Genomic DNA, 228,682 nt, shown 5'->3' with positions numbered 1-228,682 from the left:
CGTCTACCTTCCAATCACATGCCTTGTTGCCGAATAAGGAAGAGAGCCCGTGGACGATAAGACAAAGCCCATGACCGGCAATTGGGAAGAGGCTGCCCGGAAAAGCGAGAAAAGCTGGGACAAGGAAGCAGACAAGCATCGGGACGCCCCGGAACAGTCAATCGAGGAATCGATGGAACGGACCGAGGAAGGTTATGGATCGGGCAAGGACGGCGCCGATCCGAGGCGCGACGATGATGGAACGACGCCCTCAAAACCTGCTGGTTGAGCGCGCTGCTGCAAGTGCTGGCAAGCGGACGCCATCTGGCCGACTGGAGGCGGCCGTTCGTCAGCGATTGGCTGCTTTGTTTGACCCCACATTCTCATGCCACTCGACCGGCATGCCGTCCCAGCTGGTGATCTGCTTGCCAGCCCATTTCTTGCGGACATGCACATGGAAGCCGTCGGCGGTGGCCTCGACATAGCCGGATTTGCCGTCGGTAAGGCGCAGGTGTTGGGCGAGCGCCTCGCCCTGGGTGTTCATGTACTCGTCGCTCATGGCCGGCGGTGTCCTGATGCTCCGCCCACTATACGCGGAACAGCATAAAAGTTCCTGCTGCACCGCTGCCTCGGCAGCGACTTGCAATCATTTTTGCAGCAGCGGGCTCTACGGCGTTTCTGCCCGCATAGTGTCGGCTCTGGTTACCGCATCTTATTGGCCAGCCCTCTCATACGATCCGGTCTGTACAGAGAGGTGGCCGTCGAGCGCCGGGCCAGTTGTCCGAGGGCAGCTGGCTGGATCCATCTTGCGTCACCTGACCGGTCCTCGGAAGCACCCTGGACCCCAGCACCCGCTCATCTGGTTCTCCCCGGCACCCCGTTCCCTATCTCCCGGCACGCTCGATATTCCAGAGCACGGGGAAGCCGAAGTCGATCACTCCACGCAGTTCTGACCGCCAAGCGGCGGGGCTCGCGAACTGCCCGGTGATGGGGAAGGTGGCATTCTCTGTTGCCAAGCGTTGCAGCTCAGCCGCGAGCTCCCGGCGGCGGGCCGGATCGCTTTCGGCCGCGAAGCGCTCGAGCACCGGCGTCATCTCCGGCACGCAGTAGTTCCAGGGCTGGTTGCCTGAGCAGTTGTAGCCGATCCCCGGATTGCTCAGCGGGTTTGCCATGTCGAAGCCGGTATAGACCACGGGCAGCAGGTTCCAGCCGCCGTTCTCCGGCGCGTCATTCCGCACCCAGCGCTGGGCAAGGGTGCTCCAATCCGCGGTCACGATATCCAGGTTGAAACCGGCGCGCTTCAGGCGGTCGATCACCACCAGCGCCGCGGGGTTGATCAGCATGGAATCGGCGGGCTGGCCGATGACGACGCGCTGGTTGGCATAGCCCGCCTCGCGCAGCAGCGCGCGAGCACGGTCCAGGCTGGGGCTGCGGATGGAGTCGCCCCCGGCCTCGCTGGTGAAGGGCGTGCCACACATGAGGAGGGAGACGCAGCCGGGCTGGCCCACGCCATCCGGCAGGCCGAGCCCCGCCAGCACCTCATCCCGGTCCAGTGCCTGCTGCAGGGCGCGGCGGACCAGGAGGTTGTCGAAGGGCGGCTGGCGGTGGTTCACGCTCACCGCCCCCATGATGTTCGCGACACCTCCCGCGCGGGCGATGACGATGTTGCGGTCACGCCGAAGGAGGGGGAGCAGGTCGAAGGGCGCGTATTCCAGATAGTCCACCTCGCCCGTCCGCAGCGCGGACACGCGGGTGGAGGGATCGGTCATGGTGATCAGCTCGGCGCGCTCGACCTTCACCACCTTGCCGCCGGCCAGGCCGTCGGCCGGCTCGGCGCGCGGGCGATAGCGCGGGTTGCGGCGGAAGCTCGCGCGCTCGCCGGCGATCCATTGCTCGCGCTCGAACAGGAAGGGGCCGGACCCGACCACCTCAGGCACCTGCGCGGTGGGGGCGGTGGCGGAGGCCAGGCGCGCGGGCATGATGAAGGGCACATGCACGCTCGGCTTGCCCAGCGCCTCCACCACCCAGCCGAAGGGCTGGGAGAGGTGGATGACGAAGGTCCTGGGATCGATGACGGTGATGTCGCGCGTGGCGGCGATCAGGCGGCGGCCGATGGAATCCCGCGCGCCCCAGCGCCGGATCGAGGCGGCGGCGTCCTCGGCCGTAACGGGCATGCCGTCGCTGAACTCCAGCCCGTCGCGCAGGCGGAAAGTCCAGGCCATCCGGTCGTCACTGGCCTGCCAGTTCTCCAGCATCTGCGGGCGGACCTCGCCCTTGCTGTCCATGGCGACGAGCGTGTCATAGACCATGTAGGCGAAGTTGCGCGTGACGAAGGAGGGGCTGGAGATCGGGTCCAGGTTCTGCAACCCGACATTCAGCACGAGGCGAAGCGGGCGGCTCTCCTGCGCGAGCGCCGGGAGCGAGGCCAGGGCCAGCGCCGCGGCCCCCGCGAGGGCCATGAACCGTCCTGCGATACGCATGCTCCGCCTCCTTCGTTGCGCGGTCAGGCCCCGTTCTCGTCCGGGGGCGCGTGCCGCGCGGCCAGCCAGCCGCCATCCACCGCGATCACCTGGCCCGTCACGAAGGAGGCATCCTCCGAGGCGAGAAAGGCGATGACGGAGGCCACCTCCTCCGGCCGGGCGGCGCGGCGCAGCGGCGCCACCTCCAGCACGGCGCGCCGGTAATAGGGGTCCTGCAGGCGGGCCTCCGTCATTGGCGTCTCGATCACGCCGGGGGCCACCGCGTTCACCAGGATTCCATCGGGCCCGAGCTCGGCCGCCAGCTGGCGCGTGAGCTGCGCGACGCCCGCCTTGGCGACCGCGTAGGCGGTGGTGCCCGGCCAGCCCGCGAGGCCGAAGGTGGAAGAGACGCTGACGATCCGCCCGCCCGGCCGGGGCAGATGAGGCAGAGCGGCGCGGGTGATGCGCAGCACCGCCGTCAGGTTCGTCCCGATGATGCGATCCAGCAGGGCGTCGTCGCTGTCGGCCAGCGCGCGGGAGCCGCCGATGCCGGCATTGTTCACGAGGATGTCCAGGCGGCCGAAGGCGCCCAGTGCCGCCGCGGCCAGCCTCTCCCCGGCGCCGGGTTCCGTGATGTCCAGGCGGAGCGCGACGCCGCCGATCTCGGAGGCTACCGCCTCGACCTCCTCCTCCCGATCCGTCAGCAGGACCCGCGCGCCTTCCTCGGCGAACCGCCGGGCCGTCGCGGCACCGATGCCGCGCGCGGCACCGGTGACGATGGCGGCGCGGCCGCGCAGGCGTTGCGCCTCAGGCAAGGCGACCGCCATCCACCGGCAGCGCGACACCAGTGATGAAGCCCGCCGCCTCGGACAGGAGGAAGAGCACGGTTTCCGCCACCTCCTCGGCCGTTCCGAAGCGACCGAGCGGGTGGCGGGCGCGGAAGGCGGCTTCCCGCATCGCGCGCGCCGTCTCGTCACCGGCGGAGGCGAAGGTGGCCTCCAGCATCGGCGTCTCAATGGAGCCCGGGCAGACGCAGTTCACGCGGATCCCTTCCGGCGCGTGCGCCACGGCCAGGCTGCGCGTCAGCATCACCACCGCACCCTTGCTGGCGGAGTAGGAGGGCAGCGTCGCCGAGCCGGCAAGGCCGGCGGTGGAGGCGAAGGTGACGACGGAGGCGCGCTCCGCCGCCCGCAGCAACGGCAGGCAGGCGCGCACCGCCAACCAGGTGCCCTTCACGTTCACGGCGAAAAGCCGGTCCCATTCCTCTTCCGAGACCTCCTCAACGGGCTTGGCGGGGCCGAGCATGCCAGCGGCGGTGACGAGCATGTCCAGGCGACCGCCCGGAACGACGGAGGCCGCACGCGCCAGATCGGTGGCGGAGGTGACATCGCCCGCTAGGGCGCTGACGTCAGGGCAGTGCGATGCCGTCTCGGCCAGCCCCGCTGCATCCCGGTCGAACAGAATAAGGATGGCGCCTTCCCGCGCCAGCCGAATGGCCGTGGCCCTGCCGAGGCCGGAACCCGCGCCCGTGATCAGCGCCGTCCGCCCCGAAAAGCGCGCGGCCCCTCCTTCCCCGGTCATCGCCGTTGCCATCCGCGAGAGAGGGGAATGCCGCATGGAGGTCTTCAGCCCGCGACCCGCTCCCGGAACGCCTGCTGCGCCTGATCGAGCGTGAGGAACTCCGCGCCCATGCCGCGGAGTGTGTCGATGAGCTTCTCCAACATTAGCATGCGGTGGCCACGGCCGATGACATAGGGGTGGAAGGTGAAGGTCAGCACACCCCAGTCCACCGTGCGCCGCATGTACTCGAAATCGGCGACCCAGTTCTCGAGCACCGCATTCGCATTGGCCAGGCCCGGCATGATCGCGCCTTGCACCCGGAAGAACTCGAAGTGGGGATGGTCGTCGAGCGACCAGCTGATCGGCATCTCCACGAGATCGGTCCTTTCCCCGAAGACCATTGGGGCATCGACCGCCACCTTGTCGCCGCGCCGGGCGAAACAGGGCTCGCAGTCATGGCCCATCATGCTGCTGTCGTAGCGGCAGCCATGCCGGATCGCGAGGTCGAGCGTGCGGTCGCTGATATCCCAGGAGGGGGAGCGATAGCCGGCAGGGCCTTGGCCGGTCAGCCGCCGGATGCTCTCGATCGCGCGCTCGAACTCCTCGGCCTCACGGTCCGCCGGCAGGTCGGCGGGCGGCACATGGCTCCAGCCGTGATGGCCGATCTCGTGGCCGCCGGCGATGACGCGCGCGCAGGCTTCCGGATAGGTCTCGATCACAACGCCCGGCACATACCAGCTGGACCGGATGCTGCGGCTGCCCAAGAGGTCAAGGATCCGCCCGGCACCGACCACGCCGAACTCGCCGCGGGAGATAGGGGTGGGCGTCATCATCCCGCGGGCGGCGAAGCCGGACCAGGTATCGAAGTCGAAGGAAAGGCAGGCGATGTGGCGCGGCATGGATTGGGCCCTCACGAGTGAAGCCGAATGCTATGATGCTGAACGTTCCCACCCTGGGCAAGGCGATCACCGGGCCGACCCGGCGAGGAGCATGGAGCCGGTGACCGACCAAGCACTGGCATCCTGCGCAGGGTTGGTATCAGCTACGCGCCTCCAGAAAGCGGACTTTGCATAGGACTGGAGTAGCGCCAGGACCGGGACCCCAATCCTCTCCGGGGCGTCAAAATTCAGAAGCGTCGCTCGCGAGTTCCGTGCGCCAGTCATATCCGTCTCACAACGGGCCGCCCGGGGCATGCCACTCGCCCTTCGCCGCCACGATCCGGCCCTTGTGAAACACGAGGTGCCTCGGCGGATGCTTGCCGATCGCCTCCGGCACGCCCTGGGCCGGTAGTGTGAAGAAGGTCGCGGGGGCACCCGTCGCAATCCCGTGCTCCTCGATGCCAAGGACGGCCGCGCCGTCGGTGGACACCATGGCGAACAGCTCGTGCAGTAGGTGATCGTGGCGAAGGTCCTCCCTCCAACCAATCACGGAAGCTCGCTCCAGCATGTCGGCAGTGCCGTAGGGGCTCCAGGTGTCGCGTACGTCGTCGTTGCCGCAGAAGACGCGGACGCCGGCGCGGCGTAGCAGCATCAGGGGCGGCATCGTCGCGCTGCCCGCCCCGTGAGTGACCAGCGAGACGCCTGCTGCGGCCATCGCTTCCGCAGCGGCCTTCTGCTTCGATTCCGAGATGCCGCCCAGGCAGAAGCCGTGACTGACCGTGACCTTCCCCTGCATTCCGGACGCCTTGGCCCGGGCGCAGATCTCCTGAAGGCTGAACAGCCCCATCTCACCCGGCTCGTGCAGATGGATGTCCACCCCCACCCCGTGCCGCTCGGCCAGGGCGAAGATGCCGTCCAGCTGGCCCTTCGGATCGCGATCGACCTCGCAGGGATCAATGCCACCTACGAGATCGGCCCCGGCCCGGAGCGCTGCGCCCAACAGATCCAGCACCGTTGCGCTGCCGGCGCGCATCACCCCAGCCTGGGGGAAGGCAACCACCTGCACTGTCACCGCATCGGCATGTGCATCCCGCGCACGCAGCACGCCTTCGAGCGCCGTCAGGCCGAAGGCGGGCGTGACGTCAGCATGGGTCCGTATATGCGCGGTGCCATTCGCAACGCAGCGGCGCAGGAGGTGGCCCGCGCGCGCTTCCGTATCAAGCGGCAAGGAGGGCAGGAGCCGCTGGTCCGTCTCGATACGACTAATGCGTGACGGCCCGGCCTGATGGGGGACCCAGGGAAGGCCGGACAAAGTCTTGTCGAGATGCATATGCCCATCGACCAGTCCTGGCAGGAGAAGATCACCTTGCAGGTCCAGCACCTGACATGCGCTGGGATCAGGTTGGTTCGGCAGGACGACTTGTAGGACGCGTCCGCCGCGAATGGCGATGCGGCGCCCGTCCGGTCCGCCATCAGCCAAGCGCAGGTTGGTCAGGAGCGTGTCGCAGAACTCGGCGGTCATGATTGTGTTGGACTTCCTGCTGGTCTTTGCAGGCAAACCTGGCACGGAAGACACCCGACCATCGAGGTGCCCGGCAATCCGGACAATGGCTCGCGCACTCCTCGCAAATACCGTCTCGGCAGCCTGCCTGTCATGACCGTGTCACGCGTCAAGCGGCTAGGCCAAGCGTCATGCGTGAAGGAAGATTGTCAGCCTTTTTGCATCACTACGGACTCGGAAACGCGAATGCCATACGATTGGAGATATTGTCAGGACAAACTGCACATCGCAGGCAGCAATGGTTCTGCAGTTTCGAGCTCTTGAGGAGGTGAGGCGTCGCGTGTCAGGCTTAATGGGAGAGCGCTGTTCCTTACCCAGCATGGCAATGCGCTTGCTTAAGGACCGACAATGATCATCATGTCCGCCGGGCTCAAGATCGACATTGGGCATCCGCTCGTAACGCCAGAAATGGCCGAATCCTTCCGGAGGGAGCGGTTCGAGAATCATGAGGCCCGGATCACACGCCACGTGCTTCAGCCCGGCGACAGGGTCATCGAGATGGGAACCTGCACTGGCTTCGTCGCCATGGTGGCTGCATCGATTGTGGGTGCAGAGAACATCATGAGTTTTGAGGCAAACCCTGTGGCCGCAGGACTAGCCAGGCATCATTTTGAACTGAACGGTTTACCCATCAAGCTCACCAACAAAGTGCTCCTTCCTCGTTCCATGACATCCCCTGGAACCAAGACAATTCCATTCTACGTTGGTGATCAGCTAAACAATAACAGCTTGAAAAAGAAGCGCGGCGAAGCAATCGAAGTTGAAATCCAGGTCCTCGAGGATGTCGTGGCTGAATTCCAGGCCAACGTTCTGGTCATGGATGTAGAAGGCGCGGAAATAGACATTTTGTGCAATGCGGATCTTGATGGCATTGACCACATTGTCATGGAGACCCACTACCGGAAAATGGGCAGAGACAAGACCGACAGGATGATCCGCAATTTGTACATGAAGGGCTTCTGTATCGATTTGCAGACCTGTCAGGCTGGCGTGATTCACGTCGACAGGCTTGGGAAGTCGCGTCAGAAGTTATGATCTGGCCACACGCAGCTGTTCAGCTACGCGGGCCTTCTCTCGCAGCAGCATGTCGTAGCAGCACAAGCCTATTGCTACTGACGTTTCGCAAAGCCTTAAGCAACGACAATATCGGGGAGTTGATTCGGAAGGCTTCCTTCCTGCAGGAGGCTTAAAGTTGATTGAAACGCGCGTCCTGCACAGGCGTGCTGCCGCCGACTGAGACGGGCAGACATGGCCCGATCGGAGCTAGTCTGGATTTACGTCGCGATTGCTATGTGGGTGGCGGCAAGAACGTCGATCGGAAGGAATTTGTGACCGACAAGGAATACGAGTTCCGATAGCGCTCGACTAGAGCTCACGCGTCTCTGTGTGGATGCGCGAAGCGGACACTTTTCGGCGTGGGATCGTGGTGCCTCATTGCCGCCGAAGAGGACGCAAGCCGGGGTGGTCCGGAATGTGATCCTAAAAGTGTGGGTCAAGGGAAACGTTGTAGGGCCTGACCAAAGCACGTTTGAAGCACAGAGGGGTGGCGAGCATCGACGTAAGAGTCTGTGTTGGTTGTGCCCAGCAACCCCTTCGTCAGGATACCCAGGCAGGCGGCCTCCATCGCCGCTGCGAACTCTGCACGATGCTCGGCCTCTCGGTTCACGTCGCCGCTGTATGGAGCGATCTGAAGAGGGCTGGCCATCTGTCTACGCACCTCGCCCATTTGGGTCGGCTGCTTTGACCTGTCAGGTTAGATGCCGGGAGAGGCGAGCCTCAACTAAGGTATCGCTAGCTGGCCTGAGCCCATGGCAGTGCCGAAAGGCAGCTTGCCCGGCCAGCCATGCACTTCCCAGCTGAGGGCCGCCGCTGCGACCGGTTGCGGTCCATCTCCTGCGCGGCTCTGTTTCAAAATTTAGTGCATCTTCCCTGCGCGAAGCCTGCTGATTAACATTGCGCAACATCTCTGCGCATGAAACGCTATCTCTGCTGGCCTGCTAAAGGGGTGGCGTACTCGAGGCATGTACTCTCGGGAAACAACAAGCGAATAGTCAGGGAGGATGATGGCATGGAAGTCGGGACCAAGACCTTCATTAGGCCTGGTGAGAAGCTGAGCCAGCAGCAAGTCATCGAAGTGATCCATGATCTTGCTGTTTTTGCCAGCAGCAAAGGCCTGACAGGCGCTGACGAAATCCTGACGGAACTACTCTGTAGTCTCCACCGACGACTTCCGACACGGACAGATTAGGCAACTGGCTGCCGGGCAGACTGCGGCCACTGTCGTGCCCGCTGTTGCACCCGGCCGCCTGAGACACCTTACGAGGGCTTGCCGCTGCTCTAGATCCTGATTGGACTGGAAGTCGGATTGTGTGACCCAGAAGGCTACCCACAAGCGTCTCGCGGCGAGCGAATTTAGCTGGGTAAGGGGGTGCGCCAAACGCGCCTCGGCTTTGATCTCGGGTAAAATTTCTCAGCTAAATCACATCCCTACTAAGTGGGATGGGTCAGATTTACTGTCACTTCGTTCCGAGGGTGAGCCCGACTTCGGTCGTTCGGCGACACGATCACCGAAAAGTTTCCGCTAACCTATTTTACTACACTCGCTAAGGTTGTATTCATTTTTGGCACTCTTTCAGAGGTTGTGATGGCCGTCACGGTGGATACGTCCCTCTCCGGAAGCCCCGAGAACTCCAATGTTACCCGATTGAATCTCGGCACTTCCACGAGCAACGGCTTCGTGACGTCACAGACCTTGAGCTTCGGGTCTGGCAACAGCATCGCTTTCAGCGGTACCTCGGGCGTCTATAAGGGTACAACGAGCGGGACCGCGGCGACGCCATATGGTGAAGCTGGCAACTATCTGGCGGCCGAGCCCGGTGCCGGTATCACGATCTCCTACGCTGCACCGCAGAAGTACTTCGGGATACTCTGGGGGTCTGCCGACGCCAACAACATCGTCGAATTCTACAACGGTAGCACTCTGGTCTACCGAGTTACGGGCAGCAGCATTTCCAGCAACCCGAATGGTTCGCAGGGCGCGGACGGCTCCGTTTACGCGAACATCAACTTCGGCGACCTGTCCTACACAAGGGTGGTGCTGACGGCGACCACTCCGGCCTTCGAGTTCAGCTCGGTTGCCTCAGCCACATCGAATGTTCCGACGACACCAGGTCAGAACGGGACGCCCACAGTTGTCACGGCGACCACAAGTACGGGCAAGACTATCGGCTTCGATACGCAGCCGGCGACACTGTCCGGTACTGTTTTCCTTGATGCCAATGCAGACGGCACCAATGGAAGCGGCGACGCCGGCGTGAGTGGCGTAACCGTGCGCCTGTTCAATTCGAACGGTATCCTGGTCAGCACGGATGTGACGGACTCGACCGGCCTATACCGCTTCAATAATGTCGCGGCGGGCAGCTACTCCGTATCGGTTGTACCTCCCTCCGGAAACAGCTTCTCCCCGACGGCGGCCGGAACGTCTGGCAGCCAGGTCAACAACTCGGGTGTTGCGACCATCGCCGTTGCCGCCGGAAGTAGCAGCGCGGTCAATGCTGGTATCTATGTGCCCGTCACGATCAGCGGGTTTGCCTTCTCAGACCTGAACGCGAACGGCATTCGTGAGCTGGCAGACCTTGGGGCAGCTGGCGTGACAGTGCAGCTGTTGAACGCGGCCGGAACGGTTGTGGCGACGACACTCACGGGATTGACGGGCGCCTATAGTTTCGCGAACCAGGTTCCGGGAACTTACCAGGTTCGGTTCACAACACCTGCCGGCACGATCTTCTCCCCGCAGAACCAGGGCACGAACGACGCTGTCGATAGTGACGTAACGCCCGCCACGGGGCTCACGGCTCCCATAACGCTGACCTCGGGGCAGTCGGCGACAAACATTTCGGCCGGCGTCTTCACGGCAGCCTCGGTCAGCGGCGTGGCCTTCGCCGATACGAACGGCGACGGCGTGTTCGGGACCGATGAGGTGGGCGTAAGTGGCGTCAGCGTCCGCCTAGTCAATGCGCTCGGAGTCGTTGTGGCGAGCACCACCACGGGTGCGGGCGGCGCATACAGCTTGAACACTGCAGTGCCAGGCACTTACCAAGTGCAGTTTGTGACGCCGAGCGGCTCAGTATTCACAGTGCAGGATCAGGGCAGCAACGACGCTGTCGACAGCGACGTGGCACCTTCCACGGGGTTTACTGCCGGCTTCAGCCTCGTGAATGGGCAGAGAGTGTCCGGTCTGTCCGCTGGACTGTACACGCCGGCCAGCATCAGTGGCACGCTGTTCACGGACAGCAATGGCGACGGGCTGCGCGGCACCGGCGAGACTGGGCCCGCGGGGGTCACCGTGCGGCTGATCAACGCCGCCGGCACGGTGGCCGCGACCACCACCACCGGCACGGGGGGTGCCTACAGCTTCGCGGGTGTTGCGCCCGGCACCTATGCCGTGCAGTTCACCGCGCCCAACGGCACGGTGTTCACCGCCCAGGACCAGGGCAACAACGACGCCCTCGACAGCGACGCCGCCCCGGGCACCGGGCGCACCGCCAGCCTCACCGTCGCCTCGGGCGCTGCCATCGCCAATGTCTCGGCGGGCGTCTACACGCCGGCCAGCATCAGCGGCACGCTGTTCACCGACAGCAACGGCGACGGGCTGCGCGGCACCGGCGAGACCGGGCCTGCGGGGGTCACCGTCCGGCTGCTGAACGCGGACGGCGCGGTCGTGGCCACGACCACGAGCGAGAGCGGCGGCGCCTACAGCTTCGCGGGCCTTGCCCCCGGCCAGTACCAGGTGCAGTTCACCGCCCCCAGCGGCACGGTGTTCACCGGGCAGGACCGCGGCAACAACGACGCCCTCGACAGCGACGCCAACATCACCACGGGCCAGACCGCCCTCATCACCCTCGCCTCGGGCCAGGCCGTCAGCAACGTCGCCGCGGGCTTCTACACGCCGGTGACCTCGGGCACCGGCGACGTGGTCTTCCTCGACGCCAACGGCAACGGCCTGCGCGATGCCGGGGAGACCGGTGTGGCCGGCGCCACCGTGCGCCTGCTGGACACGACCGGGGCCCTCGTCACCTCGACGACCACCGCCAGCGACGGCACCTACAACTTCGGCAGCCTCGTGCCCGGCACCTATCAGGTCGAGTTCGTGGCCCCGAACGGCACGGTGTTCACCGGGCAGGACCAGGGCAACAACGACGCCCTCGACAGCGACGCCGCCCCGGGCACCGGGCGCACCGCCAGCCTCACCGTCGCCTCGGGCGCTGCCATCGCCAATGTCTCGGCGGGCGTCTACACGCCGGCCAGCATCAGCGGCACGCTGTTCACCGACAGCAACGGCGACGGCCTGCGCGGCACCGGCGAGACCGGACCTGCGGGGGTCACCGTGCAGCTGATCAACGCCGCCGGCACGGTGGCCGCGACCACCACCACCGGCACGGGCGGCGCCTACAGCTTCGCGGGTGTTGCGCCCGGCACCTATGCCGTGCAGTTCACCGCGCCCAACGGCACGGTGTTCACCGCCCAGGACCAGGGCAACAACGACGCCCTCGACAGCGACGCCGCCCCGGGCACCGGGCGCACCGCCAGCCTCACCGTCGCCTCGGGTGCGGCCATCGCCAATGTCTCGGCGGGCGTCTACACGCCGGCCAGCATCAGCGGCACGCTGTTCACCGACAGCAACGGCGACGGGCTGCGCGGCACCGGCGAGACCGGGCCTGCGGGGGTCACCGTCCGGCTGCTGAACGCGGACGGCGCGGTCGTGGCCACGACCACGAGCGAGAGCGGCGGCGCCTACAGCTTCGCGGGCCTTGCCCCCGGCCAGTACCAGGTGCAGTTCACCGCCCCCAGCGGCACGGTGTTCACCGGGCAGGACCGCGGCAACAACGACGCCCTCGACAGCGACGCCAACATCACCACGGGCCAGACCGCCCTCATCACCCTCGCCTCGGGCCAGGCCGTCAGCAACGTCGCCGCGGGCTTCTACACGCCGGTGCGCATCGGCGGTACAGTCTTTGCCGACACAAACGGCGACGGCCTCTTCGGGCAGGGCGAGAGCGGCTCTGCCGGCGCCACGGTGCGCCTGGTGGATCAGAGCGGGGCCGTGGTCGCAACGACCGCGACCACAGCCTCCGGCACCTACGCCTTCACAGGCGTTGCGCCCGGCACCTATCGCGTGCAGTTCATCGCGCCGGACGGGACCGTCCTCACGGCCCAGAACCGGGGTGGCAGCGACGCGATCGACAGCGACGCCGATCCCTCCACGGGCCTCACCGCCCCGATCACCGTAATCTCGGGCCAGACCGTCGGCACGATCTCGGCCGGCGTCTTCAACCTGGCTTCGACCGGCACGGGCAACGTCCTGTTCCTCGACGAGAACGGTAACGGCCTGCGCGACGCCGGAGAGGCGGGCGTGGCTGGCGCCACGGTCCGACTGCTGGACGGCTCCGGGAATGTGGCAGCGACCACGACCACGGGGGCCGACGGGGCATACGGGTTCAGCAACGTGACCCCCGGCCAATACCAGGTGCAGTTCGTTCCCCCGGCCGGCAGCGTCTTCACCGCGCGGGACCAGGGCACGAACGACGCCGTGGACAGCGACGTCGATCCTGCCAGTGGCCTGAGCGGGACGATCAACCTCCTCTCCGGCGGTATCGTCACCAACGTGGCGGCAGGCATTTACCGCCCGGCCACGATCAGCGGTTCCGCCTTCACGGATCTGGACCAGAACGGTATCCGCGGAAATGCCGAGGGTGGGTTTGCCGGCATCGCCGTGCAACTGATCGACGCCTCCGGTGAGATCGCTGCCGCGACGAACACCGGTGCGGACGGCGCTTATTCCTTCTCCGGGATCGCGCCGGGAACGTATCAGGTGGCCTTCGTCTCGCCGTTCGGCGGGCGCTTCAGCCCCAAGGACCGGGGCAGCAACCAGGCGGTCGACAGCGACGTCGACCCGACGACCGGCCGCACCGCACCGATCACTGTCGGAACGGGGCAGACGGTGGCCAATATCTCTGCCGGCCTTTACGCGCCGCCGCGCGAGATCGGCGGCACTGCCTGGCTGGACAGCAATGCGAATGGCGTGCGCGACAGCGGGGAGCAACTGCTGCAGGGGGTAGCCGTCCGGCTGCTCAGTGCCGATGGCCAGGTATTGGGCCCGACAGCCGTCACTGATGCCTCCGGCGCTTACAGCTTCCGCGGGCTGGATGCCGGCACATACCGCGTCGGCTTTGCACCGCTTATCGACACCGCCTTTACCCTGCAGGATCAGGGAACAAATGAGGGACTGGACAGCGACGCCGACCGCTCGACCGGCGTGTCGAGCCTCCTTGTCACGCTTGGCGACGGCGGTGTGGACCTGCGGAGTAGCGTGGGGCTGGTTCTCAACGTGAACCGGTCACCCGCCTATGCGCCGACGATCATCCTGGACGACACGGCCAACGGCTACCCGGGCGGTGCGAACGGCGAGATCATCGTTGGCAACGGAGGTAACGACAACCTCAACGGCCTTGGCGGCAACGACACGATCTCCGCCGGTACCGGCATCGACACGGTCAACGGCGGCAACGGCGACGACGTTCTCGACGGCGGCGACGGGAACGACAACGTCCAGGGCCAGGAAGGCAATGACATCATCATCGGCGGTGCCGGAGATGATATCGGTGAGGGTGGCAACGGCAACGACATCCTGATCGCCGGCCCAGGCAACGACAACATGCAGGGCGAAGGCGGGGACGACTTCCTCTTCGGTGGTGCCGGCACGGATATCCTGACCGGCAACCAGGGGAATGATCTGGTCGCGGGCGGAGCCGGGACGGACACGCTGCAGGGCGCTGACGGGACCGACATCGTCATCGGCGGCCAGGACGGCGGACGGATCAGGCTCGATGCGAATGGCCGCGTCACGGGCGTCGTTCTCGGCGATCAGCTCGAGGGCAATGGGGGAGCGGACGCCTTCGTCTGGCAGGCCGGCGATGGGGTGGACTTCCTGCTGGACTTCAACCCGGGCGAGGGCGACACCCTCACCATCTACGGCTATGAGCGCTTCGAGGTGATCCAGAGGACGAATGACGGCCGCATGGCCCTCTATCTCGGCCAGGACGCCGGCTTCATTGCTAACAATGGCGTCTTCCAGGGGGCGGATCCCTCGGGCCCGCTCGCGGGCGTACGCTTTGTGCTCTCGACGGTGAACGCGCCGGGCAACCTCGTCGGTGGCGACACGGTCGTGCCGGTCCTGGCACAGAACTGGGCCGCTACCTTCCAGACCGGGGTCGGCATTGCTGTATCCCAACCGTATTTTGGCCAGACCGATACGCGGCCCATCGTCGATACCGATGACAACATCGTTGGGACCGGAGGGCCGGACACCATTCTGGCCGGAATCGGGAACGACACCGTCGTTGGCGACAGCGGCAACGACACGATCGATGCCGGGGCCGGGAACGACCTTGTCAATGCCGGCGCAGGCGACGACGTGGTCGTCGGCGGTGACGGCAACGACACGGTCTTTGCTGGTGACGGCAACGACCGCGTCCTCGGTGGGATCGGGGCCGACATCCTCAACGGCGACGGTGGCGATGACACGCTCGACGGCGGCGCTGGGAACGACATCCTTCGCGGCGATGATGGCAACGATGTCCTCAGCGGCGGCGACGGTGACGATGTGTTCGCCTCGGGCAACGGCAATGACCGTATCTTCGGCGGGGCGGGCACGGACCGCCTTGTCTACAGCGCTGACCGCAGCACCGTCTCCGCCAGAATGGGTGCGGACGGTACGATCATCCTCACCAGCGGGTCTGGAACTCAGACCACGAGCGAGGTGGAGGTGTTCCAGTTCGGCCAACGAGCTTACTCGGTAGCCGAGCTTCTCGGCGAGGCGAACTTCGGCGCTCCTACACTGAGGCTCGGTGCCTTCGGCCAGGGCGACATCGCGGGTGGCTGGCTCAGCAACGATGGCTACCCGCGTGAGCTGGCCGATGTGAACGGGGACGGTCGCGCCGACATCGTCGGGTTCAGCGGAGCCGGCGTGGTGGTTGCACTCGCCACGGGCGACGGCGGCTTCGGTGCTCCCACGCTGAGGCTCGGCGCCTTCGGACAGGGCGACATCGCGGGCGGCTGGCTCAGCAATGATGGCTACCCGCGTGAGCTGGCCGATGTGAACGGGGACGGTCGCGCCGACATCGTCGGGTTCAGCGGTGCCGGCGTTGTGGTCGCGCTTGCCACGGCTGATGGTGGGTTTGGTGCACCCACCTTGAGGCTCGGCGCCTTCGGCCAGGGCGATATCGCCGGTGGCTGGCTTAGCAACGATGGCTATCCGCGTGAGCTGGGAGATGTGAATGGCGACGGGCGCGACGACATCGTCGGGTTCAGCGGTGCCGGCGTTGTGGTCGCGCTTGCCACGGGAGACGGCGGCTTTGGTGCTCCCACGCTGAGGCTTGGCGCTTTCGGTCAGGGCGACATTGCCGGCGGTTGGCTCAGCAACGATGGCTATCCGCGTGAGCTGGGGGATGTGAATGGCGACGGGCGCGACGATATCGTCGGGTTCAGCGGCGCCGGCGTTGTGGTCGCGCTTGCTACGGCTGATGGCGGGTTCGGCACGCCCACGCTGAAGCTCGGCGCTTTCGGCCAGGGCAACGTCGCCGGCGGTTGGCTCAGCAATGACATCTACCCGCGTGAGCTGGCCGACGTGAACAGGGACGGGCGCGCCGATATCGTCGGGTTCAGCGGCGATGGCGTGGTGGTGGCGCTTGCCACGGCTGATGGCGGGTTCGGCACGCCCACGCTGAAGCTCGGCGGTTTCGGCCAGGGCAATGCCGCGGGCGGCTGGCTCAGCAACGATGGCTACCCGCGTGAGCTGGCGGATGTGACAGGGGATGGAACGGCTGACATCATCGGCTTCTCGGCAGCCGGCGTGGTTGTTTCCATCGCTGACTACAACGTCTAACCGCCAGGAGTGCACGTAGCTCAAGGCCCCTCGCGGAGGGCGTAGCCTGACGCGAGGGGCCTCCCGAGAGGGCCTGGTTCGACTTTGGTTGCTCGAACCAGGCCGCGGTTGCGGAGCGGGCTAGCTGCTAAGGGTAGCGACAGTGGCGCCGACCATCGCGATGCTCCGGCTCGTGCTCTGCTCCGGCGCGAGGATCTCGGGCTTGCGTCGCTCTCTTCGATGGAACGGGCATCGCGCGGTGGAGCATTTGATCAAGCCCAACCGACACCTTAGCCCTGCATCGTCCCGGCGCCGCTGCTTCTCGTCAGCTGGCAGCAAAGTAGCGACAGCAAGCATCAACACCGCCTTCGCTGCATCGCGACGCCACAGAACCGGTTCGGCGCTACCCCAGGTTGTCTGGCGCCGATATTCGCGTCACCGAAGCTATTGGCACCGCGGAACAGACGCGGACCTTACGATCCACTGACAAATGGATGCTGGTTGAACCTGATGCCCAAGAGTGCGTTGCGGGCCTGCATTCCAGAGAAGATCCATGTCCCGTTTCGCGCCGCCTCCCCTGACCACGCCCGGGGAGCCGACCAGACAAGTCACCCGTGGCCTGGACGCCCTCAACTTCTTCCTGGCCGATGTGCGGGACGGGCTCGGTCCCTACCTCGCCATCTACCTTCTCGCGGTGAGAGGACCGGAGCAGGGTTGGAACGAGGGCACGATCGGGCTGGTGATCACCATTTCGGCCATCGCGGGCCTGCTGGCGCAGACGCCCGCGGGGGCACTCATCGACCGCACACATCGCAAGCGAGCGGTGGTCATCGCCGCTGCTGTGGCGGTCACCCTCAGCTGTGTGACGCTGCCATTCATCTCCGGCTTCTATGCAGTGGCAGCGACGCAATCCCTGGCCGGCATCGCCGGGGCGATCTTCCCGCCCGCGCTCGCGGCGATCACGCTCGGGGTGGTGGGACCCAAGGCCTTCTCCCGGCGTATCGGGCGAAACGAGGCCTTCAACCACGGCGGCAACGCCACGTCGGCCGCGCTGGCCGCCGTCACGGCCTATGCGTTCGGGCCGGTGGTGGTGTTCTGGATCATGGCCGGGCTGGCGGCCGCGAGCATCGGTGCAATCCTGATGATCCCGGCAAAGGCGATCGACGACAACCTTGCCAGGGGATTGGATGAGGAGGCAGGCGGGAGCGAGGGGCACGAGGAGCCCTCGGCCTGGAAGGCCCTGCTCACCTCCCGGCCGCTGCTGGTCTTCGCGGGGCTAATGGCTACATTCCATCTCGCGAATGCAGCGATGCTGCCGACGGTGGGGCAGAAGCTCACGCAGGTGGTCGGGAAGGATTATGCCACCTCCCTGATCGCCGTCTGCATCGTGGCGGCACAGTGCGTGATGGTGCCGGTCGCGATGCTGGTAGGCGCCCGGGCAGATCGCTGGGGCCGCAAGCCGATCTTCCTGGCCGCCTTCGGCGTGCTGGCCCTGCGCGGGCTGCTCTTTCCGCTGTCCGACCATCCAGCCTGGCTGCTGGGCGTGCAACTGCTGGATGGGGTGGGAGCTGGTATTTTTGGCGCGCTCTTCCCCGTGGTGGTGGCGGATCTGACGCGCGGGACGGGGCGGTTCAATGTCAGCCAGGGGGCGGTGGCCACGGCGCAGGGGCTCGGCGCCGCGCTGAGCGCCAGCCTGGCAGGCGGCGTGATCGTCTGGGCTGGGTACTCCGCTGCTTTTCTGACGATGGCCGCGATCGCCGCGGCCGGGCTGCTGGGGTACCTGCTGCTGATGCCGGAGACGCTGCCGCGCGGCGCCGATGCCGGGGGATCAAGGCCGCCGACGGCGGCGGCGCTCCAACCCTCCGCATAGGCGCGGGGCATGCTGGACTTGCCGGGCCCGGTGCTCGCTTCCTGGATCATCGTGGGGCTGGCGACCGCCGGCGTGATCCTGCGCCCCTTTCGCTGGCCGGAGGCGGTTTGGGCCGTGTTCGGCGCGGCGGCGCTGGTGCTGGCGGGGTTGCTGCCCACCGGGGAGGCCTGGCGCGGGGTGCTTCGCGGGACGGATGTCTATCTCTTCCTGCTGGGGATGATGCTGCTGGCGGAGGTGGCGCGGCGGGAGGGGCTGTTCGACTGGCTGGCGGTGTTCGCCGTGCGCGCCGCGGGTGGCTCGGGCGCGCGCCTGATGGCCGTCGTCTACTGCGTTGGCGTCATGACCACGGCATTTCTGAGCAACGACGCGACAGCGGTCGTCCTCACGCCGGCCGTTCTGGCGGCAGCGCGGGCAGCACGGGCAAATCCGATGCCGCATCTCTACGCCTGCGCCTTCGTGGCCAATGCGGCGTCATTCGTGCTGCCCATCTCCAACCCGGCAAACCTCGTGGTGTTCGGCGAGCACCTGCCGGCGCTCGGGGCTTGGCTGCAGCGCTTCACCTTGCCCTCGGTCGCTGCGATCGCCGCGACCTACGGGATTCTGTGGCTGACGCAGCGGAAGGTCCTGGCCATGCCGATCGCGCCCTCAATCCCGCCGTTGGAACTGCCGCGGGGTGGTCTGGTCGCGGGGCTTGGGATCGGCGCGACGATCGTGGCGATGCTGGTCGCCTCCGCAACCGGGATTGAGCTGGGCTGGCCGACCTTCCTCGCCGGAACCGGGACGACGCTGGCCGTGGCCTTTTCCACGCGCCAGGGGATCGGGCCGGCTCTCGGCGGGATCTCCTGGGGGATCCTGCTATTGGTAGCCGGGCTTTTTGTGCTCGTGGAGGCACTGGAAGCTACGGGCACTGTGCGGGCACTTGCCGGTCTGGTGGGGGGTGGAGACACCGGGGCCGCTCTCGCCACAGGCGTGCTCGTGGGTTTCGGGACCAACCTGGCGAACAACCTGCCTGCCGGGCTGCTGGCAGGGGCCGTCGTCCAGGCCGCAGGTGGTGCCGGGATGCTGCCAGAGGCTGTCCTGATCGGGGTGGATCTGGGACCCAACCTCTCCGTCACCGGCTCACTGGCAACTCTCCTGTGGATGTCGGCCATCCGGCGGGAGAGTTTGGCGGTCAGCGAGGGGCAGTTCCTGCGCCTGGGCGCGCTCGTCATGCCGCCGGCACTGCTTCTCTCCCTCGCAGTGCTTGCGCTGCAGCCCTGGCACCCATGAGGACGGGCGTCGCTGCCATCGAGAAGCCTGACGAAGCACAGGAACGAGCGAGGACGTACTGATTTCCCTGCATTCAGCGCTGGGGTGTCGCCAAGACGCGGATCCGTGGCGTCGCAGTAGGGAGTAGGCTGCACGACGGAAAGGTACGCACGCCGACGGGCCGCACGCGCCCTGCATCCTGCTCGTCTACTGCCCCTAGTCCGGCGGTGCGACCCGTACCGTCATCAGCACCGTTACCGACAGCGCGGAATCCCCAGTTGCCGAGGCGATCGGTGCCACGGGCGGCGCGGGGCGCGCGACCCGTTCCGCCATATAGGCCATCGCCGGGTTCCGGAGCTCCGCCGGAGGCGGGTCGACCTCGACCATCTCAATGCCGGCGACACGCTGGCCCACTGCAACGGCGATCGCCCGGGCCTGGGCCACCGCCACCCGTGCCGCCTCCTCCACCAACTCGCGCCGCGCCACCTCGACCTCCTCCTCGCGCGGGGAGGAGCCGAAGGCGCCCAGCGCCGTCGCCCCGTTCTCCAGGCTGCCGGCCAGCACGAAAGGCAGCCCGTCCGGATTGGTGCGGAAGGAGACTGTGATGCGGCCGGTGTAGCCCTTGATGCGATCAGGCTGGCCACGCAGTTCCTGGATCTCGGGCTCGAAGCTCGTGCCCTCCGTCCGCAGCCGCTCGACATTCTGGGCCCTGAGGAACCCGAGCAGGGTTTGCGCTTGCCGGCCGAGCTGCGTTGCCGTGCCGCGCAGGTCCCGCCCGTGTACCTCGATGGAGACGCTCGCGTCGGAGACGGTGTTCGGCAGGCGGCGGCGCGCCTCGGCGTGGGTGGTGATCAGGCCGGCCCGGTCCCGCGTGGGGGAGGGCTGGTTCGAGGGTGCTACAACATTCCCCGAAACCTGGGCGCTGGCGCTCCCGACCGTGAGTACCGCCAGCAGCATCGCCCGGGAACTGATCGCCCGCATCCGCGTCGTCATCACCACCATTGCCTCCCATCGTTACGTGAGCTGTCCCGCGAGGCACGTCGCCGGTCAAGCAACTGGGCGCCCGATCCTCCATTCCCGATCGGCTCGCCATGGCCGGCGCTGCCAGCCTCAGGCGGCGTGAGACTTCCGCTCCTTGGCTTCCGCCTCCGAACGGGCCTTCCAGAAGGCCATATCAGCCTCCTTGCTGAACATGACCCGCACGCCTGTGGCTCCCTTGCTCATCCGAAGATTCCCGCCGTTCTGGGCTCTGTGTTCGGCAACCCAGCGCTTGAACACCGGGTCCTCACTTGTCATGCCCGCGAACTCGAGGACTCCAGAAATCTCTTCCTGCTTGCGACGCTTGACCATCGGTCAGATTCCTATCGATTGAAGGCGGAGAGCGCTGGAGCCATGACGGCCAGCGATTGTCCGACTCAGACTGTTTGAGGGAAACGATGCGGCGAGGCAGAAGACACAGCCCTGCGCAAAGCTGGCGGGAAGGAACATCCGTGGCTCGGGGCTGAGCGACGGGGAGTTGATGGCAAAAAGGCACCGGCTCAGGTGAGTGATCTTTAACTCTGGGCGATGTTGGTGTGAGAAAGCTGCGGGATTACAGCTTCTTAGATCTTGCTGATTCAGTCGCCCCGCCTTTGAGCCAGCGAAGACGCACGACTCTCCGCAAGGTGAAATCGCGCTAGTTCCATCCTCATTGTTTCAAGATACACGCCAGATACCTCCGTGCGGGCACAGCAGAGTAAGCTGTGTGCGCAATGCGGACAGAGAGGACGACCGGTTGGAGAGGCTCAGATCCTGATGAACCGGCCCGGAGCATTCCTTCGCGGTCTTACAGTCGTGGCGTTGGTGGGATCGCCAACGCAGCCGAGGGCAGCTGACCCGCTCCGCCCTGGCGGCAGTTTCGTGCACGGAAACGGCGTGGTGAGCACGTCTGATCTCCAACGAGTGATGCGGGGAGTACCTGAGGGATGGTCCGCCTCAGCCACCTTGCTGGGCATCCTCTTCCTTGTCCCGGCTCTCAGCCTACTTGGAGCTTGGATCGGGTCTCGCCGGCCATCTGGGGAAGCCTGCAGGCTTCGTTTCGGGCGCGTTCTTCAGCCTTGCGGTTGTGCTGGTCGCGGCGGTTATCCTCGGCGTCTAACTTCAGGCCGCGTAGTCGCGGACCTCTCCCTGGCCCCTGCGCGGCGGCTTCGCATGTCAGAAAGGGGAGGGCGCTAGTCTTTCTGCAGCATCGCCGGCGCCACCGTGGCCGTGCTCCGCGGTGGCTGCCGTTGCGGCTCTGAGTCGGTCAGCAACAACGCCCCGAAGGCGAGCATCAGGATCGACCACCACTGCATCGCTAGGCCACAGAACCGGTTCGGCGCTGGGCCCAGGTTCCCACGGCCGGCGTCCGGATCAGAGGCGGTTCGCACAGATCGGCGATTCAGCCACAGCCCAAGAGGCAGAGTTAATGCCCCGACGAGCGCGAAGCCGAGCGAGAAGGGCCAAGGCCCGACAGTGCCGAGTCCGGCGCCCGGCGCCCGCGCGAAGAATGCGATCACGAGCCCGACAACAATCGCAATGACGCCGAACGCAGGTACCAGCGACCCGCGCCCCGACCAGGATACCGGAAAGATCAGCACGGTGTTCTCCTCATTCCGTCGTGCCTGAGCGGCTCGCATCCGCAGGGTTCGACTTCATTGCAGGTTGCTGCGCCGGTATCCGGGGTGACTCAAGGGGCTGCTCCTGCTCTCCCTGGCAATGACCGATATGCGGCAGCCCTTGGCGGACATGCGGGCCACCACAGCAGCAAATCTGGGAGACGGTCACGTCGGGTGATACGGGGCGCTGCTGACCAACGGCTCATGACTTGTCCGGTTCGGGCGGCTTCCATCCCCCCCCCCCAGGGCCGAACAGGTCACCGATCGAGTGCGGGACTTGCGAAGCCTGGAGGAGGCGCTGGCTCTCGAGGATGAGCCACTTTGTTTCGGCAGCTCGCCTTCGGATTTCAGTCGCCGATGTACGGGCCTTGCGGGCCTGCTCGACGGAACCTCGACCTAGAAGCCTCGGGGACATGCCTCACCCGCTCCAATCCGCAGGGAGCATATTTCGCGCGCGCGGCCCGCGCCATGTCATTGGTTGGCTAACCGGGCAGGCATGCGCCAGCGTGGAACGGCGATGGTCATGTTTCCCAGGTCGGAGGCCGGAGGTGAAGACAGCCCTCGCTGACGAGACCGGCGAGCGTGAGAGCTGCAGGGAGGATGTGAGGACCAATCAGTGCCCAGCCATTTGCGGGATCGGGTTGCCACCTGAAAACAGTTTGGCCGACCTGGTCCGTGATCCGGAATACCAGGTGTCCGCCATCGCCACTGGCCTCGACACTGAGCTGTTGCCCTGCATGGAAGAAGCGATGCTCGACTGTGGGCTGCTCTTTGGTCGTCATCGCTCTGGCCCGCCACTTCAACACAGAACTTTGTAGGCGCTGAGAGCGGGACAGGTTGCACAGACCCAGGTCATCCGCCTCTGTTTCCCAGGGTCAACCACGGCCGGTCAAACTCCTCGCATATTGAGGCTCTGTCCCCGGCATCCCGGCTTGCTCGCGAGTAACCGGCATCGCTTCAATGGGTGTCTGCCGGCCAGTCCTCCTGCAGCGAAGGCCGCCACCGGCACCTCGGCGGCCGCTGGCTGTTACACCTCGGTCAGGGCTACGGTCTCGCCATGTGCAATCTTTACAGCATCCGCACGAACCAGGCGGCCATCATCGGTGCCGCCAAGGCGACGCGCGACCGCGCCGGCAACCTGCCGCCTCTCCCGGACGTCTTCCCCGATTACCGGGCCCCGATTGTCCGTACGGCCGAGGACGGTGTGCGCGAATTGGCCATGGCGCGCTGGGGCATGCCCTCCCCGAGATTCGCGCTGGAGGGCAAGAAGACTGACCCGGGTGTGACGAATGTCCGTAACACCAGCTCCTCGCACTGGCGCCGCTGGCTCTCGCCCGAGCATCGCTGCCTCGTGCCGCTGACCGCCTTCAGCGAGCCGGACCGTATCAATGGCAAGCACGTTCCGGCCTGGTTCGCGCTGGGGGAGGGGGATGATCGCCCTCTCGCCTTCTTCGCCGGCATCTGGGTGCCGCAATGGACATCGGTCCGGAAGCTGAAGGAAGGCGAGGTGACCACCGACCTCTTCGCCTTCCTCACAACCGAACCGAACGCGGTGGTGGCGCCGATCCATCCCAAGGCAATGCCGGTGATCCTGACCGAGCCGGACGAGTTCGAGGCCTGGATGACGGCGCCCTGGGCAGAGGCAAAGAGGCTGCAGCGGCCACTGCAGGACGGCGCGCTTCGCGTGGTCGGGCATGGGAGGGCGGACCAGCCCGACGAGGAGGACCTGCCGGGCGGGGATGTGCAGCCCGCGCCGGTCCAAACGAACCTGCTGTAGCGACGATGGAGCTCGCACCGCCCGTGCCGTCCCGCATTGTGCTGGCCGCCCGGCTCGGCATCGGCATCGCGCAGGGGCTCGGACTTCTGGCGCTGTCGCTACTCGTGGACGGGGACAGCCCGCACCCTTGGGTCGCCGCCAACCCGACGGGCTTCGGCCTGCTGGTGCTGCTGGCGACGCTGCTGCCGCTGCCCGTCCTTCTGGGCCTGGGCCACATCCGAATGCGGGTGCTGGCCGCCTGGACCCTGGCCGCGGCCGGGCTGATCCTGCTGCTCGGCGGCCATGACCTGTGGCAGCACGGGGAGGCGACGATGAACCCCGCGAGCAATGGCCTGCTGGCGAGCCTCTGCGCGATGCTCTTCATCGGGCAGGCACTTGTGGCAGCGGCCGATACCGGGCGCCGGTGGTGGCCGCGCTACGCCGACTGCTTCGAGGCCGCCTGGCGCGCCGCGCTGCAGCTCGCGCTCGCCGCGTGCTTCGTGCTCGGCTTCTGGCTGCTCTACTGGGTCGGCTCAGAGCTGTTCCAGGCCATCGGCATCGACGCGCTGGACCGCCTCGCTGGGCGCCTCGGCTTCGTTCTTCCCGTCACCACGGTGCTCGCCGCCGCGGCCCTTCACCTTGCCGATGCGGGGTGGCGGCTGACTCTCGGACTGCGGAACCTTCTGCTCGCCCTGAAGGCGTGGCTGACGCCGGTCTTGGCCGGGCTCGCCGCCGCCTTCCTCCTTGCCCTGCCCTTCACGGGGCTAGAGATCCTGTGGCGGCGAGACGAGGCCTTCGGCTGGCTGATCGTGGCCGCTGCGGCGCTGGTCACGCTGGTCAGTGCCGTGCACGGGGATGGGCGGGGCTTGCCGCCCATCGTGCTCCGCCTCTCCGCCCGGCTGGCCTCCTTTCTCGTACCCGTACTTCTGGCCCTCGCCGGCTGGGCGCTGGCGCGGCAGGTCGGTGAACAGGGGCTGAAGGACGGGCGGGTCGTGGGCGTGGCCGCGCTGGCGGGGCTGGCCATCCATGCCATCGCCTACCCCGTTGCGGCGATGAGGCCGGGCATGCGGCTGCTAGAGCCCGCCAACATCGTCGCCGCGCTTCTCGCCTTCCCGATCCTTGCCGCGCTGAACCTGCCGCTCGCCGATCCCGCGCGCCTGGAGGTGCGGAGCCAGACCGCCCGCCTGCTGGGCGGCGCGGTGGCGCCCGACGATTTCGATTTCAGCCACCTTCGCCATCTGGGCCGGGACGGGAGGAGCGCCCTGGCGGACCTGGCCGGTCACGCGGACCCGGAGATCGCCCGCCGCGCCAGGCAGGCCTCCCAGCCGGCCGAAGGAACCGCGCGGGAGTACACGGGGGAGGAACTCGCCCTTTCAGGTCTGCGCGCCCTACCGGACGGCGCGGCCCTTCCGCCCGGCTTGGTCGAGGCGATGCCGCAGTGTCGCCGATCCGAGACGTGTCTCGCGCGTGCCGTCCCGCCCCTGGGGGAGGATGTCTGGCTGGTAGGGCCCATCGATGGCCGCTTCTGGGCCATGCGACCGCAAGGAGCCGGCTGGCGACACCTGGCCATTTACGACGCGCCGTATGGCTGCGGGTACGGTGATCGGGCCAGGCTCCTGGAGAAGGAGGTGCGGGCCGTGCCGCAGCCCCTGCCGGACCTGGACCTGGCCGGCAGCCTGTTCCGCCCTGTCATCCTGTCGGAGAATTGTCGGTAGGGCTTCTGGCGCCCCGCCTGCACGGCCACACTCGTATGCCGGTCGTGTTGCCGCTTCCGCCCGTTTCCTGCGCGTCCGCTAATCCTCGGATCAGCAGGCTCTGAGTCAGTGGCCACCTGCCTGGGGAGGACGCAGGTCTCCTACGCCCCCCTCATCAGCAGCCGGCTGTCAGAAGGTCAATGTCGCGAGGAAGCGGACGGTCCGGCCGGGCAGCAGCACCTCGTCCTTCTTGAAGGACGCGACATTGCGGATATCGGAGTCCAGCAGGTTGGTGCCGACGATCGAGAAGTTGGCTGTCCGCACCTGGTCCAGGCGCGCGGTGTAGCCGATCCGCGCGTTCAGCAGCTCGTAGCCCTTGGTGGACGTCTCGTTCTCGCCCACGCGGTTCTGGTTGAAGGCGTGAAGATAGTCGACGCTGCTCTGGAAGCTGCCCTCGCGCCAGAACACGCCGCCTCCCAAGCGGTGCGGCGGGATGCGCGGCAGGTTGCCGCCGCCGCCCTCGAACCGGGCGCGCACGAAATCATACCGACCGGACACTCCAACCTGCCCGTCCCCGAGCCGGAACAGATCCTGCTCCACCTTCACCTCCAGCCCGTAGAAGCGGGCATCGCGCTGGCCATAGGCGGTCTGGAGGAAGTCGCCCTCCTGCCCAGGTGCGCAGGAGCCGAACTCCTCGCCGCAGCTGTTGCCGGTCAGGGAGCGGAAGATGAAGTCGTCGAAGTGGGAGTAGAAGGCGCTGGTGTCGAAGCGGAAGGAGCCAGCCGTCCGGGCAAAGCCCAGCTCCGCCGTTGCGGCCCTCTCCTTGCGCAGGTTGGGATCGCCCACATCGAAGGTGCCGGAGGCATCGTGAGCCCCGCGGGAGAAGAGCTCGGCCGAACTCGGCGAGCGCTGCACGTACTGCCCGGTCAGGCGCGCCTGAACCGCCCGCGGGAGGTCGTAGAGCGCGCCGAGGCTGACGCTAAAGGGGGTGTAGGTGCGGCGCCGCCCTGTGTTGTCCAGCTCCGCATCGGGATCGATGGGCAGATTGTCGCCAGGAAAGGTCGCCGTCGAGCCGGTAATGCGCGCGAGCTCCAGCCGTCCGGCCGCCTGCAGCCGCAGGCGAGGCGTGAGCGTGAGCTCCTCGAAGAGGTACCCGGCAAAGCGGTTGGTGCGGGCGGGCGGTAGGAATTCCAGGAACTCGCCGGTCGTGCGGAGCCTTTCCTGCTCGAAGGAGAGACCGAAGGTGCCATTCAGCGGGCCGATGCCCGTGCTGATGGGAACATGCTGCAGTTCCAGCCGGGCGTCCCAGCTGCGGTTACGGAAGCCGCCATGGACCACACGGCTGCCTGCGGCCTCGACCTCCTCCTCCGCACCATGGTCGTGATCGTGATCATGCCCGTGCTCGGCCCCGATCTCCTCGTGATGGTAGGTGGTGAAGCCGAGCCAGCCGCTGATCCGCTGGATGGGGCCGGAACTCGGGCGATACTCGCCGCGGCTGGACCAGCGCACCTGCTCGGAATCGATCGCGGTGCGCGCCTCGGCCTCCTCGCCGCCGGGAATCTCGTAAAGGCTCCGGAAGTGCGAGACGGAGGTGCCGATGAAGCCCTGGTCCCAGATGTAGCTCAGCCCGGCCGACTTGCCGTCGGTCCGCACGCCGCTGTTCTCCTGCCGCCGCCCACCGGGGATGCGATAGTCGCTGTCATAGCGCCCGAAGATGTCGAAATGCGCGACCCAGTTCCCCACGCGAACGTCGGTCGTGCCTACCCCGTCCCAGCCGCGCGAGCCGGTGTTCCAGCCGCCGGTGATGCGCCCCTGCACGGCCCGGTCCGGGAGAGTGGTGGGGATCCGGTTATTGATGACGTTCACCACGCCACCGATCGCCTGCGATCCCCAGCGCAGCGCGGCCGGGCCGCGTACCACCTCGATCCGGTCCGCCGAGAGCGGGTCCAGCGGCACGACATGGTCCTCGCCGAAGGCGGAGACGTCGCCGGAGAGGAAGCCGTTCTCCTGCAGGCGCACGCGCACCCCCTCGAGGCCGCGAATGATGGGGCGGCTGGCGCCAGGAGCGAAGGTGCTGGAAGTGATCCCCGGCTCGGTGAACAACGCGTCACCGAGGCTGCGTGCCGGCTGGACCGCGATCTGGTCCTGCTCCAGCGTCGTCACCGGCAGGAAGCTGCCGAGCTGGTCCGTGTTGATCGGGCTGGCAGTGACCGAGACTGAAGGGACAGAGACGGGCGGTGCGGGGATTGGCGCTTCCGACACGGAGGCCTGTGCCAATGCTTCCTGCCAGGGTCCAGCGCAGGAGAGGACTGCGACCGAGGCCAGCAGGACGAAACGATTCGATGTCATTGTACAGACCTCAGCATTCGGCCCCTCGATTTCTCGTTCCGGAAGCCTTTCTGAGTTAGGTTATAACATATCACTTCAATGGTGGCACAAGGGCCCGCGCTATGGGCTAGATCAGTCCTAAGCCGTCTTTCCGGAGGTGTGGCTTTGCGGCACCGCCCGGCGATGACCGTGAAAGCAGGCTCTGACCTATGGGTTACCAGGGCAGGAGGTGAGGGTGGAACGCGTCTGCGCCAACGAGAGACCGCACCTGATCTCCGCGCGGAGTTGGCAGCGCTGCCGTTCGCGCCGAGCCGCTGAAAGTGACAGAACAGTCGCCGCGGCTGCCCAGAACATGATGCCTCGTTCAACTGGGTGCTGCAGCTCGGGAAGCCTGTGCGCGGCCGCTGCCTGTTGATACTTCGACTGCGCACGGCAACAGCCCCATCATGCGACTGTAACACCACCCGCTTAGACACATTCCACACGGCCGGCTCGAAACCGGCCTCAGGGTGGAGAGTGTCATGACCGCGACCTATTGGTCCCTTCGCAGCCAGGGCAAGTTGAGCCAGAGCTGGACGGATAACGGCTTGATCGGTGCCGACGACGACTGGTCCGGCGTACCCTCCATCATCGGCTATCGTGGCGACGACATCACCGGCACGACCGGCGCAGACCCCGCCACCCTGACCGGCGACGGCACTCCGGTGGTGGACGTGATCGCCAACCAGGCCAGTACCGCAAGCACCAGCGGCGGCGTGGCCGAGTTCCAAATCGACAACCCCACGGTGGCTCTCCAGGGATCTGGCACGGCCGATGCACCCAACCTTGTGCTTCATCTCGACACGACCGGCGTGCGCGACGTCCGTCTCAGCTTGAACGCGCGCGACATCGACAGAAGCGGCGACAACGCCGTCCAGCCGCTGGCCGTACAATATCGGGTGGGCGCGAGCGGCAGCTGGACCAACCTTCCCGCCGGCGCAGTGCCGGACGCGACCACCGGCCCGGGCCTGGCGACGCTGGTCACGGCCGTCTCCGCCGAACTTCCCCCCGAGGCCTGGGGCCAGTCCCAGCTCCAACTCCGCATCCTCACCGCCAACGCTGTCGGCAGCGATGAATGGGTGGGCATCGACGACATCGCCGTCACCTCCACCCCTGCCACGGGTACCAGCGTCTCCGTTTCCGATGCCAGTGTGGTGGAGGGAAATGACGGCACGCAAAGCCTCGTCTTCACGGTGACGCGGAGCGATGAGAACAGCGCCTTCACCGTGGATTACGCCTCCGCCGCGGGGACAGCTGCCGACGGGGCGGACTTCACGGGGACCGCAGGCACCGTGTCCTTCGGCCTGGGCGACGGGCTGACCCGCACCGTCACAGTCGCCGTCTCTGGAGACACCGTCATCGAGCCGGACGAGACCATCACCCTTGCCCTGTCCAACCCCACCGGCGCGGTCGAAATCGCGGATGCGGCGGGAACGGGCACCATCCGCAACGATGATGCCTCAATCACCAGCATCTTCGATATCCAGGGCGCCGGCCACACCTCCGGGCTTGTTGGTCAGGCCGTCACCACCGAGGGCGTGGTCACCGGCATCTACCGCAAGGCGACGGGCGAGCGCGGCTTCTTCATCCAGGACCCCGAGGGCGACGGCAACGACGCGACTTCGGACGGCATCCTTGTCTTCACCGGCGGTGCCTACGCCGATGTGAAGGTGGGCGACGTGGTGCGTGTCGGCGCCACCGTCACCGAGTATGCCCGCGCCGGCCAGGCCGCAAATCTCTCCGTCACCGAATTGACCCAGGCGACGGTCACGAAGCTCGGCGAGGTGGCCATCAACCCCGAAACCGGTCTGCCCGTCACCATCACCCCCGTGGTGATCGGCAGTGGCGATGCCGGGGAGCGTGTTGCCCCCACCGGCGACTTCGGCGACAGCCCGGCCACCGGGACGTTCGACCTGGCCAACCACGCCATCGACTTCTACGAGAGCCTGGAAGGTATGGCGGTGACGCTGGAAGACTTCCAGGCTACTGCCCCCTCCTCCTCCTTCGCGGAGAGCTGGGGCGTCACCAACGGAGGCTCCAACCCCGACCGTACGCCCCGTGGCGGCGTGATCGCCAGCGAGGAAGCGCCCTTCGTCAGCCACGCGCCGGGCGAGACTGGCAGCTACGATTTCAATCCCGAGCGCGTGCAGCTCGAGAATGATCTCGACAACAACAAGGATGGCACGCTCGACTTCACCTGGACCAACAACACGGGCGCCCAGTTCGGCGACGCCACCGGCATCCTGCATTACGATCGCGGCGCCTTCGAGGTGCACGTCACCGAGGGCCAAGCCCCGGTGGACACGCTGACGCAGAAAGAGGTCACCACCATCGAGGCCCATGCGGACCGCATCCGCATTGCCAGCTTCAACGTCGAGAACCTCTCCCCCGCGGATGGCACTCCGGCGCTGGATACCACGCCCGACAAGCTGGACCGGCTCGTCATGGCCATCCGAGACAACCTGAAGCTGCCCGACATCATCGCGCTGCAGGAGGTGCAGGACAGCAACGGCGCCACCGATAACGGTGTGGTGGACGCGACCCAGACCCTGCGCGAGCTGATCCAGGCCATCTACAACCAGACCGGCAAGCTCTACGCCGCGATCGACGCGCCGCCCGAGAACAACCAGGATGGCGGTGCCCCCGGCGGCAACATCCGCGTGGCCTATCTGTTCGATCCCGAGGCGGTGCGCGCTTCCGGCACGGCGGAGCTGGACGGGTTCAACAACCTCACTCTCGTCGCCGACGGTGACGACTCCACCACCGCCTATGCCGAGCGGATCTACACCTTCCCGGTCGAGAACCGCATCGGCGTGGATGCCGCAGAGTTCGAGCCCTACACGGACGCGAACGGCGCCAACCAGGGCGGCACACGCAAGTCAGTGCCCGTGGTGTTCGAGAGCGTGACGAGCGGCGAGAACTTCCTGGTCGTCAACAACCACTTAAATTCCAAAGGCGGCTCCAACGCCCTGTTCGGCACGGATCAGGACACTCCTCTGCCAAATGAGGACATGAACCAGTCCGCCTACCGCCGCGAGGCGCAGGCCGAGGCTGTGCGTAATTACATTGAGGGCAAGCTCGGCGCGATCCCGAAGGTGGTGGTGACCGGTGACTTGAACGAGTACCAGTTCTTCCCCGCCACCAAGATTCTTACCGGCGAACTGGAAATGACCAGCAGCTGGCAGGGCGGTGCCGCCGAAAACACGCCGCCTACCCTCGTCCCCGGCACGCAGATCCTGTACCCGACGATCGAGAGCCTGCCCGAGAACGAGCGCTACACCTATGTCTTCGAGGGCAACTCCCAGGTGCTGGACCAGATCCTGCTCTCGGGTGCGGCGAATGCCGGCATGCTCTATGACGCCGTGCACATGAACGCCGAGTTCGCCGATCAGATCTCGGACCACGACCCCTCCGTCGTCTCCTTCGTCATGGCCCGCTCGGCCGCCATCGCAACCGAGGGCGATGACAGCATCGACGCGCGCAGCTTCCTGCAGAAGCTCGGCAGCACCACGAATCTGAACGGCGACGATATCCTTCAGGGCCTTGGTGGCAACGACCGCATCACCGCTGGCACGGGCAACGACATGCTGGATGGCGGTGACGGCGACGATACGCTTGAGGGCGAGGCGGGCAGGGATGTCCTCCTCGGTGGCTCCGGCAACGACCGCCTCATCGGTGGCGCCGGGGATGACCAGATGTTCGGTGGCACCGGAGACGACGGCTACAACGTCAACTCCGCCGGCGATGTTGTGGTCGAGCTTGCGGGCGAGGGCTACGACCGCGTCACGGCTTCCATCAGCTACACGCTGACCGACAACGTCGAGAAGCTGATCATGGAGGGCGCGGCGGTCGAGGGCACGGGCAATGCGCTCGGTAACCGCATCCTTGGTAACGCGCAGGACAACATCCTCTCGGGTCTCGCCGGGAACGACACGCTTCACGGCAACGGCGGTGACGACCTGCTGATGGGCGGCACGGGCGTGAACCACCTGTTCGGTGGCGAGGGTGCGGACCGCTTCCGCTTCGATGCGCCGGGCGGCCAGGGCAACCTGACCCGCGTGATGGACTTTGTCGGTGGCGAGGACCGGATCGAGCTGGACGGCGATGTTTTCGCGGCGCTGTCGGGTTCCGGCCCGATCGCGGCCGGGGAGTTCGCGGCCGGGCGCGTGGCGACCACGGCGGACCAGCACGTCCTCTACGACCAGGCTTCCGGCACCCTGCTCTACGATGCGGATGGTGCGGGTGGGGCCGCCGCGATCCGTATCGGCACGCTGGTGGCCGGCACGGCGCTGGCCGCGTCGGACATCTGGGTGGTCTGACCTCTAGGCCTGAAACGCGAGCGGGCCGCCATCCCCAGGGATGGTGGCCCCTTCAGTCGTATTTGTGAAGGAGCGACGTCGCGTGCGCGGCGGCACCCGAGAAAGGCTGATGGCCGGCGATATGGCTGCGTTGAGGGATAGCGAAGTAAGGCAGCGAACATCCCGCATCTAGCATATGCGGTCGATTGGCCCGAGTGTTCGATCAGTTTGCGGGACAGCGCCAAGCGGGCTTACCCGCGAAGTAAAGCACCGACAGGATGCTGAACTTCCAGAGATTCACGGCCGAAGCGCAATGCGGGATGTGCGCCAGCCGCCTTGCTTGCCTCGTCAGCCAGCCATCCGGTGAAGGCCATCATCGCGGGGCTGCCGGCGGCTTCGCTGTGGTGAAGCAGCGTGAAAAATCGCGTTGTTGCTCGCACATAGGGATGGGGGGCCACCACGCGGCCCGCTGCCAAGTCCGTTTCCACCAGCGCCCTGATCGCGAGCGCTATGCCGAGGCCTTCCGCTGCAGCATCCAGCGACAGCGCGATGCTCTCGAAGCTTGGGCCGGCCGCGGGATCGACGCCTGTAATCTTCGCAGCGTGCAGCCACCGCGCCCAGTCTTCCGGCCGCTGCCGCGAGTGCAACAGCGTCGCCCCATACCAGTCGAAACCGTGTGCGATACGCGGGGCGCAGACCGGCATCATGTCGATGGGGACCAGCGGCAGTTTGGTCAGCCCAGGTCGCGGCTGTGCATCCGCCACCGCAATCACCGCGTCGAAGGCGCCAGGCACCAGCTCCAGCGGATCGGCACTGGTTTGCAGTTGAACATCAAGCTCGGGATGCCGCTCCCGCAGCCGGTTCCAACGCGGGATGAGCCAGCGGCTGGCGAAAAGCGTGTAGGCGCCGACCCGCAGGCGCGGCCGTGGTGTCGCGTGCCGCATGGCCACTACTCCCGCCGCGATCCGGTCAAGCCCGTCCCGTGCAGCGGCAAGCAGCACATCGCCGGCCGGCGTGAGCGAGAGACCGGCGGCGCCGCGGCTGAAGAGCGCCGTGCCCAACTCCTCCTCCAGTGCGCGCACGCCGCGGCTTACCGCGCCAGGGGTGACCGAAAGCTCCCCGGCGGCGCGGGTGACACTGCGGTGGCGCGCCGCCGCCTCAAAGCTGCGGAGAGCCGCCAAGGAGGGAAGGCGCCGGTATGTCATGCCCGTTGAGCCTAGCTCAACTGACCGCGCGAATAAATCGATTGGCAGCAGCTGCGGCACTGGCGAGCTTTCGGGCCGCCCCGTTGGCCCAGAAAGACGCGTCCATGCATCTCCATGCCCCCGGCCCGCCCGCCGGTGCCTCTGCCATCCCGGACGGCCACGGCCTCAACCTCTTTCGCGCTGATCCGGACCTCGCCCGTCTCGCATTCCTCTATCTCCCGCCCGAACTCGCCGCTCATCTGGAACCGCATCTGGATCGGCTCGGGGCGTTGGCGGGCGGCACGCTCGATGCGCTGGCGATGACCGCCGACCGTAACTCGCCCGAGCTGCATCAGCGTACGCGGCGCGGCGAGGACCTACAATCGATTACCTACCATCCAGCGTATCGCGAGATGGAGCGCCTGGCCTTCGGCGAGTTCGGTCTCGCCGCCCTCTCACACCGCGGCGGCGTGCTGGGTTGGGACGCGCCGATGCCCCCCGCGGCCAAGTACCTGCTGACCTACCTCTTCGTGCAGGCGGAGTTCGGCCTGTGCTGCCCCGTCAGCATGACGGACAGCCTGACCCGCACACTGCGCAAGTTCGGCGATCCTGCCCTCGTCGCCCGCTACCTGCCAGCCCTCACGAGCCAGGACATGGACGTCCTTCACCAAGGCGCGATGTTCATGACCGAGCAGGGGGCCGGCTCCGACATCGCCGCTACCGTCGTGCAGGCCGAGGCGCGCGAGGACGGCACCTGGGCGCTGACAGGCGACAAGTGGTTCTGCTCCAACCCCGATGCCGATCTGGCAATGGTCCTCGCCCGCCGCAGGGACGGCCCGCCCGGCCTCAGGGGCGTTTCCCTGTTCCTGCTGCCCCGTACCCTGCCGGACGGGACGCGCAACAGGCACCATATCGTCCGGCTGAAGGACAAGCTCGGCACCCGCTCCATGGCCTCGGGCGAGGTCGCCATGAACGGCGCGATTGCCTGGCTAGTGGGCGAGCCGGAGGCCGGCTTCCGGCAGATGGCCGACATGGTGAATAACTCCCGCCTCTCGAACGGGGTCCGCGCCGCCGGGATGATGCGGCGCGCCACGACCGAGGCGCTGTTCATCGCTCACCGCCGCGTTGCCTTTGGCAAGCGGCTGGCGGAGATGCCGCTGATGCAGCGCCAGCTTGCCAAGATGCTGGTGCCCACCGAGCAGGCGCGCAGCATGGTCTTCCAAGCGGCCGAAGCCTTGCGCCGCGCTGATGCCGGCGAGGAGGGCGCCTACGCACTGCTCCGCATTCTCACGCCACTCGTCAAGTTCCGTGCCTGCCGTGACGCCCGCAAGGTGACGGGCGATGCGATGGAGGTGCGCGGCGGCTGCGGCTATATCGAGGAGTGGTCGGATGCGCGGCTGCTGCGTGACAGTCACCTCGGCAGCATTTGGGAGGGGACGAGCAACATCGTTGCTCTCGATGTCCTGCGCGCTGCTAAACGCGAGAAGTCACTGCCTGTCCTGCGTGACCACATCCACGGCCTTCTCGGCAATCGCGAGGACCTGCCCGAGGCCGCCGCCGCGTTGGAGCGCGCCATTGCACTGGCAGAGACCGCGCAAGAGGACCCCGCCCTCGCACGCCAGGCTGCCTCGGCGCTCTACCACCTGACGTCAGCCGCTGCTCTCGCCTGGGAGGCGGCGCGGCTGAACCTGCCGCACCGCCTCACCATTGCGCGGCTCGTCCTGCAGCACCGCGTGCTGCCGCGCGACCCGCTCTCGGCACCCGCGGACAGCATCGATCTCCGGGACCTGCTGAACGATCCCGACAGCCACCAGGGAGAGAACGCATGATCACCCGCCGTCACCTGCTCGGCACAGCCGGAACCGGCCTGGGCGCCGCGACCCTCGTTCGCGCGGCCTCTGCCCAGCCCGGCGGCAGGCCCGTCGTGCTTGTCGTGCCTTTCTCGCCCGGCGGCCCCACCGACCTTATCGCCCGACGGCTGGCCGTGAGCCTGGGCGAGCACCTCAACCAGCCCGTCGTCGTGGAAAACCGTGCCGGTGCTGGAGGAAACATCGGCGCGGAATACGTGGCCCGCAGCCCCGCGGACGGGCACACCATCCTCTTTGGCACCTCGGGTCCGCTGGCCATAAACAGGATGCTCTATCCCAGCCAGGCCTATGACCCCGTGAGGGACTTCGCCCCGATCGCGCCGCTCGGGCGCATTCCCAACGTCCTCGCCGTCCATGCCGGCGTGCGTGCGAGCACCGTGCCGGAGCTCATCGCCCTCGCCAAGAGGGAACGCCTCTCCTTCGGCTCGTCCGGAAACGGCGCGTCGTCCCATCTCGCCGGCGCCCTGTTTAACACGATGGCCGGCACCACCATAGAGCACATTCCCTATCGCGGCACCGGGCCGGCGCTGAACGACCTGCTCGCCGGGCATATTGCGATGGTCTTCACGGACGTGCTTACCGCGCTTCCCCATATCCAAGGCGGGCGTGTGCGTGGGCTCGGTATCACCACCCTCCAGCGCTCTGCCGTGCTGCCCGATCTTCCTACCGTCGCGGAACAGGGGCTGACGGGTTACGACGCCTCCGTCTTCTTTGGTCTGACCGTTGCCGGAGCTACGCCCGAGGGGGAGAAAGGTCGCCTCCGCACCGCCTTCAACCTTTCGCTGGCCCAGCCGGAGATGCGCCGCTTCCTTGAGAGCCAGGGTATGCAGATCGCGCCTGAGCTGACGCCCTCCGCCCTGACCTTGCTCATGGCGACGGAATCCGAGCGCTGGGCCCGGGTGATCCGGGATGCAAATGTGCGGGCGGACTGAAGGCGGTCCGGCCAAGGAGAAGGCGTGACCGATCAGGGCAGGCACCCGGAACGCCACGGTCAGCGTCGGCGTAGCGGGTGCCTGCCCTGCCTGCATCTCGTCCCTTCACGGGGCAGCGCCGTTCTGAGCCCCAGGGCTGCCCGGATGGCCAAGTCCTAGCGCTCGGCGCGGCACAGCAAGCCTTCCGGAAGTGCAGCGAGGAGTTGGCGCGCTCCTACTCACGTAAGGCAACCCTATCGGGCGGGGCTCGGCATGCCCGGCGATTTGAACAGACCCGTGCCCATCATATCGTCACCGAGACACGCGTAATCCGCCTTCGATCAACGATGCGAAGTTCTGTGCAGCTTCAGCCTCGCCGAACAGGCCGCGTACCAGGGCAGTCGAGAGAGCCTCGCCCGCGCCCACCAGGCCGATGCAGCGCCGTTCCAACTCGGCCGGCGGCAGGGTGCTGTGAGGCTTCAATACCGATACGAACATCTGAACGGAATTATCGAGCAGCTCCTGGAAGACCTTGGCCTTCTCCTCGCTACCCGCCAGCGCAGCCCCGACCGCGTGGAACTCGTCGGTCTTGTCGGCGGCGCAGTGGATGTACGCGGAGGCAAGGACCCTGGCGCATTCCTCAAGGCTTCGCTTGCCACCCGTCATCGCGTCCCGGAACGCATTTACCCGTTCCAGATCGATCCATCTGTAAAGCTCGATCAGCAGGCCCGACCGTGTCCTGAAGTGATCGTAGGCTACCGGCTTTGAGACACCAGCGCGCGCGGCCAAATGCCCCAGGGTGAGCCGGTCTGCACCTTCCTCCCGAACGATCAGGAGCGCCGTGTCGAGCAGCTGGCGACGCCGCTCCGCTTTCGACATCCGGCGTGACCCTGCGGCTTCTTCGCCCTCTTGCACGACCTTGTTCACGGCATCGCTACCTTGCGTAACCTACCATTGGTAGATTATCTATATCCTACTGAAGGTAGGTTCATAGCCTGCGACGAGGAGGCTCAGCAATGTCATCAGCTCCCATTCTGCTCATGGGCGGCTCCGGCGCCATCGGAGGCTGGACCACCCGGTTCCTGCGCGCCGCACATCCCGGTCTGCCACTGCTGATCGGCGGCCGTGATCTGAGCAAGGCCAAGCAGGCCGCAGACCGGATCGGCAACGCCCAGGCCGCGGTGATCGATCTGGCCGCCGACGACCTCGGCCTCGGCGACCGCCCGGTCAGTGCGGTCGCAGTCCTCTTCTCCGACGAACGCATCGCCGGGCTCCGCTTTGCTCAGGCGCGCAGGGTTCCGCATCTCAGCATCTCATCCGGCATCTACGAGATCGCACCTGAAATTGCGGCCTTCATGCACCGGCCGGACGCCGCGCCGATCGTCCTCGGCTACGAATGGCTCGTGGGCGCGACGACCGTCCCTACGCTTGAGTTCGCTAAGGCCTTCCGCCAAATCGACGATATCTCAATCGGTGCCCTGGTCGATGAGCAGGATACTGGTGGCCCAGCAGTGGCTGCCGACTTCGAGCGGCTGAACAGGACTTTACCCGCCGCGCTCACGCGCCGCGACGGCAGTTACATCTGGCGCGCCGGGCAGGACGCCGAGGCCGCGTTCCACGCCGTCGACGGGACCAGGATGGAAGCATCCGGCTTCTCGTCGATCGACGTCGTCGGCCTGGCGACCGCGACCGGCACACCCAATGTTCAGTTCAACATTGCCACCGCGGTCAGTTCGAGCCGCCGTCGCGGCGGGCCGATGTCGACCGAGATCGTCGTTGACCTCGCCGGAGAGGATCATGCGGGCCGGGCACTCCGCACCCGCCACGCCGTTGTCCACCGGGAGGGAGCGGCGCCTCTGACCGGGCTCGGGGTTGCCATGATCCTCGAACGCCTTCTGGGGCTGGACGGCAAGCCGGTGACGCCAGCCGGACTTTACTTTCCCTACCAGCTCCTCGATCCCGCTGCCTACCTCGCCCGCCTCGATCAGACTGGCGGCGAGGTTCTGACACTGGAGCCATGCTGATGCGCCCGGATCCGCTTCCGCCCGATGACATCAACGACCGAGTTCGAGCGGCGGGGGGGAGGGGCGCGACCGGGCTGGCCCGTAGAGCTGCTCGGCGGCTCCTTCGAGGCGATCAAACACAGGCTGGTCTGGCCGTACTGCGCGCTAAGACGGGGTTAGGGTGCGGCTGCGTGGGACTAGCATCGACCCGAAGGGCTGATACGATGCCGCCATGAATCGCCGCGCACTCCTTGCCGCTCTGACCGCCCCAGCCCTCGTAGCCCCGGCCCTCGCACAGGGAGCATGGCCCAATCGCCCGGTGCGGGTGATCGTGCCCTTCACTCCCGGCGGCTCGACCGATGCGATGGCACGCGTCACCGCTGCAAAGCTGACCGAAAAGCTGGGCCAGCCCTTCGTCGTGGAGAACCGGGCGGGTGCCAACGGCGCCATCGGTGGGCGCGCGGTCGCCGAAGCGACACCTGATGGCTACACCCTGTGCTTCTCCGCCTCCATCCAGGTGCTGGCCCGCCAGGTTATGCGGAACCCCGGCTATGACCCCGTGGCTGACCTTCAGCCAATTGTCCGCACCGGGCGGGGGCCGTTGCTGCTCCTGATGAACCGGAACCGATTACCGAACACGCTGCAGGAACTCCTGGCTGCGGTTCGCGCCAATCCGCGGGACTGGCCAGTGGCTGTTTCCTCCCTTGGAGCAGCCGGCCACCTCGCTACGATCGAGTTCATTCGCCAAGCCGGCGTGGAACTTGTCCAGGTGCCCTATCGTGGCACGGCCCCCGCCATCACCGATGTGGTTGCGGGCAATGTCGCGCTGGTCTTCGAGCCCATTCTCGCGACATGGCCGCCCGCGCGCGACGGGCTCGCCAAGGCTCTCGCCATCACCTCGGCCACCCGCAGTGACGCCGCCCCGAACGTACCCACGGCGGCCGAGGGAGGGATGCCGAATCTCGACATCCAGTCGTGGTGGGGGCTCTGGGGACCGCGGGCGCTACCGGCGGAAATCGTTTCTCGGATCGGGGATGCATTGCGGACGGGGATGATGGAACCCGACGTCTTCGCGCGTGTTGGCACACTTGGCATCGTTCCGATGGCTGAGGTCGGCGCCGACTTCGCAACCTTCATTCGAAGTGATGTCGAACGAGCCGAGAGCCTTTTCCGGTTGGCGAACTTCCAGCCTGAATAGATCGCGTTGGCGCCGTAGCTGATTGGTTCGACCCGAGCTCAGACGGTGGGATCGAAAGCAAAACTCAAGGACTGGACTGGGCCCACCCCGTCTCCTTGCCAGTTGCCCAGACTACTGCACCAGTCGGCAGCACCAACTCAGGTTTCGGGGCGCGACTGCGTCAGCGCGGCTGCAAGGGCGCGAAGATGGCCGGCCGGGATGGCAGCCTCCACGAAGGAGGCGTTGCCGGTTAGCCGGATCCTCATGGCCGTACCTCCTTCCGCAGCCCGGCTCAGATCCGGTTCGGAAACGGTGAGCAGCAGCGTTTCTGTATAGAGGCAGGAAGCGGCGGCCTGGCAATCTGCAGCCCGCCCGAGAGCCTGCAAGCCGATGTTGCTCGCCTGCTGGCTCTCGGCCCGAGAAAAGCCGCCGTAGCCTCGGGCATTGCTGATGACCACAAGCAGGCTGAGCCGCACGATGCCGGTCCGCGCCTGACGTTCGGCGCCAACGCTGGTGACGATCAGGGGAAGGCTGGCCGGCGAACCCGTCTGGAGACGCGGAGAAACTGTGAAGATCGTGGCCGCGCGATCGGCCGTCTGCTGGATCTGAACACTCGCTGGCCGCGCCGCTGCCTGCCCGCGCCCCAGGCTCCGCGCATCCAGGCTGGCCTCTGCCGGAAGCGCCTGGATCGCCTCTCTGTCGGGTGGGGCCGCGCGCCCACCAACAACCAGAAGCAGTGTCGCCGCCCATGAGATGTTGACCGTCATGTACCCATTTTTGCACCAGTCACGGGGCGCGATAAGCAGAGCGCAGCCGGCGTCTTTCCCAGCCATTTCCGGCAGAGACGCGGCTGGGCAAGTCTTGCTTTCGCTCTATAGCGCGAGAAGGCTAAGCCCCCGATTTGCACCCTAGCCGGCGCTCTGAGCGGGAAGCCGGCTGGCCGCGCTGATGATCAGGGCGGCAACCGCCAGCAGGACCGGGGCAAAGGACAGCCATAGCACCGTGTCCCACCCATAGGTGCTGAGCAGGCCGCCGGAGAGGAAGGAACCGAAGGCCATTGTCCCGAACACGGCGAAGTCGTTGAACGACTGCACCCGCGCCTTCTCCTCGGGCCGGTGGCATTCCAGCACCATGGCCGAGGCGCCCACGAAGCCGAAGTTCCAGCCGATGCCGAGCAGGATCAGGGTGAGCCAGAAGTGGCTGACATCCACGCCCAGCAGCCCAACAGCGGTAGAAGTGGCGGTGAGGACCAAGCCGACCATGACCACACGCGAGGCCCCAAAACGCGTGATCAGCTGCCCCGTAAAGAAGCTCGGCGCATACATCGCGATCACGTGCCACTGGAGCCCGAGATTCGCCGACTCCTGCGACAAGCCGCACATGCGCATCGCCAGCGGGGCGGCGGTCATAAGGAAGTTCATGAGCAGGTAGGAGACCACGCCGCAGATTACGGCGGTGATGAAGCGCGGCTGTCGCACGATGAGCGCTAGCGGGCGTCCACGGGCGGCCCCGGCCGCTCCGGCGGCCGCGGGCGGCGGAAGCCGGATGCCGGTAAGGACGACGGCGGAGAGAGCCGCAACAGCCGCCTGGGCGACGAAGCTGGCCGCGAAGATATAGGGCAGCCACAAGTCCATGGTGTGGTTGACGATCTGCGGGCCGATGACCCCGGCAAAGACGCCCCCCGCCATCACGGCGGAAAGCGCCCGGGCGCGTCGCTCCGGCGGGGCGCAGTCCGCGGCGGCGAAGCGGAAGGACAGCACCACGGCGGCGTAGGCGCCGCCGAAGAAGGTGCCGGTGCAGAACAGCGGGAAGGATCCCAGCACCACCGCCAGGGCCGCGAGCAGCCCCGCCAGCACGCCGCATCCTGTCCCCGTCAGGAAGGTCGCGCGGCGGCCGTGGCGCCCGGCGATCATGCCCGCGGGCAGAGTGCAGGCTGCCATGCCCACCACGAAGATGGAGATGGGCAGGGTCGCCAGCGCGGGGCTGGGGGCCAGAGTGCTGCCGACGACGGCGCCCGTCGCGTAGACGACGGTGGAGTTCGCGCCCGCGAGGGCCTGGGCGATGGCCAGTCGGAGGATGTTGCTCCGCTCCTGGCTCGGGGTGACCTTGGGAACTGCTGTGGTGGTGGCGTCGGCGTGTGACATGGGTTTCCTCAGGCCGTGAGCAGGCCGTGCCAAGCTTTGTCCCGCGGCGACGGACGACGATGCAGCCGGCGGTCGAGCAGCGCGCGTGCCCGAACCGCCTTGCCGCTCCGAATAAGTGCAAGGAGGAGCATGTCCTCCACGATCTCCCGCTGCGCGCCGCTGCCGCCGATGCGCGCCACATCGGCCGCGACCGGTTCCAGGATGCGCGAGCAGCCCGCGTAATCCTCCTCCGCGAAGGCGAGCGCCGCGCGGCAGATGGCGGGCACCACCGGTCCCGCGGCCAGCGTCCCCGCCTCGACCAGGCCGTTCAGCGCCGCGACGCGCTCCTCCAGCGCCGCGCTGTCGCCGGTCGCTGCTGCCAGAAGGGCCATGTGAACGTCGGCGAAGGAGAAGCCGGCTTTCGGAAATGCGGGCGCGGCATAGGTGGCCGCCGCCTCCCAGAGCGCTTTCGGCACGGCATGGCCATAGGCCTGGACCCGCCAGAGCAGGGAGGCCGCGTCGCTCACCACGTTCACCGGCATCCCGGCCGAAACGGAGGGCTGTACGTGCTCGGAATAGATCACCAAGGCCCCCTCCGCGTCGCCGCGCTCCAGGGCGGTGAGAGCGGAGTGCCAGGCAATGTGGCCGTGAAGGGTGCCGCTACGGTCGTAGCCTGGTAGCCAGCCCGCGATCAGCCGCTCCGCATCCTCGCCCGCCCCGCTCTCATGCATGGCGTGGGAAAGCGCGTGGACCGCGTTGGCGTTGGTGGGGCGCAGGTCGAAGGCGCGCTGGGTCAGGGCCCGGCCGAACCCGACCTCGCCGTTCTCGGCATAGGACCAGCCGCGGTAGGTCAGAAACCACCAGTCATCCGCCCCGAAATGCCGGGCGTGGCGCTCGCAGAATGCCACCCGTGCCCTGTCGTGGTCCGCCATGCCGGAGAAGGCGAAGAGTCCGAAGGCGCCCAGCGGCAGGGAGAGGATCAGGACGTCGCGGGGCCAGGCATCGGCATGGGCCTGTGCCCGTTTCAGCGCCCTGGCAGACTGGCCGTTGATGGCCAGGGAAAGCACCTCGACATGGCTGCGCTCCCGTTCCGTCCCCCGCCGGGCGGCGCTCGCCGCCGTCGCGATCCGTGCCCTGGCCTGCGCGGGCTCGGCCCTGATGGCGTGCAGGCGGGCACGGGCCGCATGGGCGAGGGCGAAGTCCGGATCGGCCGCGACTGCCTCTTCCAGTGCTTCGGCGGCGCCGGGCCAGGCGGAGAGGAGGAGATCGACGCCCTCCCGGTAGCGCTCGGCCGCAAGGTCAGAGGTCGTCGAGAGTGGCAGGCCGCGGCTGTCGAGGCGAGCCATGGCGGAGTCCTCGTTCTGGGATGGGGACGGACAGCGTGCTGCCATGCGAGTGGTATCCCATCTCGCGCTGTCCGTATTTCGGTGAGCCGACAATCTGTGTAGAACAGAGGACAGAGAGGGGACGCGCCATGCTCTGGGAAACGATCATGGCGCCGCCCGGCCTGCCGTCCCCAAGCCCAATGATCGTCCGGGCTCAGTCGATCCCGGCGCGCCACCAGTTTCCGGAACACGCCCATTGCTGGCACCAGGTGGTCTACGCCATCTCGGGGGTGCTGACCGTCGCGGTGGAGGGGCGCTCCTTCGTCATCTCGCCGGAGCAGGCGGTTTGGTTGCCGACCGGCCTTTCGCATCGCGTTGGATCCCTGCTCGGGGCCGAGTTCCGCAGTCTCTGGATCGCCGAAGAGGCCGGAACAGGCCTGCCGGACAGCCCCACCGTCTTCAGTGTCCTCCCACTGCTGCAGGCCCTCATCGTTGAAGCCGCAGCGATCGAGGGCGAGGACGGCGCCGACGGCTATTCGGGCCGGATCACCGCCCTCATTCTCGACCAGCTCCGGCGCGCGAAATCTCTCCCGTGCTCGCTCCCCTGGCCACGCGGCGGCTCCGTGCTCACAGTGTGCGAGGCCCTCTACGCCGATCCGGCCGACCCGCGCGGACTGGAGGAATGGGGCGCGGAGCTCGGCATGTCCGGGCGGACTCTGGTCAGGCGCTTCGAGGCCGAGCTGGGCATGGGCCTTCGCTCCTGGCGCCGGCGCCTGCGGCTGTTCAAGGCAATCGAATTGCTGGGCGGCGGCCTCGGGGTGACCCAAACGGCGATGGAACTCGGCTACGGCTCGACATCCGCTTTCGTGTACGCTTTCCGCACCGAAATGGGATGCGGTCCTCAGGCCTATATAAGGGGGCGACTGCCCGGCTGCCGTTCGTCCTCTGCTAATTCGGCCCTCCTTGATGAGGCTTAGTGCTCGCCGCAGGGCAGGAGGCTGCCGTCCGGTTCCGGCAGTGCGGAGAGACCATGTGAGCGGGCGCGGACACATGAGGAACCTCGTCCAGCGTCGAACGGCAGGCTGGGACCGGACCGCAACCCTCGCGCAGCGCCCGCCACCACCTGCCCTCCACCCGCGTTAGTCGGGGCGTCCCATCGGGAGAGCCGATGGGCGCGCGCGGAGAGGAGCCATCGTGAACAGGATCGACGAGATGCCGCGGTGGCGCCTGATCGTTACTCGCACCTTGCGGCAGGCCTGGGTGCGGGCCGCGATCTACTGCGCCGCCGGCGTGCTCACGGCTCTCCTCGCCTGGCGCTTCCAGTTCAACGTGCCGGACGATTTCGCCCTGCAGGTCGGCGCCGATGCGGTGGGCAATGTGCTGAGCATTGTCGCCGCCTCGATGCTGACCGTGACAACCTTCTCCCTGACCGTGCTGGTGAACGCGCTCGGCTCCGCCTCCTCCGGCATCACTCCCCGTGCGACCACCCTCTGGAGCGAGGACCGCCGGGCCCACAATGCGCTCGCCACCTTTCTTGGCGCCTTCATGTTCTCGATCGTGGGAATCATCGCTCTCTCCACCCGCAGCTACGGGCCGGGCGGGCGACTGGTGTTGCTCGGCGCGACGGTGGTGGTGATCGTCCTGATCGTCGTGACCCTGCTGCGTTGGATGCAACAGCTCACCGTCTTCGGTCGAGTGGGGGAGACGATCCGCCTTGTCGAAACGGCTGCCTCCAAGGCCCTGCTGACCCGGCGGAACCGGCCCCATCTCGGCGGCGTGCCGCCGGACCCAGCCCACCGCCAGTCTAACCCGATCTTCCCCAAGGAAATCGGCTACGTCCAGCATATCGATATGCTGGCGTTGTCGCGCGCGATGCACGGGCAGAACGCGCCGCTGGACGTGGCGGTCCTGCCAGGCGCCTTCGTGCACCCGGCCACCCCGCTGGCCTGGGTGCCCGCAGGATCGGGCCCGGGTCAGATCGAGGCCGTGCGCGATGCCTTCATGCTGGGGCACGAAAGGAGCTGGGAACAGGACCCGCGCTTCGGGCTGTCTGTGCTGGCCGAGATCGGGTCCAAGTCCCTCCCGCCCACCGCGGCGGATTACGGCACCGCCATCGCGGTAATCGGCGCCGGGCTGCGGGTGCTTGCCCAATGGGTGCCCGATCCGGCTGCGCCCGCGGCAAAACCTGAATACCCTCTCATCCGCGTGCCGGGCCTTTCCACGGACGACCTGCTTGAGGACTTTTTCCAGCCTCTGGCCCGAGAGGGTGCTGGGATCGTGCAGGTCCCGGTCCGCCTTCTGAAAGCACTCGCCGCCCTGAAGGCGCTTTCCCCCGAATGCTTCGGCGAACCGGCGCGTCGCGCCTCGTCCCTCGTGACGCAGCACGCCGAGCTGGCCCTGGTGCTTCCATCTGAAAAAGCAGCCGTCGTAGCCTTGGCATTGCACGGTTAGCGCCCAGTCATCCCTCGTGGATGTCGTTAGCCGAGCGGCGTGCCACTAAGGACGTGGCCAACAGCGTCTGCTTCCATTGATGTGGCAACAGCCCGTTGCGCTGGTCTGACGCAGCGCGACGTTACTGGCCGTCGAGCCATCCTGCTTCGCGTTCTTGCTCGCGACTCCAGGCAGAGCTGGACGTCTCCGGCCACAGGTATGCGCCTGCACGCTGGAGGGACGGACCCTGTCCGGAAAAGCTGATGGGCGGACGCTTCTAGTCAATAACGTCCGCCGTCACGTCCAGTGGGGCTGCGACCACGTCACCCGCGACGGGCACGATCTTGACCACGGCGCTGGTTGCCCGGAACGGTAGCGCCACAATGCCGCACCCGGCCAAGCCAGCCGCGGCGGTAACGAGGAGCGCAAGGCGCACCAAACGGCCGGAAAGCATCATAGCTGATCTCCTCTACTTCCAGGTTGAGCAACGCACCACGGTACTGTCCGCCCGTGTGTGCAGGATCTGATCACGCTTGAGGTGATCCGAGGTTCCGTTGAAGTGTGCCTGCAGCCTTGGCCTAGGCACAAGGTGGCTGCGGCGCTGGACGGAATGGTCACCGTAGGCGCCACAGCCTGCTGCTTCGTTCTTGCTGGTTTGCTGGACTTACTCCGGCAAAGTCACGCGTACGAAGCGGTTGCCCAAGTCATCTGCGTTCCGTCCGTGGGAACTGCTGACATGCCAGGATGCTCGCTAGAACTGCCGCTACGCTTATAGCTTCACCCCTCCCGCATCGGCGGGGGTTCGAACGGGAAGAAATGCATGTCGTGGCCTTTAGCGATTGTCGCAACCCGAGCCATTGCTTCGGAGAATGGCATACTCGCAAAGGGGGCGAGTTGATCGGCTTCCGCCACGGCGTCGAAGAAGCCTTGATGGAGCTGGTTGGAGATGCTGAGGATCCGAGCGGGATTGGCCGTGCGGTTGTAGAAGGCGTGCAGCCCGTTGATCGGAACGATAACCGTTTCCCCTAATGTCGCCGGAACCCATTCCTTCCCGCGATCGCTGATCTGTAAGAAATCGACCTCGCCTGTCAGGACGTAGAAGACCTCGGCATAGGGATGGCTATGCAACGGTACTCCGTCACCGGGATCCAATGTCATCTCGAACATGGACAGTGCGTGACCGGAATCCCTGTTCTTCACCTTCCAGGTGAAGCGCACTCCCGCAATGTCGAAGCCCTCGCCCTCGTCACGGGCGAGTTTCCGAATCCCGCCGCCGGCGGGAATCTGTCGCAATGCTTCCACTATGCTCTCCACTGGCCTGGGTTGGTCGTAGGGTTAAAAATGCTCCGCTACTGCGTCATCAAATCCGACAGCGCAGTTCAGGGCCGGCGCGAAGACCACCTCGGCCTGGGACCGGCACCAAGTGCAACGTCAATTCACACAAGCGAGTCAAGCCCGCACGCCGGTTGTAAGAGCCATCGATGTCATGTGTCTGACGGGTCGGTTCGGTGCTGGTCATGTCTCGTCGGCCTGAAACTCGTGTTGCGCGCTGGCCAATGCGCCGCAGGCGGTGTGGCCTGTTCGTGCTCAGCTCACAACAGGCGGCGTGCTCACCGTTCCTTTGCAGCAACGCTCAGCTCAGTTCAACGAGCACGATCTCGGTATCGTCGATTGCGTCGATGGTGAGATGCGCTTCGTCGGTCACGGCTGCTCCGTCACCCCGGCCCAAGGGCATGCCGTTCAGCACGATGCGGCCGGGCGTGGTGACCAGATAGGCCGAGCGGCCCTCCACCAGTTCGTGTGTCGTGGTTTCACCGGCGCGCAGCGAGACGCCGAGCAGCCTAGCATTGGCGTTGATTGGCAGCGCTCCCGTCTCGGCCGGATCGCCGCTTGCAAGCGCGACGAAGCCGCTGCCGCGTTCGCCGCGAGGGAAGCGGCGTGTACTCCAACGGGGCTCGGTGTCGAGGGTGCGGGGCGTAAGCCAGATCTGGAACAACCGGGTGGGCACGCCCTCGGCATTGTACTCGGCATGGCGGATTCCACGGCCGGCACTCATGACCTGAACGTCTCCCGCCCCAATGCGCCCCTTGTTGCCAAGGCTGTCCTCATGGGTAATCGCACCCTCGCGGACATAGGTGACGATCTCAACGTTCCGATGTGCATGCAGCGGGAATCCGGAGGTCGAGGCGATCTCGTCGTCGTTCCAGACGCGCAAGGCACCGAGCGCGCCGTGCACGGGGTTGCCCATTCCGCCAATGGCGACGTGCAGCCGGGTTTTCAGCCAATCACGATCGGCGCCCCCAAGGGTGGCGAAGGGGCGGGGCGTGATCATTGATCGTCATCCTGTTTCGGAGCGGCGGGAGTTGGCGAAGCGGGTACTCCGGGCCGCCGCGGGGTGACCGGCCCGGTGCTGGACCGGGCCGGTCATGTCGGGCGATGTCAGACCTGCGCCTCGCCTCCATCGACGAAGAACTCGGTGCCGGTGACGAAGCTGGCGTCGTCAGAAGCGAGGAACACCGCGGCGCGGGCCACCTCCTCCGGCTCGCCAACGCGGCCCAGCGGCACCTTGGTCCCGAGATGGTCGAGCAGGCCCTGCTGCTGCGCCGCGTCCGGGCCCGCCAGTCCCACGAGGCCCGGCGTGCGGGTCGGGCCGGGGCTGAGCGTGTTCACCCGGATACGGCGGTCCTTCAGGTCGAGGATCCAGTTCCGCGCGAAGGCGCGCACGGCGGCCTTGGACGCGGCATAGACGCTGAAGCCCGGCGTTCCGACGCTGGCCGCGGTGGAACCTGCAAGGATCACGGATGCACCGTCAGCGAGCAGAGGAAGCGCCTTCTGCACCGTGAACAGCACGCCCTTGACGTTCCTGTCGAAGGTCTCGTCGTATTGCTCCTCGGTGATGGAGCCGAGCGGCAGCATCGAGCCGCCGCCGGCATTGACGAACAGCACATCGATGCGGCCGGCCTGGGCCTTGATCTGCTCGTAAAGGCTGCTGAGCTCGGCGAGGTTGGACGCGTCCGACCGGATGCCGCTGGCCCTCGGGCCGATAGCGGCGATGGCGGCATCGAGCACATCCTGACGGCGGCCGGTGACAAAGACCTGCGCACCTTCGGCAGCAAACTGCTTGGCGGTGGCGAGGCCGATGCCGCTGGTCCCCCCCGTGACGACGGCGACCTTGCCCTCAAGTTTGCGAGACATGTCCGGAACTCCATGCTGGTTGGCTGCACGGAAGATGTCGTCAAAGCCGGGCTTTCAAAATAGAAAGGTACGCAAGGCAACCTTGCAGGATTGTGCATGTCGAACCTGCCAGATTTCGAGGGCTTGGCCATGGTCGCCAAGGTCGCGGAGGAACGCTCCTTCGCCGGGGCCGCCCGCGCGCTGAACGTCTCGGTTCCGACGGTGTCGCGGGCGGTGAGCCGGCTGGAGGAGCGCTTAGGCGGCCGCGTCTTTAACCGGACGTCGCGCAGCCTGGCACTAACTGATCTCGGCCGCTCCGTCGCGGAACGGGCAGCACGGATCCTCGCCGAAGCCGAGGAGGCCGAGAACTCGGCCCGCGACCTGTCGAACCGGCCGAAGGGAACGATTCGGCTGGCAGTGCCGATGTCGTTCGGCCTGCGCTGGGTCGCGCCGCTCATGCCTGCCTTCCTGCGGCTGTATCCGGAGATCAAAGTCGATCTTCACCTGGGTGATGCGCAGGTTGATGTCGTGGGCGACGGCTTCGACGCCGCGCTGCGGATCGCAGTGCTGGAGGAGTCGTCGCTGGTCGTCCGCCGGCTTTGCCCGATGGGGCGTTCGGTGGTTGCCTCCCCCGCCTACATCGCGCGCTATGGGCGACCGCAGCATCCCGGCGAACTGGGCGCACATCACTGTCTCGGCTACGCCTACAAGCCAAGGCAGGATGTGTGGCACTTCACTGGACCGAAGGGGGAACAGGTGCTGGTTACGCCATCGGGTCCTTTGCGCGTCACCAATGTCGATGCGCTGATGCCGACGGTTTTGGACGGTCTCGGCATCGCGGAACTGCCGGAGTTCATCGCCAGCGAGTACCTTGCGAGCGGCCGTGTCGTGGAAATCCTGCCGGGCTGGACGCTCGCCTCCGGCGGGCTCTACTTCGTGACCCCGACAGCGCGGAACCGTCCAGCGAAGGTCGAAGCGCTCGCAGCGTTTCTCACGCAGAGGCTTTCCACTCCACAGTGGGTCTCCTCCCCGAACCGCGCGTCCTGAGCGGCAACGGTGCGAAGGCAAGTTGGTTAACTTCCTGTTCCCCCGCGCGGTTCACCAGAAGATGCGCTCCAAACTCCCCGGATAACCGTTGTTTGGGATGGATCTGAACGGCGTTAGAAGCGGCGCGCAGACCTCCCCTCGGCGCCTCTCAACCCGGCAAGGCGCGCTCAGAGATCAAGCTGCCCTTGCAGCCGAATGATCAGGGCGTCCGAGAAAACGATGCTTCCTCGCCGACCATATCCCGCCGCTTCGGTCAGCAGGAAACGTGCCTCGGCCCGATTACCGGGAAGATGAAGTTGCGCCAGGAGCGCCAGGCCGAGAGGCTGAAGCAGCCCCGCCCCCATCTCCTCATACGCGCGGAGGCCGCGGCGCAGTTCTGCCTCGCCGGCGGGCCGGTCGTACAAGGACCCGCTCGCCCACCCTCCGAGGATGCTGGCCCAGGCCGACCAGTAGGCGAAGTCCTGGGCCGCCGCGATCGCCCGTAGTTCCTCCGCCGCGGCCAGCGTCGCCTCCGGCTGCCCGGCAAGCTGAGTCAGGACGCAGCGGAAGGCCAGGGCGAAGCAGAGGCTGTGCGCATGTCCCAGCCCACGTGCGGCTGCCACCGCCGCCGCGTCCATGGCGAAGGCTGCGTCGGCATCCCCTTGGAACCATAGCACCCATCCCAGATGCGCCCGCGCCAGAACGGCAGGATCCGACCCGTAGTCGAAGCGATGCGGCTCGTCCCGCGCAGGATCATAGAGCTCAAGCACGCGCTCGAGGTGCCGGTGTGCCTCCGCATAACGGCCGAGATAGAGGAGCCCGAGCCCGAACGGGCGATGCGCCTGGAGAAGCGCGGCTTCGTCCCGCTCGCCCACCATCAGCGCCATGATGCGCTCCCCGATCGCGTGGCCCTCCGCCACGGCGCCGCGGACGAGGTGGAAGGTCTGCAGGCCGCGCAGGGTTCGCAGCAGCAGCGGCCGGTCGTCCAGGCGCAGGGCGGCGGCGTGGGCGGTCGCGAAGGCCTCGCCCACCTGTGGGGCCGCGTTGCCTCGCACCAGCGTCGCCTGTGCGGCCAGCCCGATATGCAGCCTCGCTTCCAGCGCGTCCCGCGCCGGTCCCTCCGGCATGTTCGGCAATTGCGCGACGGCGGCGCTGAAATGACCGCCGGCCTCGCCATGTGCCCCGGCGCGGCCGGCGCGAATGGCGGCCCTCTCATAGGCCGCGATCGCCTCGGCAGCGGCCCCGCCGGCCGCGAGATGACGTGCCAGCAGTTCCGGCCGGGCTGCCACCGTCTCCGCGAAGCGGTCCGGGAGTAGCCGTCCGAGTGCGAGGTGCAGGCTGGCGCGTCGGCTCCGGAGCAGGGTCTCGTAGGCCATGTCGCGCATCAACTCGTGTCGGAAGGAATAGCCGGTCGGGGCCTCCGGCGGGCCTTCCGGCTCCATCAGCCCCGCCTCCACCAGCCGGCGCAGCGGCCGCCTCGTGGCTGGCAACCCCACCGCTTCGGCCAGGGCCGTCAGCATGTCCTCCCGGAAGGAGCGCCCGATCACGGCCGCGAGCTGGGCGACGGCTTTGGCCTCGGGCAGCGCGTCGAGCCGGGCAGTGAGGCCAGCCCGGAGGCTGAGCGGCAGCTCCGCCTCGGCCAGCACGTCCCGCGCGGCTTCCACCAGGAAGATTGGCACGCCGCCCGCCCGCGCGATGATGCGGGCGAGGAGGCTGGGGTCCACCCCCTCGGGCGCGGCCGCGGCGGCAAGGTGACGCGCCGCCGCATCGCCCAGAGGGGCCAGGCGCAAGGTGAGGGGGGCAGGGCCGGGCAGGCCGTGCCCCTCCGGGCGGCGGGTCAGCAGCAGCAGCCCGGGCGTGTCCGGGGCGGCGACGCTCTCGGCGAGGCTCCGCAGCACGGAGAGGGTGCTGTCGTCGGCCCAGTGGATGTCCTCCGCGATGAAGAGGGGCACCGGGCCGGCAGCGGCCTGCAGCGCGGCGAGGAGGGCCGCCATGTTGCGCCGCCGGCGCCGGCGCCCGGCCGCCTCCATCTCGGCTGCCTGGGCAGGCGAGGCGAGGTCCAGCAGGACGGCCAGGGGGGCGGCGTGATCGGTGCCGGAGAGGCCGTGGCGCGTCAGCCAGTGCCCGAGCGCCGCACGGGCCTCGGCGGGAGTCGCGCGCGGCGGAATCCCGGCCGCAGCGGCGATCCAGGCCAGCAGCGGGCGGAAGGCGCTCGCCTCCTCCTGCGCGTTGCAGGCGATCGTCACTGCGCCCTCTCCCGGGGCACCGAGCCGGGCACGGAACTCCTCGATCAGCCGGCTCTTCCCGTGGCCTGGCTCCGCCTCGACGAGCACCGTGGTGCCAGCGCCGGCCTCGGCGTCCCGCCAGGCGGAAAACAGGCTTCGCAACTCGTTCTCCCGCCCGACCAGGGGCAGGGCGGCGGTGGAGGGCACGAGGGCCGATCCGGCGGGAAGCTCCGCCTCCACCCGGTGGGCGAGGACGGGCCGGGGCAGGCCGGGCAGTTCTATTTCCCCGCAGGAGACATAGCGGAACCGGCGCGGCGCGAGCCGCCGGGTGGCCTCGCTCGCCAACACCTCCCCCGGGGCGGCCGCGTGCTGAAGGCGCGCGGCAACCGTCGTCGCCTCGCCGACCATGGCGCCGGGCTCCCCCGCCGCCCCGTGGCCGAGGGTGGCGACGACGAGGATGCCGCTGTGCACGGCCACCCGGACGCGAAGCGCGATGCCCAGCCGGCCGCGCAGCGCCTCCACCTCCGAGACGAGCTCCAGCCCGGCCCGCAGGGCCCGGGCGGCATCATCCTCCCGCGCGGTGGGAAAGCCGAAGCGCGCCAACAGCCCGTCCCCCTGGTGCTGGGACAGGCTGCCGCCCTGCCGCATCACGGCCGCACCCGCCGTCTCGCGATAGGTGAGCAGGACGTATCGCAGGTCCTCGGGGTCCAGCCGGGCTGTCAGGGCGCTGGACTCCACCAGGTCGGCGAAGAGGACGGTGACGGGCCGGCGCTCGCCGGCCTCGGCCGCGACGGCCTCAGCGGGTGGGCGAAGCCGCTCGCCGCAAGCCCCACAGAAGCGCATGCCCTGGAGGTTCGCGAAGCCGCATGCGGGGCAGGGTGGGACCGGGGTCAGGTGGCTATCTCCGGCAGGCGGCAACACGGCGTGATCGTGATCGTGATCGAAATCACCGCGCCGCAACAGCCAGCGCTGCTACCTTCATTGCAGATAGAGGAGGAATCGGCTCTGGCCCCGGACGGCTCTAACGGCAGAAATGACGGCGTGTCGGCTCTCGATCCCGTGCTTCGCGCGGCGGCCCTTGCCCTTGCCCTGGCGCCGCCTCAGGCGGAGTTCGGGGTGCTGGCACGGATTCCGAAGGGCGCTGCCGTCCGCGCGCGGCCGGATGTCCGCTTCGGCCATGCGGTGCGGGAGGCGGACGGGGTGATCCTGCCGCCGGATGGCCAACCCCCGCGCGCGGATGGCGCGATCTTCGCGGCGCTGCGGATCGACCTGACGGCGCTGTCCCGGGTCGGCTTCGGCGGCCTGCTTCCGCAGTTGCTCGAACGGCTTGAGGATCTGGCCCAGGAGGGCTGGGACATGCAGGTGGAGAGCCTGCCAGGAAGCCCCTTCTCCACGACGCTGGAGGCGATCCACGCCAGCCCCGAACACCTGTCGCTGCCGGGCGGGGCGCTGGACGGTGCGGGCGTACTGGTCGGCGTCGTGGATTTCGGCTGCGCCTTCGCCCATCCGGCCCTCCGGCAGGGCGCGGACGGGCTGGGTGGGACACGGCTGCGCCTGCTCTGGGACCAGAATGGCCCGACGGCGCCGGAAGCGGCGCTGCCGGGCCACTTCTACGGCACGGCCGAATTGGATGCCCTGTTGGCAGGCGGCGATCCCTATCCGGCCGGCGGCTACATGCCCTGGGAGAACGGCTACGAGGCCGAGCCGACTGGCCGCCCGCCGAGTGAGCTGGAGCGCCGCCTCTCCATCCACGGCACCCATGTCCTCTCGATCGCGGCGGGTCGGCGGCCGGCAGAGGGGGCCTGGGCCCGGGGCACCCCGGCCGGTGTGGCGCCAAGCGCCGCGCTAGGCTTCGTGCATCTGCGCCCCCGCGCCCTCGTCTCGGAGGGCGACGCCGTGGACGTCTTTGACGGTGTCTGCGCCCTCTTCGACCTGGCGACGCGGGAGGGGATGCCGGCCGTCGTCAACCTCAGCGTCGGCGCCAATACAGGGGCGCATGACGGGCAGGGGCTGATGGACCGCGCGCTGGACGCGCTGCTGCAGGCGCCGGGGCGCGCCATCACGGTGGCGGCCGGGAACATGCGGGATGCCGGGCTGAACCGCTCGGGCAGCGTGACGGCGGAGCGTCCGGCAACGCTGCGCTGGCGCTTCGAGGCCGGCGACCCCACCCCCAACATGCTGCGGATCTACGCCCCCATGCAGGAGGGGATGCCCGCGCTGGACCTGGCGCTGGGCCGGCCGGGGGGCACCCCGGATTCCGCCCTGGCGCCGGCGGCCCTGCGCGGCCAGGCCTCGCTGGTGCTGAAGGATGCCGAAGGGGTGAAGGAGATCGGCACCGCCGCCAGCACCACACGCCCGCCGACGACCGAGGTGCCGCTCCAGCACTTCGAACTGCGTCTGCGGCCCTCCGGCGCAGAGGAGGTCTGGCAGGTGACGCTGAGCCTGGGGCCCGACGCGGCCTCCGCTCGCGTCTTCTTCGACGCCTGGATCGAGCGCGACGACCTGCGGCGGCACAGCGGCTCGCGCTTCGAGCCGCCGGATCCCGGGGAGGAGACGCTGAACGCGAATGACGGGCCGGGCTGCTCCCTCGGTTCCCTGGCCTGCGCGGACGGGCCAGTCTGCGTCGCGGCCCTCTCGCTGCCGGATGGCGGGCCGGCGCCGTTCAGCTCCATCGGAGGCACCCGGATCGGGGGGGAAAAGCCGGATGTGGCGGCACCTGGCGTGGCCGTCGCCGGGGCCTCCGGTCTCGGCGGGCTGCGCGATGCGGCCGGCCAGACCTTCGCCGCCAGCATCCGCATGAGCGGGACGAGCGCGGCCGCGCCCCAGGTAGCGGGAGTGGTGGCGCTGATGCTCCAGCTCCGGCCACGGCTGACGGCGCAGCGCATCTGCGCCATCCTGCGCGCGACCGCGCGGAACCAGAAAGGGGAGACAGGGGCGGAATGGCAGCGGGACATCGGCACCGGCCGGGTGGATGCTGCCGCCGCCCTGGCCATGGCTATGGATGAACCGGAATGAGCGAGTTGGGCGTGAGTCCTGCAGGAAGGCTGATCGGCGGCTCCCCGCCGCTGCACCGGCCGATGAAGGTGACGATCGGCTACACGCAATCCTGCAACCTGAATTGCCGCGTCTGCTACGCGGACTGTACGCGGGAGCCCTCTCCGCGGGAGCTGCCCGCGGCAACCTGGATCCGCCTGCTCGACGAGTTTTTCGAGGCCGGGGTGATCTCCGTGATGATCGAGGGCGGGGAGCCGCTGCACCGCCCGGACGTGCTGGAGGTGATCGGCCATGCCGCGCCGCGTGCGATGACCCGGCTGCGGACGAACGCGACGCTGGTGGACGACGCCATGGCGGCCCGGCTGAAATCCATCGGGCTGGGCGACGCCATGGTGGACCTGCTGGGTGCGACGCCAGAGACGCACGATGCGCTGACAGGCGTGCCCGGCAGCCATGCCCGCAGCATCGCCGGCATCCGTGCGCTGCGCCGCGCCGGGCTGCCGGTGACGGTGCTCGCCATCATGAATCGCGGGAACCACCAGGAGCTGCAGTCGCTGCTGGAACTCGCGAAGGCGGAGGGCGCGGAGGCGGTGGGCGTGTTGCGTCCCTATCCGCTGGGCCGCATGCGCCGGGACTGGGCGGAACTCTCCCTCTCGCTGGAGGAGATGACCGCCGCGATCGCCGCGCTGCGTCCACCGGAGGGGTTGCGGCTGATGCAGTCCTGGCATCCGAACGACGCGAATTGCTGCTGGCAGATGGCGGCGGTGAACGCCTATGGCCGTTCCATCGGCTGCATGTACCTCCGCGAGTACGTGGACTACGGCGATGTCACGAGGATGCCCTTCCTGGAGACCTGGGAGGACCCGCTCTACCGCCATCTGCGCGCGGGAAAGGTGGAGGCGAGCTGCGGGGGCTGCGCTTCCACCCAGCACACACATGGCGGCTGCCGCTCCACCGCCTTCGCCTTCCACGGCCGCTGGGACGCGCCGGACCCGTTCGATTCCGGACTGAACGGCGGCGTGGACCTGCGGGTTCTGCCCCCGCCGATGGCGGCCGGCGATCCAGGGACGAAGGGGGCCGGCGATGCGCCATGAGCGCGCGCCGGGGCTCCGGCTTCGTCCCCTGCCCGAGCTGGGCGCCTGCCTCGCCTACATCCCTGCCGCACCGCGGCTGCACCAGCTGAACGCGACGGCCTGGCTGATCCTCGAGCTTGCGGATGGGCGGGACGATGCGGCGCTGGCAACGGCCTTCGCCGAGCGCACCGCACAGGCCCTTTCCGCCCCGGCTGCGGGACGCACGCTGGAGAACGGGCTGGCGGAGCTGCGCGCCTGCGGGCTTCTGCACCGCCCCGCCGAACCGAACACCGAGGAGAGAAGTCCGCCATGACCGAACCCTTCAACCCCGATGCCGCCGAGGCACTGCTGCGCGCGCAGGGCCGGGTAGCGCCTGCCAGCGCCACGCCGCTCGTCTCCGTCGTGCGGAGCGGCGAGCAGTTCCTGATCCTGCCGCCGGACGGGAACGCGGCCGATCTGGGCCCGCTCGGGCGCCTCGTCCTTGAATGGGGTTACGAGGTCCCGCGCGAGCGCCATGCCGAGTTCCAGGCCTTTCTCCGCGACAGCAACGGCCTGCTCAGCGCCTCCTCCGTACCGGGGCTGCGCTACCTCGGCACCTACACCGTGTTTCAGCAGAGCGAGCGCAGCCTCGGCAGCTTCCGCACGCTCTGGGATTTCCAGCGCCTGTCGCAGATGGAGGATATGAGCGCGAGGGCGGCGGATGCCCGGGACGAGTGGGGCCAGGCGGTCAAGGCACTGATGGCGTTCCGCGATTCCGACTACGCGGCCGGGCGCAGCCAGGTCATTCTTCAGCTGGCGGCCGCGACCATCATCTGAGCGCCGTCGGGGGCCGGAGCCGCGCCGCCTCCCCACCGGGCGGGGCGCCGTAGCCGGCCGCCACCTCCGCTTCCAGCAGGGCGGGCCTCGGCAGCACCAGGCCTCCCCTGGTCATCTCCGTCATGCCCTCCCGCCCCATGGCGCTGAGCGTGCGGGAAACCACCTCGCGCCGCGTACCAATGCGCGCGGCCAGTTCGTGGTGCGGCGGCGGCGGGGAGACAATCCGCCCGCCGCCCTCCCGCGGGCGGGAGAGGCGCAGGAGCAGCGCCGCAAGCCGGGCCCGCACCGGCAGCACGGCAAGTTCCAGCAGCCGCTCATCCTTCTGCCGCACCAGCGCGGCAAGGCTCCGCATGAGGTGGTGAGAGGCTTCGGGCGTCGAGAGGGCGAAGGCCATGAAGGGCGCCGCCGCGATCGTGCAGAGGCGGGTGCGCGTGAGCGCGACGATGCTGACCGAGCGATAGCCGCCGTCGATCGCCGCGATCTCGCCGAAGATGTCGCCGGCGCGCAGTTCGTTCAGGATCATCTCGTGGCCGCCGCTGCTGCGCGAGAGCACGCGAAGCTCGCCCTCCGCGACGAGGCTGACTTCCTGCGTCAGGTCGCCCGCCTCCAGCACCGTCTGCCCGGCCGAGAAGCCGCGCCATCGCGCCGCGGCAGCCAGGGGTTCCAGCGCGGCGCGGCCGAAGGGCCGGAAGAAGGCGAGTTGATCTAGCTGGTCCATCGGGCAGGGCTCATCCAGCCACAGTGCCGACGCCGCGGGGCGCCGTAAACGCATGTCCATCGAACCCCTGTCTATCGAACTCCTGTCCATCTCCGGGCATCCCCTCCCGGCGCAGGGGACCCGCGCCCAGGAACCAGTCTCTGTCCCCGGAAGGTGGCGCGCTGTGACTTTCGGCACCGCGCGCCGCGGGGTGGAAGGGCCAGCTTCGCGGCCTTCCGCAAGAGGTGCCAGATGACGCCGCACGCTCGCCCATGCTTGCCCGACCGGGTGAAGCCCGTTCTCTCCCGGGATACCGGACCGGCCCCCGTCGTGCCGCGCCCGCCGTTGCGCTTCCGGGGCTGGGCGGTGGTCGGGGGTTCCTTCGTGGTGCAGGCGCTCTGTTTCGGGGCGGTCTACTCCTTCCCCGCCTTCGCCGCCTCTCTGCAGGCCAGTTTCGCCACTTCGGACGCTTCGGTCAGCCTCATCTATGCGGTCAGCGGCGCGATGGTCTTCGCCATGGGCGCGGTGAGCGGACCCCTCGCGGATCGCTTCGGTGCGAGATTACCGATCGCGCTCGGGATGGCCGTCATGGCGGCCGGCTTCTTTCTCGCGGGGGTGGCGCAGGATTTCTATCAGGTGCTGCTCTGCTACGGGCTGCTTGTGGGGGCCGGCGCGGGCCTGGCCTATGTGCCGGCGGTCGCGGCCGTGCAGCGCTGGTTCGTCGTCTGGCGCGGCCTGGCCTCGGGCATCGCAACCTCGGGGGTGGGGGTTGGCACCGCGATGGTTCCCGTCTCGGCCTCGCTGCTGGCTCTCTGCGGGGACTGGCGGGTCTCATTCCTGATCGCGGGGAGCTTCATCGCGGTCATCGGGCTACTGGCGGCCCAACTCCTGACCCGCTGGCCCGAGGCCTGCGGGATGGGGCCGGACGGCACGACACAATCCGCCCGGCCGGACCCGGCATCATCGCTGGAAGGTGCGCGGCTCCGGGAGGCACTGCGCGGCCGGCGCTATGCCCTGTTGCTGGCGGGCAGCCTTCTGCTCTCCGTCCCTGTGGCGCTGCCCTATGCAGAAATCGTGGCAACGGCGCGCGGGGCAGGGCTGGCCGCCTCGGATGCGCTCTGGCTGCTGAGCCTGGTCGGGGTGGGCTCGATTCTCGGCCGGCTCGTCGTCGGCACCCTGGCGGACCGAGTGGGGCGCGACCGCATCCTGCTGGCCTGCTGCCTCGGGGTTGCGGCGTCGATGGCGTGGTGGGCGGAGGCGCGCAGCGCCATCGGTTTCATCGCCTTCGCGCTCGGCTTCGGCCTCGCCCAGGGCGGGTTCGTGGCGCTGCTGCCGAGCGTGGTCGTCGATCTCTACGGCCGTCGCTCTGCAGGCGCACTGATTGGCGTGCTGTTCACCGGGCGCGCGCTCTCCGTGCTTCTGGGAGCCCCCGCCATGGCCGTCCTTGCGGAGACGACCGGCCATGCTGTCCCGCTCTGGACCGCCTGCGGCCTGGGCCTGCTCGGCACATTCCTGTTATCGCACGCCCTACGGCAGGGGTGCGGGCCGCGCGATGCCGCGCACCTCAGCCCTGTTCCTGCGGCGTCCTGGCCGAAGGCCATGCCCGGAGATTCGGACCAAACCTACAGGAACGGGCGCCCGCTGCAGATCTGAGCCGGGAGCGCCATTCCCTCTCGGCCGGCTTGCTGCCGCAAGTTCCATGACCGCCCAAGCAACCGTTCCCACACCTGCTCCGCTCCATCTGCCTGCGCGACGCCGTCCAGCCGCTCGGGGCGGCCAATGACGCAACGCGTGCCGCTCGGAAGGATTGGCAGTGCTGGTCTGGCGGCCTGAAAACCTGACGGATCTCCCTTCGGGAGCGCGCTTGGCTTCAGCGACGGCCTATCACGGCCCAGAGCGGATCACCTGCAGCCGGTCGGTGTGTCTGTCTCTCGATGGCTGCGAACCCGGCCGCTGCCATGTAGGCGGCCACGAGGCGTTGCTGCTCCTCGCCACCGCCGAGCGCCTGCCAAATCGCGACTGCCTTGGTTGGGAAACAGCGATTGCTGAAGGAGACGACGAAGGGAGCGCCCGGCCGCAGCACCCGGGCCACATCACTGAACACTGCGACCGGCTGCTGAAGATACTGCACCGAGACGCAGAGACAGGCTGCATCGAAAGCAGCATCCTCCAATGGCAGGATGGGGTTGCGATTGAGATCCTGCGTGAAGCGATGCGACAGGCGTGGGTTCGCTGCGAGCTCGGCTGCATTCATGCCGTGCCCGGTCACCTCGCCGTAAGCGACCTCCTCAGGCAGGTGGCTGACCCAGCTGCTCATCAGGTCGAGAATGCTTCCGCCCGCCGGCAGCACCGAGCGGTACAGCGACGTCACGGCGGCGATTGCGCCATCGTCGATGTGCGTCACGAAGCGCGGTTGCTGGTAGAAGAGATCGTCGGGCGACGAATCGGCTTTGCGGAAGGCTTCGGGCGGTAAGTCGAGGGTCTGCGGCATGGTTGCGATATGGGGCCTCTGCCTAGTCGCGGAAGGAGGCGGGGGAGGATCGGCCAACCCATCCGGCTTTACGACGGTCATGGCTTTCTCTGGTCAGGCCCCTGGTGGTCGTAGACCTGGCGACCGAGCGCACATGCCCGTCCCGCCACTCAGCTTCGTCCTGCGTCCGGTGGCACCCGGTCCTCCTGACCAGCTCCTCGCCGAGATGGCGGCGGTGATTTCCGGACAGGCGCTTTAGAAAGCCATGTCGGCCTTCTGAGTATCACCTGGACACCGCTGCCGGCCTGGAGCGTCCGGCGAGCGCGCTGTCGAACGCCTGTGGCTTCCTCTTCCTCGCCGAACGGGTAGGATCGCGGCATGTCCAGCACCACCGATCCCGCACCCCTGCAAGCACTTCCCCCGCCGGGCGGGGGGAAGCGCGAGCTTTTCTGGACCCTTTTCGGCGCAGCGGTTTGCGCCGTCCTGCTCGCTGGCATGGCGATCTTCATGGTGCCGAACATCGCGAGCGACTGGCAGGTGAGGGGGGCGGCCCAGCCCGTCGCGGATGGGCGGGTGGTCAAGGGCCGCTGCAGCACGCGCCTGGTGATTACCACCTGCGACGCCACGCTCTCGCTTCTCGGCAAGTCCGGCCCGATCACGCGCGATGTCGATCTTCTGTTCCTCGGCGTCGGCGGCGGCGACTACACCGTCTCCGTTCTCGCGGATCCGGCACGGCCCGAGCTGGTGACAACCGATCTGGGCCTGGAGCGGCTCTGGAACCGTACCCTCACCGCGCTTGCGATCGGTGCTCTTCTGCTGGTTGGAGCGATCGTCCCTATTACCACACTCCTGCGGCGCCGGCGTGGCGTTGCCTGAGAGGGGTAGAGCGATAGGAGCAACGAGAGCTTGCTTCCTCGCTGCATGCGCCTGAGAAACCGTCGCCGGGTGCTCCAGGGCTTCCCCACAGGGCAGGCAAGCCTCGGCACCTTTCCCATATCCGGTCGCGGCGGCTTGTGACGAGGCAGAGGCCGCCCGCCTGTGGCGCAGAGCAATCTCGGCAAGCTCTACGCCGAGGGACGCGGCGGGCTCAGGCGCGACATGAACGAGGCGGCCCGGCTTTGGCGTTTCCCCGCCGACGGCGGAGTGGCCGAGGCCCGCAACAACCTGCGCCGGGCCGGGCGGAGCTGATTGTCGTGGAGGGGAGTGTCAGCCTCAGCGACCCTCCTCTTTCACGGCTCGGCCATCCTTCCTGCACCAGCCTGACCTAAGCTAGTTTCTGGCTTTCCCACCACCGGCGTTCCGCCGTGGCCGCAGCGGCCCGAAGAAGCCGCTCCACTCCATGCCCATGGCACTCGCCCGCTCGGCGATCAGGCTTTGGCCGTGCAGCAGTCCCGAGATCGGCGCCGCGAGCAGTTCGGGGTCGTTCAGCGCCTCGGCAACCTGCCGACCTCGCCATCGGAACAGCCCGAACAAGCATGCGAGCAGAAGGATGAGGCCCCACGACGTCAGGCCCGTCCCGAGGATGTAAACTCCGTAGGGCGGCGACAGGGCAGTGCTGATCATTGGGAGCACAATGAGCGAGCCGGCCAGGACGAGCAGGAAAACCAGCAGCTCGAGAGGCAAGCGGCGATAGACGCGTAGCGCTGCATTGAGGTCCTCGACCGAGGACTGGTCGAGCCGCAGCGGCGAAGTTGGGTCAGGAGAGTGCAACGAAGCCTCCGATCGGCGTGAATGAGCGGGCCCGGCAGGTCCATGCGTGCAGCTGCTCGGAAGGAGATTTGGACGTTAGTGCGACGATGTGGCCGTGGCCCAGAGAGGGCTGAAGTCAAACCTTCGTATTCGGAAGGGCCCGACGCCTTTGGAAGCTCGACTGGAAGCGCCTGGCCGTAACACCGAGGACCCGTATCGGCGCTGGCAGAGGCGGCAATATAATTTCTTGGTTTGCGCGCTATCGCGAAGGCTGGGCGCGCGGCGGCCGCCCGCAATGTCCTTATCCGTGGCGCCAATCAGGTCTCCGGCAACAGGAGGAGTTCGCGCATGGGGTGCTCCGGGCGCCCGGACGATCTATAAGCGTGTGTTCGTTCTTCGTTCTGGACGCTTCGGAGTTGCCCTGAGCCATGCCCCCGTTCTCCCCAGACCCGGGCGGGTCCGATGACGGAGCGTGGAGCAGGGGTGGGTATGCCGTGGTCGGAGTATTGGACGGGTGCAACACCGACGCTCCACCGCTGTCCGGTTGGATCCTGTGACCTCCCGCAAGATCATCCACGTCGACATGGACGCCTTCTACGCGTCGGTGGAGCAGCGGGACGATCCGGCGCTGAAGGGTCGTCCCCTGGCAGTGGGCGGCTCGCGGGAGCGCGGAGTCGTGGCGGCGGCCAGCTACGAGGCGCGTGCTTTCGGGGTGCGTTCAGCCATGCCATCCAGGACGGCGGCCCGGCTCTGTCCCGATCTGGTTTTCGTCCCGCCACGCTTTGATCGCTACCGGGAGGTATCGGCCCAGATCCGGGAGGTGTTTCTCGAGCACACACCGCTTGTGGAGCCGCTCTCGCTCGACGAGGCCTATCTCGACGTTACCGAGAACCGAACGGGGCTGCCCACCGCGACGGCGGTCGCCCGTACGATCCGTGCCGAGATCCTCGCCCGGACCGGGCTAACCGCCTCGGCGGGGGTCTCCTACAACAAATTCCTGGCCAAGCTCGCGAGCGACATGCGCAAGCCGAACGGGATGTTCGTCATCACGCCCGAGCAAGGACCGGGCTTTGTCGAGGAACTGGCGGTCTCCCGGTTCCACGGGGTCGGGCCGGCAACGGCGGCCCGCATGGAGGTGCTCGGGATCCGCACAGGGCGGGACTTGCGCGATCGCAGCCTCGCCTTCCTGCAGCAGCATTTCGGCAAGGCGGGCGCCCACTTCCACGCCATCGCGCGAGGCGAGGACCACCGGCCCGTGGTGCCGGACAGGCCTCGCAAGTCCTCCGGCTCCGAGACAACCTACGACCGTGACCTGGCCCGCCCCGAGGAGGTGGAGGGCGGCATCGGGGTGCTCGCTGACGAGGTCTGGGCGTGGTGCGAGAGCACGGGGCAGCGGGGGCGGACGGTGACGGTGAAGCTGCGCTGGGCGGATTTCCAGCAGGCCACGCGAAGCCGCACGCTGCCGAGCCCAGTGAGCGACCGCGCGGCGCTGGTCCGGATTGCGCTCGAGCTCCTGCGCAGTCTCTACCCTCTCACGCGCAAGGTGCGGCTCCTCGGCGTGACGGTCTCCGGCTTCGATCACGCTCCGAGCCGAAACCCGAGCGGGGAGCAGACGCGCCTCGAATTTGACGCGAAAAAGTAGCGCCGAGCGCGCCTAGCTTATCCTGCCGAACGGAGCGAAGCGCACAGCGCGCCGGGCTTCTCTCCTCATGCCATCCTGACTGGTCCTCGTCAGGGCTCCGGGTCGTAGACCACCCGATGACCGGGGCCGATCAGGAACCCCAGCCACGCCGTCAGCGAGGCGCCTGCCGTGACGAGGTCATTGCTGCCAGGGGGTCTTCTCCCAGATCTGGCGATAGCGAGCTTCCTGCGCCGGCATCTGCGCCTCCCACTCCGCACCGGGCAGATAGGCCATGGGCAGCTCCAGCTGCCGCGCCTTCTCCGCCCATTCGGGCTTGGAGACGATGCGCGCAATCGCTCCCTGCAGTTGCAGGGCGATCTCGTCGGGCACGCCGCGCGGCGCGCCGACGCCGCGCTCGCTCGTCATGATCACGTCGTGGCCCGCCTCGCGGAAGGTCGGCACGTCCGGCATCAGGTCCCAGCGGTGCTCGCCCATGCCGGCCAGCGGCCGCAGCGGTGGCTTCTCCTGCCCGAGCATGCCGATCTCACCGAGGTTCAGCCCGGCCACGTCGATGGTGCGGGACAGAACGGCGTTCTTCACCAGCCCCGCCCCGGCATAGGGCACGTGGATGAACTCCGTCCCCGTGGCCGCCTGGAACAGGGTGAGGCCGAGATGGTCATCCGTGCCGACCCCGGATGAGCCGACGCTGATCGCGCCCGGGCGGCGCTTCGCATCGGCCACAAGGTCGGCAAGGGTCCTGTACGGCGAGTCCCGGTGCACGACGAAGGCGGTCGGGTCGTCCACGAGGCGGGCGATGGCGCGGATCTTCGTGCGGTCGTAGCGCACGCGTCGCTCGATCGGTACGGAGAGGTAGCCCGGCGTGTTCAGCCCGCCGATGGTGTAGCCGTCCGGCCGCGCGGCCTGAATGGCGGCATAGGCCGTTTCCCCGCCCGCGCCAGGGCGGTTGTTGATGATGAAGTTGGCGCCCGGCAGCTCGGCCGCCATGAACAGCGCGAGCGCGCGCAGCATCACATCCGTGCCCCCGCCAGGGGCGAAGCCGACGATGATCTCGATGGGCCGCCCGGCGGGCCAGGGTGCCTGCGCCAGGGCGGGGCGGGCGAGTGCGGAGGCGGCGAGCGCCGCCCCGGTCGCCAGCACGGTTCGGCGCTGCAGGGGGCATGGGGGGGATAATTGGTGCGTCACTCGGCGTTCCTCCTCGTTCTTTTTCTGCTTCCTGCCGCGTGGCTCGCTACCCTGAGGCGCTCAGGCCGCGGGCAGGAGGTCCGCGGGAAGTCCGCCCGGCACGACCACCGCGCCTTCCAGCGCGGGCAGGTGGCCGGCGAGCACCGCGATGATGCTTTCCGCCGCGCCGCAAGCCATGCCGGCCGCGCCCCGCGGCGTGTTGGCGGCCAAGTGCGGAGTGGCCACCACGCGCGGATGGGTGCGGAAGGGGCTGCCCTCCTCCAGCGGCTCCATCGCGAAAACATCCACGCCCGCCCAGCTCAGCTGCCCGGAGTCGAGGGCGGCGAGCAGCGCGTCCTGGTCAACGATGCCGCCCCGGGCGGTGTGGACGAGGATCGCGCCGCGCGGCAGCAGCGCCAGCTCCGCCGCGCCGATCAGGTTGCGCGTCTCCTGCTCCAGCGGCAGGTGCAGGGACAGGACCTCGGATTGCCGCAGCAACTCCGGCAACGCTTCGACCCGCTCCGCGGGGCCGGAGAGCGGGCCTGCGGGCAGCAGGGGATCAAGGGCCAGCACGCGCATCCCGAAGGCGGCGGCCATGCGCGCGACCTTCGTGCCGATGGCGCCGTAGCCGAGGATGCCGAGCGTCATTCCGTCGATGTCGCGCGTCATGCGGGAGGTCTTCTCCCACAGCCCGTCCCGCATCCCGGCGGTGACGGAGGGCAGGTCCTTCAGCATGGTAAGCATCAGCGCCATGGCGTGCTCGGCGACGGAGCGGGAATTGGCGCCCGCCGCGCGTGTCACGGTCAGGCCGCGCGTGCGGGCGGCGGGAATGTCGATCCCGTCGATCCCCGCGCCGTGGCGCGCCAGCACCCGCAGCTCCGGCGCGGCAGCATCCATCACCGTGCCGTCGATGCGGCCCTGCCGGTGCAGAATCGCCACCGGCCGGTGCTCCCGGATGGCGGCGAGAAGCTCCACCTCGCCCGGGTAGCCGCTGGTGCAGCGGACGGCGTAGCCCGCCTCCTCCAGCATCGTGACGGCTTCCTGCGCCAGCCAGGCGGCGGAGACGAGAACATTGGGACGCGCGGCGCTGTCGGTCATGGATCGGCTTCCTGGAGAGAGGGGGAGGGGGCTCTAGTCGAGCCCTTCGCAGCCCAGCTTGCGGAGCGAGACGTCCACCCAGGACGCGTCATGAGTGCCGGCGGCGATGTTCGCCATCTGCCCCTCCTCCGCGGCGTGCTTCGCGCTGGCGGCGGCGTGGATCGCCTCCGCCTCCTCGAAGGGGACGCAGAGCAGGCCATCATCGTCGCCGAGGACGAGGTCGCCCGGCGCGATGACCATGCCGTCGATGGCGACCGGCACGTTGATCTCGCCCGGGCCGTCCTTGTAGGGCCCGCGATGCGTGACGCCCGCGGCGAAAACCGGGAAGTCCTGCGCGCGGATGGCGGCGCTGTCGCGGATGGCGCCGTTGATGACGACACCGGCGAGGCCACGGCGCACCATCTGCGCCAGCATCAGCTCGCCGATCAGGGCATTGGTGAGATCGCCGCCCGCATCCACCACGATCACGTCGCCCGCCTGCGCGAGGGAGATGGCCTTGTGGATCATCAGGTTATCGCCAGGGCGTGTCCGCACCGTCAGGGCGGGGCCAGCGAGGACCGCGCCGGGGGCCTGCATCGGCCGCAGCCGCGCGCCACCGGCGGTCATGCGCGACATCACGTCGCTGACATTCGCGACGGGAAGGTCACGGAAGTGGGTGACGAGGGTGGCGTCAACCTGACGGATGCGCCGATGGATGCGGAAGCCGATCGCCACGGCCGTCCTCCCGGATGCGGCGCGGTTCCGCGCCCATTTGTTGACACCGATCTTTCCGCGGTGCCAGAACGGCACCAAGAAAATGCAACGTCGTTTCGAAATAACCGAACGGGAAAGGGAAGCGCAAGTGTCCTGTCACCAGACCCACCGCATCGCCCGCCGCGCCCTTCTCGGGGCCGGGCTCGCCACGCCCTTCGCCGGGCTCGCGCGCTCTGCCCTGGCCCAGGGAACAAATGCGGGGGAGTACCCGTCCCGGCCAGTCCGGGTGATCGTGCCCTGGGCGCCGGGCGGGGCTGTGGACACGCTGGCGCGCCGCATCGCCCAGAAGCTGACGGAAGCCATGGGCCAGAGCTTCGTGGTCGAGAACAGGTCCGGCGCCACCGGCACGATCGGCGCCAGTGAGGCCGCGCGCGCCGCGGCGGACGGCTACACGCTGATGGCGATGGACAACACCTACGCCATGCTTCCCTACCTTTTCAGCCGGCTGCCCTTCGATCAGGCGACGGCCTTCCAGCCGGTCAGCGTCACGGCCTTCTCGCCGATCCTTCTCGCGGTTGGGGAGAAGTCGTCCCATCGCGATCTCGCCTCTCTTATCGCTGCGGCGAAGAAGGATCCGGAGAAGCTCACCTACGGCACGGGAGGCAACGGCAGCGCCCCGCACTTCGCCACGCTTGCCTTCGAGCGGGCGGCGGGAGTGAAGCTCTACCACGTGCCCTTCCGCGGTGCGGGGGAGGCGGTGATCGGCGTCCTCTCGGGCAATGTGGACCTGGTGATGATTTCGCCCGGCTCGGCGCTGGGGAACATCCGCGGCGGCCAACTGCGCCCGCTGGCCATCAGCGGCGAGCACCGGGTGGCCGCCCTGCCTGACGTACCGACCTTCGCCGAGGCCGGTCTGCCGGGCTTCAGCGTGATCAACTGGTCGGGCTTGGTGGCGCCGAAGGGCACGCCGGACGCGATCGTGGCGCGGCTGCACGGCGAGATGGCTCGCGCCCTCGCCGCACCGGACATGAAGGGCTTCATCGCCGATCTCGGCTCCGAGCCCGGTGGCATCCCCTCTGCCGCTTTCTCCAGGTTGTTGACCGAGGAGGCAGCACGCTGGCGCGAGATCGCGGCTTCCGGCGGCATCGAGCGGCAGTAGGGGCGCGACGATGAGCTTCTTCGCCCCGCCGCCGCGCATCGAGACCGAGGTCTTCACGCGCCTGCCCGACCGGTATCGCAAGGCCCGGCGAAGCGCCTGGAGCGACGCCAACCGCGCGGGCAAGCCGGTGGACAGCTTCCTCGAGGGTCCCTCCTTCGACCGGCAGGGGCGGCTTTACGTCACCGACATCCCCTTCGGCCGCGTCTTCCGCATCTCCCCCGAAGGGGAGTGGGAGCAGGTGGCCGAGTATGATGGCTGGCCGAACGGGCTGAAGATCCACCGCGACGGGCGCATCTTCATCACCGACTACAAGCGCGGGATCATGCTGCTGGATCCCGGCAGCGGCGCGGTAACGCCCTTCCTGGAGACGGCGCGTTCCGAGAGCTTCAAGGGCGTGAATGACCTCGTCTTTGGGCCGGGCGGCGAGCTCTACTTCACGGACCAGGGGCAGACCGGCCTGCAGGACCCGACCGGGCGGGTGTACCGCCTGGGCAGTGATGGCCGCCTGGACCTCCTCATCGATACGGTCCCCAGCCCGAATGGCATCGTGGTCGCGCCCGACGCCTCCTTCCTGCTGGTGGCAGTGACGCGGGCCAACCAGATCTGGCGCCTGCCGCTGCACGCAGATGGCAGCGTGACGAAGGCGAGCATCTTCTGCCACCTTCACGGCGGCCCTAGCGGCCCGGACGGGCTGGCACTGGACGCGGAAGGCGGCCTGCTGGTGGCCCATGCGGGCTTCGGGACCGTCTGGCGCCTCTCCCCACGGGCCGAACCCCTGGCGCGCATCGCCTCCTGCGCCGGCTGGTCCACCACAAACCTCGCCTTTCGCCCCGGCACGGGGGAACTCCTTGTCACCGAGTCCGAGACCGGGAGCGTCCTTCGCGCCGTGCTGGAGGTGCCGGGCCTGCCGCTCCACTCCCACGCCGGCTGATAGGTCGAGGCATGGCCGGCCGGCTTGCCGTGCCGCGGGGCGGACCGTAACGGTGGCGCCATGACGACCCCCACACGCCTGAACGCCTCGCTGGAAGGCGTTGCCTCGGCGGGCCGCGCCCTGACCCTGCTCTCGGCCTTCCGCAAGGGCGACGACGCGGTGACCCTGGCCGAGCTGACTGGCCGGACCGGGCTGGTGAAGACCACCGTCATGCGGCTGGCGATCTCGCTGGAGGAGCACGGCTACCTTACCCGCTTGCCTGACGGCGCTTACCGCCTCGGCGTGGAAGTGTTCCGGCTCGGCTCCGTCTACCAGCAGTCCTTCCGGGTGGAGGCGTATGTCATGCCCGCACTCGAGCGGCTGGTGGCAGAGACAAGCGAGAGCGCCTCTTTCTACGTGCGCAGCGGGGAGCAGCGGCTCTGCTTGTACCGCGTCGACTCGCCGCACCGGCTGCGACTGCATGTCCGTCAGGGTGACATGCTTCCGATGGACAACTCCGCCATCGCCCAGGTGCTGCGGATCTTCGGGGCGAATCCTCTGCAGCCCCAGGCCTTTGCGACCGAGATTCCGCTCTATACGGGCGGCGAGAGGGATCCCCATGTGGCGGGCATGGCAACCCCCGTCTTCGGGCCGGGGGAGGGCTTTGCGGGCGCGCTCTGCCTCACCGGGCCGGTGACCCGGCTTACGCGGGTGTCGGCAGAACGGGCAAGCCCGTTGCTGCTCAGCACAGCAGCAGATCTGACGCGCTCGCTTGGCGGTCTATCTCCACTCCGGTAGCGCTGAAATTCGTCAAAGCGGACGGGCCTGATAGCTACCTAAGTCCCCGGCACGGAGAGTGCCGCGGGGTTGAACCCGAACATTGCGGCCTGCCCGCTCCAGAGGTGCAGTAGCCGAGGCTACATTTCGGGTCCGGGAGCTACAGAGGGCTTCGACTGCTTCTCATGCGTCGCACGAGTATCTTATCGGGTCTCCGTATCAGCTGAGGAGGCTCGGGCTGGTTGAGCCTCGCTACGGAAGTGAGTGCACTCGCAAAAATTTTACCTCGTTAATAAAACTGTCTCATTCTTGGTCGTCGCTAGCTTGAGAGAAATGGTCTCTACTCGAAATGATCTCTCCCAGGGCATTTGTCTTGGATCAACCGACGGGAAGCTTGAACATGTCGGACGTGGTCACAGCGCCAGTATCTGCCGGGCAGGATCGACTGCCCGGGACAATCGACATCCATGTGGGATCCCGGGTTCGGCTGCGACGGATGCTGCTCGGCATGAGCCAGGAAAAGCTGGGAGCTGCCCTCAACCTCACCTTTCAGCAGATCCAGAAGTATGAGCGCGGTGTAAACCGGATTGGTGCAAGTCGCCTGTTCGATCTGGCACGCATCTTGGACGTACCGATCGGGTTCTTCTTCGACGATATACCACCGAGCCTACAAGGCAGGCCGGTTGTTAACGGCTTCCAAAATGCTGGTTATGACGAGCCATATAACGGAGTTGACGACGGCGTTTTGCACAAGCGCGAGACACTAGAACTTGTCCGAGCGTACCATCAGATCAGCGAGCCTGAAATTCGGAAGCGTGTTCTGGACCTGATCAGGAGCCTCGCTTCGGCCGAGTAAGAGGTAACTGTCGCGATTATCCTGCCTCGTCCATCAATGATGAACTGTTGCTGAATCGCAGGTGGCATAAGGCTTTCGCTCGAAGCGCAAGCGGTTGGCTTAACGGCCGCCTGCGTGTCGCTGCTCCGGTGTCACCTACTAAGCATTTATTGGCCCTAGCAATTGGCCGATTTTGAAATAACCTCTAACCGCGACACTTTCGGTCGCCACAAACGCCGGTGTGGCATAAATAGTTTGTTGAAGAATCGCACGATCACTCACGGCGTCGCTGCGTGCGCCTGGGCTCGGATAAAATTCGTGGCTATGGATGCCTCAACGGTCCTGATCCGCGCCGATTGAAACTATCTCGCCCCCGCGAGGCGAAGACCCGCCTCATAAATCTCGCGATCCTCGACGCGGTTGAATGGATAGGACTCGACAAAGCTCTGGACCTTGAACTCCGATTCATGTTTCAAAAGCCTGTCCAGAAGCGGCTTTGCTTCGCGGCGCATGCCGAGATGTCCCAAGGCCGCGAGAACATGTTTATAACCGTTGACGAAGCCCGGGCTTGCTCGGACGGACCGCCGGCCGATAATCACGGCCTCCTCGTACTGCCCCGCGAGCAAATGCGCCGCTGTGAATGTGTGGCGAAGAATACGGTCGTGAGGGTGAAACGGCGCTAGCGTCCGGTAGTGCTCCATGCGCCGCATCGCCTCTCGCAGATCGCCGGAATAGACATGAGTTGCACCGGACATTGCCCAAGCGAAAGCCTGATGGGGGTTCAACTCGAGCGACTGCGCGAAGTAATGTTTTGCACTGTCGAAATCTTTGTGCAGGAAGGAGTTTACGTGGCCATAGATGGCCAAGCCCTCGGCGTTCTCGGGGTCGAGGCTCATTGCAAGTGTCGCGAGGCGCTCCGCCTCCTCTAATGCGCCCCGGGGATCCGTCGCCCAGCCCTGGCCTATCTGAAACACGTGCCAATGGGCGGCCCAGGCAGCGGCCATGGCACTTTCCGGGAACTGGGTGACTGCCTCCGCCAGAAGTTGGCCAGCCTCCATAAAGCGCGAGGCCTCCATGCTGAAGAGGCGCGGAATCGCACGCAAAACGGTGGCGCCGGTCCCGGTGGCGTGCCGCGAGATCGGGCGTGTTCCTTCCGTATGCAGGATTACGGGCTCTAGGCGCGCAACGAGGCCGTGCAGCACGTCGTCTTGCACTTCTCCCGCGGCTTCGGGACGGAGCGGGGCGCGAACGCTCCAAACCGGGCGGGCAAGTTCTGCAGCATCGACCAGCGATACGAGAAGGTGCCGGTCCAGCTCTGGTCCGCGGAGCGATACGTTCACGATGTAGTCGAGATTCAATCCGCGGAGCATTTCCGCATCCGGCTGTTGGGCGTACCAAGGCCCGAGACCTATAGGCGAGATGACATCGAAATGATGATACCGCGCAAGTTCCAGGGCGACGTCCCCGACATAAGCTGTCGTAAGTGCGTCCGGTTCTTCCCCGCGTTGGAGTTGGGCCGGAAGCACTCCAACCCGTAAGGGCTGGTCGCCGATTGGTGCGGGAACAGTCGGGTGGGGCAGAGAAAGAGCGGGTGGGGTAGAAGTGAGCGTGGGCGTAGCCGGCCGCTGGATACGGATACGCTCTGCTAATTCCCTTGTCTTGGAAGATGGGGAGACATCCAGCGTCCTGCGCAGCGCATCGCAGCAGCGCTCATAGGTCTGCAGCGCGAGAGCACGTTCGCCTGCAGCTACATGCAGCCCGATAAGCCGGCGCCAGCCAGCCTCGTCGGAAGCGTCGGACTCTATCGCACGCCGGGCAAGTTCTATGGCCTCGGCCTGTTTGGCGGGGTCATTCGAAAGACGGTCCGCCTCTTGGCCGAGCAAATCCCGCAGACGGACGCGGACTGCATCGCGCTGTCCCGCCAGCCACTCGCCGAAGCCCTCCCCGATGTCCTCCAGCCCGTCCATGAGCGGTGCTACCGGCCAATCGGACGGCACTTGGCCGTCCAGCAGCGCTAATGCGTCAACCTCGCAGAACCTGGCATCAGCCCGGATACTTTCCCGATCCACGACCAGGATGGGGGAGGGCGCTCCCTGTAAAGCGCGGGCAACCTCGGCCAAGGCTTGACGAAGGCTTGCCCGCGCCTCGATCTCGCCCGACCTTTCCCAGAGCAGCGTCGCCAGACGCAGGCGGCTGACCGGCCGTCCGCGAGATAGAAGGAGGTAGCCGAGCAACGCGCGTCCTTTGCGCGTGCGCGGGGAAAGGTCGCAGCCTGCTGCGTCCCAGGCGCGTACCGGCCCGAGGAGGGTGATACGGGCCCAAGCTTGGGTCTCAATCGAGGGCTGCTGTAACCTCATGTCGGAACTGGTCCGAGCCTGTGCGGACGGAAAGGGCGTTGGTACACGGCGAGATCGTACCTGAAAGCCGCACGCAGGCGAAGCGCCCGCCAATGCCTGGATGGGCCCGCGTTAGGCATAACTCACGCCAGGCTGCGCAGCTCCCAACTGTCGCAACAGAGCGTCCGCGACCATCCGACCCGGTAAGAAGGGCAGGCGGTCCCCCGATGCACGGGGTCGCTTCCAGGCCGGCTCCAGGAGAGGCGCCGGCCGCGCGGTCTGGCCTCCTGTCGGGCGAGAGATGTCGCCTGCCAAAGCTTCAACAAGGCCGAGAGGCGTGAAACGGTCCCCCGATGCGAGAACGAGTTCACTCAACGCCCAGCTCTCTCCGGCCGGCACGGTGACTTCCAAACGGTCAATCCACCCATCCCCGCCGTCCCTCGACACCTGCAGCACCTCCCCGGTCATGTCCACTCCGTCGAGAAACAGAAGACCTTCCTGAGGCAGCCGCAGTCGGAGACGGGGCGGGGTGCCGTTTGTAAAGCCGCTGTCAAAGCCGCCCCGCGCGGAGCCGTTTATGTGCACTGCGCCGCGCACCGTGTTCCAGGCGTTCAGCGGGTTGTAGGAGCCAGCCGCGAAAACAAGTTCGTAGTCCTCGCCGTTTCGTGCGTAGACGTCGGCGCGCCAAAATAGATCGTTCACTGGGATATCGTGACGGCCCAAGATGCCGCGATAAAGCTCCACCACCTCCTCCGGCACTGTCTCGGCCAGTGTTACCCACTCCTCCAGTGACTCGCAGGTGATTCCGACACTGACGAGGCGGCCCTCCGCCCGACGGCAATGCCACTCACACCCGGTAAACTGTTGCCGCCGATGTACAGGCACCCGGATATAGGTGGCGCCACGCCGCTGGTACAAGCAGCCCAGGACAAGCGTCTCTGCGGCAAGGTGCGCGACCGCCCGGTCTGACAGGGCTGCTGGGGGAGAGAAGGGCGAAACGCCAGCTGCGGAGAGACGCGTGTTCTGGAAAGGGTTCTGCACGGGGCCTTCTCCTGGTGCGGTATGGCATTAGCGCGGCGTTGCCAGAGGTGGCCGGCCGAATGCCGTCAGGTATGACAATCCATTCGACTCGCGATGGAGTTGGTGAGAGCCGGCGGACAGTTGACGAGGGAGGACGGAGGCTGGCCTCTTAGTTCTCACGCTTTGGACTGAGACGGTGCGCCAGAATGCTGCGCTGCACCTCCTCCAGTATGTCCCCGGCCAGATCGAGCTTGGCCAGCCGCGCTGTCGTGGTAAGCCGTCGTACCACCTGGTCTATCTGCTCGACGTCGTTCGGGAAGTCTCGCTCGAGAGTGCTCATTTTGCCTCGCATGCGGGTCTCCAGGGTTATGCTGCCCCAGCCCGGCCAGTGGCCAGGCGGAGGGCTAGCTTGAAAGGCCTCATCCAGGCGCAGCGTCGTTCTGGCCGGCTCGGAGTATTGCCGGTATCTGACGGAGGCCTCGTGGGCCGCCGCTCGCAGGATGTGGCCAGGGCGGCACCGAGCACCATGGCGGCGAAGGCGAGCCACTCGCCAACCGAGGAGGCCTCGCCGAGAACCGGTACTGCGAGGACGGCCGCAGTGGTGGGCACGAGGGAGAGGCAGACCGTGGCGGCGATGGGGCCAAGCAGGACAATTGCCTGGTTGAGGGCCACCATTGCGACCACGCCCACCAGTGCGCCCTGGAACACAGCCTGAAGCAGCAAATCCGCCGGCGCGACCTGCGCGACGCGTCCAAGCTCACCCATCAAGGTCAGTACCAGGACGCCGCCGACCGCGGAGAGGCCAGCCACGATTGCGGCGCCCTCGGTGGGAGTGAAGCCGGAACGCCGGAGACGCAGGAAGTAGGCGGAACCCATCAATGCCGCGAGGACGAACATCCCGTGGCCGAGCAGGGCATCGCCACCCTCCTGCAAGTCGAGACCTGCGAGGCTTGCGGCGCCGGCTGCAATCAGTGTTGCGCCCAGGAAGGCACGTGGGGCGAAACGCTCCCCACTCGCACGACGCAGACAAATGGTGATCGCCGGCATCAGCCCAAGGGTGAGTGCGGAGCCGTGTGCCGCAGGAGCCAAAGCGAGGCCGCCGGCGATGAGGGTGGCCAGCGGCGTGCCCTGGAAGAGAGTGAGGAGAGCCGCCTCCATCCAGGCCCGCCGGTCGAGACGGCGGAGCACGACGACCAGAACGGGGGAAAGAAGGAGGGCCGCCACCACGAACCGCAGCGTCGCCAGTTCAAGTGGAGTCATTGCCTGCCGGGTGACGCCGAGGCGGGTGATCACGGGGTAAATGGCAGCGATGAGCACCGCTAAGGAGGCCCAGAGTAGGCCGCGCAGCATACCAGGAGGGGCGGCGCTCAAACGCCCTCCTGCCCACGGCGCTTGCCGCGGCGACTTTCGGCGCCGTAGGCGCCGCGGACCCGGTTAGGATCCTGGTTGGGTCGGACGACGGTGCGACGAAAGGCCTCCCAGTCGGTCTCAGACAAGGAGGCAAGACCATCGGAGACCTCGAAACTGTCCACGAGGCCGAGCGTCTCCCTCCGTACCGGCTGGACCTGCATCACCGGATAACCGGCACGGAATCGGACGGGAACCTCTGTCCGGGTCAGGCGGACGTTGAAGAAGAGTGGACCAAACCAACGATCAGTCTCCACGATCCCTTCGAAGTGCTCGTAACCGAGGTCGCGGGGAACGTTGGCCGGAGGCCGGAGAAGGAGGTTCCAGCCCGGCGCCGTGCGGGCAACCAAGCCAGTCCAGATCTGCACGACGCCCGGCTCGACAAACGCGGTCAGAAAGGGGGGCGAAAAACCCCGAGCGTCGTCCGGAGCATCCTCATCGAACTGGTCGGCGAAATAGGGGAACTGCGCAACATCGAGAGGGTACCAGCCCTCTGCGTCGCCGTAGGTCCATTGGATCTCGGTGCTGCCATCCCAGACGAGTTGGAAATCCATGGGCGGGAACACGTGCCACCCGAAGGCGGCTGCGGAGCACAGCGCCTCGCAGTGGCGGTAGGCTCGGATGGGTATCGTGCCGTGGCCGTCGCGCGCGGCTCGCTGCGGCGGACGGCAGCCCGGGAAAAGATTATAGAAGTGTACTGTCTTCTCGGAAGGAAGGCGGGATTCCAAATGGGACAGAGCTGGCGCGTTGAGATCTGCTGACATGCTGCCGCGTGCTCCGGTTTCTAGTTACGACAAGCTCTTTCGTCGCACGCGATTGGGCTCCCGGCCGGGAGGCTGGTTGAGACTCCCGGCCGGAGGGCAGAGGCAATCAGATCGAGCGCTGCATTCCACCGGTGGAGACGCGGCCATTGTCGCGGACCGACTTCGGAAGGGTCCGCACAATGGCGCGCTGCATGCCGCCCGTGGACACGCGGCCGGCGTCGGCCACCGCCTTCGGCGTGGAAAGAACCACGGTCTTGGAGGCGTTTGTCTTGGTCATGGGATGTTGTCCTGCTGGCTGGATAGAGGGCCTGTGCCGACGGCCATCGGCATCAGATGGAGAATTGTGAGCACAGCATCCGTAGATCAGTGTGAACTGCGCGCAAAATTCGCGTTAAAAATGAAATGCTGCACCTCGTAGCTGCTTGCTGGGGCATGACCCGTCTGCTCCGGCATGTCGCGGAGCTGCTGGACGAGGGCAGTGAACCCAAACTGCGGCGCATCTATCGCGATCTACGGAACGGGTTTAACGAAATCCTGACGCGTGGTGTGTCCTTCGTCACATCTCGAGCTGGAGCGCCAACCCCAAACTGCATGGAAGATCGCCTGGCTCGCTGCGGGCTGTTCGGAGATGCCGATGAGGATTCTCACACCCGGCCGCACGGCCCAATTCTTCCCAGATCAGGAGGTGGGCCTCGTCAATATCAGAACCGGTATCTTGGAGGACGTGCTGACGGTCAGCGCCGTGTTGCCGTCCGGGGACGTCGCGGTTAGGGGCTGGAAAGGCTTGTTCTCTCCAAACGGTCTCGAGCTGAGACAGCCCGACGGGACTCCCGCTGCAACGCGGCATTCCACATGTGAGGTCATCTCGCTGCAAGGCCACATCCTGGCTCGTCTGCCAGCAGCGCCACCCCGTACCCGGGCAGCGAGACGGCTTTCACCACGCTGGTTGATCCGGGCTGCTACAGCGGAGGACCGTGCGTTCCTCATCGCCCGCGACAACGATTTGCAGCTGATGCGGATGATTGCTCATCGTCTCACCCGCGCCGCTCGTTCGGCAGAACCCCTACCCCGAGCCGCGCTCCTCGAAATCGCAAAGCTCGCCGATCAGCTTGTCGATCCTCGTTAACTTCCTGAAAGACTCGGGCAGTAAAATGTGAGTCCAGCAGATCGGGGGACCTGTCCTTGCGGAACTTGCCGGATGACCGGGTCTGAGGTGAGAGGCTGTCACGAAGCTCCTCCGCTCGCGATGATGTTCAAAGAGGGTTCGGGCTGCACCAAGACGCTTCCAGCGTGGGGCACCAACCTACTCCGTCGCTAAGGAGGTGGACTGTCCGCGACTTGCTCAGCAGGGAAAGTGCGCGTGTGCTGAACATCCACAGCAGAGGAGGCTGTGCGAGCGACAATCTGCTCGATTTCGCTTCTTAGGCACCTGTCTCAAAGACAGCCCGACTGCCAAGCAGCCACTGTCGTGTCGCTGACGTCCTACGGGATAGCAGATAGGCGCCCGGCCACCACAAGGCCACTGGCCGGTCGAGACGCAGGGATACAAGTGGAAAGCCGTCCCGAAGGCTAGGAGCGGACGGAGTGCAAGAGTGGCCGACCGCTCCCACTACGTCAGTCAGCCTAAGCGGTGCTGTCTGACCAAGATGAGCCCAGCAGGGCCAAGGGCAAGAAGGGCAGTGAAGGCGCGCTCTGGTAACGGCGAAGGGGCGGTGATGCTGGCATACAGGCCAATTTTCACTCCGGCGTGAGAGACAGCCATTGAAGACGAGGCGGCCAGGAGAACGCCGTCCCGGCGTTCGTCGCTCATTTGCCTGCGGGATTCCCGGGGCCAGGTATCACCCTCGGGGCGATCGTGATCAGTGCCGCTACTACCGGGTCTATCTAACGGCCAGTTTGGACCGACAACAAGAGTGATTGCGACGATCGGGACGAGGAATGGAATCAGGCTGCGATGAGGTCCCTGACACGACTGACAAGGACATCGAGGCTGAAGGGCTTGGTCATGACGTGCATCCTGTACTCCAGCTTGCCATCCCCGAAGGCGGCAGTCTCGGCATACCCTGTGATGAACAACACCCTCAGATCGGACCGTAAAACGCGGGCTGCGTCAGCGAATTGCCGCCCGTTCATCCCTCCCGGTAAGCCCACATCGGTGATCAACAAATCAATCCGGGCACTGGTTTGCAGAACCTGCAGTCCGGAGGCGCCGTCGGCGGCATCGATGACCCGGTAACCCTGGTCCTGCAAGACTTCCGTGATGAGGCTCCGCACGGTGAGCTCGTCGTCGACGACCAGCACCGTCTCACCCGCTTCCGCTCGAGGGGCGCTCTGCAACACCGGCGATTCCTCCTCCGCAGATGCCGCGCCGTCATGGCGCGGCAGGTAGAGACGGACCGTCGTTCCGTGGCCCACCTCGGAATGGATCCGCACCTGCCCGCCCGACTGCCGCACCAGTCCATAAATCATGGACAGGCCCAGCCCCGTGCCCTGGCCAATGGGCTTGGTCGTGAAGAACGGATCGAAGGCACGTGCGATCACGTCTGGCGGCATCCCCGTCCCCGTATCGGTCACGCTCAACGTGACGTACTGGCCCGGTAGGAGGTCGCGTGGCTCGGCCTGTTGCCGGTCCAGGGTGACGTTCTCCGCCCGGAGTGCGATGCGCCCGCCTTCAGGCATGGCATCCCGGGCGTTGATGCAGAGGTTCAAAAGGGCATTCTCGAGCTGGTGCGGATCCACCAGCGTGGTCCAGAGGTCCGGCACCCCGCTCATCTCCATCGCGATGCCCGGGCCGACCGTGCGGGTGATGATTTCACCCATTCCCGTCGCCAAGCGGTGAACGTCGGTCGCTCTGGGGTCGAGTGTCTGCCGCCGGGAGAAGGCCAGAAGACGATGGGTCAGGGCCGCCGCGCGGCTGGAGGCTTCCTGCGCCAAGGTGATGAACCGGTCCAGTTCACCCGTGCGGCCCTGCCGGACCCGCTTGCGCAGGAGTTCCAGGCTGCCGGCGATACTGGCCAGGAGGTTGTTGAAGTCGTGAGCGAGGCCTCCCGTGAGCTGCCCGACCGCCTCCATCTTCTGCGCCTGGCGGAGTTGGTCTTCCATCAGCTCGCGCTGCGCGACCTCCGCCAGCACGGCGTCGTGTGCCTGCCGCAACTCAGCGGTCCGCTGAGCGACGCGTTCTTCCAACGTCCCGTTGAGCTGCCGGAGGCGATCCTCGGCCGTTTTCCGCTCTGTAATATCGGACGAGACGCCGACCAGCCGCGGCCTGGCCCCGTGCCGGTCGCGCACCAGGCGGGCGCGGATCTCCGCCCAGTGAAGCCCGCCATCCGGCCAGAGCGTCCGGTACTCGATGGCATAGTCGGTGCCCTCGGCGATGCTGGCCCGCACGGCGGCCTGCATCCTGTCGCGGTCCTGCGGGTCGATCCTGGCCAGCATATCGTCGTAGGTGAAGGCTGCATCCGGTTCGATGCCGAAGACGGCCTTGCAGGTGGCCGATGCCGTCAGGACTCCAGCCTCGACGTCGAACTCCCACGAACCAAGCCGGCCGGCCTGCAGGGCAACCTGCAACCGCTCCTCGCTCTCCCGCAGCTCGTCGATCCGGGCGCGGGCCTCGAACTGCCGCTGCCTGCCCTTCAGGGCCGAGCGGGCAATGCTGACGAAGGTCGTCGGGTGGAACGGGCGCTCAAGGATGGAGACGTTGCCCAGAATGTCCTGCAGGCGTGCGGCGGCCGGATTGCGCTCCGGCCCGCCACCGCTGCGGGTGAGGACAATGAAGGGAAGGTCGGACCAGGCGGATTGGTTCGCCACCCAGGCGGCCATGCTGCCGAGGTCGGCGCCGTTCAGCGCTTCCTCGGTGACCACGACGAAGGAAGCCTCATCGCCGAGTGCCGCTTCAAGGCTTCCCAGGTCGGGGCAGGTGCGGCACTCGGCACCAGCCTCTCGCAGCAGCGCCTCCGCGATCGACGCATCGCGGCCAAGCGGCGCGAGGATCAGCGCGTGCGGCGGGTGATGTGCCGAGGGACGGCTCATCTGCTGGCGGGCGCGCCTAGCAGCGGCGCCGCTGCCCCGACAAAGGTCGGCACGCCCCTGAGCACGCCCTGGAACTGCTCCAGCGGTGCACCCAGGCTGAGGCCGCCCTGTCCGATCCGGTACTCCCGTATTGTATCCTCATGCGCCCCGGTGCGCTTCTTGATCACGGACACGGCGCGGCGCACCTTACCCAGGGCCTCGAAGTAGCGAAGCAGGATGACCGTGTCGGCCAGGTAGGTGATGTCCACCGGGGACTTCATGTCCCCCACGAGCCCGTGCTGCGCGACGGTGAGGAAGGTCGTGGCGCCCTGGCGGTTGAGGTACTGCAGCAGTTCGTGGACGTGCAGGATGAGCGCGTTCTCGTCCGGCATCGCGGCCTGATAGCCGTTGAGGCTGTCGATCACCACCGTCTTGGCCTGGGCGAACCCAACCCGGTCCCGCACGCGGTGGGCGAACTCGCCGGGCGACAGCTCGGCCGCGTCCACCTGCTCGATGTGCAGCATGCCGCTGTCGCGCATCGCCTCCAGGTCAAAGCCCATGGCGCGGGTGCGATTGAAGAGGAGCCCGAGCTCCTCGTCGAAGACGAAGATCGCGGCCTTCTCGCCGCGCTTCAAGGCGGCGGCGACGAACTGGAACGCAAAGGTGCTCTTGCCCGTCCCGGCGGGGCCCAGCACGAGGGCGCTGGAACCCTGCTCCACGCCCCCGCCCAGAAGGGCGTCGAGCCCCGCGATGTCGCTCGTCATGGCGCGCCGCTCGAAGCCGGTTCGGTGCTCCGCTGCGACCAAGCGGGGAAACACCTGCACGCCGCCATGCTTGATGCAGAAGTCGTGGAAGCCACCCCGGAAGGCCTGGCCGCGGTACTTCGAGACGCGAAGCCGTCGCCGCTCGGCCCCGTACTCCGGTGCCAGCTCCTCCAGGCGGATCACGCCGTGGACGACGCTATGCACAGTCTTGTCCAGCGTGTCCGAGGTCAGGTCGTCCAGGAGCAGCACGGTGGCGCCGAGGCGGGCGAAGTAGTGCTTCAATGCCAGGATCTGCCGCCGGTAGCGGAGCGAGCTCTGCGCCAGAAGTCGGATCTCCGAGAGACTATCCAGCACGACGCGGGTTGGCTTGACTCGCTCGAACGTCTCGAAGATCTGCTTCGTCGCCTCACCCAGTTCGAGATCAGACGAATAGAGCAGGCTTTGCTGCTGCGCGGCGTCGAGGAGGCTCTCGGGCGGCACCAGCTCAAAAACTTCGATGTTGTCCGGCAGCGTCCACCCGTGCGAACGCGCGCCCTCTCGCAGTTCCCGATCCGTCTCAGAAAGAGTGATGTAGAGGCCCTGTTCGCCCCGTCGCGCTCCATCGAGCAGGAAGCTGAGCGCGATCGTGGTCTTGCCGGTGCCGGGGTTGCCCTCCAACAGGAAGAGGTGACCTGGAGCCAGACCTCCGACCAGAATATCATCGAGCCCGGCAACGCCGGTCCGCGCTTTTTCCGGAGCGCGAATGTTATCGTGCATCGGTCGCTCCGATATAAGTCAGGACGGTTGCGGGCAGAGCGTGGCGGGGCGTATCGGCCAGCGAGTCAGCGAGCGCCCGCTGAGCCCTCGACAACTCGCAGGCCTGCTGACGGGCGAGCCAGAACACGGCGGGGACGCCACAGAAGCGTTCCAGCCGAACGGCCATTTCCGGACTGATCGCGGACTGCCCGGAGAGGATACGGTGGAGGTTCTGCCGTGTGGTCGCGAGGTCCAGGGCGGCTTTACTCACCGTCAGCCCCAGCGCGGGCAGGACCTGCTCGCGAAGCAACACGCCGGGGTGGCCTGGATCATCCAGCGGGCACGACTTAGGCACGTTTCGAATCATTGGCGAGTTGTGTAAAGCGGCAATTGACAACTGGCAATTGCGAGAAGAAGGCCGGAGTGGAACCTTTTATCTGACTTCTTGAGAGAAGGATCTAAAATCGAGTGCTGTAAGTCGTACCGTTGGAGCCTGCCAGGAGCATGTAGCCGCCGGCTAGCGAGCGGCCGGTCTGTCCGGTGCCCGGGCTTCCTCCTGCACCAGGGCGATTATCTACCATCACCGACTGGCCGAGGCATTCAGTGAGCCTGGGCGCGGGAGGACGGGAGTTCTGGCGAGGGCCAGGATATGGCGGCGGCACAGCATTGCGTGGCATCTAACCGCGGCTGGCGGCGGGATGCGCGGCCAGGAAGCGCTCCAGCGCCGCGACGAATTCCGGGCGCACCGGCGCCGTATTGTGCGAGGCACCCTCGATCGTCACCAGTTCGAGCTGCGGCATGGCGGCCTTGAGCTGCTGAAACTCGCGCAGATAGGGATCGGCGGTGCCGACGATGCCGAGAGAGGGAACGGTGACGGCGCGCATCTGCGCCTCCGTCACCACCTGGTCCGGGTTGGAGCGGCGGACGGCGGCGAGCGCTCGCGGATCCTTTCCCGCCATCTGCCGTGCGGAGCGCTCACGGATCACTTCGTCGGAAGGCGGCGGCTGGTCGCGCGGCCAGAGGCGCCGGATCTGGGAGCGCAGCATGCCCTCGTCCATCTCGTCAGACTCGATGTCCACCCTTCGCTGGTCTTCGGCGCTCCAGTTGCGCCGGCCTGAAGCGCCACCAAGCGTCATCGTGACGAAGCGCTCGGAATGCAGGGTGACGAGTTGGGCCACGATATGCGCGCCCATCGAATAGCCGACAATGTGAGCACGTCGAATTCCGAGATGGTCCATCAGCCGGATGACGTCGAGCCCCATCTCCGGACCGTAGGCGGTGCGCTCGTGCGGCTTTCCGCTCTGCCCATGCCCGCGAGCGTCGAGAGCGATGGTCCGGTAGTGCCGGGCCAGGATCGGGAAGATGCCGGATTCAACAAACTGGCCTTGGATGTCGGTTGTGTAGCCGTGAACCAGGATGACCGGTTCCCCTTGGCCCTCCTCGATGTAGTGGATGCGGACGCCAGCGGAATCGAAGAAGCGGTCCTCCGTTGCCCGCGTAGCCGACGGTGCCAGCGCGAGGCCGCCGACGACAATCAGGCCGAGGTGGCGGCGGGTGACCTTGACCATGTTGTCCTCCTTTGCTTTTGGAGGAAGCTCACGACCGCCGGCCGTTGCGGTCAAGTCGTGAGGAAGCACGAAGTGCCGAGTCGTCGCGCTGAGCTCCACTTGTGGAGAAGTCTTCATCCTGAAATTTGATCTGATTTCGAACGGGACAACTCAGTGCTTTCAACTTGCTTGGCTTTCCGGCCGAACGGAGCGAAGCACACCAGCGCCGCGGCACCTTCGCTAGGGCTCTGTATCGTACCCTGACAGGATTAGCGCTCTGACACCCGGCCTAGGGCGATGATGAACCTTGCTGGTTTTCACCTCTACGAGCGCTCTCGCCCGGGCCGCCTTCCCCTTCGGCTCCCACCGTGCCACGGCCCTGGGCGGGCCGCCGCTCAGGAAACGATAAGCTCCCGGATGCGGGCTGCCAGCGTTTCCATGGCGAAGGGCTTGGTCAGGATGTGCATGCCCGGTTCCAGGTGCCCATTGCCGATCACCGCGTTCTCCGCATAGCCGGTAATGAACAGGATCTTCAGGTCCGGGCGCAGCGCCCGCGCCGCATCGGCCAGCTGACGTCCGTTCATGCCCCCGGGAAGGCCGACATCGGTCACAAGCAGGTCGAGCCGCAGATCGGACTGCACCACCTTCAGCCCCGACGGCCCGTCACCGGCCTCAACGGCCGCGTAGCCCAGATCCTCCAGCACCTCCGTGACCAGCATGCGCACCGTCGCCTCGTCATCCACCACGAGCACGGTTTCGCCTTCTCCAGCTCTCGGCGCATCGGCAAGGTCGGGCTGGATTTCTGCCTCGCCGGTGGCGCCGTAGTGCCGCGGTAAATACAGGCACATGGTCGTGCCCTGCCCGACCTCAGAGTAGATTCGGACCTGCCCTCCGGATTGCCGCACGAAGCCATAGATCATGGACAGGCCGAGACCCGTGCCCTGACCGATGGGCTTGGTGGTGTAGAAGGGGTCGAAGGCACGGGCGATCACGTCCGGCGTCATGCCCGTGCCAGTGTCGCTGACGCAAAGGGAGACATACTGGCCGGGAGGAAGGTCCCGCTCCGCCGCCGCCCGGTCGTCCAGCCACTTGTTGGCGGTCTCGATGGTGATGCGGCCGCCGTCAGGCATCGCGTCTCGCGCGTTGATGCAGAGATTGAGTAGCGCGTTCTCCAGCTGCGGCGGGTCCACCAGGGTCGTCCACAGTCCGCCTGCCTCGGCCACCTCCACCACGATCTCCGGCCCCACGGTGCGGCGGACAAGGTCCACCATGCCAGAAACCAAGCGGTTCACGTCGGTCGGCTTGGGATCGAGCGTCTGGCGGCGAGAGAAGGCCAGAAGACGGTGGGTCAGAGCCGCTGCGCGCTTGGCGGCACCCTGGGCGGCATTGACGTAGCGGTCCACGTCCTTCAGCCGCCCCTGGGCAATGCGGGTACTCAACAGTTCCAGGCTACCCGTTATCCCGGTCAGCAGGTTGTTGAAGTCGTGCGCCAGGCCGCCCGTCAGCTGGCCGACAGCCTCCATCTTCTGGCTTTGGCGCAGCTGCTCCTCGGCGCGCAGCAGCTCCGCCGTGCGGTCGGCGATGCGCTGCTCCAGCGTCTCGTTGAGCGCACGGAGATCGGCGGCGGCGCGGTCGCGCTCCGCCGCTACGGCGCGCCGCTCCTCAACGTCGAGCAGAACGCCCGGGAAGGTCAGGGGAGTGCCGTCATGACCGTGGTCAACCCGGCCATTCGCCTCGATCCAGTAATACTTCCCGTCCGCGCGGCGCACCCGGTACTGGTGGGCGTAGGCGCCGCCCCTGGCGATCACCTCGTTGATTGCGGCGACCAGTCCGGGCTTGTCGTCAGGGTGGACGGTCGCCACCACCTGCTCGAGGCTCAACCCACTGCGCCCGACGGCGGGATCGAGCCCGAAGCTGCGGGCGAAGGCCTCGTCCACGGTGAAACGGTCCGTCGGCAGGTCCCAATTCCACGTGCCGATGATGGCTCCGGCCGAGAGCGCAAGCTGCACCCGCTGGACGTTCTCCCGTGCCAGTGCCTCGCTCGCCTGCAAGGCGGCCTCCGCCTCTTTGCGCCCTGTCACGTCGCGAAACAGCACGGACACCTGCCTCTGGCTCATGTCCTCGACGCGGGCGGACGACACCTCGATGTGACGGCCCGCCGCCGCGAAGTAGCGCTCGAGGCGGATCGGCTGCCCGGTGCGCAGTACCTTGCTGTAAAGCTCGACCCAGGCATCGGCCTCGTCAGGGGCGAGCTCCCGAATGCTCTTGCCAACGACGTCGACGATGCCGGTGTGCCGCGCGTAGCCGGGATTTGCGGCGACATGGACGTAGTCGCTCATCGAACCATGCGGACCCTCGGTAAACTCGATGATGCAGAAGCCGTCGTCCACGGAGGTGAACAGGGTGCGGTACCGCGCCTCGCTCTCGCGCAGCGCCTCCTCGGCCCGCATTCGGGCCGTGATGTCGAGAACGGTCCCGACCAGCCGGACCGGCTGCCCCGCCTCGAAATGGGTCTCCCCCTGGGCCGAGATCCAGCGGAGGATCCCATCCTGTAGGCCGATGGTGCGGTACTCGGCGGCGAAGCGGCCCGACCCCGCCGGGTCCATGGACTGCCGCACTGCCAGGTCTGCCCGCTCCCGGTCCTCCGGGTGCAGCCCCGCCAGGAAGGTGCCCTCATAGGTCACGGGCGCACCGGGCGGCAGGCCGAACAGCGCGCGGCAGCGGTCGTCCCAGGTTAGTTGGTCCGCCCTCATAACGTAGTCGAAGGTGCCGATCCCGGCTGCACGGGTCGCGAGACGCAGGCGGTCGTCGACGTCCTGCAGCGCGGCCTCTGTCCGCTTGCGCTCGCTCATGTCGAGCATGGCGCCGATCATCCGGACCGCTCTGCCATCCGATCCGCGGATCACGTAGCCGCGGTCCAGCACCTCGGCGTAGCTGCCGTCGGCGCGGCGGAAGCGGTACTCGTCCGTCCAGCTCGTGCCGGAGCTGTCGATCACCGCGTGGATGCTCCGGTCCACCCCAGCCCGGTCCTCGGGATGGATCCGGGTGATCCACCAATCCCCGGTCGGCTCCACCTGCCCAGGTGCCCAGCCATAGGCATCCTCCAACGCCTCGTTCCAGAGCACGCTGTTGTCGCTGAAGTTCCAGTCCCAGATTGCGTCGCGGGTGGCCCGCTGGGCCAACCGGAGGCGCTCGTTGACGGCCTCCAGCGCCTGGCCTGCGAGGTGCTGCTCCGTGCGGTCCCGCAGCATTTTGAGGTAGCCGACATGGGCGCCCCGCTCGTCGCGGAGCGGCATCATCTCTCCCGAAGCCCAGAAGCGCGAGCCGTCCTTACGCAGGTGCCAGCGCTCGTCGGCGGCGCGGCCATCGCGCGCTGCCCCGGCCATCTCGGCGTCCGGGATGCCGGAGGCCCGGTCCTCCGGCGTGAAGAACAACTCTCCGGGGTGGCCGAGCATCTCGGCCTCGTTCCAGCCCAGGATGTCCTCGGCCCCGGCGTTCCAGCCGGTGACCCTGCCGTCCAGGTCCATGCTGACGATGGCGAAGTCGACCGCGCTGTCGAGTATCTGCCGCCGGAGGGCCTCCGAACGGGCCTGCTCCGCCCGAAGGCGCTCCTGCTCCGCTAGGCTCTGGCGCAGGTTCAGCTGGCTCATCACCTGCCGAGCCAGGGTCTTGAGCACGAAGCGCTGTTCGGGCGTCAGCCCCTCGGGCCGAGGTGCCGTGTCCAGGACGCATAGGGTGCCCAGAGGCACACCCTCGGGCGTTTCCAGCAGCTCGCCCGCGTAGAAGCGAAGCCCGGGTCCCGCGGAGACCAGCGGGTTGCACCCGAAGCGGGGATCGTCCTTGAGGTCCGGGATGACCAGCTCGCCGGGCTGGAGAAGGACGCGGGCGCAGATCGAGTTGTCGAGCGGCATCTCCCGCACGCCCAGGCCCACCTCGGCCTTGAACCACTGCCTGTCCGCCGCGATCAGGTTCACTGCGGCGAACGGCGCCCCGAGCAGATCTGCAGCCATGCGGGCGAGGTCGTCGAAATCCCGCTCCGGCGGGGTGTCGAGGATCGCGTAGCGCTCCAGCACGGCGAGACGATCTGCCTCGGTCCAGGACGGACTGTCGTTGTTCTCGGTCAAGGATCAGCCTTCCCCGGCAGGCCCGGATGCAGGCTGGACGGCGATGGGAGGAGCGGATCCGGAATGGGCCAGGCAACGATGGAATGGCACGACGACATCGGGCCGATTTAGCAAGGAGCTGCTCGCGACTAAATCCAATTTCTCGCTGCAGCAGTTCGATCCCCGGCGGTCGGGCGCCTAAGGCACGCTTACAACCCGCTTAAATCGATCCGGGAACGTGTTGGGGCTCCTGAGCGGGGCCTGATTCTATCGACAGCGGTTCGGTTTAGAGAAACTGCCGATGTGGACGAGCGAGAACCGTGGCCGCTGTGACCGCGCCAAGCTGAGCTATCCGAGCGACCTGACCGACGTGGAATTGGCGCCGGTTGCTCCATTGATCACGGCCCAAAGCACGGTGGCAACAAACGGACCGTCAACTTGCGCGAGGTGCTCAATAGGCTGCTCTGCACCCTGAGCATGGGATATCAGTGGGCAGAGATCCCCAAGGATCTGCCGCCGCGAAGCACCCTGCAAAACAAGTTTGCTCGGTGGGAGGAGGCGCCTTATCGAGGGCTGTCCGGGATCAGATGAGCGGATTCGGGGCGCCAGGAGAGCGGGAGTTCAGTTCCCTCTGCGATGCCGAGCGCGGCGTGGCCGGGCAGGCGGGCCCGGAGGGGGATGCCGTTGGCTGTGCCGATCAGTAGGGCGCTGTCGCCGAAATGCACGACGGTCTCGACACGCAGGCGGAGGGGGTTGCGGCCGTCGCCGGGGCTGAAGACCTCGGGGCGGAGGAGAATGGTGACAGCCTCGCCGGGGTGACGGCCAGCTTGCGGGGGAAGGCGGGCGGGGCCGATGCCGTCCAGCTCCACTGCGCCAGTGGCAGGGTCGGTCAGCCTTGCGGGGAGCAGGTTGCTGTCACCGACGAAGCGGGCGACGAAGGCGTTGACCGGGCGGTTGTAGATCTCAAGCGGAGTGGCGGCCTGCTGAATGCGGCCGCCTTCGAACACCACGATACGGTCGGACATAGCCATGGCTTCGGACTGGTCATGGGTGACGAAGATGGTGGTGACGCCGAGGGCGCGCTGGATGCGCTTGATCTCGATGCCGAGCTGCTCGCGCAGGTTCTTGTCGAGCGCACCGAGCGGTTCGTCCAGCAGGAGCAGGGTGGGGTCGAAGACGAGGGCGCGGGCGAGCGCGACGCGCTGCTGCTGGCCGCCGGAGAGCTCGCGCGGGTGGCGGTCCGCGAAGCGTTCCAGGCCGACGAGGGCGAGCATGGCCCGTGCCTTCTCGGTAGCGGCGGGCCTGGGCATGTTCCGCATCTCGAGCGGGAACATCACGTTGCCCAGCGCGGTGCGGTGCGGGAACAGGGCATAGTTCTGGAAGACGACGCCGATGCCGCGCTTATGGGGCGGGGTTCGACCGATGGAGACGCCGTTTACCAGGATGTCGCCGGATGTCGCGCTCTCGAAGCCGGCGATCAGCATGAGGGTGGTGGTTTTGCCCGAGCCGCTGGGGCCGAGGAAGGTGATGAACTCGCCCTTCGAGGCGTCGAGATTCACACCGTCCAGCGCGCGGGTGCGGCCATCGTAGCTTTTCGAGAGGTCCTGTAGCCGGAGATAGGGCGCGGTCAACGGGCGGGCTCCGTGCGGCGGCGGCGTGAGAGGGCGCGCCAAATGGCCGGCGCTGCGACCAGCAGCGTCACGGCGAGGATGAGAAGGGTGGACACCACGGCGATGACGGGGTCCGCGGTGCTGCGGATACTGTCGAACATCTTGCGGGGCAGGGTCTCGGTGGACTGGCCGGAGATGAAGATGGCGACCACGGTTTCGTCAAAGCTGCCGACGAAGGCGAAGAGGCCGGCGGCAGCGAAGCCCGGCCAGAGCACGGGCAGCGTGACGAGGCGGAAGGTGGTGGCGGGCGAGGCGCCAAGGGAAAGCGCCGCGCGTTCCAGCCCGCGGTCAAAGCCTTTGAGATTGGCGGAGAGCACGAGGAAGGCGACAGGGACCGAGAGGGCGGTGTGGGCCAGCACGATCCCCGGGAAGGTCTGCAGCAGCCGGAGATCCGCGAGATAGGCGTAATAGCCGATGGCGATGACGATATGCGGCACCATCAGCGGCAGCATGAGCAGGGCGTTCACCACGCCCTTACCGGCGAAGCGGTGGCGAACGAGGGCGAACGCGGCGGGAGTGACGAGCAGCAGGGTCACCACCGCAACGGCCGCCGCGATACCGAGCGAATTGAGCGTCGGCCGCGTCCAGCGCTCATCGCCGAAGTAGGCGGCGTAGTAGCCGAGCCCCCAGCCAGGAGGCGGGAACTCGAGCGAGGCCGCTGTGGAGAAGGACATCGGCACAACAATCAACAGCGGCGCCGCCACGAAGGCCAGCACCAGCGCGCCGAGGAGGAGGAGGGCGGTGCGCATCGTGCTCAGCCCCAGAGCCGGTCAAGGCCGAAGCGGCGGTGATAGAGGCCGAGCACGAGGAGTGTGCTGGACAGCAGCACGACCGAGAAGGCGGAGGCCTCGCCGAAGCTGAGGAACTCCTCGACCTGCTGGCCGATCACGCCGGCCACCATCTGCTCGCGCGGTGATCCCAGCAGGATGGGAGTGACGTAGAAGCCGAGGCAGAGGACGAAGACGAGGGTGAGGCCATTGGCGATGCCGGGGGCGGCCAGCGGCAGCACGACATGGCGGATGACGGAGGAGGGCGGCGCACCGAGGCTGGCGGCGGAGCGCGGCAGGGAAAGGTCGATACGCTTCAACACGCCGTAAAGGCTGAGCACCATGTAGGGCAGCAGGATGTGGGTCATCGCTATGGTGGAGGAAAAGCGGGTGAAAAGCAGCTCCGGCGCGGGCAAGTCGAGCCAAGCGGCGAGCTGCGCGACCGGGCCGCGATTACCGAGGATGACCATCCAGGCATAGGTGCGGACGAGGAAGCTCGTCCAGAAACTCATCGTCACCACCACCATCATCGCGGCGGCCATGCCGGGCGGCACGGCGGCCATGGCGTAGGCGAGCGGAAAGCCCAGCAGCAGGCAGCAGGTGGCAACCAGCAGCGCGGTGAGGAAGGTGTCCAGCAGCACGCGCAAGTGAAAGCCGTCGGCCGCGATCTCGGCATAATGGCCCAGGCCCCATTCCGGCTCGGACACGCTCATCAGCACGACCTGGCCGAGCGGCACGAGGAAGAAGGCAGCCAGGAAGGCCAGCAGCGGCGCCAGCAGCAGCCAGGGCCGGGCGCCGCCGCCGCTCACGCGCCGATCCAGCGATCGAAGCGCTGCGTGGCGGCGTTCACATCCCCACCGAAGTTCAGGATGTCCTGCTCGAACACCCGGGAGGCATAGGCAGGCGATGTCGGCATGCGCATAGCCTCGGCCTGGCTGACGAAGTTGAAGGCCGCCGGGTTCAGCGGGCCGTTCAGCGAGTCCCGGCAGAATCCGGCGACGCGCTCGGGCTTCAACGCGGCCTCGAGATAGCGCATGGCGGCATCACGACGAGGCGTGCCGCGCGCGACCACCCAATAGGCACGCTCGATCTGTGCCTGATCCCAGACGATTTCGACCTGCTTGCCCTCGTCGATCAGCTCCAGCGTGCGGGCGTGCCACAGGGCGATGAGGTCGATCTCGCCGTCCCTCAGCAGCTGCTGGGACTGCTGGCCCTGCGTCCACCACACCCGCACCGCCGGCTTGATGCCGTCCAGGCTGCGGAAGGCACGGTTCATGTCGAGCGGGTAGAGCTTGTCGGTGGGCACGCCATCCGCCGCCAGGGCGATCGGGAGGATGCGGGACGCGTAACGCTGCATGCAGCGCGAGCCCGGGAACTTCTGCAGATCCCAGAAATCCGCCCAGCTCGTCGGGCCGCCATTGGGGTAGCGCGACTTCTGATAGGCCATGACGGTGGCAAAGGCGTGGCTGCTCGCGCCGTTCTGGAAGGCGGCGCCCGGGAAGGGCGGGCTCCTTACCAGGTCGGTGTTATCCAGCTTCTCGATCAGGTTTGCCTGGTTTGCGCGAATGATCTCGCCGGCGCCGAGGGTGGTGACATCGAACTCATAGGCGCCGCTGCGGACCTGCTGCGCCAGCTTGGCGAAGGACACGGGCGAGACCGGCCGGATCTCAATCCCGGTATCGCGCGTAAAGGGCTCGAACAGGTTCTTGATGGCGGCGCGTTCCCAGATCCCACCCCAGGTGTTCACATGCAGCACCTCGGCCGCCCGCACGCGCCGGAAGGCGGGCACGGACAGTGCGGCACCGCCCGCCAGGGACAATGCCGTGCGCCGGGAAATCCCTGTCTGAGCCATCCTGGTCTCCATCAGTTCGCGCGGAAGGTTGCGCTGTAGAGCCGCATCCAGTTGCCGTGGGTAAGCTTCGCCACCTCGTCCTCGCCGAAGCCGACCGCGCGCAGCCCGTCCGGGATGGCGCCAAGGCCGGAGACGCCCTCCGCGAGCCAGTCTGCCCGCGCCGGGCGGGTGGTCTGGCCGACGGGAGCAGCGCCGTAGTTGATGCCGCGGCTCCAGCGGCCCATGCGCATCCAGGCATAGTCCTCGGGCTGGTTGTCATGGCCGTAATCGGTGCCGATGCCGACGGAATCGATGCCGGCGATGTCCACCGTGCGCGCCATCATCTCGCACCAGTTGCGGACGGAGGCGCAATAGTGGTCTCCGGTGATGTTCCGGTACACGGCACAACCAATCACGCCGCCGCTGTCGCGCAGAGCGTGCAAGATGTCGTCGCCCTTATTGCGGCTGTGCGGAACGAGCGTGCGGGCATTGGCGTGAGTGACCGCGATGGGCCGCTCGGAATGTGCGATGGTGTCGAGGGTGGTGCGCTCGCCGACATGGGAGCAGTCGATGAGGATGCCGGCGCGGTTCATCTCACGCACCACCTCGCGGCCGTAGCGGGCGAGGCCGCTGTCGGATTCCTCGTAGCAACTGCCGCCGACGGCGTTCTGGTTGTTGTAGGTCAGCTGGACGACGCGCACGCCGAGCTCGGCAAACATCTCGACCAGGCGGATACGGCCGCCGAACAGGTCGGTATTCTGGTAGCCGAGAATGATCGCGGTGCGGCCGGAGGCGGCGACGGCCTCGATCTCGGCAGGGGTGCGGGCGAGAGCCACGGTGTCCGCATTGGCGGCGATTAGGTCACGCCATTTGCCCAGGGAGTCGAAGGACTCCATCGGGTCCTCCCAGAAACCGCAGGTGACGGTGACGGCGGAAATGTTGCCGCGGCGGAGCTGGGCAAAAACCCCGGTGTTGAAATGGCCGCACTGCAGCGCGTCGATCAGCATCTAGACGGCCTCGGGGTTCTGCGCCGAGCGAGCGGCGGTGAGCAGGGACAGGTCGGTGTCGTCATCATGGTCGCTGCGGCCGGTGACGCGGCCATCGGCTTCCACGATCACCGGCCCGGCATGCCGGCGGGATTCCGGCGTGTCGGCGGAGAGAGACCGGTTGGAGAGGTGGTGCAGCGCCCACCAGAGATCTGAGGGGACCGGGATGCCGTCGCGCAGGGCGCGAGCAAGAATGGGGTCCTCCGCCCCGGCAGCGGGAGCGGCGAGGAGGATGAGAGGGGCGTCCGCGCGCAACAGGGCGCGCTCCTGCCCGGCTGCGGGCCCGGTGCAGGGGCCAGTGGCGGCAAACACGGCGAGGCCCGCGCGGGCGCCAAGGGCACAGGCTGTGCGAAGTTCTTCCGCGTCCTCCACGCCCGAGATCGTGGCCATGGCGGCGCCGTGACGGGCGACCATCTCGCCCAGCGCGTCCATGACCATGGGCAGGATGGTCCAGGCGTGCTGGCCGGAGGCTTCCACGGCCAACTGGCCCGGCGCGGGCTCGGAGATACGGATGGCGGAGAGGTCGGGGGTGAGCAGCGCTTCGAAGCGCTGCTGTAAAAGCGCAAGGCCGCCCAGTCCGCTTGCGGCGGAATAGAGCACCGCGTCGCGGATGGCGGGGACGGCCCCGACGGGCAGGGTGGTGAGCAGGAGGATGCGCTCGACCACCAGCCGCACCTCGCGCGGCAGCAGAATGGTTAGGGTGTCTCCAGCCTCCGAGCAGGTCGTCATGGCTGTGTCTCCACGGGCCTTGGCTCCGGGGGATAGAACCAGTCGGGATCGGCGCCGCCGGCCAGCTCGGCGGCTAAAGGAGCGCCGTGGAACAGCACGCCGCGCAGGTTGCGGCCGAGATAGTCGCGGGTCTTGTCTACGCCGTGCAGGGTCACGTTCATCAGGCGCACGAGATGCGCGGGGACGAAGTCGTCCGCCATGATGTTGGTGTGGGGAGTGTGGTAGCGCAGCCCGTCCAGCCCCTGCACACGGGCGACGATGCCGCGCAGGTCGGGCCGGGCCAGCAGCAGGCGGGCGACAGGTTCGGCGGGATCCCGCGCGGCCAGCGCCGCGTCGAGTTCCAGCACGAGGCCGGGGATGTCGAGGCCGAGATTGATGGCGTCGGGCGCCTCGGCGCGGGGACCACGGCGGGGCTCCTCGGCGGTGGCGGATTTGTACCAGACCTGGGCGCGCGCGCCGGGGGTGTCCATGTCCCAGGCGAGGGCCCAGGCGTAGTCGCGGCGGAGGATCGCGCGCAGCGCGCCGGAGGGCATGGCTGGGCGCACCTCCGTCTCCTCGGAGACGACCATGGCCATGGTTAGGCGATCCGCCACCTCCGGCACGAGTTCGACCAGCAGGGAGAGGAGGGTTTCCTCGGTTTCCGGGTGAAAGCGGGCGCCAACCTCGCGAGCCAGGCTGTCGAGCGGAAAGGGGATGTCGGTGGGCAGGGTGGCGACCATCGCGGCCACCTCCTCGAGCTCTGCGGCGATGAGGGCGGAGGGAGCGAAGGCCTCATAGGCCATGCGATCCTCGCGTCGGAAGATGGCGGCGCGGCGGATGAGCGCTTCGAGATGGGTTAGGCGGGGGTCGCCTGCCGTGACGCGGAGGGCGCGGGCGGCGGTGATGGAATCCTCCCGTGCCGCGATCCAGGCATCGATCAGGCGGGGGTGGTTGCCAATGAAGAGAATAAGACCGAGGGCGGAGCCGTTGCCGATGCCGAGGAAGCGCCGGATCTCGGGTGCCAGTTCAACGGCGTTGGGAGAGGCGAGGGCGGCGAGGTGGTTCGCGAGGTCGGCGGCAAACTCACGCATCATGTAGGCGCAGAGCATCTGCGCGGCGAGCGGGTGGCGCAGCGGGTGGTCCGGCTCGAGCGCGAGGAAGGAGCGGGTGCCGAAGGTGCCGTTGCCGTCCAGCCCGGTGTTGCGCATGAGGTAGCAGGATTCGGCAGCCAGGCCGGGGTCCGGCTGGCGTCCGGCGGCGAGTGCGGCGACCACCGCATCGAAGACGCGCATGCTGCGATTGGAGCGGCACCAGACAAGGGTGCCGGGCACGGCGCGGCCGGCGTAGAGCTTGGGCAACTCGCGCCGGGTGGCCTCAATGGCGGCGTCGTCGGCAACGCCTTCCAGCAGCGCGCCCTGCATGTCCCAAGCGCGGCCGATGATGCGGCCGGTGCGGCCGGCGCGCTGCGGCGCCGCGGAGAAGGCGAGGAAGGAGAAGGTGCCGCGCGGGGTTTCGATCTTGTAGATGGCGGTGCCGAAGGATGCGGCGTCGATTTCGAAGCGGCGCGTGGTGATGCGCCAGCCCTCGCGCAAAGCCTGGGCGATGAGGGCACGGGAGGCGCTGACCCGGCTGGGCTGCATCGCGGCCAGGCGCTCAGGGCGCATCAGCAGTTCGGGGGGGCGAGGCCGTGGAGTCTCGGCCTCGGAGTGACGGGCGGCGCTCATGCCGGGTGGCCCTCCATCACGGCGCGGAGCCGGGCGGCGGCGGCGCTCAGCGGACCGATCCAACCATCGGAAGCGAAGCGTGCCACGGGTGCGACGAGGGAGAGCGCAGCTACGCAGGCACCTGCACCATCGAGGACCGGAACCGCGGCGGCGCGGATGCCCTCCATTGTTCGGCCCGAGGAGATCGAGTGGCCGGCCGCTCGGACAGCGTCCAACTCCGCCGAGTCCATCTCGGTCGCAAGGCGGGCGCGCGTCGCTGCATCGGCATAGGCGAGCAGAACGCGGCCGGAGGCGCTCTCAGTAAGCGACATGGTTGCGCCTACCCGCATCTCGACCCGCAGCAGGCCTTTCGGTTCCACGCGTTGGACAATGCAGGGCTCGTCGCCCTCCAGAACGGCGAGGGAGGCGGTCTCCCCAGTCTCTGCGCAGATCGCTTCCAGGATCGGCAGCGTGCGAGCGCCCAGACCAGCCTGCTCTGTCGCCGCCTTGGCCAGTCGCGCCGGGCGCAAGGTCAGGCGGAAAGCACCGGCCGGTGTCTGCTCCACCCAGCCTGCCGCGATCAGTGTGACAAGGCGCTGGTAGATCGTTGCGCGTGCCTCCCCGACCTCGCGTGCCAGAGCAGCGAGCCGGACGGCTTCCGCGCTTCTGCCGAGGTGATCGAGCAGGGCAAGGGTCTTCAGGGCCGAGCCGAGAGGGCGGACCCCACCATCGGGTCGGTCACTGGTGGAAGAAGCGAAACCGTCCGGCATCAGTATTCCATCTGAATACATCGTATTCTATTCAAATCGATTCGTAGGACGCCAGCTTTGCTACGTCAATTGATGTCTGATCTGTGCTGCCCACCGCCTTGGAGGTGCTCAGGGCCGCCCTGGGGTGGCGCACTGGCCAGGGCCGGATGAAATGGATCCAGACGCGCCACGCACCTCGCGAGAAGGAACCAAGCGGCAGGTCGTCCTCAATCTCCTGCGCCGGTGGTAGGGCGCCACCATCACCCAGATCATGTACGCGACTGGCTGGGCACAGCACACAGTCCAGGGCTTCCTGGACGGGCTCAAGAAGAAGGGCCGCGCGGCCGCGGTGCTGGAGCGACTGCGCCAGGTTGGACGGGGGTACAGGTCACGAGAGTCAGCTACTCAGTCTACGGCATTGGCACGGGGCAGATCTGATGGCCGCCCAGCTTCGCTCCGCGACCCAGCCCCACTACGCCGTCGCGCTCTATCGCGTCCCGAGCGCTGAGAAGGAGCGCTCCGGCCTAGGGCTGACGACGCAGTAGGCGAGCGTCCGTGCCTATCGACGGATGTGGTTCCCGCCGCGTGAACGATCGCATGGGACGGGACCGATCATTGCTGGCTGAGCGCCTGCCCGGTTGCAGTGAAGTACGCTGGGGTGATGTCCTTGCCTTCCGAAACAATGTTGATGGCATCGTCAAGCGCTTTGCAAAGGTCAGCACGTAGTTCGGCCTCCTTGGCCATGTCCGCCCTGTAAGGTGCTGCGCGGAGCACCTCGATCATCTGACTTCGAATTTCGCTCAACTTGGCAATCTGCTTAGTTCTGTCGAGTTCGCCTGAGATGGCTTGGCGCAGCGCCGCGACAAAGCCGGACGCAACTTCGTCTTCAAGGTGCAGATTTATCATCTACGTGTTCCCCTCCCGGCAACTCGTTCCAGCAACAACCTTTCCCAACCGAATTAGTCTGACTTTGCTTGCGCCCGTGAAATGGTAATTTGGGCTACTGGCATGAGCAAGAAGAATCCACCTCTGTTTCTCTACAGAAGCATGCTGGTTTTCAGTGACTTTGTCGGTAGCTAAGCTTGGCATGACATGGTGCCCCACGGTGTCTTTGGCCCGGGGAAGAGCCACAATCATCACCTGCAACACGTTCCGGAACTACGGTCGTCCTCGGCGATGAACTCGTCTCCAAGTATGCGAAGAACTGCCGTCAGGGGATGCCCTGACGGCAGCGGGGCGTCGTTGATAGTGCACCCGGTGCTTAGCGGGTCCGCCGACGCAGCCCGGCCAAGCCGAGCAGGCCGGCTCCGAGCAGCGCCATTGAAGCCGGCTCGGGAACAGCAGTGGCAGGCGTCGTCAGGTACACCAGATCGGCGATGACGTCCTTAGAGGGCGTGAAGCTGGACTCGAACTGGAAGGTGAAGGTGTCGCTGATGGACAGCGCCTGGAACGTTGCGGAGTACTGTCGCCACACGCCGACATCGGCGGGATTGTTGCCTTGAGCTTGCGTCACGACCAGTGAGCCAAAGGCGCCCGACAGGCTGAAGGAGCCTGGGTTCGCCGCCCCTGACAATGTCTGAAAGAGGCTGAATCCGATTTCGTAAGTGGACCCAATAGTCAGGCCCGTGACGAACTGAGAGAGTGACTGCGTGGCATTGTCTGCGACGAAATATGCGCCCTGGACGCCAGGAGCATCCGGAGAGTTGCTGGCGGGCGCAGGCGGAACAACGTCACCGAACTGGCCGGGGGTGGAGCCGTCGGTCGGGTGTGGTGTCGCGTATTGCGGGGGCGTGGTGCCCGTGTTGCCGCCGTTCGTCCAGCCCGTGAAGACGCCATTGGAATAGGCTTCAAAGCTGCCGTTCGTGATGAGGTTGGGTCCGGCAGACGCAGCAGTCGACATGCAGATGATGCAGGCCGCGAACGTCGCGGGCAAAGCAGCTATTCGAGACATCTTTTTTCCTCCATTGCTCTCGTCGTGGCGAGGCCAAGAGGTCGTTGCAGGAACGATGCCAAAATCGGAACAGTAACAATGGCAATGACTTAACAGATCCGGCCAGCGTCCTCAGTGCAGGATCGTAAGGAATCCTGACAACTGCTATTGCCATCGTCAGGGTGCAGCTCAGCAGTCGGCATCGGTCGAGGCGAAAAACTGTGGTGACGCTGTGGGCGAACTCGGAGGCTGCAGCGCCTTCAGTCCAGACGCACGCTGACCCGGCGTTGTTGAAGGTGCTGGCTCGGGCATCACGGTATTAGAAGCTGCTGGATGCGGGCGGCATGTCTCGCTGTCGACCATGTCCGTCACCGAGCGGATCGAGCGGGAGGGCGGTCGTAGAGATCCAGCGAAACGGTCGTCTTGGACAAGCTTCACAATCAAGACCTGAATCCGCTGCTCGTCGACGCAATCTGAAGTATCGGGGCTGATCGATGATGGACAGGCGGGGGCTCGGCCTGCGCCGCAACCGCTCGGCAGCGCAGCGGGATCAGATCGCGCATCATGCGCCCGAATAGAACAAGAGCGGTCGCCTCAGTTCCGGCCGCGCGCGGCACGCACCGCCGCCACCGGGCCTTCGAGGAAGTTGCGCAGTTCGGTACGCCGTAGCGCCTGGTCGGTGACCTGGGTGTCTACGCCCAGTGCCCAGGCGAGGTCACGGCGTTCCGGCTCACGGCCCAGCTCCTCGAACAGTGCGGCATGAGCTTCCACGGCAGCCTCGTCGCGAGCGAGGCCGTGCTCGATCAGCTTGGCGGTCTGCCGACGCAGGGCGAGACCGATCTCCTCCAGGGACAGTTCAGGGTGGTACTGCACACCCCAGAACAGGCCGCCCTCGCGCCGTATCTCGGCCGCCTGCACTGCCGACACGGCGTTGCCGGCCAGCAGCAGCGCACCCTCGGGGAGCTCGTCCACCTCGTCGCCGTGGATCGCGGGAGCGTCGAAGGCGGCCGGACGGCCGCGCAGCAGGGGGTGGGTAAGGCCGGCCTGGGTGGGCGCGATCCGGCGGGCGAAGCCGGCCTCGTGCCCGCCCTCGTTGGACCGCACCGTGCCACCACAGGCCGCCACCGCGACCTGCAGGCCGGCGCAGGAGCCGAAGCCGGGCGTGCCCGAGCTGAAGACCGTGCGCATGAATTGCAGCATGCGCTCCGCCTCGGGCGTGCGCTCGTACACGTGCATCGGCGAGCCGGAGACGAATACCGCGTCGAAGCACCGCAACGCAGCATGGTCATGCGCGGGGACGTTTTCCTCGGCGGGCCTCACCAACTCGCATTGCGCGTCGGGCACCATCTGTCGCAGCGTCTCAGCGTAGCTCTCGCCGGATGAACGGCCAGTGCGGGCGCGGCGCTCCTCGCGCTCGTCGGGAGCCTCGCTTTCGGCGACGAGGAAGCGGTGTGGCAAGGTCATGAGCGCGTGTCCTGGAGCGGGCCGGCCGACCTCCGCCCACCAGGTCTGGCGCGGGGTGGATCGGAAGGCAATGCGGGTCGGGGTATCCCGGCATGTGGCAGCAGCCGATGGTTCGCCAAGGGCCGCCATGCGGCCATTAGATCCGGCCCAAGTGCTGAGGCGGAACGTTGAAAGCTGGCACAAGTCCCCGGACGGCATCCGAAGCCTGTCACGCTCGATTGACTTTGATACCTATTCGCAAGTAGGGCATGCGGGACATTGCCCGAGAGGAGCGGCCCCGTGAGCGGAGCCCAAAGCCAGCCCGTGTCGAGTTCGCCCGGTGGCCCTGGTAGCAGGAAGAGGGCGCTGAGCCTTGCCCCACGGGTGAAATCCCTGACGGGGGCGGTGGTGACCGTCGGGCTCGGCCTCGCCTCGGCACTGCACGCTCAGGCTCAACAGTCCACGGTATCTGCGGCTGAGCCTGGGGTGGGCGTATCCCCTGAAGTCTTCGCCGTACCGACGGTGGATGTGACCGCAACCGGCGCACCGGGCGCCTTGCCTCCCCCTTATGCTGGGGGCCAGGTGGCGCAAGGCGGATCGCTCGGCCTGCTCGGCAATCGGAACCTCATGGACTCACCGTTCAGCACAACGAGCTACACCTCCGAGCTGATCGAGCAGCAGCAGGCGCGCACCGCCGCAGATACGCTGGTGAACGACTCCTCCGTCCGGCTAACGACGGGCGCTAACGGCTTCGACGACACCTTCGTTATCCGCGGCTTCGGGGTGGGGTCGTCGAATGTCGGCCTGAACGGGCTCTACGGGCTCATTTCGTCCAGCCGCGCTCAGGCCCAGTACATCGAGCGGATCGAGCTCCTTCGTGGGCCCGGTGCGCTCCTCTATGGAATCGCGCCGGAAGGCACCATCGGCGGGACCATCAACATCCAGACCAAGCGGGCCGGCGAGCTGCCGCTGACCCGCCTGACGCCGACCTACATTAGCAACGGCAATTTCGGTATCCACGCCGACGTGGGACGGCGTTACGGCGCCAACAACGAGTGGGGCGTGCGCTTCAACGGCCTGTACCGGGATGGCGAGGTCTCGGTTCGGGACGGCAACGTCCGCAGCGGCCTTGCTGCGCTCGGGCTGGACTATCGCGGGGAGCGGCTGCGCTGGTCGATCGACGCCATTTACCAGCGCGACGACACCGACAACTTCAGACCGCAGCTCACCTTCTCACCCACCATCCCCTTCATTCCCTCCGCGCCGGATTCGCGCAGCAACTGGTACCCGGGAACCCGGCTCCGCCAGCAGGACAGCACGATCACCACGCGGCTCGAGTACGACGTGGCGGAATGGATGACGGCCTACGCCGCGATCGGCTACCGCGACGGCTGGAACGAGCAGACCTTCCCCGATTCCCGCATCCGCGGCATTGGCGCGAACCAGTTCGGCGACTTCACGCTCACCAATGCCTTCTACGACTCCTACACGGAGACCGTGAGTGGCACCGTCGGTGCGAACTTCCGCTTCAACACCTTCGGGGTCGGGCACACCCTCAATATCGGCTACTCCGGTCTCCAGCAGGAGGCAGGCAACGCCTACGTCACCTCCTCCGTCACCGTCCCATCCAACATCTACCGCCCGGCTCCACTGCCGCCCGTCACCGCGCCGCGCAACGATCCCCGCCGTGCCTCGCTCACGGAGTTCTCGAGCGTGGCGCTCGCCGACACGCTGTCCTTCTTCGGTGACCGCGTGCTGCTCACCGGCGGCGTGCGGTTCCAGAGCGTCTCGCTGAACAGCTACGACACGGCCACCCAGGCCCGGACAACGCGCTACGACGCCGATGCAACCTCGCCGCTCGCCGGCATCGTCGTGAAGCCCTGGCAGAACGTGTCGCTCTACGCGAACTACGCCCAGGGTCTCAGCCGCGGCCAGATTGTTGGCGCCGGCTACCGCAACGTCGGCGAGGTTCTCGCCCCGTTCAAGTCCGAGCAGTACGAGGCCGGGGTGCGGGTGGACTGGGGCGCGGTCACGACCGCCGCCTCCGTCTTCCAGATTGCCCGCCCAAGTGCCCTCCGCACGGCGACCAATGACCTCGCCTACGACGGAGAGCAGCGGAACCGCGGGCTCGAGTTCTCGGCCTTCGGCGAGGTGGTGCCCGGACTGCGCGCCCTTGCCAGCGCGACATTCATCAAGCCCGAGCTGACAAACACGGCCAACGCGGCGGAGCGTGGCAACGACGCCCCCGGCGTGCCTGACCGGACCTTCTCGGGCGCACTCGACTGGGAGGTGCCGGGGGTGCCCGGCCTCGCTCTCAATGGGCGACTGATCTACACGTCAGGATCCTACCTCACGAGCGCCAACACCCTTCGCTTCGATGACTGGACGCGCGTGGACTTCGGCGCCCGGTACAGGACCGAGATCGTCAACAAGCCGGTTACCTTCCGCGCCAATCTTGAGAACGCGTTTGGCGCCAACTACTGGCTCACAACCGGCAATTTCGTCACGGTCGGCTCGCCGCGCACGGTTGTCGTTTCCGCTTCCTTCGACTTCTGAGCCCGTGAGTGCCTGTCTCGGTAGGGTCCGGGAGAGGAGAAGCATTCTCCTCTCCCGGGTACCAACCGCCCGCGAATACCCGAGGGGGAAGCCGCGTCGGTCCTACCGCGCCAGGATGAACCGCAGACCGCGCTGGACGGCTACGGGGAAGGCCGACATATGCCCGTCATCGGGTAGGGTCTCGAAGTTTAGTTCCAGCCCAGGAAGTTGCCTCAACCGATCGGACAACTCGCGGGCGTGATCGACCATTCGCATCATCTCCATGCGCGGGCGCCAGGCCGGGTCGTGCCACGGCGCGAGGCTCTGCTCGTAGGCGCCCACCGTCATCAGCAGGCGCAGCGGCGCGGGCCGGTCTGGGCGAGCAATGAAACGCTCGGCCGACTTCAGCACCGCGCTCTCCTCCCACCAGGTGGCGGGGCTGCCGGCCACGTGGTCCCGGAAGGCACCGGGCCGAGTGAAGAGGGCGTGCAGCGCGAACAGGCCGCCGAAGGAGTGGCCGAGCACCGCATGGCGCGAAGGGTCGATCGGTGCCGATCGTGCGGCCAGCGGCTTCACCACTTCCTCGATGAAGTCGAGCAGTTCGTCCGCGCCGCCCGTTCGCGCTCCGGGACGGCCCTCGGCAGCCGGCATCTCCCGCCCCGGTGGCGGCGTGAGGTCAAAGGAACGGCGGACGAGGTCGTACGGTCCGTCCGTCTTGTAGCCGATCCCAGCCACAACCGCAGCCGACCGTATCCCCGCCTCGCGCGGCAAGAAGGCGAGGATGCGGATTGTGTCCACGACCATTCCCATGACCGCGTTGGCGTCGAGCACGGTGATCATTGGCCAACCACCCGGCGGCGGATCGCCTGCCGGAACGTGCAGGAACACGCGGAAGGGATGGCCGCCGCGCGATACCAGGTCGTGCTGAACGGTGCCGGGAAGGAGCACAGGCGCGACCTCCTGCGCGTGCGCCGCGGGCGGCCAGGCGAGCGCGGCGAGGAGTGGCGCGAGGTGGCGTCGACGCAAGGAAGGGGAGGAGACTTGGGGGAGAGCCGTGTGGTGCATAGGGCCAATATTGCCACAGGCCGCCTCCGCCGTGATCGGACCATCCTGGCATTCGGGTGCATGCGACGGAACGCATTTGCCCGGCGCTGCGACTGGAAACCCACGTTGTACGACCTGGCCCCTGACGCGCGCGGCAGGACCTACTACGGACAGTCAGGCCAGGAGGAGATCAGCGTCTGCCCGATCTGGCGTGCAGTGCCTGCACTCGTGCGCGACCACGGGACGCCCGACTGCCTGTGATGGCGTGGATCGGAACGTAAAGCTGCACGGGCAGTGTTTTGCAGAACTGAAGTGGTCGCATTGTGGAGACATGTCAGCTGGAGTGGTTGAAAATGCCCCCGATCCTGTCAGCGTCCTGTGCTGCCGGAGCCTGCCCGGTGACGAGCTCCCGGATCAGTGCGGCATTGGCGGATGAGACCGGGTTGTAGACGAGCAAGCCGAGATCGGGCCGCTCCTCGACCGCAAACGAGGAATACTCGAGTTCTATCGTGCCGAGCGTGGGGTGGCGCAGGCGCTTGGTTCCGCCGCCATGGGCACCGACGTCGTTCTCCCGCCAGAGCGTCGCAAATTCCGGGCTCATCCGGCACAGTTCGTCCACGAGTTGGCCGACCTCGGACATGGCGCCGGCCCGCGCCGCATCGGCACGGAAGGCGCTCACGACGAAGCGGGCGACGCTGTCCCAGTCGTGCTGGGCGGCGCGGATCCGGGACTGCCCGAACATCAGGCGCAGGATGTTACGTTCGTCGGGCGGAAGCTTGCTGTAGTCCGTGAGCACCACTGAGGCAGCCTGGTTCCAGGCCACGATGTCCCAAGTGGCCGTCTTGATGATCGCAGGGCTGAACTCCATGGCGTCGAGCAGGCGTTGCAGCCGCGGTGAGACGCCTTCGGCGGCCCGGTATCGCACCTCTGGTTGGCGCCCCAGTCCGAGGAGGAAGAGGTGTTCGCGCTCGACATCCGTCAACATCAGCGCCCGGGCAATCCGGTTCAGCACGTCCGCCGAGGGCGCGCCGCCTCGTCCCTGTTCCAGCCAGGTGTACCAGGTAACACTGATGTTCGCGCGCTGGGCCACCTCCTCCCGGCGCAGGCCCGCCGTTCGCCGGCGGGAGGCGGAGAAACCGAGCGCGGCGGCGTCCAGGCGTGTGCGCCGGTCTTTCAGGTAAGCACCCAGCCTGCTTCCAGTCTTAGCCATGCCGTTAAATCTTATAACCGGATAAGGTCACTACTTTAACCCTGTGCTGGTGCGGCGGATATCGGTCTCGGAAAGAAATGGGGCCTCAACATGCGTGTGTTCGTCACCGGCGCGACCGGTTTCATCGGCTCGCGGATCGTGCCCGAGCTTATCGGGGCAGGGCACCAAGTGGTGGGCCTTACACGTTCGGAAGAAGGGGCCGAGAGGCTTGCCGCCATGGGCGCGCAGGCGCATCGCGGCGCACTGGAAGACACTGACAGCCTCCGCCGCGGCGTCGCGCTGGCAGATGGCGTGATCCACTGCGCCTTCGACCATGACTTCCCCAACTTCGTTGCTAATTGCGAGAAGGACCGGCGGGTCATCGAGGCGATGGGCGCAGAGCTCGCCGGCTCCGACCGCCCGATCGTCATTACTTCCGGCATTGGACTGGGCGATCCTGGACACGGGGAACTGGCGCGCGAGGACGTGTTCAACCCTGCCCACCCGAACCCCCGAAGAACCTCCGAGATCGCGGGTGCGGAGCTGCTGGAGGCCGGCGTCAACGTCTCGATCATGCGGCTGTCGCAGATTCACGACACCTTTCGGCAAGGCCTCGTCACGCCGATGGTCAATGCTGCCCGCGCGAAGGGCATCTCGGCCTATCTGGGCGACGGCCAGAACCGTTGGGCGGCCGCGCATGTCACCGATGTTGTCCGCCTCTACCGCTTGGTGCTGGAGAGAGCGGAGGCGGGCGCGCGGTACCACGCGGTGGACGAGGAAGGCGTGGCCGCCCGCGACATCGCCGAGGCAATCGGGCAGGGGCTGGGTGTGCCAGTGACCTCCATCCCGCCCGAGGAAGCGCAGAACCAGTTCGGATGGCTCAGCATATTCGCCGGCCTCAATATGTCGGCCTCCAATGCCTGGACGCGCGAACTGCTGGGCTGGCAGCCGAGCGGACCTGGGCTGCTCGCCGATCTTGAGGCGATGAATTATCGAGCAGCGTGAGCGGAAGGGCCGGCCCATGGCCGAGGTGCTGTCTGCCCGGGCCCGCATCGAGGAATGGAGGTGCCACTACAACGAGGAACGATCTCAGGCGGCTCTGGGGAACTCGAGCCCGAATGCCTTCGCTGACCAAGCTCAACCAACCCAAGCACTTGCGTAGACCCCGAACCTAAGTCGGGGGCGAGACCAGTGCCCAAGAAATTCGCGCTCCTGCCGAATCAGTTTCTGGGGTCAGGACCACTACGCAAGGGTGCGTCGTCAGCGCTGAGTAACTGAGAGGCGCAGGCAAGCGCCTTTCTGGATTGTCCAAAAGAATGGCACCGACGACGCAGTTCAGCAGGCGGTTGTTTCCCGGCGGAAATGCAGCTAGAGGTAGTAGGCTTCTAACCATCAATTCCTTCGAGGCGTGGGTGCTGCAGGTCTACCCCTTAGTGACGAGGGATAGAGGCCTTCTACGGGGTCTAAGCGGGGATGCAGGTTGTTATGCATGAAGGTCTTGTACTCCTCACAGCATTGCTTGCTTTCGGATCTTTTGGGTGGGGTATGAGGGGCCACTTCCGAGTTGAGGGCAGTATGCCGCGCCGGATGAAGAATCTATCCCTCTGCAGTACAGCCGCCTTCATCCTCTTCGGCGCGATTGTCATCCTGTCAGGTGTGGGGTCTACGGCAGCGGCGGTCGCACTCGTGCTCTTTCTGGGGAGTGCATTTCTGTTCTGGTGGGCGGTTCGGACCACCAGGGCGCGGCCGCCAGCTATCGCGCATACGGACAACGTCCCGACCATGATCCACATGGATGGGCCTTACGCCCTCGTGCGGCATCCGTTCTATCTGGCGTACTGTGTGGGTTGGCTCGGCACCGCTGTGGCCGCCGGACCAATCCAGTGGTTGCCAGCCTTTCTTATCGTCGCATGGTATTACAGGACCGCGCGTGAGGAGGAGGAGCATTTCGCGCGCTCCGCGGTGTCCACGCAGTACGCGCAATATCGGAGGCGAACTGGGCTGATCCTCCCGCGCGTTTTCTGACCATGCAGACCATTCGCGAAGGGCTTCTGGCCCGTCTTCGGACTGCCCTGGACACGGTTCGACGCGCGATGCGGCTTCGGCCTCCCACCACCGACCAGGAGGCGGCGGTCATGCGTGACCAATGCAACCTGCTGGTCCTCCTCTGCCTCCTCTTCAGCGCGGCCGGGAGCTTCAACGCCGGGGTCAACGCGTTCGCTTTCGGTGTGACCGAGTACCCGCCCCTGATGGCGATGGTCGCAGTAGTTTTGGGCCTCTACGCTGCGATCACCGGGATCGCTATCCGGTGGTGGCGCCGGAAGGACGATTACCGTTTCCTCCGCCATGCCCGTATTCTCTACGCCTGCCTCGGCCTCGCGTGGGGGACGACCATCGTCCTCTTCGCGATCAATGGTCGTCCTGACCAGACTGTTCTCCTCTTGGGGCTCGCCTCCGGGGTTGTCTCCACTCCCATTATCAGTGTTCCCATGGCGGTGGCCTTCGCCTTCTTCATCCCCAATGCTATTCTGTCCATCTACGCGGTTGGTTTCGCCATGCCGCACGCCGATGCCTATTCTGCTACGGCCTTCATCTCTTTCTGCGCCTACGCGACCTTCGGCATTATCTTCACCAACGTCACTTTCACCGGGCGGTCCGAGGCTCGGGCCGCACTTCAGCGCGAGATCGAGACTGTCAACGTATTCCTGCGGGAGTACGAGGAGGGATCTTCCGACTGGCTGTGGCAGACGGACCGCGACGGCCGCATCACCGAAGCAACGGCCCAAATGGCCGAGGCCATTGGGCTGACAACCGAGCAGGTGAACGGTCGCCTGCTGGTTGACCTCATCTCCACCGTCCCGGACGCCGAGCGGGGTGAGGAGGTTCTGTATCAGGACCTGGCTGCCTGTCTCCAGGACCATCAGGCCTTCCGCGATCTGCTCGTTAAGCGCGAGGGCGTGGGGGGGCGCCGATGGTTCCGGCTGACCGGGCACCCGGTCTTTGGCGAGGGCGGCAGTCCCGCCGGCTTCCGGGGCATCGGCCGTGACGTCACGTCTGGGCACGAAGCAAGCGAGAAGGTCAACTACCTCGCCCACCACGACAGCCTGACCGGATTGCTCAACCGTCGTTCCTTTGTCGAAACTGTTCGCACACTGTGCCGAGAGAAGCGGTCGTTCGCCCTGGTCCTCATCGATCTCGATAACTTCAAGGGCGTCAACGATACCTACGGCCACCAAGTCGGTGACCGGTTGCTTCAGGAAATAGCGGGCCGCATTCACCAGGCAATCCGTCCGCAGGACGTCGGGGCGCGGCTTGGCGGCGACGAGTTCGCGGCGCTGATCGCGGGTGCGGACGGGGAAGAAGGCCTTGCAGTGGCCCAGCGGCTGGCTCAACGCCTCGGTGAGATCTTCGAGGTGGAAGGGATCACGATCCAACCCGGCGCCAGCCTCGGCGTCAGCTCCCACCCGAAGGACGGCCAGGAATCCGAGCGTCTGATGATGTTGGCCGACCTCTCCCTCTACAAGGCCAAGGAGCGCGGCAAAGGCCAGGCCTATCTCTTCGACCGGTGGATTGAGGAGGAGCACCGCAGCCTGATCAACCAGGAAGGCGAACTCGCTGAGGCCATACGCAGCAACCAGATCGGCCTTCTCTACCAGCCGATCGTGGACCTGAGGTCTCGTCGCATCGTCTCGGCCGAAGCCCTCGTCCGCTGGAACCATCCTACGCGCGGCACAATTGGACCGAGCGAGTTCATCACGACGGCTGAGCGCTCGGACCTGATGGAGGAGCTCGGTAAGATTGTCCTCGCAATCGCCTGCCGCGATGCCGTCTCCTGGCAGGAGCCCATCCAGGTCAACGTCAACCTCTCCCCACGACAACTGCGCTCCGGTCGCTTCCCGCAAATCCTCGCCGGGGTATTAGAGGAGAGTGGCCTTCCTCCAGAGCGCCTCGCCATCGAGATCACGGAGAGCGTTCTTCTCGACCAGGATGACAGGACCCTGCGGCAACTCGACGCCATCCGGGAAATGGGCGTGAAGATCGTCCTCGATGACTTCGGTACAGGGTATTCGTCCCTCACCTACCTACATGAGGTCGAGGTGAGCGGCATTAAGATCGATGCCACCTTCACCCAGAAGCTGCCAGAGCGAAAAGTCGTGGTGATTTACCGGATGATCGCCCGTATGGCGCTCGATCTGAATATCTACGTGGTCGCCGAGGGTGTGGAAGATGCGAGCCAGCTCGAGTGGCTTAATCAGAACGGGATCCGCTTTGCCCAGGGCTACCTTCTCGGCCGCCCGACACCCTCTCCGCCCGCGATCCAGTCCGAGTATCTGGCCTGACGGGCGGCCCCGATTAGAAGTTGTAGGAAAGGCCGAGCGTCAGGGATACGGGGTCGGGGTCTATGCTGACACGCACAGGGAGGTTCCCCGCAACGCCTTTGGCATCAAAAGAAATCCAGGTTTTCCGAACGTCCACGAAGGCGGAAAAGCGATCGTTGAAATGCAGCAGTCCGCCGACCTGCAGATAGGGGCCAGCATTGTCCGCAACCCGAAGCTCTGACATTGAGCCACCACGCGTCCTGAAGACCGCGGTGTAGTTCAGACCGGCACCGACGAAGGGCTCGAAGCGGCCCAGGGTGAAGGGGTGATACTGAAATCCCACTTGCGCCGCGCCGTAGGTCACCTTTCGCAGAAGTCCCTGGTCCGAGAAGTCGCCGCGCCCGCGCAGCGCGACGGTCGGGGGAAGTCCGCCCAGCACCGAAACGCTCCAATCGGGCGAGAAGCGCCAGCCAAGCTCCAAAGCCGCGAATGATATGTCGTCGAGCGCCACCCGTGCCCCAGGTACCGGCTGGCCAGCGACCGAGGCGCGCCCGGTCGTGCGGTAAGATGCCAAGCCATAACCCACGCGAGCGAAGAAGGCTTCACTCCGGTCTCCGACGCCCTGCGTCAAACCAGGGCGCGGGACGGCAATCGCGATGACAGTGCTGGCGACAAGGTAACGAAGGCGGAGAGATGGTGGCACGTTCACTATTCCACTGCTCGCACGATCTTGCCACACGTTCCGATTGAGTGGAACCAGGCAAGTTCGTGCGAGGGGTGTGGTATCGGGCTGCCCGGGACAGTTTTCTTCCTTAATCAGCCAATCAGGGACAGTTGCACCGGTTCTCCCCGATAGAAGCCTTCCAGGTTGCTCGTGGCGTGCGTCATGGGATCCATCATCGGGACCTTGGTACGCACTGCGTCATAGCGCTGACGGTCGCTGGCCATGAGCAGCATCGGGCAGCTGAGACCGGGATAAGGCTTCAGCTCGGAAGCCGCGGAGTAACCCAGGCGCTTGTAGAAAGGAGCGTGATTCGACCGCACGCAGGCAAGAAAGATCTGCGTGTGGTGGCAGAGCGCAACGTAGCCAGCGATCCGATAGAGCAGGAAGACGAGCCCCTGGTTGTTCTCCGCCTCCGGGCTGCGGACCAGGCGGGTGACCTCAATGGCACGGCCAGCAAAGGCGTCGTTCGGATGCGCATTGAGCAGGCCTCCTACCTCCTCGGGAAAGGTATCCAGGGCTGGAGACGTGTAGCTCGTTCCACGTTCCAGCATGCAGATACGAACCGACGCGATAGGAGCGTCGTCGTCGTACAGAACGACAGTCTCGGCGTTGGAAGAACCGTCGTAGCGATCGTGGAAGAGGCCCGTCGGGTTTTCACTGATGAAGCCGCCGGCGAGGTAGCTGCGGTAGCGGAGCCGGTAAGCATCCTCCCGGACCTCGTCGGAGGTAGCTAAACGCGCCGTGTAGATGGCGCCACGGGCCGACGTGCCAGGGACGACCCTTCGACGCGGCGGCGGCGCAACGTGAGAGCCGCGGTAAGATGCCACGGTGCTCGCCGGATGGTCGAGCGCGGGGGTAACGTTGCGCGTGTTGGTACGGTGAAACATCGGAGTTCTCCTGTCGGGGTCGTTGCCCTGAGGAGATGGTAGCTACCGCATGCCAGCCGGGCATCACCGCAGAGCTCTCTTTGCCTAAGGTGGATCAAAGCACACCTATCAGCCCCTCGAGTTGATGGGGCCGATGCCAACTTTCGGTTGTTACGGCAGAGTTCTCACAACCACGTAGATCGATGCTCAACGCACCTGAGTGTATAAGCCTCGCTTGGAACCTGCCGACGTACTGCGGGCCGGAGGCGTGGGTCTCCTTGTGGGAAGGAACGGGATGTTTGACGCCGTCAGAACCGTTGCGGAGTACCGCCTCCTCGACGAGGCGGAGGTCATGATCGGCTACATGGACGGCATGGCCGGCTTAATGGGCGAGACGGATATGACGCGATCCTACTGGCATGGCTGGCGTAACGGTGTGGTGGACGCCGGCTTCATCGAGCCCGATGAGGCGCAGCTGCTGATCGAAGCAGAGTTCGCGAGCTTGGCCCGGCCCTAAAAGCCCGGATTCGGCCAGCACCAGAAGGCATCAATGGCAGCCTTGCGCCACGCAGCAGTCCACGACGGCCGTACAGGCTGTCTGCGCCGGGAGCCCGGCAGAGGTGGTGCCGGCCGGTGAACGCCCTGTGATGGAGAGGGCGCGGTGTGAGGCGGGGCTATGCTAGCTGTGTCGGTCTCGCCTCAGGCCTTCCTCGTCGAGGAGGCGGTGAGGATGACGCGTGCCTTGCTCACAGCAACCGCCAGCAGCAGCACGGTGGCAACGAAGACGCCCCCGGGCTCGCTGATCACGGCTGCCGGCCCGTCCGGCGGGAGCCATGTCCCTGGGAGATTTGGCAGGCCGCCCGGTCCGGGCAGGCTGGGAAGACCTGGGCCGCCAAGCCCAGGCGTCAGCTCTGGCACATAGGGGGACGGGGCGACATCGCCGTTGGGCGCGGTAGGAAGCTGAGTCTGGAACTCTTGGACGCTTGTCTCGTACCAAGTGCCTGTCAGGGCGTCGCGCACGAGCAGACCTCCGCGGCCTGGCGGAGAGCCCTCGGCAAAGCTGCCAGGGCCAACGGCGCTTGACGGGGAGCTCCCGAGGCGACCGGCGCCTAGCGGGGAGCTGCCCACAGAGCTCCCAAAACCACCGCCATCTCGCGAGGGGCTCCCGACAAAGCCTCCAGGGCTACCGCTGAACGGGGAGTATGCAGATGGGCCGGCGGTCCCAGGCGGAGGAGCGACAACTGCCATGCCGCCACTCGGTATGTGGGCTAGGTCGGCCTGCATCAGGTCGGACACCGAGGCTACCGCTGCATTCTGGCTGGAGCACTTGTCATGGAACCGATTGGGCGAGACGCCGTCGATGCAGCGCATGCACCCGCGGACCATCATCCACTTGCAGGCAGGCATCAGTCCTCCGTCTCTTTTCTTGCCTAAGGAGCGTCTTTGTATCTTTTCTTGCCCCATCAACGCAAATCGCTGCTCGGGGGTGTGGCTCCCGCGCTACTTCGGGGAGGTGGTTAGGCCGGGTCGAGGTGTTGGCGAGCCCTGCTCGGTCGCTGCGCGGAGGTCCTGACGTAAATAGCGCAGCGGGCATGTCTCATCGCAGACCACGCGAACGCTTCAGGACTGCATGAACGGCAAACCTAGGCAGACATGGGTGGCGGAAACGCGAAACAGGGCGTGTAGTGCCGAGTGCGGGCCGGGCTCTAGAAAATGTACACGCACCGGGTCCAGCGGCCCGATTTTTCGCCTCTATTGCCTCGCGCCAGCTCGCTGCACGTTCGTGGGACAGGCCGTAGCCGAAAAAGTTTGGAAGCTGGCGTAGTCTCGTTCCTACCCTGCGCCATCACGGGATCGCTGCGCACGCGAATGCTAAGCGAGCAGAGCACGCCGGTGAGAGATCTCTGCGAAAAGTGTTCTGCTCGCAGTCCGATGCTCTCGCACAGTTAAGATGATGCAACCGCATCGGTCTGCCAGTTCGCCTCAATCAGCGGGTAGTAAACTGCATATTCCAACCCCGGACTTTCTTGTCGAAGATGAGTGTTCGTTAGTGGTCAGGGCCGACCTGCATGTCATCGTCCCAAAACTCGCAAAAGCACATCCTCGACTTGGAGTTGTTGGTGTTGCAGGCGGTTCGAAAGGTGATGGGAGAAGTAGCTGCGGAGAACCAGGTCAAAGCCCTTCTGAACCTTCGGGCCGAGTTGGAGTTCTGTCTGCACGAGGCGTTGATGTCGGGCGGTGTTGTTGACGCGATGAACATTCGGGCCGAGTTGGCCGCAGCATTCGATAAGGCTCTGCGTTCCATTCAGGATGGCAGCTAAAACTTGCGACTAGATTCTGCATCTCTTGTGAGCTGCTGTCACATTCACTTTCAAGACGAACTCGAAGACACGCTGCTCCGCCCCAACACGCAGGCTGGGGCGGTTCTGGGTCGAGGTTGCGCTAATAGGTGCTACGGAGCGCCAGACGGTCGCGTGTGCCACGCCGCGCGCCAACGATGGTGACTAGCAGCCCCAAGAGCATCGTCAGGAAGATGGAGAACGTGGCCACAGATGCGCCCTTTGCAGCAGCGTCGGCTGCCTGGCGAGCGCGCTGCTCGGCCTGTTGCAAGGATTGCCTGGCTTGCTGCTCCGCCTGTGCCACGCGCTGCTGCGCCTCCTCCGGGCTGACATTGTACTCGGCCGCTACAAGGGCGTTCAGCCGATCCCGGTCACCGCCAGACAGGTTCCCGTCCGACACCCATCGCCCGACCACTGTTGCGATCTCGGCCTTGCGCTGGTCCGATGTCATGGCTGCAGGAGCATTGCCAGCGCCGGCGAGGGCGTTCTGTGCCCGTTCGACGATGCGCTGTGCAGCCGACTGCGCAGCGTCGGTGCTTGTGCGGTTGGCGACCTGTCCACCGACAGCGGAGGCTGCGGACCCGATACCACTCGCGATGCCGCCGATGGCTCCCGTCACGCCGCTTGCTGCGGTCGAGGCAACGCCGGCGACAAGATTGCCAAGCAGCATGGCAGAGATCAGGAAGGAAGCCGCCCACATGGCCATGCCGTGGAGCGTCGCATCGGTGTTGCTGGCCGTACCGGACAGGCGCGCTGCGGTGTAACCTCCCACGCCGAGGCCGATCAGGTTGGAGACGAGCAGCCAGATTCCGGCGCCGATGCCGAAGCTGGAAGCCGCCGGGGTGTCGCGCGCCGTCGTGTCCACAAGGGTCGCGCCCACAGCCGCGCCAAGGACGTTGAGCATGAGGCCGATCGCCAGGGCCACGATGGCGCCGGCCAGGACCGCGCCCCAGGACACGCGCGGCAGGGAGACGGCAACGGTCGGCGGCACGGCGCTTCCCGCAGGTCCCAGGCCTGGGTAATTGGAGGACATACAATCTCTTTCGCTTGGCCGCGGTAAGGCGGCTCCGGACTGCAGAGCGGCCCGGCGTGCGGCCGGGCCGTGTTGTGTCACCTGTGGAGCGGCTTACCGGTCCGCCGCGTCGCGCACGCTGTCCTTCACGCTGCCAGCGGCATTTTGAACCTTGCCCTCGGCTTTCTGGGCCGCGCCCTCGGCCTGGGTCTTGGCATCGCCAGTAAGCTTGCCGAAGACTTCTTTAACGGAGCCTACGGCCTGCTTGGCCGCGCCTTCAATGCGATCCTTGTCCACGCTCTCGTTCCTTCGAAGAGGCCCGGACCGCGATGGCCCGGGTTGCGCTCAACCAACGGTCCCCTTCGTGGCAGGTTTGAGCTGCCCTCCCAGAACGCACGCAGCACCTGATGCATTCGCATCAGCGGCATGATTGAAACAGCTTGTTCAGACTGCCGTGGTCTAACTCTCGTCAGGTGCCCAGGCCGCGTTCGCGCGCCCAGACGACCAACTGGGCGCGTGAGCCGACCTTCAGCCTTCTGTACAGCCCGTTCACATGGTTTCGGACGGTAGTCGGGCTGATGCCGAGTTGCCCGGCGATAGCCGCGTCGTCCAACCCACGCGATACCAGCTCCAGCACCTCCCGCGCCCTCGTCGGGAGCGCCGAGATAGCAGCCGGCGCGCTGTCCTTGGACAACACGGGCCCCGATCGGGCGAGGTGGTCCAACACCCGCGCCGTGATGGTTCCTGTGTCGGTCATGGCTGCGGCAATAGCAGCTGCGATTTCGCCCCGTGTTCGCGCTCGCTCTGGGGCGCGGGGCGCGACGAGGAGCATACAGGGCTCGCCACCAAGTTCCACCGGCGTAGCGGAGACTGCACAGGCCAGGGCGGTGCCGTCCTGCACATGCAGGAGGACTTCCTCATCGGCCAAGCGCGCCTCCCTCCGGAACTTTTCAGCTAGGTTGTCCGCCACGACTGGATCGGCCCAGAGCGGCAACTCCTCAGCTGTACGGCCCACTACATCCGCCTCCTTGCGGTTCGTGCTCCAGCAAAACGCGTCATTGGCAAGCAAGATCCGAGCTTCGTGCGCAGTGGCCAGTAGCGCCGGCACGGGAAGGGCACGGAAAGCCAGGGCGAAACGCTCCTCGCTCTGCCGCAGGGCCCTCTCGGCGTTCCGGCGCCCGTCCAGATCGGCGAAGGTGAATAGCATGCAAGCCGTGCTGCCAATCTCAATGGGCTGGCCGGCCAGCACGACGCACTTCTCACGCCCGTCAGGCAGCTGCAGCGTCGCCTCCATTTGCGGGATGGTGCGTCCCTCTCCCAAGCGCTCCACCGCCAGCTCCCGTCGGGCCGCCCCTTCCAGTACATCCACGTCATAGGCAGAGCGCCCAATCACCTGATCTTCCCGATACCCTGTCATCTCCAGAAAACCGCGGTTGACCCGGATGTGACGGAGGTCGGAGAGGCGCAGGATGAGGGCCGGGGCCGGGTTGGCGTTGAAGGCTCGTTCGAAACGCTCCTCGGCGTCGTAGCGCTCGGTCTCGTCGCGCAGGATTAGAACCAGGAGGTCAGGAAGTCCTGCCTCGTCGGTCAGCACCAGACTGCGGACCCGATGCGTCCAGCGAGCCTCAGCCTCGCCCGCGGGCGCGACTTCCACCACAACCTCGTCGAAAGTCTCCCCGGACATGATCCGCTCGAGCGGGTACTCGCCCTCCGGCAGGCGATGCCGGTTTCGGTAGCGCAGATCGAAGCGCTTGCGGTAGCCGGCAGCGGTGCTTCCAAGCTCGCTGAGTTCCGCCACGCCGTGCATGGCCAGGGCGGGCCCGTTGGCCCAAACGATACCCCGATCCGGAGCGATCAAGACCACCCCATCACTCACCCCTGCGATGATTGAGCGGAGTTGCTGGGTGTCGGCATGGTGCGGAGGGGTAGGAGAGGTCATGGACGATGAACGGCTGCTACAGCACCGAGTTCATGCACCGAGGATCAGCCGCAGCCGCAGGTAGAGACCTGTTCTGGTAGCTGGCCCAAGCTGAAGCACTCCGGCTCTGACAGCTGATGCACAGCAAGGATTGACCCGGCCGGTGGCTCGGCCCAACAGCCAAGTCGTCGGGTGAGGAGATAGATGATTCGATACTTGTGAAGGGGGCGAAAGCCTGGCCAGCAATGAGCAGTACCATCGCAATGCAAGTAAATGGGAAGTCATTGTAAGAGAAGCGGTGCCTACCCGTTTCGGTAGTTGGATTTGGGGCAATGCCTCGCGCTGCTCCAGCCTGGACATCGCCGCTTGGTTTCCAGACCAAAGAATGCAAAGCGCACCAGCTCAGAGGCGATTTTCTTTCCCGCCGCCCTGACCCTCCCCAGCTCCTGACCTCGGCCTTCAGCACTCCGGGCGACTTGCTTAAGTGCCTCTGAACCTACCCGCAGCCGCCTGCAACGCGGTGTTCCAGAGCTTGCTCAGGACCGGGCTGCTTGGATGTGGTGCTCGTGATCTCCGACGACTGACACGCAAGGGAGCCCTCAGGAGAGCATCGTCACCACGGCTGGTCTGAAGCAGGGTCTTCTCAGGACGGCCAAGCCCAGGGCCGGCAACTCGCCCCGTCCATCGTGAGGCGGTGAACCTGGTCAATCTCTCACTCGCAGACATTCCAAAGGTGAGGAGGCTTGTCAGCTCTCAAAGAGTGACCCAGAACGATGCTCGTCATAAAAATGTAACGGAGGGAGTGATGCCTAAGAAGCTTGGGAAGGCTGGGCAGACCGCAATCAGCCGCCGCGCACTTGGTGCTCTCATCCCGTCCATTGCCGGCGCTGCGCAGGCCCAGAGCGCAGGGGTGTCCGGAAAAGTCAGCGTTGTTACCTCCTTCTCGAATGACGTGACTGGCCCGTTCAAGCGGGCCTTCGAAGCCGCGCATCCCGGCATCACGCTAGACGTCCAGAACCGCAACACCACCGCCGGCGTCCGCTTCGTCCAGGAGACGCGCACGAACAACGCCGTGGACCTGTTCTGGGCCTCCGCGCCCGATGCATTCGAGGTCCTGAAGACCGCCGGCCTGTTGGAGGCTTACCGTCCAACAGCGCAGGGCATTCCGGAGAGGATCGGTCCCTATACGATCAACGATCCGGAGGGGTTCGTCACGGGCTTCGCGGCCTCGGGCTACGGCATCATGTGGAATGAGCGCTACACCCGTGCCAACCGTCTGCCCGAGCCGAAGGAATGGGCTGATCTCGCGAAGCCCGTTTACCACGACCACGTCATCATCACCGCGCCATCCCGTTCCGGCACCACGCATCTGACGCTCGAGACCATCCTGCAGGGCGAAGGGTGGGAGAAGGGCTGGGGCACGGTGAAGGGCTTTTCCGGCAACCTGCGGCAGATCACGGAGCGCTCATTCGGCGTGCCGGATGCCGTCAATTCCGGCCAGGTCGGGATTGGCATCGTGATCGACTTCTTCGCCTTCTCGGCGCAAGGCGCGGGCTTCCCGGTGAAGTTCGTTTATCCGTCCGTCACCACGGTGGTGCCGGCCAACATCGCCATCGTGAAGAACCCGCCGAACTTGGCTGGCGCCAAGGCCTTCATCGATTTCCTTCTCTCCACCCAGGGGCAGGAGATCCTGCTGGAGCCGACGATCCGCCGGCTGCCGGTGAACCCGGCGGTCTATGCCAAGGCACCGGCCGGCTATCCGAACCCCTTCACCGGCTCCATCGGCATGCCGAGCCTGCGTTTCGATGTGGTGGAATCCGGCAAGCGCTACGCAGTGGTCGATTCCCTTTACGACCAGACCATCGGCACCAACCTGGAGGGTCTGAAGCGCGCAACCAAGGCGATCGGCGATGTCGAGACACGGCTCGCCCGCAGGGACAATCCCGCCGCCCGGGCGCTGCTGGTGGAAGCGCGCGCCCTGATCAGCGCGATGCCGATCACCGAGGCGGAAGCCTCTTCCGACGCCATGACAGGCGCCTTCAGCGGCCGCGCCGGCAGCCCACGCCAGGCGGAGCTGGAGCAACGCTGGTCCGCCTTCGCGCGGGAGAAGTATCAGGCAGCCGCCGCCAAGGCGGCTGATGCAGCGAAGGCGGCGGGCTGAAGCGCGTGACGACGCCGGTCACTGCCGCCATCGAGGCCACCGCCTCTGCACCGCCCCGCCCCTCCGCACGCGGCTTCTGGCCGGCGCGACCGGGGGAGGCGGTGGCCTTCGCGCTCGTGGCGCTGTTCCTGCTCGCCTTCCTGGTGGTGCCGGTGCTCACCGTCGTGACGGTCGCCTTCCAGGACCGGGTGTCGGGAGGCATCACCTTCGCGCATTTCGGCGACTTCCTGTCCAACGACCTGTTCCGGACGAGCTTCCTGAACTCGCTCTACGTCTCGCTGATGTCCGTGGCGGTGGCGAGCCTCATCGCGCTGCCACTGGCGTACTTCACGACACGCTTCGAGTTTCGCGGCGCCATCCTCGTCCAGACGCTGGGCGTGCTGCCCTTGATCATGCCGCCCTTCGCCGGCGCGGTGGCGATGGGGCTGCTGTTCAGCCGCACCGGCACGGTGAACCTGCTGCTTGGCGACTGGTTCGACATCAACATCCCCTTCATGGAGGGGCTGAACGGAGTGATCTTCGTCCAGTCAGTTCACTACTTCCCCTTCATTCTGCTGAACCTCGTCGCCAGCCTGAAGAACATCGACCGGGCGATGGAGGAGAGCGCGCAGAACCTGGGCAGCCACGGCTTCCGGCTGTTCCGTCGCATCGTGCTGCCGCTGGCCATGCCGGGCTATGTCGCCGGTGCCAGCCTCGTGTTCATCAAGGTCTTCGACGACCTCGCAACGCCGCTGCTGCTGAACGTGCGCGAGATGCTGGCGCCGCAGGCCTATCTCCGGATCACCTCCGTGGGGCTGGAAGACCCCATCGGCTACGTCATCTCCGTCGTGCTGATCCTGTTTTCCGTGCTGTCCCTCTGGATCTCCTCGCTTGCGCTGCGGGGCAAGGACTACGCGACGATGCAGCGCGGCGGCGGTGGGCTGGCGCGGCGGCGCATGTCCCGCGGCCAGGCCGTTGCGGCCTATGCGGTGATCATCCTGATCCTGATGCTCGTGCTGGCACCGCATCTCGGGCTATTCCTGCTCTCCATCGCCACGATCTGGTCCTTCGCGCCGCTGCCGGATGGTTACACCCTGGCGCATTACGCGCGCGTTTTCGCGGAGAGCTCGCAGTACATCACCAATACGCTGATCTATGCGGGCTTGGCGGGGCTGATCGACGTGATCCTCGGCACCACCATCGTCTATCTCGTGCTGCGCACGAAGATGGCGGGAGCGCGCTGGCTGGACTACCTGGCCATGTCGGCCCTTGCCGTACCGGGATTGGTGCTGGGCATCGGTTATCTTCGCACCTTCTTCGGCCTCACCCTGCCGGGCGGCACCTCGCTCGCCGCCTTCTGGGGGATCATCGTCCTGGCACTGGCCGTCCGGCGCCTGCCCTACGCCCTGAGGGCCTGCATGGCGGCGATGCAGCAGATCTCGGCCAGCCTGGAGGAGGCTGCCGAGAATCTTGGGGCCCGTCGCCTGAGCATTGTTCGCCGGATCGTGCTGCCCCTCATGGCTGGCGGCCTTGCGGCGGGCTTCATCACCTCCTTCGCCACGGCGGCGGTGGAGCTCTCGGCCACGCTGATGCTGGTGCAATCCAGCAATGACGCACCGCTGGCCTATGGCCTGTACGTGTTCATGCAGTCACCGGCCGGCCGGGGCGCTGGGGCTGCGCTCGGCATCATCGCCGTGGTCATCGTTGGCCTGTCTACCCTTCTGTCCCATCTGGTCGCCGAACGCGGCGGCGGGAGGAGATCCGCATGAGCGAGCTGCTGGCCCGTGAGCCCGCCGGTATCCGCGTCGAGGGGGTGGACCTCTCTTACAGCACGACGCGCGTGCTGAAGGACGTGAACCTGGAGATCCGGCCGGGCGAGTTCTTTGCCTTCCTCGGCCCCTCGGGCTGCGGCAAGACCACGCTGCTGCGGCTGATCGCAGGCTTCAACACGGCCCAGCGCGGCCGCGTGCTGGTAGGCGGCAAGGACATCTCCGCCCTACCGCCGTGGAAGCGCGATGTCGGCATGGTGTTCCAATCCTACGCGCTGTGGCCGCATATGACGGTCCGCCGCAACGTGGCCTTCGGGCTGGAGGAGCGCCGCGTGCCCCGCGCCGAGATCGGCCCGAAGGTGGATGCGGCGCTGAAGCTTGTCGGCCTTGAGGGCATGGGGGATCGGCGGCCCGCCCAGTTGTCGGGAGGCCAGCAGCAGCGGGTGGCGCTTGCCCGCACCGTTGCCGTGCGCCCGATGGTGCTGCTGCTGGACGAGCCTCTCTCCAACCTCGATGCGCGGTTGCGGGTGCAGGTCCGGCGGGAGCTGCGAGAGCTGCAGCAGGGGCTTCGCCTGACCACCATCTTCGTCACCCATGACCAGGAGGAGGCGAACACGGTGTGCGACCGGATCGCGGTGATGAATGACGGCGTGGTGCAGCAGGTCGGCACACCCATGGAGTTGTACGACCACCCGTCCAACCTCTTCGTTGCCGGCTTTCTGGGAACGGCCAACATCATGCTAGGCACGGTGCTACGGGATGGTGGCGTCGCCGCTTTCGAGATCGCTGGCGGAACCCGTATCCCGCTGCCGGCCGGACTGGCGGCGCCCGAGTGCGCGCGGCTGGTCTTCCGTCCCCAGGATGTCTCCCTCCTTCCACCCGGCGCAGACCCCGCCGGCAGACGCCTGATTGAGGGCGAGATCACGCATCGCGAGTTCCTGGGCGCCAGCATCCGTTACGGCGTGCGGGTGGCCGGGGCGGAGGTGTTGGTGGATGCGCCGCATACGGGCGGGGAGGGGCATCTGGCCGTCGGTGGGCGCGCCGCACTGGCGTTGGATGCGGCGCGAGTGAAGTTGCTGGCTGGCTGATTGCCTGCATGACGTATTTGTTGCATCTCGATGACAGGCGGCGCTCAGTCCGGCCGGGAGGGAATGGTCTATGCTGCTCCGAGTCATCCAGACCGTCGCGATAGGCGCGGCTCTTCTCGCCGGTGGTGGAACTGCCCGGGCGCAGGGGACGCTGAACCTCTACTGTTCCGTGCAGGTCGAATGGTGCCAAGCGGCCGCGAACGCCTTCCAGCGCGAAACCGGCGTGCGCGTGTCGGTGGCTCAGAAGGGCTCGGGCGAGGTCCTCGCCCAGATCCGGGCCGAGGCGCAGAATCCTCGTGGTGACCTCTGGTTCGGCGGCACGGGCGACCCGCACCTGCAGGCGGCTGAGGAGAACCTCTCGGCAGAATACCGCTCCCCCGCACTCGATCAACTGCATGACTGGGCGCAGAAGCAGGCGCGAGACAGCAATTACCGAACAGTTGGCATCTATGCCGGCGCGCTCGGCTTCGGGTTCAACACCGAACTGCTGGCCCGCCGCAACATCGCCGCGCCCGCCTGCTGGCGCGACCTGCTGGAGCCGCGATTCCGCAACGAGATCCAGATGGCCAACCCGCAATCCTCGGGCACGGCCTATGTCATGATCGCGACAATCGTGCAGATCATGGGAGAGGAGCCGGCCTTCGAGTACCTGAAGGCCCTGCACCGCAACATCAACGCCTATCCGCGCCAGGGCACCGGACCGATCAAGTCCGTTGCCCGAGGCGAGACGGGGGTGTCGATCTCCTTCGTGCATGACGCAGTGACAGAGCGTCTCGGCGGTTTCCCCGTGGCCAGCGCGGTGCCTTGCGAGGGCTCGGGCTACGAGGTTGGCTCCATGTCCATCATCCGGGGCGCACGGAACCTCCGGAATGCCCAGCGCTTCTACGACTGGGCGCTGACCCCCGCTGCCCAGGCGCTCGGCGCGGAGACCAAGCAGTTCCAGACGCCGTCGAACCGCGCGTCACCGGTTCCGGCCGAGGCGCCGCAAATGTCCCAGATCCGGCTTATCGACTACGACTTTGCCAAGTACGGCGCCTCGGCCGAGCGGCGGCGCCTCATTGAGCGATGGGACCGCGAGGTAAACACGCTGCCGCGCTGAGCGTGCCATGCGCGCAGCCGGCCTCTGGAGCAGCGCTCTCGCCCTCGTAGCGGCGCTGCTGCTGCCATGGTACCTGACGCAGGACGGCATCGGCGCTGTGCCGTTCGCAGCTGCGGCCTGGTTGTTCGACCCCGATTTTGCACCCGCTGCCGGGCAGGTTTTGAGCCAGGGTCGCTGGTGGCTTTGGCCGGCCGTGCTCGCGCCACTTCTCGGGCTGCTCGCGGCGCTGCTGCCCCTCGATCGTCCGACACGGGCGGGACTGTTCCTGCTGGTGGGTGGGCTCGGCCTCGGGCTGCTGATTGTGCAAGGCTATGCCATCGGCGTGCAGGGCTGGTCGGCGACTTGGCTGGAAGCGCTTCTCGGGCCGCTGCAGGACCGGCAGTTCGGCATCGGTTGGGGCGGCGCCCTGGTGCCGGCGGCGTTGGCTGGATTGTTTGCGTCTGGTCTGGCCGGGCGGGGGGCCTTCCGCGGCGACGCCTTTACCGCAACAGTGGCAGTCACAGTCACTCTCTCCATCACGATCTTCACCGCACTGCCGTTGCTGCTGCTGTTGGTTGACGGCTTCCGCGATCCCGGCGGTGCGGTGACAGCCGGCGCCGTGTTCGGGCGACTTGCCGACGACCGGCTCTGGAGTCTGGCCTGCCTAACCGGCGCACCGCGCTGCGGGGTGGTCTGGAACACGCTGCTGCTCGGCACCCTCGTCGGGGTCGGCACCACCGCGCTCGGCCTCGCTTTCGCATTGCTGGTTGTGCGTGGGCGCCTGCAGCTGGTCCGGCCGCTGCGGTGGCTGACGGTGCTGCCGATCGTGACGCCTCCCTTCATCCTTGGCCTGGGATTGATCCTGATCTTCGGGCGTTCGGGCATCGTCTCTGCCGCTGCCTCCTCCTGGTTCGGGTGGGAGCTGGGGCGCTGGATCTACGGGTTACCGGGCGTGCTGCTCGCGCAGCTCTTCGCCTTCACGCCAATCGCCTTTCTCGTGCTGATCGGTGTGGTGGAGGGCCTCTCCCCGACGTTGGAGGAAGCCTCCGCGACGCTGCGCGCGACGCCGCGCGAGACCTTCCGCACGGTTACGCTTCCACTTCTGTTGCCGGGCATCGCCAATGCCCTTCTGCTCGGCTTTGTGGAGAGTATGGCGGATTTCGGGAATCCGGTGGTGCTAGGCGGCCAGTTCGGCGTGCTGGCGACGGAAATCTTCTTTGCTGTTGTTGGGGCGCAAGCGGATGCGGGGCGGGCGGCGACACTGTCCCTCGTTCTACTTGCCCTGGCGCTCGGCGCCTTCTCGCTGCAGCGCTGGCTGACAGCGCGCAAATCCTATGTCTCGATTGGTGGCAAGGGCGACGGCGGGCTCGCGCCGCCGCTGCCCGCCGGGGTGCGCCGTCTCTGCCTCGCCGTCGTGCTACCCTGGGCGGGGCTGACGGTCGCTCTCTATGTGCTGGCCATCTCGGGCGGCTTCGTCGAGGTCTGGGGGCGCGACTACACGCCCACGCTGCGCCATATGGTCAAGGCCTTTGAGATCAATGACGGGCAGCTCACCGGCCTCGCCTGGAACAGCGTGATCACCACTGTGACGTTGGCCGCCATCTCGGCGCCGATCACGGCGGCTTTGGGTATCGCAGCGGCCTGGCTGTTCTCGCGGACGCGGTTCGCGGGCAAAGGGCTGCTGGAGTTCGCCGCCATGCTGTCCTTCGCGGTGCCGGGTACGGTGATCGGCGTCGCGTATCTGCGCGCCTTCAACTTGCCTCCGCTGGAACTGGCTGGGACGGGCGCGATCATCGTGGCGTGCTTTGTTTTCCGGAACTTGCCGGTTGGGCTGCGGTCGGGCATGGCAGCGATGGCGCAGATCGACCCGTCGCTTGACGAGGCTTCCCATACGCTGGGCGGCGGCGGGGGCGATGCCTTCCGGCGCGTGCTGTTGCCGCTGCTGCGACCGGCGATCGTGGCGGGGCTGGTGTATGCCTTCGTGCGGGCGATGACGACCATCTCGGCGGTCATCTTCCTGGTCACGGCCGATACGGAGCTGGCAACCGTCTTCATCGTCAACCGAGTGATCAACGGTGATTACGGGTTGGCCATCGCCGTCGCGGTCGTGCTGATCGCTTTGATGATCGTAATGCTAGGGCTGGCGCAGCTTCTCGTCGGCAGGCGGCAGATCGGCCGACGGACGACGGTGGCGCTGCCCGTCCAGCCAGGAGGAGTGGTCGCATGAGCCGCGCGGCAGAGGTGCGCTTCGAGCACGTGTGGAAGCGGTTCGGTGCCGAAAGTGTCGCCGTTCGGGACGTCTCCTTTACCGTGCCGGCCGGCACGCTTTGCACCCTGCTGGGCCCTTCGGGCTGCGGCAAAACGACGACGCTGCGGATGATCGCAGGGCTGGAGTATCCGAGTGAAGGGCGCGTGCTGATCGGTGGCCGGGACGTCTCCGCCCTGCCGCCCGCTGAGCGCGACGTCTCCATGGTGTTCCAGTCCTACGCGCTTTTCCCGCACATGACCATGCTGGAGAATGTCTGCTACGGCCTTACCGTCTCGCGCCGCCCGAAGCGGGAAGCGGTGGAGGCTGGCCGAGCGGCACTCGAGAGCGTAGGGCTGGCCGGCTTCGAGGCCCGGCTACCCTCGGAACTGTCAGGCGGGCAGCAGCAGCGCGTGGCGGTCGCGCGCGCCCTCGTGCTGGAGCCTTCGGTCCTCCTGTTCGACGAACCCCTCTCCAACCTTGACGCGAGGCTGCGCCGCAAGATGCGGGAGGAGATTCGGGATCTTCACCAACGGCTCGGTGTCACCGTGGTCTATGTCACGCACGACCAGGCGGAGGCACTGGCCATCTCCGACAAGATCATCGTCATGAACCAGGCTGTGATCGCGCAGGAGGGCACCCCGCGCGAGCTCTATGCGAGCCCGGCGAGCGCCTTCGTGGCAGGCTTTGTGGGTGAGGCGAACCGCATTCCCACGACGGTGCGCCGTCTGGATGACGTGGATGCCGAAGTCTCGATCGGCGAGGCGCGCCTGATCCTTCCTCATCGAAACCTGCCGGACGGGCCGGCGGAGTTGGCGCTGCGGCCCGAGGCGATTGCCCTGCTTGGCCCGGCGGATCCAGAGGCGATGCTGGCAGGCACGGTTTCGAAGGCAGCCTATCTGGGCGGCGTAATGGAATACACGGTCGCCACGACGCTCGGGGAAATCTTCGTCGTATCCTCCTCAGCCGGGTCCCCTCCGCTGTCCGGGGATACCGTCGGGCTAGGTTTCGGACGGCATGGCGCCGCGCTCCTGCCCGGCAGACATGAGGCGCCGTAGTGGGCTCCGCTACGCTGCATCGCTGAACAAAGGCCGCCGAGGGCTTCCCCGTAAGGTGTGCATCACCCGGTTCGTCCCCGGTGCTGTCCCAACGGCTGTACCGCTATCGTTGGCGTGGGGCTTTCGCGTCGCGGCCGCTCCAGCATTGGCCTGAAGAAGAGGCCGGGGCTACGCGGGACCGTTAAGGCCCGGATGAGTTGAACTGGAATACTTCGCGTGGCTCGCCGCGATCCTGGTCATTGCATGAGATGGACAAGCCTGGCCGTCCACCGTCGAGCCGAGGTCTAATCTATGTCCGGACGGGTACTTCGTGGGAGCGTGCACAGCGCGTGCGGCAGTGGTTCTCGCTGCCAGAGGCGGCCGGGAAGGTGAACGAGTCCGATCTGTGTCTGCTCGTTAGACATCTGGCGAGGCAGTACGGAGATAGCGCCGTTCGATCAGAGTAGCACGCTATCCCCAGTAGTGAAGACGAACATGCCCCGGATTGACCGAGGCGTGTTTACGCCCTTGTCTCAGCTTAAGAAACCCGCCCCCAGCCAGTAGCCGAGCGCCCCCACCGCGGCAGAGGCGGGAAGAGTGACGATCCAGGCCCAGACAATACGCCGCGCAACGCCCCACCGGACAGCAGACGCGCGGCGCGCGGCGCCGACGCCCACGATGGCGCCAGTGACCGTGTGAGTGGTGGAGACGGGGATGCCGAGCCAGGTGGCGCCAAACAGCGAAAGGGCGCCGCCGGTCTCTGCGCAGAAGCCCTGCACAGGGCGTAGCTCGGTGATTCGCGAGCCCATGGTGCGGACGATGCGCCAACCGCCCATCAGCGTGCCGAGGCCCATGGCGGCATGACAGGCGATGACGACCCAGAAAGGGACGTGGAAGGTCTCGCCGATCATCCCCTGGGAGAAGAGGAGGATGGCAATGATGCCCATGGTCTTTTGCGCATCGTTGCCGCCGTGGCCCAGACTGAAAAGGGAAGAGGAGAGGAGCTGAAGCACGCGGAAGCGCCGGTCCACCGCGTAGGGAGTGGAGCGGCGCGCGGCCCAACTGGTAATGAGCACAAGCAGCAGCGCGAGCAGGAAGCCGAGAAGCGGTGAGATGACGATGAACGCCGCGATTGTGCCGACGCCGCCCCACAGAACGGCCGAGAAGCCTGCCTTGGCGATCGCTGCCCCGACTAGCCCGCCAACCAAGGCATGGCTGGAGGAGGAGGGAATGCCCCAGATCCAGGTGGCGATATTCCAGGCGATGGCGCCGGTGAGCGCGCCGCCGATGACGGCGGGATCGACAGCCTCAGCTGCGATGATGCCCTTGCCGATGGTATTTGCGACGTGAAGGCCAAAGAAGAGGAAGGCGATGAAGTTGAAGAAGGCGGCCCAGGCCACGGCCACGCGCGGCGCCAGCACGCGGGTGGAGACGACGGTTGCAATGGAATTGGCCGCGTCGTGCAGCCCGTTCAGGAAATCGAACAGGAGGGCGATGGCGACGAGGGCCACGAGGAGTGGTAGTCCGATGCTGACGGCGGTCACGCAGTATGTCTCTCAGACCTGCTCGACCATGACAGCTTGGATGAGGTCGGCCACATCCTCGCAGCGGTCGGCCACGTCCTCGATGCCGTCATAAACCATTTGCACCATAAGCTTGTAGCCGGGGGAGGCTGTACTATCCTCGGCGAAGAGCGTGTCCATGCCGGCCTGAAGCGCGCGATCCGCCTCGCTCTCGATAGTGTCCACTGCCTCGCACATCGCACCCAGTGCGCGAGCATTGCCGGAGATGTCGTCGAGCAGAGGCATACCGTCACGCAGGCGTTCGCACGCGCGGATGATGCAATCCGCCATGGTCAGCATCTCTGGCGTGACAGGTACCTTGTAGAGGGTCAGGCGTCGCCCAGCGTCCTTCATGCGGTCGATCACGTCGTCCAGTGCATCCGTCAGAGCGAGAATATCCGTACGATCGAAGGGCGTGATGAAGGTGCGGTGGATGGAGCGGATCGTGGCACGGTTGATCTCGTCGGCCTCGCGCTCAATCCGACTGAGGTCGGCGTAGTGCCTCGCAAGGCTCGCGGGCTCGGCCAGCATGGCGCGGAATGCCATGGCTGCATCCACCGTACGGGCGGCTTGGCTAGCGAAGGCGGCTACGAAGGTGTCGTCCCGCGGCATGAGCAGGCGGAAAAGCTTCAGGACCATGCGGCGGCTCCGGGGTGCACCCCGATGTTATTACCGCATGGAATGTGACGCTTCGACGACAAAAGACGCGTCACGGCCTTGGAAAGCTGCCGGGAGTAACCTCGCCGAATTCCCAGGACCGCTTGGCTCACCTGGCGAACAGAGCGAAGCACAGCAGCGCGGAGGAGATTTCGTCCCCCGCCACCCTGACCATGACAAAGCTGCTGTCCCTGACCCAGGCGCAGATCCTCACCACTGCCGCCCGGCATTCGACGCGACTGGCGAGGCGCAGCAGGCCAGCGTTCGGGCCTTCGTTGAACGCGAGGGCTGGACCTTGATCGGCGAGCATCAAGATGTGGCGTCGTGCAAGGACGATCGCTGGCCGGGGTTCCAGGCTGCGCTGACGCGATGTCGGCAGCTCGGGGCCGTGCTCGTCGCGGCGCATTTCGATCGGATCACCCCGCGCGCCTACAGGCTTTCATGGCTGTTGGAGGGCGGGATGTCGCTCCGAGCCACAGCTATGCGCGGCGCAGACGACCTGATGATGCGGGTCAATGCGGCGATAGCGCAGAAGGAGCGGAGGCTGACTCCGGAGCGAACCCGGGCGGCGCTGTCCGCGGTGGGGGCGAGGGGAGCAATGTTGGGTGGGGTCAGGGAGGACGGGTGCGTACCCGGGCCTCAATCCAGGGTGATGTTCAACTCCTGCACCTTCCGCTTCCAAAAAGCGCTCTCCTCCCGGATTTCGGTGGCGAAAGCGGCGCGCGGAGGTTGGTCTGTTTGTTCGCAACGGCTACGCATTCTGCATTGCTGGGGAAACGCAGCCCAGCGATGTTACCTCGTCCACTGACTTCACGTCGGTACGCTTCACAATCCGCTAGCGCTAACAGTGACAACTGTCGACTTAGCCCGGTTTAGGCAGCGCGTTAATCCACTTGCGGCAGTGCGGGCATGGCGGCGGCATTCGGGCGTGGAGCAGATGGGCGACGAGGGCGGCCCGCACGGCGTGCAGGTTGGACAGGTGGTACTTTTGCGCGATCCGAGTTCTTAGTAGTCTTGCTCAGCGAGCACGACCACGCCTTCGGTATCGCTCCCGGAGTAGGTGACCGTGGACAAACCTCTCTCCTGTCCAGGGGCTAAGCATTCCCTGAACACTGACGATACGAACCTGATCGGCTAGGCCTTCGGGCATGCTGTGCCCAAGACTGAAAATAGAACCTGGTCCGTCGCAGCTCTTAGAGCCGAATGTCTGACGTTATGAACTGTCATGTCAGCTCTGACCAATCATTCCCGCGCACCATCAGCTCCAGAGCATCTTGAAAAGTCATGGGCTTTCCAAAAAGATACCCCTGTGCATCATGGCAGCCGCTGACTTCCAAAAGCTGGCGCTGTTCCTTGTTCTCGACGCCTTCCGCCGTTATTTCGATGTTAAGCGCATAGCACAGGCTGATTACACAGCGCACGATGGCATCGCTGGCCCCGGCATGACCCAAAGGAAAAACAAAACTACGATCGAGTTTCACTCGGTCGAATGGGAACCTTTGAAGATATCCGAGCGATGAGTAGCCGGTTCCGAAATCATCAAGCGCGATGGATATACCCAGCGACCGCAACTGGTGCAATGTGCTGAAGGTGGTCTCAGTTTCCCGCAGTAACGCAGTCTCAGTTACCTCTAGCTCAAGGCGCTCTGGACGAAGCCCAGAGGCCTCCAGAGCACCGGTTACGACATCGGCGAGAGACCTGCTACCAAACTGGATGGCAGAAACGTTCACGGCAACCCGCAACTCGTCTGGCCATTCAGCTGCATCCGCGCAGGCACGCCGTAGGACCCATTCTCCAAGAGGTACAATCAGTCCTCCGTCTTCCGCGAGAGGTATAAATCGGTCTGGCATTATCAGCCCGCGTTCTGGGTGATGCCACCTGATGAGAGCCTCAAACCCGACGATCCTCCCGGACTTCAGCTGGACGACCGGCTGGTAGTAAAGTTCAAACTGTCCAGCCTCCAAAGCGAGACGGAGTTCGGCCAGTTGCTGTAGGCGGGACTGAGCGTGGTCGTTCATTTCCGGTTCGAAAAAGCAGAAACGAGATCGCCCCGCAGCCTTGCTCCGATAGAGTGCCAAGTCGGCACTGCTCAGAAGCACGTTGGCGTCGAGGCCGTCACCTGGTGAAACAGCAATACCGATACTTGTGCCGACGAAAACGTGGTTCCCGCATATATCGAACGGAGCACTAAGTGCCTCGACTAAACGCTGTGCAAGCGCACCGCCGTCATGCGGCTGTGTGGAACTGGTCTGAATAATGGCGAACTCATCGCCGCCGAGCCGGGCTATCGTATCGGTCTCACGTACGGATTCGCGCAAACGCTCGGCTACAGCGCAAAGAAGAGTGTCCCCGGCCGGGTGGCCGAACGTATCGTTAACGTCCTTGAAGTGATCAAGGTCCAGGCAGAGCACCGCGCAGGCCTGCCCGTGCTCCGCCTTAGAAACAGCTTCATCTAGCTTCTTCCGCAGCAAAATTCGGTTCGCGAGCCCGGTGAGCGCGTCATGGTGCGCTAGGTAATCTATTTCTGTGGCGGCACGTTGGCGCTCTCTCAAGATGGTCAGGTCTGTTCGGGTCTGTTCGAGAAGATCTCGGCTACGTAGATACCGAACTCCAACAGTTACGGTAGCGGCTATAATAAGTCCAGCCATCGCCAGCGCTGCGCCGAAGTACAAGGCTTGCTGCCGCCAAGGAGCGAAAACTTCCGCAACGCTGCGAGAGACCGTCACGACAAGCGGATGATAGGAGAGGGCGCGGAACGCGGTAAGCCGGTCCGTGCCATCAACAGCGCCCGCGCTGCGATAGATCCCAGCATCGGTCGCATGGAGATCTTGAAGGAAACGTGGCTGGCTGAATCGATCAGAGCGTCCCGCGAGGCTGCCTGCGCCCACTGGAAAGCGTGCCATTAGGACTCCGTCGCGTCGCCAGGCAGCGATTGCACTTCCAGGACCCAGAGCGATGCTGCCGAGGAACGCCTCGAAGCGAGCGAGATCGAGGCCAACACCTGCAACGCCAAGGAACCGGCCGTCTGCACCACTGATCCGACGAGTAAGATAAATATTCCAAGTGCCCGTTTGCGCATTTTGGGCAGGGGGAGCAAGGTAGTTCACCAGATCCTGGCTCTGCTGCAGCGCTTGAAAATGAGGACGGTTTGCAATTGAGAAAACGGGCTGGGGCCATGCCCTGGTTGAGGCGATGGTCTGTCCAGCGGAGTTTGTGAGAAAAGCCGCATCAATCTGCGGCAAGGCTGCAATCCACGCGTGCAGTTGCTGATTGACCTCCTTAGTCGCCACTAATTCATTGAAGTTCTCGTCGCTTTCGATGCCCATGTGACTGACCATCGAAAGCAAGCTGTCTTGTAGTAGCTGGACGGAATCAAACAGGTTTTCGGAGTACCTGGAGAGTACCATGGCGATGTTTGACATCTCACGTTCAGCAACCTGCGTAGTTCGATGGTGGAGATGCGTCAGGATTACTGCTGTTCCTATGCACGCGCACGCGAACACGCTGATACCAAGCACCACAAGCCTGCGACCCCCACGGGGAAGTCGGTCCACTACTTTCGACATTCGCTGGAAGAGTTGCCTCTCGGGCTGCAGAGATGCCAAACGGGGCTCTGCGATCCGCTTCTTGCGCGAGAACAGCATCGGCGAGTACCCCACAGTAGCCACCTGAAGTTTTTTAAGCTCCTCGGTGGACTATTAACGACGCCTGAAATCTGACCCGGTTAGAAGTATAGCCGTCCAAGGAGGTAGGCCACGAAAAATTAGTATTCGGTTGTTTGTGGTGTCGTGTTTTGTTGAGTGGCAGACTGGAGCGCCGTTATGTAACTTCAAACGGCACCAAGTTTATATCGTCCATGCAGCTATCATGGCCGTCGCCGAAATCTTGAAGGCCGCTGATGGGCTGAATGATGCGTGTGACCACTTCCAAGTCCTCAGGTTACAGCCGCGTGGCATTCTGCAACTAGAAGTTGTACGCCACAAGACCGTTAGTTCGGTCGGCGCTTAGTCTGCGTCTTAGCTCGTGGCCTATTCCTCAGGCCGAGTGGCGGCGACACAGCCTGGGGTGGCACGTCGGGATCACACATTGGAGGAGTTCGCCCACTGGCGGCGAGCAGCGGAGCGGGCGCGTGCGAGACGGCACTTGGGGTAGGCTGAGTCGCTTGGGACGGGCAGACTGCCTGCAGCCGCGCGCCCCCCTGCTCCTTACTTCGGCGAGGCGGTTAGGCCGGGCCGGGGTGTTGGAGCGCTCCGCCCGGCCACAGCATCGAAGCGCTGATCTAACTGGCGCAGTTGGCATGCTTCTGCGGCGGCACCTTGCGCACATATATTAACGCTATACAGTTTCTCTCTTGGACTACGCCTGACACAACGGACGGCGGCGCCCACCCACATGAAGGGCGCGCCGTGCCCCGATATTTCTTCCACGTTCACGACGTGCAAAGTTCTCCTGACACCGAGGGGATTGACCTACCTAGCGTGACGGCTGCCCAGGTCGAGGCGGTCAGGTTCTCAGGCGAGGTCCTCAGAGGGTCCGCAGAGACCTTCTGGAATGCCGGGCAGTGGACCCTTGAGGTTACAGACAGCGCCGGGCTGACGCTCTTCATCCTGCAGGTCTTGGCAACAGAAGCGCCAGTCTCAAGGATGACGGTCAGGACGAAGTAGGCGCTCGGGGACGAGACCTCCTTGTGAGCGCGCCCAGACGGCGTTGCCCTGGCATCTGCTGATCAGCCATTCCGTAAGTTCGGCAGGCCGGTGATCTAGAATAGCCTGGGCCTCATGACTGCCGCTCGCGCGCCGTCCACAATAGCTGCCCTCTTCGTTGTCACCCGAGTAGATGAGACCGAGAAAAATAAGAGTTCGCGCCACCAGTCGATGACCAAGAACCTCGTCGCTGGCATAGACGCCCTGAAAGCTGTCAGGATCGCGTTCATTGCTGAGAATAGAACGGACGCTGGCGTGCGCCAGCAACAACCTGCACAAGGTGTCTGACCATGCAAAGTCACGCGATCACCGCCTTCGGCGGCCGACTTGCTCCCGCGACCCTCCTTGCCGTCGGCCTCACTGACGCGAACCGCGCGAAATCTGGATTCGAGACAGTCGGCTCGGGGCGCGCTCCCCGTCCTCCATTCGGTCGGATCATCTTCGGGGCGTTCGCGATCGGCGCGGCTTGCTTGTACATGTGCAGCTGAGATGCGCCTGACAGGCCTTCGGATCGGACACAGTGAAGGGCCCAGCATGCACCTCCGGCAGCCCAGCCCATGACCCGCAGTCGTCGTCCCGGGTCCGCCAAGAAACTCTCTGGCCCACGCTCCGGCGATCTCGTTGCTGAGGTCGCCCGCCTCACGAGAGATCTGGATGAGACACGCGCCAAGCTGGCGCGCATCGAGAAACACGGAATTGCAGCAGTCACAGCCCAGCGAATTGCGGCCTTGGAAGAGGGGCAGCAGATCGCACGCGGCCAAGCCGTGGATGCGACCCTAGCGAAGTCCAAGGCCGAGGCAGAGCTGCGCAACCTGCAGAAAGCCATCGCGGAAGCGCCAGGTCCGCTAGGGTGGCTGGTCCGCAGGGCGGCACAACGTCTGATGCTCAGTCGCTAACCCGTCGAGGGCACGGCGAAGGCGCTACCGTAAGTCCCTGCACCCGGAATGGACCAAGGCGGACAGGTATCAGGCGGTTGCGCTATCTGCGGCTCGTACTGCCTTTCGGTTGGCTGAGGCTTCTGCCTGGTCCGCAGCGGCTTCTGCAGAAGCTCGCCGTTCACACATGCCCCGAATACTCTCGAGCTCCTCCTCGGTTAGCCGCTCAATCCCGATGAAGGCATTCTGGGCTGCGCTGGTCCGAATTAGCTCATCGAGTTTGGCCTGAATGGCCGCGCCATCCCTGTTCTGGGTATTCTGGGTCAGAAAACGTAACGATGGTCATGCCCGTGTTGATGATGAGCTGCCATGTATCCGAGACGCCGAGGAAGGGGCCGGAGAGAGCCCACACCAGAACGACACCGAAGCAGATGGCGAAGGTCATAGGTCGGCCGGCTGCGTGTGCGACTTGGCCTGACACTTCATTGAAGAGCTTAGAAACCGACATACGTTCCTAGCGGATGTTCCGAGAACGTATCATGTGGAGCGAGCTGGGCAGCTTGGCGCCGTTGCTTGTGGGTGAATTCTTTCCACTAGACCAAAGGGAGGCAACGCAGGTCATGCGGCGAATGCATGGCTCGGTTGAAACGCCACTCACCTTCGCAACTGGGAAGTGTACTGGCCGTTCTCGAGGCAGCATCTAACATGCTGTTGCCAGCGATAGTCGCAAAGCGCTCACAAAATGGCTCAACTGCTTACCGTCGATCTAGTCCCAGCCTTTGTCGACAGTCTTCGGAACGTGATGGCCGAAGAGTTTGACCCGGCATTGCGCCTAAAGAGAATGCGCGAGATGCGGGCGCAAATGAATGCCGTGTTGCAACTTGCACCTAATGGAAAAGATCCCGAAGGGGAAGCCCGATTTCGTGCTGAACTCACCTCCTCAATGGAGGCTGCCTACCTCAGTATTCTTGGCGACGAAGCGGCGAGCTGCTTGCTGCCACCCGGCGCTCTCGCCATGGAGACCGCCGCTCGTCACTGAACTGTTGACGCGTGGCCGTACGACGTCGTGTCTTCCACTCCAGATTGCGCGCTGCAAGAAAGCAACTTATATCTGAAATGCGCCGGAATTACTCGCGCATCTCCGATCCGAGTGCCCCCGCCTCACCCCCCGAGGCGGCGGATCAAATTTCATTTGCTTGATGGACCTGCCCAGCGTTGTTTGATGAGCGCTTGCTGCTCTCAATGAAAGACACGCCGGGATGCGGACGACCACCGCCGGCCTCGCGCTGCATCAGGCGCCGACCACCTACTTGGGCGCTACCAAGGACGGCGGCGGCGCCCGGCGCGGGAGCCTACTCGGACTGCTAAACCCTCACGGCTCCTAGAACCCCATAACGAGCTAGAGGCAACTGCCTCTAGTTGCTGCCGAGTTGCCAAGCGCTGTCGCCAACCCGGCATTTCCAGATAGTCGCTAAGAAACGAGCGGGACGGCTTATACATGTCGCTCCCGCTCACTGACTTTGAGTGCACTTGGCTTCTCAGCTGAAGAGAGCGAAGCACACCAGCGCGGAGGCACTCCTCTCCCGTACCACCCTGACCATCGATCGTCAGGGCTCTGGGTCGTAGGACCCGATTTACGGGTCCGGACTAGCGACCCTGACCATGACGAAGCCGCTCTCCATCACTCAGGCGCAGATCCTCACTTCTGCCACCCACCATCCCAAGCGACTGGCCGAGGCGCCATCGAACCTACCCGCGGCCGCCCGCAACGCTGTGTTCCAGAGCATGCTCGGGGCCGGGCTGCTGGAGGAGGTGTCTGGCGATGAGGACACCGTGCTGCGGATCACCGAGGCCGGGATGGTAGCGCTGAGTGCGCAAGGATCCTCTGAGACGGGCGGAGAGGCCGCTGTGAGCGCGCAGGAGGGCGGTGCAGCGCAGCCGTAAGGCAGCGTACCGCCAGCCCAAGAGGCGCCTAGGGAGCCCGCTGCGCCACAGCCCCGCACCTCGCTCCGAGACGCCGCCAAAGCCTTGTTGGCGGCCTGGGACGCCGGCATGGAGCGTCCTACCCTGCCTACCTCCATAGAGGCGCTCAGGGCGGCCTTGATGCGCGGTGGGGCAACCCGTCCATCTCGCGACCCCTCCACTTCCGCTCCTTCGCTTCCGCCTCGGCGCGAGCTTTCCAGAAGGTCATGTCGGCCTCCTTGCTGAACATGACCCGGACACCGGCGGCGCCCTTGCTCATGCGCAGGTTCCCGCCGTTCTGGGCCCTGCTCGGCGACCGAGCGACTGAATGTCTCGTCCTCACTGGTGAGGGCCGGGTAGCGATTGTAGTGCTTCGGTGAACAATTCCAACAGATCAGACGCGAAGGCGCACATGTTCGCCACGCGGTCTGCGCTCCCGGTTTCGATGGTCCTTACCAGATCGACTGGGCCACTCACTGCAATACAGGTGTGGCCCGCGGCATCACCGTACCGGTTACCGCTGGGGCCAGCCGCCCCGGTCTCGGCGATACCCCAGGTGGCATTAAGGCGACCCCGGACGGTTCGGGCTAGCAGAGAGGCATAGGGCTGAGACGACGGCCTCAGGCCGTTCATATGGTCGGCGGTGATGGCGAGAAGGGAAGTCCGGGCCTGCTGCGTATAAATCACGCCACCACCCAGGTAGTAGGCGCTAGCGCCGGGGACGGCCAACAAAGCGGCGGAAACCAGCCCGCCAGAAGCGGACTCCGCAACGGCGACTGTGTGCCTGCGGGCCGTGAGTAGGCTGGCGAGCTTCTCAGCTGCGGGTGTGAGACGTTCCATGGCGCACCGATCTTGCCTGAGTGGTGGGCAGCCTATTACTCCACGGCAGGCGTTAGCGCTCGTACCTAGGGCCGTTCTGACCGCTCGCGCCTGATTGTCAACGCCAGCCCAGAAGACATGACCCACCTCGCCTACATCGACTGCAGCAATCTCTTCATCGAAGCCCAGAAAGTCAGCGCTGTCGAACGCGGCATGGCTCACAGCCTGCACGACGCCAAGCAGCGGGCCGTGATCGACTTCGAGTACCGCCTCGATCTTTACCGCCTTATGGACCTGCTGGTCGGCGCTGAGGGGCCGACCAGGGCGGCTGTATTCGGCAGCGTCACCGACACGAACGAGGGCCTGTGGAGGCACGCCGCCAGCGCCGGGTTCGAGGTGGTGACAGTCGAGCGGGGCTTCTCGGGCAAGGAGAAGCGGGTCGACACCAGCGTGGTGACCCGTATGTGCCGGGACGCCTATCGGTTTGCCGACCCACGGTGGGATCGGATCACCCTGGTAGCCGGCGACGGGGACTACGAGCCTACCGTGCGGCAACTCGTGGCGGACGGCTTCCCGGTCACGGTGCTGTATTGGGCGCACGCCAGCCGGGAGCTACGAGAGGCGGCGACGGTGTTCCACGCGCTGGATGCCTACATTGCGGATCTGGCGCTCAATTAGCCACTTAGCCCAAGGCGCTCTTATTCGCGCTGCGCCAAACGACCGGAGTCCAGCCGCTCTGTGCACTGTCACCGGCGCACAAGCAGCCCCTCCAAGTCTCAGGCCGCCTGCGACTTCCGCTCCTTGGCTTCCGCCTCCGAACGAGCCTTCCAGAAGGTCATGTCGGCCTCTTTGCTGAACATGACCCGGACACCAGTCGCGCCCTTGCTCATCCGCAGGTTACCGCCGTTCTGGGCCCGGTGCTCGGCCACCCAGCGCTTGAACACCGGATCCTCGGCGGTGAGGCCCGCGAACTCGAGCACTCCGGAGATCTCTTCCTGCTTGCGACGCTTAACCATGGCTTAGATCCCTAGTGATGAAGGTGGAGAGCGCTGGTGCGATGCCGCTCAGCGATCCCCCTGGCTGCGGCCGCTCTGCGTGGCCTTGCTGACACCGCTCTGGTTGCCCTTGCCGGCCCCGCCATCGGAGCGGGCGTCCTTGGGGTTCGCCGAACTGCCGGCGGCACCCTTGCCGCCCTGGGGTGCACGACCAGCGGGCGGAAGGGGAGGGAGCTTAGCCATGAGAGAGCCTCGTGATACGGATGCAGGATGAACGAAGGGGCGAGGCGGACGTCGCAGCCCTGCGCAAAGCTGGCGACTGGTGACGTGTGAAGCTCGGGCAGAACGGCCCAAAGTTGGCGATCAGACGCGACCGCCCCAGGAGAGCGAACACCAACTCCGGGCGATGTCTGCCAAAGAAGATCGAGCGATTACAAGGCGATAAACCTTGTAGACTAGATCGCCCGAGTCCCAAGCTTCGGAGACGAATGCCTCTCCGGAGAGAGAAAACGCCGCTCGTTGCACCCTCGAAGTATCAAGGTGCACGCCAGAAATGTAGGGAAAACACACGGAAAAGCGCGATCCAAACGACCCCAGAGAAACGTTCCCTTGGAGAAGATTGGAGCAGCAGTAGGAGCTGGGCGCGAACCTTCTCTGGCGGGTGGCGCCAACCAGCGCGGGCGGTGCACCGGGCAGATGCCGTACCTTCTGGGAGGACGATGCTGGCCGCTCGCAGTGGGCTACGACCGGCGGGGACGCCCTGACCCCGGGCAGTGAAGCTCCAGGTGACAGAGCGGGCGATGTGTAAGACCGGGCTGCCCTAGCTCGGCCACCCGACTGGGTTCCCTGCAGCCGGACGTTATACGGGACAGAGCTCGTGGGCCAAGACCAGGCTTAAGGGTAGTCAGCCCCGTAGAGTGGCGAGCAGTTGAGCCGCAAGCGGGTGAGGCATTGATGGCAATTCGTTGGAATGAGCCGTTGGCCAACGGCTCCTCCATTCCGCGATCATCTCTCTGGCTTCGGCCTGCGGCGCCAGGCGATTAATGACCAGCACACCCGTATCGAGTAGCCAACTGCACGGAAGCTCAAGCTCGTGAAACTGTTCGGAAAGTGTATCTAATGCGTGGCGCGCTGCTCTGCAGAGTGCAGCTGCTTCGATTGTGGAAAGACCGCGCATATCTACTCCAGGTTGCAACTTGAATATCCCGCACGAAGCGGCACGGCCTGACAACCCACAAAGTGGGGGCGGCTATGATTTGCCTGAGTGCAAGCTGATAGCCCCAGTTGTCACTGCTACCTTCGCTATCGTCCCGAGCTTCGAGGATTTGCGCCTGGTCGGCTACCTCGGCCCAATTGGCATCCCGACAAAGTGCATGGGGGACACCACCAACGTCCTGATCGGCCACCGCTGTACGAAAGCCGAGTGCCAGGCCTCCTTGGAGACGCAGCTGGTTGTGCACGCCGCGCCCATGCTGGCCTGCGTGCCGGGGCGGACTAACCAGCTCGCGGCCGCGACTTCCTTTGCCTACAACGTCGGCAAGGGTGCTTGATGTCGCTCGACATTGTCGCGTTCGGCGTAGCGAGGCTGAGACAACAGATACTTCAATATTGTCCGGAGACACCCGAGTGGTTGAGATAGCCATCTCTGCCATGTTTGCCGGAAGCCGCTGCAGGAGCAGCACCCTCTGATTGACAGAAACTAAGTGAAGTGCAATCGCCGCTGAGAGGGTGGAGCGGTAGTATGGCATTTCTTTCCTACGCCCAGAATTTTGAGGATGTCCTCCTCTGGCGCGCGTTGAAAACAGTTCAAAACGGCTTCTATGTAGATGTCGGAGCAGCCGATCCGACCGATGACTCGGTTACAAAGGCTTTTTACGATCGTGGGTGGCGCGGTCTCAACATCGAGCCGGTACCCGAGTTTGCAGCCCGCCTTGCCGCTGCTCGCCCCCGAGACGTAAATTTGGGCGTCGCGGCTGGAGACAGAGCGGGTGAGACACAGCTTCACGTTATCCCTGGAACAGGGCTCTCCACGCTCCACCAGTCCGCTGTCCGGGAGATCACCGAAGGCTGGGAAGTGACGGTTCCACTCCGAACCTTGACCGACATTCTGACGGAACACGCTCCCAACACCATCCACTTCCTGAAGGTCGACGCCGAGGGTTCCGAATTGGCGGTGCTGTCCGGCTGCGACTTCACTCTGTTCAGGCCATGGATCGTGGTGATTGAGGCCACAGTTCCCGCAACCACCACTCCTGCCTATGCGGACTGGGAGCCGATACTGACACGGGCGAAGTACCGCAATGTCTTCTTCGACGGATTGAATCGCTACTACGTGCCCGAAGAGCGGTTCGAGATTTTGGCGCCGCACTTCCAGACGCCGGTCAATGTCTTTGACGATTTCGAGCGATATGTTGACGTGCGCGCTACCAGGCACGACCGGTCGGAAGTGCTGACCGCTGTGATGGCGAGGGCGCAGGTGGCCGAGGCCTCGGCGCGTGATGCTTACGCCCACGGTTTCGAGCTCGCTAGGGAGCTGGCGGAGGTAAAGCACACTGCGGAAGCCCGGTTTGCAGAGATGCAGGCGGGGATCGAAGCCCGAGATGAACATGTGGCGTTCAGGGACGTACAGATCGCGACACTGCATCGGCATATCGATGCCATGGATGCCCAGGCCGCCGCTCTGCGCCAGCAGCTTGACGCCATGGAGAGGCAGGCGGCCTTGGGGGATCACCTGGTTCGCGCCATGCGTGGCAGCCTGTCATGGCGCATCAGCCGACCTCTGCGGGTCGCCGGAACCACGGCTCGCAAGCTCGGCCTCCTGCAGCGCCTCCAAGAGCCTGAAGAGGTGACCAGTGATCCTCTGGAAGGGGCCGATCCGGTTGCCGTGATCGGGGATCAGCCGAAAGTTGGTGAGCGCGACGGAACCGTCGCGCATGGTGCCCCTGGTCATTCCGACGGACAGGCGGACTGCAAGTCGGATCGAGTGCTCGCCGGGACGGTGCACGTTCCTCGGCCGCTCACCGCCGTCCATCAATTTCACTCCGGCTCCGCCTACGGAGACGCGGTCACCGGCTCCATGCTGCTGATACGCGGCCTCCTTCGAGAAATGGGATACCGGAGCGAGATCTTTGTCGAACACCGCGACACCCGGCTGGCAGACGAGCTGCAGCTCCTCGACGATCTACCCCGGCACGCGGACCACGTCCTGATCGTCCATCACTCGATCGGCCACGACGCCCTAGACCGCATTCTCTCGATGCCGGCGCCGAAGATCCTGATGTATCATAACATCACGCCGCCGGAGTTCCTCGCCGGCTCGCCCCATGTGCAGCGCTATGCACGGCTGGGCCGCGAGCAGCTGAAAACGATGCGCGCGCACTTCATCGCCGCCCTTGCGGCGAGCGAGTATAATGCGAACGAGTTGCGAGTGCTCGGCTATGCGCCCGTTCGGGCCTGCACACTCCTCTTCGATCTTGAGGCGCTGCGCCGGCAGGCCTCGGTTTGGCGTGCACCGAGCGAGACCCGGCCTTTTACTGTCCTGTTCACCGGCCGCGTGGCCGGGGCCAAAGGCCAGGCCGAGGTTGTTGAAGCCTATGCCCGCTTCCGCACTGCGATGGACCAGCCGTGCCAGCTCGTCTTCGTGGGGCGGCTGGACGGCGCCGGCCCCTATTTGGCGGAAATCGACGCGGCGATGCGGCGGTACAAGCTTGAGGCGGAGCTGGTGCTCACTGGTCTCGTCTCTGAGGAGGAGCTGCACGCACGGTTCGCCGAGGCCGACCTGTACCTTTCCCTCAGCCACCACGAGGGCTTCGGCATTCCGCTGGTCGAGGCAATCGTCCATAGCCTGCCGGTTTTGGCTTGGCCGAGCGGCGCCATTCCCTACACACTGGGCGATAGCGACGGCCTGCTGGATAGCCGCGATCCGGACCGGGTTGCGGCCCGAATGCTGGCGATTGCTCGAGATCCCACGCACCGTGCCGCGCTGATTAAGGCCCAGCGTGCCGCGATCGATCGCTTCGCACTGCCGCGCCAGCTGCCGGCCCTGCACGAGGCGCTGGCCATGGCTGGCGCAGTGCCGCCGGCGGACGATAGGACCCGCGAAGCACTCCGCGACAACCTGCAGTTCACCGTCACCGGCCACGCTGCAGGCAGCTACAGCCTCGCCGCTGTGAACCGCGGCCTCGCGCGCGCGATCGAGGTGGCGCGCCCCGGGACCGTCCGCTTGCGGCCCGTCGAGGGCCAACGCACCGACGACCTGTCGGGCGTGCCGGCGGCGGAGCGGCCGGGCATCGCCCCGCTAGTAGAGCGTGGGCCCGCGGAGACCGGGCCCGAGGTGGTGATAAGCCAGCACTACCCTGTCCATGTCCCCGAGCACCCGGGCGACCTGCCTCTGGCGATGCTCTTTTGGGAGGAAAGCCTCCTACCCGCCGCCACGATCGAGGTACTCGCGGCGGGATTCCGCGCCGTCCTGGCGCCGACTGCCGTGGTCGCCAAGGCCCTCGTGGATTCCGGCCTGCCAATCCCGGTGCGCGTCACCGGCTACGCGCCAGAGCTGGACGCGATGGCGGCGATCGGGCGCGAGCGCGGAATGGCGCCTGAACCGGCCGACGGCCGCGTGCTCACCTTCCTGCACGTGTCCTCTTGCTTCCCGCGCAAAGGAGTAGACTTGCTACTGACGGGCTTCGCGCGCGCCTTCCGGCGCGGGGATGCGGTGCGGCTGGTCATCAAGGGCTTCCCCAACCCCCACAATACAGTCGCGGCTGATCTCGCCGCGATCCAAGCCTCCGACCCCGACGCGCCAACCATCGAATTGATCGACCGTGACCTGCCCGAGGCTGAGCTCCTAACGCTGTATCGCGAGGCGGATGCCATGGTCCTACCTACGAGGGGCGAGGGCTTTAACCTCCCAGCTGCGGAGGCCATGGCGGCCGGTCTTCCCCTGATCGTCACCGGCCACGGCGGCCACCTGGACTTCTGTGACGTGGAGACCGCACGCCTGCTGCGCTGGCGATTTGCCCCGTCCGGCAGCCATCTTGCCACTCCGGGCTCGCTCTGGGTGGAGCCTGACGAGAACGACTTGGTGGATGCTCTACGCGAGGTTGCATCCGCCCTTCGCACGCCGGCCGGCCGAGTGGTCCTGGCGGATAGAGTGCGTCGGGCCCGCCTCCAGGTGGCACAGCGCCTCCGGCCCGGAAGGACGGTGCGGAGGTTGGAGAAGGCAGCCCTCGATCTCCTCCTAGCACCGCCGATGCGACCCATCCGCGTGGCCTGGGTAACGAGTTGGGAGGTGCGCTGCGGTGTCGCGGAGTACGCACGGCAGCTTCTACAGGCCATGCCCGCCCATCCTGGAATTGCCTCACACGCCATCCTGGCGGATGACCGCTGGTCGGTGCAGAGCGGTTCGTCTTCCACCTCGCCACACGGTGTTCTGTCATCCTGGCGCATTGGCGACCCGGCGAGCTTGGCCGGCCTAGGCAGCGCCATTCAGGCCGAGGATCCGCAGGCAGTGGTCGTGCAGCATCAGCCAGGCCTCGTCAGCTGGGAAGCGCTGGCACGACTGCTCAACGCCCCGGCTCTCAGGGATCGCGCGGTCGCCGTGACGTTGCACAACACGCAGCATCTCCTTGAGCAGGAGGAGCCAAGCCGCGGGCAAACTCGCGATGCCCTGGCGCGGGTCGATCGGGTGCTGGTGCATTCCGTGGCCGATTTGGAGCGGCTGCGGACCATCGGGCTTTCCGGCAACGTCGCCTTGATGCCGCACGGGGTGAAGGCGCCGGCTGCCTCCTGGGAAGAGCTCGTAGGACCGCCTGTCATCGGCTGCTACGGCTTCTTCCTGCCCGGCAAGGGGATCAGCGAGCTAATCGGGGCCCTGGCGCTCCTCCGCCGCATCTGGCCGGAGGCACGGCTGCGCCTGGTGAACGCCGAATACGGGTCTCCCCTCTCGACGGAGGAAATCGCCCGCTGCCGAGCGATCGCGGTCGCCGAGGGAGTGGAGGCAGCGATTGAGTGGCACACCGACTTCTTAGCTGGCGAGGAGTCGCTCGCCCTCTTGGCTGGCTGCACTGTCATCGTGTTGCCGAACCAAGCCTCAAAGGAAAGCTCCAGCGCCTCCGTGCGAGACGCGTTGGCAGCCGGGCCACCCGTGATGGTTACCCCGCTCGCCATCTTTGACGAAGTCGGGGAGGCAGTGTTTCGGACCAGCGGCACGGATTCCGCCGACCTCAGCGTTGGGTTGGACACGCTTCTGCGCGACCCCACCCTACGCGAGACGTTGAGAGGGTCGGCTCGGGGCTGGCTGGCAGCCAGGTCCTGGGATTTGGTCGCGCGCCGGATGCAGAGCCTAATCCTTGGTCTTGCGGCCACTCGTCACCTCTACAATGGGCGTCTGGCCATGGACAAAGATGACGTTGTTGAGAGAACCGAGGGATAACGAACTTTAAATCTTTGGGGCTGCATCTAATACCCCTGCTCGTCAGTAATTCAGCAACAGCCGCTGGCTGTGCCCGTCACCCTCCATCACGCCTGACGGCGTCGGGCGGCGGTCCCGAACGTCCGGAGAATCCTAGTGATGACGAGCAAGACAGAAGTCGCGTCCGTGCCGGCCAAGACGAATTTGGGCCGCCGCTCGCTGGCTCGGCAAATCGGTGCGGGCACGGCCGCAGCCGTTGCGGTGACGGCGCTGACGACGGGCGGCCTGACCGTGGCGAGCAGCCCGGCCCAGGCGCAGTCCATCACCGACCCCGACATCTTCAACTTCGCGCTGAACCTCGAGTACCTCGAGGCAGAGTATTACGTGCGTGGCGTGACCGGCCAGGGCCTGTCCGACGCTGACGTAGGCGGCACGGGTACTTTGGGCGGTGTAACGGGCGGCCGCGCCGTTCCCTTCCGCTCTGACTACCTGCGCCAGTACCTCACCCGCATCGCGGTGGATGAGCAGGCGCATGTCCGCTTTATCCGCACGGTGCTGGGCTCTTCCGCCGTTGCGCGTCCGGCAATCGACTTCACGACAGCTTTCACCACGTTGGCGCGGGCCGCTGGCCTGATCAACAACAGCCAGACTTTCGATCCCTTCGCCGATGAGGTGAGCTTCCTTCTCGGTGCCTCGGTGTTCGAGGATGTTGGCGTGACCGCCTACAGCGGCGCTGCCGCTCTCATCACCAACCGCGACCTTCTCTCTTACGCCGCCTCGGTCCTCGCGGTCGAAGCGTACCACGCGGGCGCGGTGCGCACGCTGATCGCCAACATCGGCGGCGGTGAGGCCTTCAACAAGATTGCGGCTCTCCGTGCCGTTCTCTCCGGTCGCAACGACGAAGTCGGCATTCTCGTCCCCGGCAATCAGTTCAACTTCGCGCCGACGGACGACCAGGCGCAGACGTTCCGTCGCACGCCGCGACAGGTGCTGAACATCGTTTACGGGGCGCAGAACGCGGCGGCCGGTCTCTTCTTCCCGGCCGGCGCGAACGGCACGATCCGGGCCTGAACGGGGTGGGGCGGCGGTGGCCGCCCTTTCCATCTTCAGTAGAATGCGGCGGCGGCTTGTGGCCGGCGCCGCATCTGCCTATCGAACCACCTGTCGTGAGACAAACAAACGCGTCGCGGCGCCGACGACCCGCGCGCGATAGGACTGGTGGAGTACCGGCGTATGGGAATGGTAGTTACCGACCGCGCGCATCAGGTCGCCGCCCGAGGCATCCAAATGTGTGCGCAAAATGAGGCCGGCCGCAGCGATATTGAAGCAGGGTCGGTCTATCAACCGCTTGCGCACCTCCGCCCGATCGAGCCCGGTGTAGCGGACCAGGGCAGGCAGCCAGACGCTGTTGATCTGCATCACCCCGTAATCTTCGCTCCCGTTGGTGTTGGTCATTATCAGCCCCGGTCGCCCGCCCTCGACCGAGTGGATGGAGGGGAGGACGCGCGGCGGCAGGGCGTAGATCTGGGCGACGAGGGCCATGCAGGAGAGGAAGGGGACGCTCACGCGCTGATCCTCCCATCGTGCCCAACATCAAGCAAGGCGAGCGATGCTGGCTTTACCTTGCTTGAGATCCTCGTGGTAGTCGCCATCCTCGGCCTACTGATCGGGCTGGTCGCGCCCGCGGCCCTCCGCCAGCTCGGTGGCGCCCGCAGTTCCGTCGCCCGCCAGTCGATCGAGCGGATCGTCGCAATCCTCGACCTCTACCGCCTCGACGCCGGCCGCTATCCGACGAGCGAGGAGGGTCTCCAGGCTCTTGTCCAGCGCCCATCCGGCGCGGCGGCCTGGAATGGTCCTTACCTCCGGGGTGAGGGCCTTCCGGTGGATCCCTGGAACCGCCCCTACGAGTATCGTAGCCCTTCCACCCGCAGCGGCCGTGATTTTGACCTTTGTTCGCGGGGGCCTGACGGCACGGGTGCGGGCGACAGCCTGATCTGCAATCAGTAGGGGTGCGCGGCAGGTCAGTCGTCCAACCGCTCCCAGGACAGGATGCGGTAGGGCCGCTCTGCCAGGGCGCTGCCGAGGCGCACCACCGCGCGCCGGGTGAACCGCCCGCCCTCGCGCGCGGAAGCTGCGGCAGAGATGGCGAAGACCCGCAGCCCGGCGCCGCTCGCGCGCGGGAAGTCTGCCTGCCCTGTCACGTCCCGGATTGCCTGCTGCACCAGCGGCGGGGCCAGCGCCCCCTCCGGGTCGCCCTCCCGCAACACGGTGAGGTTCGGCGCCAGCCGCTCGAGCAACGCCGACGTCATGCCCAGAACGAGACCGAGCTCCGCGACGGAGCGGAAGGGCGCCTCCGGCGGTCCGTAACCGAGCCCGGCCTGACGGTATTCTGGTGCCTTGGCTCCGAGTGGCCGCGGGGTGGTGGAGCGGGTGCGCCAGTCGGCGATGGCGGCGGTGATCGATTGCGCCTGGCGCTGGTCGGCCCCGGCGCGGCGCAGCAATGCCTGCATCAGCGCGTCAGACACCCCGTTCGGGTTCACCAGCCCGGCCTGATCCTCCACGCTCACGCTGGCGCCACCACCGGGCAGCGCAAGCTGCCGCTCGAACCTCCGAACCGGGCTCTCTCCGCGCCAGCCGGACTCGCCTGGGGTGAGCAGCCGGAAGATCGCCTCGTGGATGGCGGCATCGGCGATCGCCTCGGCCGTGGCGGCCGCCCGCAGATTGGCGGAGAGCCGCACCTCCCCCCGCCCACCGGCGACGAGGGAGGAGACGATCAGCGTCAACAGCACCAGCGTCCACAGGACGAGGAGAAGCGCAAACCCGCGCTCCCCCGGCTGTACGGACCTAGCGCTGATCAAGCCCAAGCCGCCGCCGCACCCGTGCCTGCGGATCGGGTGAGCCGGACAGGGGAAGCGATTGCAGCTCACCCGGCAAGGCGGCAGCGTTGGAGAGGCTGTCGCGCAGATCCTCGGTCAGGGCCCGGGCGTCGCGCTGGTCGTTGATGACGCGGGGCGTGATCAGCACCAGCAGCTCCGTCCGCTGCCGCTGGTTGTCCTGGCTGCTGACGAGCGAGCCTAGGATCGGGATGTTGCTCAGCCAGGGGATACCCTGGTTCCCTCGGGAGGCGTTGTCGCGGATCAGGCCGGCCAAGCCAACGGTCTGGCCGTCCTGCACCGCAACGCGCGTGCGAACCACGCGCTGCGAGAAAGTGGGCGAGTTCAGGCCGGTGGTGGTGGTGCCCGCGACGACGTCACTCACCTCCTGGCTGATGTCGAGAGTGACGAGCCCCCCGGAGTTTACCCGTGGCGTGACCTCCATAATCACGCCGGTCTCCCGGTAGTCCACCGAGGAGACGATGGGCGCGCCGGTCGTCAAAGTGCTTTGCGCGCTTTGCGTCAGGAACGGGACAAGCTGGCCGACCTGGAGGCGCGCCGGCTCGTTGTCGAGCACCACGAGTTGCGGCGAGGAGAGCACGCGCACGTCCGTCACCGCCTGCAGCGCCGAGATCGCCAGCGGCGCCCCGGTGCCCGCGCGCCCCGCAACGACGAAACCGGGGATGGCGGTGTTCAACCCGGCGGACGCCGCGGTGGCGACGGCGGTGGAGAGCACGCCGTTGAACTCGCCGGCACGGAAGAAGAATTGTGTGCCGTACTGCAGCTGGTCGTTCAGCGTCACCTCGGCGATGGTGGCGTCGATCCTCACCTGAAGCGGCAGGATATCGAGCCGTCGGAGGGTCGCCTCCAGCGTCTCCCGCTCCTGCGGCGTGGCGTATACGAGCAGAGAGTTGTTCTGCGGGTGCGGGATGATCCGCATGCTGTCCGGTGCCGCCCCGCCACCCCCGCCGCCGGTATCCCCGGGCTCCAGCCCGCCAAGCAACGGGTTGGCCGAGCTGTCCGCCGCGGCCGGGGCCGAGGGGGCCAGCACCGAAGCACCGCCCGAGGCGCTGCCGCCCGACTGCCCGAGTCCGCTCGAGCCGCCACCGCTGCGCCCTCCGATCCCCGCGCTGGTGCCGATGCTCGATCCGCCGATGCCGGTGCTGCTGGTGCCGCCGCCCGCGCCGGAAGACACGCCTCGGGTCTGCCTGCCCGGCGCGGTTCCGCCCACCGGCGTTGGTTGCGCCGTCACACGACCAGGGGTGAAGGCTTGCTGCAGGACGTAGGCGATGTCGTTGCTGCGGCCGTTCTGCAGATAGTAGACGCTCCATCCCCGCACATTGGCGCGACGTGTGCGCTCTACCAGGGAGTAGACGCGGCGGGCATCTTCAACGTACCGGGGCTGGGCCGACACGACGAGCACGGCATTGATCCGCTGCATCGGCACTACGCGCACCAGTCCAGCTAGCGAGCCTCCACCCTGGCCGCCGCCGGCCGACTGCCCACGCAGAGCTTCTTGCAGGGCGGTCGCGTAGTCGCGCGCGTCGCCGGCCGCCACGGGGAACACGGCGTAGGACTGTCCGGCAAGGATGTTGATGTCGAAGGCCGCGATCAGGCTGAGCAGCGTGTCCCGTGTCGCGGGATCGCCGCCAACAAGCACGGCGTTGCGCCCGGCGTCGGCAACGATACGTCCGCCGCCTGCCACGAAGGGCTGCAGCACCCGGGCGAGATCCTCGGCCGCCGCGTAGCGCAATGGCACCGCCGTGCTGCCGGCCATTCCGGCTAGGGTGCCGCCTGCTGCCGGTGCCGCCACTGCCTGGGCGGCGCCCTGAGCTGCGGCGAGGGGTGTCACGCGGTACAGCCCCCCATTCTGCACCAGCGTCGCGCCGTTTTGCGCGAGCAAGGTGTTCAGCGTCGCCAACGCCTGCACGCGGTCGAGGCGCTGCGGGGTGCGCAGCGTGACGGTGCCACGAACCGACGGGTCGATGGTGTAGTTCACCCGTAGAATGTTTCCGAGGACTTGGGCCACGACCTCGCGGATGTCGGTGTCGGCGAAATCGAGCGCGATGTCGGCGGCGCCTGGCGCGATTCCCTGCCCCAGCCCGGCCGTACCCGCCGCCGCTGTGCCAAGGCTGGTGGGGGTGCCGAGACTGATCTGGGGAGACAGGTTGGCGGCCGGCGTGCCGAGCACCCCGTTCACACGCGCCGTAGCCGCGCTGGTCCCCGCGGCAACCGGAGGCAGAGGTTCCAGCAGCGAAGGCTCGCGTGTGGCGCAACCGGCGAGCAGGGCGAGCACCGGCAGAAGCCGCGGCGCCACGGCCCCGGGGTTCATCGGCTGCCCCCGGCAGCAGCACTGGGAGCGTTGCGGTTCATGTTGCGCAGGATGTCCATTCCGGACGGGGTGGCGTTCTGCTCGAAGGGCACCGCCTCTTCTGCCGTGCCCGGGGCGCCGGGGCTAGAGCCACCGGGCAGCGGGTTGGCAGACTGTCCGGGAATCGGTGGGCCTGGAGAGGGCGGCAGCACTCCTGGAGCGCCGAGGCCCGGTGGCCCCTGTCCGGCGACCGATCCTGCAAGCGACCCACTGGCTGGCACCGGGGACCGGGCTGCGACGGGTGCGGCCGGCCGGGTCGGGTCAAATCCCGGATTGACGGTCCGGGCTCCGCCCGGCCCTGTCAGCAGAACCTGCCCCGGCTCGATCCGCATGACCGTGTATCCGCCGATCCGGCCACCCTCCTGCACGACCACAGGGGCCGGGCCGCTGGCGAAGATGGCGCTGCGGCCAGCCGAGGTGACCAGCGTGCCTGTCAGACGGGGCAGGGCAGTGCCGGATGTAGGTGCCACCGCGCTGCCCTGCATCAACGGCCGGCGGTCCGGGTTGAACAGGGGGCGGGCCAGGACCGTCGCGGCCCATTCCGCCGTCCGGCCCGGACCGCCACCCGCCGAAGCGGGAGAGGTGGCGGGGGCCACCCGGCGAGGGGCCGCCTGCGGCAAGTTGGCTTCCATGTTTCCAGTCGGATCCAGATCGAGGAGGATGATGGCTGATAGGGCCGAGGCGAGCAGACCGAGAAGGAGGAAGGGAAGACGGCTCATCGGGCTACCACCTCGCCGCCCGCTCGGAATGCGAGGACGGTCAGGCTGGCGGAAACCGGCCGCCCCGCACCGGGCGCGATTGAGGGAGCGTTCTGCACCTGCAACTCGTCCACCAGCATGCGCGGCGTGCCCTCCTCTAGGGCCTGCAGCAGCCCGACAAGCGCTGGCCAGGAACCGCTGACCGAGAGGCGAAGGCTGACTCGGCGGTAGCGCCCGGCCGCTTCGGCCGGCAGCAACTCCGCGCTGGCGAGCGCTAACCCGGCGCGCGAGGCCATCTCCTGCACTTGGCCCTGGAGCGACGCGCCCGCGATGGAATCGGAAGCGCCCTCTAGCAGAGCAGGGGGCGCACCGCCGCCGGCCTCCGCCTCTTGCCGGATCCGCGGCAGGGTTTCTGCGACCATCGCCATGCGCGTCGCGAGGGCGGTCCGCTGGGCCAACCGCTCCGCCCGCGCTGCATGCCAGTCTATCAAGGGCGCCACCGCGCCCAGCCAGATCGCGGCCAGGAGCAGCCCCGTGATGCCCAGTGCCAACAGCCTCCCGCGCCGGCCCGTGGGCAGCGCGTTCACGAGCCGAACTCCACTCGTATGGTAAAGAGCTCGCTCTGGCTGCCCTCCTGCCGCGTCACCGGGGCGGCGAAAGCGGCTGCGCGAATGGACGGATCGGAAGAGAGCGCCGCAATTAGCCGGGCCGCGCCGCCGGACGGGCCCGTTGCGGACTGGCCGGTCAGTGTCGCCACCCCCTGGCGTAAGGCCAGCGCCGTCAGATGGGTGTCGTCCGGCAGGATGGCGGTGAGGGCGGCCAGAGCCTCCAGCGGCCGGCCGAGCCGCGATGCTTCCGCCGCCAGCGCGTCGCTGCTGCCGGCGCGTTCAGCAGCCCGGCGTCGCAGCGCCTCGACCTGCGTCACAACGGGACGCGCTGCGGCGATACGCGCCTCGGCCTCGTCCAATGCGCGTTCCTGGCGAAGAAATGGCAGAATGACAGCTGTTACACCGAGCGCGGCGCAAGCGGCGGTCGCCAGTCGCAACGCCCGTCGCCGTCCGGCCGGAGCTTGAAGCGCACCGGGCGCTGTCAGTCCAAAGGACCAGGTGCCCCCCTCGGCGCGGGGCGCGGTGAGGCCGTTCGGCGTAAGTGAGGCGGCCCGCAGTACCTCCAGCACTTCGCCATGCTCCGCGCGGGGAACCAGGGCGAGGCGTAGGTGGAGCTGGCTGGTAGCAGCGTCGCGGCGCTCTACCGCATAGGTCCAGAAGACCTCATCACTGGCGAAAGGGGACAGGCGGTCCAGTTCATAAGCCAGGACACGATCCAGCTCCGGTTCCGTCGCCAATGGCAGGGTTACCGGGCGCTCCAGCACGCCACCGGCGGGAAGGCGCAGCAGCACGCGCGGCGATCGACGCCCGAGCCCGGCTGCGCGCCGCATGGCCGTCACCCCTGCTACGTCCGTCGCGAACGTTCCGATCGGGGCTTCGCGCCCGCGCCGGCGACGGGACAGGGCCAGGGCACCACCGGGGAGTGGCGAGGCTAGCACGGCATCGGTACGGTCCTCGGCCTGGCGCAGGCCGGCGGGCAGCAAGTCGCGCAGCTGCACGGCCCACCACACGGCCAAGTCGCTCACCAGCCCCACCTGCGCATCCCCCCGGTCGCGCCCGAAATCTATACCGACCCCGCATCGGGCGCCATGGAACCGTCCTACCCGCCATCCCGATCCCGCCGCGGCGCGACGACAATGTCCGGCCAGTGCCGGCCGCTGCCGGCCGGAAAGGTGAGCCTCAGTCGGATCAGAGCCGGCAGCAGCGGCTGCGCCCAGGATCCCTGCCACGTTGCCGTACCGCCCCCCTCCGGCCGGCCCCAATAGGCAATGTCGAGCGCTGCGACCCCCTCCAGCAGCATGGCCCGCTCCGACGGCGGAGCAGCCGCCAGCAGTACGACGTGACGCGCGGGGGCCCAACGCATGACGAGCCGTCCTCCCTCAACCGCGAGCCGCACCTCCGCCGTGCCGTCCCCCAGGGCCGCCGCGGCCGCGCCGAGATCGGTGACCATCCGCAAAGCGCGCTGGTCTCCCTCGACGACTGGCTCTTCGCGGGCATTGCCGGGGTCCATGCCCTCCACCAGGCGGCGCAGAACGCGGTCCACCGCCTCCAACTCCCCCGCCGTTGCGGCACGGGCGGCTTGACGGTCCAGCGCCCGCAGCCCGAAGCGCGTGCCCTGGGTCAGCCCAGCCATGAGGAAGCCGAGCACGACTAGGGCTACAAGAACTTCGAGCAGGGTGAAACCGGCGTCGCGTGGCGAAGCGGGCACAACCGGGGGGAAGTCTCCCCCGGACTTGCGTTTTGATCCCGCCCACTTCTCGGGCGCGCCACGGATTATGACGTCGCGATTCCTCGAGAAACGAAATGAAGGTCTGGGATAACTCCTTCCTCCAGCCTTGCTCGTGTTCGCCGTCACGGCGCGCGCGCCGTCGGCGGCCCCAGCCGGCGAGTTTCCAACTGCACGTTGCGCGATCCGTTGCCCTCGCCCCAGGCGACGGCGACCGCGATCCCGTAAAGGGACGGCGCGGGAGGCCCCTCGCGGACGGGGGCGCCCTCCGACACGAGCGAGACCCGCACGCGCCAGCGATAGCCGCCACCCTCCTCGCCCTGCCTGTCGCTGGGCTGGAGCGGCATGGCCTCGGTGGCCGCGAGGCGTGAGCGGGCGCGGGAGAGGGCTTCCTGGTAGCGCGCGGCCGTGTCGGCGGCGGCCTGGCCTTCGATGGCCGTGCGAAACAGCACCGCGAGCGCCATCGCGGCGATGAGGAAGGCGATCAGCACTTCGAGCAGGGTAAAGCCTGCCTCCCGCTCAGGGCGCATCGGCCACCGTTACCCGTCCCGTCAGCCAGTCCACTGAAACGAGCCGGCGGACCGATCCGGCAGCGATGCGGATCCGTCCGCCGGAGGAGCTGCCATCGGGCGAGAAGCCAATTCCTGAAGCGGTGCGGCTCTCGCCGGCTTCCCCGGAGGCGGCGGTCATGGCGAGGTCGATGGCGGGCGGCAAAGGCCTCACCGGACCGTCACCGATGCGGTATGCATGGCGGGCAACATCCAGCACGAAGGTCACGCGGCGATTGGTGGCGATCGCGAGACCGCGCGCTTGCCGCAGCGCAAGAGCCACCTCGCCGGCGGCCTCACGCGCCTCCAGTGATGGGCTTCTGACAGGGCCGCGCTGGGCGACAAGGCCGAGAGCCAGGCCGATCACGGCCACCACCACCAGCACCTCCAACAACGTGAAACCGGCCTGCCGCGCGACGCCCATCCTAGCCGGCGAGATCGTTGAGGCTGAGCATGGCAAGCAGCAGCGAGGCGACGATGCCCGCGATCAGGGCGCCCATTACCACGGTGATCCCTGGCACGAGCAGCGAGACCAGCCGCTCCATCCCGAGCCGCGCGGCCTCCTCGTGGATTTCGGCGGCCCGCAGGGCCATGGGGCCGAGTTGAGCGGTCTCGTGACCCAGACGCAGGAGTGTGGTCAGGCGCGGTGGGAAAACGCCGGAGGCCTGGAGCGTGGCGGAGAGGTCCTCACCGCCGCGCGCAGTGAGGGCGGCACGGTTCACCACCTCCTCTGCCTCACGATTGCCGAGGGTGCCGCGCGCCACCTCCATCGCGCCAATCAACGGCACGCCGTTGACTAGCAGCGTGCCCAGCGCCCGGCCAAAGCGCGCCGCCAGCACGTCCCGGATCAGCCCGCCGAGAACGGGCACGCGCAGCAACAGCCGGTCCCGCGCCAGCCGCGGGCCGGGTTGGCGCATCAAGGCGCGGAAGACGACGACGCCGGCCAGCAGCGCCAGCAGGCCGTAGAGGCCAAAGGCTGAGACGGCTTTCCCGGCATCGACGAGGAACTGCGTCGAGGCAGGCAGGGAGGCGCCGCTCTGCTCAAACAGCGGCACGAACTGCGGCAGCACGGAGGTCAGCAGCAGCGCGATGGAGCCGATTGCCGCCACCAGCAGAATGGAAGGGTAGATCATCGCAGAGCGTATGCCGGCGGCCATGGCTCGCTGCCGCTCCATCAAGCCAGCCAACCGCTCCAGCGTCGGCGCCAGCCGCCCGCCGACTTCGCCTGCCCGCACCATGCCGAGATAGAGGGCCGGGAAGGTGCCGGGGTGGCGGGACAATGCGGCGGTAAGGGAGGCGCCGTCCCGCACCGTGGCTCGAAGCCCGTCCAGCAGGGCGGCAACGCGGCGGCTGGGCGCCGTTTCGATTAGGAAGCGGAGTGAGCGGTCGAGGTCGAGCCCCGCACCGAGCATGACGGCCAGGCCGCGCGTGAAGTCTGTCACTTCCTGCCGCGAAACACCGGAGCCGCCGCCCAGCGGCGTGTCGAGCAAGGTGCGAAGCCGCCCGCCGGTGTCGGGCTCGGCTTTCATGGGGATGGCTCCCTCGCTCTGCAGTCGGCGAATCACCGCGGCCTCGTCGGCGGCCTCCATCACGCCATGCCGCATGTCGCCGGCCGGGGTAACGGCAGTGTAGCGGAAGGCGGGCATCAGGCGCCTCTCATCAGGCGTCGGAGGCGCGTATGCTACGGACCACATCTTCAAGCGCCGTCTCGCCTGACAGTGCCGCATCCAACCCGGCATCAAGCATCGGCACCATGCCATTGGCGACCGCGGCGCGCTCTATTGCACCCTGGTCGGCACGCTCAAAGATCAGGCGCTCAATCGCGACGTTCGGCTCTAAAAATTCGGCGATTGCCATTCGGCCGCGATAACCGGTGCTTCGGCAGTGCTCGCATCCGACGGGGTGCCAGAGGCGGATCGGACCTTCCGGTTTGCGGCGGCGCAGGTCGAAGCGCTCCACAAGCGCGGCGGGCGCATCCTCATGGCGTCGGCAGTGCGGACAAAGGCGGCGCACCAGGCGCTGCGCCAGCACGCCGCGCAGCACGGCCGTCAGCAGGTAATCCTCCAGCCCCATGTCGCGCAGGCGTGCAATGGTGGCCGCCGCCGAGTTGGTGTGGACGGTGGAGAGCACGAGATGTCCGGTCAGCGCCGCCTGAACCGCGATCTGCGCCGTCTCGCCGTCGCGGATCTCGCCGACCATGATGACGTCGGGGTTGTGGCGTAGCTCCGCGCGCAGCAGCGAGGCGAAGGTGAGGTCGATCCCCGGCTTCACCTGGCTCTGCACGATGCCGGCGAGCTGGTACTCGATCGGGTCCTCGATCGTGACAACCTTGCGCTCCACCGCGTTCAAGCCGAGCAGGCCAGTGTAGAGTGTAGTGGTCTTGCCCGAGCCCGTTGGACCACTGACGAGCACGATGCCGTTTGGCAGCTCTAGTGCCGTGCGGAAACGTTCGACGACGCCCTTCGCGAGGCCTAGCGCGTCATAGTTCAGCGCCACCGCGCTGCGGTCGAGCACGCGCATCACCACCGTCTCACCATGTAGCGACGGGATGGTGGCGACGCGGAAGTCGATCTCCTGGCCGCGCACGGCCATCTTGATGCGCCCGTCCTGAGGCATCTGGCGCTGCGCGATATCCAGCCGCGCCATGATCTTGATGCGCGAGACGATGGCCGCCGCCAGCCGCGCGGGAGGCGGCTCTATCTCCTGCAGCAAGCCGTCGTTGCGAAGTCGGATGCGGAGGCGATCTTCGAAGGGCTCGATATGGATGTCGGAGGCCCTCGTCTCCACGGCGCGTGCGATGATGCCATTCACCAGGCGGATCACCGGCGCCTCGCTTGCAAGGTCCTTCAGCCGCTCCGCGTCCTCCTCGAGCGGCCCCTCGTCGCTTTCCGTCTCCGGCGCGGCGGTCGGGCCGTCGGGGTAGAGGCGGTCGATAGCGGCCTCCAGCTCCACCGGAACCGCGATCTCGGCCACCACCACCCGGCTGGTGGCAGCTGCGATTGCAGCAGGAGTGAAAGGATCCAGCGGGTCAGCCAGCGCCACCGACAGCACCTCTCCGTCCAGAGACAGGGGCAGGGCGCGGGCCTGGCGCAGGAAGCGGGCGGTCAGCCTATCCGGCAGCACGGGGGTGACAGGGTATCGAGAGGGCGGCGCGACCGGGAGGCCCAGCAGATCGGCAAAGCCTTGGGCCAACTCGCGCTCGGTGATCAAGCCGAGCTGGATGAGGACGGCGTCGATCCGCCGCCCTGTGCCTGCCGCCATGCCGCGGGCCCGCTCCACGGCCCGTGCGTCGCACCGGCCCTGAGCGACAAGAAGTCGCAGCAGCCTCTCCGCATTTGGGGCCTCGGCGTCGGAAGCCTGGTCGGGGGTCTCGATGGTTCGTGCGGCCGATGGCATAAGGACGGGGCACCTTGCGGCATTCTGCCGAGGTAACCATGCGGACCGGCGGGCGCAAGGACCGCGCCGGGGAGGGGATGACTCTGCCCGACTGGCTGGCCCCGCTGCTACTCTCACCCTTGGTCGGCAGCTTCCTTGGCGTTCTGATCCGCAGGCTTCCGCGCGGTGAGCCGGTGGCGCTGTCCCGTTCCCGTTGCGAATCCTGCGGGCGGACCCTGAGCGCGGCTGAGCTGGTCCCGCTGCTGAGCCATCTTGCCTCTCGTGGCCGCTGCCTCGGCTGCAGAGCCCGGATCGCGTCATTCCACTGGAAGGTGGAGCTCGCCGCGCTCGGCGTTGCGCTCTGGGCCGTGCTGGCCACTGGCGAGCTGGGTTCGGCGGCCCGACTCTGGGCTGATTGCGCCATGGGGTGGACCCTGCTGGCCCTCATCTGGATCGACCTAGAGCATGGCCGCCTGCCGGACGTGCTGACCCTTCCGCTTGTAGTAGCGGGCCTCGCCGTCACCTGGGCGCTGGAGCCCTGGGCCGTGACGGACCATGCCATCGGGGTCCTGACCGGCTATGCCGCCTTTCGACTTCTCGCCGTCGCCTACCGCGCTTGGCGCGGACGCGAGGGGCTCGGCGGCGGTGATGCCAAGTTGCTCGCGGCGGCGGGCGCCTGGGTCGGGTGGCAGGGACTGGACCTGGTGCTACTTATCGCGGCTCTGGCCGGCCTAGCCACCGCCCTCATGCGCCGGCGGCCGGGCGAGCAGCTAGGCGCGGCCACCTCGGTTCCCTTCGGGCCGGCGCTCGCCCTCGGCTTGTGGCTCGTGCGGCTCCACGCCGGTATCCTGCTGAGTTAGGCCCGGCGCATTGCCGCGCTACGATCCGCGCGGCAACATGCCGTCGGGGGCGAAGGAGCCGAGCATGCAACGACAAATGCGGGCTGCGATCGCGGCCTGCGCCGTGCTGGGCACCGTCGCGATCGGACCGGAGGTGCGGGCGGGAACGCCCACGCTCCTATGCCAGCGTGACGAGGTGCTGAGGATTGTCGACCGCACGGTGCGCCGCTGGAACCTGTACAACCGCATTGTTGACGGCAGCGCGGTCGAGACGCCAACCACCGTCAGCAACGCGGTGATCTGCCACGCCACGATGACGAGCGTCGCCTATGAGCTGACGCCGGAAGGCTGGCTCCCCCGCCCGGTGCAGGAGCTGCGACGTTTTGACGTACAGGTGGTCGGCAACCGCCTCTTCGTGCAGGTCCCGCCATGAGGACTGTGCGGCCGGCGGACGACTTGGTCCCTGCTAGACAGGGAGCTATCCCAGCGCGCCCAGGTCGGGCGCGCCGCGTCGGGCTTGTAGATGGGGAGTGCTACTGACGTGTCGTTGCCATCGGAACGCGAGACCACGCCCTGGACAATCCCCTATGACGGCCGCGCATCGCTCGACGACATCTTTCATTGTTTTCGTCTGCTGTTGGGCCGCCATCCTAATCAGGAGGAATGGCCGGGCCACTCGTCCCGCGTTGGCGAACCGTTGGAAGCTGTCGTCGGTAGTTATGTAAACAGCCTCGAGTTTGCGCGGCGCGCTCTGTCGGAGGCGGATGCAAGCGCGAATTACGCGATCGCGGAGGGGGAAGGCTTCCGCCTCTTCGCCTCGCCCTCCGATGCCGCCGTGGGCCGGCATGTTCTTGCCGGCGAGTACGAGAACGAGGTCGTGGCGGTGTTCCGTTCGGTGCTGCGGCCGGGCATGGGCGTGCTCGATATTGGCGCTAATATCGGATACTTCAGCATGCTTTCGGCCATGCTTGTTGGGCCGTCCGGCCGGGTTTTTGCGGTCGAGCCGAACCCTGGCAATGCGCGGATGATTGAGGCTAGCCGAGTGTTGAACGGCTTTGGTCAGGTTACAGTGCTGCAGGCTGGCGCAGGCCGGGCGGTGGGGCTGCTGGCCCTCAACACCTCACACTCGAACGGCACGACTTCCACGCTTGAGGCGAGGAGCGCGTCGATCCTGGAGGCTCGAACCGTCGCCTGTTTGCCCCTGGACAGCGTTGTTCCGATTGCCGATTCGATCGACCTGATCAAAATTGATGTCGAAGGGGCTGAGTACAACGCCCTATTCGGATGTCGGACGATCATTCAGAGGCACCGCCCTGTCATCATCAGCGAGTTCAGCCCTGGCCTGATGGCCGGCATCTCCGGCATCTCCGGAGAGGGGTACCTGAACTGGCTATCGGACCTTGGCTACGATCTCTTCTCCATCGAGCCTGACGGCTCGCTTTCTGCGGCTAATGGCGATCCGGAGGTAATCATGGCCACGTATCGGCGGCGGGGAACCGATCACATAGACATCGTTGCCCGTCCCCGCCCTCGAGGGTTCTGGAAGCGCGCACTTGGCTATTTTGTTCAACCGAGCAAAGCATAGTCACGCGAGGAGGTTGCTTTACCCACGCCACCCTGACCGTCCCTCGGCAGGGCTCCGGGTCGTAGGACCCGATGATCGGGTCCGACCAGGGACCTGACCATGACGAAGCCGCTTTCCCCCACCCAGGCGCAGATCCTGACCTCGGCCGCCCAGCATCCAGCGCGATTGGTCGAGGCGCCTTCGAGCCTGCCCGTGGCTGCCCGGAATGTGGTCTTCCAGAGCATGCTCAGGGCCGGGCTGCTGGAGGAGGTGTCTGGCGACGATGGGACCTTGCTGCGCATCACCGCGGCGGGGCTGACGGCGGTGGGTGCACCGGGCGCTGCGGAGCCGGCCAAAGAGGCCGTCGTGGGCGCGCAGGAGGGCGGGGATGGGGAGCAGGCCAACATCGGCCCAGCAAGAGGCCCAAGGGCGGCCAGCGCCGCCCACTGTGCCGCAGCCCGCATCTCGCTCCGAGACGCTGCCACCGCCTTGCTCGTGGCCTGGGACGCCGGCTTGGAGCGTCCTGCCCTGCCCACTTCCATCGAGGCGCTCAGGGCGGCCCTGAGGTGCGGTGGCGCAACCCGTCCACCTCGCGACGCCGCCATCCTGCGCACCCCACGCCAGGGCACAAAACAGCAGGCCGTCCTCACCCTCCTGCGTCGTGAGAAGGGCGCCACCATCGCTCAGGTTATGGACGCGACCGGCTGGGCCCAGCACACGGTCCGGGGCTTCCTGGCAGGGCTTAAGAAGAAGGGCCACGCGGTCGAGGTGCTGGAGCGGGTGCGCCAGGTCGGGCCCGGAGCGCAGGGCGCGAAGGGTAGCTACTCGGTCTATCGCATCGGCTCGGGAGAGCAGGGCTGATGACCACCCCGCGTCGCTCGCCCACCCAGCTCCGCTACGCTGTCGCCCTCTATCGCGTCTCCACCGCTGAGCAGGGGCACTCCGGCCTGGGGCTCGAGGCGCAGCAGGTCAGCGTCCGCGCCTTCGTCGAGCGCGAGGGCTGGATGCTTGTCGCCGAGCACCAGGACATTGCGTCGGGCAAGGACGACCGCAGGCCGGGGTTCCAGGCAGCCCTAGCCCGCTGCCGTCAGCTCGGGGCAGTGTTGGTGGCCGCCCGCCTCGATCGGATTACTCGGCGCGCCCACACGCTGTCCGGCCTGCTGGAGGAAGGGATCTCGATCCGGGCAGCCGACATGCCCGGCGCTGATGACCTGATGATGCGGGTCTATGCGGCGATGGCGCAAAAGGAGCGGGAGCTCATCTCAGAGCGGACCCGGGCTGCGCTGGCCGCGGCACGGGCGAGGGGGGCAGTGCTGGGCGGGGATCGGGGGTGGAGGCCGCCTGTGCCGCCCTGTACTGCAGCGGCGGCTGCCAGCAGGGGTGAGCAGGCTATTCGCACGGCACACCGGCTCGCGCTGGAGGTCGAGAGACTGCAGGCTCAGGGCGTCACTACGCACCAGGGGATTGCGCGAGCACTGACCGAAAGAGGAGTGGCGACGCCTCGAGGTGGAGTGGTCTGGACGCACACGACGGTGGCGCGGGTGCTGGAACGGCTCGGGGCGTAGCGGCCGACTTTGGCCGGAAGCTGCCCGACCGCTTTGAGCTGGGGCACGCGAGAAGCGGATCTCAAATCCGAAGACGTCTTTGGCGGATCCCGACCCATGCCGAAGCTTTGCTGTGATGCCGGCAGGGCTTCGGTGACCCCCGCGATGCGGCGCTGCCGGGCGGGGCGACCATGACGCTTGCTGCTGGCAAGCCTGTCCGTCCTGGCGCAAATATTCTCCATGGAGCACCAGGACGACGACACCCATCCAGAGGCCGCGGTCGCGCCGGGCTACCTCGCCAATCATGCGGCCCGCATGTTCAACCGTGGGGTGGATAGGACCCTGCGCCCGCATGGACTGTCGCTGGCGTTGATTGGTCCGCTCCTGCTGTTGTCGTGGAAAGGGCCGATGCTTCAGCGTGACCTCGTGCGGTCGTCGGCGGTGAAGCAGCCGGCGATGGTAGCCTTGTTGGATAAGCTCGAAGCCATGGCGCTCATCGCCCGCGCGCCGGCCCCTGCGGACCGGCGGGCGGCGATGGTGCGGTTGACGGATAGGGGACACGAGGCCGCGCGGATCGGTGGACAAGCTTTGATCGACGCTAATGGACGCGGGCTCGACGGCTTCTCGGCCGACGAGGTGTCCGCCCTCGTCTCCCTGCTTCAGCGATTCATCGCGAATTCGGAGGAGAGGCAGGAAACAATACATCACGAGTGATGTTATTGGTGGGAAGGAGTTTTCCCACATGTCTCGCCGCATTCTCATCTCCGGCGCCAGCATCGCCGGCAACACCGCGGCCTGGTGGCTCGGCCGCCTCGGTTTCGACGTCACGGTGGTGGAGCGCGCGCCCGAGTTCCGCGACGGCGGGCAAAACATCGACGTGCGCGGGGTCGGGCGCGAGGTGCTGCGTCGGATGGGGTTGGAACAGGCCGCACTCGAGCACGGCACGGGGGAGCGGGGGACCGCCTGGATCGACGGCGACGGAAGGGTTGCCGCGGAGTTCGTCACCAGTGACCTCGGCAGCGACGGGCCGACCGCCGAGATGGAGATCCTGCGGGGCGACCTCGCCCGGTTGCTCTATAAGCCGGCCCGCGAGCGCGCGACCTTTCGGTTCGGCGACACGATCGAGCGGATCGACGATGAAGCGGATGGCGCGAAGGTCACCTTTGCCAGCGGTACCGTGGAAACCTATGACCTGGTGATCGTCGCGGAAGGTGTCGGGTCGCGCACCCGCGAGAGGATCTTTTCCGGAGAGAATGACCCGCGCTGGATGGACCTCACCATCGCCTATTTCACCATCCCGCGCGCCGCCGGCGACGACCGGATGTGGCGCTGGTACAACGCGACGGAGGGGCGGAGCATCTCGCTGCGGCCCGACATGCACGGCACAACCCGCGCCAACCTCACGATCCAGCAGCCCCCGGACGGCGAGCAAGAATGGGACGCAGACCGCCAGAAAGCCTACATGCGCGAGCGCTTCGCTGATGTCGGCTGGCAGGCGGATCGCGTGCTCGCGGGCATGGAGACGACGGAGGACTTCTACTTCGACGTGCTTCGCCAAGTGCGGCTGAAGCGCTGGTCGAAGGGCCGCGTCGTGCTGACGGGTGACGCCGCGTGGTGCGCGACGCCGCTGGCCGGCATCGGCACGACGCTGGCCGTCACCGGCGCCTACGTACTGGCAGGTGAGCTACGGCGTAGTGACGACTTGCCAGCCGCCCTGGCCGCCTACGAAGCGGCCATGCGGCCGATGACCGAGGAAGGGCAGGGTGTTCCCAAGATCGGGCCCCGAATGATGAACCCGCAAAGCCGGCTCGGCATCCACCTGCTGCACGGCGCGCTAAACGTGGCCAGCAAACCACCCATCCGCGATCTGACGGCAAAGCTCTTCGCGCGCGAGCCGAAGTCTCCCGATCTGTCCCGCTACCCCTTCCTCCCGGCCTGATGCCTCAGCGGACGATCAGACCGGCAGGCCACTGAGGCGTATCTCCGCTGTCTAACCAACCCGGCCATTAGTCTTACCGCAAGTCATGTCAGCTTTCGGGGAAGCGACCCCGGTGCCTGGACGGCCGACGTGGGCGCAAAGCGTACCCGGGTGGCGCTGGTGGCGGCACGGGCGCGTGGGGCGGTGCCGGGCGGGGATAGGGACTGGAGGCCGCCAGTTCCGCCCTGTGTGGTGGTGGCCGCCATCTCTCGTGCTGAGCAGGCGACCCGAACTGCGCACCGGCTCGCGCTGGAGTTGGAGGCTCTCCGGGCGGAGGGGATCACCACGTGCGCCGGGCTCGTGCGGGTGCTCACTAAGCAGGGGTGCCGACGCCGAGAGGTGGCGTGGTTTGGACCCGAACAACGGTGGCGCGGGTCATTGAGTGGCTTGCCGCATAGCCGAGCCGGCCGAGACGCTGCCATCGCTCGAGCGTCCACGACTCTGATTCGCCGACGTATGAGGCCGCGGGTGCTGGTTGGCATCGCGCAGCAGCTCAGCGATTAGGGCTGAGCAAATTCTGATACTCACTCTGCGAAGAGGTCAGCAATCACCGTCTCTGTAACATTGGACGTCTGCCCGCGACGCTGTAATTCGCGCAAAGTCAGAGCCGGAGCGAGGACGCGGAGGCGAAACTGCGCATCGTGGGTAGCTCTGCGTACGGGAGGGCGCTCAGTCCACCGTTGCGCCCGAGGCGCGAATGACCGGCGTCCAAACCGTAAGTTCATTGCGCACATATCGCTGCGCATCCTCAAGGAAGAGGCGCCCAGGGGCGGTGGAGGTCTCCTTGTAACGCCGTAACAACTCAGGCGAGGCAAGGGAGTCCCGCGCCGCCTCGGCGAGCTTCTCAAGAACTACCCGGGGCGTGCGAGCTGGGGCCGCGAGACCCGACCACCCATCCACGATCAGATCAGGATAGCCGAGTTCCTTAAAAGTCGGGATTTCCGGGAAATCCTGAACGCGCTCGGGCCAGGAATGTGCAAGGGGGCGGAGCGCGCCAGAGCGAATGTTGGCGCTCGCAGCAGTAAGACTGTCCACCATCAGCGGCAGGGTGCCCGACATCACGTCGGTCGCAACCTGTGCCGCGCCGCGATACGGGGCGTGCTGCATGGTGATTCCCGCGGCCTGGCAAAAGCGTACGGCGGTGAGATGCGGCATGGAGCCGATGCCGGAGGTGCCGTAGGTGAGCCCGTCCGGTCGCCGTCTTGCCTCCGCCACTAGATCCGCCACGCTGTGGATCGGCAGGTCGGGCCGGACGAGCCAGAGGTAGGGCGTGCTCATCAGCATGGCGACATGCGCGAAGTCCGTGTTCGGGTCCCAGGTGACGCGCGGGCCGTAGAGCACCTTCCCGACTACCATGGCGCTGATGACCGAGAGCACAAGCGTGTAGCCGTCCGGCGCCGCGCGGGCGACCTGGCCGGTGCCAAGCGTCGCGCCTGCCCCCGGGCGGTTCTCCACCACCATGCTCTGGCCGATGCGACGAGACATTTCGGCCGCTACGATCCGTGCGATGATGTCTGTGGTACCGCCAGGGCCAAACGGCACGACGAAGCGGATGGGGCCTGCCTGCGGCCAAGGCGGCGTCTGGGCGAGAGCGGGCATAGCAAGGCCACCAAGGCTGGCGAGACCGAGGCCGCGTCGGGTAGGGCTCATCTCTTTCTCCTGCTACGGGCGTTTTGGACGGCTTGATCGCGGCAGGGCGGGCCTACTCCACTCGCAGGTTGCGGCGGCGGATGAAGGCGCCCCAATCGGCACTGTCCTCGCCACGCTGTCGCGCACGAATTTTGCGCTGCCCCGCATTATTTCCAGGTATTGATCCCGCAGTGCCTTCGCGCCGGTGGGGTCTTCCAGAGCCGCCGCGACGGCGCCGTTGATCCGCGCCACCACGGCGTCAGACATCCCACTAGGGCCAACCAGCGCTGGGTTTCATGGCGCGGCTTCCGTCCAGTGACCGGTGATGTGCAGCAAGGCGGGCACAGCCAGCGCGGCGAAGGTGAGTAGGAGCGGAGTCTGCTCCTCGTTGTAGCGCCCCGCTTCGTCCAGCAGGTTCAGCCCGCCCAGCGTCTTCCCGTTCCAGCGCACCGGCACGTTCACGGCGCCTTCGCAGCCAAGCGAGAGAATGAGTGGATGGTCGGGGAAGGCGTGGACGATGTCGGCGCGGTCATGCAGGAATCTCGGCCGACCCGCTAGCACCACCGTCTCATGGTACTCGCCCAAGGGCTCGATCGGCTTGTGCCCGCCGGTCGGATAGGCATCGGGCTGGTTGGAGTAGTAGCGCTGCTTCTGCCCGGCCGCCCAATTGAGCACGAGGACGGTGAAGAGCTTGTGCCCGACCGTCGCTGCTAGCGCGCAGTCCAGGGCCCGCAGTCCGACCAGGGGCTGCTCCGGCTGCGCCATGCTCGCGGCAACGGCGGCCAGATGCGGGGAAGGATCGGCAGTCGCCGGCATCAGAGGAGCGTCTGCGAGGCGAGGCTCTTTGGCGCCTTGGTCAACACCTCGGGCCGCGCGCCGACCACCACGGTGTCGTCGTGCCTGAAGCCGCCAAGGCCCCACTGATAGAGGCCGGGCTCGGCGGAATAGACCTCGTTCTCTAGGAGGAGACGATTGTTAAAAGCCGTATCCTCCGGGAATTCATGCCCCATCGTGCCCATGCCATGACCCGTGCGGTGCAGGATCAGGTCGGCGCAGCCCGCGCGCTCGATCACCTCCTGCGCCGCGGCGTCGATGTCCGACACGGGGTGACCGGTCACGGCCGCCTCACACGCCGCTTCATTGGCAGCGCGGGCAGTCTCGAACAGGAAAGCCTGGCGCTCATCCGGGCGACCGCAGAACCAGGTGCGCTCATTTTCCACCACCAGCCCGTTCACACGCGGGATCACGATGTTAACCAGACCATGTCCCTTCTCGATCCGTGCGCCGGAGGAGCGGCCGTCGCCATGGGGCGCGCAGCTCGCTGGGCCGGAGAGCGTCCAGCAGCGCATGATTTCAAGATTCTCGCCGGGAAAACGACGTGCCGACTCTTCGGCCAGCAAGGCAGCCATCGACATGTCCATCTCCTGCACTAAACGGCCGGGGCGGATCGCCTCCCGATAGCGATCTTGCAGCCAGTCCGACAGGGCGGCAATCTCGCGCATCAGGGTAATTTCCTCTGAGTGCTTCACCCAGCGAAGGGATCGGCAGCCGGCTGTGAGGACCTCCAATTTCATCTGTGGCAGTAGTGCCGCGGCGCGAGAGAGCGGACCGCTGCCTGCATCCACGCCAATGCGCGAGCGGGCCAAGCCAGCGCGGGTCAACCGGTCTGCCACCATCTCGGGCCATTGCGGCAGCAGCGGTGCGCGGCGTCTCAGGCGGGGATGCTCGGCGTAGGTCTCGGTGTCCGTGACCCAGAGTTTTCCAGCCTCAATTCCGAAGCGCCAGTGATTTGTCGAGAGTTCATTCAGGATAGCAAAAGGTTTGCCGTTGCGCGGCACAACGCAGAGGATGGGCCGTTCCCAGGTCTGCACGTCGGTGCCGAAGTTCGTGGCGAACTGGAAGAAATCAGCACTGGTGAAAGCTAGCGCGTCCAGACCGTGGCGGTCCATCAGGGCGAACATCATGTCCCAGCGGTGGTTACGGACAGCATCGCCCAGAACGGCCATATTCGGGATGTCCCATCGTCAGAGACGTTAGACTGTGCTGCTTGTTTTTTGCAGGTCAAGGGTTGCTGTGACACGGGTCATCTTCCGATCTCTTGCCTATCAACGGGCTGAATTCATACCTTCTGGCTTGCTCTCGATGCTGAACTACGGCTGGAGCGGCGGCTCGATGAGGATGTTCACCACCCATCAACGGTCGTTGGTCGGTGGTGAACATGGTGCGGCGGTACAGGTGTTGGATGCCTCTCAGGTCAGCCGGTGGACGCTGATGGGGATCCCTCGTGAGATTGAATTGCTTACAGTGGAAGTCGCCGTTGCCTGCTCAATGAGGCTGGCGAGATCGGCCGCTTCGTCAGTCGCCTGGACAGCCACGGAGACCGCGGCAGCGGTGGCGAGCAGCGGCTCACCGTCGAAGGTGACGGACACGTCAACTGCGAGCGCCGTAAGACGTATTCCCATTCTTTCCGCAGTGTAGTGAAGGTCGTTACAGAGACAGCCGCCGATCGCCAGGCCGAGGAGCTGGCCGCCGTTGAAGCCGAGATCTCTGCCTCCAGCGGTGCCGTCGGGGCGATCAACGACAACCGAGTGATGTCCCGCCCAGCCCAGAGCTGCGTCGGTATCAGGAATGCTACGCAGCATCACGGTCATGATGGGCATGTTGTCCCTCCTGCTCCGGTGGCATTGGCGGCCGCGAGCGTACCCGACTTAGCCGTGTGAGTATTGCTCATAGGAGAGCTCCGGTGTGTGCGCCTCGCACTGCCGGGATCTCAAATGAGGTGTCACGCCGTCTTCCACGACACTCTCTCGTCGTCCTTGTCGAACCACCGCGCGTACCCGTCTCTCCGCTCAGCCTCCTCCCGCTTCGCCGGTGTCCCCCGCACCATCTTGTCCAGCAGCTGCCCGACCAGCCCCAGCGCATCCACTTGGTCGTCGTGCTTGCCCGCGGGGAACGACAGCAGCTCCGCCTCGAACGCCTGCTTCCACACTGCCGTCCGTGGCACCCGCAGCCCTTCCAACGCCATGCGCCCGCGGATCGACTGCGCCCTGACCGCCTTGTCCCCCCGCGTCGGAAAGGGGTGCCGCGCGACATAGGCCCGGCGCTCCCGCATGCGCCGCTCGAGAAACGGCCCGACGCCCGCCCGGATCTGCCCTGCCTCCTCCGCCCAGCCGATCGGACGCCAGCGCAGCACCAGGTCACAGAAGGCCTCGATCCAGGCATCCGCCGCGGCCTGCCCGCGCCACAGGTCGAGCAGCCAGAGCTTGCCCTCCGGGTCCATGCCGACCACGACGTGCACGGTCCAGTCGCCCCCACCCGCGGTGACGGCGTAGTCCGAGCCGCCGTAGACCCGGAGTGTGGCCCGGTCGGGGAGGGCGTCGGCTTGGTGCAGCCAGTTCGCCTGGAAGTAGTCGCCCGTGTCGGGCACCGGCCGCTGCTGGTAGAGGGCCGACCAGCTCCGGGTGCTCGCCTCGGCCTTCACGCGGAGGAGGGAGGCGGCATAGCCGTAGCGGTCATCGCCCCAGAGCATCTCGCCGGGCTTTCTCCCCAGCGGGTCGTCTTCCTCGGCCTCTGCTGGGAGGGACACCACCCGCCACTGGTCGCTCTGGGCCTGCAGGAGGCGCCCTGAGAGGTCGTCCTCGTGCCAGCGCGTCTGGACCACCACGATGGCGGCCCCTGGCCTGAGGCGCGTCCTGAGGTCGTCGCCGAACCACTCCCACACCCGGCTGCGACGGGCGGCGCTGTCCGCCTCCTCCCGCGACTTCACGGGGTCGTCGATCAGGGCGAGGTCGGCACGCAAGCCGGTGATGACGCCACCGATGCCGGCGGCCCGGTACTCCCCGCCGTTGCTGGTGGTCCAGAGATCCTCGGCCTCCCGGTCCAGCCGATAGCCGAGGGTCGGGCCATGGCTGCGGATCCGGCCCCGGACACGGCGGGAGAAGGTGCCGGCGAGCTCGGCCGTGTTGGAGGTGGCGATGACGCGCCGGTCCCGGGCCTGGGCGAGGAACCAGGCCGGGAACAGGTCGGAGGTGTAGGTGCTCTTGGCCGAGCCCGGGGGCATGAACACCATGAGCCGATCGTGCAGTCCGTCGGCGACCGCCTGCAGCTCGCGGATGAGCAGGCGGTGGTGTGCGGCAGGCGAGAGGTCCTGGGGAGCCAGGGCGTGCTCGCACCACAGCCCGAAGTCGCAGCGGATAGCCCTGCGCTGCCCGAGTTCCCAGGCGGGGTCAGCCTCCATCGCTGGAGTCCTCACCCTCAGCAGGCCCGTCCCGGTTCAGCACCAGCCGTGCGGCCCGGGCGCGCGCGATCTCCTCCTCCAGTTCGGCGTCCGTCATCTCACCGGCAGGTTTGGCCGACAGCACCACCTCGTGCTTTTCGCGCCAGCCCGCGCGAGCCTTCATCCAGAAGATCGACGCCGCGGTGTTCTGTCCGGAGGTGGCCATCTGGAACAGCGTTTGCGCGACCTTCACCGTGGCCTCCACCGACCCGCGATCGAGCTCGCGGCGGAAGTGCAGGCGCAGCGTCTTGGGGTCGATCTCGAGCAGGGTAGAAATGTCCGTGTGGGGGATGCCGAAACCGGACATCACCCGTACCGTCTTGCGCTGCTCGTCGGTGGGTTGGAAGGCGTGGCCCTGGGGCATGTCAGGCGCCCTCCGCGGCCCGGGTGGCGCTGACCTCGCCGAAGGCGACCCCATTGCCCTCCAGCCGCGCCTTCTGGCCTGTGAAGGCCTGCCAACGGAGCACGGCCACATCGACATAGGCCGGCGAAAGCTCGACGGCGTGGCAGGCGCGGCCTGTCATTTCCGCCGCAATCAGCGTCGTGCCGGATCCGGAGAAGGGCTCGTAGACGGCCTGACCTGGGCTGCTGTTGTTCTCGATCGGCCGGCGCATGCACTCCACGGGCTTCTGCGTGCCGTGCACCGTCGCATTGTCTTGCTCGCCGGTCCGAGAAGGGATGGACCACAGCGTCGTTTGCTTACGGTCCCCGGCCCAGTGCCCGCGTGCGCCGTTCCTGACCGCGTACCAGCAGGGTTCGTGCTGCCAGTGGTAGTGGCCTCGACCCAGCACCAGCCGCTCCTTGGCCCAGATCACCTGCGCCCGGATCTGGAAGCCGCAGTCGGTGAGGCTCTCGGCCACAGTCCCGGCGTGAAGGGCGCCGTGCCAGACATAGGCGACATCGCCCATGAACAACGCCCAGGCCTCGGTCCAGTCCGCCCGGTCGTCGTTGAGCACCTTGCCCGTGCGCGCGGTCTTGCCTCCGTCCAGCGCCTCGTTGCGCCAGGCCGGGTCGTAATCCACTCCGTAGGGCGGGTCGGTGACCATAAGGTGGGGCCTAACTCCACCCAGCACCGCATCGACTACCCCAGCGTCGGTGCAGTCGCCGCAGATCAGGCGGTGGCGGCCGAGGATCCATATATCACCCACGGTGGATACAGGCGTCTCCGGTGCGGGAGGGACAGCATCGGGGTCCGTGAGCCCCGACGAGGGCTCGGTGAGGAAGGACGCGATCTCCAGCTCATCGAAGCCGGTCAGCGCCAGGTCGAAGCCCTCGGCGCCAAGCTCGGCCAGCTCAACGCGCAGGAGGTCCTCGTCCCACCCGGCGGAGAGGGCGAGGCGGTTGTCGGCGAGGACGTAGGCGCGCCGCTGTGCCGGCGTGAGGTGGAATAGCTCCAGCGTCGGCACCTCCTGCATCCCGAGCTGGCGTGCGGCGAGTAGGCGACCGTGGCCGGCGATGACGCCGCGCTCGCCGTCGACGAGGATCGGGTTGGTGAAGCCGAACTCGCGGATGGAGGCGGCGATCTGCGCGACCTGGGAAGGCGAGTGGGTGCGCGCGTTGCGGGCGTAGGGGATCAGTGACGAGACAGGGAGCAGCTTGTAGGGCGGAAACTTCGCCGCCAAGGGATGGCTCACAGGCTGCCTCCGTCGACCGGTCCCTCGAGCAGCGGATCACCGGGGTACCAGGCATAGACGATCCTGGCCGGCTCGAGCGGCTTGCCCTCGGGACCGCTGACCTCATGCACCTGCTTTTCGCGCCAGCCTGCGCGGGCCTTGAGCCAGAAGATCGAGGCGGCGACGTTCCCCGGCGTGGTCGCCTGCTGGTAGAGGCACTGCGCCACCCGGGCGTTGGCCTCGTGCACGGCGGTATCGAGCTCGAAGCGGAAGGCCCGGCGCAGCGTCGGCTCGCTGCAATGGACGACCTTGGCAATGGCGTCCTGCGGGATGCCGTAGGCGGCCATCGTCTTGACCACGCGGCGCTGGTCCTCGGTCGGCGTGTAGCGCGGCATCGGCATCAGGGGTGCCCCTTGCAGGGCGGGAGCATGGCGCTGGTCTGAACGGGCATCACGCGCCTTCTCGGAAGCACGCTGCAGTGTACCAAACGGGCCTAGGCGAGAGCGATACGACAGCTTTTCGCTCGTGTTCCTTTGTTTGCGCGCCAGTGGCTATGCCGAGCTTAACGCGTGTAATTCGCGTGGTCGGGCCTCACCCGCTACACACCGTGCAGCCGCCGCTTGCACCTCCCTGCAGGGCGGCGGTCAGGGTCGGCTTGTAGGCACCCGCCCGTGCCTCGCCGGCCCGTCTAACTCCCGTGTCGGTACCAACGTGTTGCGAAGGGCGCGCCCGGTCCCTGTGGCTTTCGGCGAGTGTCCTTGGTGGGTTTGGTGGGTTTTGGTGGGTTTCTCCGGGTCACCATCCCGAAACTGTCAGATGCATCCGTCCGTGTCAGTGAAAGCAGAGAAGGGGCCTCTGACAGTTTGCGCGGGGTAGCGAGATCAAACCCACCGAAACCCACCAAACCCACCAGCGTCATGCTGCCTCACGCTGCTCCTCCACCATGGTCGTGAGCTGCCACTGAAGGTTGCCGCCACTGAGTCCAAGGCGATCGATGCGACGGCCGTTGACGATCCGGCCGTGGTGGGTGCCGAGCCATTTACCGAGCCGCCGGCTGTTGATCGCGCCACTATCCCCGGCGACGGCAAGCAAAGCCTCGCGAAAATCAGGGTGCCGAAAGGCGTATCGGGGTGCTGCTATCGTCCCAACACCCGCGACCGTCACCTGGTCAGCGGCCGCATCAATGATCTCGCGGACGGTGACTTTCTTGCCGCCAAGAACCTGGGACCAGTGGATGATGACCGCCACCAGCGCGTCCAGGCCGGGATCGCTCGCCCGCAGCACATCCATCGTCTCCACCGGATCGGACAGGTCGAGCCAGACGAGGGCGTCGCGAACCGTGCGGCTCCATTCCTCGAAGGAACCGAGCGGGTTTCGCTGCTTTGGCCGGCCAGCAACATGATACGCGCGAAGCACGGTGAGTGCCGCAATCAGATAGCGGGGTCGGTTCACCCGGATCTCTGCAAGAGGGTCGATCGAGAAGACGCGAAGCTCCGGTCGTTCACAGCCCGGGTCCAGTCGCGCCATCACCGCCCGGCGTGTCATGTCTCCACTGAGCACGAGGTTGTTGCCGGTTGCAGTGATGAGCGCGTTTGTCGGGAGCTCCGGAGTCTCCGATCGACCGAGGATCCGAGTGCGGGCCTTCGTCTGAGTCAGGACCGTGCAGAGGAACTCGCCCCCGAGCGCCGCCTCGCAGTTGTCGATCGGGATGACCGTCTCGCCGGCGAGGAGCAGGGAGCCGAGCCGTTTCTCGAACTCCTCCTCCGTCTTACCCTGCGACATGACAGCTGCTTCGCGCCCGGTGGCGATCAGGCAAGCAAGGTCCACGAGCTTGGACTTACCGGATCCCATGACCGGTGCCGTGAAAGCGTGGAGGGGCGCGGTCGGCAAGGAGCGCCGGATGCAGGCTGTCAGGATCGTGGAGAGGGCGACAGCCCGATCCGTCTCCTCCATGAACGGGAATGTTTCAATAAGGCCCATGAGCACGGAGATCGCTTGCCGTCCCTCCTCCCAGTCCGGCGCCTCAGGCACGCTGGGGAACTGAACTCCTCCCGTCTCCAGCAGCAGCCCGGTCGCTCGGTCATAGCCTGGCTCGGCGAGAACACTACCGTCTGGCCTTAGGGTCGGTGCGTTGATCAATCCGGACAGGACCGGCAGCCGCCAAGCTCCTTTGCGCTCGCGATAGGTCGCGGCGACCTTGAGGGGAGCATCTATCGTGACCCAGCTCTCTGAGCGCGCGTCGAACTTTTCCCACCCAGCAGCTCGTGTCAGGGCCTCGGCCAGGGCATGCTCCTCGACCTCAAAGATCTGGCGACCCATGACGTCCCGCTCCTGCGCGACCTTCACCATGACCGTTCCCGGCCGGACGATGTATGGACCTCGCTGGTAAACACCGAGCTCCGCGTGCAGGAGAGCGTCCTCCGCGGCGTCCACGATGGCCGGGATCTCACCACCGGCGAGGCGGATCACTGGGCGCTCTGTTCCAGACAGGAACTGCCGATCTGTCAGGTCCGGGATCTTGAGCCAGCCTTTCTCCAGCATCTGCCGAAGAAATCCGAGGCGGTCCTGCCCGTCGCAGTGACCGTGACGGCAGTGGTAGACGAACGACTTATGGCTGCCCTGGCTGGCATTGACGACGAAGGTGGCGGCGTCCGCCCCGGCCTGGGTGTGGGCGTCCTCGTTGACGCAGCGGATGTGGCGCTTGGGGCTCTCACCCAGGCGCGGGACGAAGGTCTCTGGCCGACGGGTTTGCAGGGCGGTGACGATTTCAAAGCGGGCAGCATAGCGGCGCGCCCAGGCCTTGAGATCGACCACCTCGCCGGTCTCGGGATCGGTGAACTCGGGCTTGACCGTGCGTGACCTGGGCGGAGCGGACCCACGCGGACCGGAGGAGGCGCGGGCACGGGAGGCGGGTTCTGGGCTCGGCGCGGCGGGCAGGCTGAACAGATCGCACGGCTTGCCCTCCAGCACCGCCGTCTCGGGCGACGGACCCTCGGCTGGCCGACGCGGGAGGTAGAACAGCCGGGAGGTGTCGGTGCAGGCCTGGTCGTGGTCGAGGTGCAGCACCGCGGCGAGCGCCTCGATGCGTTCCTTCCAGGCGGCGTTCGCCTCTGTCTGCTTGTCGTAGCTGGCCGCGAGCCAGGGCCGGAGCAGAGGCAGAGCGATGCGGAACTTCGGGCAGGGCTGGTGCGCGAAGAAGACGTACTCGTCGGTGAGCTCGGCGACTTCTGCCCCGTCCGCCACCTCGGGCAGGAGGCCCTTGGCGACAAGGAAGGCCGCGGGGGTGGGCTCCTGGTCCGTGGCCGACAGCAGGAACTTGTCCCAGTTCCCGCGGCCAGCCCTCGTCCGGGTGGACAGGTGCGAGTGGGTGGACGAGATGACGGCCGCCCAGCCCTGGGCGGCGATGGCGTCGCGGATCTCGTCCAGCGTGAAGCCGGCGTCGCTGTCGAGCACGACCACGTCGATGCGGGCCGCGTCGTTCTTGTGCCGGCGGTCACCGGTGAACGTGGCCGGGACAAAGCAGGTCCCGTCCTTGGAGCCGACCTGGTGGTCGGTAAGGATCGTGGCCAGAGCATCCCAGGTCAGCCTGCGTCGATCGGTCCAGACCTTGTCCGTGTAATTCCCGAAGGTGCAGGCGTAAGTCCGGGCCGTCACCTCCGGCTCCTCCTGCACGGGATGTGCAAAGCCGTCCATCAGCCCGGGATCCCGCGCGCGAAGCGCTCTTCCGGGGTGAGCGACTGGTCCGCCTGGGCCTGGGTGGAGCGGCGCTGGGCGGCCTCGTAGGCGAGGACGTCCTCGAGGCGGTAGGCGACCGAGCCGCCGAGTTTGAGATAGGCCGGGCCCTGACCGATCCAGCGCCACCGCTCCAGCGTGCGGGGAGAGATGCGCCAGCGGCGGGCTAGTTCGATCTGATGCAGAAGGGTGATGGACACTAAGGAATTCCTCGCAGCGGCGTCATTGCCTGCGGGGAAGGTCGCGGAGTGGACGGGAGAAAATCGATGTAAGAGATGGGAGAAGAACCGGGAGAAATTCATGGTTAAGCCGTTGTCGGACCCGCTGAACAGCCCAGAGCCGGCCGCGTCACCGCTGGCCCGGCAGCTCGGGCTCGACCGCGCCGTGATCCTGCACGTGGACGATCTCGGGATGTGCTACGGCAGCAACCAGGCCTTTCTGGAACTCGCGGCCGCAGGGCTCGTGACCTGCGGCTCGGTCATGGTGCCGTGCCCGTGGTTCCGGGAGATCGCGGAGGCGGGTGCCGCGAATCCGTCCCTCGATCTTGGCGTCCACCTCACGCTGACCAGCGAGTGGGAGCACTATCGCTGGGGACCGATCTCAACCCGGAGCCGCGCCTCCGGTCTGGTGGACCCCGATGGATACCTCTGGCGTGACGTCACACAGCTCCGCCGGCATCTCGTGGTCGAGGCAGCGGAGGCCGAACTTCGAGCCCAGATCGAGCAGGCCCTCGCTGCCGGCCTGCGGCCCACGCACATCGACGCCCACATGGCGGCGGCGATGCTGCCGGAGCTGCTGCCCTGCCACCTATCGCTGGCGCGCGAGCACGGCCTCGTGCCCGTGCTGCCGCGACGGATCAGCTTTGCGCCGGACCAGCAGGCCTATGAGAAGGCGGTCACGGCCATCGAGGCCAGTGGCCTGCTGCTGCCGGATGGGCTCCGCGGAACCCTACCCGTCGAGGCCGACGCGACGCGCGCAGGCTACCAGCAGCTGATCGAGACCTTGCCGCAGGGTGTCACCCACGTTGCTCTGCACTGTACAAGGCCCGGTGACATCGGGGCTATCGCGCCGGTCCATGCTGGCTGGCGGACGCGCGAGTACGCACTGTTCGCGGAGGGCGCGGTCGAGAGCTGGTGCCGGGCGGCAGGGGTGACGCCGATCGGCTACCGGGCGCTGCAGGCCTTCTGGCCTGCCAGCTAGACGTCAAAGCCCCACCGACCGCTCACCGAGGTCAGGAAGGGCTTGAGCTGCTGCCACTTCTCCGCTCCGAAAAGCCGTCGAAGGGTGCCGTGCTCTGTGAGCTCTGTTGCTCGAAAACGTCGGCGCAACTTTCGCGCTGCCACAAGTTTTCGAACCACTGCAATTTGTTCGGTCGAGCGGAAGTAGATTGGCTCACCGCCAAGTATGATGAGTGTGCTTCCATCTTCGGACAGGTGGATCGGCTCGCTTAGATCGAGCGGTACTACCCCCGAGATCCGTGCACTGAGAACCTCACTGGAGACGCAGAGGGCATCCTGTGTTGCGAGCACATCCCGAAGTGGGGCCACAGAAGTGCCAGGTAGGGCGAAGCCGTCCAGGCGCTCCCCACGGCTGCTGGTCAGCAACACACGCAGGCGGGGGTGAGGCCGGGCAGCGATCGCAGCTTGGACCTGCTGTTGGACTGCTCGATCCCCTAGGCGCCGTACGAACCAGAGCGAGTGTCGCTGGGGGCGGCTGCCGAGACGCACGTCCCCCAGCTCCCAGACGAGGCCTTCAACACGTTGATGCGGCTGCCAGCCCGTGGGCAGATCAAGGGTCGCCGCCATACCCATGAGCACGGCCGAGACGTCGACCCGCCGCCGCACGAGCTGCTCTGCCGGGACGAGGACGGGACCGACCGTCGGGCTGAATGCCGCAAGCCCGCCCAGCGTGTCCGACCAGAACAGCGAGACGGGGACGTCGTCATCATCGCCCGGGCGCGCAGCGGCATCCTCGTGGTCGTGGGGCACCAGCAGCCCTGCCTCGGCGATCAGGGCGGTTTCTTGCTCACACATCGCCGCCGCGGCTCCGGAGAGAAGGGGCTCGCGCTGCTCCAGCAGCGTGAGGAGCAGCGCGACAGCCTCCGGCGTCAATGATGACGGCACCTTTGCCTTAGCCACCTCAGAGATCCCGCAGCAGCCCCCAGCGACGGAGATACTTCTCGCCGATCAGGCGCTCGCGCTCCGTCCGGTCCTTGAGGTCGCAGCCCTTCGGCATGGAGATCCGCACCGGGAGCGTGCGCTTCCCACGCTGGCCTGGTGTACCGCGAAAGCTGATGGTGAACTGCGCCTGGACGATCAGGTAGTTCTCAATGCGCTGGCCCTGATCGCGCAGGCGCTCCACAGCCACGTCCCAAATGTTGCGCTCCGAGTTCCGCCGGCACTCCAGCGTGATGCGCTCGGCCTGACTGTCGTACGGCATCAGGCGCAGCTGGCTGACCCTGACCCCCTCGATCCCATCCTCCAGGTCTGTGGGGAACAGGAAGGGCGCGCGCAGGGGCTCCAGGCTGTACTGTCGCACGCGTAGCCGGTCACCGAGGAAAAGGCTGCCGAGCAGGTGGCTGGCGAACATACGCACCAGCCCCTCGCGGGTCTCTGCAACAGGCGCAACCACCTCGACAGTGCCAGTTTCGGGCTCATAGGTCAGGGCGGCCTCGATCACGGGACGCCATGCCCTGCGGTCGAGCTTGCCGTCGATGAATTCGCGGATGTCGCCGGCGCGACCCTCCCGATAGATCGCGACCTGAACCAGGGGCGTGTCCTTGCTCCCAAGCACGGGGCGAGCCCGGTCACAGATCTCTACATGCACGTGACGGCTGTCGAACCGCTCGGCGATGGCCTTCTCGAACTCGAAAATTGATGTGCCGTCTCGAGCCACGCTGCAATCAGGTTGCAGCACGAACCCCTCCCAGAGCCGGCCGTAGCGCTTTTCGTCGGCGTAGCGGACCTCCTCGGCGTGCATGAACCCCGTCTGGTCATGCTGGTACATCCAGAGAGCGCGAGCGTGGCCGTTCTCGAGGCTGTCGAGCAGCGACTTCGCTGTGGCGACAGAATACAGCGCCGCCTCTCCGGCCTCATCCGCCATAGAGCCGACCCGATCGGCGTCACTCATGACCTTGCCCCGAGAGAGGTCGTCCAGGGCACCAACCGCCTCGAGGAGGGGCGCGACAACCGCGTGCCTTGGACCCTCCCAGGGGAGTTCGGGAGGAAGGGGTGCTTCGAGGGAGGCGAAATAGCTCCGGAGAGCGTCTGGTGGGGTGCTGCGGAGGAACTGGGCGACAGTTGGCACGGTGAGGGGCTCCGGTGCGGGCGAATCGGGCTGGGGGAGGGCCCAGCTGATCTAGGCAGATCGGCCTACCCGTTTCTACTTTGTTCTTCTTGGTCCTACGCTAGAGGATTGTTTTCGCTGTTCTCACCTCATTGGGAGGGCGATCATCCCATCCACAAATGAGCTCTCAGGCCCCAGCCCCGACCCTGAACCCCCACCTCCCACCCTACCTCCGCGAGGTCTGCACCCTGCTCGCGACCGGCCTCCTGCGGCTCCGCGCCCACAGTGCCGAGGATCTCGCCCGCGACACCCAACATGCCCGGAGCAGGGGAGAGAGTTCGCTACACTTCCTTCCCGAACAGAGCGGTGGTGCGGCTCCCCAAACGCGGAGACACGCATGAGCCAGAGTTCCCCCGAGTGGCGGGGTAGGGGCATCGGCCAAGGCCTGGCAGCCCAACCGCTACCTCCCCCGCGCCCTGTACCGACCTTCCCCGTCATTCCCCCCGCCGATGTCCTGGGGCGCCTGGCAGCCCTCCAGGGCACGCCCACGGCGCAGCTGAAGGAGCAGTGGCGGGTGCTGTTCGGTAAGGAGCCGCCCCCGTTCAACCGCGCCTACCTTCAGAGCCGGCTGGCCTACCGCATCCAGGAGCTCGCCTATGGAAGTCTGAAGAAGGAAACGGTCGATCGCTTGGTCGCGCTCGGGGAGCAGCTGGACGGCGGCAACGTGGTCCTGCGCCGGATCCGGGCGGACAGCCGACCGCTCGCCGGCACGCGGCTGATCCGGGAGTGGCAAGGCGTCGAGCACACCGTCACCGTGCTGCGGGACGGCTTCGAGTTCGAGGGGCGTCCCTACCAGTCCCTCTCCGCGGTGGCACGCCACATCACCGGCACGCGGTGGAACGGGTGGGTGTTCTTCGGCCTGAAGAACCAGGGGAGGGGAGCATGAGCCGCCGTCAGGGTCGTGTTGAGGCAGCGACGCCTTTCTCGCCATCACGCCGGCTCCGCTGCGCCGTCTACACGCGCAAGAGCACCGACGAGGGGCTCGACCGCGAGTTCAACACGCTCGATGCCCAGCGCGACAGCTGTGAGGCCTACGTCGCCTCTCAGCGCGCCGAGGGCTGGACGCTGGTGCGGGACCACTACGATGACGGAGGCTTCTCGGGCGGCACCCTGGAGCGACCGGCGCTGCAGCGGCTTCTGCGGGACATCGAGCAGGACCGGGTGGATGTGGTGGTGGTCTACAAGATCGACCGCCTCTCCCGCTCACTGATGGACTTCTCCCGGCTGGTCGAGACCTTCGACGCCCACAACGTCACCTTCGTCAGCGTCACCCAGAGCTTTAACACCACGACCTCCATGGGCCGGCTGACGCTGAACATCCTGCTCAGCTTTGCCCAGTTCGAGCGCGAGGTGATCGGCGAGCGGATCCGGGACAAGTTTGCGGCCTCCCGGGCGCGCGGCATGTGGATGGGGGGCAAGGTCCCGCTCGGGTATGACGTGCGGGAGCGAAAGCTGATCATCAATGACACCGAGGCCGAGACGGTCCGTCGCGTGTTCGAGCTGTTCCTCAGCACGCGATCCGGCACCGAGACGGCCAGGGTGCTTCAGCAGGAAGGCAGGACCAGCAAGATGGGCCGGCTGCTGGATAAGGGCGATGTCTACAAGCTGCTGGCCAACCGCACCTACGTTGGCGAGGCCCCGCACAAGGGGAAGGTCTATCCTGGTGAGCATCTCCCCATCATCCCTCGCGCCCACTGGGACCGGGTGCATGCCGTGTTGGCAGAGCATCCAAAGCTCCGCGGCAACGCCAACCGGAACCAGACGCCGGCGCTGCTGAAGGGGCTGCTGTTCGGCACCGATGGACGGGCACTCTCACCGACCCACACCCGCAAGCGTGGACGGCTATACCGGTACTACGTCAGCCAGGCGGCGCTGAAGGGTGCGGAGGACACCGACCCCACCCTCGTGCGGCGCATCTCTGCCGCGGAAATCGAGGGAGCGGTGGTCGGGCAAGTGCGAGCACTCCTGCGCCAGCCGGAGATCATTGTGGGCACCTGGGCGGCGGCGCGGGCCAGCGACCCCGGCCTGACCGAGGGCGAGACGCGGGACGCCCTGCACCAGCTCGAGCCGCTGTGGGACGAGCTGTTCCCGGCCGAGCAGGCAAGGATCGTCGGGCTGCTGGTCGAGCGGGTCACGGTGTCCAGCACGGGGGCTGACATCCGGATGCGGGTTGAGGGACTAGCGGGGCTGGTCAGGGACCTGGGGGCGAGCCGGCCCGTGCTGGAGGCGGCGGAATGAGTGAGGTCCACCCCGCCAGCCTCACGGTCCAGGTCCCACTGCGGATCCGGCGTCGGCCAGGGCGGAAGACGGTGGTGACACCGGAGGGCATTGGGGAGTCCGCGGTCCGCAGTCCAGCCACCCAGACGCATGGTGACCCGGCGCTCGTGAAGGCACTGGCCCGTGCGTTTCGATACCAGCGCATGCTCGACGAGGGGCAGTACGCGTCAATCACAGAGATGGCTGAAGCTGAGAAGCTCGACCGTGGATACATGGGGCGGCTGTTGCAGCTGACCCTTCTCGCACCGGAGCTTGTCGGCAGGATCCTAGACGGGGAAGTCGCATCGCTCAGCCTTCCCAGCTTGCTTGATCCGTTGCCGACCGACTGGCTGGTGCAGCGGCGGCGGCTTCTCGACTGACACACTCTACGTTCCGTAGCCGGCCGATCTCCCCTTGGTGGCGGAGCCCAGCGCCAAGAAGTTCGCGAGATCCTACTGTTGAAACGGCTTTGCCAGGAGCAGCAGTGCGCTTCTGGATCCCGAGCGCCAGTGGTCCCAGGTGACTACAGGCTCGCCCGCATGCTGGACGGAGCGGTGTACGTCTCCAGCACAGGTCCTCACGATCTCGGCGTGGCTTTTTCGGGTTGCTGGAAGGGGACCCCGGTAAGGCTGGTGATCTCAAGGGAGAACTAAGGCGGAACATGTGCCTTGCGCCCGACCCCTAGATCTCTAGGGTGGAAGCACGCCGAATCGGGGGGTGGATGCTCCAGGGTCACACAAGGGAGACGTTTGAACGTGCTCTCCAGCGGAGCCTATCACCTTCAACCCCTATTCGAAACGCCGACTATCTTCGCGGCCGAGAAAAGAATTTAGAGCAGGTCAGACGTGCCTTTGTTCAGCCCGGCCGCCAGGTATTTATATACGGTGATCGTGGCGTTGGAAAAACCTCTTTGGCTCTGACGGCCGCACTCGAGCATGATAGATCGTACCATGAGCCTCTAATTCTAAACTGCCGAGGCGCTTTTTTTGCAATCATGCGCGACTTGATCAATAGGTTGGCAGAGAAAGGTCTATTTCTTACGAAAGACGCTAAAGCTGTCGACTTCTCGCTAGCGGGGGTTCTGGGACTTAAGCGTGGCACAACTAAAGAAGAGGGTCGCGCGCCGGAACTCAAGACCCTAAACGAGGTTGTAGAGGGCCTGAAGCAAGTTTGCCGCATCGGACGAGCGGATCATGTCGTCGTTTTTGACGAGTTCGAGCTAGTCGACACTGCCGATGATCGAAAGCTGTTTGGAGACCTCATCAAGGCATTATCAGACCAGCAAGTTCCATTGAAGGCGATCTTCTGTGGCATTGGTGAGTCCGTCGCGGGGCTCCTCGATAACCATCCATCAGCACCGCGGTACCTTTCTTCGGTGGAGCTGTCACGCCTGAGCTACAGCGCGCGTTTGGAAATTATGGACGGAGTGCAGGCGGCTTTCGGAATCGAAATTGAACACAACACTCGCTACCGGATAGCATTGATCAGTGATGGTTTTCCGCATTACATTCATTTGATATGTGAAAAGCTGCTTTGGTCTATATTGGACGACCCGTTGATCATCGGACAGTCGACCGTGGCGCATTACAAGTTGGCAGTAGCTGGTGCAGTAGAAGATGCGCAACCTTACCTCAAGAGCCTCTACGAAAAGGCTGTGAAGAAGTATGAGCGCGACTATGCCCAGGTACTTTGGGCTGCGGCCGATCACCAAGATCTCGAAAGGCGCAGCAAGGATATTTTTGAGACATATATTGAATTGGTTGAAAGTGCGCATCTCGGGGCAGCAATGGACCGGGCGAGGTTTAATCAACGCCTAAATGCGCTGAAGTCGCCCAGCCATGGCCAAGTTCTCGAGGGAACTAGGCAAGGCTGGTATAAATTTCGTGAAAGTATGCTGCGTGGCTTCGTAAGGCTTATGGCCGAAGAGGCAGGCGTCATGCTGACGGTCGACCATCCGCTTGCACCGAAAGCTAGCCGCTAGCTTACACTGTTACGGCCAGTGCAGAAGGTGGGGAGATGCCCATCAACGAATTCCTCCGAAGGATTCGAATCTCCCCTCGCAAAGTTTGCAGTAGAACAAATACTGCTCGACAAACTCGCGATACTGCTTCGGCACCTCGGCGTGTGCGCTGTAATGTCGGTTTGCCGGTCGGCATGGACTTATGGCTGACAGTTGAAGGCTGCCGTTAAACAACCTTGCGCCGAGCTGTCCCGCGGTTTCAAGCTCTATAATCCGTATCTTTAAATCTTCTCCTGCAATGGTGAATATGTAGTACGTACTATATCCACTGTGCGGTAAGCGCCCGATGCCACACCGGCGGGGCACCTGTGTGCCTGCGGGCCGTGAGTAGGCCGGTGAGCGTTTCAGCTGCAGGTATGAGACGTTCCATGGCGCACCGATCTTGCCTGAGTGGACGCGTTGCCTATCACTCCACGGCAGGCGTTAGCGCTCGTTCCTAAGCCCGCTCCAACCGCTCGCGCCTGATCGCCAACGCCAGCCCAGAAGACATGACCCACCTCGCCTACGTCGACTGCAGCAACCTGTTCATCGAAGGCCAGAAGGTCAGTGCCGTCGCCCGCGGCATGGCTCACAGCCTGCACGACGCCAAGCAGCGGGGTGTGATCGACTTCGAGTACCGCCTCGATCTCTACCGCCTCATGGACCTGCTGGTCCGCGCTGAGGGGCCGACCAGGGCGGCGGTGTTCGGCAGCGTCACAGACACAAATGAGGGCCTATGGCGGCACGCCGCCAAGGCCGGCTTCGAGGTGGTCACGGTCGAACGGGGCTTTTCAGGCAAGGAGAAGCGGGTCGACACCAGCGTGGTCACTCGCATGTGCCGGGACGCCTACCGCTTCGGCGACCCACGGCGGGATCGGATCACGCTCGTGGCCGGCGACGGGGACTACGAGCCCACCGTGCGGCAACTCGTGGCGGACGGCTTCCAGGTCACGGTGCTTTACTGGTCCCATGCCAGCCGGGAACTACGAGAGGCCGCGACGGCCTTCCTGAGGTTGGACAGCTACCTTTTAGAACTCCGTCTTATTTGAGGAAGCTTCGGCTGATTTAGTCTGCCTCCCGGCAAGGTTGTGCACGCGGCGAGTTCACTACTTGTTGAAGTTTGTCTCATTTTTTCTCTTCGGTGACTTAGTGTAGACGGGCGTTAGTTAAACTCATCTTCCCCAGGGCCCCTGTCTTGGACCAACCGACTGGAAGTCTGAAGCATGTTGGACGTGGTCACAGCGCCGGTATCTGCAGGGCAAGAGCGGAACCCAAGCGCAATCGACGTGCATGTGGGTTCCCGCGTTCGGCTCAGGCGGACGCTGCTCGGCATGAGCCAGGAAAAGCTGGGATCCGCGCTCAGCCTCACCTTTCAACAGGTGCAGAAGTACGAGCGCGGTATCAACCGTATCGGGGCAAGTCGCCTGTTCGATCTGGCCCGCATCCTGGACGTGCCAATCGGCTTCTTCTTCGACGACATGTCGTCGAGCGTGAAAGGCGGGTCGGTTGTTAACAGCGTCCGGACCGCCGCTCATAACGAAGCGCTGAACGGCATCGATGAGGATCTGCTGCACAAGCGTGAGACGCTGGACCTCGTGCGAGCGTACCAGCAGATCAGCGAGCCTGCCGTCCGAAAGCGCGTCCTCGATCTGATGAGGAGCCTTGCTCCAGCCGAGTGAGGCAGAGAACCCTCTCTGGTTTCCTGCCTCGCCCATTGGGGACGAGCCGCCTCCAGGCTCAGGCCGCCTGCGCCTTCCGCTCCTTGGCTTCCGTCTCCGAGCGGGCCTTCCAGAAGGTCATGTCGGCCTCCTTGCTGAACATCACCCGGACACCAGTCGCGCCCTTGCTCATGCGGAGGTTCCCGCCGTTCTGGGCCCGGTGCTCGGCCACCCAGCGCTTGAACACTGGATCCTCGGCGGTGAGGCCCGCGAACTCGAGCACTCCGGAGATCTCTTCCTGCTTGCGACGCTTAACCATGGGTGGGATCCCTAGTGATGAAGGTAGAGAGCGCTGGGGCGATGCCGCTCAGCGATCTCCCTGGCTGCGCCCGCTCTGGGTGGCCTTGCTGACACCGCTCTGGTTGCCCTTGCCGGCCCCGCCATCGGAGCGGGCGTCCTTGGGGTTCGCCGCGCTGCCGGCGGCACCTTTGCCGCCCTGGGGCGCACGACCGGCAGGGGGAAGGGGAGGGAGCTTAGCCATGGCAGTGCCTCGTGATGCGGTGGCAGGATGAACGAAGCGGCGAGGCGGACGACGCAGGCCTGCGCAACGCTGGCGACTGGTGACGTGTGAAGCTCGAGCAGAGCGGCCCAAAGTTGGCGATCAGACGCGACCGCCCCAGGAGAGGGAACACCAACTCCGGGCGACATCGGCCAAAGAAGATCGAGTAATTACAAGGCGTTAAACCTTGTAGACTAAATCGCCCAAGTCCCGAGCTTCGGAGACGGATGCCTCTCCGGAGAGAGAAAACGCCGCTCATTGCACCTTCGAGGTATCAAGGTGCACGCCGGAAATGCAGGGAAAACACACGGAAAAGCGCGATCCAAACGACCCCAGAGAAACGTTCTCTTGGAGAAGATTGGAGCGGGCGAAGGGATTCGAACCCTCGACCCCGACCTTGGCAAGGTCGTGCTCTACCCCTGAGCTACGCCCGCGCTCCGTGCGTGGCGGCCGTATGTCATGGCCCGCCGGGGCTTGCAACCCCCCTTACGACACCCGATCACACCTCGATGCCGGAATCCCTCAAATCTCTCCTGACCATGCTGGAAGCGCAAGGATTTCAGGCGCTCACCCACTATCATCCGCCCTTGCACACGGTGGCAGAGAGCCAGGCCCTGCGCGGCGACCTCCCGGGCCTGCACGTGAAAAACCTCTTCCTCCGCGCAAAGCCGCCCCACCCGTATCTGCTGATCGTGGCGGAGGAGAACACCCCGCTGTCCATCAATGCCTTGGCCCGCCGCCTCGGCACCGGCCGCCTCTCCATGGCCGATGCAGAAGAGCTGTACGCCCAACTCGGCGTCCGCCCCGGCTCCGTCACCCCGCTTGCCCTGGTCAACGCGCCCCCGGGCAGCATCCGCCTGGTCATGGACCACCGTCTGCTCGAAGGCCCCGGCCCGGTGAACATCCACCCGCTGACGAACGAGGCCACCACGGCCCTGGCCCCCTCAGACCTCCGGCGCTTCCTCGGATCCCTCGGCCATCTCCCCGAGGCAATCGACCTAACCGCCCCGCTTGCTTGAGAGCCCGCGCGACGCATCTATGAGCATAACGAGACCACCCGAATCGCCCGCCCGCCCGGAAGGCCCCCGATGAGCACCCTCCTCGACCAGACCCCGCCCCCCGCCGACGACATCATCAAGGACGGCGACCAGAAGACCTTCATGCAGGACGTCGTCGCGGCGTCTCGCGAGGTGCCGGTCCTCGTCGATTTCTGGGCAACCTGGTGTGGCCCCTGTAAGCAGCTCACGCCGACGCTGGAGAAGGTCGTGCGCGCCGCCGGCGGCCGTGTGCGGCTGGTGAAGATCGACATCGACAAGAATCGCGCCCTCGTCCAGCAGCTCGCCCAGCTTGGGCTGCCGTTGCAGTCCGTGCCCACCGTCGCTGCTTTCTGGCAGGGCCAGATCGCCGACATTTTCCAGGGCGCCCTTCCCGAGAGCGAGGTGAAGAAGTTCACCGAAACTCTGCTGAAGATGGCCGGTGGCCAGATGCCTTCCGCCGATCTGATGGCCGAAGCGAAGCAGGCCGCCGAGGAGGGTGACCACCAGGGCGCGCTGGAGCTCTACGGCGCGCTGGCCCAGCAGGAGCCCGAGAACGCCGCCGCCATGGCCGGCATCCTTCGCTCTCTCATCGAGCTGGGTGAGGAGGACCAGGCCTCCCAGGTGCTTGAGAGCCTGCCTCCCAAGCTGCAGGAGCACGCCGAGATTAACGCCGTCCGCAGCGCGCTTGAGCTGGCCCGCGCCGGACGCGAGGCTCGTGGCAAGCTGGCGGAGTACGAGGCCCGCCTCGCGGCCGACCCGAACGACCATGCCGCCCGCATCGACCTCGCGGTCGCCCTCAACGCTGCCGACGACCGCGCTGCAGCCGTGGACGCCCTGCTGGAAGCCTTCCGTCGGGACCGCGAGTGGAACGACCAGGCCGCCCGCAAGCAGCTCCTGAAGTTTTTCGAGGCCTGGGGTTTCGAGGACCCGGCGACCAAGGCGGGACGCCGCAAGTTGTCCTCGATGCTGTTCAGTTAGAAATTCGTGGCCACCTGAGGTTCCCCAGGGGAGTGGCGCGCGTCCTCCCCCCTTCTCAAGCGGTGAACGGGAACCGACCGGCCATGCCTTTCCATCCCGCGGGCATCGCAGCCCTGCCGTCCGAGATCGGGATTTTCCCGCTCACGGGCGCACTCCTCCTCCCCGGCGGTCGCCTGCCGCTGAACGTCTTTGAGCCGCGATACCTTGCCCTGGTGGAGGCCAGCCTCGGCCAGGGGCGCAGCTTCGGCATGATCCAGCCGGATCCAGCGGCGCCGGAGAGCTCCTCGGGCCCCGGCCTTTACCGCATCGGCTGCCTTGGGCGCCTTTCCTCCTTCGCCGAGGCCGAGGATGGCCGCTTCCTCATCACCCTGATCGGCACGATCCGCTTCCGGGTGGCCGAGGAGTTACCGGGCCGAGACGGCTACCGCCGAATCCGGCCGGACTACGCGCCCTTCGCTGCGGACCTGAACCGCGCGGCACCCGGCCAGCTCCCGAGCCTCGACCGCCCGACCCTCCTCGATGCGCTCCGCACCTATTTCCGCGCCAAGGGAATCGAGGCGAACTGGGAGGCCATCGACCGTCTGGACGACCAGGCCCTGATCACCACCCTGGCCATGCTCTGCCCCTTCGAGCCGGCCGAGAAGCAGGCCCTGCTGGAGGCGGAGGATCACGTCGCGCGCGGCGCGATGCTGACCGCCATGTTGCAGATGGACAGCCTGCCCGGGCCGGGCCAAGACATGCGCCCGAGCTGATATGCCCGAGCTGAGGACGACCCATCCATGACCGAGACCCTGGGCGAGACCGCCCCCGCCGTGGATCCCCGCCTGCTGGAGATCCTTGTCTGCCCCGTCACCAAGGGCCCGCTCCGGTATGATCGCGCCGCCAGCGAGCTGGTGAGTGAGGGTGCCGGCTTGGCCTACCCGATCCGCGACGGCATCCCCATCATGCTGCCCGACGAGGCCCGCCGCCTGGCCGGCTAGGCGCTGCACGCTTGCCGACCCCGACCGAGATCCGCCTGAACCGCGCCGAGCGCCGCCTTGACATCGCCTTCGACGACGGCAGCGCCTTCAGCCTGCCCGCTGAATACCTGCGGGTGGAGAGTCCCTCCGCCGAGGTGCAGGGCCACGGCCCAGGCCAGAAGACGCTGGTGCACGGCAAGCGGGAGGTCGGGATCGTCGCGGTGGAGCCGGTCGGCCACTATGCCATCCGCCTGGTGTTCGATGATCGGCACGACACCGGCCTCTACAGCTGGGAGGTGCTGCACCGGCTCGGCCGCGAATACGTGACGCGCTGGCCGGAATACGAGGCGGAGCTCGCAGCCCAGGGCCTCTCGCGCGACCTGCGCGGGCGGGCCGCGAAGGGGAGGGAGTGATCCCCCTCCAGGCGCAGTCCGCCCTCGGCCTGCTCGCGCTCGCGGCCCTCGCCTGGGCGGTGGGCGGTTTCCGTCGCCCTGTGCCCTGGCGGGCCGTGGCCGCGGGCCTGTCTCTGCAACTCGCCCTCGGCGCCGCGCTGCTGCACTTCCCGCCGCTGCGTGCCGCCTTCTCTCTGGTGGGCGATGCCGTGAACGCCCTGGCCCGTGCGACCCAGGCCGGCACCAGCCTCGTCTTCGGCTATCTCGGCGGCGCCCCGCTCCCCTTCGCCGAGGCGCGGCCCGGCGCCTCCTTCGTCCTGTTCTTCCAGGCGCTGCCGATCGTGCTGCTGGTCGGCGCCCTCTCCGCGCTGCTCTATCACTGGCGCGTGCTGCCGACCCTGGTGCGCCTGATGTCCCGCGCCCTGCGCGCGGCCTTCGGTATCTCCGGCGCCTGCGGCGTCTCGGTGGCGGCCAACGTCTTCACCGGCATGGTGGAGGCCACGCTGTTCATCCGCCCCTGGCTCGCCTCCCTCTCGCGCTCCGAGCTGCTGGTGGTGATGACGGCGGGGCTGGCAACCATCTCCGGCAACATGCTGGTGGTGTACGCCGCCATGCTGGCGGGCGCCGTGCCCGATGCGGCGGGGCAGCTCCTCGCCGCCAGCCTCGTCAGCGCCCCGGCCGCTATCCTCGCTGCGCGGCTGATGATCCCCGGCGGCACCGCCCCGGAGGCTGCCGACATCCAGGCCCCACGCCTCTACGACAGCGCCATGGACGCGCTCACCACGGGCACCGCCGACGGTCTTTCCCTGCTGCTGAACATCATGGCCGGGCTGATCGTCTTCGTGGCCCTTGTCGCCCTCGCCAACATGATCCTGCAGCCGCTGACGGGCACCACGTTGGAAGCGATCGCTGGCATCCTCCTCTGGCCGTTCGCCTTCGCCATGGGCATCGCGCCCGAGGACGCCACCGCCGCCGCGCGGCTGCTGGGCATCCGCGGCGTGGTGAACGAGTTCGTCGCCTATCTCGACATGGCCGGCGAGGGCGGCGCGTTGCTCGCCCCACGCACGCGCCTCATCCTCTCATGGGCGCTCTGCGGCTTCGCGAACTTCGCCAGCGTCGGGATCATGGTCTCCGGCATGGGCGCCCTCTGCCCGGAGCGGCGGGCCGAGATCGTCCGCCTTGGCCTGCCCGCGCTGCTGGCCGCCACCATCGCCTGCTGCATGACCGGGGCAACGGTGGGCCTGCTGTCGCCCTGAAAGGACTTCAGGCCAGCCCGGCGATCCGCCTGGCCTCGGCGAGCGAGGCCACATCCTGCCCCATCCCCGCGACCACCGCCTCCGCGCGCCGGGCTGCCGGGTCCGCCGGCCCAAGGCCAAGGCTTCTCAGCGTCGAGAACAGGTGCCGCCGCGCCTCGCGCCGGGGCCGGTCCGCCACCACCGTCTCCAGCAACGGCAGCAGCGCCTCCGCATAGGCGGCCGGCGCGTGGCGGGTCAGCGCCAGCGCCTTGCCGCGCGCGGCCAGCGCGGCCCCGTCCTCCGGGCGCGCCAGCATGCCCTCAAGATGTCGCATCGCGTCCAGCGCCTCCGCCTCCGGGCGGCAGGCCATCACCGCGTCCTTCGGGATCTCGGCATAGCAGCCATGATCCGTCACCAGCGTTGGCCGGGCCGAGGCCATGGCGGTGATGACGGAGGCCGAGGCGCCCTCCAGCACCGGGTTCCGCAGGCAGGCGATGACATCCACGTCCCGCAGCTGCCAGCGCAGCGCGTCGTCGTCCACCCAGCCCGTAAAGGCCGGCGGCTCGATCCCCAGCACCGCTGCCAGCCCCTCCAGCCGCGCCCGCTCGTCTGCTGTCGCCTCGCCGATCACCCGCAGCCGGCACCGCCCGCGCAGCCGGGCGGAGGAACCGATGGCCATGATGATCTGGTCGATGCGCTTGTTCGGGTTGGCATGGCCGATGGCCGCCACCGTCAGCCGCCCGCCCGGAGGCGGCGGAGCGGGCAGGCCCGGCGCGACGAAGGCCAGCGGGATGGTCGTGACCGGCCCGGGGCAGGAATCCCGCAGCCGCGCCTCGTAGTGCCCGGCATGGGCCACCGCCGCCACGCAGCGGCGCGATAGCCATTCCAGCATCGGCCGGCGCCGGACCATCTCCGCCAGGTCGGTCCAGAAGGGCTCCCCGTCCGGCATTCCCTCCGGTCCGTACAGGTCCCGCGCTGCCTGCAGCACGCCCATCGGATTGCCGGCATGCTCGAACCAGCCGGCCGCGAGATGGGCGAGGAAGAGGTCGTGGAACACCCCGACCATCCCCACTCCGTCCAGCCGCGCAACCTGCGCGCCGTGATAGGGCTGATGGTTACCCAGATGCGCCACGACCACGTCGAAGCGGCGGCGCAGAGCGTCGTCGTCCAGCTCGTCCAGGTGGAAGACCGGAAACGGGCCGGGCCGGGGCGGCATAGCCGCCGCTTCACCCGCCTCGCTGCGCAGGATCGTCACCTCATGCCCGCGCGCGAGCAGCACCTGCCCTACCTCGCCCGCGAAATCCGCGATCGCCGAGCGCTCGTTCCAGGGCGTCGACCAGCCGATGCGAAGTCCCGTCACGACACCAGCCTTTCCACCGTTGTCGGCCAGTCCAGCCGCTGCGCGTCCATCGCCTCCCGCCCGGCCAGGCCCATGAGCCGCGCTCGTGCCGCATCGGCCTGCAGCTGCGCCATGGCCCCGGCCAGCGCCTCCGGATCGGGGGTAACGACCTGCCCGTTCTCGCCGTCGCGCACGATGTCCAGCACGCCGCCGGAATCCGTTGTCGTGATCACGGGCTTGGCGGCGCGGAAAGCCTCCATGGTGCAGTAGCCCAGGCTATCCTCGTCGAAGGGCAGGTAGGCCACGCCGAGCGCCCCGTTCACCATCCGCGCGAGGTCCGCGCGCGGCACGAAGCGCAGGTCCAGCACCACGCGGTCCTCCACCCCTTCCTCGGCCGCCAGCCGTCGCAGCGCCTGGGCATCCGCCGCGCTGTCCGGCGGGCCCGCCACGACCAGACGCAGTCCGGGCACCCGCCGCAGCGCGCGCACCAGCAGGGTCTGCCGCTTGGCGTCATTCACCCGCCCGGTGGCCAGGATGTAGCCTTCGGATTCTCCGCCCGGGAACAGCTCCGGGTCGTTCAGCGGCGGGCGCAGCACCTCGCTGTCGAAGCCGTTGTAGTGCTTCAGCCGCCGCCCCGTGATGGGAGCGTTGGTGTAGATCCGCCGCGCCTCCGTGAAGGCCAGCGCGTCGCCCGCACGGATCGCGGCCAGCACCTCGCGGCCGCGCGCGTCGTCGGGGATGTTGCTCTGCCCGGCATCCAGCAGGTCGTAGGCCTGGCGGTACTGGTGCAGCAGCCACAGCACCTTGTCCTCCGCCGGGATCATGTAAGCCGGGAACTTCAGCGCGATCACGCGATCCACCTGGCTTACCCGCAGCCGCCGGGCGATCAGCATCTCCTCGATCAGCTTCTCCGCGGGGTTCCAGGAGAAGGGGATGCGCATCCCCTCCGCCTCCATCCCCTGGCGTCGCAGGTTGAGCACGAGATGGTCGTACAGCTCCTCCGCGCCGCCATGCACGAAGGGCACGAGCGTGCTCAGCACGAGAACCTTCATGCGAGCAGCCTTTCCACCACCACGTCCCAGTCGATGCCCAGCTCACGGACATGCTCGCCGGCCGCGCGCCCCAGCCGGGCTGCCAACGCACGGTCAGTATGCAGCCGGTCGAAGGCCTGCGCGATCGCGAGGGGATCCGGCGGCACCATCAGGCCCGTCTCGCCATCCGTCACGAACTCCGCCACGCCGCCGGCGTCGGTCGTCGTCACCGTCGCCCGTCCCGCATGCGCGGCTTCGAGCGTGGGATATCCGTAGCTGTCCTCGTCGAAGGGCAGATAGGCCGAGGCGAGTGCGTGCTCCAGCAGCCCGGCCTTCTCCTCCTCGGTGATCCAGCGCTCCTCGATCGTCACGCGGTCCGCCACGCCCAGCCGCCGCGCCGTCTGCCGCAGCCGCTCGACATAGTCCGGATTCATGCTGGCACCGCAGAGCCGCAGCCGCACGGGGCTGCGCACATGCCCCATCGCCTCGACCATCAGGTGCTGCCGCTTGTGCGGCTCCATCCGGCACACCGACACAATCTCATCCCCGTGCGCCCCCGAGCGGAAGCGCTCCGGCCGCAGCACGGGCGGATACAGCACCTCGCTCCCGATGCCGTTGAACCGCCTGAGCCGGTCGCCCACCACGCGGGAATTGGTGAAGACCCGATGTGCTTCGCCGAGGGCCTGCGTATCCGCCGCCATGATTGCCGACCGCAGCGCCCGCCCGGCCGCGTCGTCCGCCACCGGCCGGTGCTCCGTGTCCCACAGGTCGTAGAAGACGCGGAGGTGGTGGATGAACCACACCACCTTGCAGCGATGCGTCACCGCATGGGCCGGCGGGCGGAAGGTGATCACCCGGTCGAAACTGTCGTCCAGCCGGATCATGCGGAAGGCCGCCATCTGCGGCAGCACCTCCTCCGGCGCGTCCAGGAAGGGAAGGTATAGCACCTCCACCTGATGCCCGCGCGCCACCAGCTGCTCGCGCAGCCAGTCGACGATAAAACGATATCCGCCCCCCACCAGCGGCACCGCGGAGGAGATCAGCCCGATCCTCATGCGAAGCGCAGGCCCGGATACAGCTCCGGCGGTTCCCGCAGCATCAACAGATTCACCGAATGCACCTCGCTCAGCGCCTCCAACGGACGAACCGGCCGCAGCACGCCATCCTCCTCGCCCACCTCGAACACGCGGAAGCCCGCCCCAGTGAAGGGTGCCATCCATTCCTCGGGCGTGATCCCCGCGCGCCGCAGATGCTCGGGCCCGAACTCCACGAGCAGGGACAGCCCGGGATTGTCAGCCACGATCCGCTGCATTCCGCGCCAGGCCTCGGGCTCGTAGCCCTCGACATCGATCTTCGCGAGCCGCAGCCGCGTGCCGGGGGCGACCAGCATATCCAGCGGCCGCACCGCCACGGTTTCCGTCCGCTCGGCACCGGGCAGGCCCAGCAGGGAGGAGTGTCCGGAAATCGGACCCATATTCAGCACGGCCTCGCCCGCCTCGGCCCCGGCCGCGCAGGAGTGCAGCTCCACCCGCCCGTCCAGGCCGTTGAGCGCCAGACTCCGCCGGAGCAGCCCCGCGATCCGCGAGGCCGGCTCCACCGCGATCACCCGCCCCGTGGACCCGACCTGGCGCGCCGCGGGCAGCACCGTCAGCCCCAGATTGGCGCCCACATCCAGCACCACGTCGCCCTCGCGCAGCAGGGCCTGAATCACCGCCACCGTCCCGGGCTCCAGCCGCCCGCCGCTCTCCAGCATGGCGGCGATCAGCGCGACATCCTCGGACGGCACCAGGAGATAGCCCTCGGGCATCCGTACGAGGACCTCGTCGCCCAAGGGAATGGCCAGGCGGCGAAGCAGCGCCTCCGTGCGGCTTCCTACCAGCCCCGTCAGTGCATCTGCGTGGTCGCCCACCAGCCGCGCGAGCATATCCGTGCGCTCGCCCGTCTGGCCGGCCAGTGTATCGGCGCGTTCTCCAAGCAATCGCGCAAGCACGTCGGTGCGCTCGCCCACCTGTCCCGCCAGCGCATCCACGCGCTCCCCGAGCAGCCGCGCGAGCATGTCCGTGCGCTCGCCTGTCTGTCCGGCCAGCGCATCGGCGCGTTCGCCGAGCAGCCGCGCGAGTACGTCGGTGCGCTCGCCCACCTGTCCCGCCAGCGCGTCCACGCGCTCCCCGACCAGCCGCGTCAGCAGATCCGTCCGTTCGGACAGCGCATCCGAGCGCGCCCCAAGCAGCCCGGCCAGCTCATCTGCGGCCGCGCGCGACTCCTCACCCAGCCGCCTCAACCCGGCCTCCAACCCCTGGGTCGCATCGGCCCCGTCCAGCCGCAGCGCGTCAACCGCGATCCGCAGCCGCTCCAGATGCACCAGGACTGTCCCTGCCAGTCCCTCCGACCGCCCGTCGCGCAGGCGGCTCTCCGCGCGCATATGCGCCTCGACCCGCTCCAGCCGTTCCGCCACGTCCTGCGTGGCCGCTTCGCGCGCAGCCCGCTCCTCGCGCAGATGCGCCTCGATCCGCTCCAGCCGTTCCGGAAAGTCCCGTGCCGAAGCCACTTCCTCGATCGCGCCGCGCATACGACTCTGCAGCCGGTTGAGGATGGGCAGCGCAAGCGGCCGCAGCCCCTGCAACATGCTTCGCCCGGCGCGGCGATGCAGCGGCCGGGGATCGTCGGATGGTGACACGGGCGCCCCCGGAAGCTGCCTGGCCGGTCCGCACCACGCGACACGACCCACCTGCCTTCTGGGCGATCAGCCCGCCCGCCGCAAGCTGCGCGCCGGCGCGGCGCCTCAGGCCGGGCGACGCGCCCGCAGGGCGGCCGCCAGGGTGCCGTCGTCCAGCACGTCCAGCGCCCCGCCCATGGGCACGCCCTGCGCCAGCCGCGTGACGGGCACGGAGAGCGGCCGCAACCGGTCCGCCAGGTAATGGCCGGTGGTCGCGCCCTCGACCGTGGCGGGCAGGGCGAGGATCACCTCCTCCACCCCGCCGCCCGCGATGCGCTCGACCAGCGGCTGGATGGAGAGATCCTCCGGACCCACGCCGCCCAGTGCCGAGAGAGTGCCGCCGAGCACGTGATACAGCCCGCGATGCGCCCCCGCCCGCTCCAGCGCCCAGAGATCGGACACCCCTTCCACCACGCAGACCAGCCCGCGCTCACGCCGGGGGTCGCGGCAGATGCCACAGGGATCGCGGCTGTCGAGATTGCCGCACTCGCGGCAGGGGCGCACCGCCTCGGCTGCCGCATCCAGCGCGCGGGAGAGCGGCCGCATCAGCCGCTCCGGGTCCTGCAGCATCTTCAGCACGGCCCGGCGCGCCGAGCGGCGCCCGAGCCCAGGCAGGCGGGACAGCAGCAGAACCAGCTGCTCCACCGGATCATTTGGCGGCGGGGAGGAGGGTCCGGTGGGGTCGAACGGCATCCGTTTCATATGGTGACGACGCCCCCCGGCCGCATCGGTTCAGCCCCCGGCAGCGGCCATCAGAAGGGCAGCTTGAACCCGCCCAGCCCGCCGCCGCCCATGCCGGGGATGTTGAGGCCGGAGGTGGCCTTGGACATCTCCTCGGACATCATGGCCTCCACCTTCGCCTTGGCGTCGGCATGGGCGGCCACGATCAGGTCCTCGAGCACCTCGCGCTCGTCGGCGGCCATCAGCGAGGGGTCAATGGCGATGCCCTTCAGGTCGCCCTTACCGGAAAGCGTCACGCGCACCATCCCGGCGCCGGCCTGGCCCTCCATGGTGGCGGCCTCCAGCTTGGCCTGCATCTCGGCCATCTTGGACTGCATCTGCTGCGCCTGCTTCAGCATGTTGCCCAGGTTCTTCATCGGCATTCCTTCGCGAGGTCTCGGGAGGGGGCAGATGGGCCAGCCCCTAGGGCCTGTCCATCCCCGCGGGCTCGGCGTCGAGTGGCGCGAAGCCGGGGTCGTCGTCATCGGCGGGGGCAAAGCCCACCTCGTCCTCGCCCACCGGCTCGCCATCGCCGGCCGCTTGGCCGGGCTCCTCCGGCGGCGGCAGGCCATAGGCGTCGAGCGAGGCGTCGCGCACCTCCCGGATCTGGGCGCCGGGGAAGGTCTCCATGGCTGCGAGGACAAGGGGGTGGCTGCGCGCCACCTCCAGCCGCGCCTCATCCGCCGCCCGGCGCTGCGAGGCCAGGGTCGGCTCACCCTCAGCGTTGGAGAGGGAGACCGTCCAACGCGCACCCGTCAGCTCCTGCAGCAGGGCGGTGAGCTGGCCGGGCAGGTCGCGCGGTGCGTCGGGCAGCATCCGCAGCTCGATCCGCCCTTCCGCAAACCGCACCAGATGGACGCTGTGGACGAGATGCGCGTGCAGTTTCGGCCGCCGCCCGGAAGCCAGCGCCGCCACCTCGCGGAAGGTGGTGGGTGCGGGCGGCGGGGCAGGTTCCGGCACGGGCTCCGGGGCAGGGGAGGGGGCCAGTTCCGGCTCGGGCGCCAGGGCCCGCATCGGTCCACCGCCCGCGATCGCGCGCAGCCCGCCGGAGGGCATGCCACCGCCCACGGCAACCCCGCCCACCGCATCCGCCATCGCGGCACCGCCGCCACCTCCACCGCCGGATGGCGCAGGCCCGCCGGACCCGCCGCCGCGCGGAGGCGTCGCACCCGACAGCCGCCGGACGATTTCCCCGGGAGTGGGCAACTCGGCCAGATGCGCCAGCCGGATCAGCACCATCTCCGCCGCCGCGCGGCGATCGGGGCTGTCGGCCACCTCGTTGATGCCCTTGAGCAGCACCTGCCAGGCCCGGCCGAGCACGGGGATGGTCAGCGTCTCCGCCAGCGCCCCGCCGCGCACCCGCTCCGCCTCGGGGATGGAGGGATCGTCGCGCAGGGACGGCACGGCGCGGAAGCGCGTCAGCGTATGGGTCAGCTCGGCCATATCGGCCAGCACCACGCCGGGATCGGCGCCGCGCTCATGCGCGCGGTCCATTGCTGCAAGCACGGCGGGCAGGTCGCCGCGCATGGCGGCCTCCATCAGCTCCAGCACCAGCGCGCGATCCGCGAGACCCAGCATGTCCCTGACCTGGTCGGCAGATACCGCGCCACCCGCCTCTGGCAGCGCGATCGCCTGATCGAGCAGCGACAACCCGTCGCGCACCGAGCCATCGGCCGCGCGGGCGATCATCGCCACCGCCTCCGGCTTGATGCCGGCCCCTTCCTTCTCCGCGATGCGGGCGAAATGCGCGCGCAGCACCTCCTGCGGCACGCGTTTCAAGTCGAAGCGCTGGCAGCGGGAGAGGATTGTCGCGGGAACCTTGCGGATCTCGGTGGTGGCGAAGAGGAACTTCACCTGCGGCGGCGGTTCCTCCAGCGTCTTGAGCAGCGCGTTGAACGCCGCCCCCGACAGCATGTGGACCTCGTCGAGAATGTAGACCTTGTAGCGCCCCTGGCTCGGGCGGAAGCGCACGGCCTCGCGGATCTCGCGCACATTGTCGACGCTGTTGTTCGAGGCCGCGTCCATCTCCACCACGTCCGGGTGGCGGTCCGCCAGGATGGCCCGGCATTCCGGGCACACCCCGCAGGGATCGGCCGTAGGCCCGCCCTTGCCGTCCGGCCCGATGCAGTTCAGCGCGCGTGCGATGATGCGGGCCGTGGTGGTCTTGCCCACCCCGCGCACCCCGGTGAGCATGAAGGCATGAGCCACGCGGTTCTGCGCGAAGGCGTTCCGCAACGTGCGGACCAGCGCCTCCTGCCCGATCAGGTCATTGAAGTCTTGCGGCCGGTATTTCCGCGCCAGCACGCGATAGGGCTGGGATGGCTCGGCGGCAGCAACGGGCGCGGGAACGGCGGGCGGCACGGCAGGTGTCAGGGCGGCAGCTACCGCGGCGGCAGGCGCCGGTTCACCGAACAGCCCGGGACCCTCCATCGGGGGCTCGGGCAGCTCGTCGATCTGCTCTGCGGAAAGGTCGGTGTCGCTGGTCATCCGGGCCGCGGGTTGGGTGCGGCCTGGGCCGCCAGGCATGAGAAAGGGTGGAAGACCGGACCGCAACCCGAGCGGTAACCCGCCTCGGCTGCTTCCTTCCGGACCTGACCGGGTCGACAGGGCGCCCGTCCGCGACCGGCCTTCCGGGGCGGAATATGGGGGGAGGGGGCGCCAGAGTCCATCGGGGGAGTCCATCGGGGAGTCGGCGAGGTTCCGGCGCGTCCCCCAGGGATTGGCCTCAGCCGAGCTCCTTCAGCACGTCGATGAAGGCCCGCAGCCCCGGCGGCACATGGCGGTGGCCGGGATAGTAGAGGCAGAGGCCGGGAAACCGCGGGCACCAGTCCTCCAGCACGGTCACCAGCGCCCCGCTTCGAAGGAGCGGCGACGCCGAGGCCTCCGGCACATAGGCAATGCCCAGCCCGTCCCGCGCGGCCTCCGTCATCAGCTCCACATGGTCGAGGGTCAGCGGGCCCTGCACCTCGACCGCCATCTCCTGCCCCTGCCGCTCGAATTCCCAGCGATAGGGTTTGCCACTCGGCATGCGGATCCGAATGCAGGGGTGGTCGCGCAGGTCGTCCGGCGTGCGCGGTGCCAAGCGGGTGGCGAGATAGGCGGGTGAGGCGACCGCCAGGAACCGCGTTTCCCCGCCGAAGCGCACCGCGATCATGTCCTGCGGCACCGATTCGGCGAGCCGGATGCCGGCATCGAAGCCCTCGGCCACCACATCCACCAGCCGCCCCTCCGTCACCAGGTCCAGCGACATGCCGGGATGCCGCGCCAGGAAGGAGGGAACCACCCGCTGCATCAGCAACCGGGCCGCGGTCTCGTTGGCGTTGATCCGCAACGTCCCGCTCGGGCCGCCGCCGCGGAAGGCGTCCACCTCCTCCAGCGCCTGGTCCAGATCCCGCAGCACCGGCCGCAACCGGGCGAGCAGCGTCTCCCCGGCCTCGGTCGGCGAGACGCTGCGGGTGGTCCGGTGCAGCAGGCGCACGCCCAGCCGCGTCTCCAGCGCCCTGATCATGTGGCTGAGGCTGGAAGGCGACAGGCTCAGCTCATCCGCCGCCTTGCGGAAGCTGCGATGCGCGGCGATCGCAGCGAAAGCCGTTAAATCGTCCAGCGCCGGCCGGCCATTCATGGGCATTCCTCACCAACTCATCCCAGATCATCCCGATGATAGCAGGAGTGGGAGGGATTAGCTCCTGACCCTCACGGGCCGCACCCCTGCGGCCCCGATGCGAAGGAACACCACCATGGCCAAGACCTGGTTCATCACCGGCACCTCCTCCGGCTTCGGCCGCGCGCTCACCGAAATGCTGCTGGAGCGCGGTGACCGCGTCGCGGCCACCCTGCGCAGGCCCGGTCGGCTTGACGATCTCAAGGCGCGCCACGGCGACCGCCTGCTGCCGATTATCCTCGATGTCACGGACACCGCCGCCGTCCGCCGGCAGGTCGACCACGCCTTCGCAGCGCTCGGCCGCATCGACGTGGTCGTGAACAATGCCGGCTACGCCGTGTTCGGCGCCGCCGAGGAAGCGAGCGACGAGCAGGTCCGCGCCCAAATCGACACTAACGTCATCGGCTCCATCGCCGTCATCCGCGCGGCCCTGCCGCATCTGCGCGCCCAGGGCGGCGGCCGGATCCTGCAGGTCTCCTCGGAGGGCGGGCAGGTCGCCTTCCCGAATTTCAGCCTTTACCACACCAGCAAATGGGCGGTGGAAGGCTTCGCCGAAGCGCTGGCGCAGGAGGTGGCGCCCTTCGGCATCGGGGTGACCATCGTCGAGCCCGGCCCGGCCCAGACGGATTTCGGCGCCGGCCTGGTCACCCCGCCCCCGATCGCGGCCTATGAGGACACGCCCGCGGGCGAAATGCGCCGTGCCCTGGCCTCCGGCGCCTTCGCCGTCCGGGGCGATGCCGGAAAGATGGCGCGCGCCATGATCGAGGTCGCGGACCGCGATCGGGCGCCCCTCCGCCTCACCATGGGGCGCGACGCCTATGAGCGGGTGCATGCCGCGCTCACGGGCCGCCTCGCCGCCCTGGAAGCGCAGCGGGAGATCGCCTTCTCCACCGACAAGGATGAGTGATCCCCGAGCGCGGCGCCGGTCCCTTCCGGCGCCGCGCGTGGCCACCCCCGGTTGCCCCGCCCACCCCCGCATGCGACTTTCCCTGGCCCCATGCTCTCCATCCCCGCCAGCCGCCCCAACGCCTATACCGGCAGCCCGCTCGACCGCGTCTCGGACCGCCGGGACGACGAAGAATTCGTCGCGGCCGCCCTGGCCTCCCCGGACAGCCTCATCACCCCCGTCTGGCGCTCGAAGAGCCTCATGCGCGGCGTCGAGGCCGGCGCGCCGGAGGCCGTTCTGCTCACGCGGGAGGCCGCCGAATCGGTCCTCATGGCCGGCGGCCCCTGGGCACTGCTCGGCCTGCGCGACGGCACCGCGGTCTTCACCGTCGATTGCAGCGCGGCGGAGGACCCGCTCCCCCTGCTGCCCGACGGGCTCGGCGCCTTCCACGACCTCCGCGCGGTGGCCGGCCTGCTTCCGCCGGGCGAGGCCTCGATGCTCGCCCATGCGCGCGGCCTGATGCACTGGCGCACCCGACACCGGTTCTGCGGCGTCTGCGGCCACCTCTGCGAGCCGCGCTCGGCCGGCAATGCCATGCGATGCACGAACTGCGACGCCCAGCACTTCCCGCGCACGGACCCTGCCGTGATCATGCTGGTGACCGATGGCGACCGCTGCCTGCTCGGCCATTCCACCCGCTTCCCGAACAGCACGATGTACTCGACCCTCGCGGGCTTCGTGGAACCGGGCGAGAGCCTGGAGGAGGCGGTGCGGCGCGAGGTTCTGGAGGAGACGGGCGTGCGCGTCGGTGCCGCCTGGTACCATTCCTCCCAGCCCTGGCCCTTCCCGGCCTCCATCATGCTCGGCTTCCATGCCGAGGCGCTGAGTGAGGAGATCACCGTGGACCCGAACGAGCTGCGCGACGCGCGCTGGTTCACCCGCGACGAGATCCGCAACCACCAGAGCGCCAACTTCTCCCTGCCGCGGGTCGATTCCATCGCCCGCCGCCTGATCGAGGACTGGCTGGAAGCCACGCCATGACCCGCGCCGCCCTCTTGCTCCTGCCGCTGATCGCCCTGGCCGCATGCCGCGCCAATGATCCCCTCCCCCCCGCCGCCACCCCGGCCGAGGCCGCCTGCCGGTCGGAGGCGCAGAATGCGCCGGGCGTGAAATCCGCGTTCCAGCGCCTGTCGGACCAGAACGTGACCCAGCGCAACCGCGTCATGGGCGAGGCCGCCGCGGCTGAGCGTGCCGCCTATCTCCGCTGCCTGCGCGCCCGTGGCCTGGCGGCGCCGGGCGGCGTCGAGGTCGAGCGCCCGCTGCAATAGCCGTGACCGCCGCGGCGATTTCAGCGGCGGGCCGGTTCTTCCGGGGTATCCTGGTCGCGACGCCTCTTCTCGCCGTCCTCATTCTCGTGGTCCGGCCCGCATCCGCGCAATGCATGGAACCCGGGCCGGAGATCGAGGCGGCCTGGGCCGCGCTCGGCCCGGCAAGACGGGGTTGGGTCCTCGACGTCTCGCCGGCCTTTCCTGCTTCCTGGCCTCCGGACGGCACGCTCCGCCGCTACGCCCTGGCCTGGCGGCACCAGCCCGGCATCGTGGACGGGGTGGAGGTCGCGGAGCCCTGGGCGCAGGTGGAAACGCGGCCGGGCTCCCCGGCGCGCCTGATCCCTCTCATGCCGGAGCTTCGGCCCCTCGGCATCCAGGGGGTGCGCCCGATGAGCGCCGAGGAGCTGCGCGTCGCCCGGAGCGGGGCCGAGCTGGACACTCGCCTCGCCACCCCTGGCGATTCGGAAAGCGCCGCGCTCATTCGGGCCTTCCACTGCGGCTGGGCGCGCCGCCAGGGCGTGGTCGCGCGCGCCATTCTGCCGCGCCATCCCGAATTCTCCGCCTGGCTCGGCTGCGGCTGAGGACGGGCCAGCCCCTCAGGGAAGCTTGGTCGTCTCGCCCGCCTTCAGGATCCCGGCCAGGGAGAGGTTCTGCCGCGCCGCTTTCTCGGCAATGCCGCTGAGCCCCTCGCGCCGCACCAGCTCCGCCCACACATCCTCGGGCCGGATCCCCGCATCCACCCATACGACGATCAGGTGGTAGAGCAGGTCCGCGCTCTCGCCGATCAGGCCGCGGCGGTTGCCGGCCATGGCCTCGATCACCGCCTCCACCGCCTCCTCGCCCAGCTTCTGGGCCACCTTGGCCGTACCGCGCGCGAGCAGGCGGGCCGAGTGAGAGGTCTCGGCATCGCCGTGGATGCGACGCTGGTCCACGGTGGACCAGAGCCGGTCGAGCACAGCCGCCACCGGCTCGCCCCGTCCGGGATCGAGCGGCGCCAGATGCCGTGCCTCGGCCCGGCGCACACGCTTGGGCGCGCGCGCGCCGGCCTCGATCGGGGCGTCGGCCAGGTCCTCGGGCACGGGAAGCGGGGGGACGCGCGAGTCCTCCTTCCACTTTGCCGGCTTCAGCTTGGGCATTTTCACCTTGCCACGCGCCTTGGCGGGCTTGGCCTTCACCGCGCGCCTCGCCTGCTCTGCCTCGGCTGCGGGCGCCTTGCCCTTGGCGCTGGGCTTTGCCTTGGCCTTCGCGCGCGCACCCTCCGGCCCGGCCGTCTTCACCTTGCCCGGCGCCTTCCCAACCGCGCCGCCCGCGGCCCGCTTGGGCTTCACGTCCTTTGCCATCACGCCACCTCCCGCAACCCCGTGGCCGGGCGCACGGGCCACCCGGCCGCCCCCAACGCCGCCTTTGCCTCCGCGATGCGGAACTGGGCGTAGTGGAACACGCTCGCCGCCAGCAGCCCGGTCGCACCGGCCGCGGCACCCTCCACGAAATGATCGAGCTTGCCCACGCCCCCTGAGGCGACGATGGGCAGCCGCACCGCCGAGCGCACCGCCCGCAGCAGTTCCAGGTCGAAGCCCTCGCCCGTGCCGTCGCGGTCCATGGAGGTCAGCAGCAGCTCGCCGGCGCCCAGGCTCTCCACCCGGCGCGCCCAATCCACCGCATCCACCCCCGTCTCGCGCCGGCCGCCATGGGTGAAGATCTCCCACCGGCGCGGCGCTACCCGGCGTGCGTCCACGGCGACGACAATGGCCTGGCTGCCGAAGGCCTCGGCGCCGCGCCGCACGAGCTCGGGATCGGCCAGCGCCGCGGAGTTCACCGAAACCTTGTCGGCGCCGGCCAGCAGCAGCCCGCGCATGTCCTCCACGCTCCGCACTCCGCCGCCGACCGTCAGGGGGATGAACACCTCCGCTGCCGTGCGCGAAACAACATCCAGCATCGTGCCGCGATTTTCATGCGTCGCGCCGATATCGAGGAAGGTGATCTCGTCCGCGCCCTCGCGGTCATAGGCGCGCGCCTGTTCCACCGGGTCCCCGGCATCGCGCAGGGCCACGAAGTTCACGCCCTTCACCACGCGGCCGTCCTTCACGTCCAGGCAGGGGATGACCCGAAGCGCCAACATGTGGAACCTTCCAATCCGATAGGGGCCGATTGCGCCCGAACCCCCGCATGGTCAAGCACCTGTCTCGCGCGTCCGGCAGGTTCCTAACCGGCTCAGTTCAGCCGCCCGCGCCACTCCTCGATCATCTCCCGCCCGCGCGCGGCAGCATCGCCCGTGGGCACCAGCTCGAGGAAGCGCTCCATCCCCTCGATTGCCGCTCCGAGCCGCCCCAGCCTCGCGTTCATAACCGCCGCCTCCCGCCAGAGCGGGGCGGCATCGGGTGCAAGCCGCAGCATGTCGAGCGTGCAGGCGAGCGCGCCCTCCAGGTCGTTGTCGCGCAGGCGGCGAAGGCGGATATTGGTCTGCAGCCGCAGCAGAACGGCGCGGCGGCTCATCGGTGCCAGCATGCCCGGGCGCAGTTCCGCCTCTGGCCCCTCCACCCGCTTGATCAGCGCGCGCAAGGCCGGCGCCAGCAGCGGGGTGCCGCCACCGAACGGGTCCACCACCACCGAGGATCCCTTCGCCTGACCATCCAGGGCGATGAGGAAATGGCCGGGAAAATCCAGCCCACGCGCCGTCCAGCCCGCGGCCTCGGCCGCGTGCAGCCAGAGCAGCCCGATCGCGACAGGCAGGCCGCGCCGGCGCTCCGTCACCTGGATCAGGTTGGCGTTGCGCGGGTCGTCATAGGTCTCGGAGTCTCCGGAATAGCCGGCCTCATCATGGATAACGCGGGCGAGCAGGGCGCGCCGCCCCTCGGCATCCTCCGGCGGCGGCTCCTCCAGCACCGCCCGCACAAGGGCGGAGATGCGGCCGGCGGCTGCGCGCCAATCGGTTTCCGGCGCGTCGATGCGCGCGAATTGCAGCGCGACCGTGGCCAGATCCAGCTCGTCATCCGGCAGCCGGCCGGCCGCCTCGATCGCCGCGCGCGCCTCCGCGACGGACGCCGTCATCCGCCTTCCGCGCCCGCCGGCACCATCCGCCCGAGCCGCCGCCCACCGAAAAGATGGACGTGGAAATGCGGGATCTCCTGCCCGCCCTCAGGGCCCATATTCGTCAGGGCGCGATAGCCATGCGCCTCGAGCCCCAGCTCCCTCGCCACCCGGCCGACCGCGCGCCAGAAGCCGCCGATCTCGGCATCCGAGGCGTTGGCGCTGAAATCGGCCAGCGACACATAGGCCCCGCGCGGGATCACCAGCACATGCACCGGCGCCTGCGGGTTGATGTCGTGGAAGGCGATGGCGTGCTCGTCCTCGTGGATCCGCTTGCTCGGGATCTCGCCGCGCAGGATGCGCGCGAAGATGTTGCTGTCGTCATAGGGCGGAAGGCCGGTGACCGCGGGCATATCGGCTCCTCGGGCGGTGAACCACCTTCCTGCGGCGGCGGCCGGCGCGGCGCAAGGCCCCGGGCCGTTCGCATCTGCGGGAGCGCGTGGTCCGGCTGTGCTTCGGCGTTGACCTGTGGCGCAGGCGACCCCGAGAGGACAGCCGCCCGGGCCGCGTGTTCAAGCTGCCGCGGACACGATGATCGAAGGGCTGCGCCGCAGGCCAGTGGCTCATCGGCGGCAGGAAGCGCCATGTTCCACGCCGAGTAAGGCCCAGGAGGAAGAATTATTTCTCTCTCCTGCGGCCTCGTCCCGCCTACCCCCGGCTGATCCGCCCATCCAGCACCGGCGTCACCCGCCCGCGCGCCTCGAGGTGATCGGCCACCACCTCCTCGATCAGCGGCCCGTCGTCATAGGCTTCCAGCGCCGCGTCGCGCAGCGCGGTGTAGCCGTCGCCGCCCAGGCGCATGAAGTTGATGGTCGCCACGCGATAGGCGCGGTTCGGGTCCAGCGGCCCGTCCGCGGTCCGCGCCGTCCGCACGCGGTGGCCGACCGGCGCATCGGGATCGATGGTGATGCGCAGGCCGGCGAGATGAGGGAAGCGCCCGGCCGGCGTGGGCAGGCGCGACAGGCCGTTCTCCAGCGCGGCGAGAAGCGCCCCGCCGCGGATGGTCAGCGTTGCCAGCGTGTTGCCGAAGGGCAGCACGGCGAGCACGTCGCCGAGGGTGAGGGGGCCGGCGGGAAGGGGGCCACGCAGGCCGCCAGCATTCACCAGGCCGATTTCCGCCGAGGGCACGCGGGCCAGCACCGCCTCGGCCACGAGGCTCCCCAGGGCGCATTCGCCCAGGCGGCAACCGGCATCGGGGAAGGGCGCCTCGGCCAGACCGAGCGGGCGGCGGCGGATGGCCTCGAGCGGCGCGGCGTACTCGGCCACCACCGCCGCAACGGCCGGGTCCTCCTCAACATCGGGCGCGATCGGGCGCACGGTGCCGCCATGGGCCGTGACGCGCCCGTCGCCGGCGAGATCGAGGTCCATCCGCCCGAGATAGCGCCCGTGGCAGGCCACCTGGCCGATCCGCACGTCGCGGCCTCGCCCGGCCACCAGCTCGGGATGCGGGCCGACGGCGCCGGGAAGGCCGTTCGCCAGCAGCAGGTGGGAATGGCCGCCGATGATGGCATCGATCCCCTCCACCTCCGCTGCCAGCCGCCGGTCCAGCGGCAGGCCGAGATGGGACAGCACCACCACGGTGCCCACGCCCTGGCGCCGCAGCGCATGAGCGGCGCGCTCGGCCGCCTCCATTGGGTCGGTGAAGACCAGGTTGGGGCCGGGGGAGGAAGAGGTGGCCGTCTCCCGCGTTGTCAGCCCCACCACCCCGATCCGGGCGCCTGCGGATTCCAGCATGGTGAAGGCGGTAATCCGGTCCCGCAGCAGCGGCTCCGCGCGCGTGTCGAGATTGGCCGAGAGGAGCGGGAAGGGCACGTTCGCGGCGTAGCGCGCGAGGTTCTCCGGCCCGTTGTCAAACTCATGGTTGCCCAGCGACATGGCCATGGTGCCCACCGCCCGCTGCACGGCGGCCTCCGCCAGGCCGCGATGCTGCGTGTAGTAGAGGCTGCCCATGAACTGGTCGCCCGCATCAAGCAGGAAGGGCGCGCGGCCCTCGGCGATGGCAGCGGCGCGGGCCTCGTGGATGGCACCGGCCAGTCGGGCGGCACCGCCGGCGCAGGGCCGGTCCGCGCGGCAGATGGTTCCGCCCTCGCCCACGCCCTCATGCTTGGAATGGAAGTCATTCATGTGAAGCAGCGCGATGCGCCCGCCTCCATCGCTCGCGGCCGCACGGCGGATCGCTGGGGAGGCGAGCGGGAGTGCCACGGGGAGGGCGAGTGCCGCGCCCAGCAGGCCGCGGCGGGAAAGCGGTGGGTTGGCCGGATCGTGCCGCATGGATGCCCTTTTCGCCGGCCAGGATGCTCGGCGTCCACGCGCCGGCCCGGTTCGGGGTGCTGTCCGGTCCATTCTGCGCCGCCCTGCGCCGGACCGGAATGCACCTCGCCTCGGAGGCATCCTGAAGACGCTGCACGGGAGCCCTGATAGGGCCTTGCGCAGGGGCTGGGCCGGGTCCAAACGGCCCCGTCCCCGACCAGGGATTCCATCGGCGAATCCGGTGCGGGACCGCAGCCCGCGCCGCGCCAGGCCCGTGCCTGACGCGGCCCCGCCCGCGCGCGGTCCGCGCGGAACCAGCGTGCCCCGAAGCGGGGCCGGCACGGGATGAAGCGGCGACCGCATGCCCGTCTACCTGCCCATCGCCGAGATGTCCGTGGATGCCCTGCTGCTGCTGGGCATCGGCCTTGGCGTGGGCTGGCTTTCCGGCCTGTTCGGCGTGGGTGGCGGCTTCCTGCTGACGCCGCTGCTCATCCTCATCGGCATCCCGGCGCCCGTTGCGGTGGCCTCGGGCGCGAACCAGACGATCGGTGCCTCGGTCTCCGGCCTTATCGCGCAGTGGCGACGCGGCAATGTGGATATCCGGATGGGCCTGGTGCTGCTGGTGGCAGGCCTCGCGGGTTCGGCGGCGGGCACGCAGGTTTTCGTGCTGCTGCGGCGCCTGGGGCAGGTCGATCTCGCCGTCTCGCTCTTCTACGTCGTGGTGCTGGGCACGGTGGGGCTGCTGATGGTGCGCGAGAGCGTGCGCGCCATCCTGCGCCGCCGGAAGGCGTTACCCGCCCGCACGCACCAGCATTCCTGGCTGCACGGCCTGCCCTTCAAGATGCGCTTTCGGCAGTCCCGCCTCTACATCTCGGTCATCCCGCCCATGCTGGTGGGGTTCGGTATCGGCATCCTCTCGGCCATCATGGGCGTGGGTGGTGGCTTCATGCTGGTGCCGGCGATGATCTATCTGCTGGGCATGCCCACGGGCACGACGATCGGCACCTCCCTGTTCCAGGTCACCTTCGTCAGCGCCAACGTCACCCTCCTTCAGGCCCTGCAGACCGGGTCTGTGGACATCGTGCTGACCCTGCTGCTGCTCGCGGGCGGAGTGGCCGGGGCGCAGTTCGGCGTCGCCATGGGCACGAAGCTGCGTGGCGAGGAGACGCGGGTGCTGCTCGGATTCCTCGTGCTCTCGGTTGCGGCCGGGCTGCTGGTCGAGCTGGTGCGGACCCCGGCCAGCCTCTACCTCCTCGGCCCGGCGACGTGAGGCGAATGCCCAAGTCGGCCACCGCCCCGCTGGCCGCCTTTCTCGTTGCCGCCCTTCTCCTCGCCAGTCCCGCCCGGGCGCAGCGCGATGGCCAGCCCGCCCCGCCGCCTCAGGCCGGCCCGGCGCTGGCCGCCGAGATCGCCCAGCCCCGCATCGCCGTGGACACCGCCTTCACCGGCGCCGACCTGCTCGTCTTCGGCGCCACCGACCGACTGCTGGGCCCCGCGGGGGACAATGTGATCGTGCTCGGCATCGGCCCCGCGCGGGACGTGGTGGTGCGCCGCCGCGTCCGGCGCCTGGGCATCTGGGTGAACGGCCCCGCCGGCCACTTCCGGGAGGTGCCGAACTACTACGCCGTGACCTCCACCGCCCCGGTGGCCGAACTGCTCGAGGAAGCGGCGCGGCGGGAGCGGCGGCTGGGGCTGGAGGTGCTGACCGCGCGCCTTCCCGGCCCGCGGGACCCGGCCTTCCGCACCGCCCTGATCGACCTCAAGCGTGCCTCGAACCAGTGGAACGAGGAGGAGGCGCCGGTAGAGGTCTCCGGCGGCCGCCTGTTCCATGCCCGCCTGCCGCTGCCCTCCACCATCGCGACGGGCGACTACGTGGTGCAGGTGATGCTTGTGCGCGCCAACCGCATCATCGCCCGCCAGGAACTGCCCTTCCGGGTGGACCGGGTGGGGGCGACCGCCCGGATCGCCGACATATCCCGCGGCCGGCCGCTGCTGTATGGGCTGGCCTGTGTCGTCCTGGCGGCGCTGGCCGGCTGGCTCGGCAGCGTCATCTTCCGCCGGGGCTGAGGCCGGACCGAGAGGAAAGAACGGCATGCCGCAGGATCGCGTCTTCCTCGTCGTGGTGGATGACAGCCCCGAGCGGGCCGTGGCGCTCCGCTATGCCTGCCTGCGCGTGCGGAAATCCGGCGGCCGCGTTGCCCTGCTGCGGGTGACCGAGCCACCCGAGCTGCAGGAATGGGCCGGTGTCGGCGCGCTAATGCAGGAGGAGCGGCGGCAGGAGGCCGAGCAGCTCCTCTCCGCGCTGGCTGCCCAGGTGCAGGAGATCACGGGCGGCCTGCCGCTATTGATCATACGCGAGGGTGACGCGGTGGAGGAGGTGCTGGCCGTGCTGGCCGAGGACCCCCGCATCTCCATCCTCGTCCTCGCCGCCGCCACCGAGGGCGGCCCGGGTCCTCTCGTCACGGCCCTAACCGGGCGCCACGCCGAATACCTGCGCTGCCCATTGACCATCGTGCCCGGCGGCATGGACGACGTGGCGCTCGACCGGGTGACCTGAGAGGGGTGACCTGAGCCCGCCGCAGCCCACCCCCGCGCGGGGAATGGTTGCACCCCCGCCTGGCCTGCCCCACATCCATCCGCATCAGGGCGGCGCCTGCGCCGCAGAGGGAAATCCCATGTTCATCGAGACCGAGGCGACGCCGAACCCCGCGACCCTCAAGTTCCTCCCCGGCCAGGAGGTAATGGGCCCGCGCGGCACTGCCGACTTCATCTCCGAGGAAGCTGCTACCCGCTCCCCGCTCGCCGCCCGCCTGTTCCAGCTGGACGGCGTGGCCCGCGTGTTCCTCGGCGCCGATTTCGTCACCGTGACTAAGACGAATGATGCCGACTGGGCGGATCTGCGTCCGCAGGTCCTGGGCGCGCTGATGGAGCACGCCATGGCCGGCCGCCCGGTTATGGCAGGCGACGAGGCCGAGGAGGACGTCGAGGACACCGACCCCGCCGATGCCGAGGTGGTCGCCCAGATCAAGGAACTGCTGGACACGCGCGTGCGCCCGGCGGTGGCCGGCGACGGCGGTGACATCGTCTTCCGCGGCTTCCGCGACGGGGTGGTGAAGCTGCGCATGCAGGGCGCCTGCTCCGGCTGCCCCTCCTCCCGCGCCACACTGAAGCACGGGGTGGAGAACATGCTGCGCCACTACGTCCCCGAGGTGGTGGCCGTGGAGCAGGTGGAAGCCTGATCCTCTCCAGGGAGGCTTCGGCCTCCCTGGGCCTCAGCCTCTATTTCTTGAGGCGCGGGCGTGTTTGCCCGGTTTCGCTATTCATCGCGCCGATAACGGCAATGCTGTTGAGGGATTGGCCGCGTACCCTGGGTCGGACCAGTATCGCGGCCAAGGAGATCCCTCATGCCCGATACCAACATCCCCGACACCGCCCGTCTCGACGACACCGCGATCAATCGCATCTTCCGCCAGGCCCGCACCGCCAATGCTTGGCAGGACCGGCCAGTGACCGACGGGACGCTGCGCGAACTGTACGACCTCGTCTCGCTCGGCCCGACGAGCGCCAACCAGCTCCCTGGCCGCTTCGTCTTCATTCGCACGCCCGAGGGGAAGGAGAAGATCCTCTCCACCGTCTCCGCCGGCAATGCCGAGAAGACCCGCACCGCGCCGGTCACGGCCATCATCGCCTACGACCCGGAGTTCTATGAGCAGTTGCCCCGCCTGTTTCCGCATGCGGACGCGAAGGCCTGGTTCACCGGCAAGCCGGAATTCGCCGAGCGCAGCGCCCTCGTGAACTCCACGCTGCAGGCCGCCTACATGATCCTGGCCGCGCGCTCGCTCGGGCTGGATGCCGGCCCGATGGGCGGCTTCGATTCGAAGAAGGCGGACGAGCTGTTCCTGGCCGAGAGCGGGTGGAAGTCCACCATGCTGATCAATCTCGGTTACGGCGACCACAGCAAGACCTTCGGCCGCCTGCCGCGCCTGGGCTTTGACGAGGCGGCGCTACTGGCCTGAGAAAGAAAGGCCGGGGGAAGGTATTCCCCCGGATACCCATCTATTTTTTGTCTGTCTTGCTGGTGCGCCAGCGACATTGGCGCCCCCTCAACTCGAAGAAAAAGGAGGGGGTCTGGGGGAGTTCACCTTCCCCGGCCTTCTTCAAACCGCCTTCAAAAACCCTCGCAGCACGAAGGCGATCGCCCCCAGCACAAGAATGCTGACGGCCCAGAGCCCCACGAACCAGAGTAGCCGCCGCCCCCACATCAGTGATAGCCGCTCTCGCCCGTCACCTTCCCGCGGAATAGCCAGTACACGTAGCCGGTATAGGCGAGGATAATCGGGATCAGCACCGCGGCGCCCACCAGCAGGAAAGCCTGCGAGGAGGGCGGCGCAGCGGCCTGCCAGATGTTGAAGGCCGGTGGGACGATCATCGGCCACATCGAGATGCCCAGCCCAACATAGGAGATGCCGAACAGGGCCAGGGCGAGGAGAAAGGGCCGCACATCCGCCATGCCGCCCTTGCCAGTGTCCTCGCGGAGGGCATGGAAGAAGCGCCATACAAGGAAGGCGACCAGAACGGGCACCGGCAGGGCATAGAGCAGGTGCGGAAAGGTCAGCCAGCGCTCGGCGAAGGCCGGTTGCAGGAAGGGCATGATGGCCGAGACGAGCGCGATGGCCCCCACGGTGCCGAGCGCGAAAGGCCAGGCCAATGCCACGGCGCGGTGGTGCAGCGCCCCTTCCGTTTTCCACAGCAGCCAGCAGGCGCCAAGCAGCCCGTAGCCGACGATCAGCGCCACCCCGGTCAGCACCGAGAAGGGGGAGAGCCAGTCCCACCAGCCCCCCGCATAGGCGCGGCCCTGCACCTCGATCCCCTGCACGAAAGCGCCGAGCGCGATGCCCTGGGTGAAGGCGGCGACCATCGAACCCCAGGAGAAGGCGCGGTCCCACCACATCTGCTGCGTCTCGTTCTCCGCCCGGAAGCGCATCTCGAAGGAGACGCCGCGGAAGATGAGGGCGAGCAGCATAAAGATCAGCGGCATGTAGAGCGCGGGCAGGACCACGGCATAGGCCAGCGGGAAGACCGCAAGCAGCCCGCCGCCCCCCAGCACCAGCCAAGTCTCGTTCCCGTCCCAGACGGGGGCGACGGAGTTCACCGCCACGTCCCGCTCCGCCTTTTCCTGCAGAAACGGGAAGAGAATGCCGATGCCGAGGTCGAACCCGTCCATGCAGACGTAGAAGAAAACAGCCAGTGCGATCAGCACCGCCCAGATCAGCGGTAGCCAGAAGGGCCAGCCCGTGAGTTCCATGGCCTGTTCCATCGCCCCTACTCCGCCGGGGCCGGCTGCGGGCCGGGATCGGCGCCGGCCGCCACCGAGGGGCCCGGCGTGATGCCGGCGCTGCGGATCGGCTGGCCCTGGGGTGGCGCGCCCTCATGGTGGCGTGGGGTCTGCTGGAACAGTTTGAACAGGTACCAAATGCCCGCCCCGAAAACGAGGAAGTAGACCACCGCGAAGGCTGCGAGCGAGGTGGCCACCGCCGGAAGGGCAATGGGCGAGACGCTGTCCGCCGTGCGGAGATGGCCATAGACGGTGAAGGGCTGCCGCCCCGCTTCCGTCACGATCCAACCCGCGGTGACGGCGACCAGACCGGCCGGCCCCATCGCGATCGCGGCCCGCAGCAGCCAGGGCGTGTTGTAGAGCCGCCCGCGCAGCCGCATCACGCCGCTTGCCAAGCCGAGCGTGATCATCAGCAGGCCCAGTCCCACCATCACGCGGAAGGCGAAGAAGACGAGGGGAATGTTGGTCGGCCAGTGATCGCGCGGGATGTCCTTCAGCCCGCGCACCTCTCCGTTCCAGTCGTGGGTGAGATAGAGGCTGGCGAGGTTGGGGATGCCGATCGCCAGCCGCGTCCGCTCCTGCTCCGCATCGGGGATGCCGAAGAGGATGGCGGGCGCGCCGCGCTCCGTCTCGAAATGCCCCTCCATCGCGGCCACCTTGGCGGGCTGGTGCTCATGGGTGTTGCCACCGTGCAGGTCACCCAGCACGGCCTGTACGGGCGCCACGATCAGCAGCATCCACATGGCCATGGAGAACATGACCTTCGCGCGCGGATTGGGGCCGCCCTCGGTCGCCTCCTGGCCGCGATCCGCGCCGGCGCTGCCGGGGGAGGGACGGTGCGGCTCCTCCGCGCCCTGCACCAGCGTGCGGCCGGGGTCCTGGAACCGCGGGGCGGAGGCGCTGTCCATCCCGGCGTCGCGCACGGGGGCGCGGTGCTGCCGCTCCCGCAGCAGGTGCCAGGCGCCCACCGCGCCGACGATCAGGGCAGTGGTGAGATAGGCGCCGGTGACGGTATGGGCGAGGCGATAGGGGAAGGAGGGGTTGAAGATGATCGCCCACCAGTCCTCGGGCATGAAGCGCCCGTCCGGCGAGACGCTGAAGCCCTGGGGCGTGTGCATCCAGGAATTGGCGGAGAGGATCCAGAAGGCCGAGAAGAAGGTGCCGATGGCAACCAGCGAGGTGGCGAGCATGTGCAGCCCCTTGCCCACCCGGTCCATGCCGAACAGCATCACGCCAAGGAAGCCGGCTTCGAGGAAGAAGGCCGTCAGCACCTCGTAGCCCATCAGCGGCCCGATCACCGGCCCCGCCTTGTCCGACAGCACCGACCAGTTGGTGCCGAACTGGTAGGACATCACCAGCCCGGAGACGACGCCCATGGCGAATGCCACGGCGAAGATCTTCAGCCAGTAGCGGAAGGTGTCGAGATAGACGGCCTTTCCCGTCCAGAGCCACAGCCCTTCCAGCACGGCGAGGTAGCTTGCCAGGCCGATGGTGAAAGCCGGGAACAGGAAGTGCCAGACCACCACGAAGGCGAACTGAAACCGCGCGAGGTCGAGCGCGCTGGGTAAAAGGGCATCGATCATCACGCGTAGACTCTCCTTGCACAGAGAGTGGGCATGAATCGTGCGGGAACCAAGCGTTCCCGCACGATTCACGCAGCCTGGGAGATCACCCGCCCGTGCTCCACCTCAAGCCGCATGACACCGACGACGGAGCGGAGATTGCCTGCAACGAGATGCACCATCCCCTCCGGCAGCGTGACGCCGATCTCCACGCGCATCACCTGACCTTCGCACGCTGCGCGGAAGCGCTCCGGCACGAGGTCACGCTTGGCCAGCGGCTGGAGGAGGCGCGGCAGGAGGCCGGGAGACGGATCCGCGCGCAGAAGGTAGCGCACGCAGAGGGTGCGCTCGGCATCCTCGGTCACGGGGGCGGCAACGGGCGCCTGCAGCAGGGCGCCGGGAACGGAGTCGAACATGAGAAGGGCATCTTTTCCGAAGGAGGGCGGGGGCGGCTTGCCCGGCCGCCCGCCCGCGCGACGCAGGCAGAAGCCTGCGCGCCGGTCAGGCGACCGGGCGGCTAATTCGGCGCATTCGGCGCCCGCTCATGCTTCGGAAGAACAACATGTGGTCCACACTATGCGGCCGGCGACGGAGCGCAAGCCCCATTGATCGGGGCAGGCATGCGCCCTGCGCAGGGATGGATCGCTATTCGGCAGCAGCGGCCTGGAGCTGCGCGGCCTCGGCAGCCTCTTCCTCCGGCGTCTTGCGCCAGGGGGAATTGATACGGATGCCATCGGCCTCGAAGCGCGCCTGAATGCGGCGATACAGCTCCCGCGTCACCGGCCAGCGCTGGGAGGGGTCGGTCTTCATCCGGGCACGCATCACCACGCCCGTCTCCAGCAGCTTGTCCACGCCCATCACGTCGATCTCGTCCCGCGTCGCGCTCGCCCAGCGCGGCTCGGCCCGCATCTCCGTGGAGATCTCCTTCAGCACCTTGGCGACCCGGTCCGTGTCCTCGCCATAGGGGAGAGAGACGTCCACCACCGCGAAGGCGAAGTCGCGCGTCATGTTGGTGACGAAGGTGACGGTGCTGAAGGGGATGATGTGGACCGCGCCATCCAGCGCGCGCAGCCGGATGCTGCGGATCGAGAGCTGCTCCACCACTCCGGTCATGCTGGCGATGGTCACCGTGTCGCCCACCGCGACCGCATCCTCCAGCAGCAGGAACAGGCCGGTGATCACGTCCTTCACCAGGGTCTGCGAACCGAAGCCGATGGCGACACCGACGACACCGGCACCGGCGATCAGCGGGGCCACGTTCACTCCGATCTCGCTCAGCACGTTCAGCGCCACGAAGACCAGGATCACGATGAACAGCGCCGTCCGCAGCATGGGCAGCAGCGTGCGGATCCGGGCAGAGCGCGCGGCCTGGGTATCGCGGGACAGCTTGGTCAGCCGCCGCTGGATGGCCGCGTTCGTCACCTCCCACACCGTGACGGCCGCCAGGATCGTCAGCCCCACCGAGACCACGCTGCCGACCACCCGCGCGCCGAGCTGCCCGCGCCCGAACCAGGCAAAGGCCTCGATCCCCCAGGTCTCCAGCAGGAACAGCAGCGCGATCACCACCACGATGGTGGAGATGACGCTCTTCAGCACGGGCAGGTAGCGATTGGCCCGCAGCTCCAGCCCGGGATAGCGCTTGGCGAGGTCCGGCGAGATGCGGAAGCCGCGCTCCAGCAGCCGCCGCAGCCCATAATCCGCCAGCTTGGCGACGCCGAGCACGGCCAGGGTCAGCGCGCTGGCCCGCAGCAGCCGCTCGAACCCGTCCCGCACCTCCAGCGCCCAGACGCCCCAGAGCGCGAGGAGATAGAGGATGGCCAGCACGTGCCAGACCTCCGCCAGCCGGTCGCGCAGGGCGCGGAACAGGCGGCGGGAGCGATCGGGGTGGTCGCCCGGCTTCAGTTCCGGCGCGCGCAGCTTGTCCGCCACCACATGCCGGTTCTGCATCACCACGATGATGAGGAAGAGCGAGACGATCAGCAGGCAGATGCGCGAGATCGCATCATACACCGCCCAGGGCACGCCGAAGAGCAGCCCGGCTTCCGCCACCGCCCAGCCCACCACCAGCACGGTGACGATGCGTCGCAGCCAGATGGTGATGTAGGCCGCCGTCTCGTCATGCATCGGCACCAGCCGCAGATGCGCCGAATTGGGCGAGAACAGCATGCGGGAGGTGACCATCACCGCGCGGATGGCGATGTAGGCGTTGTTGGCCAGCAGCAGCACCAGCTCGGTCGTCGGCAGCGGCTGCACCGCGCGGATCAACCCGTAGGAGATGATGGCGAAGGCGCCCACCGGCAGCAGGTCCAGCACCAGCCGTCCGAGGACGAAGGGGATGCGCCGCAGCCAGGTCCAGAGGTTGGCGCGCTCGGGCGCATGGGCATCCAGCTTGTCGCGCAGGCGGACCAGCCCGCGCCAGACCACCCATTCGGCCAGCAGGCCCAGGCCGAAGAGCAGGGCGAGCTTCCAGGAGGCATCCACCACCCGCGCCTGCGTTACCGGATCCCGCGCGACGCCGGAGGCCCAGGAGACGATATTGGGCAGGTCCGTCATCGCGTTCGCGCCGGCGACAATCTGGTCCGACAGCGCGGCCAGCCGCTGAGAGGCTCCCATCAGCAGCTGCGCGCCGAGCGTGTTCGGGGCCAGCAGCCCGGCCTCGGCCTCGGCAGGCGGGGTGGCGGGCGCTGCCGGGGCTGCGCTTCCAGCGGCAGGCGCGGAGGCGCCGGGCGTGGCGGCGGCAGGAGCAGGCAATGCGCGAGAGGCGGCCGAGAGCGCCTCGAGGTTCCGGATCAGTTCGGCCCGCCGGCCATCGTCGCGCAGCACGCCAAGCAAGCGGTCCGCTTCCGAGACGGCCGGAGCAGCCGTTGCCGGTGCCGCTGGGGCAGGCGTCGGCGCCTGGGCGCGGGAGGGCGCGGCGAAGAGCAGCGCCAGCAGGACGAAGAAGGTTGAGGTCAGCCGCATGGGACGGGGTTGGACCCCACCCGGTCCGCCAAGGTCAAGCATCTCACTGGTTCCGCCGGTTGCGGCGGCGGGCGCCACATGATTGTGTCCGGCCATGCCCCCCGCCCCGCGCGCGGCCCGGTCGGCCGAAGCCGGCCCGCGGCTCAGTATCCGGCTCGACCTCGGCAACGGCCTGCGGATCGGCCCGGGGAAGGTGCGGCTGCTGGAGGAGATCGGCCGCGTTGGCTCCATCTCCGCGGCTGGGCGGGCGCTCGGCATGTCGTATCGCCGCGCTTGGGAGCTGGTGGAGGCGCTGAACCGAGGTCTCTGCCAGCCGGTGGCGGAGACGGCGGCGGGCGGCGCGGGCGGTGGCGGCGCGAGGCTGACGCCGCTGGGCGAGGCGGTGGTGGCGGGCTACCGCGCCATCGAGGCGGAGGCGAACGCCGCGGCGGCCACCCGCCTGGCCGCGCTGGCGCGGCGCGAAACGGGCTGAACCTCGCGCGCAAGCGATCAGCCCCTGCCTTGTTTCAGCCCCTCTGCGACGCGATCTCCCCTGGATGAGCATTTCGGACACCGGCACGCTCGAGGCGGCCAAGACGGGGGAGGGGGCAATCCGCTTCCCCTTCCACAACTCCTATGTCCGCCTGCCCGATCGTTTCCGCGCCCCGCTGGACCCGACCCCGGTCGCGGCGCCGCGCCTGCTGAAGCTGAACGCGGCCCTGGCCGTCCGGCTCGGCCTCGATCCCAACGCGCTGGCCACGCCTGAAGGCGCCGCCATCCTGGCCGGCAACCGGGTGCCCGAGGGCGCCGAGCCGGTCGCCACCGCCTATGCCGGCCACCAATTCGGCAACTTCGTCCCGCGCCTCGGCGACGGCCGCGCCATCCTGTTGGGCGAGGTGGTGGCACCGGACGGCAAGCGCTTCGACATCCAGCTCAAGGGCTCCGGCCGTACCCCCTTCTCACGCGGGGGCGATGGCCGTGCTGCAATCGGGCCGGTGCTGCGCGAATACCTGGTGAGCGAGGCAATGGCCGCGCTGGGTATCCCGACCACCCGCGCCCTCGCCGCCGTCGCCACCGGCCAGCCGGTGATGCGCGAGACGCCGCTGCCCGGCGCCGTGCTCACCCGCGTGGCCTCCAGCCATATTCGCGTCGGCACCTTCGCCTTCTTCGCCGCCCAGGGCGATGCGGAAGCGCTGAAAATCCTGGCCGACCACGCCATTGCCCGACATGACCCCCAGGCGGCCGAGGCCCCGAATCCCTATCGCGCCTTCCTGGATGGCGTGATTGCGCGCCAGGCCGATCTCGTCGCGCGCTGGATGCTGATCGGCTTCATCCACGGCGTGATGAACACGGACAACACCTCGGTCTCGGGCGAGACGATCGATTACGGCCCCTGCGCCTTCATGGATGCCTACGACCCCGCGACGGTGTTCAGTTCCATCGACCAGTACGGCCGCTACGCCTATGGCAACCAGCCTCGCATCATGCAGTGGAATCTCGCCCGCTTGGCCGAGACGCTGATCCCGCTGCTGGCGGAGGACGAGGAAGCCGCGCTGGCCTCAGCGAAAGAAGTGCTGGCTGGCTTCGCCCCGGCTTTCGAGGCCACCTATCTCGGCGGGCTGCGCGCCAAGATCGGCCTGCCCGGGGATGAGATGGGCGACGTCGCCCTGGCCGGCGACTTGCTGAAGCTGATGGCCGAGAACGGGGCAGACTTCACCCTGACCTTCCGCCGCCTCTGCCGCGCGGCGGAGGCGCCCGAAGGCGATGCCGCGCTGCGGGCGCTCTTTGCCGATCCCGCGGCGATCGACCCCTGGCTCGCCCGCTGGCACGCCCGTCTGGAGGAGCGCGGTGGCGACCCGGCCGCACATGCGTCCGCCATGCGCGCCATCAACCCGGCCGTGATCCCGCGCAACCACCTGGTGGAGGCCGCGCTGCAAGCCGCCGCGCAGCGCGACGACCTCGGGCCGTTCGAGGCGCTGCTGGATAGCCTGGCCCGGCCCTTCGAGGACCAGCCCGGCGCGGACGAACCGCCTGCCGCGCTCGAAAGCCCCTACATGACCTTCTGCGGGACCTGAAAAAGAAAGGCCGGGGGAAGGAATTCCCCCGGACCCCTATCTTTTTCTGCAAGTTTTCTGAGGTGCGCCCTGTCCGCTGGCGCACCAGCCAAGCAGACAAAAAGAAGATGGGAGTTTGGGGGAATTCCTTCCCCCAACCTTCCCTCTACATTCCGCCGATATAGTTCGGCCCGCCGCCACCCTCGGGCGTGCGCCAGTCGATGTTCTGCGACGGGTCCTTGATGTCACAGGTTTTGCAGTGGACGCAGTTCTGCGCGTTGATCACCAGATGCACGGCAGCGTCACCCGCTTCCGTCTGCGCGCCCGCACCCGTCGCTTCCGCATCGGGCGTGCCGCGCAGCTCCCGCTCCGCCTCCGGTCCCACGGCCTCGTACACGGCGGCGGGGCAGTAGCGGCTTTCGGGGCTGCGGAACTGATCCCAGTTCACGCCCTTCCAGCGCGTCGGCTCGCGTAGCACGAGATGCGAGGGCTGGTTCTCCTCGTGGTTCGTGTTCGAAAGGAACACGGAGGAGAGGCGGTCGAAGGTCAGCTTCCCATCCGGCTTCGGGTAGACGATGCGTTCGGCCTTCGAGGCGGGCTTGAGCGTCTCGTTGTCCGCGTGGTGCACCCAGGTCCAGGGCGCCTTGCCGCGGAAGACATAGGTGTCGAGCGCGGCCGCAGCCATGCCGCCGAAGAAGCCGAATTTGGAGAAGCCGGGCCGGATGTTGCGGACCGAATGCAGCTCCGCCCAGACCCACGACTTGCGGATGGCCTCGGGGTAGCTCTCCAGCACCTCCGGGCGCTCGTCCTGCGCCAGCACGGCGGCGATCGCCTCGGCCGCCACCATGCCGCTTTTCATCGCGGTGTGCGTGCCCTTGATCTTCGGCACGTTGAGGAAGCCGGCGGTGTCGCCCACCAGCATCCCGCCCGGGAAGACCAGGCGCGGGATGGACTGCGCGCCGCCCTCGTTCAGCGCGCGCGCGCCATAGGCGATGCGCTTGCCGCCCTCGAGCATCTTGCGCACCGCCGGGTGTGTCTTGAAACGCTGGAACTCGTCGAACGGCGAGAGCCAGGGATTCGGGTAGTCCAGCCCAACGACGAAGCCGATGGAGACCAGGTTCTCGCCCAGCATATAGAGCCAGGAGCCACCATAGGTGTCGCTCTTCATCGGCCAGCCCGTGGAGTGCCACACCAGCCCGGGCGTGTGGTTCTCCTTCGGGATCTCCCACAGTTCCTTGATGCCCAGCCCGAAGGTCTGCGGCTGGCAGTCCTTGCGCAGGTCGTACATGTCGAACAGGCGCTTGGTGAGCGAGCCGCGGCAGCCCTCGGCGAAGACGGTGTAGGTGGCGCGCAGCTCCATGCCTGGCTGGAAGTCCGGGCCTTCCTTGCCCTCCTTCGTGATGCCCATCACACCGGCGACGACGCCCTTCACCACGCCGTCCTCAACCACGAGGTCGGAGGCCGCAAAGCCCGGGTAGATTTCGATCCCCATGGCCTCGGCCTTCGCGCCGAGCCAGCGGCACACATTACCGAGCGAGACGATGTAGTTACCGTGGTTGTTCATGGCCGGCGGCGTCGGCAGCTTGAAGGCGCGCTTCTCGGTCAGGTACATGAAGCGGTCGTCGCCGGCCGGCGTCATCAGCGCAGGCGGGTCGTCGCGCCAGTCCGGGAACAGCTCGTCCAGCGCCCGCGGCTCCAGCACCGCGCCCGACAGGGTATGGGCGCCGATTTCCGAGCCCTTCTCGACGAGGCAGACGGTCGCGTCCGGGGCCACCTGCTTCAGCCGGATGGCCGTGGCCAGGCCGGCGGGGCCGCCGCCCACCACCAGCACGTCGAATTCCATGCTCTCGCGTTCGGACACGGGCTCTCCTCCTGATCTGGGCATGGATGTAGCGTCGCCTCCCGCCTTGCGTAACCCGTCATTCCCAACGCGGCCATTGCGCGATGCGGCGCCTGGGGGCGATACCCCTTTCATGGAGCTGGACGAGGCCGAGACAGCGGCCCTTCTCGCCGCACTGGATTTGCAGATCGCCTGGGGCGCCGACGAGGCGCTGGACGAGGCGCCGCTCGACCGTACCCTCCCACGCCCTGCCATCGTCCCTGCCGCTGCAGCCCCTGCCGCAACGCCCCCGGCATCGCCCGCCATCCCGGCCCGCCCGGCCGCATCACCGACAGCGCCACCGGCCGCCGCCTTCGCATCCTCCGCCCTCCGAGCCGGGGAACTCGCGGCCGGCGCCGACAGCCTGGACGCCCTGCGCGCCGCCCTGGCTGCCCTCGATCACCCGCTGCGCGAGACGGCCGGGAACCTCGTCCTGGCGGATGGCGTGGCAGAATCCGGACTCGTCCTGGTCGGGGAGGCGCCGGGCGCGGATGAGGACCGGCAGGGCAAGCCCTTCGTTGGCGTCTCGGGCAAGCTGCTGGACCGGATGCTGGCCAGCATCGGGATCGAGCGCGCTCGCAACGCCTATCTGACCAACATCCTTCCCTGGCGTCCGCCGGGGAACCGCACCCCCACGGATGCGGAGATGAACCTCTTCACCCCCTTCGTGCTGCGGCACTTGGCGCTGGTCCGGCCCCGGCACATCGTCCTGCTGGGAGGGACGGCGGCGAAGGCCCTGCTGCGCCGGAATGAAGGCATCACCCGGCTGCGCGGGCGCTGGCATTCCCTGGATGTCCCGGGCCTCGGCCCGGTTCCCACCCTGGCGACGCTTCACCCCGCCTATCTGCTCCGCCAGCCTGCCGGAAAGCGCGACGCTTGGACGGACCTGCGGCTGCTGCGGCGGGCGTTGGATGCCGACATGGCCGATGAACCGAAGGGCTGAGCGCGGTCATGAACGTATCGTGAAGACCGAATTCCAGCTAAGTCTTTGATATCCGGAGTCACGGCCCCCGGCGCTCGCGCTCCATTTGCTTGCCCTGGCCGGGGCGCGCTTCTAACCCTGCCGGCCCATGCGAGCTTCCCCCCTCGGGCTCGAACGCCGTCCCCCACGGCGAACGCGCGCGATGCGGGTGGTCCTGATGCTGGCGCTCGCCCTGTGCGCGCCCGCTGCCCAGGCCGCCCGTCATCCCGTGCCGGAGAGCACATCCCGGCGTGAGCAGGCCCTGCCACGCGACCCCGGCCGTTCGGTCCGCCACGCCCCCGCGAGGGCCGAGCTGGCGCGCGCGCCCCTGCGTGCTGCGCCGCGCCAGCTTGTGCGCAGCCCGGTCCGTCCTGCGCCTGCCCGCCTTGCCGGCCGGTCGTCCGCTGGCCGCGCCCCGATCGACACGACAAGGCGCGAGCCGGTCCTCGTGCTCCAGCGCGGCGCCATCGGGGCGCTCGGACAGGACATCTCCCGCGCGCTGCCCCGCGGCGCGTCCACCCGGCTCGCCGCCGCATCCCTCCGGCCGGCTGCCAAGCCGTCGGTGCGCGCGGTCCCCAACTCGTCGCACCTGGTCGAACCCGTCTCCTTCGGCCCCGCCGCCTCCACACGGCTGGCGGAGATGGTCACCCCGCAGGAGATCGCCCTCTCCTTCGCCCGCACGCCGCTCGCCGGCGTTGCCCCCGCGGCCCCCGGGCTTCGCCAACCCCTTGCCCCGTCCGACGCCGCCCGCCTTCGCCGCATCTTCGAGCTGCAGGCGCGCGGCGAGATGGCGCAGGCCATGCGGGAATCCGAGCGCCTCGACGACCGCCGCCTAATCGGCCATGTGCTGGCCGACCGCTGGCGCGGGGGACCGAACGTGGGCGGGGTGGAACCCACCATCGCCGAGCTGCGCGCTTGGCTGGTGGACCATTCGGACCACCCGGACGCCCAGCGCCTGCACGCGATGCTTGTCGCCCGGCTGCCGCGCGGCGCCGTCGCCCCGCCGCTGGCCGGAGAGCCGGCCGCGGAGGAGGTGCCCGCCCCCGGCCAGGAGGTGCCGCCCGAGGAGCGCGAACCGCCGGCCGCTCGCGCTGCCCTGGTCCGCAATCCCTCCCTCGACCGCACCGTGCGCGAAATGGCGGGGCGCGGGGACGTGCAGGACGCGCTGCGCCACATCGCCGGGACCCGCGGCATGACCCCGGCCTATGCCGCCGCGCTGCAGGCCGATGTCGCGCAGTCCCTGTTCACCACCGGCAAGGACCAGGACGCCTTCCGCATCGCCTCCCAGGCGGCCCGCGCCCCGGGCGCGCCCGCCCAGGCGGCCTTCATCGCGGGCCTCTCGGCCTGGGGCCTCGGCCAGTACGAGACGGCGCTGCCCTATTTCGAGACCGCGGCCCGCAACGAGGCGGCCCCCGCCGTGCTGCGCGCGGCCGCCGCCTTCTGGACCGCCCGCGCCGCCGTTCGCGCCCGCCGCCCCCAGGGCTATGTGCCTTGGATGCTGCAAGCAGCGCAGGAGCCGCGCACCTTCTACGGGCTGGTTGCCCGCCGCGCCCTCGGCCTGCCCCCCGGCTTCGCCTGGGAGGGCAGCGACGTGGCCGGCGAGGCGGAGGGCGCCGCCCTGGCCGAGACGGCCGGCGGCTGGCGGGCGCTCGCCCTTATCCAGATCGGCCAGAAGGCGCGGGCCGAGGCGGAGCTTCGCCGGCTTTGGTCGGTCGCGGGCGGCAATGCCAACCTGGCGCGCGCCATGCTCGCAGCCGCCACGGGCGCGGGTATGACGGAGCTGGCGACGATGCTTGCCTCCCAGGCGCAGGCCGCCGATGGCCGCCCGCGCGACCTCGCCCGCTTCCCCGTGCCGCGGCTGGAGCCGCAGGGTGGCTGGCGGGCCGATCCGGCGCTGATCTACGGCCTGGCCCGGCAGGAATCGAATTTCGATCCCGATGCCGTCTCCCCCGCCGGTGCACGCGGGCTGATGCAGGTGATGCCGGCCACGGCCGCCTTCATCACCGGCGACGCATCCCTGCGCGATGGCGGCCAGCGCCGGCTGCATGATCCCGGCCTGAGCCTGGAACTCGGCCAGCGCTACCTCCTGCATCTTTCCACGCAGGAAAACGTGAAGGGCGATCTGATCCGTCTGCTTGCGGCCTACAATGCCGGCCCGGGCAACCTCTCGCGCTGGATGCCGACGAACAGCCACCGCGAGGATCCCTTTCTTTTCATCGAGAGCATCCCGTTCAACGAAACGCGCGCCTATGTGCAGCGCGTGCTCGCCTATTCCTGGATCTATGCCAGCCGCCTCGGCCTGCCGGCGCCGAGCCTTGATGCGCTGGCGGCAGGAAGCCCACCGCGCTTCCTGGGCGTTGAGGAACTAGCGCGGCTCGTGGCCCGCAACCGCGGGGTGCGCTGAACGCGCGTTCCATGCGTTATGGACAGAAGGCCCGGACGGATCACCCGTCCTCGCCACAACCGCGGCCCCCTGGCGCTGCGGACCGAGCACGCGCATGTGTGGCCGGTCCTGGTTGGGGAGGCAGGGGTCCCTATCTAGAATGATCGGATTGGCGTGGCGGGTTGGGGTATGGCGACAGGGCGGCAAGGTAGGGGAGCAGGCGTGCTGTTGTCCCCGGTTTCGGCCGGCGTGAACGACGCGACGGCCGCCGCATGCGCCACGTGAACCGCACGGCGTGAACGCTTCACCTCAACCGCAGCGCCTGCGCGGCCTCTCCGCGCAGAGCATTGCTCCCGCAGTGCCGGACCGCGCCGATGCTCTCTGTGCGCAGGAGCCGATCCATATCCCCGGCGCGATTCAGCCGCATGGCGTGCTGCTGGTGGCCGATCCGGCGCGTGGCCTGTCCATCGTGGCAGCCAGCGAGAATGCCGGGCTGCTGGCGGGTGACATCCCGTCGAACACCCTGCTCGGCCGAACGGTGGAGGAGGTGCTGGGCGCCGATTTCTCCGCCACTCTCGTTGAGTTGGCGGCGGCAGGAGACCTGCCCGGCGAGGCTCCCTGGGAGACCGGGCTGACCCTGCCCGGCGGCGCCTTCGAGGCGACCTCTCATGCCCAGGACGGCATGGTGCTGATCGAGCTGGAGCCGGTGGCGCCGCTCGACGAGCAGGAGGCACTGGCCGCCGCCCGGTCCCTTCAGCGCATGATCGCCCGGCTGCGCGCCGCCGGAGCGCGCCTGCAGGACCTCGCGCGCGTGGCCGTGCGCGGCATCCGCCAGCTCACGGGCTATGAGCGCGTGCTGATCTACCGCTTCGACAAGGACTGGCATGGCCAGACCCTGGCGGAGGACAAGGTGGAGGACTGGGACCAGTCGCTGGACGGGCTGCACTTCCCCGCTTCCGACATTCCCGCCCAGGCGCGGGAGTTGTACCGGCGCAGTCTCATCCGCTGGGTTCCGTCGCGTGACGCCCTGCCGGTGCCGCTGCACAAGGATGCCTCCTGGGAGAATGCGGCGCAGCCGGACAAGCCGATCGACCTCTCCTTCTCCCGCCTCCGCAGCCTCGCCCCGGTCCACTTGCAGTATCATCGCAACATGGGCGTGGACGGCTCCATGTCGCTCTCCATCCTGCATGAGGGGCAGCTCTGGGGGTTGATGGTCTGCCATCACCGCCGGCCGCACCGCCCCTCGCCCGGCCAGCGCGCGGCGGCGGCGGCGCTGACGGACGCCTTCGCCCTTCGCGTGGGCGGGGCGGAACAGATAGGCTCGGACGAGGCGCGCCGGGCGGATGCGCAGCGCCTGGCCGAGCTGCTGGCGCATATGGCGGAGGCGGAGGACGTCACCTCCGCCCTCACCGCCGGCTCGGTCACCATCGCCTCTCTCTTCGGATGCACGGGTGCTGCAGTGATCCGCGGTAGCGTGGCGGAGCTGCTCGGCACCGTGCCACCGCGGGCCGAGGTGCTGCGCCTCGCCGCTTGGCTGCGGGTGCATGATGGCGGCAAGGGCGTGGAGGAGATCTTCCACTCCGACCATCTCGGCGAGGACGTGCCGGACTGGGCGCCGCATGCCGCGATCGCCAGCGGTCTCCTTGCTGTCTTCCTGGTCGCCGACCGGGCGGACATGATCCTTTGGTTCCGGCCGGAGGAGCCGCATCTCGTCAGCTGGGGCGGCAACCCGCATAAGGCATTGCAGGGCGGCGAGGATTCCATCCTGCCGCGCCAGTCCTTCGAGCGCTGGGTGGAGGAGCGTCACGGCCAGGCCCGGCCGTGGGCGCGGTGGGAGCTCGAGATCGCGGCGACGCTGCGCCACGCCATCACCGAGGTGATCGTCCGCAGCCTCGGCCGCATTTCGGAGCTGAATGAGCGGCTGCGCCAGGCGCAAAAGATGGAGGCCGTCGGCCAGCTCACCGGCGGCATCGCGCACGACTTCAACAATCTGCTCGCCGGCATAGTCGGCAGCCTCGAGATGATGAAGAACCGCGTGAGCCAGGGGCGGGTAGGAGAGCTGGACCGCTACCTCGCCGCGGCCACCACCTCCGCGAACCGCGCGGCGGCGCTGACCCACCGCCTTCTTGCCTTCTCTCGCCGCCAGACGCTCGACCCGCGCCCGACCGATGTGAACCGCCTCGTCTCCTCGATGGAGGAGCTGATCCGCCGCACGGTCGGCCCGGCCATCCATGTCGAGACGGTGATGGCGGGCGGGCTGTGGACGACGCTCTGCGATGCCAACCAGCTCGAGAACGCGCTGCTCAACCTTTCGATCAACGCGCGGGACGCCATGCCCGAGGGCGGGCGGCTGACGATCGAGGCGGCGAATGTCCGGCTCGACGATGCCTATGCGCGGCGTCACCACGACGTCGCGCCCGGCCAGTATGTCGCGGTCTCGGTCACCGACACCGGCACGGGCATGCCGCCCGAGGTGGCGGAGCGCGCCTTCGATCCCTTCTTCACCACCAAGCCGCTGGGACAGGGAACGGGCCTTGGCCTGTCCATGGTCTATGGCTTCGCAAAGCAGTCCAACGGCTATGTCCGGATCTATTCCGAGGCCGGGCAGGGCACCACGGTCCGCCTTTACCTTCCGCGCTCCGTTGCGGAGGTCGAGCACGACGCCGATCCCGCCGCGCTGCCCACGCCGCCGCCGGCGGTAGATGGCGGCACGGTGCTGGTGGTGGATGACGAGCCGGTGGTGCGGATGCTGGTGGGCGAGGTGCTGCGCGAACTCGGCTACGGCGTGGTTGAGGCGAATGATGGGGCGCAGGCCCTGCGCGCCCTGGCCACCATGCCGCGGGTGGACCTGATGGTGACGGATGTGGGCCTGCCCGGCGGCATGAACGGCCGCCAGCTGGCCGATGCCGTGCGCCAGCGCCGCCCGGGGCTGCGCGTGCTCTTCATCACCGGCTATGCCGAGAACGCGGCCATCGGTAGCGGCATGCTGGAGCCGGGAATGCAGGTGATGACCAAGCCCTTCGCGATGGACGCCCTGGCCACCAAGATCCGGTCGATGATCTGACCGTGCCGCGTCTCGACACCGCTTCCATCCGGGACCTGCTGCGGGACGGCACGCGCCCGGAGCACGACCGGCTGGAGGACGGGCTTCGCCTGACCGATCCGGCCCTCACGCCCGATCGCTACCGCGCGGTGCTGTCGCGCTTTCATGGCTTCTGGGCGGGATGGGAGCCGCGGCTCGCGGCCGAGCTGGGGGATGACGCCTTCTTCTTCCCGCGCCGGCGGCTGGCGCTGCTGCGGGACGATCTGCGCGCGCTGGACGTGGCGCCGGAAGGCCTCCCGATCTGCCCGCCGCCGCCCCTGCACGGGCGCGGCGAGGCGATGGGGTCGCTCTATGTCATGGAGGGATCGACCCTTGGCGGCCGGGTGATCCTGAAGGGGCTGGAGCGGATCGGCGTACCGCAGGACGCGCGGTCCTACTTCGCCGGGAATGGCGAGAGGACTGGCGCGATGTGGCGCGCCTTCCTGGAGCGATTGGAGGCCGAGCGCGACGCCTCGGCGGTTCTGCGCGGGGCGAAGGCCACCTTCACGACGCTCGGCAACTGGATGCTGGCCTGAAGCAGGGCCCGGGGAGGCTTACGCCGCCCCCGCGATCGGCGCATCGGCCAGCACCAGCAGGCTCCCCTGGGAGCAGCGCTCGATCCGCGCCTCCACGCCATAGACGCGGGCGAGCAGATCGGATGTCAGCGTTTCCGCTGGCGTGCCATCGGCCTGCACCATGCCCTCGGCCAGCGCCACCATCCGGTCCGCGAAGCGGGCGGCAAGGCCGAGGTCGTGCAGCACCACCACCCCCACCAGCCCGCGCCGCAGTACCGTCTCCCGAACCAGAGCCATGACGGAGATCTGGTGGCGCAGGTCGAGCGCGCTGGTGGGCTCGTCCAGCAGCAGCACCTCGGGCTCGCGCGCCAGCGCCTGGGCCAATCCGACGAGCTGGCGCTGGCCGCCCGAGAGCCCGTCCAGCCGGTGGAGGGCGAGATGGCCGATGCCGAGCCGCCCGAGCACGGCGATGGCGTGGGCAGTGGCCGCGGCGCCGTCAGGTGCGAGGGTTGTCGGCACGGCGCGGAGGGCGCCGACCAGGGTTTCCATCACGGTCAGCGCCACGCCGCCGGGCAGGCCCTGGGGCATGTAGGCGAGGTGCCGCGCGCGCTCGGGGATCGACATGGCCAGCAGGTCGCGCTCGCCCAGCAGCACCTGCCCGCGCGTTCCGGGAACCAACCCGGCGATACCGCGCAGCAGGGTGGATTTCCCGGCCGCGTTGGGCCCCACCAACGCGGTCAGCGTGCCGGGCCGCAGCGGGGCGAGATCCAGCCCGTCCACGATGACGCGCCTGCCATAGGCGACGCGCAGGCCGGAGACCGAAAGGGCGGCGTCGGAGAGGGCGGCGCTCATGCCATCCGCCCCCGCCCCATGACGAGGGCGAGGAAGACCGGCACGCCGACCAGCGCGGTGACGATGCCGATCGGCACCAGCAGCCCGGGCACGACAAGCTTGCCCGCGACCGAGGAGAGCGAGAGCAGCAGCGCGCCGCAGAGAGCGGAGGCTGGCAGGAAGAAGCGGTGGTCCTCGCCCACCATCAGCCGTGCAGCGTGCGGGCCGACCAGCCCGACGAAGCCGATCGTGCCGACGAAGGCGACCGAGACACCGGCGAGAAGGCTGACCCGCAGCAGGGAACCGCGCCGCGTCGCCTCCGTGTCCACGCCGAAGGAGCGCGCGCGGTCCTCGCCGAGGCGCAGCGCCGTCAGACGCCAGGCCGCACGGGCGGAGAAGGGGAGGGCGACGAGCATGACGAGGGCGAGGATGCCGATCTTGTCCCAGCTCGCGCGCGCCAGGCTGCCCATGGACCAGAAGACGAGCTGCTGCAGCGCCTGCTCCGTCGCCACGAACTGAATGAGGGCGACAAGGGCGTTGAAGGCGAAGACAAGGGCAATGCCGAACAGCACGAGCGACTGCACTCCCGCGCCCCGCAGACGCGCCATGAAATGCAGCAGTGCCATGGCCGCGAAGGCGAAGACGAAGGCGTTGGCGGGGATGAGCCAATCCTGCGGGATGAAGGGGATGCCGCGCCCGAGCACGATTGCCAGCGCCGCGCCGAGCGAGGCGGCGGAGGACACGCCCAGAGTGAAAGGGCTGGCCAGCGGGTTATCCAGCACCGTCTGCATCTCGGCGCCCGAGAGGGCGAGGGCGGCGCCGACCAGCACGGCCATCACCGCATAGGGCAGGCGCACCTCCCAGACGATGACCGACATGGCGCCGCCCGCGCCACGCCCGGCCAGCAGCGCATCCAGCACCGTGGAGAGCGGCAGGCGGGCAGGGCCGGTGGCAACATCGAGCAGGAAGGCAGCGAGCAGGCCGACGGCCAGCGCCGCAAGCAGCGCGGCGCGGCGTAGCACCAGCCGACGATAGCCCGAGGCGGCCCCCTCCGCCGTGAGGGCGGCGGTGCTCAACGGAGGAGGGCCGGGACGAGCAAGGCGGGAGGCAGCGCAGCGGGGCGCAGCGGGCTGCGACGGGTCATGACGGCTCCGGGGGAGGGGGCGCAGAGGATAATCATTCGCAGCCGCAGCGACAAATCCTGCTCGGGCTGCGTGTGCGGAAAGCAGGGTTGCGAAAGGCGCGACCCTGGCAAGAGGTGATGCTGGTGGGCCACAGCGAGGCGGCTGCACCACAGAAGCAATTGCGAACGATTAGCATCTGTGACAGAAGCGCCCATCGTATTTGCGGATTATTCGCATGTCCTGCCCGTCCCCCTCCGGTACGCTCCGCCATCTTCTTCTGGCCACGGCCGCCTTGGGCGCCTTTTCCCTGCCCGCGCGCGCGCAGACCGAAGCGGTGGTGGTGCCCGAGGTGGATGTGCAGGCCACCGCCTGGCGGTCCTGGCAGCCGGTGCAGGGCTATGTCGCCCCCGTCACCACCACGGGCAGCAAAACTGACACGCCGTTGATCGAGGCGCCGCAGTCGCTGGGCGTCGTCACCCGCGACCAGATCGACGACCAGCAGCCACAGAGCATCTCCCAGGCCCTGCGCTACACCGCGGGCGTGCTCTCCGAGATCCGCCCGAGCGCACGCTTCGACAGCGTCTTCGTCCGCGGCTTCGGCGGTCAGGGCACGGGGGCGGCCTTCGTGAACTTCCTGGACGGGCTGCGCGTCGGCCGCGGCGCCTCCTTCGCGGTGCCGACCTTCGACCCGTTCTTGCTGGAGCGTATCGAAGTGCTGCGCGGCCCGGCCTCCGTCCTCTACGGGCAGACGGGCGCGGGCGGCCTGGTGAACCTCGTCAGCCGCCGGCCGACCGAGACGCCCGTGCATGAAGTGCGGCTGGAGGCCGGCAGCGATGCGCGCCTGCAGGCCGCCTTCGACTTCGGAGGCCCGCTGACCGCCGACGGCCAGTTCCTGTACCGGCTGACCGGCATCGCCCGGAAGGCGGAGACGCAGTACGACTTCGTGGGCGAGGAGCGCGTGGCCATCGCCCCCGCCTTCACCTGGCGGCCGGACAGCAACACCACCCTGACCCTGCTCGGCTCCTACCAGGACGATCCGCGCGCGGGGTTCTACAACTTCGTGCCGGCGACCGGCACGGTCCTGCCCAGCCGGTTCGGCCGCATCGGGTCCAACTTCTTCGGCGGTGACCCGAACTGGAACACGGAGGCGCGGCGGCAGGCCTCGATCGGCTACCAGTTCGAGCACCGCTTCGACAACGTGTTCACCGCGCGCCAGAACTTTCGCTACATGCACATCGATTCCGAGCGGCGCGTGCTTTCGGTACAGGCCGTCGCGCCGGATGGCCGCACGGGCAACCGCACGCTGACGCACGCGATCGAGCACGCGGACACCTTCGCGCTCGACAACCAGCTGCAGGCTGATTTCAGCACGGGACCGCTGCGCCACACGCTGCTGACGGGCCTGGACTGGTCACGCTCCTCGGCCAAGCGGCGTCTGGGCAGCGCGGCGTTGACTGAGACACCGCGCTTCGACCTTTTCGCGCCGACCTACGACCGCGCGTTCCGCGCGCCCGTGCTTGGCCTCGCACAGACCGTCGGCCAGATCACCGACCAGCTCGGCGTCTATGCGCAGGACCAGATCGCGATCGACCGCTGGCGTTTCAACATCGGCGTGCGGCAGGACTTCGCGACCAGCGAGACGGTGCAGCGTCTGAACAGCAGCCATACCAGCCAGTACGACGAGGCCTTCACCTGGCGGGCCGGCGCGCTGTACCTGTTCGACAACGGCATCGCGCCCTATGCCAGCTACTCCACCTCCTTCCTGCCGAATGCCGGGACCACGGCTCCGTCGCGCGGAGGCACCACCTTCGACCCGACCACGGGCGAGCAGTTCGAGATCGGCGTGAAGTACCAGCCGCCCGGGATGAACAGCTTTGTCCAGGCCGCGCTGTTCCACATCCGCCAGGAGAACGTGCTGACGGCGGATCCGCAGAACAACACCTTTTCCGTGCAGACCGGCGAGATCCGATCCCGCGGCGTGGAGCTGGAAGGCCGGGCGAGCCTGACCAGCAACATCGACCTGATCGGCACCTACACCTATCTCGATACCAAGATCACCAAGTCCAATGTCGCGGGCGAGCGCGGCAGCCAGGTGCCGCAGGTGCCGAACCACATTGCCAGCGGCTGGGGCAACTACAGCTTCCGAGAGGGCCCGCTGCGCGGTCTCGAGCTCGGCGGCGGCGTACGCTATATCGGCGAGACCTTCGGCAACAGCACGAACACCTTCAAGGTGCCCGATGTCACCCTCTTCGACGCCGCCATCCGCTACGACTTCGGCCAGCGCTTCGACACGCTGCGCGGCCTCGACTTCTCGTTGAACATGCAGAACATCGCGGACAAGGAATACGTGGCGAGCTGCAACAACACCAACAACTGCTACTACGGCAACCGCCGCCTGGTACTCGGCTCGCTGCGCGTGCGGTGGTGATGGAGGGCGCGCCGCCCATCGCCCTGCCGCGCACCGCCTGGTGGGACATGCAGGCCCACCGCATCCTGCTCGCCTGGCCGGAGGGGGAGGCGCCGCCCGGCGGGTATCCCGTTCTCTTCCTGGCCGATGGGAACGCCACCTTCGCCACGGCCGTCGAGGCCGCCCGCACCCGCGCCCGGCTGTGGCGGGATGCGGCGGCGGATGTGGCGCCTGCCGTCATCGTCGGGCTCGGCCATGCTGGCCCTGGTCCCTATGACCGGGCCGCCCGGTCCCGCGACTACACTCCCCCCGCGGAAGCGGCGCCGGAAGGCACGGGCGGAGCGGACGCCTTCCTGGATTTCATCGCCGACACTCTCCTCCCCGAACTGGAGCGGCGCCTGCCACTGGACCGCGCGCGCATGGCCCTGTTCGGCCACTCGCTCGGTGGGCTGCTCGCGCTGCACACGCTTTTCACCCGCCCAGCCCTGTTCCGCCGCATCGTCGCCGCCAGCCCTTCCCTTTGGTGGGCCGACGGCGCGCTCGTGGCGGCCGCGCAGCGCTTCGCGGCCTCGCCCCCGCCGGATGCAAGGGGCACCGGCTTGCACATCATGGTCGGCGGGCTGGAGGAGACGGATGATGGCAGCCCCCGCGGCGCCCGCCGCGCCGAACGCCGGATGGTGACCCGTGCCCGGGAGCTCGCGGCGCTTCTAGAGGGCCGCATCGCCCCCCTTGGCTTCGTGGAATTCGCCGGCGAGAACCACGGCTCCGTGGTGCCCGCCGCCCTCTCCCGTGCTCTGCCCTTCGCCCTTCCGCCCGATCCGGAACGCCTCGCATGAACCGCCGCCTGCTTCTCGGCTCCCTGCCGCTCCTCGCGGCGCCCCGGCTCTTGCGCGCGCAAGGTGCCCAGATCCGCGTTACCGATCTTGTGGGGCGGCAAGTGACGCTGCCCGGGCCGGCGCGACGCATCGTGCTCACCCAGGCCCGCCACGTCCTGGCCATGGCGCTGCTGCACCCTGACCCTGTCTCCCTCGTCGTGGGTTGGGGCGACGATCTCCGCCAGCTCAACGCGCCCAGCTACGCCGCCCTGCGCGCCCGCTTCCCGCAGGCGGATTCCATCCCGATCGTCGGCCGGGCGCAGGGGGACGGGATCTCGATGGAGACCGTCCTCGCGGCACGGCCGGACCTTATCGTGATCAGCCGAGGCGCGCTGCAGGGGGCGGGGTCCGGGATGGTCGAGCGGATCGCGGCTCTCGGCATCCCCACGATGGTGATCGACTTCTTCAGCGATCCGATGC

At 67.3% G+C, this 228,682-nt stretch carries 196 protein-coding genes, 1 tRNA gene, 1 other RNA gene and 3 pseudogenes (1 of these 201 only partly in view); 90 read left to right on the top strand and 111 right to left on the bottom strand.

The window, feature by feature from the left end:
- Positions 1-49 precede the first annotated feature (49 nt).
- Positions 50-268 (top strand): hypothetical protein, encoded by a 219-nt coding sequence (locus ACVBD7_RS16610; protein WP_458094343.1) that lies wholly within the window; start codon positions 50-52, stop codon positions 266-268.
- A gap of 60 nt (positions 269-328) precedes the next feature.
- Here ACVBD7_RS16610 and ACVBD7_RS16605 read toward each other — a convergent pair whose 3' ends face one another.
- From ACVBD7_RS16605 to ACVBD7_RS16580, 6 genes are all read right to left on the bottom strand, one after another.
- Complete coding sequence (locus ACVBD7_RS16605) at positions 329-538, bottom strand: hypothetical protein (RefSeq protein ID WP_458094342.1); 210 nt, start codon at positions 536-538, stop codon at positions 329-331.
- A 325-nt stretch (positions 539-863) separates the two neighbouring features.
- Positions 864-2,459: an ABC transporter substrate-binding protein gene (locus ACVBD7_RS16600; RefSeq protein ID WP_458094341.1), complete on the bottom strand. Its 1,596-nt coding sequence runs from the start codon at positions 2,457-2,459 to the stop codon at positions 864-866.
- Positions 2,460-2,482: 23 nt separating this feature from the next.
- Positions 2,483-3,253: an SDR family NAD(P)-dependent oxidoreductase gene (locus ACVBD7_RS16595; protein WP_458094340.1), complete on the bottom strand. Its 771-nt coding sequence runs from the start codon at positions 3,251-3,253 to the stop codon at positions 2,483-2,485.
- Positions 3,246-4,019 (bottom strand): SDR family NAD(P)-dependent oxidoreductase, encoded by a 774-nt coding sequence (locus ACVBD7_RS16590; RefSeq protein WP_458094339.1) that lies wholly within the window; start codon positions 4,017-4,019, stop codon positions 3,246-3,248. The genes ACVBD7_RS16595 and ACVBD7_RS16590 overlap by 8 nt, the downstream gene beginning before the upstream one ends.
- A gap of 44 nt (positions 4,020-4,063) precedes the next feature.
- Positions 4,064-4,897, bottom strand: coding sequence for a polysaccharide deacetylase family protein (locus ACVBD7_RS16585; protein ID WP_458094338.1), 834 nt, complete (start codon positions 4,895-4,897; stop codon positions 4,064-4,066).
- Positions 4,898-5,168: 271 nt separating this feature from the next.
- Positions 5,169-6,398, bottom strand: coding sequence for an amidohydrolase (locus ACVBD7_RS16580; RefSeq protein WP_458094337.1), 1,230 nt, complete (start codon positions 6,396-6,398; stop codon positions 5,169-5,171).
- A gap of 387 nt (positions 6,399-6,785) precedes the next feature.
- Here ACVBD7_RS16580 and ACVBD7_RS16575 point away from each other — a divergent pair, with 387 nt between their 5' ends.
- The 4 genes from ACVBD7_RS16575 (at position 6,786) to ACVBD7_RS16560 (ending at position 19,498) form a co-directional block, all read left to right on the top strand.
- Entirely contained in the window at positions 6,786-7,472 is a 687-nt protein-coding gene (locus ACVBD7_RS16575; protein ID WP_458094336.1) for an FkbM family methyltransferase, read from the top strand.
- Positions 7,473-9,081: 1,609 nt separating this feature from the next.
- Positions 9,082-16,380 (top strand): SdrD B-like domain-containing protein, encoded by a 7,299-nt coding sequence (locus ACVBD7_RS16570; RefSeq protein ID WP_458094335.1) that lies wholly within the window; start codon positions 9,082-9,084, stop codon positions 16,378-16,380.
- Between the two features lie 532 nt (positions 16,381-16,912).
- Complete coding sequence (locus tag ACVBD7_RS16565) at positions 16,913-18,229, top strand: MFS transporter (RefSeq protein WP_458094334.1); 1,317 nt, start codon at positions 16,913-16,915, stop codon at positions 18,227-18,229.
- Between the two features lie 9 nt (positions 18,230-18,238).
- Positions 18,239-19,498, top strand: coding sequence for an arsenic transporter (locus tag ACVBD7_RS16560; RefSeq protein WP_458094333.1), 1,260 nt, complete (start codon positions 18,239-18,241; stop codon positions 19,496-19,498).
- A gap of 195 nt (positions 19,499-19,693) precedes the next feature.
- On the opposite strand, the gene ACVBD7_RS16555 is transcribed toward ACVBD7_RS16560, so the two are convergent.
- The 3 genes from ACVBD7_RS16555 to ACVBD7_RS16545 all read right to left on the bottom strand — a co-directional run bounded on the left by ACVBD7_RS16555 (position 19,694) and on the right by ACVBD7_RS16545 (position 22,095).
- On the bottom strand, positions 19,694-20,470 hold the full coding sequence (locus ACVBD7_RS16555; RefSeq protein WP_458094332.1) for an SIMPL domain-containing protein: 777 nt from the start codon (positions 20,468-20,470) through the stop codon (positions 19,694-19,696).
- Positions 20,471-20,587: 117 nt separating this feature from the next.
- Positions 20,588-20,827 (bottom strand): hypothetical protein, encoded by a 240-nt coding sequence (locus tag ACVBD7_RS16550; RefSeq protein WP_458094331.1) that lies wholly within the window; start codon positions 20,825-20,827, stop codon positions 20,588-20,590.
- Positions 20,828-21,687: 860 nt separating this feature from the next.
- On the bottom strand, positions 21,688-22,095 hold the full coding sequence (locus ACVBD7_RS16545) for a hypothetical protein (protein WP_458094330.1): 408 nt from the start codon (positions 22,093-22,095) through the stop codon (positions 21,688-21,690).
- Between the two features lie 1,075 nt (positions 22,096-23,170).
- Here ACVBD7_RS16545 and ACVBD7_RS16540 point away from each other — a divergent pair.
- Together ACVBD7_RS16540 and ACVBD7_RS16535 are read left to right on the top strand one after the other, a co-directional pair.
- Complete coding sequence (locus tag ACVBD7_RS16540) at positions 23,171-23,890, top strand: SOS response-associated peptidase (protein WP_458097715.1); 720 nt, start codon at positions 23,171-23,173, stop codon at positions 23,888-23,890.
- A gap of 23 nt (positions 23,891-23,913) precedes the next feature.
- Positions 23,914-25,584, top strand: a complete 1,671-nt coding sequence (locus ACVBD7_RS16535; protein WP_458094329.1) for a hypothetical protein — start codon at positions 23,914-23,916, stop codon at positions 25,582-25,584.
- 168 nt (positions 25,585-25,752) lie between these two features.
- Here the strand turns inward: ACVBD7_RS16535 and ACVBD7_RS16530 are convergent, their stop codons facing one another.
- On the bottom strand, positions 25,753-27,912 hold the full coding sequence (locus tag ACVBD7_RS16530; protein ID WP_458094328.1) for a TonB-dependent receptor: 2,160 nt from the start codon (positions 27,910-27,912) through the stop codon (positions 25,753-25,755).
- Positions 27,913-28,412: 500 nt separating this feature from the next.
- Here ACVBD7_RS16530 and ACVBD7_RS16525 point away from each other — a divergent pair, with 500 nt between their 5' ends.
- The gene (locus tag ACVBD7_RS16525) at positions 28,413-32,249 is read left to right on the top strand and encodes a Calx-beta domain-containing protein (RefSeq protein WP_458094327.1); all 3,837 of its coding nucleotides are present in this window, start codon (positions 28,413-28,415) and stop codon (positions 32,247-32,249) included.
- 230 nt (positions 32,250-32,479) lie between these two features.
- Here ACVBD7_RS16525 and ACVBD7_RS16520 read toward each other — a convergent pair whose 3' ends face one another.
- Positions 32,480-33,433, bottom strand: coding sequence for a LysR substrate-binding domain-containing protein (locus ACVBD7_RS16520; RefSeq protein WP_458097714.1), 954 nt, complete (start codon positions 33,431-33,433; stop codon positions 32,480-32,482).
- Between the two features lie 104 nt (positions 33,434-33,537).
- Here ACVBD7_RS16520 and ACVBD7_RS16515 point away from each other — a divergent pair, with 104 nt between their 5' ends.
- Positions 33,538-35,241: an acyl-CoA dehydrogenase family protein gene (locus tag ACVBD7_RS16515; RefSeq protein ID WP_458094326.1), complete on the top strand. Its 1,704-nt coding sequence runs from the start codon at positions 33,538-33,540 to the stop codon at positions 35,239-35,241.
- Entirely contained in the window at positions 35,238-36,212 is a 975-nt protein-coding gene (locus ACVBD7_RS16510; protein WP_458094325.1) for a Bug family tripartite tricarboxylate transporter substrate binding protein, read from the top strand. Before ACVBD7_RS16515 ends, ACVBD7_RS16510 begins: the two co-directional genes overlap by 4 nt.
- Positions 36,213-36,503: 291 nt before the next feature.
- On the opposite strand, the gene ACVBD7_RS16505 is transcribed toward ACVBD7_RS16510, so the two are convergent.
- Complete coding sequence (locus ACVBD7_RS16505) at positions 36,504-37,118, bottom strand: TetR/AcrR family transcriptional regulator (protein WP_458094324.1); 615 nt, start codon at positions 37,116-37,118, stop codon at positions 36,504-36,506.
- An 89-nt stretch (positions 37,119-37,207) separates the two neighbouring features.
- Here ACVBD7_RS16505 and ACVBD7_RS16500 point away from each other — a divergent pair, with 89 nt between their 5' ends.
- On the top strand, positions 37,208-38,215 hold the full coding sequence (locus ACVBD7_RS16500) for a hypothetical protein (RefSeq protein ID WP_458094323.1): 1,008 nt from the start codon (positions 37,208-37,210) through the stop codon (positions 38,213-38,215).
- Positions 38,216-38,426: 211 nt separating this feature from the next.
- Positions 38,427-39,392 (top strand): Bug family tripartite tricarboxylate transporter substrate binding protein, encoded by a 966-nt coding sequence (locus ACVBD7_RS16495; protein WP_458094322.1) that lies wholly within the window; start codon positions 38,427-38,429, stop codon positions 39,390-39,392.
- 137 nt (positions 39,393-39,529) lie between these two features.
- On the opposite strand, the gene ACVBD7_RS16490 is transcribed toward ACVBD7_RS16495, so the two are convergent.
- The 3 genes from ACVBD7_RS16490 to ACVBD7_RS16480 form a co-directional block, all read right to left on the bottom strand.
- The gene (locus ACVBD7_RS16490) at positions 39,530-40,138 is read right to left on the bottom strand and encodes a hypothetical protein (protein ID WP_458094321.1); all 609 of its coding nucleotides are present in this window, start codon (positions 40,136-40,138) and stop codon (positions 39,530-39,532) included.
- A 141-nt stretch (positions 40,139-40,279) separates the two neighbouring features.
- Positions 40,280-41,515, bottom strand: a complete 1,236-nt coding sequence (locus ACVBD7_RS16485; protein WP_458094320.1) for an MFS transporter — start codon at positions 41,513-41,515, stop codon at positions 40,280-40,282.
- A gap of 8 nt (positions 41,516-41,523) precedes the next feature.
- Entirely contained in the window at positions 41,524-42,840 is a 1,317-nt protein-coding gene (locus ACVBD7_RS16480) for a tetratricopeptide repeat protein (protein ID WP_458094319.1), read from the bottom strand.
- 146 nt (positions 42,841-42,986) lie between these two features.
- Between ACVBD7_RS16480 and ACVBD7_RS16475 the strand changes: the two genes are divergently transcribed.
- Both ACVBD7_RS16475 and ACVBD7_RS16470 read left to right on the top strand, forming a co-directional pair.
- Positions 42,987-43,796 (top strand): helix-turn-helix domain-containing protein, encoded by an 810-nt coding sequence (locus tag ACVBD7_RS16475; RefSeq protein WP_458094318.1) that lies wholly within the window; start codon positions 42,987-42,989, stop codon positions 43,794-43,796.
- A gap of 217 nt (positions 43,797-44,013) precedes the next feature.
- Positions 44,014-45,270, top strand: coding sequence for a DUF2254 domain-containing protein (locus tag ACVBD7_RS16470; protein WP_458094317.1), 1,257 nt, complete (start codon positions 44,014-44,016; stop codon positions 45,268-45,270).
- Positions 45,271-45,526: 256 nt separating this feature from the next.
- Here ACVBD7_RS16470 and ACVBD7_RS16465 read toward each other — a convergent pair whose 3' ends face one another.
- From ACVBD7_RS16465 to ACVBD7_RS16450, 4 genes are all read right to left on the bottom strand, one after another.
- A complete protein-coding gene (locus ACVBD7_RS16465; protein WP_458094316.1) occupies positions 45,527-45,706 on the bottom strand; it encodes a DUF6726 family protein in 180 nt (59 codons plus the stop codon).
- Positions 45,707-46,026: 320 nt separating this feature from the next.
- Complete coding sequence (locus ACVBD7_RS16460) at positions 46,027-46,551, bottom strand: cupin domain-containing protein (RefSeq protein ID WP_458094315.1); 525 nt, start codon at positions 46,549-46,551, stop codon at positions 46,027-46,029.
- Positions 46,552-46,882: 331 nt separating this feature from the next.
- A complete protein-coding gene (locus ACVBD7_RS16455; protein WP_458094314.1) occupies positions 46,883-47,581 on the bottom strand; it encodes a pirin family protein in 699 nt (232 codons plus the stop codon).
- Between the two features lie 107 nt (positions 47,582-47,688).
- Positions 47,689-48,444, bottom strand: coding sequence for an SDR family oxidoreductase (locus ACVBD7_RS16450; RefSeq protein WP_458094313.1), 756 nt, complete (start codon positions 48,442-48,444; stop codon positions 47,689-47,691).
- Between the two features lie 96 nt (positions 48,445-48,540).
- On the opposite strand from ACVBD7_RS16450, the gene ACVBD7_RS16445 reads away from it, so the two are divergent.
- A complete protein-coding gene (locus ACVBD7_RS16445) occupies positions 48,541-49,470 on the top strand; it encodes a LysR family transcriptional regulator (protein WP_458094312.1) in 930 nt (309 codons plus the stop codon).
- Between the two features lie 167 nt (positions 49,471-49,637).
- Here ACVBD7_RS16445 and ACVBD7_RS16440 read toward each other — a convergent pair whose 3' ends face one another.
- Positions 49,638-52,517, bottom strand: a complete 2,880-nt coding sequence (locus ACVBD7_RS16440; protein WP_458094311.1) for an AAA family ATPase — start codon at positions 52,515-52,517, stop codon at positions 49,638-49,640.
- A 198-nt stretch (positions 52,518-52,715) separates the two neighbouring features.
- On the opposite strand from ACVBD7_RS16440, the gene ACVBD7_RS16435 reads away from it, so the two are divergent.
- The 4 genes from ACVBD7_RS16435 to ACVBD7_RS16420 are packed head-to-tail and all read left to right on the top strand — an operon-like array spanning position 52,716 to position 56,557.
- Positions 52,716-54,689, top strand: coding sequence for a S8 family serine peptidase (locus tag ACVBD7_RS16435; RefSeq protein WP_458094310.1), 1,974 nt, complete (start codon positions 52,716-52,718; stop codon positions 54,687-54,689).
- Positions 54,686-55,762 carry a radical SAM/SPASM domain-containing protein gene (locus tag ACVBD7_RS16430; RefSeq protein ID WP_458094309.1) on the top strand — a complete coding sequence of 359 codons (1,077 nt, stop codon included), beginning with the start codon at positions 54,686-54,688 and terminating at the stop codon, positions 55,760-55,762. Before ACVBD7_RS16435 ends, ACVBD7_RS16430 begins: the two co-directional genes overlap by 4 nt.
- Positions 55,752-56,054: a PqqD family protein gene (locus ACVBD7_RS16425; RefSeq protein WP_458094308.1), complete on the top strand. Its 303-nt coding sequence runs from the start codon at positions 55,752-55,754 to the stop codon at positions 56,052-56,054. The genes ACVBD7_RS16430 and ACVBD7_RS16425 overlap by 11 nt, the downstream gene beginning before the upstream one ends.
- Positions 56,051-56,557: a hypothetical protein gene (locus ACVBD7_RS16420; RefSeq protein ID WP_458094307.1), complete on the top strand. Its 507-nt coding sequence runs from the start codon at positions 56,051-56,053 to the stop codon at positions 56,555-56,557. Before ACVBD7_RS16425 ends, ACVBD7_RS16420 begins: the two co-directional genes overlap by 4 nt.
- Here ACVBD7_RS16420 and ACVBD7_RS16415 read toward each other — a convergent pair.
- Positions 56,550-57,275: a Crp/Fnr family transcriptional regulator gene (locus ACVBD7_RS16415; protein ID WP_458094306.1), complete on the bottom strand. Its 726-nt coding sequence runs from the start codon at positions 57,273-57,275 to the stop codon at positions 56,550-56,552. The two genes, ACVBD7_RS16420 and ACVBD7_RS16415, sit on opposite strands and share 8 nt — an antisense overlap.
- Before the next feature lie 231 nt (positions 57,276-57,506).
- On the opposite strand from ACVBD7_RS16415, the gene ACVBD7_RS16410 reads away from it, so the two are divergent.
- Positions 57,507-58,907, top strand: a complete 1,401-nt coding sequence (locus tag ACVBD7_RS16410; RefSeq protein WP_458094305.1) for an MFS transporter — start codon at positions 57,507-57,509, stop codon at positions 58,905-58,907.
- 217 nt (positions 58,908-59,124) lie between these two features.
- On the opposite strand, the gene ACVBD7_RS16405 is transcribed toward ACVBD7_RS16410, so the two are convergent.
- Complete coding sequence (locus ACVBD7_RS16405; RefSeq protein ID WP_458094304.1) at positions 59,125-59,745, bottom strand: class I SAM-dependent methyltransferase; 621 nt, start codon at positions 59,743-59,745, stop codon at positions 59,125-59,127.
- A 357-nt stretch (positions 59,746-60,102) separates the two neighbouring features.
- Between ACVBD7_RS16405 and ACVBD7_RS16400 the strand changes: the two genes are divergently transcribed.
- Both ACVBD7_RS16400 and ACVBD7_RS16395 read left to right on the top strand, forming a co-directional pair.
- Positions 60,103-60,600, top strand: coding sequence for a hypothetical protein (locus ACVBD7_RS16400; protein ID WP_458094303.1), 498 nt, complete (start codon positions 60,103-60,105; stop codon positions 60,598-60,600).
- Between the two features lie 162 nt (positions 60,601-60,762).
- On the top strand, positions 60,763-60,912 hold the full coding sequence (locus tag ACVBD7_RS16395; protein ID WP_458094302.1) for a hypothetical protein: 150 nt from the start codon (positions 60,763-60,765) through the stop codon (positions 60,910-60,912).
- An 81-nt stretch (positions 60,913-60,993) separates the two neighbouring features.
- Here ACVBD7_RS16395 and ACVBD7_RS16390 read toward each other — a convergent pair whose 3' ends face one another.
- Complete coding sequence (locus tag ACVBD7_RS16390) at positions 60,994-61,434, bottom strand: hypothetical protein (RefSeq protein WP_458094301.1); 441 nt, start codon at positions 61,432-61,434, stop codon at positions 60,994-60,996.
- 562 nt (positions 61,435-61,996) lie between these two features.
- On the opposite strand from ACVBD7_RS16390, the gene dinB reads away from it, so the two are divergent.
- A complete protein-coding gene (gene dinB, locus ACVBD7_RS16385) occupies positions 61,997-63,055 on the top strand; it encodes a DNA polymerase IV (RefSeq protein WP_458097713.1) in 1,059 nt (352 codons plus the stop codon).
- A 177-nt stretch (positions 63,056-63,232) separates the two neighbouring features.
- Here the strand turns inward: dinB and ACVBD7_RS16380 are convergent, their stop codons facing one another.
- From ACVBD7_RS16380 to ACVBD7_RS16370, 3 genes are all read right to left on the bottom strand, one after another.
- Positions 63,233-64,192: a tripartite tricarboxylate transporter substrate binding protein gene (locus ACVBD7_RS16380; RefSeq protein ID WP_458094300.1), complete on the bottom strand. Its 960-nt coding sequence runs from the start codon at positions 64,190-64,192 to the stop codon at positions 63,233-63,235.
- Positions 64,193-64,297: 105 nt separating this feature from the next.
- A complete protein-coding gene (locus ACVBD7_RS16375) occupies positions 64,298-65,314 on the bottom strand; it encodes an NAD(P)-dependent oxidoreductase (RefSeq protein WP_458094299.1) in 1,017 nt (338 codons plus the stop codon).
- Between the two features lie 33 nt (positions 65,315-65,347).
- Positions 65,348-66,028, bottom strand: coding sequence for an RraA family protein (locus ACVBD7_RS16370; protein ID WP_458094298.1), 681 nt, complete (start codon positions 66,026-66,028; stop codon positions 65,348-65,350).
- A 127-nt stretch (positions 66,029-66,155) separates the two neighbouring features.
- Here ACVBD7_RS16370 and ACVBD7_RS16365 point away from each other — a divergent pair, with 127 nt between their 5' ends.
- The 4 genes from ACVBD7_RS16365 to ACVBD7_RS16350 all read left to right on the top strand — a co-directional run bounded on the left by ACVBD7_RS16365 (position 66,156) and on the right by ACVBD7_RS16350 (position 69,709).
- Complete coding sequence (locus ACVBD7_RS16365; protein ID WP_458094297.1) at positions 66,156-67,166, top strand: Bug family tripartite tricarboxylate transporter substrate binding protein; 1,011 nt, start codon at positions 66,156-66,158, stop codon at positions 67,164-67,166.
- Positions 67,167-67,176: 10 nt separating this feature from the next.
- Positions 67,177-68,097, top strand: coding sequence for an SMP-30/gluconolactonase/LRE family protein (locus tag ACVBD7_RS16360; protein WP_458094296.1), 921 nt, complete (start codon positions 67,177-67,179; stop codon positions 68,095-68,097).
- 60 nt (positions 68,098-68,157) lie between these two features.
- The gene (locus ACVBD7_RS16355; protein ID WP_458094295.1) at positions 68,158-68,874 is read left to right on the top strand and encodes an IclR family transcriptional regulator; all 717 of its coding nucleotides are present in this window, start codon (positions 68,158-68,160) and stop codon (positions 68,872-68,874) included.
- Positions 68,875-69,253: 379 nt separating this feature from the next.
- A complete protein-coding gene (locus ACVBD7_RS16350) occupies positions 69,254-69,709 on the top strand; it encodes a helix-turn-helix domain-containing protein (RefSeq protein ID WP_458094294.1) in 456 nt (151 codons plus the stop codon).
- A 341-nt stretch (positions 69,710-70,050) separates the two neighbouring features.
- Here the strand turns inward: ACVBD7_RS16350 and ACVBD7_RS16345 are convergent, their stop codons facing one another.
- The 5 genes from ACVBD7_RS16345 to ACVBD7_RS16325 all read right to left on the bottom strand — a co-directional run bounded on the left by ACVBD7_RS16345 (position 70,051) and on the right by ACVBD7_RS16325 (position 75,492).
- A complete protein-coding gene (locus ACVBD7_RS16345; protein WP_458094293.1) occupies positions 70,051-71,922 on the bottom strand; it encodes a BTAD domain-containing putative transcriptional regulator in 1,872 nt (623 codons plus the stop codon).
- A 234-nt stretch (positions 71,923-72,156) separates the two neighbouring features.
- Positions 72,157-73,065, bottom strand: coding sequence for a hypothetical protein (locus tag ACVBD7_RS16340; protein ID WP_458094292.1), 909 nt, complete (start codon positions 73,063-73,065; stop codon positions 72,157-72,159).
- 345 nt (positions 73,066-73,410) lie between these two features.
- On the bottom strand, positions 73,411-74,415 hold the full coding sequence (locus ACVBD7_RS16335) for a DMT family transporter (protein ID WP_458094291.1): 1,005 nt from the start codon (positions 74,413-74,415) through the stop codon (positions 73,411-73,413).
- Positions 74,412-75,215, bottom strand: coding sequence for a DUF6065 family protein (locus tag ACVBD7_RS16330; protein WP_458094290.1), 804 nt, complete (start codon positions 75,213-75,215; stop codon positions 74,412-74,414). Before ACVBD7_RS16330 ends, ACVBD7_RS16335 begins: the two co-directional genes overlap by 4 nt.
- 106 nt (positions 75,216-75,321) lie before the next feature.
- Complete coding sequence (locus ACVBD7_RS16325; protein WP_458094289.1) at positions 75,322-75,492, bottom strand: hypothetical protein; 171 nt, start codon at positions 75,490-75,492, stop codon at positions 75,322-75,324.
- 357 nt (positions 75,493-75,849) lie between these two features.
- Between ACVBD7_RS16325 and ACVBD7_RS16320 the strand changes: the two genes are divergently transcribed.
- Positions 75,850-76,341: a hypothetical protein gene (locus ACVBD7_RS16320; RefSeq protein WP_458094288.1), complete on the top strand. Its 492-nt coding sequence runs from the start codon at positions 75,850-75,852 to the stop codon at positions 76,339-76,341.
- A gap of 818 nt (positions 76,342-77,159) precedes the next feature.
- Here the strand turns inward: ACVBD7_RS16320 and ACVBD7_RS16315 are convergent.
- From ACVBD7_RS16315 to ACVBD7_RS16290, 6 genes are all read right to left on the bottom strand, one after another.
- A complete protein-coding gene (locus tag ACVBD7_RS16315; RefSeq protein WP_458094287.1) occupies positions 77,160-79,244 on the bottom strand; it encodes an ATP-binding protein in 2,085 nt (694 codons plus the stop codon).
- Complete coding sequence (locus ACVBD7_RS16310) at positions 79,241-80,743, bottom strand: ATPase domain-containing protein (RefSeq protein WP_458094286.1); 1,503 nt, start codon at positions 80,741-80,743, stop codon at positions 79,241-79,243. Before ACVBD7_RS16310 ends, ACVBD7_RS16315 begins: the two co-directional genes overlap by 4 nt.
- Complete coding sequence (locus ACVBD7_RS16305) at positions 80,733-81,077, bottom strand: HigA family addiction module antitoxin (protein WP_458094285.1); 345 nt, start codon at positions 81,075-81,077, stop codon at positions 80,733-80,735. Before ACVBD7_RS16305 ends, ACVBD7_RS16310 begins: the two co-directional genes overlap by 11 nt.
- 103 nt (positions 81,078-81,180) lie before the next feature.
- Entirely contained in the window at positions 81,181-81,303 is a 123-nt protein-coding gene (locus ACVBD7_RS16300; RefSeq protein ID WP_458094284.1) for a hypothetical protein, read from the bottom strand.
- Between the two features lie 96 nt (positions 81,304-81,399).
- The gene (locus ACVBD7_RS16295; protein ID WP_458094283.1) at positions 81,400-82,389 is read right to left on the bottom strand and encodes an alpha/beta fold hydrolase; all 990 of its coding nucleotides are present in this window, start codon (positions 82,387-82,389) and stop codon (positions 81,400-81,402) included.
- A 275-nt stretch (positions 82,390-82,664) separates the two neighbouring features.
- Positions 82,665-86,393: a PAS domain-containing protein gene (locus ACVBD7_RS16290; RefSeq protein ID WP_458094282.1), complete on the bottom strand. Its 3,729-nt coding sequence runs from the start codon at positions 86,391-86,393 to the stop codon at positions 82,665-82,667.
- Between the two features lie 280 nt (positions 86,394-86,673).
- Here ACVBD7_RS16290 and ACVBD7_RS16285 point away from each other — a divergent pair.
- A pseudogene (locus ACVBD7_RS16285) lies at positions 86,674-86,924 on the top strand (transposase); the annotation flags it as partial.
- Positions 86,925-86,935: 11 nt separating this feature from the next.
- Here the strand turns inward: ACVBD7_RS16285 and ACVBD7_RS16280 are convergent.
- Genes ACVBD7_RS16280 through ACVBD7_RS16245 form a run of 8 tightly spaced genes read right to left on the bottom strand, consistent with a single transcriptional unit; the run spans position 86,936 to position 94,867 of the window.
- Positions 86,936-88,003 carry an ABC transporter ATP-binding protein gene (locus tag ACVBD7_RS16280; protein WP_458094281.1) on the bottom strand — a complete coding sequence of 356 codons (1,068 nt, stop codon included), beginning with the start codon at positions 88,001-88,003 and terminating at the stop codon, positions 86,936-86,938.
- Positions 88,000-88,791: an ABC transporter permease gene (locus tag ACVBD7_RS16275; protein WP_458094280.1), complete on the bottom strand. Its 792-nt coding sequence runs from the start codon at positions 88,789-88,791 to the stop codon at positions 88,000-88,002. The genes ACVBD7_RS16280 and ACVBD7_RS16275 overlap by 4 nt, the downstream gene beginning before the upstream one ends.
- Positions 88,792-88,796: 5 nt before the next feature.
- Entirely contained in the window at positions 88,797-89,618 is an 822-nt protein-coding gene (locus ACVBD7_RS16270) for an ABC transporter permease (protein ID WP_458094279.1), read from the bottom strand.
- Entirely contained in the window at positions 89,615-90,661 is a 1,047-nt protein-coding gene (locus ACVBD7_RS16265) for an ABC transporter substrate-binding protein (protein WP_458094278.1), read from the bottom strand. Before ACVBD7_RS16265 ends, ACVBD7_RS16270 begins: the two co-directional genes overlap by 4 nt.
- Before the next feature lie 11 nt (positions 90,662-90,672).
- Positions 90,673-91,647, bottom strand: coding sequence for a dipeptidase (locus ACVBD7_RS16260; RefSeq protein WP_458094277.1), 975 nt, complete (start codon positions 91,645-91,647; stop codon positions 90,673-90,675).
- On the bottom strand, positions 91,648-92,415 hold the full coding sequence (locus tag ACVBD7_RS16255) for a hypothetical protein (protein ID WP_458094276.1): 768 nt from the start codon (positions 92,413-92,415) through the stop codon (positions 91,648-91,650).
- Entirely contained in the window at positions 92,412-94,118 is a 1,707-nt protein-coding gene (locus ACVBD7_RS16250) for a hypothetical protein (protein WP_458094275.1), read from the bottom strand. The genes ACVBD7_RS16255 and ACVBD7_RS16250 overlap by 4 nt, the downstream gene beginning before the upstream one ends.
- Entirely contained in the window at positions 94,115-94,867 is a 753-nt protein-coding gene (locus ACVBD7_RS16245) for an IclR family transcriptional regulator (RefSeq protein WP_458094274.1), read from the bottom strand. The genes ACVBD7_RS16250 and ACVBD7_RS16245 overlap by 4 nt, the downstream gene beginning before the upstream one ends.
- Before the next feature lie 250 nt (positions 94,868-95,117).
- Here ACVBD7_RS16245 and ACVBD7_RS16240 point away from each other — a divergent pair.
- Positions 95,118-95,174 (top strand): annotated as a pseudogene (locus tag ACVBD7_RS16240) (hypothetical protein); the annotation flags it as partial.
- Between the two features lie 284 nt (positions 95,175-95,458).
- Here ACVBD7_RS16240 and ACVBD7_RS16235 read toward each other — a convergent pair.
- From ACVBD7_RS16235 to ACVBD7_RS16225, 3 genes are all read right to left on the bottom strand, one after another.
- Positions 95,459-95,752, bottom strand: a complete 294-nt coding sequence (locus ACVBD7_RS16235) for a hypothetical protein (protein ID WP_458094273.1) — start codon at positions 95,750-95,752, stop codon at positions 95,459-95,461.
- 355 nt (positions 95,753-96,107) lie between these two features.
- Positions 96,108-96,779, bottom strand: a complete 672-nt coding sequence (locus ACVBD7_RS16230) for a PEP-CTERM sorting domain-containing protein (RefSeq protein WP_458094272.1) — start codon at positions 96,777-96,779, stop codon at positions 96,108-96,110.
- Between the two features lie 591 nt (positions 96,780-97,370).
- Positions 97,371-98,240 (bottom strand): type 1 glutamine amidotransferase, encoded by an 870-nt coding sequence (locus tag ACVBD7_RS16225; protein WP_458094271.1) that lies wholly within the window; start codon positions 98,238-98,240, stop codon positions 97,371-97,373.
- A 279-nt stretch (positions 98,241-98,519) separates the two neighbouring features.
- On the opposite strand from ACVBD7_RS16225, the gene ACVBD7_RS16220 reads away from it, so the two are divergent.
- Entirely contained in the window at positions 98,520-100,775 is a 2,256-nt protein-coding gene (locus ACVBD7_RS16220; protein WP_458094270.1) for a TonB-dependent receptor, read from the top strand.
- Between the two features lie 102 nt (positions 100,776-100,877).
- Here the strand turns inward: ACVBD7_RS16220 and ACVBD7_RS16215 are convergent, their stop codons facing one another.
- On the bottom strand, positions 100,878-101,780 hold the full coding sequence (locus tag ACVBD7_RS16215) for an alpha/beta hydrolase (protein WP_458094269.1): 903 nt from the start codon (positions 101,778-101,780) through the stop codon (positions 100,878-100,880).
- Positions 101,781-102,132: 352 nt separating this feature from the next.
- Positions 102,133-103,008 carry a helix-turn-helix transcriptional regulator gene (locus ACVBD7_RS16210; protein WP_458094268.1) on the bottom strand — a complete coding sequence of 292 codons (876 nt, stop codon included), beginning with the start codon at positions 103,006-103,008 and terminating at the stop codon, positions 102,133-102,135.
- A 90-nt stretch (positions 103,009-103,098) separates the two neighbouring features.
- Here ACVBD7_RS16210 and ACVBD7_RS16205 point away from each other — a divergent pair, with 90 nt between their 5' ends.
- From ACVBD7_RS16205 to ACVBD7_RS16195, 3 genes are all read left to right on the top strand, one after another.
- Positions 103,099-103,992, top strand: coding sequence for an SDR family oxidoreductase (locus ACVBD7_RS16205; protein ID WP_458094267.1), 894 nt, complete (start codon positions 103,099-103,101; stop codon positions 103,990-103,992).
- Positions 103,993-104,562: 570 nt separating this feature from the next.
- Entirely contained in the window at positions 104,563-105,012 is a 450-nt protein-coding gene (locus ACVBD7_RS16200) for a methyltransferase family protein (protein WP_458094266.1), read from the top strand.
- 2 nt (positions 105,013-105,014) lie between these two features.
- Entirely contained in the window at positions 105,015-107,327 is a 2,313-nt protein-coding gene (locus ACVBD7_RS16195; RefSeq protein ID WP_458094265.1) for a putative bifunctional diguanylate cyclase/phosphodiesterase, read from the top strand.
- Positions 107,328-107,340: 13 nt separating this feature from the next.
- Here ACVBD7_RS16195 and ACVBD7_RS16190 read toward each other — a convergent pair whose 3' ends face one another.
- The gene (locus ACVBD7_RS16190) at positions 107,341-107,817 is read right to left on the bottom strand and encodes an OmpW/AlkL family protein (protein WP_458094264.1); all 477 of its coding nucleotides are present in this window, start codon (positions 107,815-107,817) and stop codon (positions 107,341-107,343) included.
- 305 nt (positions 107,818-108,122) lie between these two features.
- Entirely contained in the window at positions 108,123-108,917 is a 795-nt protein-coding gene (locus tag ACVBD7_RS16185) for an N-acyl amino acid synthase FeeM domain-containing protein (protein ID WP_458094263.1), read from the bottom strand.
- A 274-nt stretch (positions 108,918-109,191) separates the two neighbouring features.
- Here ACVBD7_RS16185 and ACVBD7_RS16180 point away from each other — a divergent pair, with 274 nt between their 5' ends.
- Positions 109,192-109,413, top strand: coding sequence for a hypothetical protein (locus ACVBD7_RS16180; protein ID WP_458094262.1), 222 nt, complete (start codon positions 109,192-109,194; stop codon positions 109,411-109,413).
- 182 nt (positions 109,414-109,595) lie between these two features.
- On the opposite strand, the gene ACVBD7_RS16175 is transcribed toward ACVBD7_RS16180, so the two are convergent.
- Complete coding sequence (locus tag ACVBD7_RS16175; protein WP_458094261.1) at positions 109,596-109,916, bottom strand: hypothetical protein; 321 nt, start codon at positions 109,914-109,916, stop codon at positions 109,596-109,598.
- Between the two features lie 1,049 nt (positions 109,917-110,965).
- Between ACVBD7_RS16175 and ACVBD7_RS16170 the strand changes: the two genes are divergently transcribed.
- Complete coding sequence (locus tag ACVBD7_RS16170; RefSeq protein WP_458094260.1) at positions 110,966-111,217, top strand: hypothetical protein; 252 nt, start codon at positions 110,966-110,968, stop codon at positions 111,215-111,217.
- A gap of 121 nt (positions 111,218-111,338) precedes the next feature.
- Here ACVBD7_RS16170 and ACVBD7_RS16165 read toward each other — a convergent pair whose 3' ends face one another.
- The 3 genes from ACVBD7_RS16165 to ACVBD7_RS16155 all read right to left on the bottom strand — a co-directional run bounded on the left by ACVBD7_RS16165 (position 111,339) and on the right by ACVBD7_RS16155 (position 114,186).
- Entirely contained in the window at positions 111,339-112,226 is an 888-nt protein-coding gene (locus ACVBD7_RS16165) for a hypothetical protein (protein WP_458094259.1), read from the bottom strand.
- Between the two features lie 135 nt (positions 112,227-112,361).
- Positions 112,362-112,544 carry a CsbD family protein gene (locus ACVBD7_RS16160; protein WP_458094258.1) on the bottom strand — a complete coding sequence of 61 codons (183 nt, stop codon included), beginning with the start codon at positions 112,542-112,544 and terminating at the stop codon, positions 112,362-112,364.
- Between the two features lie 172 nt (positions 112,545-112,716).
- Complete coding sequence (locus ACVBD7_RS16155) at positions 112,717-114,186, bottom strand: PAS domain S-box protein (RefSeq protein ID WP_458094257.1); 1,470 nt, start codon at positions 114,184-114,186, stop codon at positions 112,717-112,719.
- Positions 114,187-114,970: 784 nt separating this feature from the next.
- Here ACVBD7_RS16155 and ACVBD7_RS16150 point away from each other — a divergent pair.
- From ACVBD7_RS16150 to ACVBD7_RS16125, 6 genes are all read left to right on the top strand, one after another.
- Positions 114,971-116,326 carry an ABC transporter substrate-binding protein gene (locus ACVBD7_RS16150; RefSeq protein ID WP_458094256.1) on the top strand — a complete coding sequence of 452 codons (1,356 nt, stop codon included), beginning with the start codon at positions 114,971-114,973 and terminating at the stop codon, positions 116,324-116,326.
- 5 nt (positions 116,327-116,331) lie between these two features.
- On the top strand, positions 116,332-118,074 hold the full coding sequence (locus ACVBD7_RS16145; protein ID WP_458094255.1) for an ABC transporter permease: 1,743 nt from the start codon (positions 116,332-116,334) through the stop codon (positions 118,072-118,074).
- Positions 118,071-119,162, top strand: coding sequence for an ABC transporter ATP-binding protein (locus tag ACVBD7_RS16140; protein ID WP_458094254.1), 1,092 nt, complete (start codon positions 118,071-118,073; stop codon positions 119,160-119,162). The genes ACVBD7_RS16145 and ACVBD7_RS16140 overlap by 4 nt, the downstream gene beginning before the upstream one ends.
- A 70-nt stretch (positions 119,163-119,232) precedes the next feature.
- Positions 119,233-120,261, top strand: a complete 1,029-nt coding sequence (locus ACVBD7_RS16135; RefSeq protein WP_458094253.1) for an ABC transporter substrate-binding protein — start codon at positions 119,233-119,235, stop codon at positions 120,259-120,261.
- 7 nt (positions 120,262-120,268) lie between these two features.
- A complete protein-coding gene (locus ACVBD7_RS16130) occupies positions 120,269-122,467 on the top strand; it encodes an ABC transporter permease (RefSeq protein ID WP_458094252.1) in 2,199 nt (732 codons plus the stop codon).
- On the top strand, positions 122,464-123,543 hold the full coding sequence (locus ACVBD7_RS16125; protein WP_458094251.1) for an ABC transporter ATP-binding protein: 1,080 nt from the start codon (positions 122,464-122,466) through the stop codon (positions 123,541-123,543). The genes ACVBD7_RS16130 and ACVBD7_RS16125 overlap by 4 nt, the downstream gene beginning before the upstream one ends.
- A 512-nt stretch (positions 123,544-124,055) precedes the next feature.
- Here the strand turns inward: ACVBD7_RS16125 and ACVBD7_RS16120 are convergent.
- The 3 genes from ACVBD7_RS16120 to ACVBD7_RS16110 form a co-directional block, all read right to left on the bottom strand.
- The gene (locus tag ACVBD7_RS16120) at positions 124,056-125,066 is read right to left on the bottom strand and encodes an anion permease (protein WP_458094250.1); all 1,011 of its coding nucleotides are present in this window, start codon (positions 125,064-125,066) and stop codon (positions 124,056-124,058) included.
- 12 nt (positions 125,067-125,078) lie between these two features.
- Positions 125,079-125,723 carry a DUF47 domain-containing protein gene (locus ACVBD7_RS16115; RefSeq protein ID WP_458094249.1) on the bottom strand — a complete coding sequence of 215 codons (645 nt, stop codon included), beginning with the start codon at positions 125,721-125,723 and terminating at the stop codon, positions 125,079-125,081.
- A 127-nt stretch (positions 125,724-125,850) separates the two neighbouring features.
- On the bottom strand, positions 125,851-126,147 hold the full coding sequence (locus tag ACVBD7_RS16110) for a hypothetical protein (protein WP_458097760.1): 297 nt from the start codon (positions 126,145-126,147) through the stop codon (positions 125,851-125,853).
- On the opposite strand from ACVBD7_RS16110, the gene ACVBD7_RS16105 reads away from it, so the two are divergent.
- Positions 126,037-126,549 (top strand): recombinase family protein, encoded by a 513-nt coding sequence (locus ACVBD7_RS16105; protein ID WP_458094248.1) that lies wholly within the window; start codon positions 126,037-126,039, stop codon positions 126,547-126,549. The genes ACVBD7_RS16110 and ACVBD7_RS16105 overlap by 111 nt on opposite strands.
- Before the next feature lie 415 nt (positions 126,550-126,964).
- Here the strand turns inward: ACVBD7_RS16105 and ACVBD7_RS16100 are convergent, their stop codons facing one another.
- A complete protein-coding gene (locus ACVBD7_RS16100) occupies positions 126,965-129,163 on the bottom strand; it encodes a putative bifunctional diguanylate cyclase/phosphodiesterase (protein ID WP_458094247.1) in 2,199 nt (732 codons plus the stop codon).
- Between the two features lie 984 nt (positions 129,164-130,147).
- Here ACVBD7_RS16100 and ACVBD7_RS16095 point away from each other — a divergent pair.
- Positions 130,148-130,405 carry a DUF6894 family protein gene (locus ACVBD7_RS16095; protein ID WP_458094246.1) on the top strand — a complete coding sequence of 86 codons (258 nt, stop codon included), beginning with the start codon at positions 130,148-130,150 and terminating at the stop codon, positions 130,403-130,405.
- Positions 130,406-131,001: 596 nt separating this feature from the next.
- On the top strand, positions 131,002-131,340 hold the full coding sequence (locus ACVBD7_RS16090; RefSeq protein ID WP_458094245.1) for a hypothetical protein: 339 nt from the start codon (positions 131,002-131,004) through the stop codon (positions 131,338-131,340).
- 69 nt (positions 131,341-131,409) lie between these two features.
- Here the strand turns inward: ACVBD7_RS16090 and ACVBD7_RS16085 are convergent.
- Positions 131,410-131,764, bottom strand: a pseudogene (locus ACVBD7_RS16085) (low affinity iron permease family protein).
- A 297-nt stretch (positions 131,765-132,061) separates the two neighbouring features.
- Between ACVBD7_RS16085 and ACVBD7_RS16080 the strand changes: the two are divergent.
- Together ACVBD7_RS16080 and ACVBD7_RS16075 are read left to right on the top strand one after the other, a co-directional pair.
- Positions 132,062-132,358 carry a hypothetical protein gene (locus ACVBD7_RS16080; protein ID WP_458094244.1) on the top strand — a complete coding sequence of 99 codons (297 nt, stop codon included), beginning with the start codon at positions 132,062-132,064 and terminating at the stop codon, positions 132,356-132,358.
- Positions 132,359-132,981: 623 nt separating this feature from the next.
- Entirely contained in the window at positions 132,982-133,263 is a 282-nt protein-coding gene (locus tag ACVBD7_RS16075) for a hypothetical protein (protein ID WP_458094243.1), read from the top strand.
- A gap of 145 nt (positions 133,264-133,408) precedes the next feature.
- Here the strand turns inward: ACVBD7_RS16075 and ACVBD7_RS16070 are convergent, their stop codons facing one another.
- Both ACVBD7_RS16070 and ACVBD7_RS16065 read right to left on the bottom strand, forming a co-directional pair.
- Positions 133,409-133,561: a hypothetical protein gene (locus ACVBD7_RS16070; protein ID WP_458094242.1), complete on the bottom strand. Its 153-nt coding sequence runs from the start codon at positions 133,559-133,561 to the stop codon at positions 133,409-133,411.
- A 59-nt stretch (positions 133,562-133,620) separates the two neighbouring features.
- Positions 133,621-134,121 (bottom strand): CinA family protein, encoded by a 501-nt coding sequence (locus ACVBD7_RS16065; protein WP_458094241.1) that lies wholly within the window; start codon positions 134,119-134,121, stop codon positions 133,621-133,623.
- 117 nt (positions 134,122-134,238) lie between these two features.
- On the opposite strand from ACVBD7_RS16065, the gene ACVBD7_RS16060 reads away from it, so the two are divergent.
- Entirely contained in the window at positions 134,239-134,778 is a 540-nt protein-coding gene (locus tag ACVBD7_RS16060; RefSeq protein ID WP_458094240.1) for an NYN domain-containing protein, read from the top strand.
- A gap of 98 nt (positions 134,779-134,876) precedes the next feature.
- Here the strand turns inward: ACVBD7_RS16060 and ACVBD7_RS16055 are convergent, their stop codons facing one another.
- On the bottom strand, positions 134,877-135,116 hold the full coding sequence (locus ACVBD7_RS16055) for a hypothetical protein (protein ID WP_458094239.1): 240 nt from the start codon (positions 135,114-135,116) through the stop codon (positions 134,877-134,879).
- A gap of 1,175 nt (positions 135,117-136,291) precedes the next feature.
- On the opposite strand from ACVBD7_RS16055, the gene ACVBD7_RS16050 reads away from it, so the two are divergent.
- The 3 genes from ACVBD7_RS16050 (at position 136,292) to ACVBD7_RS16040 (ending at position 142,575) form a co-directional block, all read left to right on the top strand.
- On the top strand, positions 136,292-136,645 hold the full coding sequence (locus ACVBD7_RS16050) for a glycoside hydrolase family protein (protein ID WP_458094238.1): 354 nt from the start codon (positions 136,292-136,294) through the stop codon (positions 136,643-136,645).
- Between the two features lie 191 nt (positions 136,646-136,836).
- Complete coding sequence (locus ACVBD7_RS16045; protein WP_458094237.1) at positions 136,837-141,525, top strand: FkbM family methyltransferase; 4,689 nt, start codon at positions 136,837-136,839, stop codon at positions 141,523-141,525.
- Positions 141,526-141,663: 138 nt separating this feature from the next.
- Positions 141,664-142,575: a ferritin-like domain-containing protein gene (locus tag ACVBD7_RS16040; protein WP_458094236.1), complete on the top strand. Its 912-nt coding sequence runs from the start codon at positions 141,664-141,666 to the stop codon at positions 142,573-142,575.
- Positions 142,576-142,653: 78 nt separating this feature from the next.
- Here the strand turns inward: ACVBD7_RS16040 and ACVBD7_RS16035 are convergent, their stop codons facing one another.
- A complete protein-coding gene (locus tag ACVBD7_RS16035; protein ID WP_458094235.1) occupies positions 142,654-143,070 on the bottom strand; it encodes a lytic transglycosylase domain-containing protein in 417 nt (138 codons plus the stop codon).
- A gap of 57 nt (positions 143,071-143,127) precedes the next feature.
- Here ACVBD7_RS16035 and gspG point away from each other — a divergent pair, with 57 nt between their 5' ends.
- Positions 143,128-143,511: a type II secretion system major pseudopilin GspG gene (gspG, locus tag ACVBD7_RS16030; RefSeq protein WP_458094234.1), complete on the top strand. Its 384-nt coding sequence runs from the start codon at positions 143,128-143,130 to the stop codon at positions 143,509-143,511.
- Between the two features lie 14 nt (positions 143,512-143,525).
- Here gspG and ACVBD7_RS16025 read toward each other — a convergent pair whose 3' ends face one another.
- The 10 genes from ACVBD7_RS16025 to ACVBD7_RS15980 all read right to left on the bottom strand — a co-directional run bounded on the left by ACVBD7_RS16025 (position 143,526) and on the right by ACVBD7_RS15980 (position 153,589).
- A complete protein-coding gene (locus ACVBD7_RS16025) occupies positions 143,526-144,362 on the bottom strand; it encodes a general secretion pathway protein GspK (RefSeq protein ID WP_458094233.1) in 837 nt (278 codons plus the stop codon).
- The gene (gene gspD, locus ACVBD7_RS16020; protein ID WP_458094232.1) at positions 144,349-146,709 is read right to left on the bottom strand and encodes a type II secretion system secretin GspD; all 2,361 of its coding nucleotides are present in this window, start codon (positions 146,707-146,709) and stop codon (positions 144,349-144,351) included. The genes ACVBD7_RS16025 and gspD overlap by 14 nt, the downstream gene beginning before the upstream one ends.
- The gene (locus ACVBD7_RS16015) at positions 146,706-147,467 is read right to left on the bottom strand and encodes a hypothetical protein (RefSeq protein WP_458094231.1); all 762 of its coding nucleotides are present in this window, start codon (positions 147,465-147,467) and stop codon (positions 146,706-146,708) included. The genes gspD and ACVBD7_RS16015 overlap by 4 nt, the downstream gene beginning before the upstream one ends.
- Positions 147,464-148,033, bottom strand: a complete 570-nt coding sequence (gene gspM / locus ACVBD7_RS16010) for a type II secretion system protein GspM (protein ID WP_458094230.1) — start codon at positions 148,031-148,033, stop codon at positions 147,464-147,466. The genes ACVBD7_RS16015 and gspM overlap by 4 nt, the downstream gene beginning before the upstream one ends.
- Entirely contained in the window at positions 148,030-149,079 is a 1,050-nt protein-coding gene (locus ACVBD7_RS16005) for a PilN domain-containing protein (RefSeq protein ID WP_458094229.1), read from the bottom strand. The genes gspM and ACVBD7_RS16005 overlap by 4 nt, the downstream gene beginning before the upstream one ends.
- 74 nt (positions 149,080-149,153) lie before the next feature.
- Positions 149,154-149,762 carry a prepilin-type N-terminal cleavage/methylation domain-containing protein gene (locus ACVBD7_RS16000; RefSeq protein ID WP_458094228.1) on the bottom strand — a complete coding sequence of 203 codons (609 nt, stop codon included), beginning with the start codon at positions 149,760-149,762 and terminating at the stop codon, positions 149,154-149,156.
- 143 nt (positions 149,763-149,905) lie between these two features.
- On the bottom strand, positions 149,906-150,310 hold the full coding sequence (locus ACVBD7_RS15995; protein WP_458094227.1) for a type IV pilus modification PilV family protein: 405 nt from the start codon (positions 150,308-150,310) through the stop codon (positions 149,906-149,908).
- A complete protein-coding gene (locus ACVBD7_RS15990; protein ID WP_458094226.1) occupies positions 150,300-150,752 on the bottom strand; it encodes a GspH/FimT family pseudopilin in 453 nt (150 codons plus the stop codon). Before ACVBD7_RS15990 ends, ACVBD7_RS15995 begins: the two co-directional genes overlap by 11 nt.
- A 1-nt stretch (position 150,753) precedes the next feature.
- Positions 150,754-151,974, bottom strand: coding sequence for a type II secretion system F family protein (locus ACVBD7_RS15985; protein ID WP_458094225.1), 1,221 nt, complete (start codon positions 151,972-151,974; stop codon positions 150,754-150,756).
- A 13-nt stretch (positions 151,975-151,987) separates the two neighbouring features.
- A complete protein-coding gene (locus ACVBD7_RS15980) occupies positions 151,988-153,589 on the bottom strand; it encodes a GspE/PulE family protein (RefSeq protein WP_458094224.1) in 1,602 nt (533 codons plus the stop codon).
- A 149-nt stretch (positions 153,590-153,738) separates the two neighbouring features.
- Between ACVBD7_RS15980 and ACVBD7_RS15975 the strand changes: the two genes are divergently transcribed.
- From ACVBD7_RS15975 to ACVBD7_RS15945, 7 genes are all read left to right on the top strand, one after another.
- Positions 153,739-154,563: a prepilin peptidase gene (locus ACVBD7_RS15975; protein ID WP_458094223.1), complete on the top strand. Its 825-nt coding sequence runs from the start codon at positions 153,739-153,741 to the stop codon at positions 154,561-154,563.
- 64 nt (positions 154,564-154,627) lie between these two features.
- Positions 154,628-154,975 (top strand): hypothetical protein, encoded by a 348-nt coding sequence (locus ACVBD7_RS15970; protein ID WP_458094222.1) that lies wholly within the window; start codon positions 154,628-154,630, stop codon positions 154,973-154,975.
- 108 nt (positions 154,976-155,083) lie between these two features.
- Positions 155,084-156,127, top strand: a complete 1,044-nt coding sequence (locus tag ACVBD7_RS15965; RefSeq protein WP_458094221.1) for an FkbM family methyltransferase — start codon at positions 155,084-155,086, stop codon at positions 156,125-156,127.
- A gap of 99 nt (positions 156,128-156,226) precedes the next feature.
- A complete protein-coding gene (locus ACVBD7_RS15960; RefSeq protein ID WP_458094220.1) occupies positions 156,227-156,967 on the top strand; it encodes a DUF3489 domain-containing protein in 741 nt (246 codons plus the stop codon).
- Entirely contained in the window at positions 156,967-157,671 is a 705-nt protein-coding gene (locus ACVBD7_RS15955; protein WP_458094219.1) for a recombinase family protein, read from the top strand. The genes ACVBD7_RS15960 and ACVBD7_RS15955 overlap by 1 nt, the downstream gene beginning before the upstream one ends.
- Before the next feature lie 177 nt (positions 157,672-157,848).
- A complete protein-coding gene (locus ACVBD7_RS15950) occupies positions 157,849-158,364 on the top strand; it encodes a MarR family winged helix-turn-helix transcriptional regulator (protein WP_458094218.1) in 516 nt (171 codons plus the stop codon).
- 28 nt (positions 158,365-158,392) lie between these two features.
- Positions 158,393-159,589, top strand: coding sequence for an FAD-dependent monooxygenase (locus ACVBD7_RS15945; RefSeq protein WP_458094217.1), 1,197 nt, complete (start codon positions 158,393-158,395; stop codon positions 159,587-159,589).
- A 708-nt stretch (positions 159,590-160,297) separates the two neighbouring features.
- Here the strand turns inward: ACVBD7_RS15945 and ACVBD7_RS15940 are convergent.
- The 10 genes from ACVBD7_RS15940 to ACVBD7_RS15895 all read right to left on the bottom strand — a co-directional run bounded on the left by ACVBD7_RS15940 (position 160,298) and on the right by ACVBD7_RS15895 (position 171,078).
- Positions 160,298-161,278, bottom strand: a complete 981-nt coding sequence (locus ACVBD7_RS15940; protein ID WP_458094216.1) for a Bug family tripartite tricarboxylate transporter substrate binding protein — start codon at positions 161,276-161,278, stop codon at positions 160,298-160,300.
- Between the two features lie 273 nt (positions 161,279-161,551).
- Positions 161,552-162,073, bottom strand: a complete 522-nt coding sequence (locus ACVBD7_RS15935) for a GAF domain-containing protein (RefSeq protein ID WP_458094215.1) — start codon at positions 162,071-162,073, stop codon at positions 161,552-161,554.
- Complete coding sequence (locus ACVBD7_RS15930; RefSeq protein ID WP_458094214.1) at positions 162,073-163,263, bottom strand: M24 family metallopeptidase; 1,191 nt, start codon at positions 163,261-163,263, stop codon at positions 162,073-162,075. The genes ACVBD7_RS15935 and ACVBD7_RS15930 overlap by 1 nt, the downstream gene beginning before the upstream one ends.
- A 243-nt stretch (positions 163,264-163,506) precedes the next feature.
- Positions 163,507-163,917, bottom strand: a complete 411-nt coding sequence (locus ACVBD7_RS15925; protein WP_458094213.1) for an OsmC family protein — start codon at positions 163,915-163,917, stop codon at positions 163,507-163,509.
- A gap of 122 nt (positions 163,918-164,039) precedes the next feature.
- Positions 164,040-165,494: a terminase large subunit domain-containing protein gene (locus tag ACVBD7_RS15920; protein WP_458094212.1), complete on the bottom strand. Its 1,455-nt coding sequence runs from the start codon at positions 165,492-165,494 to the stop codon at positions 164,040-164,042.
- Entirely contained in the window at positions 165,484-165,897 is a 414-nt protein-coding gene (locus ACVBD7_RS15915; protein WP_458094211.1) for a hypothetical protein, read from the bottom strand. Before ACVBD7_RS15915 ends, ACVBD7_RS15920 begins: the two co-directional genes overlap by 11 nt.
- Position 165,898: 1 nt before the next feature.
- Positions 165,899-167,167 (bottom strand): site-specific DNA-methyltransferase, encoded by a 1,269-nt coding sequence (locus ACVBD7_RS15910; protein ID WP_458094210.1) that lies wholly within the window; start codon positions 167,165-167,167, stop codon positions 165,899-165,901.
- Entirely contained in the window at positions 167,164-167,547 is a 384-nt protein-coding gene (locus ACVBD7_RS15905) for a hypothetical protein (RefSeq protein ID WP_458094209.1), read from the bottom strand. Before ACVBD7_RS15905 ends, ACVBD7_RS15910 begins: the two co-directional genes overlap by 4 nt.
- Positions 167,548-168,061: 514 nt before the next feature.
- Complete coding sequence (locus tag ACVBD7_RS15900; RefSeq protein WP_458094208.1) at positions 168,062-170,839, bottom strand: hypothetical protein; 2,778 nt, start codon at positions 170,837-170,839, stop codon at positions 168,062-168,064.
- Positions 170,839-171,078 (bottom strand): helix-turn-helix transcriptional regulator, encoded by a 240-nt coding sequence (locus tag ACVBD7_RS15895; protein WP_458094207.1) that lies wholly within the window; start codon positions 171,076-171,078, stop codon positions 170,839-170,841. The genes ACVBD7_RS15900 and ACVBD7_RS15895 overlap by 1 nt, the downstream gene beginning before the upstream one ends.
- A 100-nt stretch (positions 171,079-171,178) precedes the next feature.
- Between ACVBD7_RS15895 and ACVBD7_RS15890 the strand changes: the two genes are divergently transcribed.
- On the top strand, positions 171,179-172,078 hold the full coding sequence (locus tag ACVBD7_RS15890) for a polysaccharide deacetylase family protein (protein ID WP_458094206.1): 900 nt from the start codon (positions 171,179-171,181) through the stop codon (positions 172,076-172,078).
- On the opposite strand, the gene ACVBD7_RS15885 is transcribed toward ACVBD7_RS15890, so the two are convergent.
- On the bottom strand, positions 172,075-173,016 hold the full coding sequence (locus ACVBD7_RS15885) for a hypothetical protein (RefSeq protein ID WP_458094205.1): 942 nt from the start codon (positions 173,014-173,016) through the stop codon (positions 172,075-172,077). The genes ACVBD7_RS15890 and ACVBD7_RS15885 overlap by 4 nt on opposite strands.
- Position 173,017: 1 nt before the next feature.
- Positions 173,018-174,007: a hypothetical protein gene (locus ACVBD7_RS15880; protein ID WP_458094204.1), complete on the bottom strand. Its 990-nt coding sequence runs from the start codon at positions 174,005-174,007 to the stop codon at positions 173,018-173,020.
- A gap of 553 nt (positions 174,008-174,560) precedes the next feature.
- On the opposite strand from ACVBD7_RS15880, the gene ACVBD7_RS15875 reads away from it, so the two are divergent.
- From ACVBD7_RS15875 to ACVBD7_RS15850, 6 genes are all read left to right on the top strand, one after another.
- Entirely contained in the window at positions 174,561-175,109 is a 549-nt protein-coding gene (locus ACVBD7_RS15875) for a DUF2924 domain-containing protein (RefSeq protein ID WP_458094203.1), read from the top strand.
- Entirely contained in the window at positions 175,106-176,461 is a 1,356-nt protein-coding gene (locus tag ACVBD7_RS15870) for a recombinase family protein (protein WP_458094202.1), read from the top strand. The genes ACVBD7_RS15875 and ACVBD7_RS15870 overlap by 4 nt, the downstream gene beginning before the upstream one ends.
- Entirely contained in the window at positions 176,458-176,859 is a 402-nt protein-coding gene (locus ACVBD7_RS15865) for a hypothetical protein (RefSeq protein WP_458094201.1), read from the top strand. The genes ACVBD7_RS15870 and ACVBD7_RS15865 overlap by 4 nt, the downstream gene beginning before the upstream one ends.
- A 341-nt stretch (positions 176,860-177,200) precedes the next feature.
- Positions 177,201-178,460 (top strand): AAA family ATPase, encoded by a 1,260-nt coding sequence (locus ACVBD7_RS15860; protein ID WP_458094200.1) that lies wholly within the window; start codon positions 177,201-177,203, stop codon positions 178,458-178,460.
- A 527-nt stretch (positions 178,461-178,987) separates the two neighbouring features.
- Positions 178,988-179,527, top strand: coding sequence for an NYN domain-containing protein (locus tag ACVBD7_RS15855; protein ID WP_458094199.1), 540 nt, complete (start codon positions 178,988-178,990; stop codon positions 179,525-179,527).
- A 174-nt stretch (positions 179,528-179,701) separates the two neighbouring features.
- Entirely contained in the window at positions 179,702-180,157 is a 456-nt protein-coding gene (locus ACVBD7_RS15850; protein WP_458094198.1) for a helix-turn-helix domain-containing protein, read from the top strand.
- Positions 180,158-180,215: 58 nt separating this feature from the next.
- Here the strand turns inward: ACVBD7_RS15850 and ACVBD7_RS15845 are convergent, their stop codons facing one another.
- Positions 180,216-180,455 carry a hypothetical protein gene (locus ACVBD7_RS15845; RefSeq protein WP_458094197.1) on the bottom strand — a complete coding sequence of 80 codons (240 nt, stop codon included), beginning with the start codon at positions 180,453-180,455 and terminating at the stop codon, positions 180,216-180,218.
- 599 nt (positions 180,456-181,054) lie between these two features.
- Positions 181,055-181,129, bottom strand: a tRNA-Gly gene (locus ACVBD7_RS15840).
- 75 nt (positions 181,130-181,204) lie between these two features.
- Between ACVBD7_RS15840 and ACVBD7_RS15835 the strand changes: the two genes are divergently transcribed.
- The 6 genes from ACVBD7_RS15835 to ACVBD7_RS15810 all read left to right on the top strand — a co-directional run bounded on the left by ACVBD7_RS15835 (position 181,205) and on the right by ACVBD7_RS15810 (position 185,317).
- Entirely contained in the window at positions 181,205-181,714 is a 510-nt protein-coding gene (locus ACVBD7_RS15835; RefSeq protein WP_458094196.1) for a prolyl-tRNA synthetase associated domain-containing protein, read from the top strand.
- Between the two features lie 69 nt (positions 181,715-181,783).
- The gene (locus tag ACVBD7_RS15830; protein WP_458094195.1) at positions 181,784-182,710 is read left to right on the top strand and encodes a tetratricopeptide repeat protein; all 927 of its coding nucleotides are present in this window, start codon (positions 181,784-181,786) and stop codon (positions 182,708-182,710) included.
- An 83-nt stretch (positions 182,711-182,793) separates the two neighbouring features.
- Positions 182,794-183,462, top strand: coding sequence for an LON peptidase substrate-binding domain-containing protein (locus tag ACVBD7_RS15825; RefSeq protein WP_458094194.1), 669 nt, complete (start codon positions 182,794-182,796; stop codon positions 183,460-183,462).
- A gap of 27 nt (positions 183,463-183,489) precedes the next feature.
- On the top strand, positions 183,490-183,690 hold the full coding sequence (locus ACVBD7_RS15820) for a Trm112 family protein (protein ID WP_458094193.1): 201 nt from the start codon (positions 183,490-183,492) through the stop codon (positions 183,688-183,690).
- Positions 183,691-183,701: 11 nt separating this feature from the next.
- Positions 183,702-184,082 (top strand): gamma-butyrobetaine hydroxylase-like domain-containing protein, encoded by a 381-nt coding sequence (locus ACVBD7_RS15815; RefSeq protein WP_458094192.1) that lies wholly within the window; start codon positions 183,702-183,704, stop codon positions 184,080-184,082.
- A complete protein-coding gene (locus ACVBD7_RS15810) occupies positions 184,079-185,317 on the top strand; it encodes a NupC/NupG family nucleoside CNT transporter (RefSeq protein WP_458094191.1) in 1,239 nt (412 codons plus the stop codon). The genes ACVBD7_RS15815 and ACVBD7_RS15810 overlap by 4 nt, the downstream gene beginning before the upstream one ends.
- Positions 185,318-185,324: 7 nt before the next feature.
- Here the strand turns inward: ACVBD7_RS15810 and ACVBD7_RS15805 are convergent, their stop codons facing one another.
- The 9 genes from ACVBD7_RS15805 to ACVBD7_RS15765 form a co-directional block, all read right to left on the bottom strand.
- On the bottom strand, positions 185,325-186,656 hold the full coding sequence (locus ACVBD7_RS15805) for a glycosyltransferase (protein ID WP_458094190.1): 1,332 nt from the start codon (positions 186,654-186,656) through the stop codon (positions 185,325-185,327).
- Complete coding sequence (locus ACVBD7_RS15800; protein WP_458094189.1) at positions 186,653-187,687, bottom strand: glycosyltransferase family 4 protein; 1,035 nt, start codon at positions 187,685-187,687, stop codon at positions 186,653-186,655. Before ACVBD7_RS15800 ends, ACVBD7_RS15805 begins: the two co-directional genes overlap by 4 nt.
- Positions 187,684-188,721 (bottom strand): glycosyltransferase family 4 protein, encoded by a 1,038-nt coding sequence (locus ACVBD7_RS15795; protein ID WP_458094188.1) that lies wholly within the window; start codon positions 188,719-188,721, stop codon positions 187,684-187,686. The genes ACVBD7_RS15800 and ACVBD7_RS15795 overlap by 4 nt, the downstream gene beginning before the upstream one ends.
- A complete protein-coding gene (locus ACVBD7_RS15790; RefSeq protein ID WP_458094187.1) occupies positions 188,718-190,343 on the bottom strand; it encodes an FkbM family methyltransferase in 1,626 nt (541 codons plus the stop codon). The genes ACVBD7_RS15795 and ACVBD7_RS15790 overlap by 4 nt, the downstream gene beginning before the upstream one ends.
- A 105-nt stretch (positions 190,344-190,448) precedes the next feature.
- Positions 190,449-191,075, bottom strand: a complete 627-nt coding sequence (gene recR / locus ACVBD7_RS15785) for a recombination mediator RecR (RefSeq protein ID WP_458094186.1) — start codon at positions 191,073-191,075, stop codon at positions 190,449-190,451.
- A gap of 59 nt (positions 191,076-191,134) precedes the next feature.
- Positions 191,135-191,479 carry a YbaB/EbfC family nucleoid-associated protein gene (locus tag ACVBD7_RS15780; protein ID WP_458094185.1) on the bottom strand — a complete coding sequence of 115 codons (345 nt, stop codon included), beginning with the start codon at positions 191,477-191,479 and terminating at the stop codon, positions 191,135-191,137.
- Between the two features lie 46 nt (positions 191,480-191,525).
- A complete protein-coding gene (locus tag ACVBD7_RS15775; protein WP_458094184.1) occupies positions 191,526-193,589 on the bottom strand; it encodes a DNA polymerase III subunit gamma/tau in 2,064 nt (687 codons plus the stop codon).
- Positions 193,590-193,636: 47 nt separating this feature from the next.
- Positions 193,637-193,733: signal recognition particle sRNA small type (ffs, locus tag ACVBD7_RS15770), an RNA gene on the bottom strand.
- 94 nt (positions 193,734-193,827) lie between these two features.
- The gene (locus tag ACVBD7_RS15765) at positions 193,828-194,724 is read right to left on the bottom strand and encodes a LysR family transcriptional regulator (RefSeq protein WP_458094183.1); all 897 of its coding nucleotides are present in this window, start codon (positions 194,722-194,724) and stop codon (positions 193,828-193,830) included.
- A 115-nt stretch (positions 194,725-194,839) separates the two neighbouring features.
- Between ACVBD7_RS15765 and ACVBD7_RS15760 the strand changes: the two genes are divergently transcribed.
- The 4 genes from ACVBD7_RS15760 to ACVBD7_RS15745 all read left to right on the top strand — a co-directional run bounded on the left by ACVBD7_RS15760 (position 194,840) and on the right by ACVBD7_RS15745 (position 197,558).
- Positions 194,840-195,670 (top strand): SDR family oxidoreductase, encoded by an 831-nt coding sequence (locus ACVBD7_RS15760; RefSeq protein ID WP_458094182.1) that lies wholly within the window; start codon positions 194,840-194,842, stop codon positions 195,668-195,670.
- Between the two features lie 90 nt (positions 195,671-195,760).
- Positions 195,761-196,690: an NAD(+) diphosphatase gene (gene nudC, locus ACVBD7_RS15755; RefSeq protein WP_458094181.1), complete on the top strand. Its 930-nt coding sequence runs from the start codon at positions 195,761-195,763 to the stop codon at positions 196,688-196,690.
- Positions 196,687-196,977 (top strand): phosphoribosylamine--glycine ligase, encoded by a 291-nt coding sequence (locus ACVBD7_RS15750; RefSeq protein WP_458094180.1) that lies wholly within the window; start codon positions 196,687-196,689, stop codon positions 196,975-196,977. Before nudC ends, ACVBD7_RS15750 begins: the two co-directional genes overlap by 4 nt.
- A 2-nt stretch (positions 196,978-196,979) precedes the next feature.
- A complete protein-coding gene (locus ACVBD7_RS15745) occupies positions 196,980-197,558 on the top strand; it encodes a hypothetical protein (protein ID WP_458094179.1) in 579 nt (192 codons plus the stop codon).
- A gap of 15 nt (positions 197,559-197,573) precedes the next feature.
- Here ACVBD7_RS15745 and ACVBD7_RS15740 read toward each other — a convergent pair whose 3' ends face one another.
- The 5 genes from ACVBD7_RS15740 to ACVBD7_RS15720 all read right to left on the bottom strand — a co-directional run bounded on the left by ACVBD7_RS15740 (position 197,574) and on the right by ACVBD7_RS15720 (position 202,335).
- Entirely contained in the window at positions 197,574-198,317 is a 744-nt protein-coding gene (locus ACVBD7_RS15740; protein WP_458094178.1) for a phosphoribosyl-ATP diphosphatase, read from the bottom strand.
- Complete coding sequence (hisF, locus tag ACVBD7_RS15735; protein WP_458094177.1) at positions 198,317-199,096, bottom strand: imidazole glycerol phosphate synthase subunit HisF; 780 nt, start codon at positions 199,094-199,096, stop codon at positions 198,317-198,319. The genes ACVBD7_RS15740 and hisF overlap by 1 nt, the downstream gene beginning before the upstream one ends.
- A gap of 92 nt (positions 199,097-199,188) precedes the next feature.
- Complete coding sequence (locus ACVBD7_RS15730; RefSeq protein WP_458094176.1) at positions 199,189-200,025, bottom strand: SirB1 family protein; 837 nt, start codon at positions 200,023-200,025, stop codon at positions 199,189-199,191.
- Complete coding sequence (locus tag ACVBD7_RS15725; protein ID WP_458094175.1) at positions 200,022-200,417, bottom strand: histidine triad nucleotide-binding protein; 396 nt, start codon at positions 200,415-200,417, stop codon at positions 200,022-200,024. The genes ACVBD7_RS15730 and ACVBD7_RS15725 overlap by 4 nt, the downstream gene beginning before the upstream one ends.
- 295 nt (positions 200,418-200,712) lie before the next feature.
- Complete coding sequence (locus ACVBD7_RS15720; RefSeq protein ID WP_458094174.1) at positions 200,713-202,335, bottom strand: bifunctional metallophosphatase/5'-nucleotidase; 1,623 nt, start codon at positions 202,333-202,335, stop codon at positions 200,713-200,715.
- A gap of 340 nt (positions 202,336-202,675) precedes the next feature.
- Between ACVBD7_RS15720 and ACVBD7_RS15715 the strand changes: the two genes are divergently transcribed.
- The 5 genes from ACVBD7_RS15715 (at position 202,676) to ACVBD7_RS15695 (ending at position 206,330) form a co-directional block, all read left to right on the top strand.
- Positions 202,676-203,584 carry a sulfite exporter TauE/SafE family protein gene (locus ACVBD7_RS15715; RefSeq protein ID WP_458094173.1) on the top strand — a complete coding sequence of 303 codons (909 nt, stop codon included), beginning with the start codon at positions 202,676-202,678 and terminating at the stop codon, positions 203,582-203,584.
- Positions 203,585-203,589: 5 nt separating this feature from the next.
- Positions 203,590-204,381: a TIGR02186 family protein gene (locus ACVBD7_RS15710; protein WP_458094172.1), complete on the top strand. Its 792-nt coding sequence runs from the start codon at positions 203,590-203,592 to the stop codon at positions 204,379-204,381.
- Positions 204,382-204,406: 25 nt separating this feature from the next.
- On the top strand, positions 204,407-204,871 hold the full coding sequence (locus ACVBD7_RS15705; protein WP_458094171.1) for a universal stress protein: 465 nt from the start codon (positions 204,407-204,409) through the stop codon (positions 204,869-204,871).
- Positions 204,872-204,989: 118 nt separating this feature from the next.
- Positions 204,990-205,553 (top strand): NifU family protein, encoded by a 564-nt coding sequence (locus tag ACVBD7_RS15700; RefSeq protein WP_458094170.1) that lies wholly within the window; start codon positions 204,990-204,992, stop codon positions 205,551-205,553.
- Between the two features lie 165 nt (positions 205,554-205,718).
- Positions 205,719-206,330: a malonic semialdehyde reductase gene (locus ACVBD7_RS15695; RefSeq protein ID WP_458094169.1), complete on the top strand. Its 612-nt coding sequence runs from the start codon at positions 205,719-205,721 to the stop codon at positions 206,328-206,330.
- A 141-nt stretch (positions 206,331-206,471) separates the two neighbouring features.
- On the opposite strand, the gene ACVBD7_RS15690 is transcribed toward ACVBD7_RS15695, so the two are convergent.
- The 5 genes from ACVBD7_RS15690 to ACVBD7_RS15670 form a co-directional block, all read right to left on the bottom strand.
- Positions 206,472-206,576 carry a DUF2474 family protein gene (locus ACVBD7_RS15690; protein WP_458094168.1) on the bottom strand — a complete coding sequence of 35 codons (105 nt, stop codon included), beginning with the start codon at positions 206,574-206,576 and terminating at the stop codon, positions 206,472-206,474.
- Positions 206,576-207,631 (bottom strand): cytochrome d ubiquinol oxidase subunit II, encoded by a 1,056-nt coding sequence (gene cydB / locus ACVBD7_RS15685; protein WP_458094167.1) that lies wholly within the window; start codon positions 207,629-207,631, stop codon positions 206,576-206,578. Before cydB ends, ACVBD7_RS15690 begins: the two co-directional genes overlap by 1 nt.
- A 5-nt stretch (positions 207,632-207,636) precedes the next feature.
- Positions 207,637-209,232 carry a cytochrome ubiquinol oxidase subunit I gene (locus ACVBD7_RS15680; RefSeq protein WP_458094166.1) on the bottom strand — a complete coding sequence of 532 codons (1,596 nt, stop codon included), beginning with the start codon at positions 209,230-209,232 and terminating at the stop codon, positions 207,637-207,639.
- Between the two features lie 68 nt (positions 209,233-209,300).
- On the bottom strand, positions 209,301-209,627 hold the full coding sequence (locus ACVBD7_RS15675) for a hypothetical protein (RefSeq protein WP_458094165.1): 327 nt from the start codon (positions 209,625-209,627) through the stop codon (positions 209,301-209,303).
- Positions 209,628-209,856: 229 nt separating this feature from the next.
- On the bottom strand, positions 209,857-212,172 hold the full coding sequence (locus ACVBD7_RS15670; protein ID WP_458094164.1) for a mechanosensitive ion channel domain-containing protein: 2,316 nt from the start codon (positions 212,170-212,172) through the stop codon (positions 209,857-209,859).
- Positions 212,173-212,266: 94 nt separating this feature from the next.
- On the opposite strand from ACVBD7_RS15670, the gene ACVBD7_RS15665 reads away from it, so the two are divergent.
- Positions 212,267-212,644 carry a winged helix-turn-helix domain-containing protein gene (locus ACVBD7_RS15665; RefSeq protein WP_458094163.1) on the top strand — a complete coding sequence of 126 codons (378 nt, stop codon included), beginning with the start codon at positions 212,267-212,269 and terminating at the stop codon, positions 212,642-212,644.
- Between the two features lie 64 nt (positions 212,645-212,708).
- On the top strand, positions 212,709-214,226 hold the full coding sequence (locus tag ACVBD7_RS15660) for a protein adenylyltransferase SelO (RefSeq protein WP_458094162.1): 1,518 nt from the start codon (positions 212,709-212,711) through the stop codon (positions 214,224-214,226).
- A gap of 145 nt (positions 214,227-214,371) precedes the next feature.
- On the opposite strand, the gene ACVBD7_RS15655 is transcribed toward ACVBD7_RS15660, so the two are convergent.
- The gene (locus ACVBD7_RS15655) at positions 214,372-216,090 is read right to left on the bottom strand and encodes a 4Fe-4S dicluster domain-containing protein (protein ID WP_458094161.1); all 1,719 of its coding nucleotides are present in this window, start codon (positions 216,088-216,090) and stop codon (positions 214,372-214,374) included.
- Between the two features lie 88 nt (positions 216,091-216,178).
- Between ACVBD7_RS15655 and ACVBD7_RS15650 the strand changes: the two genes are divergently transcribed.
- The 4 genes from ACVBD7_RS15650 to ACVBD7_RS15635 all read left to right on the top strand — a co-directional run bounded on the left by ACVBD7_RS15650 (position 216,179) and on the right by ACVBD7_RS15635 (position 223,046).
- Entirely contained in the window at positions 216,179-217,027 is an 849-nt protein-coding gene (locus ACVBD7_RS15650; RefSeq protein ID WP_458094160.1) for a uracil-DNA glycosylase, read from the top strand.
- A 181-nt stretch (positions 217,028-217,208) separates the two neighbouring features.
- On the top strand, positions 217,209-219,449 hold the full coding sequence (locus tag ACVBD7_RS15645) for a transglycosylase SLT domain-containing protein (RefSeq protein WP_458094159.1): 2,241 nt from the start codon (positions 217,209-217,211) through the stop codon (positions 219,447-219,449).
- A 274-nt stretch (positions 219,450-219,723) separates the two neighbouring features.
- Complete coding sequence (locus ACVBD7_RS15640) at positions 219,724-222,492, top strand: ATP-binding protein (RefSeq protein WP_458094158.1); 2,769 nt, start codon at positions 219,724-219,726, stop codon at positions 222,490-222,492.
- Positions 222,493-222,494: 2 nt separating this feature from the next.
- Positions 222,495-223,046 (top strand): biliverdin-producing heme oxygenase, encoded by a 552-nt coding sequence (locus ACVBD7_RS15635; RefSeq protein WP_458094157.1) that lies wholly within the window; start codon positions 222,495-222,497, stop codon positions 223,044-223,046.
- An 18-nt stretch (positions 223,047-223,064) separates the two neighbouring features.
- Here ACVBD7_RS15635 and ACVBD7_RS15630 read toward each other — a convergent pair whose 3' ends face one another.
- On the bottom strand, positions 223,065-223,877 hold the full coding sequence (locus tag ACVBD7_RS15630; protein ID WP_458094156.1) for an ABC transporter ATP-binding protein: 813 nt from the start codon (positions 223,875-223,877) through the stop codon (positions 223,065-223,067).
- Entirely contained in the window at positions 223,874-224,932 is a 1,059-nt protein-coding gene (locus ACVBD7_RS15625; protein WP_458094155.1) for a FecCD family ABC transporter permease, read from the bottom strand. Before ACVBD7_RS15625 ends, ACVBD7_RS15630 begins: the two co-directional genes overlap by 4 nt.
- Positions 224,933-225,215: 283 nt before the next feature.
- Between ACVBD7_RS15625 and ACVBD7_RS15620 the strand changes: the two genes are divergently transcribed.
- The 3 genes in view from ACVBD7_RS15620 to ACVBD7_RS15610 are tightly spaced (each overlapping or abutting the next) and all read left to right on the top strand, a layout consistent with a single transcriptional unit that may run on beyond the window.
- On the top strand, positions 225,216-227,408 hold the full coding sequence (locus ACVBD7_RS15620) for a TonB-dependent siderophore receptor (protein WP_458094154.1): 2,193 nt from the start codon (positions 225,216-225,218) through the stop codon (positions 227,406-227,408).
- The gene (locus tag ACVBD7_RS15615; protein ID WP_458094153.1) at positions 227,408-228,223 is read left to right on the top strand and encodes an alpha/beta hydrolase; all 816 of its coding nucleotides are present in this window, start codon (positions 227,408-227,410) and stop codon (positions 228,221-228,223) included. Before ACVBD7_RS15620 ends, ACVBD7_RS15615 begins: the two co-directional genes overlap by 1 nt.
- A protein-coding gene (locus ACVBD7_RS15610; RefSeq protein ID WP_458094152.1) for an ABC transporter substrate-binding protein crosses the window boundary here: on the top strand, positions 228,220-228,682 show its 5' end (the start). 653 nt of this gene lie beyond the right edge of the window; the window shows 463 of its 1,116 coding nt (coding positions 1-463); it begins with the start codon at positions 228,220-228,222; its stop codon lies beyond the right edge, outside the window. Before ACVBD7_RS15615 ends, ACVBD7_RS15610 begins: the two co-directional genes overlap by 4 nt.

The sequence above is a fragment of the Roseomonas sp. WA12 genome, assembly GCF_054165765.1.
Note: the sequence above shows the minus strand (reverse complement) of the source record. Positions and strands in the feature narration are given on the sequence as shown.

Bases quoted from the DNA above. Each gene is read 5' to 3' on its own strand.
- ACVBD7_RS16075 (WP_458094243.1), top strand. From the start codon at position 132,982: ATGACGAAGCCGCTCTCCATCACTCAGGCGCAGATCCTCACTTCTGCC.
- ACVBD7_RS15680 (WP_458094166.1), bottom strand. From the start codon at position 209,232: ATGATCGATGCCCTTTTACCCAGCGCGCTCGACCTCGCGCGGTTTCAG.
- ACVBD7_RS16565 (WP_458094334.1), top strand. From the start codon at position 16,913: ATGTCCCGTTTCGCGCCGCCTCCCCTGACCACGCCCGGGGAGCCGACC.
- ACVBD7_RS15615 (WP_458094153.1), top strand. From the start codon at position 227,408: ATGGAGGGCGCGCCGCCCATCGCCCTGCCGCGCACCGCCTGGTGGGAC.
- ACVBD7_RS16555 (WP_458094332.1), bottom strand. From the start codon at position 20,470: ATGACGACGCGGATGCGGGCGATCAGTTCCCGGGCGATGCTGCTGGCG.
- ACVBD7_RS16265 (WP_458094278.1), bottom strand. From the start codon at position 90,661: ATGGCTCAGACAGGGATTTCCCGGCGCACGGCATTGTCCCTGGCGGGC.
- ACVBD7_RS15925 (WP_458094213.1), bottom strand. From the start codon at position 163,917: ATGCCCATCATGACCGTGATGCTGCGTAGCATTCCTGATACCGACGCA.
- ACVBD7_RS15905 (WP_458094209.1), bottom strand. From the start codon at position 167,547: ATGCCGATGCCGCGCTACACGCCGACCGAGGACCAGCGCCGCGTGGTC.
- ACVBD7_RS16410 (WP_458094305.1), top strand. From the start codon at position 57,507: ATGACGCCGCACGCTCGCCCATGCTTGCCCGACCGGGTGAAGCCCGTT.
- ACVBD7_RS15875 (WP_458094203.1), top strand. From the start codon at position 174,561: ATGAGCCAGAGTTCCCCCGAGTGGCGGGGTAGGGGCATCGGCCAAGGC.
- ACVBD7_RS15830 (WP_458094195.1), top strand. From the start codon at position 181,784: ATGAGCACCCTCCTCGACCAGACCCCGCCCCCCGCCGACGACATCATC.
- ACVBD7_RS16260 (WP_458094277.1), bottom strand. From the start codon at position 91,647: ATGCTGATCGACGCGCTGCAGTGCGGCCATTTCAACACCGGGGTTTTT.
- ACVBD7_RS16495 (WP_458094322.1), top strand. From the start codon at position 38,427: ATGAATCGCCGCGCACTCCTTGCCGCTCTGACCGCCCCAGCCCTCGTA.
- ACVBD7_RS16060 (WP_458094240.1), top strand. From the start codon at position 134,239: ATGACCCACCTCGCCTACATCGACTGCAGCAATCTCTTCATCGAAGCC.
- ACVBD7_RS16525 (WP_458094327.1), top strand. From the start codon at position 28,413: ATGACCGCGACCTATTGGTCCCTTCGCAGCCAGGGCAAGTTGAGCCAG.
- ACVBD7_RS15695 (WP_458094169.1), top strand. From the start codon at position 205,719: ATGCCCGATACCAACATCCCCGACACCGCCCGTCTCGACGACACCGCG.
- ACVBD7_RS16530 (WP_458094328.1), bottom strand. From the start codon at position 27,912: ATGACATCGAATCGTTTCGTCCTGCTGGCCTCGGTCGCAGTCCTCTCC.
- ACVBD7_RS16170 (WP_458094260.1), top strand. From the start codon at position 110,966: ATGTCATCGTCCCAAAACTCGCAAAAGCACATCCTCGACTTGGAGTTG.
- ACVBD7_RS16330 (WP_458094290.1), bottom strand. From the start codon at position 75,215: ATGTCAGCAGATCTCAACGCGCCAGCTCTGTCCCATTTGGAATCCCGC.
- ACVBD7_RS16015 (WP_458094231.1), bottom strand. From the start codon at position 147,467: ATGAGCCGTCTTCCCTTCCTCCTTCTCGGTCTGCTCGCCTCGGCCCTA.
- ACVBD7_RS16600 (WP_458094341.1), bottom strand. From the start codon at position 2,459: ATGCGTATCGCAGGACGGTTCATGGCCCTCGCGGGGGCCGCGGCGCTG.
- ACVBD7_RS16405 (WP_458094304.1), bottom strand. From the start codon at position 59,745: ATGCCGCAGACCCTCGACTTACCGCCCGAAGCCTTCCGCAAAGCCGAT.
- ACVBD7_RS16055 (WP_458094239.1), bottom strand. From the start codon at position 135,116: ATGGTTAAGCGTCGCAAGCAGGAAGAGATCTCCGGAGTGCTCGAGTTC.
- ACVBD7_RS16115 (WP_458094249.1), bottom strand. From the start codon at position 125,723: ATGGTCCTGAAGCTTTTCCGCCTGCTCATGCCGCGGGACGACACCTTC.
- ACVBD7_RS15980 (WP_458094224.1), bottom strand. From the start codon at position 153,589: ATGGCGGCAGGCACAGGGCGGCGGATCGACGCCGTCCTCATCCAGCTC.
- ACVBD7_RS16200 (WP_458094266.1), top strand. From the start codon at position 104,563: ATGCCGCGCCGGATGAAGAATCTATCCCTCTGCAGTACAGCCGCCTTC.
- ACVBD7_RS16235 (WP_458094273.1), bottom strand. From the start codon at position 95,752: ATGATAAATCTGCACCTTGAAGACGAAGTTGCGTCCGGCTTTGTCGCG.
- ACVBD7_RS16355 (WP_458094295.1), top strand. From the start codon at position 68,158: ATGACGACCCCCACACGCCTGAACGCCTCGCTGGAAGGCGTTGCCTCG.
- hisF (WP_458094177.1), bottom strand. From the start codon at position 199,096: ATGTTGGCGCTTCGGGTCATCCCCTGCCTGGACGTGAAGGACGGCCGC.
- recR (WP_458094186.1), bottom strand. From the start codon at position 191,075: ATGCCGTTCGACCCCACCGGACCCTCCTCCCCGCCGCCAAATGATCCG.
- ACVBD7_RS15630 (WP_458094156.1), bottom strand. From the start codon at position 223,877: ATGAGCGCCGCCCTCTCCGACGCCGCCCTTTCGGTCTCCGGCCTGCGC.
- ACVBD7_RS15890 (WP_458094206.1), top strand. From the start codon at position 171,179: ATGGTTAAGCCGTTGTCGGACCCGCTGAACAGCCCAGAGCCGGCCGCG.
- ACVBD7_RS15935 (WP_458094215.1), bottom strand. From the start codon at position 162,073: ATGCCGGCGACTGCCGATCCTTCCCCGCATCTGGCCGCCGTTGCCGCG.
- ACVBD7_RS15835 (WP_458094196.1), top strand. From the start codon at position 181,205: ATGCCGGAATCCCTCAAATCTCTCCTGACCATGCTGGAAGCGCAAGGA.
- ACVBD7_RS16080 (WP_458094244.1), top strand. From the start codon at position 132,062: ATGGCTCAACTGCTTACCGTCGATCTAGTCCCAGCCTTTGTCGACAGT.
- ACVBD7_RS16605 (WP_458094342.1), bottom strand. From the start codon at position 538: ATGAGCGACGAGTACATGAACACCCAGGGCGAGGCGCTCGCCCAACAC.
- ACVBD7_RS15850 (WP_458094198.1), top strand. From the start codon at position 179,702: ATGTTGGACGTGGTCACAGCGCCGGTATCTGCAGGGCAAGAGCGGAAC.
- ACVBD7_RS16480 (WP_458094319.1), bottom strand. From the start codon at position 42,840: ATGGCTCGCCTCGACAGCCGCGGCCTGCCACTCTCGACGACCTCTGAC.
- ACVBD7_RS16225 (WP_458094271.1), bottom strand. From the start codon at position 98,240: ATGACCTTGCCACACCGCTTCCTCGTCGCCGAAAGCGAGGCTCCCGAC.
- ACVBD7_RS15645 (WP_458094159.1), top strand. From the start codon at position 217,209: ATGCGGGTGGTCCTGATGCTGGCGCTCGCCCTGTGCGCGCCCGCTGCC.
- dinB (WP_458097713.1), top strand. From the start codon at position 61,997: ATGGACGCCTTCTACGCGTCGGTGGAGCAGCGGGACGATCCGGCGCTG.
- ACVBD7_RS16140 (WP_458094254.1), top strand. From the start codon at position 118,071: ATGAGCGAGCTGCTGGCCCGTGAGCCCGCCGGTATCCGCGTCGAGGGG.
- ACVBD7_RS16090 (WP_458094245.1), top strand. From the start codon at position 131,002: ATGACCCGCAGTCGTCGTCCCGGGTCCGCCAAGAAACTCTCTGGCCCA.
- ACVBD7_RS16485 (WP_458094320.1), bottom strand. From the start codon at position 41,515: ATGTCACACGCCGACGCCACCACCACAGCAGTTCCCAAGGTCACCCCG.
- ACVBD7_RS15820 (WP_458094193.1), top strand. From the start codon at position 183,490: ATGACCGAGACCCTGGGCGAGACCGCCCCCGCCGTGGATCCCCGCCTG.
- ACVBD7_RS15845 (WP_458094197.1), bottom strand. From the start codon at position 180,455: ATGGTTAAGCGTCGCAAGCAGGAAGAGATCTCCGGAGTGCTCGAGTTC.
- ACVBD7_RS16325 (WP_458094289.1), bottom strand. From the start codon at position 75,492: ATGACCAAGACAAACGCCTCCAAGACCGTGGTTCTTTCCACGCCGAAG.
- ACVBD7_RS16065 (WP_458094241.1), bottom strand. From the start codon at position 134,121: ATGGAACGTCTCACACCCGCAGCTGAGAAGCTCGCCAGCCTACTCACG.
- ACVBD7_RS16375 (WP_458094299.1), bottom strand. From the start codon at position 65,314: ATGACCGACAGCGCCGCGCGTCCCAATGTTCTCGTCTCCGCCGCCTGG.
- ACVBD7_RS15955 (WP_458094219.1), top strand. From the start codon at position 156,967: ATGACCACCCCGCGTCGCTCGCCCACCCAGCTCCGCTACGCTGTCGCC.
- ACVBD7_RS15700 (WP_458094170.1), top strand. From the start codon at position 204,990: ATGTTCATCGAGACCGAGGCGACGCCGAACCCCGCGACCCTCAAGTTC.
- ACVBD7_RS16360 (WP_458094296.1), top strand. From the start codon at position 67,177: ATGAGCTTCTTCGCCCCGCCGCCGCGCATCGAGACCGAGGTCTTCACG.
- ACVBD7_RS15750 (WP_458094180.1), top strand. From the start codon at position 196,687: ATGACCCGCGCCGCCCTCTTGCTCCTGCCGCTGATCGCCCTGGCCGCA.
- ACVBD7_RS16455 (WP_458094314.1), bottom strand. From the start codon at position 47,581: ATGATCACGCCCCGCCCCTTCGCCACCCTTGGGGGCGCCGATCGTGAT.
- cydB (WP_458094167.1), bottom strand. From the start codon at position 207,631: ATGGAACAGGCCATGGAACTCACGGGCTGGCCCTTCTGGCTACCGCTG.
- ACVBD7_RS15730 (WP_458094176.1), bottom strand. From the start codon at position 200,025: ATGACGGCGTCCGTCGCGGAGGCGCGCGCGGCGATCGAGGCGGCCGGC.
- ACVBD7_RS15710 (WP_458094172.1), top strand. From the start codon at position 203,590: ATGCCCAAGTCGGCCACCGCCCCGCTGGCCGCCTTTCTCGTTGCCGCC.
- ACVBD7_RS15690 (WP_458094168.1), bottom strand. From the start codon at position 206,576: ATGTGGGGGCGGCGGCTACTCTGGTTCGTGGGGCTCTGGGCCGTCAGC.
- ACVBD7_RS15760 (WP_458094182.1), top strand. From the start codon at position 194,840: ATGGCCAAGACCTGGTTCATCACCGGCACCTCCTCCGGCTTCGGCCGC.
- ACVBD7_RS16180 (WP_458094262.1), top strand. From the start codon at position 109,192: ATGTTTGACGCCGTCAGAACCGTTGCGGAGTACCGCCTCCTCGACGAG.
- ACVBD7_RS16045 (WP_458094237.1), top strand. From the start codon at position 136,837: ATGGCATTTCTTTCCTACGCCCAGAATTTTGAGGATGTCCTCCTCTGG.
- ACVBD7_RS16520 (WP_458097714.1), bottom strand. From the start codon at position 33,433: ATGACATACCGGCGCCTTCCCTCCTTGGCGGCTCTCCGCAGCTTTGAG.
- ACVBD7_RS15915 (WP_458094211.1), bottom strand. From the start codon at position 165,897: ATGCCCCAGGGCCACGCCTTCCAACCCACCGACGAGCAGCGCAAGACG.
- ACVBD7_RS16245 (WP_458094274.1), bottom strand. From the start codon at position 94,867: ATGCCGGACGGTTTCGCTTCTTCCACCAGTGACCGACCCGATGGTGGG.
- ACVBD7_RS16490 (WP_458094321.1), bottom strand. From the start codon at position 40,138: ATGACGGTCAACATCTCATGGGCGGCGACACTGCTTCTGGTTGTTGGT.
- ACVBD7_RS16250 (WP_458094275.1), bottom strand. From the start codon at position 94,118: ATGAGCGCCGCCCGTCACTCCGAGGCCGAGACTCCACGGCCTCGCCCC.
- ACVBD7_RS16155 (WP_458094257.1), bottom strand. From the start codon at position 114,186: ATGACCTCTCCTACCCCTCCGCACCATGCCGACACCCAGCAACTCCGC.
- ACVBD7_RS16070 (WP_458094242.1), bottom strand. From the start codon at position 133,561: ATGAGCAAGGGCGCCGCCGGTGTCCGGGTCATGTTCAGCAAGGAGGCC.
- ACVBD7_RS16430 (WP_458094309.1), top strand. From the start codon at position 54,686: ATGAGCGAGTTGGGCGTGAGTCCTGCAGGAAGGCTGATCGGCGGCTCC.
- ACVBD7_RS16275 (WP_458094280.1), bottom strand. From the start codon at position 88,791: ATGCGCACCGCCCTCCTCCTCCTCGGCGCGCTGGTGCTGGCCTTCGTG.
- ACVBD7_RS16100 (WP_458094247.1), bottom strand. From the start codon at position 129,163: ATGTCAAACATCGCCATGGTACTCTCCAGGTACTCCGAAAACCTGTTT.
- ACVBD7_RS15860 (WP_458094200.1), top strand. From the start codon at position 177,201: ATGCTCCAGGGTCACACAAGGGAGACGTTTGAACGTGCTCTCCAGCGG.
- ACVBD7_RS16420 (WP_458094307.1), top strand. From the start codon at position 56,051: ATGACCGAACCCTTCAACCCCGATGCCGCCGAGGCACTGCTGCGCGCG.
- ACVBD7_RS15930 (WP_458094214.1), bottom strand. From the start codon at position 163,263: ATGGCCGTTCTGGGCGATGCTGTCCGTAACCACCGCTGGGACATGATG.
- ACVBD7_RS15650 (WP_458094160.1), top strand. From the start codon at position 216,179: ATGGAGCTGGACGAGGCCGAGACAGCGGCCCTTCTCGCCGCACTGGAT.
- ACVBD7_RS16210 (WP_458094268.1), bottom strand. From the start codon at position 103,008: ATGGCTAAGACTGGAAGCAGGCTGGGTGCTTACCTGAAAGACCGGCGC.
- ACVBD7_RS16315 (WP_458094287.1), bottom strand. From the start codon at position 79,244: ATGAGCCGTCCCTCGGCACATCACCCGCCGCACGCGCTGATCCTCGCG.
- ACVBD7_RS15800 (WP_458094189.1), bottom strand. From the start codon at position 187,687: ATGAAGGTTCTCGTGCTGAGCACGCTCGTGCCCTTCGTGCATGGCGGC.
- ACVBD7_RS16440 (WP_458094311.1), bottom strand. From the start codon at position 52,517: ATGCGCTTCTGTGGGGCTTGCGGCGAGCGGCTTCGCCCACCCGCTGAG.
- ACVBD7_RS16130 (WP_458094252.1), top strand. From the start codon at position 120,269: ATGCGCGCAGCCGGCCTCTGGAGCAGCGCTCTCGCCCTCGTAGCGGCG.
- ACVBD7_RS15775 (WP_458094184.1), bottom strand. From the start codon at position 193,589: ATGACCAGCGACACCGACCTTTCCGCAGAGCAGATCGACGAGCTGCCC.
- ACVBD7_RS16465 (WP_458094316.1), bottom strand. From the start codon at position 45,706: ATGATGCTTTCCGGCCGTTTGGTGCGCCTTGCGCTCCTCGTTACCGCC.
- ACVBD7_RS16510 (WP_458094325.1), top strand. From the start codon at position 35,238: ATGATCACCCGCCGTCACCTGCTCGGCACAGCCGGAACCGGCCTGGGC.
- ACVBD7_RS15825 (WP_458094194.1), top strand. From the start codon at position 182,794: ATGCCTTTCCATCCCGCGGGCATCGCAGCCCTGCCGTCCGAGATCGGG.
- ACVBD7_RS16585 (WP_458094338.1), bottom strand. From the start codon at position 4,897: ATGCCGCGCCACATCGCCTGCCTTTCCTTCGACTTCGATACCTGGTCC.
- ACVBD7_RS16310 (WP_458094286.1), bottom strand. From the start codon at position 80,743: ATGCACGATAACATTCGCGCTCCGGAAAAAGCGCGGACCGGCGTTGCC.
- ACVBD7_RS15880 (WP_458094204.1), bottom strand. From the start codon at position 174,007: ATGAGTGACGCCGATCGGGTCGGCTCTATGGCGGATGAGGCCGGAGAG.
- ACVBD7_RS15855 (WP_458094199.1), top strand. From the start codon at position 178,988: ATGACCCACCTCGCCTACGTCGACTGCAGCAACCTGTTCATCGAAGGC.
- ACVBD7_RS16450 (WP_458094313.1), bottom strand. From the start codon at position 48,444: ATGTCTCGCAAACTTGAGGGCAAGGTCGCCGTCGTCACGGGGGGGACC.
- ACVBD7_RS15665 (WP_458094163.1), top strand. From the start codon at position 212,267: ATGCCCCCCGCCCCGCGCGCGGCCCGGTCGGCCGAAGCCGGCCCGCGG.
- ACVBD7_RS15720 (WP_458094174.1), bottom strand. From the start codon at position 202,335: ATGCGGCACGATCCGGCCAACCCACCGCTTTCCCGCCGCGGCCTGCTG.
- ACVBD7_RS16110 (WP_458097760.1), bottom strand. From the start codon at position 126,147: ATGCGCCGCGACGAGCACGGCCCCGAGCTGCCGACATCGCGTCAGCGC.
- ACVBD7_RS16475 (WP_458094318.1), top strand. From the start codon at position 42,987: ATGGCGCCGCCCGGCCTGCCGTCCCCAAGCCCAATGATCGTCCGGGCT.
- ACVBD7_RS15940 (WP_458094216.1), bottom strand. From the start codon at position 161,278: ATGAGCCCTACCCGACGCGGCCTCGGTCTCGCCAGCCTTGGTGGCCTT.
- ACVBD7_RS15675 (WP_458094165.1), bottom strand. From the start codon at position 209,627: ATGTTCGACTCCGTTCCCGGCGCCCTGCTGCAGGCGCCCGTTGCCGCC.
- ACVBD7_RS16445 (WP_458094312.1), top strand. From the start codon at position 48,541: ATGTCGAACCTGCCAGATTTCGAGGGCTTGGCCATGGTCGCCAAGGTC.
- nudC (WP_458094181.1), top strand. From the start codon at position 195,761: ATGCTCTCCATCCCCGCCAGCCGCCCCAACGCCTATACCGGCAGCCCG.
- ACVBD7_RS15740 (WP_458094178.1), bottom strand. From the start codon at position 198,317: ATGGCAAAGGACGTGAAGCCCAAGCGGGCCGCGGGCGGCGCGGTTGGG.
- ACVBD7_RS16135 (WP_458094253.1), top strand. From the start codon at position 119,233: ATGCTGCTCCGAGTCATCCAGACCGTCGCGATAGGCGCGGCTCTTCTC.
- ACVBD7_RS16300 (WP_458094284.1), bottom strand. From the start codon at position 81,303: ATGGTAGATAATCGCCCTGGTGCAGGAGGAAGCCCGGGCACCGGACAG.
- ACVBD7_RS16320 (WP_458094288.1), top strand. From the start codon at position 75,850: ATGAGGATTCTCACACCCGGCCGCACGGCCCAATTCTTCCCAGATCAG.
- ACVBD7_RS15660 (WP_458094162.1), top strand. From the start codon at position 212,709: ATGAGCATTTCGGACACCGGCACGCTCGAGGCGGCCAAGACGGGGGAG.
- ACVBD7_RS16500 (WP_458094323.1), top strand. From the start codon at position 37,208: ATGTCATCAGCTCCCATTCTGCTCATGGGCGGCTCCGGCGCCATCGGA.
- ACVBD7_RS16515 (WP_458094326.1), top strand. From the start codon at position 33,538: ATGCATCTCCATGCCCCCGGCCCGCCCGCCGGTGCCTCTGCCATCCCG.
- ACVBD7_RS15995 (WP_458094227.1), bottom strand. From the start codon at position 150,310: ATGCGCCCTGAGCGGGAGGCAGGCTTTACCCTGCTCGAAGTGCTGATC.
- ACVBD7_RS16350 (WP_458094294.1), top strand. From the start codon at position 69,254: ATGTCGGACGTGGTCACAGCGCCAGTATCTGCCGGGCAGGATCGACTG.
- ACVBD7_RS16575 (WP_458094336.1), top strand. From the start codon at position 6,786: ATGATCATCATGTCCGCCGGGCTCAAGATCGACATTGGGCATCCGCTC.
- ACVBD7_RS15670 (WP_458094164.1), bottom strand. From the start codon at position 212,172: ATGCGGCTGACCTCAACCTTCTTCGTCCTGCTGGCGCTGCTCTTCGCC.
- ACVBD7_RS16580 (WP_458094337.1), bottom strand. From the start codon at position 6,398: ATGACCGCCGAGTTCTGCGACACGCTCCTGACCAACCTGCGCTTGGCT.
- ACVBD7_RS15990 (WP_458094226.1), bottom strand. From the start codon at position 150,752: ATGGGCGTCGCGCGGCAGGCCGGTTTCACGTTGTTGGAGGTGCTGGTG.
- ACVBD7_RS16185 (WP_458094263.1), bottom strand. From the start codon at position 108,917: ATGTTTCACCGTACCAACACGCGCAACGTTACCCCCGCGCTCGACCAT.
- ACVBD7_RS15705 (WP_458094171.1), top strand. From the start codon at position 204,407: ATGCCGCAGGATCGCGTCTTCCTCGTCGTGGTGGATGACAGCCCCGAG.
- ACVBD7_RS16560 (WP_458094333.1), top strand. From the start codon at position 18,239: ATGCTGGACTTGCCGGGCCCGGTGCTCGCTTCCTGGATCATCGTGGGG.
- ACVBD7_RS15945 (WP_458094217.1), top strand. From the start codon at position 158,393: ATGTCTCGCCGCATTCTCATCTCCGGCGCCAGCATCGCCGGCAACACC.
- ACVBD7_RS16205 (WP_458094267.1), top strand. From the start codon at position 103,099: ATGCGTGTGTTCGTCACCGGCGCGACCGGTTTCATCGGCTCGCGGATC.
- ACVBD7_RS15985 (WP_458094225.1), bottom strand. From the start codon at position 151,974: ATGCCCGCCTTCCGCTACACTGCCGTTACCCCGGCCGGCGACATGCGG.
- ACVBD7_RS16255 (WP_458094276.1), bottom strand. From the start codon at position 92,415: ATGACGACCTGCTCGGAGGCTGGAGACACCCTAACCATTCTGCTGCCG.
- ACVBD7_RS16195 (WP_458094265.1), top strand. From the start codon at position 105,015: ATGCAGACCATTCGCGAAGGGCTTCTGGCCCGTCTTCGGACTGCCCTG.
- ACVBD7_RS16125 (WP_458094251.1), top strand. From the start codon at position 122,464: ATGAGCCGCGCGGCAGAGGTGCGCTTCGAGCACGTGTGGAAGCGGTTC.
- ACVBD7_RS15620 (WP_458094154.1), top strand. From the start codon at position 225,216: ATGTCCTGCCCGTCCCCCTCCGGTACGCTCCGCCATCTTCTTCTGGCC.
- ACVBD7_RS15865 (WP_458094201.1), top strand. From the start codon at position 176,458: ATGAGTGAGGTCCACCCCGCCAGCCTCACGGTCCAGGTCCCACTGCGG.
- ACVBD7_RS15780 (WP_458094185.1), bottom strand. From the start codon at position 191,479: ATGAAGAACCTGGGCAACATGCTGAAGCAGGCGCAGCAGATGCAGTCC.
- gspD (WP_458094232.1), bottom strand. From the start codon at position 146,709: ATGAACCCCGGGGCCGTGGCGCCGCGGCTTCTGCCGGTGCTCGCCCTG.
- ACVBD7_RS16540 (WP_458097715.1), top strand. From the start codon at position 23,171: ATGTGCAATCTTTACAGCATCCGCACGAACCAGGCGGCCATCATCGGT.
- ACVBD7_RS15715 (WP_458094173.1), top strand. From the start codon at position 202,676: ATGCCCGTCTACCTGCCCATCGCCGAGATGTCCGTGGATGCCCTGCTG.
- ACVBD7_RS15795 (WP_458094188.1), bottom strand. From the start codon at position 188,721: ATGAGGATCGGGCTGATCTCCTCCGCGGTGCCGCTGGTGGGGGGCGGA.
- ACVBD7_RS15960 (WP_458094220.1), top strand. From the start codon at position 156,227: ATGACGAAGCCGCTTTCCCCCACCCAGGCGCAGATCCTGACCTCGGCC.
- ACVBD7_RS16415 (WP_458094306.1), bottom strand. From the start codon at position 57,275: ATGGACCAGCTAGATCAACTCGCCTTCTTCCGGCCCTTCGGCCGCGCC.
- ACVBD7_RS16150 (WP_458094256.1), top strand. From the start codon at position 114,971: ATGCCTAAGAAGCTTGGGAAGGCTGGGCAGACCGCAATCAGCCGCCGC.
- ACVBD7_RS15725 (WP_458094175.1), bottom strand. From the start codon at position 200,417: ATGCCCGCGGTCACCGGCCTTCCGCCCTATGACGACAGCAACATCTTC.
- ACVBD7_RS15765 (WP_458094183.1), bottom strand. From the start codon at position 194,724: ATGAATGGCCGGCCGGCGCTGGACGATTTAACGGCTTTCGCTGCGATC.
- ACVBD7_RS15920 (WP_458094212.1), bottom strand. From the start codon at position 165,494: ATGGAGGCTGACCCCGCCTGGGAACTCGGGCAGCGCAGGGCTATCCGC.
- ACVBD7_RS16570 (WP_458094335.1), top strand. From the start codon at position 9,082: ATGGCCGTCACGGTGGATACGTCCCTCTCCGGAAGCCCCGAGAACTCC.
- ACVBD7_RS16400 (WP_458094303.1), top strand. From the start codon at position 60,103: ATGTCCAGCACCACCGATCCCGCACCCCTGCAAGCACTTCCCCCGCCG.
- ACVBD7_RS16425 (WP_458094308.1), top strand. From the start codon at position 55,752: ATGCGCCATGAGCGCGCGCCGGGGCTCCGGCTTCGTCCCCTGCCCGAG.
- ACVBD7_RS16590 (WP_458094339.1), bottom strand. From the start codon at position 4,019: ATGACCGGGGAAGGAGGGGCCGCGCGCTTTTCGGGGCGGACGGCGCTG.
- ACVBD7_RS15970 (WP_458094222.1), top strand. From the start codon at position 154,628: ATGCAACGACAAATGCGGGCTGCGATCGCGGCCTGCGCCGTGCTGGGC.
- ACVBD7_RS15655 (WP_458094161.1), bottom strand. From the start codon at position 216,090: ATGCCCAGATCAGGAGGAGAGCCCGTGTCCGAACGCGAGAGCATGGAA.
- ACVBD7_RS15900 (WP_458094208.1), bottom strand. From the start codon at position 170,839: ATGGACGGCTTTGCACATCCCGTGCAGGAGGAGCCGGAGGTGACGGCC.
- ACVBD7_RS15870 (WP_458094202.1), top strand. From the start codon at position 175,106: ATGAGCCGCCGTCAGGGTCGTGTTGAGGCAGCGACGCCTTTCTCGCCA.
- ACVBD7_RS16040 (WP_458094236.1), top strand. From the start codon at position 141,664: ATGACGAGCAAGACAGAAGTCGCGTCCGTGCCGGCCAAGACGAATTTG.
- ACVBD7_RS16550 (WP_458094331.1), bottom strand. From the start codon at position 20,827: ATGGTCAAGCGTCGCAAGCAGGAAGAGATTTCTGGAGTCCTCGAGTTC.